Genomic DNA, 230,686 nt, shown 5'->3' on the forward strand with positions numbered 1-230,686 from the left:
CGAGCCTCCTGCTCAGCGGAGGGAAGGCGAGTCGCGCCATGGAGACGGACGCGGTCAGGTTGCGGAGACACCTGCGCTGCCTGCCTTGTTGCGTGAGGCTCAGCTGGTGATGGTTCAGGTCAGTGATGACTCGCCCGTGGCTGGCAAATTGATCGCGGAGATTCAACTCCGCACCCTGACGGGCGCGAGTATCGTCGGGATCGAGCGAATGGCCGAGGGGGCCAATGTGATCAATCCTGGGGTCAGCGAGGAACTGAAGGCTGGAGACACGGTGTTGTTGCTCGGAACCGAGGGGCAGATCGTGGAAGCAAAGAAGGTGTTTGGGGGGTAGGGGGTTCTTGGTTCTTTTTGCGCATTGGCTCATGAACCGTGAGGTTGTGCCTGTTTGAGTGCTGAAAACTTCAAACTGAAAACTCTCACCCATACTTCACCCAAGCGCCGCCGCCGCCGCAATGGGGGCCACCGAGGCGGGGTTGGTGATTGGCGGGGAGTTCGGGCAGGAGCCACACCGTCTGGCTGCGTTTGCGTCGGATAGATCTGAGACCGAGTGAGGTGAGGATGCCCAAAACAACCAGGCCGCCGACGGACCAAGCGGCGGTGGGCCAGGAGCGGGTCCACAAATCTCTGGCTTGATCAAGGACAGGGGGTGCCGGGGGGGATGGGGGAGGTGCTACCTCAGGCATCAGACTCTGCTGTGCCGTCTGGAGCACTGGGGGAGGCTCTGCGTGGGCGGGGGCTTTGAAGGCGGCAGGGTAGGCGCGTTCCATCCAGATCAGGCGGATGGAGAGCTGGGTGGCGAAGCGTTGCAGTTGTTCCTCAGGCTCCGTGGCCTGGAGGGAATCCGCCACGCAGGCGCGCAAGAGAGCCTGAAGGTAACCAGCCGGTACCACGGCGGTGACCTTGTGACTCATGAAAAGACGGGACCGAAGGGGGTGGCCCAGTGCGTACACCACGAGGCACTGATTCCCCTCCGTGAGTCGCCCGCCTGCGATCCGTGCAAGGTCCATGCCCGCCGGGAGTTTCTGATTCTCGTCCAGCAGCAGCATGTTGGCCGTCATGGCAGACTCCTCGGCATGGTAGCTCAGCAGGCGGCGCAGGGTTTCCCCCTGAGTCTCGGGCAGGACGGGATTAGGGTCAAAGAGGTGATCGTCGGAGTCGGTCGTCTCGCATTTTGCGAGAAAGTCTGGTCCCACTTCTACGAGTCGGCGGGGGGCGGCGAGCAGTGGTGGCGGGCTTGGGGCAGGCTTGGGTTTGGCCTTGTTGCCCTTCGGGATGAAAAAGAAGAAGCCGTCGAAGGCACTCTTGGGCGCAGCGGGCGGCGTTGAGGGAAGGCTGTTGCCGACGGAGTCCATGCCTTCCATCTCGCGGATGAAATTCACGTCGTTGGGCAGGAGCGCGTTATCTATGGGAGAGTTGCCCTCCGCTGGCAGAGCGCTGATTCCGTCCTCAGCGGTCCAGCGTGGCAGTGGCAGGGAGTCCTCCTCCGTTGCGCCAGGCAAGGACGCGATGGCGAGGAATGCCAGGGACAGGACTGTGAGCTGGACGCGCACGAAGGGGAATGGGGGATGCGTGGTGGGTAGGGGCTAGATGTAGGGAAGGTCGTCGCTGTCCCGTTCGCGATCACGGTCTCGCTCCCGATTGCGCCATTCGAAGTCAGCCTCGCGGGCGGGTGGGGGGCTGTCAGCAGGGCGGAGAGAGCGGAGTCCGGAGCGGCCCATGAACTCCTGGGTGGAGCCGGGAGCTTCCAGGCTGGTCGAGGCACGGGTGGGTTTGCCAGCCTGACGCAGGAGTTTGGCCACCTTGCCCAGTGCGGAGGTCACGGCATTGACCAACTCCCCGTGCCACAGAGGGGTGCGGATGGCCTGGAGCACTTTTTGCAATTTCTTTGGGGTCAGCACCGATTCCAGGGCATAGCCCACGTTGATGCCAGCGCATTTGCCCACGGGATCGACAATGAGCAACACGGCGAACTCATTGAGTTTTTTGAGTTCCTCATTGTTGAAGGCGGCATGGTTCAGCAGCCAGAAACTCAACTCCCCAGGTGAGAAAGAGGGAGGCAGCACCCCGAAGTACGCTGCGAAAAACACCTGGGGGAAGTCGGTCTCCAAGTCCTCCAAGTACTCATCGATGGCCTGGGCGTCACGGAGTCGAAGGCAATTTGCCGCATCGGTGAGCCGGTCCAGTTGCACCAGCTTGTGACCGAAGGTGCCGATGACGGCCGCCAGCGAAAAGGCGCATCCGCCGCACTCGGCCTGGGCCGGTTCGACGGGTGAGCCGCAGCGGGGACACGTCATCATTTTAACTATGGAAAATAAAATAATAGAACTGGATTATCAATCACTTCCGCAGGGGTTCATCCAGAGACTGTTACAATATCGTCTGCCAGACCACGATTTGAGGCTCTTGCATTGACATTCTTGTACAAAAACAGATAATTTGCCGGAATTAGGAAAGGAATCTGCTTCCCTTCGTTCTCTCTTGACTATGAAAACAGCCTCCATTGCGCTTATTTTGGCGACCGCTGGCCTCGTTGGCGACGCTGCGGCAGCTTCTTGGCCGCGCCTCCCCTCCGCGGGTTCTCAGCCGGTTGATCTTGCCAACAGTGCCATCCCCGGCACGGTGGTGAGCAGCAGTCAGGGGATTGGTAATGCGTCCTCGCTCCTTGGTGCCGATCCCGTTGACGGTGCCAGCGTTCCCGTGGGGGCGAGCGAGGTGGTGATTCGCCTGGCGAAGCAGTACACCATCAACACCGCCCGCTTCCTGAGCGATGGCGTGGCTGGGAAGATCACCGTGTCTGGCAGCGCCGATGGCAACCAGTGGACCGGCCTTGGGCAGATGGAAATCACGGGCAGTGACCGCCTTGTTCCAGTGAGCTTTGCCGGAGCACAGGTGAAGTTTGTGAAGCTTTCCATTCAGGCTTCTCAGAACGGCATGATCCGCAGCCTTGCCCTTTTTGGTTCGGCCCGGTCGAGCGACTTCCATCTGAAATTCTCCGAGAGCTCCAATGCCTCGACGCTGAATCTCGCTGATGGCGTGGGTGGTGCTCGCGTCATCTATGCCTACCCGACCCCGACGAATGCCGGTGAGAAGGAGGCCGCGACGAACGTGTTCCACTTTCCTGCCTCCGGTGACAAGTACCGCACGATCATCTATGATCTAAGCGCTCCGCGGAAGCTGAAGCAGTTCACCGCCACCTACACGGCCACTCCGGTCCGTCTTGAGGTGTTTGCTTTCAATCAACTGGACGAGAAGAAAGACTGGCGGGGCAAGCTCGCGTTTGATGCCGCTTTGCTCGACTCCGCCACCCCGGTGGCTGTCGGTCAGGACGCTCGGGGTCTGGGCAACATCAAGCTCACGCCGAGCAAGCAGGTCCAGGCCCGCTATGTGGCGCTTCGTTTCGAGCTCGGTGCTGGTGCCAATGCCTCCGTGGGGGGCACAGTGTCCGACTTCCTGCAGTTTGCCAGCCTCCCTATGGATGCCTTGGTTAGTCTGCTGAATCCCTCCGACGCTTCACAGCAAGTCGTCGCTGGCGGTAACGGTGGATTCACTGTGACGGGTATCGGCCTCAACGCCACGGGCGAAGGCAACTACGAATCCTCCGGCAATGAACAGGGCGATGAAGAGCAGAAGGAAGATAGCGAAGAGAAGCCCGATGCTGAAGACGAGAAGGCTCTGTGGAGCCAGTTTGCCGGCAACTATGGTGCCTTCAATATGATGACTGGTTCGCGCGGTGCATCCGGCGGAGCGGCTGGCAGCGTGGAAGGCAACGGCGAAAGCGGCAGCAACAACAATAACAATAGCGGCGGGGATGGTCCTACGATCAACATCAACCCGACCGACAACACCCCAACGACACCGCCGACCGACACATCTCTCTAATGGGAGTGTGACCAGCGAGTGACCCGATCTTGAAAGCCGCAGTCAGCAATGACTGCGGTTTTTGTTTATGAGGCTAATAGTTGCCTGCCAGTCGGATTGACTGAGGCTGAGCCCGGTAAAGCCGGGGACCAAGGGAGGAACGGAATCAGCTCAGGGGTGATGCTGTATCGAGGCCATCCGGGGGCAAATCTGACTGATATCTTTGCTGGATTCTCCGTATCCCTTTCGCAACATTACTGGCCCTCAAGTTTCTAAAGCTGCGCGGGGTCTGCTGAACCTGTCACGGGTCTCGGCTTTCCGCTCCCGGTTTTCTACCCACCGCAGTTCCTCGATCTGCTTCTTTTGCTTTCACCGTCTGGATTCCATTTCTTTCTCATGTCAGTGTTTTCCAATTATCTGTCTCCAGCATTTCGTCACCTGGCACTGGGAGGGGTGACCGCCATTGTCGTAGGCGGTTGGGGCGGGGTGCCGGTTTGGTCCCAGGATCAGGTCCCGTCTGGTGCGGAGGCTGCCCCTGCTGCGGCGGTGCCGGGCAAGTTTCTGCCGGGTTCGCTGGACGAGCCGGTGCAGGTGCTGTTAAAAAACAGTCTGGGGATGAGCTTCTCCACCATGCCGGGCTCGCCGGTGCTATTTGCCCGGTGGGAGACGCGAGTGTCGGATTTTGAGTCGTTCCTTAAGGCTACAGGTCGGGTGTGGAATCATTCGCCAGCGTTCACCCAGACGGGAGATCATCCTGTGGTCAATGTGACGCTGCAGGAAGCGTTGGCGTTTTGCAACTGGCTCACTGAAAAGGAGCGCGCCGAAGGCACTCTGGATGCCAATCAATCCTACCGGCTGCCGACGACGGACGAATGGACTACGGCCGTGGGACTTGCTGTGGGGCGGGTGACGGATCTGGCCGTTTCCCAACGGGTGATGGACAAGGAAGCGCATCCATGGGGCCCGGAGTGGCCACCTCCGTCAGATGCGGGGAATTACAACTCCCGGGAGATCAATGGGTCTGACGACGGCTTCACGCATACTGCGCCGGTGGGCAGCTTTCGCCCTTCAAAGGAGGGGCTCTATGATCTTGGTGGGAATGTGTGGGAGTGGACGTGGGTGAATGAACTGACTGCTCAGAGCTACGGCGTGCTCCGTGGTGGATCGTGGATGTATTACCGACCGGAGACCTTGCTCTCGTCCTTTGAATACAAGGTTTCTGGAGAATTGCGTGCGCCGAGTGTGGGTTTCCGCTGTGTGCTGGAAGACAAGCGACGCACATCGGTCTTCTTGACGGAGACGGACAAAGCCAACAAGGCCGCAGCTCAGGCCCGGCGGGAACAGTTGACGGCCACGCCTTCGGTGTCGGCGGAAGACGTGAAGCGCCGTATGGCGGAACTGGCAGGACGCAACCCGGATGGCACGGTGGCGGGACGGCAGCTGCCGGATGTCAAGTCGCTGAAGGCTGCGACGGCTGACAAGCCATACACAAACACCCTGGCCATGAACCTGCTGCCGCTGGATACGACGGGGGCAGGACGAAAGCTCCTGGGGGAGACAGAGGTGAGGGTGCAGGACTACGAGCTGGCCATGGCGCAACAGGGCAAGAGCTGGACAAACAAGCCGCCCTTTGCCGTACGGGAAAACCACCCGATCGTCAATATCACCTGGGGTGAAGCCGTTGATTTCTGCCGTTGGCTGACTGGGCATGATCGTGCTGCGGGTTTGATTCCGGCAAATGCGGTGTATCGCCTGCCGACAGATGCGGAATGGAGCGAGGCCGTGGGGCTGAAGGATGAAAAAGGCGCTACGCCTGCGGACAAACATCTGGCTGACAAGGTGCGCTACCCCTGGGGTGACTCGGCCACGCCGCCGCCCTACAGCGTGAACCTGGATACGTCCCGCATGCAAGGCTACCAGGACAGTCACTCTTACACCTCCCCCGTGGGGAGTTTCACAGGTGACGCCGGCAGGTTCAAGGATCTGGCGGGAAATGTTCTGGAGTGGTGTCAGGATGAGTGGCCTGGTTCGACCGGGGAGCGCACCCTGCGTGGCAGTTCCTGGCTGACGTCGGAGCAGGAGGCGCTACTTTCCTCGTACCGCACCCACTTGCCGGCAGACTCGATGCGGCCTCACGTCGGCTTCCGCGTGCTGCTGGATCTTGGCTCGCCCTAGGAAGAGACTGGTTCATCTGCCGTACTGCTCGAAGCGGGATAGCTCGTTCGGTGGGGTGGTGGGTGATCCCGCATAGAGAAAGCCGCCCCAAGCCTGGAAAATCTAATTTGCCCGAGATGTCCGGAGGAAATACCCCGCAGCCCCCAATGCCCCCACCGTCTGATCCGCCAGAGGGAGGTGCTGCGGGGGTGCCTACGCCCGGGGCAAAGGCAGCCGGACCGGCGGGGTCCACTGGGGGCATGGGGGCGACGGGAGCCAGCAGAGTCGCGGCTTCTTCATCTGGCATGGGCATGGCATCCACCGTTCCGGCGGCGGTGATCATGCCCGGTGGGCTGCCCAGCCAGCGTGGTGGGGCGCGGCGATTTTGGCGGAGGTGGTGGAAGTGGGGGCTGGCTTTGATGCTGGTTGCGGGGGGCGCGGCTGCGGCTGCACTGGTGGGACGTCCGTTGTACCATGCATGGGAGCGCCGCGAGGCCTCGGCGATGGTGGCGCAGGCCCGGCATCATCTGGATGCCGAGCGGTGGGAAGAGGCATCGAAGCTCCTGGGCGAAGCGTATCAAAAGTCCCCCGACCAGGAGGACGTGTTGCGCGCCCTGATGGAGCTGGTGCGGCGCACGAGTCCCAGTGCGGAGCGGCAGCTTTTCTTTTTACGCCAGCTCAGCGCTGGCGGGCACTCCACGGCTGAGGACCAGGTGCGGATGGCGGAGAGTCATCTGGCATTACGCCAGCCCGACGAGGCCAGGCAACTTCTGGACAAGATGTCCCCGGCGGAACGTGAGGGGCGCTATGGGCTGGAACTGCGGTCATTGCTGGCACGGGCGGATGGCAGGCAGGCCGAAGCCCAGGCGCTGCTGCGCCGTTCTTGGGAGAAAGCACTGGAAGACCCTGAGTGTCGGCTGCGTCTGGCGACGCTCGATCTGAGGAATCCGTTCAAAGAGGTGCAGCAGAGGGCGGAGGACCAGGTATGGTCGGTGGCACGTGGGAAGGATCGTGCGGCGTTGCTTGCGATCGAGTTGCTCTCAGGGCAGGCAGGCGTTGCCATCCCGCTTACTCCTGCGCAGGCGGATGAACTGTGGAAACTGGTCCGTACTCATCCCTTCGCCTCCCCGAGGCGGGAGCTGGCAGTGCTGGGGGCATATGTGAAGGCGAGGCCGGAGAGGCGCGAGGAGATGATCGAGGAGGAGGCCACCCGGCTGGAAGGGCGCCCGTTGGAGGATCGCATGGATTTCCTGCGCTGGCTGGCGACGGGCGGCGACCATGAGCGCTTTCTCAAGCTGGTGCCGCGCGACAAGGCGCTGCTGATGCGGGAGCTTTTTCCCCTCTATGTGGAGGCGCTGGCCGCCTCCGGCCGCTGGCAGGACCTGAAGGAGGCCATGAGCCGTACCTCGATCATGCCACTGAATGCGGCGGAGAAGGCCCTGTTGCAGGCGCGTCTGGCGCGTGGGCTGGGCGAGCCGGTGGAAACGGTGAAAGGTTATTTCCGTGAGGCCTGCCGTCATGCCGGGGCGATGCGGGACTACCGTGGGTTGTTGCGGGCGGCGGCGTTCTCGGAAGAGGCGGGGTTTGCCGATGTGGCGCTGGAAGCGTACCGTTCTGCTGCCGCGTCCTCGAAGGATCCGGCAGTGATGGAAAGACTGTTGCAACTTCAACAGCAGCGGGGGCAGGACGCCGAGTCAATCCTGCTGACAGTGGAAGATCTCCTCAAGGCCCAGCCGAAATCCCGGGAGCAGCATGCGGCGCGTTCTTACCTGAAACTCCTGCTCGGGCGGGAGATGGAGGTGTGCGCATTCGAGGCCAGGCGTAGTGAGGCCGAGGGGTTGCTGACGGCCAATGCCGCGGCGTTTGTGAGGGCGTTTGCCGCCTATCGCGAACTGGATCCAGAGCGCGTGCGTTCCCTGGTCGCCAAGGTGGATGCCGAAGCGCTGCCCACCGGTCAGAGAGCGGTCCTGGCTGGTCTGCTCGCCGATTGTGGGGAGACCGCGAGGGCATTCGCGATTGCAGAGAAAATTTCTCCGGTGCTGTTGATGAAAGAGGAGGCGGCGTTTTTGAAGAAGGCCCTCTGATATCCCGTTGGAATTCACGCCGGACGCTCGGTCACCCAGTGACGGCGTCCCCACGTGATTTGGCGGGTTCACTTCGCCCGACGCACCTGAAAGAGTTCCCCCTGTAGTTGGAGAATTTTGTTCTCAACTTCACGAGCTTCCATCTCTGCACGGGTGGCTTGGGCTGGGGCGGAGTGGATTTTTGCAGTGGGGCGGCGGGCGGTCATCCCTTCCGCACGTGCGCGAATGGCAGCCAGTCGATTTTGGTACACTGAAATTTCCCGCTCATAGGCCAGGATCAATTCGGTGCGGTTTTTCTCACGCGCCTGTGTGGCCACTTCCGCGGGGCTGGGCCCAGTGGGGACCGGAGAGCTCGGGCTGCTGGTGGTGGCCCACCGGGGCGACGATGCCGTCTCAACGACAGGGCTCGGCTTGAATGGGCGGAGGCTTTCCAGTTGGTTCTCGACTCCCAGTTGCACCAGATCCCGCAAGCCGGGTGGAAGGAGTTTGCCTTCCACGCGGATGATGCCTTGGGAATGGGTGAATCCCACGCCTTCCGGCATGATGCTGGTGATGCGGGCGTTGATGAAGAGGCGGTTGTCCTGCAGCCGCAGTTCCGGGATGGTGGTGAGCATCAAGCGCTCGCGGGTGGACTGGAGTAGCTTGAGATAGTCGAGTATTTCGGCATCAAGTTGCTTCTCCACTCCCCGGCGAAGCTTTTTGGCCTTGTCGGTTTCTTCCAGGGTCGCGTAGCAGCCGCCGAGGTTCACATGCAGCCCGTTCCAGGCCGACATCCGCTCTTGGGAAGATGCGATGAGAGCTTGGGCGTTTTCAAGCTGGTGCTGCACCGTACGGAGGTCGTTGCGGTGAATTTCCAGGTCCACTTCTCGGAGAGCCAGAGTGCCGCCGACGACGAGGATGAGGGGGATGAGGGCTCCGGCGGAGATGTGACCCAGCAGGCTTTCAGAGGCCATGGAAAGGGGGCTTTGAGGTGGGGAATGCGGTGGTGAGATCGCTTTACCGGGGTGCAGCTGCCGCTGCGGCGGGGGCATTGTCTGTTTGCGGAGCACTGGGGGGGTCGAGTACCGCTGCATTGGCGGTGACGTGTGCCCGGTACGCGGCAAAATCAGCGCGGACTTTCTCCAAGGTGGTCGTGGCGGACTTGTGATGTTTCCGCGCGTCGGCAGCCTCCTGCGTGAGTTCTTCCATCACCCTTGCCATCACGATGCGGGCCGAGTTGTGAGTGATGGCGCTGGACTTGCTGTTTCCCGCGAGGGCGAAGTTGTTGATGTCGGCCAGTACCTCGCCCTCAAGTTTGTGTTCTTCCTCTGCCAGGTCGTCTGCGCGACGCTCCGCGAGCTCGATTTCCCTCTTCGTGGCCTCGATGCTGCGAACGAGATGTTCCCTTTGGCTGCACGAGGTCAGCACCCCAAAGAGGGGCAACAACAGCATCAGACTGACGTGGAGAGTGCGGGATTTTTTTTGGGCGAAGCAGGCCTTCGCTGGGGGGCTCGGCATGCGGTGCCGTAGCGCAAAACTGGGCAAATGTCAACGGGCGTTGTAGGGGGTGGCCTTATGGATATGCGGCGGCGCGCCTATTGAGACTGGTTTCATTTCTCCCGGATTCATCTCCCCACGACAGGCGAGCGACCTCTCCCAATCAGCGCCAGCTTGGTAAACAGACTCGTGCTGATGGAACTCCAGAATCCATAGGCCACCCAGGGGTAGCTGATCGCGTTGACCAAGATCGTGAAGGCAAGGGGGGGCACCCTGCCGGAGCCAGGGGTGAAGGTTCGTGAAGTTGACGTCGTCCCCACCTGAGAGGCAGCCGGGAAACAGCGATACTCCAAGCCAGGCGGTGGCTTTTTGCGAAAGGGGCGATGGTAAGGCTACATGGGCGTCAGAGTCATGCGGCATTCGGGGAATGCGGCATCACGTCAGGTCCAACGCGGTCTAACACCAATGGGCGCCGCGCGTGTTCACATACACGCTGTAGAGAGATTGACTGGCGGTGATGAAGAGACGGTTCCGTTTTGGCCCGCCGAAACAGATGTTGCTCCCAGTCTCGGGCAGGCGGATAAGGCCGATGAGCTGTCCCTCAGGATTGAAAATGTGCACGCCGTTGTAGCCCTCGCCCGCCCAACCGGCGCTGGCCCAGACGTTGCCATCGACATCACAGCGGACGCCGTCGGAACCGCCGTCTTTCAGGCGGTACTGTTCCTCCTTGTTCCATGAGCCGCGTGTGTATTTGGGCCCGCCTTCATAGAGTTGCCAGTCCGTGTTGGCGTTGGCGACAAACACGCCTGCTTTTCCAAGCTTGCTGCCATCGCTCTGGAGGTCATAGACGAGGATGTTTTTGGCGGAGCCGGTGTCCACGACGTAGAGCTTCTTGTAGTCGGGGGTGAAGCAGAGCCCGTTGGGACGCTCGGCGTCGTCGCAGACTTTTTGCACCTTGCCGGAGGGGTCAATGCGATACACGGCGGTCTTGAGTTGGAGCTCACCCTTGTTGCCTTCATAGTCGCCCATGCTGCCGTAGCCGGGGTCGGTGAACCAGACGCCGCCATCGGGGTGGACGACGACATCATTGGGAGCGTTGAAGGGCTTTCCATCGAAGGTGTCTGCCAGCACTGTGACCGTGCCGTCCATCTCATAGCGGGCCACCCGACGGGTGCCGTGCTCTGCGCTGACCTGGCGACCGTGAGTGTCAAAGGTGTTGCCATTGCTGTTGTTGGAGATGCGCAGCGTGCTGACATGTCCGTCCTCAGGCAGGTAGCGCATTTGGGCGTTGTTGGGGATGTCGCTCCAGACGAGGTAGTTTCCGGTGCCGTTCCACGCTGGACCTTCAGCCCAGAGGCAGCCAGTGTGGATCCGTTTGATGGGGGTGTTGCCGATGAGGTATTTGTTGAAGCTGGAATCGAGCGCGACGAGGTCCGGGTCCGGATAACCAGCAGGCTCGGCATGGGGGCCGAAATCACGGGCGATGGCAGGGGTTGCGGCGGCTAGGGTGGAGAGGGAGAGGAAGGAGCGACGATTCATGGTGAAAGGGATAAATGGGCGGGAGAGTTTGAGGAGCCCCTGAGGGCGTCTTAGAAAATCGGGTGGGGGAAGGGGTGTCGAGACAAAAAAAACGGGGGGTAGGTGCAGAGGTCTTGCTCTGAGGACGGGCTACGGGTAGTGATGGAGGAGTTTTTTGCACTTTTTCGCCGAAGCTATGATCCTCTACCGCACTGCCCAAGGTCTTGTCGTTGAACGTGATGGTCGGTACCATGCGGTGCCTGTGGGGGATTGGGATGAGGTTCTGAACCAGGAAAACCTGGCGGCATGGTTGCGCGGATTGGACGCGGAGGTTGCTGAGCCGACGCCGGGGTCTCTGCAGGCTCCACTGGGGGCGCAGGAGGTGTGGGCTTCCGGGGTGACTTATTACCGGAGTCGGAATGCACGGATGGAGGAAAGCAAGGACGCGGGTGGGGCTGATTTTTACCAACGGGTCTATGAAGCGGATCGACCGGAGCTATTCTTCAAAGCCACGCCGTCCCGCGTCGTGGGCCCTGGTGGGGTGATGCATCGCCGCCTGGACTCGAAGTGGATTGTGCCCGAGCCAGAGCTGACGTTGGTGATCAACCGGCGCGGGCAAATAGTGGGCTACACTTGTGGCAATGACTTGAGCTGCCGTGACATTGAGGGGGAGAATCCGCTGTATTTGCCGCAAGCGAAGGTCTTTGCCCGCTGTGCGGCGCTGGGCCCGGGGGTGATGGTGGCGGAGAGGCCGATACCCACCGAGACATCGATTCTTTGTGAAATCTGGAGGGGAGATGCGGCGGTACCCGTATTCCGTGGGGAAACAACACTGGCACAAATGAAGCGCACGCCAGAGGAGTTGGTGAGTTGGTTGTTTAAGGAAGAGAGCTTCCCTGCAGGCTGCTACCTCATGACTGGCACGGGTGTTGTGCCGCCGGATGACTTTTGCCTCAAGCCAGGGGATGTCGTAAAGATCACAATCGATGGCATTGGGACTCTCGTGAACGTTATGGATTGAGTTTTTGCCAGGCCGTGGTGAGATAGGTGTCGAAACAGAGGGGATGCGAACCGCCTCGTCATGCTGATCCGCTTGTGTCATACCTATAACCCTACCTGGGCGTATCTGGCGAAGGCACTGCTCGGGGCGCACGGGGTGGTAGTGAGTGTGGTGCATGAAGAGGCGATGCACCTGTATGCACCAGGATCGATGATGCCGTGCACCCTGTTGGTGGAAGAGGAGGACTGGGCGGACGCGGTCGAAATCTTGCGGGCTGAGCCAGTGGAGGTGGATTCCGCACCCCTGCCGCCGCCATTGCCAGGGGCTGGCATTGATACTGAGGCAGAGGGAGAGGCGGGGGCTCCAATGACGGCGACACGTTCCCGCGCTGTGGAGGGAGAGGTGGAGCCTCGGGAGCACTATTTCCCGGATTTCGGGGCGTTTTTGACGGCGCAGGTGTTGGGAGGTGGGGCGTTGGGTGTTGCGGCAGTGTTCCTGGGAGGTCTGCGCAGTGAGGAGGAGGTTAGATGGCTCAAGGCTGCGGGGCATGAACTTGCTGCCCTGGATCTCAGCTATGCGATCAACCTTTTGCTTGGGCACGTCATCACGACCCCGTTGATCATTGCCATGGTGCCACTTTGGGTGTGGTTTCGGCATCAACACAGGGCGGTTTACAGGCTGGATGAACTCAGACGGGAGGCCGCCGAATTGGAGGAGGAACTCCAGACGATGCAAGGAGAGAACCGTGGTACGGATCTCTGATGGTGCGGGTGTGGCTCATCTGGTCTGTTCTGTCAGCGCACACCATGGGCTAGTAGTGCCGGGCTTTGGGCAAAATGTCCTCCGCATTTGGAAACCGCTCCGGACTTTCGACATTCGCTGCTTGAATCCGGTGTTGCCCCGGAGAGACTTGATTCACCATGCCCATGCTGCCTACTGACGTCCGTGTTGTTTCCGCCCAGATCTATTTTTTGCCGGTGACGCTGCGAGTGCCGCTGAAGTTTGGACCCGAGACGACGACGAGCGTGGTCTGCCTGCGCACGGCAGTGACGGTGAAGGACGAGTCGGGGAAAACGGCGGTGGGCTGGGGCGAGACACCACTCAGCGTCTCCTGGACCTGGCCGTCAACCGTGACGACCGTGGCGGAACGCGGACGGCGCATGCAGGAGTTTTCCCTGGTGCTGGCAGAAAAGCTGGCGGCGTTTGACCAGTGGGGGCACCCCTTGGAGATTGGGTATGATTTCCAGAAAGTGGCTTTGCTGCCAGCAGTGGCGGAACACAACACGAAAGAGGGCGGAGAGCCTATGCCCTATCTCGCAGCGCTGGTGTGCCTGAGCGCATTCGACATCGCTGTGCACGATGCGTATGGCAAGCTGCACGAGCGGGACATCTATGACTGCTACGGTCCGGAGCATGTTTCGCGGGATCTTTCCCAGTTCGTGGAGCCCGCAGAGAAGAGCGGGGTGTCTTTCAAGGGGAGATTTGTGCAAGATTTCCTGGTGCGCCCGGCTCCGACGATGCTGCCAGTGTGGCACCTCGTGGGAGGGTTGGACCCACTGGAGACGGCAGATCTGACGGGGAGTGAGCCAAACGACGGCCACCCGGTGACTCTCCTGGATTGGATCGCTCAAGACGGGCTGACCTGCCTGAAGGTGAAATTGCGTGGGACGGACTCTCGCTGGGACTACGAGCGGCTCCTTCGTGTGGGCCGCTTGGGGCTTGCGAACGGCATGCGCTGGATGAGCGCAGATTTCAACTGCACGGTGGCGGAGACGGGATATGTGAATGAGATTCTGGACCGCCTGCTACGCGATGAGCCGGAGATCTATGCCCGCACCCTGTATGTGGAGCAGCCTTTCGCCTATGAACTGGAGCACGACATGCTGGACGTGCGCAGTGTCTCCGCGCGCAAGCCTCTTTTCCTGGATGAGAGTGCACACGACTGGGAATTTGTGAAACTCGGCCGATCACTGGGCTGGAGCGGGGTGGCCCTCAAGACATGCAAAACCCAAACGGGGGCGCTGCTGAGCCTGTGTTGGGCCAAGGCGCACGGCATGCCGCTTATGGTGCAGGATCTCACAAATCCCATGTTGGCCATCCTGCCGCATGTGCGCCTGGCGGCCCATGCTGGGACGATTCAGGGCGTGGAGTGCAATGCGATGCAGTTCTATCCCGACGCAAGCCTGCCCGAGGCCGCGGTGCACCCCGGAATCTACGCGCGACGTGGGGGCACCGTGGATCTGAGCACGCTGGGTGGCCCCGGAATGGGGTATCGACTGGAAGAGATGGTGAGGGAGCTGCCCGAAAGTTGCTCATAGCCTATCCTCTTCGTCGAAGAGCTTCGACGGATCGTGCCATTTGAGCTTGCCGAAGGCTGACCCGCGGCACGTACTCTTCCCTAGGGGAAGCGCGCGGGCAGGGGTGGAAAGGGGTGTCTGTGGCACCATATGGCCAGTTGCTCCCGTCAGGGGCTGAAAATTCGTGCAAAAAGCTGTCGAATTTCTAATATTATTCTTTCGGAATCGTTCAAAACACGAAGAGGCGATGCGCCCCGCGCTCACGGCCCTTTGGTTTGATTTTCTCCGACCATCGCATTGACACACTGATAACCCAAAATGAAAACCAACACCCTGCTTCTCGGACTCGGCGTCGCCGCCCTGTTCGGAACGATGACGGTCTCGGCTGCTACCACCCGCGTGTGGACGGACAGCCAGGGCCGTAAAGTCGAAGCCACCTTCGTCAAGCTGGACGGAGACACGGTTTACATCCAGCTGGCCAACGGCACGGTCTTCCCCCTGCCTCTGAACAAACTGGCTGCGGAAGACCAGCAGATTGCCAAAACCCTGCCCCCGGCGGAAAATGCGAACGCCATGATGGCAGTGCCGACCAACGCCTCCGCGGCTCAAGCGGCGGCGAAGATCGACCAGCTCGTGGAGATGGGCCTGCAGAAGGGCAACATCAAGATGGCAGAAGCTCACAAGAAGCAGGCTGTCGAAGACATGAAGGCGGGCAAGCAAGCCAAGCCCTTCCAGCCGGTGGGCCCCAACCCGCTGATGTCGGACGAGCAGTTCGTGCGTCGTGTGTACCTTGACGTCGCGGGTCGCATCCCGAACTACGAAGAGACGATGGCTTTCCTGAAGGACAATGCCGCCGACAAGCGAGCCAAGCTGATCGACAAGCTTCTGGAGAGCGATGGCTTTTCCAGCAACATGTACAACTATCTTGCGGAAATGCTCCGCATCAAGGACCGTCTGGACGGTGCCGACTTCGTGCGTGGTACGCCTTACATCCAGTGGATGAAGGACGAGATCAAGAAGAACGAAGGCTGGGATCAGATCGTTTACAAGATGATCACCGCCGACGGCAAGGCTTGGGACAACGGTGCCACTGGTTACCTGCTTCGTGACTCGGGGATGCTTTTGGACAACTTGGCCAATACCCTGACGGTATTCCTCGGTACGGACGTTTCCTGCGCCCAGTGTCATGACCATCCCTTCTCGGACTGGACCCAGCGCCAGTTTTACGAAATGGCGGCCTTCTTTGGTGCCACCAGCACGCAGATGGGTAACAAAGACTTCCCCAATGGCAACCCCACCCGGAAGCTGATTGAGGACGCCTCCCAGATCATGGAGAGCAATGGTGTGGACCCGCAGCGCTACCGCAACCTGCTTGGCAACGTGCTGGGGGCGAACCGCTACCTGGTGAACGATGTGAGCGAAAATCGCCTCAAGCTCCCACATGACTACAAGTACAAAGACGGCAACCCTGGCGATGCCGTGGCTCCGAAGCTGATCATGTGGAGCGAGAAGGACAAGAAGAACCCGGCTTACGATGTGGTCAGCGCCGGTGTCAAGAAGAGCAAAAAGGACGAAGGCGGCGTGAAGAATGCGGAAAACCTGCGCGACAATTTCGCGAAGTGGATGACGCATCCCTCGAACCCGCGTTTTGCGATGACGATCGCGAACCGCCTCTGGGCTCACACCTTTGGCATGGGCCTGACGCCGACCGTTCGCAACCTCGACCATCCGGAGGAGGCTTACAACCCGGAACTCCTCCAGCACCTGTCCAACGAGATGGTGCGTGTGAAGTTCAACATGAAGGAATACCTGCGCATCCTTTACAACACCAAGACCTATCAGCGCGAGGCGACGACCGCTGAGCTGGCCATGGGTGAGCCCTACTACTTCCAGGGTCCGGTGCTGCGCCGCATGAGCGCAGAGCAGGCTTGGGACTCCTACATGACCCTGGTGATGGGCAACCCGGACAGCGTCAAGAACAACGAAGCTGATCTCTACATGCGCTCCATCGACATGGACCTTACGAACCCGAAACTCACCGCCACCGACGTGCTCCGCAAGGTGAACGCCGTGCAGGAGATCGGCAAGAAGCAGAACGCCATGATGATGGCTGGGGGCGGCCTGGAAATGGCCGGCAAGGACGACGAGATGATGGAAGGCAAGGTCATGAAGTACGGCAACATGAAGCTCATGCGTGCTTCTGAGCTGGAGCAGCCCGCCCCTGGCGGCCACTTCCTCCGCGAGTTCGGCCAGTCTGAGCGTATCCTCATCGACGGCGGCTCCAAGGAGGGCAGTGTGCCCCAGGTGCTGATGATGATGAACGGCAACGCGCAGAAAATGCTGACGGATCCGACCTCTCTCATCTTCCGAAACATGGAGAAAGTCAGCTCCCCCGCCGACAAGGTGGAAGCCATGTTCCTGAGCATCCTGAACCGCCGCCCCACGCTGCGTGAGAAGGACATCGCTAAGAAGCAGCTCGGTTCCAACGGCGACGCTGGCTATGCCAACATGATCTGGGCGCTCGTGAACACCCGCGAGTTCAGCTTCATCCAGTAATCCAGAGCCATTCAAACAGACGGAGGGGCGGCTGCCCGCCAGGTGCCCCTCCAGTCTTCCTGGTTTCCCTCCTCGTTTTTTCTCTCACCTCCCGACCATCTCCTTCAACCCTACGAAAGGTTTTTTCCCATGAAGAATGCGTACCTCAAGCTCGATCCGGCTTCCCGCCGTGAGTTCATGCTCCGCACGGCCAAGGCTGCGCTGGGCGTCAGCGTCCTCTCCGGACTGGATAACGAGGCTTTCGGCGCTGCCGAAGCCGCCCCTACAGGCAAGGGTGGCAAAGCCAAAGCCGTGATCTACCTGTACATGGGTGGTGGTATGAGCCACATTGATACGTTTGACCCGAAAACGGGTGAGACGAAGGGTTTCAAAGACCCGATCAGCACAAATGCTTCTGGCATTCAGCTGGGTGGCTACATGACCAAGATGGCCAAGCAGGCTGACAAGATCTCCATCGTTCGCTCCATGTCCTCCAAGACGGGCGTGCATGAGGCGGGTACTTACATCATGCACACGGGCTATGATCCTCGTGGCACGATCGTTCACCCCACGCTTGGCTCCTGGGCTCAGCACTTCAAGGGCCGTTCCCATGCCACGCTGCCCTCCAGTGTGACCATCGGTGCTGGCACCGCCAACGCGGGCTTCTTCCCACCGGCGCTGGCTCCCGTGCCGATCAGCAGCCCGGAATCCGGCCTGCAGAACGCCAAATCCAGCGTGACGGATGACATGTTCAAAAAGCGCGTGTCCCTCATGAACGAGTTTGACAGCGCCTTCCGCGACAAGTTCCGCAGTCCTGAAGTGCGTGCGTACACCGAGTTCTACGACGAAACGATGAACCTGCTCACGAGCAAGGATCTTGAAGCCTTCGACCTCACCAAGGAAGACGCCGCTACCCGTCAGCTTTACGGGAACGGCTTCGGCCAGGGTTGCCTTCTGGCTCGCCGCCTCGTGCAGAGCGGCGTGCGCTTCGTGGAAGTTCGCTCCGGTGGTTGGGACATGCACAACTACATCGATGAAGCGATGGAACGCACCGGCAGCGGCATGGACAATGCCTTCGCAGCGTTGCTTACAGACCTTCAGCGCACGGGCCTGCTTGACTCCACCCTCGTGGTGCTGGGCTCCGAGTTTGGTCGTACGCCCAACATCAACGAGAACAGCGGTCGTGACCACTACCCGAAGGTGTACTCCACCGTTTTCGCAGGTGGCGGCGTGAAGGGCGGCTATGTGTACGGTTCGTCCGACAAGGACGGCAAGGAAGTCGCCGACAAGCAGGTGACGGTGCAGGACTTCATCGCCACCATTGGAGCAGCCATGGGCCTGCCGGTGAGCGAGGTGGTGATGTCCCCCTCCGGTCGCCCCTTCACCGTGGGCGACAAGGGCAAGGTCGTCGGCGACATCTTCGCATGATGCCAGGCTTAAGCCTTTGCTATTGATTCAGTCAGTTAGTTAGTCAGTCAGTCATAGTTAATTGGGGTTCAGTACAACACCCGGTCGAAAGGCCGGGTGTTTTTTTGTCTGGTGGAGTCGATCAGAGCTGGGAAGGCGTGATGCAGCGGAGGATTCTGGTGTCTCTGAAGAAGGGGGGGCGATCCTAAAACCGGGTGGAGATCCCCCTTCCGTTTCGAACTTTGGACCGCGAATCTTGAATCCTCATTGCAGATTCACAGGCTTGATGTCATGGACATTGTCATGAAGAAAAAAGCACCGGCCAAACCCGCAAAGAGCAAGCTCGTCTATCAATTTAGGGTTTCGCTGGATGGATCAGAGCCGGAGATTTGGAGAAGGATCCAACTGCCGGAGGAATGTACCTTCTGGGAATTGCATGTAGCGATCCAGGACGCCATGGGTTGGCAGGACTGTCATCTTCACGAGTTCGAACTGGAGCCCGCCAAGGGGACTCGCTTGCGAATCGGGATGCCTTCAGAGGAAGTGGAAGATGATGTCGAGCCCGGGTGGAAGGCAAGCGTCTCAGAGCACTTGAATCGCCCGGGTGATCTGGTGAGCTACCTGTACGACTTTGGAGATGACTGGAGGCATACGGTCCTGCTAGAAGGGGTGCTGCTGGCTGAGGCGAAGGCGGAATACCCCGTCTGCATCGGCGGAAAACGGGCCTGTCCGCCGGAGGACTGCGGAGGGGTGTTTGGCTATGCCAATCTGCTGGAAGCACTCGCAGATGAGGACCACCCTGACCACGAAGAATTGACTGAGTGGATGGCGGAGAACGTGGAGAGCGCCAAAGCTTTCGATCCGGAAGCCTTTAATCCTGCCAAGATCAAGTTCGGCAATCCAGCCAAGCGATTGAAGCTGGCGACTGGCGGAAAGTAGAAACTTCCGTTTCTTTGAGGGTGGTCGCCAGCCCGCTCTCTGCAGCACACCCCATGGGACAAGGTTGTTGCCTCGTCCGCATGGGGCCTGGGTTGGAAGGTGAAATGGGACGCTTGTCCAGCAGGCACTCGTCCCATTTAAGGTTGCTCTTGGTCCCTGCGGCGTTTGGCTTAGCGCCGTCTGCGACGCATCAGCAGAGCCATCGAGGTGATGGCGAGGAGGATGAGGCGGGAAGGCTCAGGGACGACCACGATGCTGATGATGCCCTGCGTATAGAGTTCGCTGGTGTCCCATTCGAGGCTTCCGTTCAGGGTGGGAAGGAGGAAGGTGTCGAAGTAAGAGTAGGTATGGTCTGGATAGATGACCTGAGTCCAGTCAATGAGCTGCCAGGAGTCACCGGCCTGCCAGGTGGCGGAGGTGCCAGTAACATCGCGAACCTCGAGCGTGCCGCCAAGGATCACATCATACGCACTGACAAGAACAAGACGGTCGTTGTGAGAGCTGTCATTGGCCCCGGCAGTTCGGTCGAAGATGTCGAATTGCACCGTGCCGTTGAGGGTGATGTAGCCGCTGGAAATCTGACCGTAACCCCCGCTTTTAAGGGTGAGGGTGGAGGCGCTACCTCCTGAGGCTGCATTGGCGTTGTGGGTGGTGCCGACAAAGAGGCGTGCTCCTGCCTCGACAGTGATGTTGATGACCGGGAAGCCGGGGTCAGACATGTTGGGGCCGAATCCGACAGTTCCCGTACCGCCCAGGGCCGCCCCGCTCTGAACCAATACGGAGCCTTTTCCGGTCGCTGAACCAGTGGTGTTGGTCGCAAGCAGGATGCCGCTGCCCACCGCGGTATTGCCAGCGTAGGTGTTGGCACCCGCCAGTGTCAGGGTGCTGCTGCCGGTCTTTGTCAAACCGTAGGAGCCTGAAATCTGAGGTTCGACCACGATGTCTCCGCTGCCTCCAATCGTCGAATCTGCGGCAAGCTCAACTGTGGTCAGGTGCGCGTTGGCGACGGCGTTTCCGCCGCTGATGGTGACCGAAGGGGCCTCTGTGTATCCATTGCCATGGTCAGTGATGACAAAGCCATTGAGGATGAAGTTGCCATCCACTGCAGTGGCCGTGGCACCGGTGCCTCCGCCGATGGTGATGGCAGGCAAAGAGATGTAACCAGTGCCGGGATTCACCACGTTGATGCCAGTGACCCTGAAGTTGCTCGCATTGCCAGCACCAGTGGGATTCGTTCCGGCGACGAGGACTGTCCCGCCCGTAAATGAAAGGGTGGGGGTGTCGGTAAATCCGCTGCCGGGATTGGTGATGGTGATGCTGACCACACGGCCAGAGCCGTCCAGGTTGGCGATGGCTGTGGCCCCTCCGTTAAGGGTGACAGTGGGAGCCACGCTGTAGGTGGTGGTTCCTGATGTGATAGTGTAGGAAGCGGTGGTGACACCCAGAATGGGAACGACCACAGCTCCTGTGCCACCGCCGCCAGTTACAGTGGCGACGCGATTCGTGAGGCTGAATCCTGTCCCTCCGTTGGTGATGGAAAAGCTGGAGTTGCTCAGTCCCAGGTTGGCCGTGGCAGTGGCGGCGGTGCCTCCAGCCGGGGGAGGGGAGATGCTGACCGTGGTGCTTGCAGACCAGCCGGTGGAAGTGACTGTGTTGACGCCCAGTGCGGCCACGCCGGTGCCGATTCGCACAGGAGTGGAGCCATTGTTCACCAGGGCACCGTTGTTGTTGATTCCTGAACCTGACAGGGTGATCACTTCCTGGATTCCCGTCTGGCCATTGAGATCCAGCACGGCTCCGGACTGCACTGTGGTGCCGCCGTGATCGCTGGCAAGAGATGACCCGGCACCGCCCAGCGCATGGACATCCCCGAGCACCACGGTGCCACGAACGATGTTGGTTTGCCCCGTGTAAGTGTTTGCATGGCTGAGGACGAGCAGGCTCGCGCCGTCCTTGATGAGGGCAAGGTTGTTGTTGGCTCCGTTGTCGCTGGTGCCTGTTCCGGAACCGGTCCCGCCCAGGGAGCCGTCGTAGGCTTGATGGTCCTCGCTGTTGATCTGGAGGATGCTGGTGCTGGTGGTGCTGCCTCCGATGACAGCATTGCGGTTGCCGGTGCCTTGGGTGCTGATTCCGGCGATCGTCTGGGAGAATCCATTCAACTGCAGTGCTCCGGAATTGGATCCTGAACCGAGGATGACGCTGGTGCCTGTTGGCAGGCGGTCATTGCCTGCGTCGGTGCGGAGAATCCCATTTTCAACACGGGTGATGCCGCCATAGGTGTTGCTGCGGGAACTGACGGCCAGAATGCCATTGCCTGACTTCACGAGGCCGCCCGGACCACTGATGTTTCCGGTGATGCGGAGTGTGGAGAGGCTGCCAACAGCAGTCCCGTTGTCCACCTGGATGCGGGCCAGCGTCTGGAGCACTACCTCATTGGCAATGATGGAGGTGGGGTCCTTGCCGTAGTTGGTGGTGGACTGGTCGCTCAGTCGAATGGCACCCGTGTTGTTGAAGCCATCGCCGTTGACGTAAATGCGCCCCCCCACAATGATGGGGAAGCTATCGGCTCCATCATCATCGATGTTATAGGTGCCTCCAGACTCGACCGTGATGGAGGCGACATCATCGAACTGCGGACTGTTCATGCGCAGGGTGCCGTTTTTGATGACAATGTCCCCTGTGAATGTGCTTCCGGATGTGCCGACGATCAGTACTCCTGGCCCGGTCAAGGTCAGCGTGCCGGTGCCAGTGAGTCCGGCCCCTTCCAGGGCCTGATTTACTGACAAGTTGAAGGTGGCCCCTGTGGTGCCGATGGTGATGACCCGGTTGGCCGCGTTGAGGGTGCCGAGCGATCCCGCTGTGAGGTTGATGGTGCCACCGTTGATGAAGATGTCAGCCGTGGCGGCTCCGAGGTTGCCTGCGGCGGAGACGGAGACGGTGCCGCCATTGATATAGGTGGCACCGGTGTAAGTGCTGGTTCCGGTGAGAACGAGGGTGCCGTTGCCGGTTTTTGTCAGGTTGGTGAGGTTTGCTGCAAGTAGATTGGAATGGATCGTGAGCGTGCCGGCGGTGCTCTGCTGATGGACAAAGAGTTCTCCACCCGTCGCCGCGAGGGTGCCACGGGTGGTCGTGCTACCGATGGTGGTGTTGCCCACACCTGAAGCCATGAGAATGCCACCGTTTTCCAGGATCAGGCTTCCGGGCGTCGTAGCGTTGAATGTGATGGTGGATCCACCGGTGATACGTAGGGAATGAGTGGTGGCGCCCCCGCTTGTGATCGCGGTGTTGCCCGCGAGGCTGGTGTGCAGACCTGAACCAAAATTGGTGGTGTAACTGCTGGCAGCCAGTCGGGCGATGCTGCCGGAGCCATCGTTCACGGCCCAGTCATTGCCTTGGAAGGTGGCGTATCCGCCAAGGATGCCTGCGGAGTTGTTTTGCGTTGTGGTGTTGATTGTCGCAATGCCGGCACCATTGCTGACGGTGGAAAAATCAATGGAGCTGCCCACGGTGCGGGTGATTTCACCGACATTCAGCGTGACGTGTTGATCCTGGCCAGAGCCAAGGGTGAGCCGACCTCCTCCGCCTGAGAGCCGGGTGTCATTGCCCAAAACCAGCCCGGTCACGTACTGGATGGTGCCACCGGTCTGGCTGCCTTGAAGACTAAGTGAGCCGCCGCTCAGAATGAGGGAAGCCGTGCTGCTGAGCTTGTCCGTGTTGTTTGTGGTGTAGTCGAGGCTGAGGGTGCCGCCGTTGACCGTGGTGGTGCCGGTGAAGGTGTTGTTGCCACTGAGGATGATCGTGCCGCTGCCGTTAATCGTGAGGGTATCGGCATTGTTGGTGGTTCCTGTGGCGCGCTGTATGCCGCCAGTGATGGCTACGGCGCCACCTGCTGTAGAGGTTAGAATCAGGCCTTTGGCCGCGGCGCTATTCGTGCCCAAGATGATGTTACCGCTGTAGGTGACGGTGCCACTGATGTTGATGCCGCCCACGATGGGGTTTCCGGTATTTCCAGACTGCAGGCGGACGTTCCGGCCAATGGTGACGCCTGCGGTATCGATCAACAGGGCGGAATTGCCCGCACCGGATGTGTTCCCCACGAGTACGTCGCTGGTGGCGTTGCCCAAAGCTCCTGCGGAGCCACTCAAGGCGTTGGCGCTGACAATGAGCCGGCCCGATGTGATCGTGGTGGCTCCAGTGTAGGTGCTGGCTGCACCGGCCAGGACCAGGGTGGTGTTCCCTCCTCCCACTGCAATGCCTCCGGTGCCGCTCAGGACACCGGAGTACAGGTAATAACCCGCGAGGGTGGAGGTGATGCCGGCTGTCTGCTTGATGTTGCCAGCCCCGGAGATGGCGCCCATGGTCTCTCCGTTGTTGCCGAAGTCGAACGTGGCTCCGGCGAGGACATTCAGCACGGCGGAACCTGAGAAGAGGTCGTCAGCACTGGAGCCGTTGAAGCGAACGGTGCCTGTGCCCCCAATATTGAAGGTCACGTTGCCAAGTGCCCCCATGTCCCCAATGTTGAGGAAGGTGGTGGCGCTGTTGTTGATGAGATTGAGGACGAGGCCGGTGCCCGAACCGCTGCTGCCGTAGGTGATGGAGTCCGCGAGGGTGAGGGTACCGGTGCCTCCGTTGACATAAGTCACCTTGGTGCCGTTGGTGTAGGCCTGCGTGCCGGAAAAGAGGAGGGTTCCAGAACCGTTGTGGTTGACCTGACCGTTGGTGCGCCAGGTGACCGCTGCGGAGAGGGTCGCATTGCCACCCGCGCTTACGTTGATGGAAGGTGTGGCCGGTGCAGGTGAGGCGGTGAGTTCGAGCGCATTGGTACCAGCAGCGCTCGCAATGTTGACGGTGCCCGACGTGTTTTGGAAGTCGATTTGGCTTAATACAAAATTTCCAAGATCGTTCGTCGTGGTGTAGCTGGAGGATCCGCCAAACGCGAGTTCAGTTGCGTTGTTGCTTGTCGGGATCACCGTCAGGGGCCAGTTGTACTCCTGGCTCCACGTGCCGGTGGAACCCATCCAGGTGTGCTCTGCCGCCTGGATGCAGGCCGTCTGAAAAGACACCATTGAGGTGGTCAGCGCCAGCGCCAGCCACGCCTTTCCTGCTCCACCCCGGATGTCTGAAAGGCGTTGGGAAACTCGGTGGAGTACCGCACAGTTTTGATTCGGAACTAGTTTGGTCGGGAACGAACGGATTAGGGAAAGGGGCATTACCCCGCCGCAAATAGGGAGTCCTCACTCTGACGCATCCGACGAAACTGTCACAGCAGTGGCGGGGCGGGAAGAACGTAAAAATGTGCACAGGTCACTGAGACCGATTGACGTATGAAAGGAGTTAAAGGTTTTGCTGTGTCAGTCTAGTTGAAAAACAGGTGGGAACTAGGGTGATGGAAAAATCGTTGTGAATGACGAAATCGTGATGCGACGGCCGGGGCGTACATCTGGAGCGGATGAGTTTTTGCCGTGATTCAGTGAGATTTTTGTGAAGCTTGCGGCTTGGCGCAAGAGAGGCTTTTCTTCTCTTGGCATGGGTGATTTTCATCGCTATTTTTCAATGCATTCACGATGCTTTCACACAGGAGTGACTACTTCGTCACATGACGAGCGGCAGAATCTGGTGTGGAACGAGGAAACGATGGATAGGCGGGGGGATGCGACTGATCACCGGAGTGGGCCTGATTGTTTCCCTGACTGCCGCTGCAGGGGCCGAAGTTCTGACGGCGATCCTGTGGAGAGTGAAAGGCGGTGAAAATGGACATCATGGCAGGGAGCGGAATCAGCTGCCCGTTGCAGGAAGCAGGGCGCTGAGTTGTCTCACAAACCTCATTCTTTCGGCCATCGTCGTCGTTTCGGTGTCGGGATTGATCCTGCTGACCACAGTTTGGATGGCGGGGAGCAGCGCTGGGAGGCTGATCCGGGGAAGGCGTCCAGCTGACTACCGCTTGAGCCAAATTGCCCCGGTGATTACGAAAGTGGAAAGTCAGCGATTGCTGCAAGCAAAAAGGGCATCTCCGCCGCGGCGGAGATGCCCTCATTCGATACCTGGCAGTGGACTAGAACGGAAATTCGAATCCGTTGACAAAGAAGCTGCCCGTGATCCCGAGGTTCAACAGGATGTCGCTGGATGCGGGGGCAGTCACGAGGTTGTTCTGCGTGCCGAATGCAGAGAAGGTGGCGGCCGCATCCTTGAAGAAGTCGAACCCGTATTCCACATGACCAAAGATCAGGTTGTTGTCGAGTTGGGTGACCGCGATTGTAGCTGTCTCTTCAGCGGAGATCTCGAGGAAGGTCGAATCAATGTAGGCGTCTTCTGCTACGGTGTTGTTGTATACCTTGACGTTCACGGTGCTGTCGCCCCACGCGAAGATGTCGATGGCGGAGTCACCGATGTAGTCGGTAAACTGGTTGCCAGCGATGGTCAGATCCAGAATGCCGTCTGATGCGGAGTCACCCAAATGGGCGTCGATGACGTCGTCCGCGAAGTCGCCACTGAAGAGGTTGTTCTCGAACTTGGCGATCAGCTTCCCAGCAGAGTTCCCGTAAACATTGAGTGAGATGACATCCCTGCCGAACTCAGCCTCCACAATGTTGTGGGCAAAATGGATGGCGAGAGTGGAGTCATCATGCTGCTCGACATACATCAACTGATCGATCTCATTCGAGAATAGGTTGTTTTGGATGTCTGCGGTGAGGGTAGATTGGTCGTAGGAATAGAGATCAAATTGGTTTTCCCAGACATCGCCGAGGAACTGGTTGTTCTTCACGATGAGGTTGAACTTGGAATCGTCCGATACATCAGCCCCGAACATGTATTCCACCTCACTGGAGGAGGTGAAAATGTTGTTCGCGAAGGTGGAATTCAGCGTGACATTGCCCTCGGTCCAGAAGATGAAAGGAATGGAGAAGTCGCCGGTGACCTCGTTGTTTGTGAAGTTGGTCGTGACCAAGCCGGAGCCGTAGGCACTTGTGGCAAAGAGAGCGTAGCCCTCCCCCCCAAACAGGTTGTTTCGTACGTCGAGGGTGACGTTCAGTGTGTCGGTGAGCAAGTTACCCTCGGCAATGAGGCCGATCGAGTTGAACACATCACGGAATTCGTTGTTCTCCACCACCAACTGATGCGGCTGTTCGTCTTGCACGTAGAAGGTGACAGCACCTGCTCCCTCCTCAAAATTGGATTCTCCGATGTCGGAGAAGAGGTTGTGACGGATGAGGGCGTTGGAAGTGGTGATGCCGAAAATGGCTATGCCGAAATCTAGGATGCCGTTGCGGAAGTCATAGCCTTCCACGATGAGGGTCGGGCCAAAGTAGGAGATGATACCGCCATAGAGCACGGGGCGGGCTGTATTGCCGCCGAAGGTGCGGCCGTCCAACCCGACGATGGGCAGGTAGCTGCTGGTGAAGCGGGTCATTCCGGCGGTTATGGCATTGTCGTTATAGTCAATGCCTGTGCCACCCTGAGTGTACACGGTCCAGAGGCGGGAGGTGCCAAGGCTGTTTTGAGCAGCGAGGCCAGCACCTTCAGTTAGGGTATCGACGGGATTCTCCGCCGTGCCGTCGGCTCCGTTTGCAAAGGTGTCGCCAGCCTGGATACCGTTGCCCACTGGGCCTCCGTTGTTCACGAAGACGATGTCATCAGCCAGAACGATCTTGCCCGGGGTCTGTGAGACTACCTTGGTGACCTTCTGCACACTGGTGGAGGTTTTCGTGTCCACATCCACGGTGTTGGCGACCTTGATGGCGGCATTCTGGCGATGCACGGGCTCAGCCAGGCGCTCGGCGAGGTGGCGCCGACGGGGCTTGAAGGAGTCGCCAATGCGGCCCCAGAAACCCTTGCCATCGCCCAGATCCCCCAACTCGAAGGGAAGCTGAAGCTGGACACCAGCGGTCCAGTCGCTGCCGGTGAGGCGGTCGTCCTCGTACCAGGTGCCGGTGAGGATCACGGCGGGGACGGGACGGACTTCCACGCCCGCCTTCCAGCCTTCCACATTGCCGGTGCCGCCGGTCTGCGGGCCGAAGGGCTGGTTGTCAAAGCTGTAGTAGCCGCCGATGAGGCGGAGGTCGAAGTATTTGTCGAGCCCGGGTACGAGTACGGCTACCTCCGTGTCCCAGCCTTCCATGCCTTCTTCATAGCGGCTGAAGAGTCGCTCGATGGTGGTGGTGGTGGTCGTCGTCGTGCGCTGCGTCCGGTAGGAGACGTCCTGAGACACGGTGTTGCCCGTGGCGTAGGGGTCGCTCAGGGCGCTGACGGTGGTGGTATCGCGACTGGAGGAGTTGCGCAGGATCTCGCGGGTGCGGGTCTGCTCGGCGAGCTGCTTGTCGGAGAGGGGGATGTAGTAGTTGCCGCGAACTTCGAGGTAGCGGGTGCCGGCTTCGATGCCCACACCAAGCTGCCAGAACTGGTTGTTGGCCTCTGTATCGAGCATGTCTATGAAGAGATTGGCTCCGACGAAGAAGCCTTCTTCAAGAAAGCTGGCCTGAGGCGCATCCTTGCGGGTGAGCGCGGAGACGGGCTGGGAGCCGAAGAGGTGACGCCATCCCAGGCCGAGGGAGGCGGCGATCTCGCCACCCTCACCCGAGGAGGTGTAGGGCTCGAGGTAAATGACGTCGCCGGAGAGGGTGGCATCCGCACCCAAGGTGCTGAAAACAGGGGCAACGATGGAGAAGTTGCCCTCCGTGTACACATCGCTGGTCTTTACCCCGCTAGTGACGGTGCCCAAGTACATGGGATGATTCTCCTGGACCGGCACAAGGTTCGGGTTCTTGACCGGGTTTTTGTCCAAAGGCCCTGCAAGGGCGGCCGGGCCCAAGGCAAAGCCAAGGGCGAGGAGCGGGGTGGCGGTGACCAGCGAGCCCAGGAGCTGCGCCCAAGGGGCGCGCCTGGAACCCACATGATGAGTGCGCGGGGAGGATGTATTCAAGCGGGAGTCGAGATGGATATTGCTGATGCCAGATGGAGACCGGACTGGATGGACCCGTCTCATCCCCGAGGCGGAGGCACTGCCGGGAATGAGCCGGGCGGCTGCAACGAGTCATAACGGGACTGGTGCCAACGTTCCTTCCACGCCTATTTCGTATAATACAAGCGAATGCATCAATAGTTTCGCAAAATTTACGCAGGGTTTGATTGTGGCCTGGAGAACTAAATGTGGGAACCAATTGTGAGTGATACGAAGGAGAATGGAACAGCTTTAGAGCAACGAAGTTCGAGGTAAGGAGCCCCGAAAGGGCGAGTGGTGGGGGTGTATAGATGCTGATCGAAAATAATTATTGCAGCCGAAGGCGTTAGTGCTCCAGGTTTTAGGAAAGAAAGAGCTCTGTGTGCCCCTTGCTCCCCGAGCTTGCGGTTGCGGGATCGACGCGTATTTTCTCTAGTGGAGCCCACCCCTAGCAGCGAACCCCAGGCTATCTACATGCACCGGATGTCGATGATGGATGTCTGCCCTTGGGCGATGTGGACCCTGATGGTTTTGGTGGTGATTTTGCTGCTGATGTTGTTGTGGCGGTTCATCCAGATCCGGGCGACCGCGCCTGGGACGTTTTATTTTGGAGTGTGTGCATCATTGTTCTTGCTTGCTTGCGCAGGCGTCTTGCATGAGCTGGCTGTGTATATCGGTGATTTTCATTGGAGGGATCAGGAAATTGGGGAGCCGGAAATTGCAAGACGTTGGGAGGTGTTTTTGTCGACAAGTTGCAATTTTGTTGCCTTCGCAGCAGCCGGTTCATCCCTGTTTGTGGTGCTGGGCTTGGGAGCGACGGCGCTGTACAGGTTGGTGGGCTGGCCCAAGGCGGCTGATGCGGCATGATCGGAGAAGGATATGCGCATACGAGTGTTGAGCGACTTACACCGCGAGTTTGGTCCGACGGCGATTCCTCCCTTGGAAGCGGAGGTGGATTTGGTGGTGCTTGCCGGGGACATCGCGACCAAACAAAATGGGCTGCCATGGATTCGTGAGTTTTGTGGCAGGACGCCAACGGCGTATGTATGCGGGAATCACGAGTTCTATGGCGACAGGTATCCGCGGGTGATTGAGCGCCTGCAAGAGGCAACCCAGGGGACCCCTGTGCACGTGTTGGAGAATGGCTTTTTTGAACTGCAGGGGTGGTTCGTGTACGGCTGCACCCTCTGGACGGACCTTTCTCTCCTGGGGCCGTGGCAGGAAGGGGCCGCACTGGCGGCGGAGAAGATGAATGACTACAAGCGGGTGCGGAACTCCCGGGTGGGATATAGGAAATTGCGCCCGGTGGACACGCGTGCGGCGCATCTGGAAAGCGTGAGGAAGATGCGGGCCTTTTTTGAGTCGCATGATGCACGCCGCACCGTGGTAGTGACGCATCACGCCCCGTCCCTGCTCTCCCTGCCGGAACATGGACGGGCGAGGCCGATCAGCTGCGCCTATGCCTCACAACTGGATGAACTCGTGCTGGAGCACCAGCCGAGGTTGTGGATTCATGGGCATATCCACCACAACAATGACTACTGGATTGGAAAGCCCCGGGTTCTGGCAAATCCTCAAGCTTACCCGCAGGATGTGAATGCGGGGTTTCAGCCCGGGTTGGTGGTGGAAGTCGAGGGAACCTGAGTCCTGCTTCCTACCAGGCGGAAGTGACTCGTGGGCTGAGTATGAGGGTGCCTGTTTGGGCCCTCATTGGGGGCAGCATTCTCCCGGGGTCGGGTACGACATCCCTCACCCCACGGCAATGCTACAGAGCTTGGGACCAAGGTCGGGCAGGCGTTGGGAGACCGTATTCCAAGATGGGAGGGTGCTGGGCGTGGGCGGGGCTGGGGGGCACTCGCTGGAGACCTCTTGGATCATCTTCGCGAAGACGGTGATGGCTCCCATTTCCTCAGCGGAGGTCTCTTCAAGCCCGTTAAACATGGCTTCGTGGGCATACCGGGTGAGGAGCATGCGGGCAATGGCGAGGTAGGTGTCTGCCAGGCGCTCCAGCTTGCGGGGCTCTGCGGAAAAGCCGAGGTCGGCCCAGAGGTGGTCAAGCAGGGCGCGGGTGACCTCGCGGGCCATGCGCATGAGGCCGCTCGTGGCGTCGGGAATGCCGGTCACCGGGTCGTAGCCGAGGTGCTGGTGCTTGTGCTCGAAGTTGCTGCCGAGGTCCACCTGACAGAAGCGCTGGGCGGGAGCGTGGCGGAAGACATCACAGAGCATGCCAATCTCCAGGCCCCAGTCGGCGGCGAGGGGGATCTTGCGAAGGAACTCGGAGTCCGCAGCGAACTCGCCAGAGAGCGGATAACGGCACATGGCGAGGAAGCGCAAAAGGGGCGTGGAGCCGAAGATCTCCCGCAGCGCCTGGATGAGGGGAAAGACGAGGAGACGGGTGACCCGGCCGTACATGCGCTCCCGCACGCGACCATAGTAACTTTTGGCAAAGACGTAGCCCATGCCGGGGTGAACAACGGGCAGGCAGAGACGCCAGAGCATCTCTCGGTCGTAATTCAGAATGTCACTGTCGTGGCAGGCGATGACGCCACGGTGGCCGGTGGCATGGAGGGCGCCGACGCCCATCCAGACGTTTCCACCTTTGCCCGGGCCGCTGCGGCGGGTGCCGAGGGTGTCCACCTCGCGATGAAGGCTGGTGAGTTCCGGGCCGTCATTCCAGAGGACGGTGTGGCGGAGGTTGGGGAGGCGTTTGGCGTAAAAAGCCCGCGCGCGGTCATACCCGCGGCGGTTCATGCCATTCATGGTGAAAATGACCTGGCTGATGTAGGGCACCCCGGTGAGCTGCTTCAGCATGCGCGGCAGGGCGGGGCGCTGGAGCTCGGCGTAGAGGGCGGGAATGACGAGGGCGACGGGTTTCTCCAGCGAGAGCTCCTTGAGCAGGGCCTCACGCTCTTCGAGGGCAGTCTCGGCGAGGTGATGCAGTGTTGGAAGCAGAATGGGCTGGTGGAAATCGGGCACGCGTTAGAGAGGGAAAAGGGAAGAGGGGTAAGTGATAAGGTGAGGAAGGGACAGTGCGTCAGTCAGTGCCGAGGGCTGAGGAGGGGCTCAGGCCGGGAGTCTGGTGTCTGGACTTTGGACCTGTCTCAAGTAGCGGGTTTCACTTTTCACTCGTTACTTATCACTTTTCACTCGGGCTACGGCTTCTGTCTCGCTGTTGAAGGTGTTTCCCTCGCCGTCGGTTTCGATTTCCCCATCGCTGGTGTCTTCGATCTCGCGGCGCCATTTGCGGGATATCCAGGGACGGACGAGGCCGTAAAGAAGGTAGGAGACAAAGAGGACGGTGGGCATCCACTGCCAGGCCTTCACGGTGAAAGCGAGGACGATGATGCTGATGAGCACCCAGTGGAAGGAGCGACGTGTGCGCCAGTTGATGGACTTGAAGCTGGGGTACTCCAGGCTGCTGACCATGAGGTAGGAGAGCAGAACCATGAGGGCGGGCAGGGTGTACTTCCACTTTCCGATTTCGCGGTCCATGCCGTCCAACCACATGAGGGTCATCGTGAGCGAGACGATGACGCCAGCCGCGGCCGGAATGGGGCAGCCGCGAAAGGAGGTGGAAGACTTTTTCCCAGTTTCAGTCTCGATGGCCGCCAAACAGTTGAACCGTGCGAGTCGCATGGCACCGCAGACGAGGTAGATGCAGGCAATGAGCCAGCCGAGCCCGCTGAACGTTTTCTCAAACTCAGCCAGCACAATGTCGTGCACCAGGAGCGCGGGTGCCATGCCGAAGGAGACGATGTCCGCCAGGGAGTCAAACTCACGGCCGAAGTCAGAACTCTGACCGCTGAGACGGGCCAGGCGGCCATCGAGGAGGTCGAACAAACAGGCGACAAGGATGAACCCAATGGCCCACATGTACCGCTGATGACCAGTGTCCGGCTGGAAACGGCCGACAATATGGAGGATGGCCATGAACCCGCAGAGGAGGTTCCCTGCCGTCATGAGATTTGGCAGAACGTAAATGCGAGGTTCGCGGTCGCGATCGTCGGTGGGGGACGTGGACATGGTGGCCGCGACTGTAGCGCGTTTTTTTGACAGGATTGACAAGATTTTTAAGAGATTAACAAGATGGAGGCGGGGGGGCGCCTGGTTGAGTCGCCCAAAAGTGGGCTGTTGAGACGCTTTGCTGGTTTGGGTCCGCTTCTCGCTGGTTTAGGGCAGCTCCCAACCAGCCCACTTGCGCTGTCTCAACTTCCCCCTCCCCAGTTGCCTCTTTGGCGTGACGGGCGTAAGGTCTTTCTATAATGAGCACCGCGACTGTCGCCGATCCTGTTTCCTCTGATGTTGTAGCTGAGCTGCCGCCGCTGAGCGGGGCAACCAAGATGGGAGCGCTGCTGGAATCCTACCCGGGGGCGCAGCGGGCACTCTTTGCGAAGTATCACATCGGCGGATGCCGGAGTTGCGGCTTCCAGCCGGGGGAGACGCTGGCGGAGGTGTGTGCCCGCAACGAAAACATTCCGGTCGAGGAGGCCGTTGCCTTCATTCAGGAAAGTTACCAGAGCGATGCAAGCCTGCAAATCACCCCAGAGGACTTGGTGAAGCTGCGCGAGGTGAGCCCGAACACGAAGCTGCTGGATGTGCGCTCCCGCGAGGAGCACGAGGCGGTGGCCATCCCCGGCTCTCATCTGGTCTCGCAGGAACTCATTCAGGTGATCTTTGACCAGTGGAACAAGACCGACCCTGTGGTGATCTATGACCACCAGGGAAACAGTGCGATGGATGCGGCCGCGTACTTCCTGGGTCATGGCTTCGTGGAGACGAAGTGCCTGAAGGGCGGGATCGATGCCTACAGCCTGGATGTGGACCCCAGCATCCCGCGGTATCGCTTGGAAATCGAGGACTAGGCGGGGGCTTTTTTGACAGGATTAACAAGATTTTTTGAAAATTAACAAGATGGGAGCTTTGGACGGATAGGTGGGCGGCAGGTAGAGATTGATCTGCCCCCGTCATGTCTTCTGTCTTTGGTCTTCCCGTCTCTTGTCTCCACTGACTATGAACGAAGAAGTTTTGCAGGACGCTCTGGCCAACCCCCAGAATGTGGGGGAGATCCCGGATGCGGATGCTGTGGGCACCGTGGGCAGCCCAGACTGTGGGGACATGGTGCGCATGTGGATCAAATACAAGGAGCAGGACGGCAAGAAGGTCATCGACAAGGCGACTTTCCAGAGCTTCGGCTGCCAGACGGCGATCGCGGTTGCGAGTCTGGCGACTCAGCTCATCAAGGGCAAGACGCGGGAGGAGGCGCTCGATCTGAGTGCTGAAGAACTCTCCAAGCCGCTCGGGCCTCTGCCGCCGATGAAGATCCACTGTGGGCAGATGGTGGAAGGGGCTCTGAAGGCGGCCCTGGAAGCGGAAACGGCAGAGAAAGCCCACGTGCGCCCTGAGGCGTCCCCAACGGCGAACGCTCCCGTAGAACAAGCTCCGACACTGCACGATGCCCTGGCAGCGGCCGGCAAAAAGCAGGCTGCCAAGATTAAGATCGTGAAGTTCTAGTCCTGTGGGGCGAACTGCCACGTTTTCAACTTGAGCGTTGTAGGGCAGGCGCTCTGCCTGGCTCGCACTGCCGCCTCCGCCCCCGGAATCGGCTGCGGACATTCATGCGACGACCGTTCCGCCGTCGGCCGCGTATTCATATGCTGAATTCGATCTGCCCGCTCGGGATGCACCGGTCATCAGGCCAGAAGCTGTGCTACCACTTTTCACCTTTTACTTTTTACTTTTCACTGGTTCGCAGCTTCTTAGAGGTCCAAGCAGCCCGCCCCCATTCTTTTCCCTCCCCCTCTATTGCCATGCACACTGATATTGACCTGAATCGAGAAGTTGAAGCCATCCAGATCCCGAGTGGGGACGCCATCCGCCTGCCGGCAGGGACGCGGGTGATCATCACCCAGTCTCTTGGCGGCACCTACACGGTGGCGACTGACCACGGGTTGGCCCGTATCTCGGCCAAGGATGCTGATGCGTTGGGGATCGACCCAGAGGAGGACAAAAAGCAGGAGACGCAGAGCTCCTCGAACATCCCGGGAGATGCGAGCGACCTGGAGATGCAGGTCTGGCAGCAGCTCCGCGGAGTCTATGATCCCGAAATCCCGGTGAACATCGTGGACTTGGGCCTGGTGTATGATTGTGCTGTGAGCAACGACGAAGAAGGCAAGATCAAAGCCCTCGTAAAGATGACACTCACTGCCCCCGGCTGCGGCATGGGCCCTACGATCGCAGCCGATGCCCAGGCTCGCATCATGACCATCGAGCACATGGACGATGCCGCCGTGGAACTCGTCTGGGATCCAGCATGGAACCAGAGCATGATCTCCGAGGAGGGGAAAATGAAGTTGGGGATGATCTGAGGCGCAGTGCGCCTCGAAAGCAAAAAGGGGTTAGTAAAAAGTGAAAAGTGGAAGGGTTGCGCTGCAACTCCTCGGCTTTTTTGTTTGGCGCAGGCTAGGAGAGGTTTGGACCTGTGAGCACCTTCGCAGGTTGTCCCTCGACTTTTTACTTTTTACTTTTTACTTTTCACTCATCGTTCCTCCCCTCCCTAACACTCCCGTTTTCTCACACATGTCCTCTCCGAGTATCGGCACCCCCTTCACCTCTTCCGCAACCCGTGTTCTCATGCTTGGCTCAGGAGAGCTGGGCAAGGAGGTGGTGATTGAGTTGCAGCGGTTCGGGTGTGAGGTGATCGCGGTGGATTCGTATGCGAATGCCCCGGCCATGCAGGTGGCGGACAGGGCGCACGTTGTCTCCATGCTAGATGCGGAGGCGCTGCGGGCGGTGCTGGTAACGGAGAAGCCGAATCTGATCGTGCCTGAGGTGGAGGCGATTGCCACGGATGTTTTGGTCGAGCTGGAGGCGGAGGGGTACAAGGTGGTGCCGACGGCACGGGCGGCGAAGCTGACGATGAATCGTGAAGGCATCCGCCGTCTGGCGACGGAGGAGCTGGGGCTCCGCTCCTCGCCGTACAAGTTTGCCGCGACGGAGGAGGAATTCCGCGCGGCGGTGGCAGAGATCGGCATGCCCTGTGTGGTGAAGCCGATCATGAGCAGCTCTGGCAAGGGGCAGAGCGTGGTGCGCAGCGAGGCCGATCTGGCCTATTCCTGGAAGTACGCTCAAGAAGGCGGTCGCGCTGGCAAGGGCAAGGTCATCGTGGAAGGCTTTGTGGACTTTGACTATGAAATTACCATGCTGACGGTGCGCCACGCCGGCGGCACGTCCTTCTGCGAGCCCATCGGGCACCTGCAGATCGACGGGGACTACCGTGAGAGCTGGCAACCGCAGCCGATGACCGTGGCGGCACTGGCGGAGTCCAAGCGCATCGCGGAGGCCATCACCACCGCTCTGGGCGGGTGGGGCATCTTCGGCGTGGAGCTCTTTGTGAAGGATGACGTGGTGTGGTTCAGCGAGGTCTCCCCGCGGCCGCATGACACGGGACTGGTGACGATTATTTCCCAAGACCTGAGCGAGTTTGCGCTTCATGCCCGCGCCATCCTTGGGCTGCCGATCCCCAATATTGCCCAGCACGGGCCCAGTGCCTCCGCAGTGATCCTGGTGGAAGGTCATTCCAAGGACGTGCAGTTCGGCAATCTCACGGCCGCGCTCAGTGAGCCAGACACGGCCCTGCGTCTCTTTGGCAAGCCCGAGGTCAAGGGCAAGCGCCGTATGGGCGTGGTGGCGGCGCGGGCGGAGAGCATCGAGGCGGCACGGGAGAAGGCTCGCAATGCAGCGGGAGCGGTGGACGTGCGGTTGTGATATCAGGGAGAGCTTGCGCTGGAGACCCCGGCGCAAGTGCCCGTAGGGTATCCTTATTCACAATCGACGTCGTTTGCTGCTGCGTTGACATGACGGAGGATCGACAAGACTCAGCAACGGGCAAAGTCCGGCCGATATCGGTCTGGACGAAAGCAGATCCCCGACGAGATGCCCAGTTCTCCGGGCTGAATCAGGCTCCCATTCACATGCTGTGGGCAGGGCTGTGTTTTCCGGTGCCGTGGGTTGACGACAGCACTGCGGATGGGTAAGTGAGCGGACTGTGTCGAGCTATCTATGGAGCACGCCTGAAGTGATTGTGGGTCTCTCGCGAGAGCGGTTTGGCGTGGAGATTGCCCTGCAACTCTGGAATGAGCTGCAAAAGAAGCCGGTGGGGGAAGGGATGCGGCACTCGCATCGAGACTACTGCGGTATCGGCCTGTTGAAGACGGAGTCGGGGGTAGGGCTGTTCGAGATCTGTGATGGAGATGGCTTTCAGAAGGTGCACTGGACCCATATCGATTCGTTTGTGAGGTACTGGGCAGAACAGTCTGACCATGGACTCTGCGGAGCGGATCCAGAACATCCGGAGTTGCTCACGGATTCTGCCTTCAAGCTGAACAACCAGCGAATCCATAGGAAGTGGGTGTGTGAGCTCCTGGAGCAGTCGGCAGCCAGACGGGTGGCCGATGGGCAAGGCTGTCGTGGAGTGGAAAAGTGTCCAACGTCCGAATCTCCCCGGGTGGTGAAACGGCATCCGGCTCCCTTTGGCCTCCGTTGGTGGAGGGCTTACATGGACAGATAACGCACTAAGCGACAGGCGCCGTCTGCGTTGCCACCTTGCAATACGCGCGCACTTTGGCGCGGCAAAGTAATGCGAACTGGACGATGGCCCAGACGGCGGAGACGATGACCCCGACGATGAAGGAGACGGTCATGGTCACCTCCATGATTTTTTGGGCGGTGGCGTCGCCGCCGACACCCTTCATCGCCTCAACCATGACCGGCCCCGAAAGGTGGGTGTGACTGATCCAGCCGTTAACTGCGGCCACCGCTACGGCAACAACGGCGAGAATCAGGGTGAGTTTGCGGCCCCATTCACGCCCACGGATGAGGCCGATGGCTGAAGCCATTTGCACGGGTACGAGAATCAACGAAAAGCCCATGAGGACCTTGTAGTAGGCGGCGTATGTGGCGTCGTTTTGCAGAATGGTGGGCACGGGATTGCCGGGGTACATCTCCGGCTTGGTCATCATCATCACGCTGGAAAGGATGCCGAAGATGCCAAACGCGGCGAAGGCCAGATTAAGAATGCCGATGACGAGGAGTGTCTTCGGCTTCTGGATGGGGAGGGCGGGAGGTTGCATGGGGAGGGGCGTTAAGAATGTTCTACTGGCAGGCTTGACGAGCGAGGGGGCGAGTGAGGAGGATGATTTGCAGGAGACTGTAGATGAGAGATAGAGCGAAGAGCATGAGCAGGACGGCCTTGAAAATGCCCCCCAAGGTGTCGAAGACCGCATTCAGAAACTCCAGCTTTCCCTGAATGGTGGGATCTTTGGAAGTCACGGGAGCGGATGTCGGAGGCGCACCGGGCAGAGGGAGGAGGCCGGTGATCACGGCAATGCTGCCGGTGCAGACAAGGAATTGAAGGCTGGCGAGAACGACGGTGGTCTGCCGCGCCCATTCCCGCAGCCTGATAAGGCCGATGGCGGCAACAATTTGAAGCACCACCAGGAGAGTGCCGATGCCGAGGAGCCACAAGGTGGCGGATGTTCCCGGCGGTCCTGATACGGGATTCTGCCCGGAACTGATGATGGAAAAGAGACTGGAGCCAAGACCGGAGACCGCAAAGCATAGATTGATGATGCCGATTGCCAGAGGTGCTTTTGAAGGGCGGGGGGAGACTGCCGAGGGCGTAGCGGTGGCAGGGGTGAGGTGTGGAGTGGGCAGGTGCGGCGGTGACTTGGGCCGGGGAATCGGAGGGGGAGAGTCTGGGAACATCGGGGCGTCTTTTTAATTAGAAGACCTTCTCGGAAAAGGCGGGGCGGCTGGGGAAAGATGGGTGTGAAATGGAGAAAAGCAACGGGGGCGTGACCGGGGCGGGGCGCGGGCCCGGTTGCCTCACGGCGCCGAACAGATGTGCGCCGCGGGCATGTCCTTCCGCGCCGACCGGGCGGTGGTCTCCGGGTGCCCTGCTTGCAATAGGAAACAACTTAAAGTTGCAAAGGGGCACGGTGTTGATCCTGAACACCGATGACCGTGCGGGGTGCTTATCTACGACTGGCAGTTCAAGCTCAAAGACGCATCTGCCTCCTGGTAGCGGTTGGCGGCGGAAATGGCGTGACCGAACAACAGACCCGCGCCTCCAAGCAGCAAGCGCTAAGAACCTTTCACTCCCCCCACATCTTCTTTTCCCAGGCCTTCTGCTTGCCCTTGGCTTCACGGAGGCAGGGGGGCGAGATTCATGATCAGGTGGTTTAGCCAGCCAGGGGGGCCGCCTGAGGGGGCGCTCGAAGTCGATGAAAAGGACGACACGATATCCGTTGGTATCGTTCCAGACTTCGTGGTTCCACGTGTTGTCAAAGATGAGGCGCTTGCCTTCCTGCCAGGTATGAATCTGATTGGCGATGCGGATGCGGCATTGCTCGCGAGGCTCTGGGACGAGCGGGCCCACATGCAGACGCAGGACGCCGGCCCAGGCTCCGCGATGGGAGGGGATGTGCTTGCCAGGGGAAAGGATGCTGAAGAAGTCGGTGGTAAGTCCGGGGATCTTGTCCAGAAGTTACATCGTCACCGGGCAACGGGCGGAGTTCTCGCCGCAGTCCATGCCAGCCGCTTTGAGGAAGAATGTCTTCCAGTGGTCGTCTGCCTGGATGTCGCCCACTCCCTTCATGATGTCCTGGAAGCTTGGCATGGCGTCGCGGTACTTCATGACATGATCGAGCTCTGCCCGCCAGCCTCCACCTCATCCACCCAGGGGAAGTGCCTGGTGCTGTACACCGGGGGATCTCCCAAGGGCGAGAAGCGGGCAATGACATCTTCCACCCAGTCTTGCACGGCTTCCAGCTACTGGCCAAGCGGCGTGGCGGCGGGCTTGATGCGATGGGTGCGATCGTATGCCAGCAGAGGGAGGCTGCCGAGCGCGTGCTGCTTCTTGTATTCAGCGGCTGACTTTGTGTCAGATGGGCTGGCTGCGGAAGGCATGGAGGCAGGGGCGGACATGGGGGCAAATGCAGACTGGGAACCAGGAATTCGGAAAGAAAAATTGCAAATGAGAATGGATGAATGGAGGGGGCTGGGAGGTGGCAAGCTTCGTCATCCGAAAGTACGGTAGGTGTGGCACGGGGGAGGGGGGGCTTTGGGAAGAGGGGCGCTGAAATTCGCGTCTCTGTGGCCACTCCACTTCTCTTTTGGTTTGACAATTCCTGCCTGGCGGGCAGAATCCCTCCCACGCAGGTGCCAGAGATGGTGCCACAATGCGAATGCGGGCGTAGTTCAATGGTAGAACACGAGCTTCCCAAGCTTGATACGTGAGTTCGATTCTCATCGCCCGCTCCACAAAATGAACGAGTTACGGCTCGTGTTCTGGACAGTTTCAGGACGAGCCTTCACGAGAGGAGCTGGGACTTCTGGCTAAAAGTACACTTGAGGGCGCATGCGACTTTCGGCTAATTGCCTGGCCCCTTTGGTTGAACTGAGCCCCCTCCTTCGCAGGTGCCACGGTTCGAGTCGCCAACGCCCTCTGCGCGCCCTGGAAAGTTGCTGTTCTCTCCCTGATTCACAGGTCTGGCCTCCGTTGCACAGACTCAGAATGCCCTGCAACACCCCCAAGTGTTTTTATCCAAACCGGTTACGGGCGATGGTCGATGGTCAATGGTCGATTCGCTCACGGAGAGGCTTCCCAACAGACGATGGAACTGGCGGGGATGACGAGAGGCTCCTGGCCATCCGTCTCGAATCGCAGTTTCCCCTGAAGAACTCTTACGCGGTGGGCTTGTACCACGCGAAGGGTCCCGTCAGTGAGTGTCAGTTCGTAATGTTTGAGTTCTGGAGTGGAGTCAGGTTGAATCCCATCACTGGACATAGACCGTCGGAAGCCGGAGGTGTAGCGGTGTATGTAAGATACCCTGTGCGCTGAGCCTCCTGGCCGGGCGCAATAGTAACGCAAAGTCGGGGCAAGGGAAGGGGATTTTTTGGTGAGGTTTCTGGAACCAAGGGGCGCCGGGGCGATGAGCGCTTCTTGATCAGGGATCCCCGTGGGGACACCGAAGGCAAAGATGGGCTGCATGGCATTTGCGGCCTTGGGTTAGATGGCTTTCTGCTTGGGAGGACCGGGACTGTGGAGATAAAACAAGAAAAACAACCCGGCGATGGTGATGGGGTAGTACCAGCCCAGATAGCTGTTCAGGAGAATGGAGAGAAAGCTCAAAGAATCCAGATAGGACCAGATGGAGAGAAGGAGCGCCGCGGTGAGGAAGATGCTGATGAGCACGAGCGGACGGGATGGTCGATTGTGGGACCGTTGGGAGAGGAAACAAGCCAGGCCGGCGGCGAGGACGTTGGTGCCGGAGAAGATGCGCAGGTCGATCATCAGTGCCTGGAGGGTGTTTTTGTAGTGGCTGCGGATGTGTTCCTTGATCGCTGCAATCTTGTCGGAGAGGGGAAGGGCTTTCTTTTTGATCGCGGTGAGAGCCCGGTCTGCGGTGGCTCTGAGCGAGGGCTGGCTGCCGTCGCCCGTCGGTGAGGGGGGAGTTGAGGTGATGTTGAGGATGTAGTTCTTGGGGTTGACCCGGAAGCTGGCGATCTCAGTCTCGATGGCGGTGGCTTGTGCCGGAGTAAGGAGCTTTTGGGCCAGGTCCGTTTGCAGGGCCTTCTCGGTCGCATCAAACGCGGGGGTGACAAGTCGCTCAGTCTTGAGGGTGACGTAGTCGCGCGCGTATGCCTCTATGCGTTGCTGGCCGATGAAGGTATATGCGAAACAACCGGCGAACAGAATGACGAGAACCAGATGCAGGGTCTTTAGAACATGCATGTAGCGAGGGGGCTAGGGCTGGGCTTTCGGATGAACCGGCGGGGCTACAGTGCCGGCAGGAGCAGCGGGACGGTTGCGTTGTTCCTTGAACTTGGCGGCATCAGCCGGAGGCATGGCCATCACGACAGCTTTGTTTTTGAGCGCAATGCGTTCAGGTTCGGTGAGTTTCTGGCTGAGCTTCTTTGCGGCGGCGGCTTCGAGCGCGGAGAGTTCTGGGACGAAGACCAGTTCATACCCTCGCGGGTTGGGGAGCTTGCTGAGGTCTTGATACGCCCCAACCTGGGCGAGGCGCAGCGTGCCGTCGTGGGGTTCGTCGAGCTTCGGGGACGAAAATCTGGCCTTGGGAGCTTGGGAGACGGTGGCGACGAAGGCTCCGATTGTGAGCCGGGCGGGCAGGGGCGGGGTGCCGGCCGGGGCTTTGATGGGACCAAGGGCCTCGTCAGGGATGGTGACGTCGAACGCTTCTTCGGTGGCCATCACGATCTCGACGACATCAAGGTCATCGGCACCAAGGGCGGCAAAAGTCGAGTCTGGATTGATGTTCTCTGGACGAAGGCCGAGCTGCCTGGCGATGATGGCTCGAACTTCGGAAAGGGGGGTGTCCGTTGTAGAGGCAGACTGGGCAGGGGGGCTCGACGGTGCTGAGGAAGGGCTGGCTGGTGATGAGGGCTTGGGGTTGCAAGAGGTAAGACCTACGGCAAGGAGGGCTATGGAGACACAGGTGAAAGAGGTTCGAGACATGGGGACGGAGGCGAAAGGTCGGGCCATCTGGTGCCCATCTTTTTTTGCATCAGTCTACCTTGAATGCCGTGGCGTTTGAAATGCAAAAAAGACACCTATGGCGTCTCCGGACCAAGGGTGCATGGTGTTGCAGTGGGCCGAGCAGGCTCCCGCAACAGCTCTCCATCAGTTTTTCATTCGCACAAGTGGCGATGGTTTTGGTCCAAGAGGGGGCTGGCCGTACCTCACACTTTCCGCAAAAAGCTCCAACCCAGCCAGGCTTGCCGGCCGAAGTTGGAGCTCAGACTTTCCTTAAATCCTCTCCTTTTTGCGAAGCGCTCTCTATTCCAACGGCGGGAGCTTCGCGCTGTAGTGCACTGCGCGGTGGCGGTTGTCATCGTACGCGAAGTGCAGCCACTGCTTGTCCTTGCTTACGAAGCCGTCGGGGTAGTTGATGTTGCCCTTCGGTCCATCGCTGGATTCCGGCACCAGGACGCGCTGGTAGGGCCAGGTCTTGAGTCCGTCGAAGCTGATCCACAGGGCCAGGGGCATGCGGCGTTTCGGGTTGGGATTGTGCAGCATCGCCACGGTATCTCCGCCCAATGGGTAGAGGGTGGCCTTGCTGCCTGGATTGGGGATGTCCGTCTTTTCCGCGAACTCGGGCCAGGTCCGGCCACCATCCTTTGACTCTGCATAGTAGAGCACGCCACCCAGTTTGTCTCCCCGAATGACCATGGCGATTCGTCCGTCACTCAGCTCCGCGAGATTGTTTTCTGCCCAGCCGAAGTATTTGTCATCTGTGGTCAGGCGGATATTGCCGTGCTCCGTCCAGGTCTTGCCGCCATCGCTGCTCATGATCACACCGTTGCGGGGATTGGTGAATGCGCGGTCAAGCGGGGCTTTGTCCTGCTCTGCTTCCGGCCCGATGTAGTGCTGGAAGGGGAGGAGGATTCGCCCGTCCTTGGTGATGATGTGATTGCGGATAAAAGTGCGCTCCTTGAGGCGGCCGGGCACCTCCTGGGGCTTGCTCCAGGTCTTGAAGGAGTCATCGCTGGTCAGGAACCAGGAACGCCAGTCGTTGGCCCAATGCTTGGAGTGGGTGGAGAAATAGAGGGTGGCCCGCCCGTCGCGAATCATGAGCTCCGTTGGACCTTGGCCGATCGTCTTTCCCTCACGAGGAAAGCCCACGTCGAACGCTTCCAGGGGTGTCCATGTTCTCCCTTGATCCTTGCTGCGGGTGACGCCGGTGTAGTTCAATGGGGAGGGCTCCGTGTCACCGCCGGCCAGGATGAAGAGGATCCAGGACCCGTCAGGAAGCTCCCGGAGTGTGGTGTCGCACACCATGGAGTTGGGTTTGATCCCATCGTAGGGGATGGAGGTGCGGTCCAGCTTCGCATCCGCGGCAGCCTGGGCGGTCCAGTCTTTCGCCAGCAGGGGGCTCAACTGGGAGAGAGGAAATAGAGCCGCAGCCAGCGCCAGCTGGGTCAGACCATGAAGTGAGTGTGTGAGGTGTTTCATGCGTCTGGCAAATACGGGGTGAGCGGCGGTTTTGCGCAGACCAAGGGGATCAATGTGGTGTTATGGTAACATGAGGCCCGCTTCGCGGGAGACGGAAGACTTGAAGACAGAAGACTCAAGACCCGAGGTCTCGCGAGGCCAAACATGTCAATCTGCCTCTCACGGCCTCTCATTTCCACTTGCGCGAAGCGTCTTGGAGTACGGTGGCTTGACACCGTTTTCGCCAGCCGATTGCATGCCCCTCCTCCTCCCGTTCACCGTGCTTTCGTAGGCGCCCGACACTCCTGCACACACTTTCACCTTCCAGTGCCCTCCTGGTTTCGCTACGGTGGCTGAGCTTCTGTCGAAGATATCCCTGCCCCATGAATCGCCGCGCTCTTATCACCTTGGCCAGCTCTGGGCTTGCCCCGCTCCTAGCCCCTCAGGCTACCGCAAATGATGTCGCTAACAATCCTGTGTCACCGAACCGCTTGAGCGGCCAGGCGTGGCTCAAGGCCGTCTTTGAACGTGGGGACTTCATCGTCGCCTATTATTTGCGTGATCCAGAAGACAAGGACTACCGTCCACAACTTCCGGGTGGCGATCCCTTCGGAAGCGGGGATGGCGGAGCGTGGGCGAATGAGAGGGGCGCCGCATCACCGGAGAAACCTTCGCCGACAGAGACTTCCCGGAGCCTGACGCATAGGATCCTGAACACTTCAAACTCGCAACACCCTGTGACGGTTGATGTTGCTGCGCTGATCAGCCGCAAAATAAAAGAAGTTCGCGTGCCTGAGGCTGACGCAGCACCTCTGGTGGCCGCTCTTCTGGACAGCAAGGAGCTTCTCAATCTGAAGGATTGCTATTTGCCACGGCACCTCGTCCTTTTCTATGATCCCTATGGCCGGGTGAAAGCGGGGCTGGAGATATGCTTCCAGTGCGAGAGCCTTCGGGTTGCTCCCGCTTTCAGGGAGGGGGCGGCGGTAACGGGTGACCTCCTTGCGGTGGCGAACCTGTTCGACAAGTTGGGGCTGCCCATTGGGAAGGGGATTTCCTCGCTCAGAGAGTATGAGAAGATGAAGAAATCGGCAGCCGAGAAGGAATGATGGAGGCAACCTCCATGGTGGTAAAATCGTCGCATCCTTTGTCCTGCCTGCTTGCTGCCGCAGCTGGTAGCGGGCTGGTGTTACTTGCCGCCTTTCTATCTCCATCCTCCATCTCCCTTTCGCCGTTCCAGGCGGCGCGGGCGGCCTGATTTGCCCGAAACAGCAACGCGCGACTGGGGGTGGGATCGGATGCCAGATTATTCGATTCGCATTTCGAAGACCAACGAGGACGACCTCGGCGTACTGGTAAGTCGGGTTACTCATCAATGTCGTGTGCCGGGTGCCGTCGCGAGAGGGCTTGTGAGGGAACTCTTGGACAATCAGGTGATCCTCGATGTCGCCAGTTGTTTCACGCCTCGACACCTCATTGTTTTTCATGATCCCTATGGTTCGCCCGTCAGCGTGTTGGAAATCTGCTCTGCCTGCCGCCAGTATGCCATCATTCAGCTGGGCGGGGGATCTTCTGGCGGTCGCGAAAGTGTTCGCCGGGGCAGGCCTGCCACTTGGCCCGGGAATAAGCAGCCTGGAACAGTTTGCAGAGGAGCTGCGGCAGGGCCGGGAGGATCGAGTTCGGTATCAAGACGAACAGTTGGCCGGAGACGACGTTAGTGGAGTGTCTGGTTGGCGGTGAGTCTTATAATGGGCCGCTCGTGTACGTTTTGAACCATCTATCCGGACGCTTGACCGCACAAGATATAGTGAACTTTATGATTGAAGGCGGATAGCATTTTATCGTCCAATCCTCGCGTGCCTGATTCACTTCTGTCTTGAGGCCCATTCTTTAAAACACCCACCTTAAACCTCTGAACCCTCTTATGAAAACAGCCCTTTACTCTTTGCTGGCCGTTCTCACGGTCGGCCTCGCCTCCTGCAGCAGCGGCCCCAATGCCCAGACCGGTACGGTGCTCGGTGCTCTTGGCGGTGCCGCTGCGGGCGGCATCATCGGACACCAGAGCGGCCGTGGCCTGGAAGGTGCTGCCATTGGTGCCGGCCTCGGCGGCCTTGGCGGAAACATGATTGGCGGCGCGCAGGATCAGCGCAACTATGAGCGTCGTGAGTACTACCGCCGCGGCGATGGCTACGGCGGCTATGGTGGCGGCTACGGCGGGTACTAAGCCGACGCGGCTTCCCGGCCGATTGGATTCGATTCCAGCTTGGCCTATCGACCAAGTCCTTCCGTGGCCGTCCCTCTTTGGGGTGGCCACGTTTGTATTTGCGGCCAGATCGAGGTCGCCTCACTCCCCGCGAGGGTGGCGAACGCCCAGTGACGTGGCATTGGTCTGAGTTCCCTTGGCAGTGTCATGATCCCTCTCCCGGTAAAGGTGAATTTTCCGCTTCCAGATGGCCTTCCGACAGGGGCGTCGTCGGGAGGGCCTTCGGACGCCGTTGAAGAAATGGCTCCGGTGCTTGTCTTCCGCCAGCTGCGCCTCTTCGCGGCGGAAAACCCCATGCGCGCCCGGTTCCCTCGCACTTTCATGCAGACGGTTCCCCGCGAGCCCGGGGTGTATTATTTCCGCGATGCCAGCGGCAAGCTTCTCTATGTCGGCCAGTCGCATGAGTTGAGAAAGCGCGTGGGCAGCTACCGTCACGTGCATCCTGATCGTCACCCGCGGCGGCTGGTCCGTCTGGTGCATCAGGTGCGGCAGATTGAGTGGGAAATCTGTGAGAGCCCGGAGGCAGCCATTGAGCGTGAGCGCGTGCTTCTTCTGGAACTGCGTCCTGGATTCAACCGGGCGGGTGTTTGGAGGCCTCCACCGTGGTGGCTGAGGGTGTGGGTGGGGGCGGCGATGGAAGATTCAGGAAACCACCAGGCGATGCTCCGGATTGAGCTTCGGGCGGATGCTGTCCTGCATGGTGGTGTGGGCAAGGGAAATTCAGAGGCAGTAGACCTTGTGGGAGCTGTGCGGGATATCCCGCAGGCAGAGCCAGGGCCGGTCACTGCCACGCTTTTAGGGCCGTTCCCGTCGTCCTTCCGCTGGGTGCACGCGGCACTGTTGCGGTGTTTGTACCGCTGGTTGTTTCCAGAAAACCCGCTGCATGCCCTGCCTGCTGGCCTGATGGGAGAAAAAGCCCCTCGGGAAATCTCGTGGGCGCTCCCGGATGACATGTCGGCGGTGGAGGTGGCCCGGCAGATCTGTGAAAGCTTGCAGGCACCGTCCAATGGCGGGGAATCCGTCCCTATCCCAATGCTCGGTGCCTTTGCCGCGATCGTCCACGATGAACTCCCTCCTATGGAGAAGGAATTCTGGCAGGCCCAGGTGGAGGCTGTGTTGAAGTTCGTTGAGAAGCATGGCTGTGGAGTGATGGAGGGAGGGGCCCCATACGAGGGCCGTAGCGAGGGGCTCACGCCTCAAAAGAAGGGGAGTGTAAAAATCTTCAAAAAAAGAGCCTCAACTTGTTGACGAAAAGAGGATGTGGGGTAGTATCAACACCCGCACCGAAAACGAGCGGCTGAGACAAAAAGAGCGACGCGGGCAACTGCGGCATTCTTTGAGAATCAGAATACGATCTTTGGCAGCATTAATCAGACTAAACGGCCCGCAAGGGTTGGAGTTTAGTTTGAACCAAGAAAAAGCTAAGTTGTGTACTACGCGTGTGTGAGAAACAGCGCGTGGTTGTCATAACAAACAACCAGTCAATTTAGTTCAATGCTTTGCATTGGACCGTTCATTCAGAGATGGATGGACAAATGTTCGGAGAGTTTGATTCTGGCTCAGAACGAACGCTGGCGGCGTGGATAAGACATGCAAGTCGAACGGGATAATCTTGTAGCAATACCGGGTTGTTCAGTGGCGAACGGGTGCGTAACACGTGGATTACATACCGGAAAGCGAGGAATAGCCCAGGGAAACTTGGATTAATACCTCATGTGGTCGCAAGACTAAAGGCGGGGCAACCTGTCGCTTTCTGATTGGTCCGCGGCCTATCAGCTAGTTGGCGGGGTAACGGCCCACCAAGGCGACGACGGGTAGCTGGTCTGAGAGGATGACCAGCCACACTGGAACTGAGACACGGTCCAGACACCTACGGGTGGCAGCAGTCGAGAATCATTCACAATGGGGGCAACCCTGATGGTGCGACGCCGCGTGGAGGATAAGGTCTTCGGATTGTAAACTCCTGTCATGCGAGAGCAAGATTTGAGCGGGTAACTCCGCTGGATTTGATAGTATCGCAAGAGGAAGAGACGGCTAACTCTGTGCCAGCAGCCGCGGTAATACAGAGGTCTCAAGCGTTGTTCGGAATCACTGGGCGTAAAGGGTGCGTAGGTGGCGTGGAAAGTCAGATGTGAAATCCGGGGGCTCAACCTCCGAATAGCATCCGATACTCCCATGCTAGAGAACTGGAGGGGGATCTGGAATTCTCGGTGTAGCAGTGAAATGCGTAGATATCGAGAGGAACACTAGTGGCGAAGGCGAGATCCTGGACAGTATCTGACACTGATGCACGAAGGTCAGGGGAGCAAACGGGATTAGATACCCCGGTAGTCCTGACAGTAAACGGTGCACGTTTGGTGTGGGAGGATTCGACCCCTTCTGTGCCGGAGCTAACGCGTTAAACGTGCCGCCTGGGAAGTACGGTCGCAAGATTAAAACTCAAAGAAATTGACGGGGACCCGCACAAGCGGTGGAGTATGTGGCTTAATTCGATGCAACGCGAAGAACCTTACCTGGGCTTGACATGCACTGTGTCGTCGGTGAAAGCCGGCTAGCGTAGCAATACGCGCTTTGCACAGGTGCTGCATGGCTGTCGTCAGCTCGTGTCGTGAGATGTTGGGTTAAGTCCCGCAACGAGCGCAACCCCTGTGATTTGTTGCCACCGGAGCAATCCGAGCACTCGAATCAGACTGCCCAGATCAACTGGGAGGAAGGTGGGGATGACGTCAAGTCAGTATGGCCCTTACGCCCAGGGCTGCACACGTACTACAATGCCCAGCACAATGTGAACCGAAACCGCGAGGTGGAGGAAATCCTCAAAACTGGGCTCAGTTCAGATTGCAGGCTGCAACTCGCCTGCATGAAGTTGGAATCGCTAGTAATGGTACATCAGCTACGGTACCGTGAATACGTTCCCGGGTCTTGTACACACCGCCCGTCACATCATGGAAGCTGGTTTCGCCCGAAGTGCCCGCGCCGACCGCAAGGAGGCAAGGCCCTAAGGCAAGACTGGTGACTGGGATGAAGTCGTAACAAGGTAGCCGTAGGGGAACCTGCGGCTGGATCACCTCCTTTCTATGGAGTATTCCAGGAGCCCTCACGGCTTACTGGATAGGTCGAGACCAGAGTGCCCGGTTCGCCGGAACACCTGGTCTGCTAAAAGGCTCAAATATTTGCGTGAGTTACCTCACGTGTAGTGCACGACTTAGCTTTTGCTTGGGACAATACACACGCATCACCAAAGGGGGTATAGCTCAGCTGGTAGAGCGCCAGCTTTGCAAGCTGGATGTCTGGGGTTCGAGTCCCCATGCCTCCACCATGTGACTTGCTGAGTGCTTTTAAAGCAGAGGACCGGTGAAAACCGGGCCTGTAGCTCAGTTGGTTAGAGCACCGCCTTGATAAGGCGGGGGTCAATGGTTCAAGTCCATTCAGGCCCACCATCTGGTGACCAATGGGTGTGTAGAATTGATTAATGCCACTGGACCGGAGAGGTTCTTTGAAAACTGGACAAGACAGATTAAGAGCGAAAAAGAGATAAATTTTTATTTGAAGCTGGCGCAAGCCAGCGGCTACAGGCATCAAGTATTTTAGAGCACATAGTGAATGCCTTGGCACCAGCAGGCGATGAAGGACGTGCTAAGCTGCGATAAGCTTCGGATAGCGGCAAAGACGCTTTGACCCGGAGATTTCCGAATGGGATAACCTGCAGCGGTTCATACCGCTGCGTGCAGCCCTCAATACATAGGGGCTGCGACGCCATACCAGGGGAAGTGAAACATCTCAGTACCCTGAGGAAAAGAAAACGAATGTGATTCCGTCAGTAGTGGCGAACGAAAGCGGAACAGCCCAAACCGGAGGCTTTGCCTCCGGGGTTGTAGGAGCCCGACGTGGCATTGGATCGAGTTAGGTGAAGCTTCAGGAAAGTTGCGCCAGAGAGGGTGAAAGGCCCGTAACCGAAAACTTTGATCCAGCCTAGGGAATTCCTGAGTAATGCGACACACGTGAAACTTCGCATGAATCGGCGCCGACCACGGCGTAAGGCTAAATACTAGCTGGTGACCGACAGTGAACAAGTACCGCGAGGGAAAGGTGAAAAGCACCGCTGTGAGCGGAGTGAAACAGTACCTGAAACCATGTGCTTACAAGGTGTCAGAGCCGGCTTGTCCGGTGATGGCGTGCCTTTTGCTTAATGAGTCTGCGAGTTGGTTTTTGTGGCGAGCCTAAGTCCTTCTGGGACGCAGGCGCAGCGAAAGCGAGTCCGAACAGGGCGAATATAGTCACAGGAGCCAAACCCGAAGCGGTGGTGATCTACCCATGGCCAGGCTGAAGCGTTGGTAATACGACGTGGAAGGCCGAACCGGTGAACCTTGAGAAGTTCTCGGATGAGTTGTGGGTAGGAGTGAAAGGCTAATCAAACCCCGTAATAGCTGGTTCTCCTCGAAATGTATTTAGGTGCAGCGTCATATGCTGACCCGGGGGGGTAGAGCACTGAATGAGCTAGGGGGCACACCCGCCTACCAAACTCAATCAAACTCCGAATACCCCGGGGTGAAGTATGGCAGTAAGACAGTGGGGGATAAGCTTCATTGTCGAAAGGGAAACAACCCAGCCCAGCAGCTAAGGTGCCCAAATACCGCTCAGTGGAAAGGAAGTGAGATTTCTTTGACAGTGAGGATGTTGGCTTAGAAGCAGCCACCATTTAAACAGTGCGTAATAGCTGACTCATCGAGAGATCTCGCGCCGAAAATGATTGGCGATAAGCGGTATACCGAAGCTCTGGATGCCCCGGATTTTGGTCCGGGGTTTGGTAGAGGAGCGTTCTCAACGCATCGAAGCTGGATGGCGACTGAAAGTGGAGTGTTGAGAAGTGAGGATGCAGACATAAGTAACGACAAGGGTGGTGAAATCCCACCCCGCCGTAAATCCAAGGTTTCCTGGGCAACGATTTTCGTCCCAGGGTTAGTCGGGACCTAAGCCGATGCCGTCTGGCGCAGGCGATGGAAAGCAGGTTAATATTCCTGCACCGGCTCTGGTTAAGTCATGTTAGACCACGGAGAAGGAGGAAACAGACCTTATTGACTTGGCAGGAAGGGCTTCGGCCTGACCGCGTTTCCAAATGATCCGTCTAGAAAAGCTTCATGATGTTCCCAGGGCCGCCCGTACTAGAAACCGACTCAGGTGGATGGGTAGAATATACCAAGGCGCAAGAGTGAAACCTCGTTAAGGAACTCTGCAATCTAGTCCCGTAACTTCGGAAGAAGGGATGCCCACTTCGGTGGGTCGCAGTGAAAGGGGTCAACCGACTGTTTATCAAAAACACAGCATTGTGCGAAGACGAAAGTCTATGTATACGATGTGACACGTGACCAATGCGGAAAGATTAAGGCAAGATGTTAGTCCCGCGAAAGCGGGGCGAAGCTTTGAACCCAAGTCCCCGTGAATGTCGGCCGTAACTATAACGGTCCTAAGGTAGCGAAATTCCTTGTCGGGTAAGTTCCGACCTGCACGAATCGTGTAACGAGTTGACCGCTGTCTCAACGAGGGGCTCAGTGAATTTGTAGTGGCGGTGAAGATGCCGCCTACCCGCGGAAGGACGGAAAGACCCTATGCACCTTAACTGTAAGCTGTCACTGATTCGCTGATTTCAATGCTCAGAGTAAGTGGGAGGCTGTGAAGCGGAACTTTCGGGTCCCGCAGAGCCAAAAGTGAGACACCACCCTTTGGTATTGGCGAGTCTAATTGTAACCCCATAAAGGGCATGAGACCATGGCAGCCGGTCAGTTTTACTGGGGCGGTATCCTCCCAAAGAGTAACGGAGGAGCGCGAAGGTGTGCTCAGCGCGGTTTGCAATCGCGTGTTGAGTGTATTGGCATAAGCACGCCTAACTGTGAGACCTACAAGTCGAGCAGATACGAAAGTAGGCCAAAGTGATCCGGCGGTTTAATGTGGAATTGCCGTCGCTTAACGGACAAAAGGTACGCTAGGGATAACAGGCTGATTTCATCCAAGAGTTCATATCGACGATGAAGTTTGGCACCTCGATGTCGGCTCGTCGCATCCTGGGGCTGGAGAAGGTCCCAAGGGTCCGGCTGTTCGCCGGTTAAAGCGGCACGCGAGCTGGGTTCAGAACGTCGCGAGACAGTTCGGTCCTCTATCCTCCGTGGGCGTTGGAGAATTGAGGGGTTTACTTCCTAGTACGAGAGGACCGGAAGTAACGTACCTCTGGTGTTCCAGTTGTCACGTCAGTGGCACAGCTGGGCAGCTATGTACGGAAAGGATAAGCGCTGAAAGCATCTAAGCGCCAAGCCTCTCCCAAGATGAGTTCTCCCTGAAGGATCGTGGAAGACTACCACGTTGATAGGGTGTGGGTGCAAGTCGAGTAATCGATTCAGCTCAACACTACTAATCATCCGATCGTCTTGATGTTTGATTCTTTTTCAACCACTCTTAATTTGTCCTTGTTCAGTTTTCAGGGAACCCTGCTCCGGCAGGGCCGCCAGCCCAACCTATAACTGCAACCGCTGAAGCGCTGAAGTCTTCAGACAGGCTGTTTCACATGGAGCTTGAAGCTCTCAACCGAAACAGAAGTCTGGTGACCACAGCGAGGTGGCCCCACCCGTTCCCATCCCGAACACGGAAGTGAAACACCTCAGCGTCGATGATAGTATGGCGACAGGCCATGTGAAAGTAGATCGTTGCCAGAGTTAATCCCCGCCTTCTGCGACCCAGAGGGCGGGGACTTTTTTTGTCTGCGACCCGTGAGGCGGGAGAGAACGCAGACACCAGACATCAGACTGCCAGACGCCAGACATCAGACCTGAGGTCAGGGGTGGGGCGAGAGCGCTGGAGTGGGTGACATCGGAAGGCTGTTTGGATCCTCAAGCTACTACCGTACCCACAACATCTGGATGCGAAGCATCTCTGGAGTGCGGCGGGAACTGCCGCTTTGGTGCCCTATGTGTGAGTTTCTCGCACCCGAGAATGGGAGCAGGGCGGGCGTGCCCGTAACGGCCGCCGCTTGGCCGCATCATCAGCAGGCTACCCGCCACATTCGTTGTCCCTGTCATCCGCCGGCGAAAGCGGCGTCGAGCCGCACGCACTCCAAGACGCTTCGCGACGATGCCCGCGCGGGAGCCATGTCCGCAGCATGAAGGAGGGTCATTTTTTGTTGGTTCATCCATCTTCGCGCCAGCGTCCTGGAGTGTCGGTGGCTCGACCCCGCTTTGACGGCGCTTGTGATGGGGTAGAAGAGCCGTCCCGGCTCTCGGGTACATTGGGAGGATGCGAGAACAACTTCCGAGAAGGCTGTTCGACCTCTTCGGCGACCAGGCTTTCCCAGGCTCCCTCAGCAAACAACAGCTCTGGGATTGGCCTTCTTTCTGCCAGTCTCAATGCCGGTGTAGTTGTGGACGTAAGGAGAACAGACCAAATGGCGCGCGTTTTGGGGTGGATGCCAAGGAACCACCTTGAGGCGGCCGCCCCAGATCGAAGCTGATCCCCAGCGGGGATCTCTAACACAGCCCAACGTTGGGTCCCCCCGCAGAGGACGATCAGGTGGGAAGGCCGACAGCATCTGCTTTCTTCCCACCGCCATCAACACCCCCACGTCAGTTGGACCTGATGTCATGCGCTGACTGACGTTCGCGGCAAGATGCCGCAAACAGCACGCAGGATGCGTGCGCTCCCCGAGCTTCCCGGGCACAGGCCATCTGAAGCCTGTCAGGCCATGCTTCACCACCCCAGGTTCCTTGGCTGGCACAAATTTCACGGTCTTTGGTGATGTGGCTGGGAAAGGGGCAAGGGTCCAAGATGTCCGCTCGGCCGGTTGGGGGCGGAGCACTGGGTGGTTGGTGTTCGAAGGCGAGAATCATGCCGCAGACGCTTCAGTTAGTGCCTCCTTACGTCGACAACTACACCGCTGTTTTGGGGTGGTTGGAAAGTGGGGGGCGTCGCGACGGATGAATGTCCAGGCAGGCTGGAATGCGTGGCCAAGATGCTGGACATTCGATGTCGAAAGCCGTGGGAGCTTTCAAAAGAACCCAAGGCTTCCAGCACCTGGATGCGAAGCACCTCGGGGAATACTCGCTCGGGTGTGCACGCGAAAACCGCCGCTCGATGCCCTGCCGCGTTGTTCTCACCGCACCGAAGGCACCTACAGCCGGACTGTTCCCCAATGCCTTCGCTTGACCCGTCAGCCAGCCCTGTTTAGGGAGGAGCCCAACTCATGAGCTCCCCCATCAGCCCATCCGCCGCCTCTGCCTCCGAGTCCACCATGCCCGCCATCGGCATCATCGGTGGGAGCGGACTGTATGACATCGAGGGTCTCACGGACCGGGAGGAGATCCGGGTGACGACGCCGTTTGGCGATCCTTCCGATGCTATTGTCACCGGCATGCTCGCGGGTCGGCGTGTGTACTTCCTGCCCCGCCATGGTCGTGGACACCGCCTTCTCCCCACGGAGCTGCCGCACCGGGCCAACATCTACGCGCTGCGTTCGTTAGGGGTGCGTTTCATCATCGCGGTTACCGCCGTGGGCAGCTTGAGGCAGGAGTATCGGCCGCGGGACATCGTCCTGCCTCATCAGTTTTTTGACCGCCTTTCCCGACGGGATCAGCACACTTTCTTTGGTCGGGGCATCGTGGCGCACATCGCCTTTGCCGATCCGATCAGTACTGGACTGCGTCAGCTCCTGGCTGAGGCGGCCCGCGAGGAGGGGGCAACCGTCCATGATGGCGGAACTTATGTCTGCATGGACGGTCCCGCCTTCTCCACCCGGGCGGAATCCAACGCAAACCGCCAGCTTGGGTTTGACGTCATCGGAATGACCAACCTTCCCGAGGCCAAGCTCGCCCGTGAGGCGGAGATCGCCCTGGCTACGCTGGCCATGGTGACCGACTATGACTGCTGGAAGATCGAGGAGGAACCTGTGACTGCAGAGACCGTGGTCGGCCACCTGCATGCAAATGCGGCCCGGGCCAAGAATATTGTCGCCCGCGTCATCCCCCGCATCCCCACCTTGGCCAACTGGCCAGAGCACGCGGCTCTCACGGGGGCCATGCTCACGCCCCGCAGCTTCTGGCCGGAGGAGACGGTGGCCTCTCTAGGGGCGATTCTGGGTCCCTATCTGGCAGAGGCTAAAAGTGGCGAGTAAAATGTAAGAAAACGAGACTTTGACGCCTGCCAAACACGAAGTACGTGGCAAAATTCCAGCTTTTCAACCCGGTGGGATCGTTTACGGTACTTAATCAATCCAGCCCCTGTTGTTCACCATAAAAAAATCTCTCCATCCAGTGACCAAATCTCGCATGCTTTTCTCCCTCTGGCTCAGTGTCGTCCTCGCAGGTGGGCAAACGGGTTGCTCGATGCTGAAGAAGGAACCGCAGGTGGTCGCGCCTGCTCCCATCCAGAGCCGGCCCATGCTGCCGCCGAATGCGGGAGGGGGGCTCAAGCGGGGTCTGCAGAATCCGGATTTCTACCAGATCCCCAAGGTTCCGCCTCCTGGTGCCCGCTACTCGTACTCCTCTGTACGTGTCAACGGCCCGTACATCGCCATGACCTTTGACGACGGTCCGCATCCTACGAACACCCCGCGGCTGTTGAACATGCTCAAGGAACGCAACATCAAGGCGACGTTCTACGTGGTGGGGCAGCTGGCACGGGAGTATCCCAACATCATCCGCCGCATCCTTGCGGAAGGTCATGAGATCGGGAACCACACTTACACCCATCCCATTCTCACCAAGGTGTCTGATGATCGCATTCGCAAGGAGCTGGGGGACACCCACAAGGCCCTTGTGGACATTGCCGGGTATCATCCCCGGACGATGCGCCCCCCTGGCGGCGGCACGAATGCCCGCCTGAAGCAATGGTTCCATGACGAGTACGGCTACAGCACCATCATGTGGAGTGTGGATCCCATGGACTGGAAGCGCCCCGGTGTGAGTGTTGTCACCAGCCGACTGGTGAATGGTGCCCATCCTGGCGCCATCCTCCTGGCACACGATCTGCACGCCCCCACTATTGATGCCATGCCCAATACCCTGGATGGCCTCCTCTCCAAAGGTTATCGCTTCGTTACCGTGAGCCAGCTCATCAACATGGAAGTGGCAGCACCTGTCGGCGGTCCCGCAGTGGCTGGAAATGCTGCTTCTGCTCCCGGTGCCCCGGCCCCGTTGCCCGGCCTCGGGGCTCCCCTGACTGCTCCGGCATCCGCTGGCGCTCCTGGGGTGGGATTCCCGCAGCAAGTGCCCTCAGAGGCTCCCCTGAGCCCGGCTCCCGGTGGTTTCTAATAAGCGAAGTGATTTCTCCACCATTAGAGCCGTCCCGCCTCCGCTTCAGTTTCAACCTCACCCTCCCATCCCCAGAGGCCGCATTTAGAAAGGAGACGCAACGGACCAGGATGATAGGTGAGGAGTATTTCGATCTGCGTTCCCGCCTCGGTACCGCCCTCTATTCGCTCAAGGCCCTCGTGCCGGAGCTCGGGGCGGGGCCGGAGGAGGGGGGCATCCTGGAAAACCTGGTCAACAGCCTCAAGGACCCGTTCGTCTTCGTGGTGGTGGGCGAGGTGAATGTGGGCAAGTCCACTTTCCTCAATGCTCTTTTCGGCACTGATCTAACAAAGACCGGCATTGTCCCCACCACGGACAAGATCTTTTTTTTCAAGCATGGCCCGCAACTGCGCCACGTGCCGGTGAGCCGCACGCTGGAGGAGGTGTATGCCCCGGTGGAGTTCCTCAAGGACTTCCACATCGTGGACACTCCAGGAACGAACTCGATCGAAAACGAGCATCAGGAAATAACGGAACGGTTTGTCCCCCTGGCGGACATGGTCATTTTCGTGTTCTCGGCCATGAATCCGTGGGGGGCCTCCACATGGCAGTTTCTGGACAAGGTCCACCGCCAGTGGATGCGGCACGTCATCTTCGTGCTCCAGCAGGCGGATCTCCGAACGCCGGAGGAGATCGTCTCCATCCAGCAGTACATGCTCCAGCTTTGCCGCCAGCGTTTCGGGCGGGAGTTTCCGGTGTTCCCCGTCTCTGCCAAGCGCGCCTATCTGGCCCGGAGTTCCGGGCTGGACCGGGAGAAGCTCATGGAGGAGAGCGGCTATCCGCGCCTGGAGCAGCACATTTCCGACTGCATCGGCGGTAGTGGCCCGCGCTTGGGGAAGCTGGCCAACGCTCTTCGCATTGCCCAGACCATGGTGGGCAAGCTGGCCGCCCAGTCTGCGACCCGGATCGCTGCACGTGAGCGCAAACAGGCCGGGCTGGCCATGATCGAGGGGGAACTGGCCACCCGACAGGAGCGCACTCTCACCAAACTCAGCGCCGCCGTGGATGCTACCGAGCACGACTTTACGTGGCTGGCGGAAGAATTGTTGAAACACCTCGAGGTCCTCTTCGACCAGAAACTTGCGTTTAAGTGCGCATTCAAGGAACGCCGCTCAGTGGCGGGAGTGGAAAAAGTCCTGCGTGACAAGCTGGATGTCCCCTCCAGCCAGCGCTGGGAGCAAAGTGCCTCCATTCTGGAGGATGACCTCAATGAGGCCGCCGACCACCTTGCCCGGCACATGACAGAGGAGCTCCGCGTGCAGCTTCACGAAGACCTGCGCCAGTCACCTGCGTTCTGGAAGAAGTACAAATCCACCTTTGCCGCCAACACGGGCGCCCTGGTGAACCGCGTCATCAAGGCCGTAGGCATTGAGGCGGAACTCGCGCCCGCCCTGGCGAACTCCCGCCAGATGATGAGCTGGATGGTGCTCGTAGGGGTTGTTTCCACGATCTCCGCAGGCATCTTTTCCGGGCTCGGCCACTGGGGGGTGGGGCTGGGGACCCTCGGTGGAGGGGCTCTCATGGCATGGCTTCTCTGGCTGGGCTGTGGACGCGTCTTTGCCACCACGCGGAAAGCGGCGACCTTCAAACTCAACGCCGCCCGCCCCGAGCTGCGCCACCAGCTTCATCTCCACACACAGGAAGAGGTGCGCAATCTCTACGCTGCCCTCCATCGCATCCTCGCTCCCACGCGGGAGAAGCTCTCCGACCAGTTGAAGCGCCAGACCTTCCAACACGAAAGCCTTGGCAAACTCGATGTGAATTTCAGAGAACTTGACGCCAAGATGGCAGGGCTGGTTGCGCGCGGAGTTTGAACGGGCGTTTCGGTCAGGCGTGCTGGGTGTTTGGTGGTTGTTTGCTCCGGATTCCAGTGCGTCAGTGGTCAGTGCGTCAAGGCGCTGGATGCGCAATGATAGGGAGGAGGTGCTCCGGGCCTGCGGTTGTCGGGAGTTGGTTCCTTTATTTTGAACCTGCCTCTTCTGTTAATCTTTTCCCAATCTTGTTAATCCTGTCTCTCCGGGCGTCCATCCTCTCCTGATCCGCTCTCAAGCTCATGGTAGATGCCCTCTGCGTACCGGAGCATCGAGGTTGCGGCTTCGGACTCATCTTGAACCACGGCTGTGGCTCCGCGATCCAGCAATCGTCCGCGGTCAGAGGCAAAGCGGCTACGCGCCAGGATGGGCACCTCAGCATTGAACTCTTTTACCAGTTGTATGGCTTCGAAGGCAATGCGTGCGTCGGGGAAGGTGAAGGCCACCAGGCTCGCGTCATGGAGCCGTGCCAGTTCCCAGGTCTCGCGCTGGGCGGCGTCAGCATAGAGCACGGAAATGCCCTGGCGCTTCAGCGTGCGGACCGTGTCCACGTTTAGCTCGATCACCAGCACCTCGATTCCATACTTCGCCAGGGACTTGTGCAAGGCTGCACCCACATGGCCGTATCCGCACAGCACCGCGTGGCCGCGCAGGGACTTGATCTTCTGTTTATAATCCGCATTTACCGCCGCCGTCTTTTTGGTTTTCGCGTAGCCTTTGCGTTCCAACCAGTCAGCGATGTTGGGCACCGCCCGCATCAGCGTCGGCACCAGTGCCATGGAGATGGCCCCAGAGGTGTTGAAGACCTGCACAAAGACTTCGTCCCATGGCATCTGCGCTTTGGAGCGGGTCATGAGAATGAGGGAGAACTCTCCCGCGGAGGCCAGCGCTGCTGTGGTCATGAGCCCCGCCCGCCAGGTGAGATGAAGCGCGCGGCATGCCAGCGCCACAACCGCCGCCTTCACCAGGATGAGCGCAAGGGTGAATGCCACCACTGAGGGCAGATTCTGGGAAAGAATGCCCACATCGATGGTCAGGCCGATCGAGACAAAGAACAGGGTCAGGAACAGATCCTTGAAGGGGAGGATGTCCGCCATCACCCGGTGGCTGTAGATGGAGCCACTGGCCACCAGTCCCGCCACGAAGGCACCCAGCGCCGGGCTCAACCCTAGAGCCGCAGCCAGACAGGTCACGCCGGCGCATAGTGCGACCACCATGAGGGTAAAGAGCTCCCGGCTCCGCGTGTTGGAAACCGCCAGCATCACCCGCGGCACCACATACCGGCCCAGCAGCCAGACCGCCACAGCGAAGATCGCCCCATTTCCCATCGTGCCTGCCAGGGAGCCCCACAGGTGCGAGTCCTCCCCAGCGCCAGTCGCAGACTTGCTCAGCGCGGGCAGCATCACCATGAAAAAGATCACCAGCAGATCCTGGAAAAGGGCGATTCCCAGCGTCGCCCGGCTGGATGGTCCGGCGGGGATGCCCAGACTCTGGAAGGTCTTCATACTCACCGCCGTGGAGCTCACGGCCACCGCCACGGCCGCCACCAGACCCTGTACGACGCTGAACCCGCACAGCTTGAACACCACGAACGCCAGCAGCATCGTTAAGCCGCACTGGATCCCTCCACCCACGAAGGCTGTGTGCCGGAGATGCTTCAACTCCGCCAGGGAGAACTCAATGCCGATGGTAAACATCAGCAGCACCACACCCACTTCTGCGAAGCCGGCCATGCTGTGGTGAAACTCCGGTCCTGCCAGCTTCAGCAACCCCGAATTCGCCACTGCCACCCCACACAGGAAATACCCAATGAGCAGGGACTGCTGAAACCGCACCAGAGCGAGCGACACCAGCACCAGCGAGGTGAGCAGCAGAGCCAGGATGATCAGCATGGGGGACACCCCCTCCGCGATCGCCAGCAGGCCCCCGTTCATGAGTTGAGCAAGCGAATTGAGAAACTCCATGGTACGTCCCAGCACAAACAACGGAAAACGGAGAGGCGCAAGTTGGAGGTTGAGACGGCTGCGCCTGGTTGAGGGGTCGCAAGCGGCCTGTTGAGGCGCTGCGCTGGTTGAGACGCTGAGCTGGTTGAGACGCTGAGCTGGTTGAGGCGCTGAGCTGGTTGAGACGCTGAGCTGGTTGAGACGCTGAGCTGGTTGAGACGCTGCGCTGGTTGAGACGCTGCGCTGGTTGAGACGCTGCGCTGGTTGAGACGCTGCGCTGGTTGAGGCGCTGCGGTGGTTGGGACGCTGAGCTGGTTGAGACGCTGAGCTGGTTGAGACGCTGCGGTGGTTGAAACGCTGCGGTGGTTGGGACGCTGCGCCTGGTTCATGCGCCGACGCTTTCTTCCCTGAATTCCTCCCAATCCAGCGAAGCGCCTCAACAGGCCGCTTGCGGCCCCCTCAACCAGCGCAGCGTCTCAACCAGGCGCTTGCGCCGTCTCATCTCAAAAAAGGGTTGTTCGAGCGCCCTGTTTCAGCTTGGTTTAGGCTTCAATGCCCGCTTCCTCTTCTGCCCCCGATTCTGCCAGCCCAGCCCCCAGCAAAGCTCAGGTGTTTCGGGTCCGGCTCACCAGCACACTTATCCTGTGGGCGCTTATCAGCGTGGCCCTCTGGTTGCAGTTGGATTCTGTGCTGGTTGGCATCGTGGGGCTGCTGGGCATTCTGGGCACTTGGGAGTACTTCCGGCTGCAGAATGCTGATGCCCAGTCCCGGGACTTCACCCGTCTGGCCGTTTCCATTTCGTTTGTTTACTGGGTCGCGACGGGTCTGCTCACGGTCCCTGGGCACCAGGAGCCTCCGTGGTGGCTGGACGCGGCGATGCTGGTCATTACTCTGCACGGCGCGTTTTACCTGAGCTTCCGCACCGCACTGGATGGGGCCAATACCCTCCGCCGTATTCAGAACCTCGTATTTGGCATGGTGTACACCACCTTCCTGGCGGGGTTCATGACCCGTTTGCTGTTCTTTGAAGGGGCAGCCAGCGGACGCCATCTGCTGTTGCTCTTTGTCATGACCACCAAGTTTGGGGATATGGGGGCCTACGCCATTGGCTCCTGGCTGGGCAAGCACAAGATGATCCCGCACATCAGCCCGGCCAAGACCTGGCAGGGCTTTGGTGGTGCCATTGTGGGCAGTTACCTTGCCATGGTGGCCATGATGCTGATCGTGCCGGAGAAGCTGGCTCCGCTCACCTGGGGGCACGCCCTCATTCTCGCACCACTCCTTAGCATTTCTGGTGTGGCAGGTGACCTTGCCGAGTCGGTGTTGAAACGCTGCCACTCCATCAAAGATTCCGGCCACAAGCTTCCGGGTATCGGCGGGATCCTGGATCTCACGGACAGCCTCATCTTTACTGCTCCAGTGGCCTACTGCTACCTGAAGTCCATCTCCTAGCGCCGAACGAATCCAGATATCCGATCCTGCCTCAGCACCAGTCATCTGCTCCCGTTTCCTGTCTCCTGCATGACGATTTCCAGCGCCTCCACTGCCTCTGTTCTGGCTCCTGCCCGTCCTCGTCCCCGCCGTCGCAAGGTGCTCGTTCTGGGCTCCACGGGCTCCATCGGGCACAGTGCGTTGAAGGTGGCCCAGGACATCCCGGATCGCATGGAGATCGTGGGTCTCGCTGCGCAACGTAGCGTGGAAGCCCTCGCCCGCCAAGTCGCGGAGACGGGAGTGAAGCAAGTGGCCGTCACGGATGCGCAGGCGGCTGAGCAGGCCCGCCAGATCCTCCCTGCAGAGGTGGAGATTTTCGACGGCAGTCGTGGCTTGGTGGACCTTGTGAAAGCCACGGAGGCTGACCTTGTCCTCGTCGCCATCGTCGGTACTGCTGGACTCGAACCTGCGCTTGAAGCCATCAGACTGGGCAAAGACCTTGCTGTCGCCAGCAAGGAGATCCTCGTCATGGCTGGCGAAGCGGTCATGGGCGCAGCCAAGGCCCAGGGAGTATGGGTGCTGCCCGTGGACAGTGAGCACAACGCTATTTACCAGTGCCTGGAGGGGCGCGACCCTTCCCATGTGCGTCGCCTGCTTCTCACCGCCAGCGGCGGACCCTTTCGCAAGGCGGATGCCGCCGAGCTGGAACATGTGACGGTGGCCCAAGCTCTGAAACACCCCACCTGGAACATGGGGCGAAAGATCACGATTGATTCCGCCACGCTCTTCAACAAAGGCTTGGAGATGATCGAAGCTCGCTGGCTCTTCGACGTGCCGATGAGCCGCGTCGATGTGGTCGTACACCCCCAGAGCATCGTGCATAGCATGGTAGAGTTTGTGGACAGTTCCGTGTTGGCCCAGCTCAGCCACTCGGACATGTGCTTCCCGATCCAGTACGCCGTCACCTGGCCAGACCGCGTGTCCAATACGCTGCCGCCTCTGGACTTTGCCCGTCTGGCAGCTCTGCATTTTGAAGCTCCGCGGGTGGACGTCTTTCCCGCCCTCCGGCTCGCTCGTGAGGCGGGCGAAGCGGGCGGTACATTGCCTGCCGTGTTGAATGCCGCCAACGAGGTGGCTGTGGAGGCCTTCCTCAATGAGCGTCTCAAGTTCCCTGCCATCTGGGCCACCGTGGAGAAGGTGATGCAGAAGCACTCCAATGTGGAGCATCCATCTCTGGAAGCGATCATTGAAGCGGATGCGTGGGCAAGAAGGGTGGCGGAAGAGCTGCTGTAGTTAGCACTGCGCCGCTGAGGATACTGCACCATGCCGTTCTCTCCTCCCAGGTTCCTCGAACCTGCTGGCAACGCTTTTCCTCACTCGCACCTGTCTGTCAGCAGGCGAAAACGGCGTCGAGCGGCCAGCACCAAGACACTGTCGTGCGTTTGCGCAGGCCTTCCCGAGTCGCCACCTTCGCATCCCTACATCGACTTTTTCGGTGCGACACAAAGTCATGAATCGTTGCAAATGGCACCGATCCCAAGCTGGGCAGGAGAAGCCGGTAACAGAACTCGCGCGGGAAGAGGTGTTGCAATTTCCCCTGAAAGCCCTCCCAAGGCTTTTTGACCCAGGCTGATCCTGTTCCCGCTATTTCCTAAATGCTTGTCGTATTCTGTTAACCCATCAAGATCTTGTAAATCCTGTCAGAAAAGCGGTTTGCCATCGGTCACGACATGTTCTCTCACATGCCGTACACTTCGCGGTCATCATAGAATACCTTCTTCTCGCCTTTTGTCGTGGCGGTCTGACTGGCACCCGTCGGGCACGGATTGGGCACGGCGGTTTGGGTTGAGAAAACGGCGGTGGTGTGATCCACTGCACTGGACTGGTCCGCGGGGGAAGCGTCCGCCTTATCTGAGACTGGCTGCGCATTCATGCCGAAATCATACCTTTTTCATTCAGCAGAAGACAGGGTTATTCCATCGAAGAGAAAGAGCGGTTCGTTGATAATTATGGTGAGCACAGTAAATATGCGATTTTAATTTAGAGGTGTTGATGGTTAGGCGGAATAATCCTATTTGGCGGCCCCGGGCTCGACTTGCTGCTCCTTGGCTGGTGCCCGATCCTTGTCGCTCTCCATTTCCATCGGGTCTATTCTCAGCTGATATTGCCAATGCCCGTCGTGCCACCCCAGGTAGTTGTCGCCCACTTTCAAATTTTGTACGACAGGCCAGCTTTCTTGAAAAGCCCGCCTGGCTTTGTAGAGGGTCACGTCTCCAAGTTGGATCATTGACGTGTCTGTATCAAGAAAACCAAGCCCGACACTCTCTATCATTTGCAGGCGCTTCAACGTTCCCAGAGGGAAAGATACGCTCTCTTCCCTTAACACCTCCAACTTGTAGCCGTTTCGCAGATCCTGGTATGCCCGACCACAAAAGAAGCTGATGATGGAAAGCGCAATGGTGGCTCAGGACCAGATGAGAAACGATTTCATGCCGGGTGGATTTTCGTCTTCAGCCCAATGTGACCGAGTAGACGATAATCCGTGAAAGTTGGGTTGATCCGAAGGGATCTAAGGCTTCTTCTTTGGGGAGGGTTTCTTGGGCTCCATCCGCTCCGGCACCAAGGGGTAGGGCGAGGGCTCGATAATCATGCGACCATTGACCTCATCCATGTTCAACTCCCGAAGTTCCAGGGGAGGGGGCATCAGACACAAGACTGCAGACGTCAGAATTGAGATAGGTTGGCTTGGGATGGTTGGGGGAAGGCGACGATGGGCGATGATCTGGGGGCTGGCGTGTGATTGCATCGAACCGGATGCCGTGACCAGGCGAAAACGGTGGCTCGACACCGTTTTCGCCAGTCGTAGCGCGAGCTTCTGTCTCCGGACATTCGCCGGTTGTATCTCTTTGACCCGCCACACGGGGCACAAAAAAGCGGCCGATCCTCCAAGACCGGCCGCACTCAATTTTCCCAGATTCAATCGATCACGTTGTTCTGCACATTCACCATCCAATGGATGCCAAACCGGTCGGTGAGGCTGCCGTAGTAAGCGCCCCAGAACATGTCCTGTAGCGGCATTTCAATCGTGCCGCCTTCGCTCAGGGCGTTGAAGAGGCGATCGGCATCTTCGCGCGTATCGGGCTCGAGATTGAGGTGCACATTGTTGCCCGGATTCACTTTGAAGCCCATGGACTCCGGAGCATCCGTGCCCATGAGCACGTGTTCACCCAGAGTGGGCAGCTCCACGTGCATGATCAGGTTCTGGTCCTCTTCCGCGAGGGGCGGCTGGCCGGGCTGCGGGGGGATGTCCTTGAACCGCGCAATGTTGCAGGAGTACTCCGTGCCAAACACGGTTTTGTAGAATGCAAAGGCTTCCTCCGTGTTGCGGGGGAAGTTCAGGTAAGTGCTGACGCGTGCCATACGATGCGATGTTGGGTGGTTTGGTTTGGAGCATCCGCCATTTCCTGCGGAACAGCCGCAGGGTTCAGGAACGACCAATGCTATCGTTGTGTCCCCGCGCTGCCAAGACGCAATACGCAACCTATTTGTGCGATCAATTCCACGCCGTCTGGTGGGGCGGCTTCGCCTGAGAAGCCTGTGCCGATCTTCGTTTTGCCGTTCTGCGATCAGGTGTGTGTTTGCCTCGACGAGCGGTGCCGATTGCCAATCTGCGCTACGGTGTACCTGGGGCTCGGCGACGCCGGTTCTAGCCCCCCGCGGTAATTTGCACCACCTCGAGCGCATCCCCGTCATGCAGAGCGGTTTCTCCCAGCTCCCGAGGGAACAGCGCCTTATGGTTCAGCTCCACCACCACCGGCTTGCCCTCAAACCCGAGAACGTCCAGCAGGGCCTGCACGGTAAGCGGCTCCACATGTTCCTGGGCAATTCCGTTGATGGTGAGTTTCATGTCAAAAAGCTGATCTAAATTAACATCCCTTCCCGGCTCTGGATTCTGAAGATTGAGGTTTGAACCTTGGTCGCGGTTAGTTCTTCGCCGCAAATTTCTCGAACCTCGACGCCAGCCGCTTGGGCACCACGCACTGCACCACTGCGATGTCGTCCTCGTATTCCTCGCTCAGCACCTTGCCTTCTTCATGGGCCAGGGCCAGCAGGTCGAGGCGGTTCATCGGCAGGCGTAGCGTGAGTCGCAGCACGCGGTCAAAGACCATCTCGTGCAGTTTGTGCAGGAGATCATCGATACCCTGACCTGTTTGCACAGAGATTTGCACTGCGTCCGGGAACTGGTTCTTCAGCTCATGCAGGCGGGATTCCTCAGTCACGAGGTCCATCTTGTTCAGCACCAGAATGACACGCTTGTCACCAGCGCCGATCTCCTTGAGTACCTCGGTGGTGGTTTCATAGAACGTATGGGCGCTGGGATGGCTGGCATCCACCACATGGATGAGGAAGTCCGCCAAGGTTGTCTCCTCCAGCGTGGCGCGGAAGCTCTGCACCAGATCGTGCGGCAGACGGCGCACAAAGCCCACCGTGTCCGTCAGCAAGAGTTGCTGACCGTCTGGTAGCTCCATGCGGCGGGTGCTGGTGTCCAGCGTGGCAAAGAGCTTGTCCTCTGCCAGTACTTCGCTCTGGGTCAGCTTGTTGAGAAGGGAGGACTTGCCCGCGTTGGTATAGCCCACGATCGCGCCATGCGGCACGGGCACGCGGCTGCGTTCCTTGCGCTGTGTGTCGCGTTGCTTGCGCACCTCAATGAGGTCCGCTTTTAACTTGTCGATTCGTTTGTTGGCAAGCCTGCGGTCAATTTCGAGCTGCAGTTCCCCTTCGCCACGGGCGGAGCCGCCTGCGCCACCACCACCCGCACCGCGCTGTCGGTCTAGGTGCGCCCACATACGGGTCAGGCGCGGCATGGAGTACTCCATTCTCGCCAGTGCCACCTGGAGGCGGGCCTCCCGGGTGCGCGCGCGCAGATTGAAGATGTCCAGAATCACTTCCTGGCGGTCAATCACGCACAGCCCCGACTCCTCTTCCCATGCCCTTTGCTGGGCAGGGGAGAGTTCGTTGTCAAAAATGATGCTGTCACAGCCCAGTTCTTTGGCCCGGGCCATGAGCTCGGCGGCCTTGCCGCTGCCGGTCAGGTACCTCGGAGTGATTTCCCGCACGTGCACGCAAAGTGCTTCACCGATGCCGATGCCCAAAGAGCTCACCAACTCTTTGAGTTCGTCGAGCAGGTCCTTGGATTCCGCTGCTTCTTCTTTGCGGAAATAAACACTGATCAGCAGGGCGCTCTCGACCAGATTGGGTTTTTCACGAATATCGAACATGGAGCTAAGCGGAGGAGCAGGGGGCCGGAGGCTGTGCAGGGCGGAAGGAAAACTGAAGGGTGCCCAATTTGCCACAGATGAGCGGGGAAGCAAGCCGGGCGGGAATTTGCAAGCTTCTCCAGCAGGTTCTTACGCCTGAAAGCGCCCGGCCGAGCTGACGGGTTGAGTCTGCCTGTGCGGTTGACACGGCGCTGCTTTGCCGGGAAGAACTCAATGCCTCATTCATCTCCCAGCGCTCATTTCCCCCCGAATGATCCTCCCAGCAGCCCTTGTTCAGCTTCCGGAACTCCTGGCCTCGACGGCTGCTGGAGCGGCCTTGGCTGCCGCGCCTGTGACTTTCAAGGTCACGGCGGCCTCCGTGTTGAACTTCCTCACCCAAACCGTCCTGGTGGTCGCGGCGGGGATTGCCGTCTATCGCTGGCGTTGGTCTGCTTTGGGGCTGGTGCTCTTTCTCTTCAAGCCGTATCTGCCCATTGTGCTGGACTACTGGGTGGATGCCTTTTTCCCGATCCAGGGGAATGCGGCCCTGGAGCGCTGGCATCTGTTCATCCAGATCTCCAACCTCATCACGGCGATCGCCCTGCTCATCAGTCTGCGGTTCATCGTCAGGCGGGAGATGCTGGGTGGATTCCTTGAACCCAAGGCCCGGACAAAGGCGGTGAAAAAGCGGACGGGGCTCAGGAGGAGGCGGACACAGACTAGACAGGATTGACAAGATTTTGGGGAAGATTAACAAGATGGGATCTCGTTATTTGCGACAACCGCTCGTGCCTTGTCGCAAGAGGTGTCTGGATCGCTCCGGGACAAGTCTCCCACCAGTTCCTCAATCAGGGTTGGAGTACCGCGTTTACGCGGCTCAGTGAGTGGTAGCTGTATCTGCGCGTGTCGCAATCGGAGCGATGCCAAGCTCATTGAACATCACATTGACTAGACCCAGAAGAATGGGATTGCACTCCGGTTGAAGTCTGGCAATCGCGGCCTCAAGCCCGGGTCTGCTTTTTGCGGTCTGTATCATATGCTCCGAACGAATTCGCGGATCGAACGTGATGCCATTCTTGCCGTGGAGCGCGCCGCAATAGAAAGCAACTCGATGTGTGGCCTCAAGAGAAAGTTGGTGGTCTGTATCGAATACAAAGTCCAAGAGCAGCTCGCTGTGCCAGTTGCCTTTCTTCGGTTCAACGGAATAAATCACACAATTGCGCCAGAGCGCTGGCCTATTGGGAATCATCTCTCTAAGCTGGTCCCATTCCTCGGGGCTAAATTTATCCAGCATTTCTTGGGCGATCTCGTAGTCACCTCCGTCATTCCAATCCATGGAATCGGAATCGGACTGAGAAAGGAAGCTATCGAACTTAGAAAGAATGGAATCCAAGGCAGACGGGAATGATGATCTCCACACTGGGCTACCGCGCTGCCTGTTCACTCTGCGGCTTTGCCGGATTCGCAGGAGCATTCATGGTGACGGCCGGAGGGCTTGCGGCGTGGACGGGAGCCTGTTTTTTTGGATGGAGGCGAACTTCGGTCACCCCTGAATGCATGATGTGGCCCAGGTAAAACGCATCGCCGAGCGGTAGGGCCACACTCGGTGCGTGCGTATCCCCATCGAGGTCCTTCAGCCACTCCGCGTCGTGCCTGAGTTTGAGCTGTCCAGCGTCCCAGTGCAGCTTCGCCACACCGCCGCGTGAGGGAAGTCTGGCACCGCTGAGGAGGTGGAGGAAGGTGGGCACGGGCGAGCGCTGTCCCGTGCACCAGAGCTCACCGTTGGGCGGACATTTGAGGTTGTCTGGCCGGAAGGGAAGGCCGCGGTACACGACGCCGTGGTACTTTTTCAGCCCTCCTCCCGGCTGCTCGTTGCGTTCAAATGCCAGGATCTGCTGGCCGTGGTAGGCGTTGCAATAGAGCAGCGTTTGTCCGGGGCTCAGTGCCAGGCCGTTGGCTCCATTGATTCCAGATGCCACCACACCCCAAGAGCCCTTGGTTGCGTCGTCCTTGTTGGGCGTGAAGCAGACGATCGAGTTGATCGTTCGCTTCTGGCCCGCGGGGGAGGTGGGTTCGATGAGCAGCGTTTCCCCGGATCTGGAAGGGAACGTGCCAAACGTGGTGGCGTACACGGTGCCATCCCGGCTGGCGGTGATGCCGTTGATCTTGTGAAGCAACTCGCTGCGTCCATCGCATTCCTCGTGCCTCATGCCCAGGGTGCCGAGATGCTTCACCAGCCCGGCTTCGTCATCCACCTCAAACACCTCCACTGATCCACCCTTGGCCAGGAGGCCCTGGCCGGGATAGGCGTTCGTCACATAAGCCAGTTGCTTGCCCTCCAGTCCCGGTGCCTGAGAGTTGCGCACTACGCTTAGTCCCACCGGGGCAAAATGCTCCAAAGGCAGTGCGGCCATGGGTGCAGGTTTGAATCGATCCTCGCCGGGGAGATGGATCTCCAGTGCGCCGACCCGCGGTTTTGGGTGTGGCTCTTTCGGAAACCGGGCTCGGGAATAGGTGGCCGCGAGCAGGGCGGTGCGCCCCTTCCATTCGATGAGATCCAGATCCTCCGGACCTGGGCCGGAAGCCAGCGTGCGCAACGTGGGAGTTGTCATGAGCGGGTGGGGTGCAGGTTCGGCGGCACCAGGCATCTGCCCCATCCCTGCAATGAGACACGCCATGCCGGATAGGATGCTGGGCCATCTGCCGGGTTGGTGCATGCGGTAAGGGAACGCCATGCCACCTCTCCTGGCAAGAGTTTTGCGGCATGGATTGAAGGATTGCTTGAAAGGGGGCTATTCCAAACCGGCCTCCTTATCTCTCCAGCCATGCCGGACAGCTGGACTCAATGCGTTCGGTGCACCCACTTGCGGGCCATGGAAAAGCGCAGGAGAAGGGCTCGCACTTCTGTTGGTTCTAGGAAATGACAAAGTGCTGATGAGGGGCATCGCTTTTTCTTGCGGTGAGGAGGTCTTTCCTTGGTAGCAGCCGGCACAACCACCTTTCTGGTCGAGGCGAATGCCACACTCAAAGAGCCCTTCCGATTCTTGTGCCAGGATTCAAGGATTGCGTTTGGGGGGCTGCCTTTGCCTCATCCTGCATCCTCGGATCTCCCTTCTTGCAGGATCATCGCCGTCACATGTCACAAAAAAAGGAGCCCTGATGGGCTCCTGGCTTTCCGCTTTCACTTACCTGAATCTGGTCGGGCTGGCGAGATTCGAACTCACGACCTCTTGCACCCCATGCAAGCGTTCTACCAGGCTGAACTACAGCCCGCGATCAGATTCGGTTTGTTTGGCGGGACGGCAGTGTGGCGCGTTGTGAAAAGATTTCAAGTGCCAGATGCATTTTTTCCAAAACATTCTGCCGGAACCTCTTGGAACCGGGTGGGGGAGGGCATCGTCCCTGCTCTCCGACGGGTGCACCAGGCCTGGCCATAGGCAGTTCTCAGCCTTTCTCAAATACCTCTCCGATCCGCCACCACCGTATTCCATATCCCGCCCCCGACTTTCACACCGCATTTCCGGGCCAAAAAGCACCTTTCACCCAGGAACTAAACACGAAGCACCAAGCACTTGTTAACTACCTTCCCATAATCTCACGAAAAGCATCTTGCACCCCGGACGATGCGAACCATCTTCCGCCCTTCCCCTCATGACTCATGTCCCAGAAAGTTAAAGTCGCAGTCGTTGGCGCCAGTGGTTATTCCGGCAGGGAACTGTTGCGCCTGCTCCTCCTGCACCCGCACGCCGAGCTCACCGCGGTGACCTCCCGTGCGCTGGCTGGCAAGCCGCTGACTTCTGAGTTCCCGCGATTCCGAGGCATCGCCCAGGCGGATGCCATTTCTTTCATGGCCCCGGACATCGACGCCATTGCCGCTACTGGGGCGGAGGTTGCCTTCCTCGCCCTCCCGCATGGGGTGGCGCACCAGTTTGCCGTCGGTCTCCTCGCCGCCGGGTTGCGGGTCATTGACCTGAGCGCAGACTTCCGTCTGCGCAGCGCCGAGGTCTATGCGGATCACTACGGCCACGCCCATCCCTCGCCAGAGTTGCTGGCCGAGGCCGTGTATGCGCTTCCGGAGATGCGCGTTGCGGAGATCCGGGACGCCCGACTCATTGCCTGCCCGGGCTGCTATCCCACGAGCGTGCTCGTTCCGCTGCTGCCGTTGCTCAAGGCGGGGCTGCTTGATGAATCGCCCATTGCCGTCTCCAGCATGAGCGGCGTGAGTGGTGCCGGACGCGAGGCCAAGACCGCTTTTCTCTTCTGCGAGTGCAACGAGAGCGTGCGCAGCTACGGCGTCCCACGCCACCGGCATGTCAGTGAGATCGGCCAGGAGCTGGATCTCGCCGCAGGCCGGCCCGTGAAGTTCACCTTTGTGCCCCATCTCATTCCGGTGAATCAGGGCATCTGCACCACCATCTTTGCCGGACTCCGGGAGGGAGTCACTCTGGAGGAAGTGGAGGCCGCATACGCCACCGCTTACGCCGGACGCCCCTTCGTGCGACTGCTCGGTCGCAACCAGAGTCCGGACACGAAGAACGTCACCGGCACCAACTTCATCGACCTGGGCTGGGCCTACGACGCTGGCGCGGGTCGCCTCCTGCTGCTGAGCGCTGAGGACAATCTCGTCAAAGGCGCCTCTGGCCAGGCTGTGCAGAATTTCAATATCGCCTTTGGCTTCGCGGAAAACGCGGGTCTCCAGGTGGTGTGATTTCTGCGTCCCCAGCCGGGAAAGTTTTTCTTCTCTAGTGAAACAAGCACCTCCATTCTTCGGTTCTCCCTTTTGACCCGTCCGTTCCACCATGAATCAGATGCTCCCAGGCAGCCGACTCCCACGACGACAGGGCAACGCCCCGTCCGATGGCTGCCCTGATTCCTCCGCCGTCGGCACCAGCATTCGTTTCTGCCTTGCGGCGACGACTGCCGCCCCGGCCTTCGCATCCGCATCGATCCCTTTCACAAATCTCCGCTACTCTCATGACCTCGCCTGACACCGCCAACGACTTCGTCTTCAAGGAAATCCCCGGAGGAGTCACCGCTCCCAAGGGATTCCGTGCCGGAGCCATTTCCTGCGGGATCAAGAACCCCACGGCCACTCGTCTGGACTTGGCGCTGATCGCCTCCGACCTGCCCACGGCCACGGAGGCATGCTTCACCACGAGCCGGGTGAAGGCGGGCTGCGTTCGCGTATCCCAGCAGCATGTGAAGGTGGGCGACGTGCGCGCCATCATTGCCAACAGTGGCAATGCCAACGCCTGCACCGGTCCGCAGGGCATCCGCGACGCCAAAGCAATGACCAAGGCCACGGCCGAAAAGCTGGGAGTGAAAATGCGCCAGGTGCTGGTGTGCTCCACCGGCATCATCGGCATGCCCATGCCCATGGAGCGCATCGTGCCCAGGGTGGGGGACCTTGTTGCATCCTTGAACCTCGAGGGTTCTGAGCAGGCCGAGCAGGCCATCATGACCAGCGATACCAAGCCCAAGACTGTGGCCATTGAGGTGGAATGCGAGGGTCAGACCTTCCGCGTGGGCGGCATCGCCAAGGGGGCTGGCATGATCTGCCCCAACATGGCCACCATGCTCGCCTTCATCACGACGGATGCGAAGGTGGACCAGTCCGAGCTCAAGCGCGCCACCCAGGCCGCCGTGGAGCAGACCTTCAACCGCATCACCATCGACGGCGACACCAGCACGAATGACACCGTCATTGTCATGAGCAATGGCGCCAGCGATGTGCCTCTTATCAAGAGCAAGTCCCCGTGCACCGAGATCTTCCGTGCGGCCCTGCGTCACGTGATGATGCAGCTCGCCAAGATGATCGTCAGTGACGGCGAGCGCGTGACGAAGTTCGTGGAAATTCGCGTGCAGGGCGCCCGCACCTACCAGGATGCCAAGGCCGTGGCCGAGACGGTGGCCAAGTCCATGCTGGTGAAATGCTCCTGGCATGGGGGCGACCCCAACTGGGGCCGCGTCATGCATGCCGTGGGTTATGCGAAGGCCCGCATCCGTGAGGAGCTGGTGGACATCTACTTCGGCGGTCTTTGCGCTACCAAGGGCGGTCTGGCCACGAATACCCCGGTCAAGGAGTTGGAGAAAGTCACCGCCAAGCCCAAGTTCACGGTCACCATCGACCTGAACCTCGGCGATGCGTCCTACAACGTCTTCACCACCGACCTGAGCGAAGAGTACGTGGACTTCAACTCCAGCGAATACTCCGCGGCCATCCACGCCAAGCGACAGACCGGCCTCGCCTGATCCCTCCTTTCCTCAGAGGAGATCTCAGGACTCGCCAGCCCCTTTGGGTTTCTCCACTGGCTGGCAACTGTATTTCCTTCTCCCTCTTCCCTTACCCCTTTTTCCCTCTCCCACCCATGAGCCAGTCCGCTGATTCCATCCGCCAGGCCGCCGTGCTGCTGGAGGCCCTGCCTTACATTCAGAATTTCCGCGGTCAGACCTTCCTTATCAAGGTGGGGGGCAGCGCCATGGAGGAGCAGTCTCTGGTGGACAGCCTCCTGCGGGACATCGTCTTCCTCGAAGCGGTGGGCATCAACCCCGTGCTGGTCCACGGTGGTGGCAAGGCCATCAACAAGGCCATGAAGGACGCTGGACTGGAGGCTCGTTTCGTGGGCGGTCTGCGCGTCACGGATGATGCCACCATCAGCATCGTGGAAGAGACCCTCGCCCGCGTCATCAACCCCGATCTGGTGGAGCGCATCAAGTCCGCCGGTGGCAAGGCCATTGGCCTGGCTGGCACCACCGTCTTCCGCGGCCAGCGCATGAAGGGCACCGACCCCGCCACGGGCGAGGCTGTGGACATTGGCTATGTAGGGGAGGTCGTGGAATGCGACACCTCCATTGTGGATCTCGCTGTTGCGGGTGAGGTCGTGCCCGTTGTCTCCCCTGTGGCCCGCGAGATTGGCTCCCGCGCCACGCTCAATGTGAACGCCGACATCGCCGCCTGTGCCCTGGCCAAGAAACTCAAGGCCACCAAGCTCATCTTCCTGAGCGATGTTCTAGGCGTGATGCGTGACCCCAAAGACAACAGCACCCTCATTCCTTCCTTGAACCCGGACGCCATCGACCAGCTCAAAAAGGAAGGCATCATCTCCGGCGGCATGATCCCCAAGGTGGACAGCGCCGTGGACTCCCTGCGCGGCGGCGTGGGCAAAGTGCACATGATCGACGGCCGCATCCCACACTCCGTCATCCTTGAGTGCTTCACCGACACCGGCATTGGCACGGAGATTGTCCTATAAAGACAGAAGACTGGAAGACAAAAGACAGAAGACCTGATTCAAGCAACAAACGACGAACCTGACGCACCGATGCACTGCCTACTGACGCACTGCATCGGAGCTCCCTGATCCTCAAACCACCCACCCACTCCCAACCCACCCCCCACACCTCCAAACGAAGATGTCCCAGACCCTGATCGAGAAATACGTCATGCCCAACTACGGCCGCTACGACTTCTGGCCGGAGCGAGGTCTGGGCACGTATGTTTGGGATCGGGATGGTCGCAAGTATCTGGACTTTGCTGGTGGCGTGGCGGTGTGCCCGGTGGGGCACTGCCATCCAGAGGTGGTGGAGGCCATTCAGACCCAGGCCGCCACGCTGATCCATATTTCCAACTGGTACTGCATCCGCCAGCAGGGCGAGCTTGCCGAAATGCTGGTGGAGAAAGTCATGGGCATCCCCGGAAAGTGCTTCTTCAGCAACAGCGGGGCGGAGGCCAATGAGGGGCTCATCAAGCTGGCCCGTCGCTTCGGCACCACCCGGCCGAAGGCGGACGGCAGCCCCCGGTTCGAGATCATTACCTGCACCGGCAGCTTCCATGGGCGGACCTTCGCCACCATGACGGCTACGGCGCAGGAAAAGATCCACGGCGGTTTCGGCCCGCTCCTGCCGGGGTTCAAGTACATCCCGTTCAATGATGTGGAGGCTCTCAAGGCTGCAGTGAATGAGAACACCGTGGGCATTCTCTTCGAGCCTGTTCAGGGTGAGAGCGGTGTGAATGTGGCCACGCCTGAGTTCCTCCGCGCTGCCGCGGCCCTCCGGGATCAGCACGATCTGCTGCTCCTGTTGGATGAGGTGCAGTGCGGCCTGGGCCGGACCGGTGAACCCGGCGGCTGGCGCAGCATCATCCCCGGTGATGAGATTCTGCCCGACGCCATCAGCTGGGCCAAGTCCATCGGCTCTGGGTATGCCCTTGGCAGCTTCTGGACGCGTGACCGCGCCATTGGCCCGGAGCCGGATGCGGTGCGCCTTTGCAACCTGCTGGGTGCCGGCAGCCATGGCACCACCTACGGCGGCTCCCCGCTGGCCTGTGCCACGGCCATGGCTACGCTCAAGGTCATCCTTCGCGATGGCCTCATCGCCAGGTCCAAGGAGATGGGCGAACGCATCGTGAAGGAGGTTGCCTCCTGGAATCTGCCTGCCATCACTGCAACCCGTGGCTTCGGCTTCATGCTCGGGTTCGAGCTGAATACCCACCTCATCGAGGCTCGCGAGGATTTCAAGGCATCCGGCAAGCTTCCATCGATCTGGGTGACCCAACTCCTCATGGATGCTGGACTGCTGGTCGTGCCTGCGGGTCCCAAGGTCATCCGCTGGCTTGCCCCCATGAACACCTCCGACGCCGAGGCAGAGGAGGGCCTCGGCATCATGAAATCCGTCCTCTCGGCTCTCGCCTAGATCCCACTTCGGCGCGGGATGTGCTCGCACTCCCGCTCCGCATTCACTTTACCCTTTTCAGCCCACATCGTACCATGAAGAACCTGTTGTCCATCGAGGCTCTCACTGCCCAGGAGATCGCAGCCATTGTCGAGCTCGGTGCCGACCTTCGCAAGAACCGCGCCGCCACTCCCCAGGTGCTGACCGGTCAGACGTGGGCTCTCATTTTCAACAAGTCCTCCACCCGCACACGTGTCAGCTTTGAGGTGGGCATTCGCGAACTCGGTGGCAGCGTCATGTTCCTTAGTGGTGCAGATACACAGCTTGGCCGTGGCGAACCTGTCAAGGACACCGCGCGTGTCCTCGGTCGCATGGTGCATGGGGCGGTCATCCGCACCTATGCCCAGGCGGATGTTGAGCAGTTCGCTGAGTACAGCCATCTGCCCACCATCAACGCTCTTACCGACGAAGAGCACCCGTGCCAGATCCTGGCCGACCTCCAGGTCATGCACGAGCGTCTCGGAGGTTGGCAGGGGAAGAAGGTCTGCTTTCTGGGTGACGGCGACTGCAACGTAGCCCGCTCATGGATGTGGGCCGCAGCGCGTCTCGGCTTTGATCTCACCATCGGCGCGCCCAAGAGCTTCCAGCCGCCGACAGAGTTCATGGAGAAACTCGGCAGCAACAAGGTGGTGCTTGAGGAAGACCCCGCCAAGGCCATTGCCGGTGCCGATGTGGTGTACACTGACGTCTGGGTAAGCATGGGCAAAGAAGAGGAAAGCGCCCAGCGCATTGAGATCCTCAAGCCCTATCAGATCAATGCCGGCCTCATGCAGCACGCTGCCAAGGACGCCATCGTCATGCACTGCCTCCCGGCCTATCGGGAGAAGGAGATCACTGACGAAGTCCTTGAGCAACACGCCGACGTGATCTTTCACGAGGCGGAGAACCGCCTGCATGTGCAAAAGGCGATTATCTGCTGGATGGTAGGGAGAGAGGTATAAGGGGAAAGGGAAGAGGGATGAGGGGGGATGTGGGGCTGGGCCCCTGAGGGAATTGCGCGTGCGTCAGTAAAGGGAGCGAGGGACATTCTTGTCCCGGTGCGAGCCAAGCGTCCCATGAGGTCGCTTTCCGGCTGGATGACCGCCACCCCCTCCGGCTTCTCCCCGACGGGCCCGATCCAATCACACCCCCGCTCCGCAGCAAGGTTGGAGTACGGCTTTTAAGCGGAATCACGCCCCGAACGGCTCATGACGTGCGCCCTCATCCCACCGGCCGGACGCGTTCCACCGCGAGCAACCTCAAGGGCCCCGCGCATCCTGATTCCGCTTGAAAGCGGTACTCCAACCCCGGCGCGGACCTCTATCGACCAGAGGGGGGCACACCGCCCTGCTGGGGATCTCGAGACACCTCCGCCATACCCCCCCACTTCCAAGCCACCCCAATCTGACGTACTGACGCACTGACGCACTGGGCTCAGGAGTGGGCGAATACCCCACCACCCAGCACCCCCCAAACCGCTCTCCCACATCCATCTACCCCTGACCATCGAGGGGCATTCTTGTCCCGGTGCGAGCCAAGCGTCCCATGAGGTCGTTTTCCGACTGGATGACCGCCACCCCCTCCGGCTTCTCCCCGACGGGCCCGACCCAATCACATCCCCGCTCCGCAGCAGGGTTAGAGTACCGCTTTTAAGCGGAATCACGCCTCGAACGGCTCATGACGTGCGCCCTCATCCCGCCGGCCGGACGCGTTCCACCGCGAGCAACCTCAAGGGTCCCGCGCATCCTGATTCCGCTTAAAAGCGGTACTCCAACCCCGGCGCGGACCTCTATCGACCAGAGGGGGGGCACACCGCCCTGCTGGGGATCTCGAGACACCTCCGCCATACCCCCTCACTTCCAAGCCATCCCAATCTGACGCACTGCCCACTGACGCACTGGGCTCCGGAGCGGGCGAATACCCCACCACCCAGCACCCCCCAAACCGCTCTCCCACATCCATCTACCCCTGACCATCGAGGGGCATTCTTGTCCCCGTGCGAGCCAAGCGTCCCATGAAGTCGCTTTCCGGCTGGATGACCGCCACCCCCTCCGGCTTCTCCCCGACGGGCCCGATCCAATCACATCCCCGCTCCGCAGCAGGGTTGGAGTACCGCTTTCAAGCGGAATCACGCCCCGAACGGCTCATCACGTGCACCCTCATCCCACTGGCCGGACGCGTTCCACCGCGAGCAACCTCAAGGGTCCCGCGCATCCTGATTCCGCTTAAAAGCGGTACTCCAACCCCGGCGCGGACCTCTACCGACCAGAGGGGGGCACACCGCCCTGGTGGGGATCTCGAGACACCTCCGCCATACCCCCCTCACTTCCAAGCCACCCCAATACAAGCCAAGCTATTGCTTCTTCGTGCTGCCGGTTTCGGCGGCCCCCACGGGAACCGGTGTCGGCCACATATCTCGAATTGCCTCCACCGTGCGGTCCACAAGAATCTGGCCGCCCTCGGGTCCCACCTTGTTCGTGTGAGGCAGGCCGCTGTAGCTGCCGCCTTCAATAGCCTCGGGTGTGGGCAGGTACAATCCTGAACCGCAGGCCAGTTGGATCAAGAAAGTCTGCAAGGCCGGGCTACGGGACTTCATCTGGATACCGTAGTTCAAATACAGCTCGAAGGGATTGGTGGCGATCGCGACATCGCCCAGGCGGAGGGTGTGCAGTTCCATCTCGTAGTTTGGTGCCTTGTCGCCGACCTCGGCCCGTCGCACCACGTCACGCTCCCTCTCCAGCATGTTCAGCAAATAGGGGTTCAAGGTCCCCATGTTCTCGTACTGCGTGATCTGCATTTGGGCCTGCTCCTTCTCCCGCGGCAGGATGCGCCGCGGGGGCAGGGAGAGCGTTTCCACCCGATGTTGGAAGGGTAGGCTGGTGGTTATTTCCTGGCGTGCGATCTCCACGGTGTCCATCACGGCGGCCGTCAACCGGCGTGCGATCTCCTCCTTGCTGGTCAGGCCGCGGAGCTTGCGCATGCGCTCCTCCGCCTTTTTGCGGAACATGAGGTGCGGGCTCTGATCTCCCGCAGCGCTGATCCAGCCGAGGATGGTGAGGTTGGGCACCCGCAATTCCCTGCGCAACTGCTCGCGGGTCTCATGCCAGAAGTCGGCATTGATCGCTTTGCGGCTCTCCACCTCCTGTGCCGGGCAGGCCAGATTCACCGCCAGTGCCTGCAGTTCCTGTTTCGCATTCCAGAAGAAGAGCATTTCCACGCCGTGGTCTTCTCCTCCCTCCATGCCGCGGAATCGGGCGTCATTCGTGTTGCCGTACATCTGTGCGCGTCCGTCAGCATACACTGCGCGACGATTCTGGCCCACTACGGCATGTCCGAGCGTCCAGCTTACTCCACCAGGTTGTCGGTTGTTCCAGGCTTGCTCTGCCACCTCCACCAGCCGGCTCAGCAGGAAAGCTGTGTACTCGTCCGGTTGCATCACCCCTTCCTTCGGTATCTCGTAGCGATTTGGGGTTTTCTCCAGTTCCAGTGTGTGTCACCGGGGCCGTGTGTGTATGAGTGGCATTCAGAAAGAGCTTCTTCAGATCCAGTCCCGGAAGCCTGCCTGCCAGATTCATGCGCAGGCGGTCCTGCAAGCCGTCGCGAATGGCCACCAGATCACAGGTGATCATGAGAGCCTGATCCACCGGCTGGTCGCCTTCCTTGGACTCAATAGCCAGGGCTGCTGCCACGATGGGTGTCTCGGCTTTGGTCGAAATCCTCGTGTTGAACTGCCCTGCAAGTGCCACGGGCCGGTCGGGGGTGATGGCCACCGTGGCGTGGCCAATGTGCAACTCTGCGGCGTGGAGGGCTCCGGGAAGCAATGAGATGCCCGTCAGGCCTAGCGTCAGCGACAGACGAAGAAGAGAGCGAAGAAGCGGGGTGGGGGACATGGCGTAGAGCGTGAGTGAGGGGGGATTCGAGGCGTTACTTCGGCACTTTCAAATAGGCGATGAGGTCGGCGAGAGACTGCGGAGTCAGCAGGGCCTCCAGGCCGTCAGGCATGAGGGAGACATTGGCGCTCTGCAGGCGTTTCAGACCACTCCGCAGCAAGGTGCGGGCGCTGCCATCGGCAAGGCGCAGGGTCAGGCTGTCGCCTGCTTCGATCGTGATCGCCCCGTACAGCTGGGTGCCGTCGTTTAGTTCACAGAAATAAGCCGTGAACCCGGGCTCAATGTTCGCGCTTGGATCCAGGATGGAGGTGAACAGCTTGTCAGCTGGATGCTGCACGACGGTGCGCAAGTCTGGTCCCACGGCCAATCCCGTGCCCTCCAGCTGATGGCAGGCCACGCAGGCCTGCGCAAAGACCTGACGACCACGCGTGGCGTCCCCTGGCAGGGTCAAGGCTGGGCGGAAACTGTCCAGCACCTTTTGGCGGGAGGAGGGTGCTCCCAGCAGCATGGATGTGCGTTCTCTCAGCAGCTTGTCCGGATGCTTGAGAAGACGGGACTGCCGCTGGATGTCCAGGCTGGCGGGCAACACCTGCCGCGTCTGAAGAGCGTCAAGCAGCCGGCGGGTTGCCTCAGGTTTCTCCAACACAAGATCCAGCACGACCTCCCGCTGGGCCGGGCTGTATTGCGCCCAACGTTCCAGCAGAGGCACGGCTATTTCATCACTCCCACTGGACCTCAGCGCTGCGGCGGCTGTCTTGAAATCGGCAATTCCGGTCCCGGGCTGCATCGTCTCCAGCAGCACGGTCACGGGCCCGGATGGCTTGTCATCGTAGGCCAGCAGCGCCGCAGCGGCAGCAATGCGCACCCTCAGGGGAGTGCTGGCGGCGTCTGCCATCCGGCGCAGCTTCTCCGCCAATGCCGTCTCAGTGGCGACAAGAGACTGCCAATCTGCAGTGCCAGTTTGGGTTGCGGCCAGGGCTGCCAGCCGGGCACCCTTCCGCTGGAGTGCCTGCCATGCTGAGCCCACTGCGGTCGTGTGTTTGACAGTGGTTTCGACGTCTGCGTCCGCCATCGCGCGATCCAGCAGAGGGGCCATCAGAAGGGAGAGGGCCTCAGCATTCCCTGCCCCTGCGGCGGTTTGCAGCAGGCCATCGGTCATGGCATCGGGCATTTTCGCCTTTTCTGAAGCTTTGGCCAGGGCTGTGAGGTGGGGCAGGGCGGAGCTCAAAACAGCAGCTCTTATCATCTCGATGTGGCCGGATGCCTGAGCGAGATGGATCAGCGCCCTGGATGCCACGGGATCCTGCCAGCCCCACAACGTCGTGGCAAGCTGAAGCCGGACTTTGGCATTGGGGTCATTTGCCAGAAGGCATGCGGCGGCAATCACCTCCTGCTCCGGTCTGCCTTCTGCCATTTGCAGGCTATTCTCGCGCACCTCGTCTGCGGCATCCTGGAGTGACTTCACCAGCAGCCCAGGTTCTAGAGCCCTTTTTGCATGGAGGATCCAAAGCGCATGTGCCCGCGCCAGCGGAGACTTGGATTCACTCGCCAACTGCCCCAGTGACGGCAGCACAGAACGATCCGTGCTCCACGCCAGGAGCATGTGCGCCTTGTCCCGCCGCCAGGCGTTGTCGCTCTCCAGCGTGGCGACAAGGTCCTTGGGAGATGCCTTGTCCAGAGCCACCTTGTCCGTTGAGGCGCGATCCTTCGCAAACACCCGGTAGATGCGACCTTTGTCATCTCCTTTGCGATAGTGAGGCAGGAGGGCGTTCTTTCCTGAATCCGGCAGCCACTGCGGGTGCTCGATCATGTAGCGGTACATGTCCGCCACCCAGAGCGCCCCGTCCGGCCCAGTGCGAACCATGACCGGGCGGCACCAGCGGTCTTCACTGGCAAAGAAGTCGTGCTTGCCCGCCATGACCTGACGAGCTTTGAAGGAGGGGCCCTCCGGTGCGAGTTCGAGATGTTGCACGAGGTTGTGGAACGGTTCGCACACCATCGCCTGCTCCACCCCGGGGGCGGAGGCACCCATCAGCCGGGCATCTCCCACAATTGTGGCCGAGCACGCGGAGGTAAAACGTCCTGCTTGATCGAAGCTGTGAAACCTCTGCTCCGGAGAGCTCACAGGGTACACGCGGGCGTTGGGCTCCGTCAGCAGCACCTTGGGCGAAGGCGGGGCGACATGAGGATTGCGCTGTAGGTGCCGGTCTTCCAAGGCGTAGTGCCAGATGGGGTTGCTGTTTTGGACGCCGAACCACCGGCCCCATTCATCGCGATTGCGTCCGAATTGGGCAGGGCCGCTCAAGGGTTCCAGTTCGCCGGTGTCGGGCTTGAACCGGAAGTCGCGACTGCCCAAGGCGATGCGTCTGCCGGTCAGTGACGACGTGATTTGCACCTCCTTGCCATAGGCCGGGGTGTGTCCGCCATTGGCGCAATACACCCAGCCGTCCAGGCCCCAGCGCAGCCCGTTGACCCGCAGTTGCTGGTTGCCCTCCTGAAACCCGGAGAGCAACACGGTGCGCCCGCCGTCGTCCAACCTGCCGTCACCGTTCTCATCCCGTAGGAACAGCACTTCTGGAGCCGCTGTGATGAGGCAGCCATCCCGCCAGGTGAGAATACCGGTGGGGAAGCGCAGGCCGTCGGCAAAGAGCGTGGCCTTGTCATAGCGCAAGTCGCCATCCGTATCCTCCAGGATGCGGACCCGCCCGCCCGGCTGGCCCTTGCCGTCCATGCCCAGCGGGTAGTCGGCCATCTCCACCACCCACAGCCTGCCTCTGGCGTCCCAGTCAAAGGCGACCGGATCCAGCACCAGGGGGTCCGCTGCGGCCAACGCCACCGTGAACCCCTCTGGCACGTGGATGCGCTTCAGGGACTCCTCCGGGTTCAGAGGGGGCGTCGCTTCTGCCGCCTTGGTCGTGTTTGGGGGTGTCGGGGCGGGGACTGGCTCGTTTGCCGTCACTGCGGGTGGCGGGGTCTGTCCTGAAAGCTTGTACCGGCTGGCTATTTCCTCGCCCGTGAGAGCCCGTGCATACACCGCGGCCTCGTCCACCTTGCCTTCCAGCGTGGCAAAGCGGTCGCAACGGCCTCCCAAAAACAGCTCGCTGGGGCCATCCGGAAGAGTGGAGGGCAGCTCGCCTTCCATCTCTGGATTCAAATTCCCGTTCAGGTACACACGCACGCGATCTCCGTCCCGCGCCATCACAACATGGTGCCAGGCCCGGAGTGCCAGCCGGGTGGTGCCCCGCAGGAGTTGTTTCCTCTGGTTTCCATTGTAAATGATCAACCGGCCTGTCGATTCCTTGTCCGCTGTGCCGCCGATCCCTACATGATCTCCGGCGCACTGGGCGTCTCCATCCTTTCCGCGGGAGAACAGGTAGCCCGTCACAGGGCGGGCATCGTCCGGCAGACCATTCCAGAACCACATCTCCACCGAGTAGGCCTTCGGCAAGGGTGGCAGCAGCGCCCGCACCCGTCCGCCCGCGAGGTGGATGGACCGGTTGATCTCTCCCTCTGAGAGTCCCGCTCCCTCGGGGCCGGGTAGATAGAGGGCCACGCCGTTCTCCATGGTGGCATCCAGTTCCACCTTGCCTTGCTCCTCCCGGGCATCAGGGAGTTGGGCCTCCTCCATGCGCCAGTAGCCCACCGGTCCGGCTGCCAGCACGGCCTTGGCGTAGGTGCCCGCGGGATGTTTCATCGAACGCCTTTTGCCCCCGCCCGCCTGCTCCAGGGCACCCAGCAGCTTCTCCACAATCCGCGGCTCGGCCTGCACCTCCAATCCCGCGGTGCGGGCGGGCCATGTGGTGTAGCCCCCTAGAAAGTGTTGCTCTGGCGGCGGGATGTAGCCTTCCGCGCCATTGGCCAGGCTGATGTTGAAGTGAGCCTTCAGGGGTGCCTGTGATTTGAGCTTCAGTCCGGTGAGGGCAAAAACCTCATTGGGAAAGGCCGCCACGGTCAGGTCGCCGATCCGCCAGGCCTGCAGGATGAGCTCGGTCCTTTGTTTCTCGTGCAGATGGAGCGCCTCCTTCGCATAGATCTCCGGCTTGCTCTGAGGGAGACGATTGCCCAGTGAAGCCACCACCTGGCGCGCCCAGGCCAGCCGGTCGCCATCCGGTGTGCGGTAGTGCAGCGGCAGGTGGGTTTCCACGACGTTCAGGGGCACATGATTTACGTACTTCACCTTGGCCAGGGCCTCGGCGGCGCGACCTGCCACCTCTTCCGCGTATTGGGTCATGCTCACGTTTTTCGCGGGCTTGGCGTAGTCCCTCCACATCAGGTCGCCGCTAGTGCCCTGGGTCATCATGGCTACGAAGGGGCCTTCGCCCGAAGTCTGGCCCAGACGTTTTGCCACCTCCCGGCAAAACACACCGTAGTAGTCGGCAGATACCGCCGTGGCTCCAAAGTAATGCTGCGAGTAGTTGGCTAGTACCGCCAGAGGTTTGCCCTCCGGCGTCTGCACGGACACCACGCTTAACTGGGGGTCCACCGGGCCGGAGGGGCCGACATGTTGGGGACTTTGATGCCCAGGGTGCATCATGGCCCGCACCGTGGGTTGGCCAAACGGATCGGCCGGAACCTTGTCGGGACGGTAGATCCAGCGCCTGTTATGGGTGTGATCCCAGTCATCTACGGCGGACCAGCCTATCCTTGCGGGTTGGAGGGCTTTTACCGCCGCCGTCAGGGCTTCGCTAATCTTACCTGGCAACCACGCGGCGTACTCGGGATCCTCACGGCTGCCCAGGCACCCCAAGGCGGAGGGAGCGCTGTGCGTGTGGGTGGCACTGACCAGCATGCGGCTCAGGGGGATGCCGGTCTCCATGGAGGCCTGCGCCTTCGCCTTGTCGATCAACTCCCGCGACATCATGCAGGTGTCCACCACGCAGAGGATGGCTGTCACCTTTCCATCATCCAAGGCCAGCGCCCGGGCATGTAGCCGATCATTGGCTTGTTGGGCCAGGCGTTCTGTGAAGTTGCCGTTCACTCGCACGGGGAACTTCAGGGGCGTGACATCCACCGCCACCGCCCCAGCCCTGAAGACGGGGGTGGGCTCCGGGGGAGCGGCAGCCCAGACGGTCGAACACGCCAGTAGTGTCGCCAGGGGCAGGGAGAGAGGGGACGGATTCATGCGGAAGAGGGAAGACTGTCTGGAGGAGGTGGGGAGTGATCAGTTGCCAGCGGATCTCTTGCGCGCTGCCCGCTTCTTCGGCGGTAGAGCCAGTTCATCCAGGGTGGTGTCCAGATGCTGTCGCATCGCGGACTCTGCACCCGCTGCATCACCTCCCAGTACAGCCTTCAGAATGATGCCGTGCTCGACGATGGCGGACTCGGTGGTTACCCGGCTGTAGCCGCGGGACAGGCTGGCTTTGAGAAGGTCTGTGAGCGACAGGAGCATCATGGCCGAGACTTGATTCCCTGAGGCCGAGGCCAGCGCATGGTGAAAGGCCATGTCCGCCTCAATGGCGGCCTTCAGGGTGTCGGCCGCCGCGAGACGGTCATACACTTCCTGCAAGTGGGTGCGCTGTTCTTGAGTGGCGTTCAGCGCCGCCAGACGCGCGTGTTCCGGCTCCAGCATCAGACGCACCTGCACGAGCTGGCGCAAGCGTTCCTGCGCATCCGGCACCAGGAGTTCCACCGCCTGGGTCAGAGGCTTGTGCAGATTGTCTGTGGAACGCATGCCCACCCCTTGACGCACCTCCAGCAAACCTTGCGTCTCCAGGCGCTTTACCGCCTCCCGTACCACGCTGCGACTGACACCAAGCTGTTCCGAGAGGGCCTGCACCGCTGGCAAGCGACGTCCTCCCTCTGCATCCTCCCCGCGCGTCAACTCCGCCAGGCGGGCGGCAACTTTCTCCACCAGCGACGGCGACCGGGAAATGGCGGTGATTTTCATGAGAGAGGGAGCGGTAATAGGAAGGGAATGGGGGTGATCATCTGATGGTCTGACCAGTTGAGGAGGCTTAGAGTACGGAGAGGTGGAGGGGCGTCTTTCAGCCCTTGGGTGGGAGACGCCAGACTGCCAGACGCCAAACATCAGACTTGAGGCCCGTTGTGCGAGGCAGACACAAGACTGGAAGACCCAAGATATAAGACTTGAGCTCGCGCGCTGCCGGAGCGTCGGGGTTCGAAGTGGCTGGGAGGTCAATTCTAGAACCCCCATCAACTGATGGCTGGATGTTCTCCAGTGCGTCAGTGCGTCAGAGTGGGGCGGCTTGGAAGTGGCGGGGGTTTGGCGGATGTGTGTCAATATCCCCAGCAGGGCGATCCGGCCCCCTCTGGTCGGTTGATGTCCGCGCCAGGTGGAGTACCGCTTTTAAGCGGAATCAGGATGCGCTGAGCCCTTGAGGTTGCCCGCAGTAAAACGCGTCCGGCCAGCGGGATGAGGGGGCGCGTCATGGGCCGTTCGGGGCGTGATTCCGCTTAAAAGCGGTACTCCAACCCTGCTGCGGAGCGGGGATGTGGGTTGGTCGGGCCCGTCGGGGAGGAGCCTGAGGGGTTGACGGTCATCAAGCCGGGAAACGACCTCATGGGACCCTTGGCACGGACCGGGACACGAATGTCCCTCGCTCCTCTTACTGATTCCGGGTCAGCCCCAATGCGCTGCGATCTTCTTTTTCAAGAACGCGACACTGCGCTCCAGTTGATCCATCCCTTCGATGCCGTCTTCGATGCTGATCCAGCCATCGAATCCTTTGCTCTTCAGTTCGGTGAAGATCGCATCATAGTCGTTCAAGCCTTTGCCGATCTCGCCATGGCGCAGGCGTTTGGCGTAGCCGGCGGAGCCGCCTTCCTCTTTGCGCAGATCTTCAATGGTTCCTTCAATCAGGTAGCGATCACTGGCGTGCATGGTGACCACGCGGTGGGACACGCGGCGCAGGAGTTCCAGCGGATCTTCTCCAGCCAGATAGGTGTTGCTGGGATCATAGTTCACGCCAAAGGCCGGGTGGTCGATGCGGTCCACCAGTTTGCAGAAGACATCCATTTTCTGGGCAAACTCCGGGTAGTCCCAGAAGTCGTCCTTGTAGTGGTTCTCGATGATGAGCGTGATGTCTCGTTCCTGCGCATAGGGCAGACAGGCTTCGATGCATTCCGCCGCCAGGCTTACGCCCTGATCCATGGTCAACTCCGGGCGACGCTGCCCGGAGAGCACCCGGCAATACGAGCCGCCCAGAGCGTGGGTCATGTCGATCCAGCCCTTCTGCTTCGCAATTTGTGCCTCACGGAACGCCGCGTCCGGGTGCGTAAAGTCGGGTGAGCAGCACATCATGGGGATCACGAGACCGAGATCCTCCACTTGCTTGCGAAAGCCCGCCCAGTTGCGCTCGTTCGCCATCTCCAGAAACCCGGCGTACCATTCCAGACCCTGTACGTCAAGCTTGGACGCAAGGCCGATCCACTCAGACAGTTTCATCGATCCGTCTTTGCAGAGCGCCTGCATGAAGGCTTTGGGGAATGCGGCAAGTTTGGGCATGGGAGAAAAATTAGGAATGATGAATGATGAATGAGGAATTAGGAATGAGCTGAAACCAACGCCCACCTCTTACTGCTTATCGCTCACCGGGATGGTTGTGGCGTCCTTGGGCGGGTTGCGGCCGATGAAGGGATGCTGCTCCAGATCCACGACCTGACCGCTGATGGGTCCGCTTTCGTCCGCCAGCCAGTACACCGCCGCGACTGCGATTTCGTCCGGCCAGAGGATGCGTCCCGCAGGAGCGTAAACACGTGGTACGTGAGTGTACCAGTCCTCAGGCAGGCCGTGTTCCTTCTTGCGCTGGGCTTCGTTTTCGGTGAGCACCCAGCCGGGGTTGATCTGGTTCACTCGCACATGATCTTCGCGCATGAGAGTGTCTCCGAGGTTGCGGGTGAGCGTCATGAGCGCGCCCTTGGAAATGCTGTACGGCAGCAGATTGGGCTCACCGCTCCAGGCATTCACAGAGCCGATGTTCAATACCGCACCGCGGTTCTCCCTGAGCTGGGGCAGTGCGGCCTTGATCAAAGCAAAGGGGGCCACCGTGTTGACCTCCATCATTTTGCGGAAGAAGGCGAGATCCGTGGTGTGGAGGTTGGATGCCACCACCATGGCGGCGTTGTTCACGACCGCGTCCAGCTTGGCAAAGCTCTTTACGGCCAATTCCACGAGGCGTTCGGGTGCGCCTTCTGCCGTGAGATCCTCGATGTGCAGCGTCGCATTCTCCGCTCCCAATTCCTCGATCACCTGCGCCCCCAGATCCGCCTCCAGTCCGTGGATTACGACCTTGGCTCCTTCAGCGACGAAACGCTTGGCCATGGCCTTGCCAATGCCGGTGCAGCTTCCTGTGACGATGATGACTTTGTCTTTGAGGCGCATAGGTTGAATGCAGTGAAAAGTTAAGAGTAAAAAGTGATAAGTGGGATCCGAAGCAGAGAAGTTGCTCGAGTGCCACCTTTTGGCGGAACACTACAGAAGGCGACTATGCCGCATCAGTAAACGGCCCTGCATTTACGGTGGTGAGAACCTCCCGCACTTTTTGGCCATCCAGTTCGGCCACATTGGTGCTGTTCTTCAAGCTAAGGGCCGCGGCGCAGCCGGCGGCTTCGCCGAGGGCCATGGCGGTAACGGTGACTCGTGTGGAGGCATGAGCGCCGCGGGTGGCGGAGTGGCAACGGCCAGCCACGAGGAGATTCTCGATCTTCTGCGGGACCAAGGAGCGATAGGGGATGTCGTAGGGGCCGGGTTGGACCTTCTCGGGCTTGAAGTCGTTGGCACTGCCCAGAGTGGTCTTGTTGGGGTGAAGGTCCAGATACCAGCAACCAGTGGCGATGGCGTCCGGGAAGCGACGACCTCCCATGATTTCCTTTTCATTCAGCACGTGCTGGCCAATGAGCCGCCGGGATTCACGCACGCCTATCCAGGGATAGGCTTCGAGGAAATAGGAATCTGCAAAGGCTGGGATGTCGCGCTTCCAGGCCTTGTGCATGGCCAGGGCGTCGGCGCGCCCCTGCATTTCCGCGCGGGAGAGGTCGGCGGCGTCGGTGGGGTTGGCTGGCACACGGATGCCGTGCACATACACCTCATCCTTGCCGAAGAGGAACATCACTCCGGGGCCGTAGAAGTAAGGCAATTCTCCAAGCGCCTGAGCTTTCACCAGAGACTCGCGGCAGAGTCCGCCGATGCCCTTGGCGGGCTTCACGCCGCCGATGCGGAAGTGGAGGGTCAACGGCTGCACCTCGGCGCTTTGTTCAGTGGGTGTGCCGGCCCAGGCCGCGACATCGGCATCGCCGGTGCAGTCAATCACGACCTTGGGGCGCACGGTTACCAGGCCGTCTTTGTTTGCGATGGTGACATTGCGGATCCGGCCGTTGGACGACTCCGCCTCGCAGGCAAAGGAGTTGTACAACACTGTGAGCCGGTCTTTTTGCGCCTGCAGCTCCCGGTCCAGTAGTACCTTGAACTCAAACGTGTTGGGGATCGTCGGGTTGTGTGGTTTGATCACCTGCGCGTCAGGCGCGCACACTCCGGTCTTGGACAAGAGTTCCAGGGCGATGCCCTTCACCACCACGCGGTGGTCGCCAATGTTGGAGATGCCATCGAAATAGGGCAACCCCACGCTGGTGATGATCCCGCCTGCAAAGGGGGCCTTTTCCACCAGCAGGGTTCGTGCGCCATGTCGTGCAGCGCTCAGTGCCGCGGCGGTGCCCGCACAGCCACCGCCACAAACCAGCACGTCTGTTTCAATGGTTTTGCGACCGGTGCCTGCGCTGGTTCCTGCCGCACCCTCCGCCGCCAGCAAAGGCCCTGCCATTGTCGCCGCCACGGAGGAAGCTACAAATGTCCGTCGTGTGTTCATGGAGAAGTGTGTATTCCTAAACCAGCCGCACAGCGGCATCTCAACCAACGAAGTGTCTCAACAGCGAAGCGTCTCAACTTCCTTACACCGGCTTAAGTACAGATTTCACGACCTCGCCGCTGTGCATCTTCTCGAAGGCCTCGTGCCACTCGGTCACCGCCCAGACGCCGCCGATGATGGGTTTGACGTCCAGTTGACCGCCTGCCAGCAGGGCGATCACTCGCTCCCACACTGGCCAGTTGTGGCTGAAGCTGCCTTGCAGGGTCACGTTCTTCTGCACGAGGGGGTCGATGGAGAAGCCCAGTGGCTGCGGGCCCCAGCCCACCTTGGTGATCCAGCCGTTGGGGCGGACGAGCTGCAGTGCAATCTTCAGTGTGATGCTGGAGCCGGCGGCATCGATGACGCAATCGGCACCCAGGCCATCTCGCCGCTTGGCCCATTCCGTCGCGTCGCCGATGATGCCTTCGCAGCCATACAATTTGGCGATCTCCAGACGCTGACGATCATTCTCCAAGCCCACCAGGGCGACCTCAGCCCCACACAGGCGGGCCACGGCCGCGCACAGAATGCCTATGGTGCCGGGGCCCAGTACGATCACGCGATCCCCCGGCTTTAGACGGCTGTTCTCCACCACGGCATTGTAAGCCACACAGCAAGGTTCCGTAAGGCAGGCTTGTTCAAAGGCCAGCTTGTCCGGCACTCGGTGGAGGCAGCGGGAGGGTACACGCACGTAGCGGGTCATGGCACCGTTCACACCGTAGCCGAAACCCTTGCGTGTGGGGTCCAGGTTGTAGAGCCCCTGGCGACTCATGGGATTGTTGATGTCGATGACCGCTGCGGTCTCGCTCACCACGCGGTCACCTTCCTTCCAGTTGATCACGTTCTTGCCGGTCTCCACAATGTGGCCGCCAAACTCATGACCCAGTACCACCGGGTAGTTCACCGGCCAGCTATGGTCGGCTGTCCATTGATGGAGGTCACTGCCACAGACGCCCACATTGGCGACCTCCAGCAGCACATCGTCGTCCCCAATCTCCGGGGCGAGGATCTCACGAATCTCAACGGACCCCTTCTCCGGGGCATAGTTCACAACAGCAGCGGAAGCGGTCTTCATAAATGCGGAATGAGGAATTCTGAATGTGATGATCTGATGGCAAGCGTTATGCGCTAAACCCGGGAACCACCTGGGAGTGCACGGCCTCACAGATCAGGCGGAGTGATCCTTCGAGGTCGCCATCTGCCGTCTTGAAGGCGTCTGCGTCCACCGTGAGGGGTGCGCCCAGCACCACGAGCGGCGCACCGTACTGGGGACACTGGATGGCCTGTTCCAGAGTGAGTCCGCCCACGGCCTGAACGGGAATCTTTACGGCCTGCACGACCTCGCGCAGCTGATCGAGCGGGCTGGGCATGCGTTGACCGGCGGCGGCGAGGCCACGGCGTTCGTCATAGCCGATGTGGTGGATCACATAGTCGCAGCCCAGATCCTCCAGCATCTTGGCGCCTGCCACCATGTCCGGGCAGCCAAGGTTATCACCCATAACTTTGACATTGTGATCCCTGCCGGCCTTCACCACACACTTGATCGTCTCTTCATGAGCACGGGCCATGACCACCACGTGGGTGGCTCCGGCTTGCGCCATCATTTCCGCTTCCAGATAGCCACCGTCCATCGTCTTGAGGTCGGCCACGATCGGGATGCCGGGGAACGAGGCTCGCAGAGCGCGCACGCCGTGCAGACCTTCCGCCAGAATCAGCGGCGTGCCAGCCTCCAGCCAGTCCACGCCAGCCCGGATCGCCAGGGCTGCGGTTTTGAGCGCTTCGTCAATATTGGTGAGGTCCAGTGAGATTTGAACGATGGGTTTCATTGGTGAGCAGTGAAAAATTAAGAGTAAAAAGTGAAAAGTGGGGAAGGGGGCGATAGTTCAGGCCTCTGAGTCCATTCCCAGTTTGTAGTTGAGCTCGCCCCAGTCTTCGATGTGCTGGCGCATGGCCTGTCCGGCCTTGTCAGCATCGCGGGCCAGGATGGCAGTGAGGATGGGGCGGTGACCACGCAGGGCGTGATCGGTCACGGGAATGTCGTGTGCTTGTTGCCAGCGATGAGCTTTGGCCAGCAGGAGCTCAAACTGGGCGCGCACAGTCCGCCAGCAGGTGAGGAGTCGTGAGTGGCCCGCAGCCTGCATGATCAGGTCGTGGAAGGCGACATCCAGCCGGCTGATGTTGGTCACATCCGTCTCCTGCTCCAGAGCCTGCACGTTCTCTTGCAGGGACGCAGCGGTATCTGCGGTCAGTTTCTGGGCCGCCAACCGGGCGCTCATGACCTCCAGTGTCTGGCGGAGGGTCACGATTTCCCGCACATCTTCGGCGCTGAACTGGCGCACTTGGCAGCGTCCACGGTGGTCGAACTCCACGACCCCGTCGTGCTCAAGCTCCACCAAGGCTTCCCGCACGGGCACGCGGCTCACAGCCAGTTGGGCGGCCAGCTTAGGTTCGCTGATGGCACTGCCCTCGGCAATCTGACCAGAAATGATCGCCCGGCGTACCTGGTCCGCCACCTCCTCCGCCAGGGTGAAGCGGCGGACGGGTTGCAGGCCTTGTTCGGGAGCGCTGGCGTCGAGGGAAATCATCACAACGGGAATTTCAAAACTGTATACAGTATATCTGAGTGGAGTGTACAACGATCGTCAAGCTCTTTTCTATCGGAGAGAGTGGGGGGCGGGCTCCAAGCATCCACAACATTTGGGCCAAGCGATTCAGCCTGTGACGGACAGAAACACTTCAAACCCAGGTGAGTATTTTCGCCCACATTCCCGTCTCACTGGCTGGCACTCTTGGTGACCCTATACTTTTCCCGTCCATCCTATGAAACCCTCTTACTCGACTCTGGTGCGCAGTCTCTATGGTGCGCTGGCGGCCCTCATGATCTTTCCGGCCCTGCCTGCGCAGGCCGAAGGGCCGATTGATCACCTGAAGAAGCGCCGTCGTCAGATTCACGAAAAAATCGGTGAGATATTCTTCGGTCTTGGCCGGAAGATCGAAGACGCGGCTGACCGTGTGGATGGACATATGGAACCAGTCCCACCGCCGCCGGGCTATCGTGGGGCGCCCCCACCGTATCGTGATGATCCCTATTGGGAAGAGGAGGATCCAAACTGGGAGCTGGAGTTGCGGTACGAGCAGCGCCGCCAGCCCCGCGGTCCTGGTCTGACATATCCGGATGGTGTGCCCTACCCAGATACTGGCCTCCGCCGCCCGACCTATCGTGATCGGGATCTTGAGCGCGAACGGGCCCCCCGGGATGCCTACACGCCTTCTCCCCACGACGACAGCGCCCCTCGCAGCGACGACCGTGCTCCCTCGGACCGACGTTCAGATGACTCCAGCAACCGCCCGGCTCCCTTGCCTTCCGAGAGCCCGTTTGGGGATGAGCCCAAGTCCGGTGTCCCCTCCAGTTCGGGTTCGATGAAGAAACCCGGGAATGTCAACCCGACGACTCCGGCCCCCATGCCGGAGCGCAAAGCCGGTGATGCAGGCACCGCCTTAAACAGTAGCAACGGTGGACTTCGCTATGGTCGCCCGGTTCCCGGCAAGCAGGGCTTCGTGTACCCGCCTGGAGTGAAGGAAGAAACGAAGAACATGATCGACGTTCGTGACTTCCGTCCTGGCCAGAAGGTCAAGGACCCTCGCACGGGTGAGATCTTCTTGGTGCCGTAGCCCGCTGCGCGGGGGACAGAAGACTTGAGAAGTTGAAGACGCAGGCGGGAGTGTTGCTCCGCTTGCGTCTTTCTTTTTAGCCAAAGCAGTCACAGTCCCGGATGCGGGACTGTTCAGTCGAGTTACCCATATCAATCGAAGCCAAGCTGAAGCATGGCGCTACTTTGCACCTTCTGCCGCCTCCCTCACCACAGGTCCTTGGTTGCTCAAAATCCAATCGTGTAAAACGAGTTCTGAGAGACTTTACTCCTGGTCCACCATGCTGAGGGCGCTGAGGGGCAGCGTCATGGTGCGCCCGTCTTCCCGTACAATCGTCACTTGATCACCCGCCACTGCCGAAAACCGTGCTTTGAGGGTGCTGCCCTGCTTGCTGGTGAAGACTCTCAATTCAGGCTGCGGAGCGGCACCCGTCCCACTGGTTGAGGCCATCAGAAGTGCAAGAGCCAGGGCACCGGAAACGGTTTTTTTCATGGGTTCGTAAATTACTGGAAATCCATCCAATATGCAAGATTACGCCCGTCCAACACCTGCCCAGGTCTTCTCACCTTGCGTAATCAATCTTCACAAAAAGCGCAATGGTGCTCTGGTCGGGGCCGGTTGATTCAGGGCCTGAAGAGCTTGCCCCTACTTGAAATTAGGCCCTGTAATTCTGCCGTTGGAATCCCGGTAAGTGACATTGCCAGCCGGGCTTACGTACCTGGTTCCCAGTATCCTCCCACTGCCATCACGATAAGTTGTCGTTTCTGAGTCGACTGCCTTCGTGGAACTGGATGTCACTGCAATGCGGCCTTTGGAATCCCGTGTCACTTCCGTGCCGGAGGCCATCTTCTGGGTGTTGCCAGTGATCCGCCCTTTGTTGTCGCGATGGGTCACGGTACCGGTGTAAGGATCCTCGCTGGAGGTGGAGACAATTCTCCCAGATCCGTCCCGGGTGGTGACAGTGCCCGTCGGGGACACGTCCGACGTCCGTGCGATGCGCCCGGATCCATCCCGAATCGTTTCCCTGATTCGTGAGAGGGTGGCGGTGCTGATCTGGATATCCAGATTGCCTTCTTGGAGAGAGGGCTTGGAGGGCAGCTTGGTTGGCTCCGAGCTGGCTTTCAGTTTGGGGGGGGCGGCACTGACTGGGGGAATGGGGGCCAGGATGACGGCACTGGCAAGAGCCGCAATGAAGGGGGCAAATGAGGTTTTCATGCCACAAATGGATCTGGCGAAATTGTCGCTCGCATGGGATGTAAACTCCAGCCAATTTATTCATTTCCCCGTGCCTGTTTCATCATCGATCGCTCTCCTGGCGCAAACTTCTGAGACGCCATCCCCTGCGCCGTCCTTCCGCGAAGCGCTTCGGTTCTGGGTTAAGCTGGGTTTCATTAGCTTTGGCGGTCCGGCCGGGCAGATCGCCATCATGCACACCGAGCTGGTGGATCGCAAAAAGTGGATCAGCGAGCCGCTCTTTCTGCATGCGCTGAATTTCTGCATGTTACTGCCGGGCCCAGAGGCTCAGCAGCTTGCCACCTATCTTGGCTGGCGTCTCCATGGAGTGAGAGGTGGCATCGTGGCGGGCGCTTTGTTCGTTCTGCCTGCGGTCGTCATCCTCTGGGCTCTGAGTTGGCTGTACATCAGCCTGGGCCATGTGGAGTGGGTGGCGGCCATCTTCTACGGCCTGCAGCCCGCCGTCATGGCCATCGTTGCTGCGGCCGTCCTGCGGGTGGGGAGGAAGGCTCTCCGCAACAGTGTCATGTGGGGATTGGCAGTGGCCGCATTCGTGGCCCTATTTATTTTCAAGGCCCCCTTCGCCGCGGTCATGCTGGGAGCAGGAATATTGGGGTGGATTGGCAGTCAGATCGCCCCCCGATACTTTGGAGGGGGAAAGGATCAGGCAGAGAGTCGTGGAGCACCGGTTGTTGACTGTGGTGATTCCTTGAACCCCGCAGTCGAGGATCTGGGGGAGGAGGCTGCCGGATACCGCTCCGGATGGTCCCATGCGCTTCGCGTAGTGGGCTGCGGCACCCTGCTCTGGTGGGGGCCAATCCTTCTCGCCGGGTGGGTGGCGGGTTGGCAGAGCGTCTGGTTCAAGCTGGGCTTCTTCTTCAGCAAGGCGGCCCTGATCACTTTCGGCGGAGCCTATGCGGTGCTGCCGTATGTCGCCCAGCAGGCGGTGGATCAACACCACTGGCTCACGACTCCTCAAATGATGAGTGGTCTGGCTCTGGCCGAGACCACCCCGGGGCCGCTCATCATGGTGCTGCAGTTCGTCGGTTTCGTCGGGGCCTGGCAGAGTCCCGGCCCACTCCCGCCCCTGCTTGCTGCAACTCTGGGAGCAGCCATCACCACATGGGCCACGTTTCTCCCCTCCTTTATCTTTGTGCTTGCCGGCGCTCCTTTCATCGAGCGACTACGCCGCGTACGCGGCCTCACGGCCACGCTCTCAGCCATCACTGCGGCGGTGGTGGGGGTCATCCTCAATCTCGCTGTCTGGTTTGGCATTCACACCCTCTGGCCGGGAGGTGGTCCTATCGATCTCTTCGCCCTTGTGCTCGGGACTGTCCTTTTCGCGGGAATGCACTGGCGGAAGTGGGGTGTCATCCCCATAGTTATGGTGGGTGGGGGGCTCGGTTTGGTGTGGCGGCTGCTGATGGTCGGTGGGGCGTAGTCGCCAGAGTTTCGCTCGCCCCCAAATGGGTGTAAGGGTGTCAAGAGGGGGTGTCTTTTTTCCATGTCGCCCCCCTCTGCTCAAACACTGTCTGGCGACCAAAGCCGACGTCCCCTGGTCAAGATCATTCGAGGCTGTCGTGGTGGCTGAGCCGCTGTCGTCCGGCGTGTCTCTCCCCAGGCAATCCGCCGGGAGCCGGCCGGGGTGAGCATCTGGCTCGCTCGCGCGTCTGGGGGATGTGCGCTTTTTAGCAAGAGGGGGACATTCTTTTTCGCTGGTTTGGAGGGATGGGGGTGATTGTCGTTGTGTATTGGGGGCGGCACTGCGTCGGACGGCAGACCCTTCGGAATCATCGCACAAAGGTGTCTCGACATAGCATCCAAAACTCCTGGCGGAAATGAGATCGGTCCGTCCTGTAGATCCTGGGGCGGGCGCATTTTGCAGGATCATTAGAGTATAATTCAGATGTCGTCGCTCAATGGCGGGTGGAGCGGGGAGATTACGTCTCCCGCGCGCTATACGTGTGAGCCGTGCACGGACCGGGGGCGGTCCCGGAGAGGAGGGGGGCGAGCCCCTCGCCCCCGGAAATCCCTTGCGTCCCGGAATCCCCCTGCTAAAGCAAATTGCTCCTTTATCTAGCGAGCATGTCCACTACTACTGACCTTCCGGTGGTTCGTCCGTCTGATCTCGGCCCACCCATTTACGTGGGTTCCGTGCAGCGGCTTTACGCGGTTCCGGGCCGCGATGACCTCATGGTGTGCGAGACCACCAATGCGGGCTCTGTATTCGATGTCGGCAGCATTTTCGACATCCCTGGCAGTGATGTGGCCCGTGCCACCTTCCGCCACGCCCTCTACACCCGCATGGCCCAGCCCAAAACCTGGATAAAGGTTAGAGAAGCCATCCAGAAGGAGATTGCCAAGCCAGAAGCTTCCGCTGAGGCGAGGGCCTTCCTGGAAGACCTCCTGGTGGGACCGCTGGAAAAGATGGTGGTGAGCGGGGCCAATACCCACCACACCGGCATGCTCGACTCCGTGACCGGCGAGATTACCGCAGGGATGCCTGAGAATCCGAGCACCTTCAACGTGGTGCGCCGTTTCCCGGTCATGAAGCCGGTGCAGAAGCCCATCCTGGGCTCCTTCGTTTACGACTATTCCATGTTCTACCAGGCGGCCACGTACGTGATCCCGCTGGAGTACATCGTGCGTTTCGGCATCACCGGCGGGTCCTCCGTGCTGCGCAAGTACGCCAGCCTGAGCGATGCTGACAAGAAGACGTACGAAAACGAGCTGGGCCTCTCCCAGGCCATGCAGGCCTGGCAGTTCCTGCCCCGCCCGATTTTTGACCTCACCAGCAAGCACGAGCCGGAAGACCGAAACGTGACCAAGCAGGAAGCCGCTCTGATGAGCGGCATGGAGGCAGACGCCTTCGTCAGCACCATCAAGCTCAGCCTCCTGGGTGCCTGGGCCGTGCGCCAGCTTCTCGATGAGATCGGCCTCCTCCTCTGGGACATCAAGTGGGAGTTCGCCGTGGACGAGGGCGAGTTCTTCTTCGTCGATACCATCGATACCGACAGCTTCCGCGCCACTGCCTTCCTTGAGACCGAAGGCAAGAAGATCGTGCTGCACTACAACAAGCAGTCCATGCGCGACTACTACAAGATCGCCGAGGCGACCTGGTTCGCGGGCGTGAACGACGCCAAGAAGATTGCCAGCAAGACGGGCACCCCCTTCACGAAGGTGCTCAAGGAAGGCCAGGCTGAAGGCAAGTGGCCGCACACCCCGGTGGTGCACCCCGACTTCCTCGCCCTGCAGGCGAAGAAGATGGACATCATCCGCCAGCACGTGCTGGGCAACACAGAGCCGGAAGCCTCCAAGGCAGCCCTGCGCGAAGTGGGAGAAGCCGAAGTGGACTTCTACCGCCAGCGTGGCCTCTTCGAAGAGTATTGCAAGGCCAACGCCATCTAATCTTCCGGCGGAGTCCTGATGATTAAACCAGACAGAATTAACGGAATTAACAGAATTGGAATGACGCCCATGATCTTGCGAATGTCCCTCGTGGCTCGCTGCTGTGGAAGTTTGAATCTAGTTTCGTAAATTCTGTTCATTCTGTCTAAAAAATCCCCCCATTTCCTGTCCCTCCCTCCCGCTTTTTCATGACCAAAACCTACGAAATCACCGGCAAGTTTGAGAGCGAGGGCAATGCCCAGTCGCTGCTCTACGCTCCGCCTGCCCATCCGCTCACCTTCCGTCGTACCACGCGGTACCTCTTTGAGTATGATGGCAGTGAGACGGCGCTGGACGCCTTTGTGCAGAAGGTGCTGGTGGACCCCATCAGCCAGGAGTACCACAACGACGGCCTGCCGCTCTGGGACAACACCTCCTTCATCCTCGACTACGGGATGAAGGGCGGCGCTCTGGACCTGGAGAAGGAGACAATCCTCAACTACTACCGCAAACTCGCGGAACCCGGGTTCGAGCTCAAGAAACTCACGCTCAAGACCCGCATCTACGTGTTCGGTGAAGGCGCGGACTCCTCCGTGTTCGTTCGCGATATCGTGAACCCGGCCATCCACACCTGGGAAGTCGTCCTGAAGACGGCGGCTTGATTTTTATTTCCTCCTCCCTTTCACATGCCCGACCCCACTCCCAAAGCTGTTTACCGACACGTTCCCATCTCCGGGTTGTCGGGTGATGAATTGCTCGCTCTCAGCCAGCGCTCCAAGCTCTCGCTCTCCCGCGAGGACATGCTGGCCGTGCAGGCGATTTTCAAAGCGGAAAACCGCGAGCCCACCGATGTCGAGCTGGAAGTCATCGCCCAGACCTGGAGCGAGCACTGCAAGCACCGCATCTTCGGCTCCCGCATTGAGCACACCGTTGATGGCCAGTCGGAAGTGGTGGACGGCCTCTTCAAGACCTACATCAAGCAAGTTACAGAGCGCATCATCGCCAAGAAGCCCGACTTCGTGCTTAGCGCCTTCACGGACAACGCGGGTTTTGTGAAGCTGGATGATGAGCTGGCCGTGTGCCTGAAGGTGGAGACGCACAACCACCCCAGCGCCATCGAGCCGTACGCCGGCGCCAACACGGGCCTGGGCGGCGTGATCCGCGATATCTTGGGAGCAGGGAAGGGGGCCAAGCCCGTCGCTTCGCTCGACGTGTTCTGCTTCGGTCCGCCGGACACCCAGCAGGAGGACATCCTGGCCAAGGACGTGATCCACCCCCTCGGCGTCATGCGTGGCGTGGTGCGCGGGGTGCGTGACTACGGCAACCGCATGGGCATCCCCACCACCAGCGGGGCCATCCAGTTCGACGACACTTACATTTACAATCCCCTGGTGTTTTGCGGCACCATGGGCGTGATCCCGATCAAGGACATCCAGAAGGAAGTGAAGCCCGGGCACGTGCTCATTGCCGCCGGCGGTCGCACGGGTCGCGACGGCTTGAAGGGGGCGACGTTCTCCAGCGTGTCCCTCACCACTGCCAGCCACGAGGAAGACCAAACGGCGGTGCAGATCGGCAACCCTATTGAAGAGAAGAAAGTCGCCGACTTCATTCTCGCTGCCCGTGCCAAGGGCCTGATCCAGTTCGTCACCGATTGCGGTGCCGGCGGCTTCAGCAGCGCGGCAGGTGAGATGCTCAGCGAGACCGGCGGTGAAGTGTGGCTGGAAAATGCCCCGCTCAAGGCTCCCGATCTCGAGAGCTGGCAGGTGTTTATCAGCGAGTCCCAGGAGCGCATGGTCATCGCGATCGAGGAGCAAGATCTCCCAGAGATGCAGAAGCTTGCCGATATCTACGAAACGGAACTCTGCGTGCTGGCCAAGGCCGATGGCACCGGCATTCTCAAGGTGAAGCACCATGGCGAAATGGTGTGCGAGCTCGACTGCCGCAAGCTGCACGAAGCACCCCGCCGCCACTTCAAGACCGAGTGGCAAAATGTGGATGCCGATGAAGAAGGTTGCTACATCTCCTTTGAAGAGCCGGAGGCAGGCAATGAGATGCTCAAGGCCGTGCTTTCGGACTTCGCCATCGTCTCCCGTGAACCTATCATCCGCGAGTATGACCACGAGGTGCAGGGGAATACTTTCCTGAAACCTCTGGCCGGTGCCAGCGGTGACGCCCCGCAGGACGGCTCCGTCATCCGCGTGGATGGCAGCAACCAACTCGTGGCCCTGGGCCTCTCGCTCCTCCCTGAACTGGGCAAGACCCACCCGCACCTCATGGGCCGCGCCTGTGTGGACGAGTGCATCCGCCAGCTTGTGGCCATGGGGGCCAACCCGGAACGCATTGCCATTCTGGACAACTTCTGCCTAGGCAACCCCGACGACGCCTATGAACTGGGCGCACTCGTGGAAACGACCAAGGGCATGGCCCAGTCCGCCGAGATCTACGGTGCCCCGTTTGTCTCCGGGAAGGACTCTTTCTACAACTACTTCAAGACCGACGAAGGTCCGATTTCCATCCCGTGCACCCTGCTCGTCAGCGGCTTCGGCGTGGTGGAGGAGGCCTCGCACGTCGTCGGCTCCAGCCTGCGCAAGGTGGGCAGCAAGCTCTTCCTGCTCGGTCAGCTGGCCAGCGGTCTCGCTGGCAGTGTCTTCGCCCGCATGGTTATGCAGGGCTCCGAAGATCCTGAAGAAGACGGACTTGTCTTCCCGAATGCGCCGGAGTTCGATGAGCAGACTTCTTTCGCCTCCTACAAGCAGTACAACGAACTGGTGAAGAAGGGCGCAGTGCTCTCCGCTCACGACATCAGCGAAGGCGGCCTGGCCGTGACGCTGGCAGAGATGGCCTTCTCCGGCAAGGCCGGCATCAAGGTCAATCTGGGCGACATTCCCACCACGGTGGAGCTCCAGCCTGCCGAGTACCTCTTCGGCGAAACGCCGGGCTGCATCGTCTTCGAGGTGGCTCCCGAGCACGCCGCTCTGGCCGAGTCTCTCGGCTTCACCGCCATCGGTGAAACCACCGCTGACGGCCAGCTCGTCATCATCGACGACGAAAACACCTTCATCAACGCCTCCATTTCCGAACTCAAACCGCTATGGCAAAACGGCCTCACGCCCTACTACTGAAATACCCCGGCACGAACTGTGACGCCGAGACCTCCCGCGCCCTTGAGGCGGTGGGTTTTGAGACCCAGGTGCTGCCCATCGCCCTCCTCGAACCCCATGCGCTGGACAATACCCAGCTTGTGGTGTTCTCCGGTGGCTTCAGCTACGGGGACTACGTGATGTCCGGCCGCTTTGCCAAGTTGAACACACTGGCCAAGGTGGGAGACGGACTGCAGCAGTTCGTGTCCCGTGGCGGCCACGTGCTGGGCATCTGCAACGGCTTCCAGATCCTCACGCAGCTTCACCTCCTTCCGGAAGGCAGTCTCATTCACAACACCAGCGGCCGCTTCATCTGCCGCTGGGCGGGCCTGAAGAAGAACGCCTCCAGCCCCTATCTCCAGGGTCTGCCGGATGAGTTCGAGCTTCCCGTGGCTCACGCGGAAGGTCGCTTCGTCGGCATCGATGACGCCGCCGGCCAGTACGTGCAGAACGGCCGCGCCGCCCTGCTCTACACCAGCGACGTGAACGGCAGCAGCCAGCAGATCGCCGGTCTTCAGGATGAAACTGGGCGAGTGTTTGGTTTGATGCCGCACCCCGAGCGTTTCCTGTTCAAGAAACATCACTACGATCCAGACTGGAACGGCGATGCCGACCACGGCTGGGGGTACTACATGTTCAAGAGCGTCCGCGAGGCGGTGTAGGGATTGCTGATTTTTGAATTTGGAATTGTGATTTTGGATCGGGATGACTGATCCGGGAGCGCGGGCCGCAGAGATGCGGTCCGCGCTTTTTTTGGGAGGGCTGTCGGCGGAGGGCGGAACAGGGCAACTTTGTTCGTTGCCCGCGGTATTGTGAGCGCGCTATCATTCGGTGGTTCCGATTCACTCGCCAATTGGTCGTGCTATCTGTATTGTCCGTGGGAGAGGACCGTTCTTAACCGTTGGGAGGGGGAGTTGTTGGATTTCTGGACGGATAGTGACCTCAAGGAGGAGGGGGTGAAGATGCTCCCGAAAGAGCTTTAGATAGATGAAATAACTTATAGTTGAGGTTTTGAGTTTGAAGCGGTGCCCCCCCGGTGTCTTCCTGTGAAGAGGATTGGGAGGGGGGACGATGTGCTCCTGAGTTCAAGATGGTTGTCTTGCCTGCAGGCGATTGATCGGGGTGTCTGATTGCCACATAGCTGGCGAAAGCGGCGTCGAGCCGCACGCACTCCAAGACGCTGCCGCGTCTTGCCATGTGCCATGGCAAGCTGTACATCTACTCTTGATGTGTGCTTTGGCTCTACTCTCAACCGCGCGAAGCGTCTTGGAGTACGGTGGCTTGACACCGTTTTCGCCTGCTCATTCGGCTTGTTCCTCACCTTAGCCCTTCCGCCAGATGGTAGGATGAAACATCCAACTCGCGGCACTCAGTCTTGCCAACTTCCAGCGTCGGTGAGAAGCTTTCGCCAGTTCCACCCAGCATGTACCTCATTCGAACCAAGGCGCCACCCGGCGGGTTATACATGAAGACCTCGGTTGGCCTGGTGATGATTGCGTTTGCCACGGAGGAGCTTGCTTTTCGCTGCCTGAAGGCGATGCAGATGGACACGGACTACGTGACAATGTCCCCGGAGGAGGTGCTCCAATCCAAGTCGGACGACATGAACGATGGACAGAAAATTTTGCTGTTCCCATCTGTGGAGGTGGTTCGAGACTATTTGCGAGATCGGAGTGGATTCCCGTACCGGGATTTTGTCATGACTTGGCAACGGCCCATGCCTCCCTGTCCGGAGAAGATCGAGGGGGCCACCGTGGTGCTGGCGGCCTCGATCAAAAACTCAAAAGATCCATGCTTTGCATTTTCACGGCTGACCGAAGGGAGAGCCGTGACTGCGAGATTTCGAGGACTTGCCATTGCCCGTTTTGACCTTTGTTCAACGGAAGAGGGGGTGCTTCTATTCGCTCGTGACGCAGGATGGAATGTCGTGAATCGATGGAGTCTCTTGGCGATTGATGATGCAATGACTGAGGGGGCTCGATCCTTCGGCGTGGATCTGTCGGACTGGCGTCCGGTCGCGTAAGTTTTCCGGGATGGATTTGTTCAAAGCGTGTCGATTGATGATCGCCGCCTCCTTGTGGAGGGTGAACTCAGGTGTCAGGCAAAGTAGTCACTGTCCCGCATGCGGGACTGTTCATTTGAGGTGCGCAAGTCAGTAGCCGCCAAGCTAAAGCATGACACTACATTTTGCTCTCTCAGTCGCCTAAGCAGGAGGGGCGAGGGATTTTCCTGTCCTGGATGCAGGTTTATTGCCAATGCGCCGCCTCTCCCTCCTCACGGGTCCACCTGTAGCGGCACCATCACGGTCCCTTTACTGACCAGCGGCATCGCAATCGCCAGCAGCATCAGCACCAGATACATCAGCGACAACGCGGGACCGATGAAACAAAGGAAGGCGTGCACGAGGCGATCCGACCCATGTCCGGAGTCGGGGTCTCGCAGAGACTGAATGCCCAGCACGGCCATGACCATGGCAAAAGCTGTTGCACAGATCGCTGGTGCATATGAGCCAGACTGATTTGACACCAAAATCTGCGTGAGCGCGGGCATGGGGCGACCACCGTGATAGGCAACAAACCCTTGAGATGCCACCCGGGCAATACCGCCAGCCAGCAGGGCGGTTAGGGGCAGGCTCACAGCGCTGAGCAATATCATGGCGCTGAAGATCAAATGGCGGACGCGAGGATTTTTCATGTCATCGCCATCCTCACCAAGGTCCTCCAGTCGGGCAAGTCCTATCGAGCGGCCTGCACCAGGCGGAGTTGGGGCCTGGGGGCGGCGTGAGCCACGGTTTCTCTTAAGAAGGCATTCTCACCCAGATGGCAGTGGGACGCATGCGTTCCACGGTCTTGACAATCAAAAAATCAACGGCTACTGTTTCTAACGAGACTGACTCCACGTCCTCCGGGCGTTCTCCATCAAATCACCACTGAACGACAGGCGACATCCAGCGCCACCTGAGAACAACCCGTTTTTCATCACACTGGTCACCGCGTAGGATCTCACCACGGTAGCTGGGCGCGGTAGAGATGGGAGTCTTCACGCACCGGGATTCATTCCATGGTGGTGTGGGCTCTCTTTCGCCGTTCTTCTGGCCGTGGTCCCTGCTGCGGGGGCCTTGCACCAAGCTGGGGTACCCTGTGTTCCGGCTCGCACCGCCTGAGTCATGCCTCAAGAATCCAACCGCCTCTGGCTGCTCGGCACCCAGATTTTTGCCATCATTGCTGTGTTGCTGGGAGTGGTGGGTCAGGAGACCCGGCTCCGCAGTTCCCGCCCGCCTTCCTCCAATGTCGTGGCAGAGTCTGCGGGCACGGCCGGGGATGGATCGATTTCCAAACGGCTTTGGGAGGATCCTTTGGAAGGGCTTTCCGAAGAAGAATCCGTGAAATCGGATCCTCCCAAAGCCGATGAACCCGCTGCTCCTGCCAGGACCGATGTACCGAATGCACCGGGCGTTTCCGCCAGAGAAGCGCCCGCTCCCTTGCACGAGGACTCACAGGCCAAGACCGTTTCCCGCGACGAGTCCGGGCAGAGGATGAGCACGCTCATCCTCACAGTGGCAATCGACGGCGATCTCTCTCCGGAAGCCAAGGAGGTGCGCCTGCGCAGCCGCTATGCCATCTCCTCGGCTCTCTCGGCAGCCGGTTACTGGTCCAAAACCCAGAGAATGCAGAACTTCATGCTGGTGTCGGCGGAGCATGGTCGAGACCCGGGCGGCACTCCCAAACCCGCTCAAGGAGAAGTCATCGGCCGGTCGGAACGGTTCGAGTTTCTCGGCACGGGGAGTCCGCGTGGGGACGTGGTAACCCGTCGTGGAGACCGGACCACCAAGTCCGCCTGTGTTGTCTGGCTCGATAAATCCAAGATCGCTGCCGACAAGGTGAAGCCCTCTCGGATCAAGGATTCCCTGGAAGCCGCTTTCTACAGCAAAGGCCACGTTCACTCGGACCAGCCTGGAGCGCTGAGACGGGTCTTTTTCCATTTGGGGGACAGCGATGACTACGTCGATTTTGCTTACAGCCCGACTTCGGAATGGCGGTCAAGACCCGCCGAGGCAGCCGCGTTCGAGACCCATTTCCTGCGCGCCACCATTCCCGATGAGGCCGCCCGGCAGTTTGCGCGCCGGCTCTACGGCAGCACAGAGGATCCGGGCTACTGGTTGAGACTCTGGCGGCCCACCCTGAGTGATGCGGATACCGCCAAGGCGACCGTGAACGAGCTCTGCCTGCGGGTTCCGCGACTCAATGCAGAGCGTCGGGAGGGCGAGCCTCGCCCACGTGTGGTGATTCTCATCGAGTCCGACACGCTCTACAGCCGTGCGATCACTGAGGAGTTGCAGAAGCTCTTTGCGCTCAAGAAAGTGGATCTGGAGTGCCGCACCTACCTGCGCGGGCTGGATGGCAGCCAGGCGGACCAGAGACGCAATGCCGATCAAGGGGGTGCCGCAAGCAGCGGAGGTCCTCGGTATGAGGCGCCCACCTTTGCCATCAGCGAGCCCTCCCAAGGCACTTCTCAGCTGGACTACTTGCGGCTCATGGCCCAGCATCTGGCCCGGGAGGAGTCGGAGCCCGGGAAGCCGAAGATCGCTGCGGTGGGTGTGTTGGGAAGTGATCGCTGGGACAAGATGCTCGTTCTTCAGGCAGTGCGGCCAGAGCTGCCATCGGCCGTGTTCTTTACCACCGATCTGGACAGCCTCTACTTCCAGAGAGACTTCCAGAACTTCACTCGAAATCTCGTCGTGGCCAGTGCCGCAGGCCTCGTGCCCCGGGTGCCAGCGGGGATGCCGGAGATTACCTGGCGCCTCCCCCCCTTGCGGGACTGCTACCAGACGATCCTGGTGGAGCAGACCTGGCACGCTCTGCGCGGGCCTCGCACAGAGCACCCGCTGGATACCGGTGATCGATCTGCCAGGGTGTATGAAATCGCTGCTGGCCAGGAGGTGGAGCAGCAGCCGTCGCCTGGAGACCTGCCGTTCATGCGCTGGCTCAATGATACCATGACGGCATGGTCTAGGGAGCTTTATTTCCTCGCTACCTTTGTCGGGCTCGGCCTGCTGGGTTGCATCATGGTCGTAGAGCGGCAGCGACGCCGTCTCTTGGAAAGGGGCGAACCAGAAGAGGGGGTGCCCCCTGCGCCGACCCCGCGGAGGGGGAGAAGCGAGCGTGCCGGCACTGAAAAGGCGGGCCGGAAAGAGTGGTGTTTGAAGCTGGTGGATGAGTTGCTCAACAACACCCGCCTGCCCTCCCTGGCGAACGCCGTACTGGTCACGGTCAAGGTGTTAGGAGTTACGAGCCTGATGCTGCTCCTCGCCGCGTTCCTTTTTGACTGGAACCTCGGTCTGGAAGATGTGGCCTGGGCCTCCGGCACCAGCATCTGGCCCAGCATCCTCATTCGGCTGGTGGCTTTCATGTTGGCGGTCAGTTTGCTCAAGACGGCCTTGAGAGACCAGGAAACCCGTCGGCGGGAGCTCGATTCCGCCCTGGCCAAGCATTTGGAGAAAGCCTACGACAAGGTGGATGTGCCCATAGCCATCAGTTGCTGGGAGCTGCTCCGCCAGTCCGTGGGGCTGCCTCCCTATCGGATAGGCACCCATTTACCCGATGGAGAGCCGCCGCGGCCCATGAAGAAGATCTTCCTGCTTGTGCGGTCCCAGCGCACCCGGCTCTGCCGTGTGGCCATCTTCGCGGTGGTGTATCTCTTTCTCTGTGGCTGGCTCTTTGTGCGCTGGCCCACGGTCGTCCCGGCCCGCGGCGACTTTGCCTTCGTGGTGGAGCGATTCATCCTTCTGCTTGGAGTCGCCATGTACATCGTGCATCTGGTGTTTTGCATCGATCTCCATCTCTCTGCGCTGCACCTCATCCGGGCGCTCAAAAAACTTGCGCGCCTTGATCGCAGTCCGGAATTTCCTCCCACCTTGAACTGGGCTTGCATTCTCGCCATCGTGGCAGATTTCACGTCCTCCGTGGGCCGTACGCTCCTCTATCCCCTGATGGTGCTGCTGCTCATGATTGTCTCCCGCTTCCGCATTTTTGACAACTGGTCCATGCATCCCAGTCTCATGATCACGTTTGGTTTGGGGGCGGTATTGCTTCTCAGCATCTCGCTGGTACTCGTGTTTGCCGCGCGGGAACTGCGGCAGCTCTGTCTTTCTGTGGTGAAGGAGAAGCGCCAGCACTTTGCCCTACGTGATGCTGCTGCCGCCAAGTCGCACGAGGATGAGCTGGCTGAAATCGAAAAACTCAGTGCCGGAGCCTTTGCCCGGTGGTATGAACAGCCCGTTGTCGTCGCCCTCGTTTCCTTTATCGGGGTCTTCGGCAGTACGGCTGTCGCCGAGCCCCTGGTTCGTTTGCTTGTGGGAGGGTGAGCTGGTGCGTCAGTGCGTCAGTGCGTCAGTGCGTCAGTGCGTCAGTGCGTCAGTGCGTCAGTGCGTCAGTGCGTCAGTGCGTCAGTGCGTCAGTGCGTCAGTGCGTCAGTTGGGGTTCGAGGTAATTGTGAGGTCCGATTGCTTTTGTATGAGCTCTGTCTGCGACGTCTCGAGTCGATCCTGTCTGAGAACTGCCCCAGCCAACCAACACCTGGATGCGAAGCATCTTTGGGACTGCGGTGAGAATCACCGCTTTGGGGAGATCTGTGTGAAGCTAACTACCCAGAACCTTGCCGGAGTCCATATTGTGCTCGTAGCGGGTATCGAGAGGTTAGAACCGCCACCTTGGAGACTCCACCAGTTACTCGCTGCGAGACGGTCGTCTCCAGGTAATCTGGACGGTTTGTAGAACTCCGTTGGAGTTCCATCGCTTCACCGTTCAAACCCGGGGTGGCGACCGCTTCGCGGTCTGACCCCGGGCTGTTTTGTATCACGCCGTTGGCGTGGAGCTTCCGTCATGAAATCACGCAGTACGGGATCGATCGCAGGCAGCACTGTAACGAGGGAGGTATTTCCTGCATTCGATGGCTCAAGCCATTTTCCTGTTCTTGTTTCCCAAACCAACCAACACCTGGATGCGAAGCATCTTTGGGACTGCGGTGAGAATCACTGCTTTTGGGAGTCCTGTGTGAAGCTGACTACCCAGAACTTTACCGGAGCCCGGAGCTCGGTCGCAGCGGGCATCTATAGGTTTGAGCCCGTCACAAGGCCCTGCCAAAAGCGGCGATTCTCGCCGCACTCCCCAATCCTGTTTTGCAGGATCAGGGGGAGGTCGTGCTGGCTAGGGGGTGATCTTCTCTGCCTCCGACGTCATAGGCAGATCACCCCGCCGGAGCCCCAGCCCTTAAGTCTGACGTCTTCTGTCTTCCAGTCTTTTGTCTCCCGCGCAGCGGGTCGCGGCTACTTCTTCGCCGCAGTTGGTGCGGGGCCCCCTGCGGTGGAGTTGTACTGGTCCCACCATGCCTTTACGGAGGCAGGCTCGAACAGACGGGCACGGAAGCCGGTCATTTGTTCGAAGCTGAAGGAAGCCTCCTTCACCACATCCAGATTCTGATCTTCCAGAATCGCCTTCACCAGTGCGTCGCCGGCGTTTTTGGAGCGACGCAGACCGATGAGGTTGGCGGCCTTCATCCGGACCTGCCAGGGGTGTTTGGGATTGGCGAGGAGAGTGACGAGTTCGTCCTCCTTGAGCTGGCTGTCTTTGAGGGCTGCGGAATCTGGGAAATAAGTGGCCACCGGGATGTCATACGCATCCAGGCGGGAGCCGCTGAGGTAGTAGTTCTGGACCCGGAGAATTTCGGCACGGGCGGCATGCACCAGGCTGGCCAGACGGGGATCGTCCAGGGCCTCCCACAGGCGGTCATAGGGTGCCCGGGCACCCGTGGCAATCGCTTCATCTGCGTAGCCAGCCAGACGATTGCGCTCCTTCAGAAGTACGAGCTCTCCCTGCGTGCTGGGAGTCAGGGCAGTCGCCGCGCCTGCGTTGGAACTTGCTCCCGGGGCACCCGACGCGTTGGGAGCTGTCGCGATTGCACCGCGGTTCGCGGTGTTTTCCATCAGATCCTTCAGACTCTGTGTCTGCTGTTTGTTGAGCTGTTCGGCTTCTGAGAGACGTTTTTGCGTAGCCAGGAGCTGGGCCTGCACATCCGCCAGCCTGTTCTCCAGGCGGCTCTCGACGACACTCAGGTCATCCGATGCCGGTGGCGGGGGGCTGGGGGCGACCGTGTTGGAGTTTCCGCCACCGTTGGGGAGAGCTGTGTTCACTGAAACCAGATCCGCCAGACGGGACTCGATGTCTGTGACCAGCAGGTTGTAGATCCAGGCACCCGCCGCTGCGGTGATGAGGGTGTTCATCACCAGCAGGAGGAAGATGAGACGCCCGATTCGCGGATTGCGTTTGGTGTTCGCCGGCCGCGTGGGATTCATCGAAATATAGGTGGTGGGCTGCGGAGGGGCTGACCGGTCTGGCAGGCCGAGCTGAGACGCCTTGTCCATGCTCTCGTTGAGGATGGCCTTGCGCTTGGGGGAGATGTACACTTTGGGGCTGTTGGGCTGGTCTGGGCTCACTTGATCGTGCACCGCCTGGGCAAAATGATCGTGTGCTCCGTACTGGACAGGGTCGGCGTGTTCACCATGATCTTCTGGCCACCCCCCAGGAGGGACCTCTGGCCACGCTGCACTCAATCCCTGTGGCGCGGGAGCCGGGGTCGAAGCGAAGGTCCCGAAGTCCGGGATCGGCACCTGCTGAGCGTCATAGGACGGCGTCGGGGTGGAGGGAGGGCGGTTCTCCATGCGTGGGGAAGGGGGTGACGGGACGAAAAGCGAAATCAGACAGGAAACGCCGCAAGGGCGGGTTCCTGAGAGACCAGACCGGACGGAACCGGGAGGAAAGATAGGGAGTTCCCGCATTTTGGCGAGTTGAAAGTTGCCAATGTACCCCGGGTACCCGCATGTTATGCTTTCGCCATGAACCCCGCCTCCGCTGCCCTCGACACCAAGCTATCGCCCGCTGTGCAGCACGGCCGTCGTGTGCCGTGGCTGGCGCTGGGCACCGGCTTGGGGGTCATGATGGTGCTCTTTGCCGTCTGGCCCTACCAGCACTGGCAGTTCGCCCGACGCGGCAGCGTGCTGGAAGGCTGGTACAAGGTGCTCAACTTGGCGGATAATTCTGAGTGGCAGTTCTGCCTTTTCGTCCCCTTTATCGTTGGGTTCCTCGTTTACCGGGTGAGGGATACGCTGGCCCGTCTCCCCATCGCCGGCTCCTGGTCGGGAGCGATCGTGCTCGGGTTGGCGGTGATCTGCTACTGGCTCGGGTACAAGGTGGACACCGGTTATCTCGGGTTTGCCGCACTGCAACTGGCCGTGGCGGGCTTGGTGCTGCTCCTGGCGGGCACCGCATGGATGAGGGCGTTGTTCTTCCCTTGGTTGTTCCTGGCCTTTGCCTGGCCTTTTTTCCCTCTGGACAGCCTGCTCGCGGCCAAGCTGAAGATTCCCACCGCCCAAATCGCCTGCCAGATCCTCTCTTGGACGGGTGTGGATGTGGTGCGGGAGGGATCCACCGTTCAGTCCGCGGCGAACTTTGCCACCGGGCTCAAGCAGGGCGCTGCATTCACTTTTGACGTGTCCGACTCTTGCAGCGGCATGCGCTCCCTCTACGCACTGATGATGGTGGGGGTGCTGTACGGGTACCTCAGCCTGCGTCGCACGGGTCCTAGGCTGCTATTGGCGGCCAGCACCATCCCGCTCGCGGTGGCGGGAAATGTATTCCGCCTTCTCATGCTCGCCGTCGGCTCCCTGTGGTTCGGTCAGGAGTTTGCCGTGGGGCGACAGGTGGATGGCAAGCAGGTGGACTCAGCTTTTCACCTTTTGGCGGGGTTCATGGTCTTCGGCGTCGCGTTGGCTGGTATGTTTGGCCTCGCGACGCTGTTGGAGGGGCGCCACTGGAACCGTTTGCGACTCTGGACGGGTGCTGAAGGCGATGCGGTCACCAGCGGTCGCACGGAGTCGCGCTTCAACGCCGCCCTTGTGAAGTCTGGTGCGGCGGTTGCGTTGGCGCTGGGGGGGATTCTCTTGTGCTGGACCACTCCCACCGCTCCCACTCTCGCGGAGCCCGGCCTGAAAATGGAGCTGCCTGCCATGGTGGACAGCTACCAGAGCATGCAGCTCACCATGACGGCCAAGGAAGCCTCCATTTTCGAGCCCGGGGTCAAGCTGGACCGTCGCGTCTATGGCAACGGACAGCGACAGATCCTCGGCACGTTGGTCATGAGCGGCCCGGCCAAAAAGAGCCTGCACCAGCCCGATATCTGCCTTCCCAACCAAGGATGGATCATTGCCAGTACCCAGGAGGTGCCCATCGCCATGAAAGATGGCCGATTTAAGAAGGTCACGCTCATGCGCGTCTTCCGTGATCAGGAGACTGCTCCGGGCGTCCGGGTCCGTTCCTGGGGGCTCAACATTTTCTGGTATGAGGGTTCCAGTGGTGTCAGCACTCCCAGCTACCTGATGAGCAACTTTATCAGCTACCGGGACGCCATCCTCTTCAATCTCAACCACCGCTGGGGTATGGCCTCCTACTTCATGCGCTTGCCGGACAAGGAGCTGGGGGTGGTGGACACTGACCCCTTGGGCGAGCTCCAGGCCATTGATGCCCTCATGCAGTTCGTCTCCGCCTCCCTGCCCGCGATCGTGGTGGATTAAGCCAAGAGGAGCGGGGGGCAGCCGAGTCTAGCGACGGGCGTTCAAGCACTAAGCGCGCCGATTTGCGACGGCAATGGTCATGTGTCTTGGGTTCCCGCGCAAGCTGGCTACAGCGCTGTCAGCCAGTAGGCCAGCACCAAGAGCAGCAGAACCGCCAGCACCAGCCACATAAACACCTTGGTGCGCGGCGGTTGCTCCAGTGCGGTCGGGTGGGGTGCCAGGGCACTGGCCCGGGGTTTCGCTGAGGGAATCCAGTTTTCCAGCGTGCTCCATTCGTCGGATCCTTCATCCTTCATGGGGGTTTCCGCGGGGAACGGATCCACCTGATGCATCTTAATGATCTGCTGGAGAGAGTACGGTCCCTGCACTTCCGCCCCGTCGCGGCTCAGCCAGTACGAATTGGTCATCGGTGGCTTTTTCATAGGAATAGTGCCTGATTGTTAACGAAAGGCGCGCTCTCTCTATTTACGGTCCGCAACCCGCGCTGGATCGAACCACCCAGCGAAGAGCGGTGCAGAGGGCACCTTTGGCTTCGGGTCGGCAGGGTTCTTTCATCCCAGCGGGTTCAGCTTGCAACCGTCGCACAGTGATATTATGCCTACTTGACCATGTCCGACGCCGCCTCGTTCTACACATCTTCCTCCACCCACCAGTCCTCCGAACCCCCGAAAGGGCATACGTACAAGCAGGCCGGGGTGGACATTCGTGAAGCGGCGGCCCTCGTGGGTGACATTGGCCAGCTCGTGAAGCGCACCCAAAAGCGCCGCCAGCTTGCCGGGGCTTTCGGTCTTTTCGCGGCCGCATATGACCTGAGCGCATACAAGCATCCGGTTATTGTCACCGGCTGCGATGGCGTCGGCACCAAGCTGGAACTTCTCCTCAAACACGACCTGCTGGAGAATGCGGGCAAGGACCTCGTCGCCATGAATGTCAACGACGTGCTCACCACCGGGGCGGATCCGATTCTTTTCCTGGACTATGTGGGCATTGGTCGGCTTGAGAAGGACAAGATCACGCGCTGTATCGCCGGCATGGTGGAGTACCTCGAAGCGTGCGGCTGTATCCTCGCTGGCGGCGAGACGGCCGAGATGCCTGGCATGGTGGCTGATGGCGTGGTGGAACTGAGCGGCTTTGCCATTGGTGCCGCAGAAAAAGACAGCCTCATCGATCCCACCACCATCCAGCGCGGCGACGTCCTCGTTGGTTTCCCCAGTGCCGGTTTCCACGCCAACGGTTTCAGCCTCGTGCGTCGCGTGCTTGAAGCGGAGAAACTCGAGCTCACCGACGAGGAATACCAGACCCTGCTGTTGCCTACGAAGCTGTACCATGTTGAAGCTGAGGCCCTTCGCAAGAACGTGCCCTCTCTTCGTGCCATGTCTCACGTCACAGGCGGCGGTCTCCCCGAGAATCTTGGCCGTCTTCTCGTCTTTGGGGGTCACGGTACTCATCTGAAAGTTCCCACCTGGAACAATCCCGTCGTGCAGAAGATCTTGGCCCACGTGGATCCCAAGGACGCCTTCGACACATACAACATGGGCTTCGGCTGGGTGGCCATCGTCGCCAAGGAAGACGTGGACAAGGCGCTGGCCTGTGGCGAAGGCGCGGTGGTGCTCGGTGAAATCGACGGCAGTGGCGAAGTCACGGTCGAGCTGGTTTGAAATGCTGAGCCGCAACAGATTCTGGACGGCCCGCTCAAATATTTCGTGACAAGAAAACGTCTTTCTGATCGTTATTAAACCGATGGTCCTCCGCCCATACCGGGGGGGAGGTCCGGCAGTTTCATTCTACGACCAACCGTCAAATCATCAAACTACATGAAAACTCTGCTCTCCGTTTTCGCCCTCTCGCTGGCCATGGCTGGCCTGTCCACTGCTTCCGCTGCTGACGCGTGCCCTGTGAGCGGCAAGCCCGCCAAGGACGGCATCACTGCCAAGCATGAAGGCAAAGAGTATGGCTTCTGCTGCAACAACTGCAAAGGCAAGTTCGAAAAAGAACCTGCCAAGTACCTCGGCAAGGCCAAGTAATCTCCCGGTCCCGCAAGGGACTTGAGACCTCTCTTTCGAAGCGGAGCTGGGAAACCGGCTCCGCTTCTTTATTTTTCGGTGAATAGCCGGATGGCTTTGCCAGTCAGACTGCGCGCCCCTTTGAGGCCCCGAAAATCTCCGCGTTTTCTGCTCTCGATCACCAATTTCTTGCGATCTGGAGCGTTGTATCATTAATTAATTCCCGTTCATGACCCTTTGGTCTCTGCCTACACACCAGGGGCCCCACCTGCATACCTGACCTTGATGAAAACTCTGCTTACCCTCGCCTTCGTTGCCATCGCTGGCATCGCCTCCGCAGCCCCTGTCAACAAGACCTGCCCTGTCGGCGCCCGTCCGGCGCGTACAGACGTGACCTCCACCTACAACGGCAAGGAAATCGCCTTCTGCTGCAACAACTGCAAAAAGAAGTTCGATGCGGATCCTGCCAAGTACGCTGACAAGGTGAAGTAAGGGCAGGGAGGCATCGCCACGCGGTTCCAGCAACCCAATTTTAAATTCAAACCACGACGAGACCGGGGAGTGTTCCCCGGTCTTTTTTGTGGCCGTGGGGGATCTATCGGAATGCCCTTGGAGCTTCCTTGGCCACTCTTTGTCGAACCGAACAGTCGCTTGCAGCTGGTAGCCCGAATACGCTACTCCTCATCTTCTTCGTACTCGCTTGAGTAGAAAATAAAACCCTTGGCGTACTTGCCAAACAGATACTGCCATAGTGTGATCTGCCCCACCGTGTCGACCTGAATCACTGGCGTGCTTCCATTCTCCCGGGCATCACTCCGCAGCCGCTCGACGTTTTCCTCCTGCTCTAGACTATCCAGAGCCAGAATTCTGGCCTCCCTTGCATTGACGGTCCACACCCGGCGCACGGTGTAGAACCCAATGAGAGGTTTGTCGTCCCCCTCTACCTGGGTGTTGAATCCTGAACCGTGGAACGTGATCTGGTAAAACGGCATGGCAAATGGAGGAGGGGCGCTCAGGGGGACATTCCTTGCACCCTATTCTGTGTGCTGGGAGATATCCTTTCAACGCTCCAAGCTGCTTTTTCATCCTTCTGCCGTAGCTCTGATTTTGGCTGCAAGGTGAAACGGCAGGATGATGGGGCTCCGGTGCCGTATTATGCCGTTCGTACGACACAGGACTCTCCAAAGCGGTGATGCTCACCGCAGTCCAAAAATCCCGCTTCGCGGGATCAGGCGTAGGGGACGTGGAGTGGATTGCGAAGTCGGAGGCTTGGCAAGTGACTTGTGCCGATGATCTGACAACACCTTGATGCGAAGCATCTTTGGGAGTGCGGCGAGAATCGCCGCTTTCGTGGCTCAGGTGATTGTCTAGAATACTTGGTTCTCCAGCAGGGCTCTTTTCACACGGTGATGCTGCTTTTATGACGCTCGCAATCGCCGCTGTGCTCTTGTCGATGCTATTCTCATCAAGCCGGGAAATCTGAAGCAGCCTTGTCTGACATGATATTTGGGAGTGAGTTCTACCACCCTGCGAACAGCCCCGGTTGCCTCATCATCGAGGCTGGCGTCAAAGCGTGATGAGTGTCCATCACGATCAGCGGTTGTGCTTAAGGCACAAACCGCCGATCCCTGGATAATGGTAAATGAGCTCCAGGTTTTTTGTGCGCTGGGGAGACTTTGGGGCTGGAGCCGATTGCCAATCGGCGGCACAGCAGATTGCCAATCTGCGCTACGCTGGTGCGACGTCAGGGGAGGTGGGGTGCCAAACCGGCGGGACGCCGGTGGCACGCACAGGCAGGATGCCTGTGTCACTCGCTACACGAGTTCGTTCATCACTCCGGTGCTGCTGCCGAACTTGTCGGTCTCCACACCCATTTGTTGGAGGAGGGTGACGAAGAGATTGCAGAGGGGCGTGTTGTTGTCGTGCTTGAAGGCGTGGTGCTGGCCGTGCTTCAGGCCTCCGCCGCTGAGGATGATGGGGAGGTTGGTGTTGTCGTGCTTGTTGGCGTCGCCCATGTTGCTGCCGAAGAGCACCATGGTGCGGTCGAGCAAGCGTTCCGCGCCTTCTCGCTTGGAGGCGAGGTTTTGGATGAGCTTATTGAGGATCACCATCTGCTGGCGGTCGGCGTCGGCGAGTTGACGGACTTTATCAGGGGCCTGGCCGTGGTGGCTGAGCCCGTGGTAGCCTTCGGTGGTGGCGGCATCCTCATGGATCTTGAAAGCCGGGGTGGCGAACGCGTCCACCATGAGCGTGACGATGCGGGTGGAGTCTGACTCAAAGGCGAGCTGGGCCATGGCGAGCATGAGTTCCAGTTTGTCGAAGATGAGCTTCTTGTCCTGAATGTCCGTGGGTTCGGGCAGGGTGGTGAGGGGCTTGGGCTTCAGTTCCCACTCGCGGGCGGTGACGAGACGCTCCTCCACTTCCCGCACGGAGGTCAGGTACTGATCCAGCCGGGCACGATCCTCACTGTCGAGGGTCCGGTTGAGACTGCCCATGTGATCCTTGAGGGTATCGAGGATGCTGCCGCGTTCATCAAGGCGGTTAAGCTGCTTTTTGACAGCCTCCGGATCGCCCTGGACGAACATGCGGCGGAAGAGGGCGGTGGCGCTGTCTTCCGCAGGGAGCAACACTCCGTCGCGCGTCCAGGAGAGGCTGCGATTGGCCTTGTCGATGTTGACCCCAAGATTCAGGGTGGAAAAGCGGGTGAGCTGACCGAGCTTTTCCACCGCGAACTGGTCAAGCGAGATCTGGTTGCGGAAGCCGCTCTTCGTGGGTCCGCGGGCGGCAGTGAGGAAACAATTTTCCGCGCTATGGCCACCATTCACATCTGGGTGGGAGATGCCGCTGAAGATGCTGAACTCGCTCCGCACGTCGGCAAGAGGGGCGAGGGTGGGCGTGAGTTCATAGTCACGTCCCGTGGCGGTGGGGAAGAAGGGCTTGGGCAGGAAGCCGAGGTTGTTTGAGATAAGCAACAGGCGGCGGGGTGCCTTCACTTCTGCGGCCCGGCCAAAGACGGGTGTCATGCACTCGAGCAGCGGCAGAGCCAGGGTGACCCCGGCGCTGCGAAGAAATCGGCGTCGGGAGAAGGGCTTCGCGATGTAAGGGGAGTTCATGAAATAAAGAAGGGGTGGATAAAATCAAGGGGTGCCGCGGAAGATGCGGCTCTGCACCAGGGCGAGCATGAGGTCCTGCACGCGGTAGCCATCGGCTGCGCAGGCATCAAGCAGGGACTCAATCTCCGGGCGGTCGGAGTAGCGGACGGGCGTGCCGGTGGCGTAGAGGGTGAACTGATGGAGCATGTTCCGACCCAGTTGGCGAGGATCAGAGGCCAGAATGGCTTTCAGTTCGTTCACATCCTTAAAGGCGGGACCGTCCAGCAGCTTGGCGCTGGCATCCACGCGACCCGCCAGCGTGTAGCTGAAGTCGTGTCCCGCCCGATCAATACCGCTGATTCGTTCGCCCTCCTCAAGGCCGCGATAGCGGGCGCGCCAGCCACCGAGGATGTCAAAGTTCTCCAAGGCAAAGCCGACTGGATCAAACCGGGCATGACAGGCGGCGCAGGACTTGGACTTCGTGTGAAGAGAGAGGAGATCTCGGATGGTCTTCGCGCCGCGAATGTCCGGCTCGACGGCCGCGACGCTTGGCGGGGGCGGCGGAATGGGCCTGCCAATGAGGCGTTCTGTCACCCAGGCCCCACGGATTACGGGCGAGGTGGTGGTCCCGTTAGAGCTGACCTTCAAGACCGCCGCCTGGGTCAGCAAGCCTCCAAATGGGCTGCCTGCGGGCAGGGTCACTTTTCGCATCGCGGAGCCCGTCATCGTCGTGAGCTGGTAGTGGCGGGCAAGACGGTCATTGGCGAAGATGAAGTCTGACTTCACCAGCACGCTGGAGGGGAGGTTTTCCCGGACCATGGCCGTGAAGAAAGTGCGGGTCTCCCGCTCCATGCTCTCCACGAGGTATTCATCGAATCGATACTCAGGAAACAACCGGATGTCCGGGTCGTCGCGGCGGATGTGCCGGAGACTGAGCCAGTAGTCGGTGAAGCTTTTCACGAAACGTTCAAAGCTGGGGCCGCCGATGAGGCGTTGAGTTTCTTCTCCGAGAACCTTCGGATCCTGCAGCTGGCCCTTCGCCGCGAGTTCGAGCAGGCGGGTGTCGGGACGGGAGTTGGTGAGGAAATGGGAGAGGCGGGACGCGATGGCGAAGGAGTCAGATGCGGCTTTGGGCTCGCGCAAAAAGATGAAATCGCCGGAAGCCAGGAACGCTTTGTAGCCTGCCAGCATGGCTTCGACAAAGGGGGCACCCTTGTCCAGACGCTGCTGGATGAGGGCATCAAACCGGGCGATATCCTCCTCCGACACGGGTTCCCGTGCTGCGAGAGTGACAAAGCGGCGCAGCAGGCGCTTGGCCTCCTCGGAAGCGTTTGCGGGTTTCACCTGAATGCCGAGGTCATCAAACAGGACGTGGTGGGAGGCCGGCGGCCAGGTGGGAGGCGGGAGGGGGCCTTCAACCTCAAGCCACTGTACGGCGATGCCGGGTTGTCCTCCCACGGGGAACGGGGGATATCGATACGATGGCGCGGATCCATTGGGGTTCCTCGCCAGGGGCATGGGCAGTCCGAGCAGGCTGTACTCAAAAGACTCACCTTCACGCATGCGGATGGTGGTTTCATAGACCTGCTTTTCCGGCTGCACGTCGATGATGCCTCCCTCAGCCCGCACCTCATTGATGATGTCGGCACCAGCAGGCTTGCGGGTGCGGAAGGTCAGCGGCACGGGTGCTTTGGCCGCGGTGAGAACATAGCCGGGCTGCTGGAGCACGGCGCGTGCAGAGATCCGCACCCGGTAGTGGCCGGCGTGTTTCGCCACGATGCCCTTGGGATTGCCGATGTACGGCCAGCTTGCAGAGCGAAAGAGGGCCATCTCGATGCTCTCATCCGTGGCACCTTTTTTGACGGCGTCCCTCTCTGCGTCTTTGCCTTTCATGGCCCCCCAGTCGATGAACCTGCCGTCACGGGCGAAGAACATGGACTCGCGATTGCCAAAGGTGCCGGTTCCGGGAAATAGATCTGTGCCCACCACCCGCCATGTGGTCACGGGAGGTGGTGTCGGTTCCGTCACCATGGCGGAACGCAGGGCAGTCTCCGCCGCATCCAGATAGGCGGTGAGCTGCACCCTCGACATGTCGAGCGTGGCGGTGGTCTTGTTGAAGTGATGGCCTTCGCGGTCCTCAGGCAGGATGTCGCGAACATCCAGGTCTGGAAGATTCAGGACATCGCGCAGGTTTTGCTCGTACTCATCCCGGTTCAAGCGCCGCACAGGCCCCCGCCCGTGGGACTTCACATCGGCGAGGTCGATCTTGGAGAGCTCAGTGTCCAGCGCATGGACGAGGGCTGCGCGATCGGCGGCGGGGAGATCTTCCGCGTCGGGGGGCATTTCCCCCTTTTCCACCCGATCATGAATGCGCACCCAGCGCTCCCTCAACGAACGGTTGGCGAGGTCGTAAGGGAGCGCAGTGAGATCGAGACCGCCTTTTTGGACATCCTGGTCGTGGCACTCGAGACAGGTCTGATTGATGCGCGAGGCAACCTGGTCGGCGGCCGAGGCGTGGCAGGGCGGAGTCGGTAACAGGGTGACCAACGCAAGCAGGCTGCCTGTGTGCAGATTCTGAAACGGGGCTTGGCTGACAGGAAGGAACGGCATGAAGTAAACGAGTGGCGGCTCCCAGTAATACGGGGGCTGGTGCTCGTTTTTGTCTGACGGTCCCAGCGGATAATCCACCAGGACCTCTGTAGAATCCACATGGGCGCATCAGGTGGCGGCCTTGATCCTGACGTCACTCCTGTGACTTTGCTGCGCCAGGTTCGGGCCGGATGAACTTGCCGTTGCGATACCGGAGGTGGGTCACATTTTGGAATCCACCGGTCCCAGAGATGTGACCCGTGATCTTGATTCCAGTGGGCCCTTCGCCGCCAGATGGCAAAGCTTGAGCGACCCAATTGTAGATTTCAGGCCCGCCATTGGAGAAGAAGATGGGAGTGCAGAGAACTGGGGCAGGGGAGCCGTCCTGCTGGCGAGCGAGGAGAAGGATGGTTTCAGCCTGGTCAAGCCCTTGATCAAGGCGCTTGTCGGACACGTACCGGATGCAGAGGATTTCATGTCCGCCAAGATGGCCGAGGGAGCTCATGGAGGCATGGCATCCGGCAATGGGAACCCAGGAGAAGGTGGTTGGTTCATTGATGCGCATATCCCACTCCAGCTTGGCCATGTGAGTGAGATAATGTCGGAGAGGCTTGTCTGATGGAGGAATCTGGAAAATCGGCCCCCGTTCTGATGCCTTGGCATCAGGGACGCCGACGTAGGGGCCACCGGAATCTGCATAGGCTGACAGAGCGGCGACGGCTGTAAAGATAGCGCTGAGGAGTGTTCGATGAATCATCATGGTGAGCTGAGGCTTCGAAAGTAAGACGCATCGTGAGTTCCGACCCTTGGCCTCAGTTGGCTGTTTTCGGAGCGCGGCCGCCAATGAGTGCAATCGACCGGAAGGTGGGGGCAAGGTCACCTCCTCGATTTGTGGTCAAAAACCTTTCTCAAGTCGGGAGGGTTGATCGAGAAGCAGAAAATGTCGTGCGGATGCCAGCCCGTCGCTGGAAAGGGCGAGATACTTGTTCTGCTCGGTCACAGGCTTGGGGGTGCCCTCCGCTAGGATGTGCTCGGCGAACTTCAGCTTTGTCATGGTGTACTCATAGTACCCAATGGGGAGGGAGAGGACAAAGTCCCCCACACTGTACTGATAGCGGTCTGGGAAGAGCACGTGCTGTGCGCTGTCCTGTGAGCTGGTGTCCTGAGGCAGGGGTGCTGTGGCGCAGCCAGTCGCAAGAAGCAGGGGTACAATGGGGATGGCATGAAGGAGGCGCTGGAGCATGGTCCGTGGGAGGAGCCTCCATGCTACCATGGAGAAATGCAATCATGGACTGGCCTGCGCATTCGCCGAAATCCTTTCCTGTCTCGGACCGTTCCGTCTTGTCCACCCGATCTCATGCACGCTTCCTCGTCTCTGCGCCGCACTCTCCAGCTTGTCTTTCCCTGTGCCGTCGCCATTTGCCTCCTGCCCTCTTGCAGCACCCCGGACCTGGTTTGGAATCCGGATGCCAGATCGATGACGAATTTGCGGTCCCTGCGGCTCAAGGGGGATCGCCCCAGTGTTACGCTGGACAAGGACGTCACGCTCCATGCGGACCGGATCGACTACCACGACAAACGTCGCCGGGTAGGGGAGGCGGTGGGTCGGGTCTATCTGGAAGTGGGCCCAGCGGGTCGCTACGGCTGGCTGGTGGAGCATGGGTATGCTGAGCGGGCTGCCTTCGACAGGCGTGACCACTGGTTGATGCTTCACGGCCATGCCATGCTGGAACGGGAAAAGATGACCCAGATCGCCACGGCTCCCTATACCGAGCTGGAAATCCGCTGGGGCCACCTGACCAGTGACATCATCGTGCGCGGCCCGACCCGTACGGATTTCGCAAAGTCCAATCCCGTCCCACCAGGCGTTACTGTTCACGACGCCGCCGTGGGATCCAGCGCCCCGGCGGTCGCAGCACCGGGGCGGCAGTCGGAGTCTTCCCGGGGTGTACCACGTTTCCCCGTCAAAAATTGAAGAAAATGTTTCCCGCCTTGCCAACCGCTGGAATGCAGGCATAGGTTCTTTCCCCGAAATTCCAGGCATGAGCGACCCTATTAGGCACGAGTGCGGCATCGCCGCGGTAAGGCTGCTGAAGCCTCTGGGCTACTACGAACATAAATATGGCAACGCGCTCTGGGGGCTGGACCGCCTCCATGCGTTGATGATCAAGCAGCGCAACCGCGGCCAGGACGGCATGGGCGTGGGTTGTTGCAAGCTGAACATGCCCCCCGGGCTGCCGTACATGTTCCGCGTGCGCTCCAGCAAGAATGACTCGCTCGAGGAGGTTTTTGGCGAGGTCATGGACGACTTCAAGGACGTTTCCCGCAAGGCCAACAAGGAGCGCAAGCAGATCGCCCTGGAGCGGAACAAGGAGTACGTGAAGTTCGAGCACGACCCTGACGCGATCAAAGAACATTTCGAATTCGGCGGGGAGGTCCTCATGGGCCACCTGCGCTACGGCACCAGTGGCGGCTTCGGCAAGGCCTCGTGCCACCCCTACCTGCGCCGGAGCAACTGGCCCACGCGCAGCCTCATGGTCATGGGGAACTTCAACATGACCAACACGCGGGAGCTCAATGACGTGATGCGCCGCCGTGGTCAGCACCCGGTGGTGGACACGGACACGCAAACCGTGCTGGAGGAGATCGGTTTCCATCTGGATGAGGCTCACAACCGCCTCTACCACGAACTGCGTGATGACGGCATGGACGGCCTGGCGATCCCCGCCGAGATCAGCAAGCGCATGGACGTCACCCAGATCATCCGTGACTCCGCCGCCATCTGGGACGGGGGCTACGCCATCGCCGGGGTCATCGGAAACGGCGACATGTTCGTGATGCGCGATCCGAATGCGATCCGCCCCTGCTTCTACCTGCAGACGGACGAGTTCATCGCTTTCGCCAGTGAGCGCGCCGCGCTCCGCACCGTGTTTGAGGTGCGCGAAGAGGACACCCAGGTCATGCCAGCGGCTCACGTGGCCGTGGTGAAGAGCGACGGTCGATTCAGCGTGGAGCCTTTCACGGAGGTGCGCCCGCCGACGCCATGTGCCTTTGAGCGCATCTATTTTTCTCGGGGCAATGGTGCCACCATCTACACCCAGCGGAAGGCGTTGGGTGAGGCGCTTGTCCCGCAGTTGCTGGACGCCGTCGGCAACGACCTGGAGAACACCGTGGTCAGCTTTGTGCCGAACACGGCTGAGACTGCTTTCTACGGCTTCATGGACGGCCTCCGCAAGTCCCGCCGGTTCGAGGTGAAGAAGGCTCTGATGGACATGCTCGCCTCCGGGAAGCTGGACGAGTCCAAAGTGGACGACCTCATCCTGCGCAACTGGCCGCGGAGTGAGAAGATCGCGCACAAGGACATCAAGAGCCGCACTTTCATCTCCCAGGAAGAGGGGCGTGATGCGCTCGTCTCCAGCGTGTACGACATCACCTATGAGGTGGTAAAGCCCACGGACAATCTTGTCGTACTGGATGACTCCATCGTGCGCGGGACCACGCTCAAACAGAGCATTCTGCGCATCCTGGCCCGGACCAATCCCAAGCGCATCATTGTCGTATCCACTGCTCCACAGATCCGGTATCCGGACTGCTACGGCATTGACATGAGCGAGCTCGGGAAATTCATCGCCTTCCAGGCCGCCATTGCCCTGCTCAAGGACCGGAACCGCCGGGATCTCATCGACCAGACTTACGAGAACTGTCTGGCTGAACTCAAAAAGCCTGCGGTGCAGCAGCGCAACGTGGTGCAAGACATCTATGCGCCCTTCACGGCGGAGGAAATCTCCGCCAAGGTCGCCGAGTTGGTGCGTCCCCAGACCACCACTTGGAAGGGCGAGGTGGACGTGATCTACCAGACCATCCCTGACATGCGTCGCGCCTTGGAGCCGCATTGCGGCGACTGGTACTTCAGCGGCGACTATCCCACCCCTGGCGGCCATGTAGTCGCCAATGAGGCCTTCATCCGCTACTACCGCGGGAAGACAGGCCGTGCCTACGACATGTTGTTTGAGCCATGAAGATACTCGTCACTGGAAAAGGAGGACGCGAGCACGCCATCATCACCGCGCTCCGTGAAAGCGCCCCGGAAGCAACCCTGTACGCCTACCCAGGCAGTGACGCCATTGCGGATCTCGCCACCCGCGTGGAGGCAAAGGACCTGCTGGATCTCATTGCGTTCATGCAGCGGGAGCAGGTGGACCTCTGCGTCGCCGGGGAGGAGGCCTACCTCGTGAAAGATCGTGGTCTGGCAAATCTCTGCGCGGAAGTCGGCATTCCCTGTTGGGGGCCGATCAAGGAGGCCGCCCAACTCGAAGCCAGCAAGGCGTTTGCGAAGAATTTCCTGCAGAGGCACAACATTCCTACTGCCGCCTTCAGCGTGGTGCACACCAAGCATGAAGCCCAGCGAGCCATCACGAAGTACCCAGTGGTGCTCAAGTTCGACGGCCTTGCTGCAGGCAAAGGCGTCGCCGTGTGCCCTGATGAAGCCGCTGCCACGGAGTTCCTGGACGAGGTCTTCACGAAGCGTTCTTTTGGCGAGGGGGACCTCATTGTGGAGGAATGCCTCACTGGTCCAGAGATCTCGATCTTTGTCTCCGTCTGCGGGGATCAGTACCACATCCTCATGCCTGCTCGCGACTACAAGCGCATCGGCGATGGTGATGCCGGGCCCAATACCGGCGGCATGGGTGCCGTGGCCTCCCGCCAGATCATTTCTGCGGAACTCCTCGCCGAGATCGAGGAAAAGATGGTGAAGCCCACCGTGGCTGGCTTGCAGAAAGATGGCCTCAACTATCGAGGCTTCCTCTACTTTGGCATCATGCTTACGCCCACCGGCCCGCAGATGCTGGAGTACAACTGCCGGTTTGGTGATCCTGAAGCGGAAGCCGTGCTGCCCATGGTGCGAGGCGATTTTGCCGGATATCTTTTCAGCGCTGCCAAGGGCGAACTGAAGCCGGAACTGGTGAGCTTCAATGAAGGCTGGAGCATCTGCGTCATCCTGGCCAGCGCTGGGTACCCGGCCTCCTCCCGCAATGGGGATGTGATTGCTGGCTTGGACAGCGTGAATGGCTCCCGCGTGTTCCATTGCGGCACCCGCCGTGGTGATTCGGGCTTTGAAACCAACGGCGGTCGCGTACTGGCCGTGGTAGCCCAGGGCGATACGCGCGAGGCAGCCCGTGAAAAAGCCTACCAGAGTGCCGGTGGAATCATCTTCGACGGCCAGCAGCGCCGTTCTGATATCGGCCGGATGCACTTTGAGTAAGTCCACTTGGCCATTCCTGTACGAATAACGTCACTTTCCCCTCAGACATAACCCAAGACACCACACTACCTGCTCCCCACCCATGAAAGCCATCATCATCTACGGAAGCGCCAATGACATGGCGTTTATGCAGCCTGGACGCGACTACCTCGACAAGGAGGCTGTTGCCTATGAGGAAAAAGTTCTTTCCGCCCACCGCAACCTTCCGGAGCTGCTGGCTTACCTTGAGGAGCTGAACAAGAGCGGCGAGAAAATCGTCATCCTCGCTGTGGCCGGCCTTTCCGCCGCCCTCCCTGGCGTGGTGGCGGTGGCGACTGAGTACCCGGTCATCGGGGTGCCAGTTCCTGGCGGCCCGCTCAATGGCATCGATGCTCTCCTCGCCATCTGCCAGGTGCCCGGACAGGTGCCGCTCGGTACCGTGGGCCTGCACAGCAAGGCTGGTCTGAACGCCTGCATGTTCGCCCATCGCATTCTCAAGCTGGGCGCCTAAGCCCAGGCTGGAGCCTGTATTTTTGACCCCACTTTCGCCTCTGGGCGGGAGCGGGGTCTTTTTTGCCCCGGTGTCTGCGCCAGCCTCCGACTCCATGCGCGGATTGGGGGAGGGATCGCTTGCCTGCGGGTGAATTCTTTGCCACACTGCGGCACCACCTTCCCATGCCGGACCTCGCGCCGATCCTCTCCAAACAAGACGTTACGCAGCGCATTGAGCGCATTGCCCAGGCCATTCAAGAGCGTTCCCCGGGCAAGGACCTCGCCCTCGTGGGCATTTATCGCCGTGGCGTGCCCCTCGCAGAGCGGCTCTACACGCTGCTCAAGCCGCATTTCCCCGACCTGAACATCGGCCGGGTGGATATTTCCTTATACCGGGATGATCTGAAGGCCCTGGAACTCATTCCGAAGCTTGTCGGCTCGGAGCTCGCCTTCGATCTCGACGGACGCCACGTCATCCTCTGTGATGAAGTTCTGCACACCGGACGCACCGCCCGTGCCGCGCTGGATGAACTGCTCGAGTACGGCCGCCCCCGCAAGGTGGAGCTGGCTGTGCTTGTGGACCGGGAGGGCAGGGAACTGCCCATCGCCGCCGACTACGTAGGAGAACGTGTGACCATCAAACCTGAAGAACGCATCGCTGTGAGATTTGTGGAAGTGGACGGCGAAGATGCCGTGTATGTGCAACAAGGAGGAGCCCGCCGATGACCCCCCGTAAAGACCTGTTGGACATCCAGAGCCTGACGGATGAGGAGCTTGAGTTCATCCTCTCCAACGCCGTCCCCTTCAAGAACCTCTTCAAGAGGTCCGTGAAGAAGGTGCCCACGCTCAAAGGGCGCACCGTGCTCACGCTCTTCTACGAGCCCTCCACCCGCACCCGTTCGTCGTTTGAGATCGCCGCCAGCCGCCTCTCGGCCGACGTCACGAACTTCTCCGTGAGCACCTCCTCTGTGGTGAAGGGGGAGAGCGTGCTGGACACCGTGGCCACTCTGGAGGCCATGCGCACTGACTATGTGGTGGTGCGCCACAGCATGTCCGGCATTCCCAACCTGATTGCGAAGCACACGAACGCGTCCGTCATCAATGCGGGCGATGGTTTCCACGCGCACCCGACCCAAGGGCTGCTGGATGTGTTCACCATGCGTGAGGTCTTTGGCGGCGATGTCCGGGGCGCTCGTGTAGCCTTCATTGGCGACATCCAGCACTCCCGCGTGGCCCGCTCCACGAACCTGCTCTGCCGTCGCATGGGCATGCAGACCGCCATGCTCGCCCCTGGCTCCCTGATCCCGCGGGAACTGCCGCAGGAGATCGCCGTCTTCCAGGATTGGAAAGAACTCTACGCCTGGAAGCCCGATGTCATCTACCTCCTGCGCGTGCAGACGGAACGGCAGAATGTGCCATTCTTCCCCAGTATCGGCGAGTATCACCGCCTCTTCGGCCTCACGGATGAGCGTCTGAAGTGGGCTCGTGACAACGGCATCTGGGTCATGCACCCAGGGCCCGTGAATCGCGGTGTGGAGCTCACCGACTCCGTCATGGAGTACGAGCGCAGCCTCATCGACCAGCAGGTGGAGAACGGCATCGCCGTGCGCATGAGCGTGCTCTACTGGCTCAAGCCCGGCAGCTCCACTGAAGACAAGCCCTGATCCAATCTGTTCCTGTTTCCTCTATCCGTTCCTCTCACATGAAGCGTCTGTTTAAAGGCGGCGAGATCGCCACCGAAGATTCCCCCAAGCTCACCCGTGTCGATGTCCTCGTAGAGGACGGCAAGATCGTGCAGGTCGCCCCCGGCATTGCCGCAGGGGAGGGGACCGAGGTGGTGGACTGCACCGGCAAGGTCATCCTGCCCGCCCTTTTTGACGTGCACGTGCATGCCCGTGAGCCCGGGCAGGAGCAGAAGGAGAACATCCTCACCTGTAGTGAGGCCGCGATCAACGGCGGGGTGGTGGGCTTTGTCATGATGCCCAACACCGCTCCGGCAATCGATACCGCTGGCGTTGTGAAGACGGTGCTGGAGTCGGCCCGCAAGTGCCGCATCCCCCTCTACACCAGCGGGGCCATCACGAAGGGGCGTGAAGGCAAGGAACTCGCCGCCATCGGTGCCATGAAGGCCGCCGGTGCCGTGATGATCACAGATGACGGCTACCCCGTGAGCAACCCCGTGGTGCTGCGCCGCGCCATGGAGTACGCGAAGAATTTCGACCTCATCCTGGCCAGTCATTGCGAGACCATGGAGCTCAGCGGGAAGGGCTCCATGCACGAGGGCAAGGTGTCCTACAGCCTCGGTCTGGAAGGCATCCCCGCCATCAGTGAGGAGATTTGCCTGGACCGCGACATCCGCATCGCCCAGTACACCGGGGCGCACGTTCACATCCAGCATGTCACCACCGCCCGCGGTATGAACACCATCCGTCGGTTCAAGGAAGAAGGCGTCAAGGTCACTTGCGAAATCGCCCCGCACCACCTCATCTTCAACCATGAGGACATCCGGGACTATGACACCTCGTACAAGATGAACCCGCCCCTCCGCACGCCGGAGGACAATACTCTGCTCCTGCAGGGACTCATCGACGGTGTCTTTGATGTCATCGCCACCGACCACGCTCCGCACACAGAGTTCGAGAAGAAGAACGACTTCCAGAGCGCGCCATTTGGCATCACGGGGCTGGAAACGGCACTGCCCTGCCTCTATGACCGGTTCATGAGCAAGGGCGTCTTCGGCTGGGACGTGATCGTGAAGCGTTATTCCGCTGAACCCCGCCGCATCATCAAGCTTCCTCCCGTCCCTGTGGTGGAAGGCGGTGTCGCCGAGTTCATCGTGTTTGACCCCAACGGCAGCACCACCTTCACCAAGGAGTTCATGAAGTCCAAGAGCAGCAACACGCCGTTCTTGAACCAGACCCTGAAGGGCAGTGTGGATGTGGTGGTGCTGAAGGATGAGGTGCTGCTGAATCGGTAGGACCGGCTTCGCCGGAGACACCCGACTGGAAGACACCAGACATCAGACTTGAGGCACACCGGCTTCAGTTTGATGCTGCGTCTGGCGTAGTCCGGCTGTCCCAGCCGGTAGTGGGAGCGGGGGGGGGATGACACGCCCCGCTGCATTGAACGTCTGCCCATCTTTGACTCCTGTAGGGCGGGCGCTCCGCCTGCCACGAGCGTCTCCTGAGGTCACCCCAACTCCCGATGGCCGTTGTGCGGCTGACGTGTTGACATCCTGTGGAGAAATACTGAAGATCCCCCAGCTCATCCTTCTTCAGCCCGCTGCCATATGAAGTTCGTCTATATTCTGATCTCTGCGGTGACACTGGCCGCTGCTGGCTACGCGGCCTGGCAGTGGCTTCCCATTGGCACCGTCCACGGGCGGACTGTAAGATTGCGCGAATGGTTCAGTTCCAACACCAGGCTGCAGCTTCGCGTAGGAAAAGCAGATCAAATCCTGAAGGCGTGTCTGGCTCTCCCACGTGAACAGCAGTTGGCTGCCCTCCTGGCTCTGGAGCAGAAGTACGGAGAAGTCTTCCTTTCTGGAGACAAGATCAGGAGGGCGATCGTTGCCACGGGTCAGGATGCCTCCTTGCCCGCAATCCGTCGGTGGCTGCAGAACGTGCCCCACCTGGGGCAAAGGGCTTTGATTTCCGGAGTCGAAGAAGCTCTTCGATCTGGCCGAGCGGCTCCGCATTTCAGAATCCAGGTCTTGCAAATGCTGCTTCCCGCGTTGGATGGCCACGGCGACTGGTCCTCGGTCTATGCGGACCACATTCCCGCTTTGCTGCTCAAACTCGATCCTGCTTGGGGTGAGCGTGTCCTGAAGTCTCCCGAGTACCTGAATCCAGACTACGACTACTTTGACGATATCCTCAATGCGTTCAGTGCCACCGGGGTGATCATCCCCCGGAGCATGATTGATTCATGGCTTCCACGCTGGGACAAGGCTGACCTCTCTTATAGCGAAGTAAAGACGGCAATCGAGGTGCTCAAAGCCCTTTCATTTCATGACGAGGCGGCGGCGGACGCCGGCCTTTACAAGCTAGTTCTTGCCAGGACGGAAGCCAGCGCGCTCGCCGCTGAGGTCCTGTTGAAAATGCGGGAGCTTCCGCATCCCAGATTCCAACTCTCAGACAAGGCCGAGAAGGATGGTGGTGCATCCCTCAACGCTCATGAACGTGCCGCCTGGCTTGTGGACCGCTACAACTATGCCATCTCCTGTGGAGGACTGGCCACCTTTGAGCATGACGAGGTGGGCAATTTCCTTCCTGAAATCATCGCGGCATTGCGTGAGGTCGGTAGTGCCTACAACGCTCGCCGTCTGGAGGCCTTTTGCGTTCTCTTCGGCCCTGGTGGCCCACCTAGAGACCACCTCGCCCGGAGCCAATATGTCGAAAGCCGCGGGGAAGACTGGATCGCCGCCCGCGAAGGGTTGGACGAAATGTTTACGGAATTCGAAGACACTGAGTGGCTGCTCCTCAAGTACGTTCTCGACCATCCCGATCACTTTGACAAAGTGCCCCGGCGCGAGATTGAAAGCGAAGATGAAGCGGAATAGTAAGGGGCTCGTTGAAGGTGCTGCGGGAGTAGTCCGGCCGTCCTCAGCCGGTGGAGGGAGCAGAGGAACAACACAACCCATTACCTTCTCACGGCTGGCCGCCCCCGACCCCTGTAGGGCGGGCGCTTCGCCTGCCACGAGCGTCTCCTGAGAAGTCACCTCGTCTCGCGCTCCCGAGGGCACGCCTCACCCGTTGACCTCAACAAGGCCGCGGAAACTATCCACGGCAGGCGAAAGCGGCGTCAAGCTGCCAGCACTCCAAGACGCTGGCGCGCTTTTCCCTGTGCCATCTGCATGGCTCCCATCTGTCCCAGTTCACTATCTCTCCAATTCGCTCCTCCCGCCGTCTATGCGCCACCCCACACCCGCCCGCTCCTGAGCGTATCCAGCCGGTAGTCAGTGTATTTCCTGCTGAAGAACTCCCGGCCCAGTCGTTTTGCCTGTTCCAACGGCCCACCGGGATCGGCGGCCACTTCACCTCGGCGGTTTCCCGATCCTCGAACCACGCCAACGAACTCTGAGTGCGTGTAGCGTGAGTACTCCTGGAGGGCTGTCGGACTGGCTCGCCGCTCGCTCCCCATCGGTGCTGCATGGCGATCTCAGTCATGCCCGATATCGACTGTCCACCGCGACCGGTTGCGCGGATGCAAGAATTTTTGTGGGCTTGCCCCACGCCTGGTTCTTCGACGTCTCAATGCGCGACCGACTTCGAAAAACCATTCACAATGACCACCCCTATGATGATGAAGCCGAGTCCAATGATTGCGGGTGTGTCCAGTTTCTGCTTGAACACGATCCATCCCACCGCTGCGATCAGCACGATGCCCAGTCCGCTCCAGATCGCATAGGCAATGCTGACGGGCAGGGTCTTGAGGGAGATGGAGAGAAAGTAGAATGCCCCCGCATAGCAAAGTGTAGTGACGACAGTCGGCAGGGGCTTGGTGAACTGTTCTGTCTTTTGCAAATAGGATGTCGCGATCACCTCTAGGATGATGGCGCCATCAGGGTGCCGTAGGTGATGAAAGGGGACATGATCAGAGAGAGGGATACGGTCGGAGGCCCGGCCAAGCCTCCTGCAAATAACCGCGTCTGGTTTTGCCGACACGAAGAGGCGGGTGCCAGACCCCGCCGCAGGAGTGCCCAAGGTGCCAAGATGCTGGCCGTCTGGAAGTGGACTGCCTGCTGGGGGAGATACGCCTTTGGGCGTAAGGGTTTCCCAGTTGGCGCTAGACTTTCGTGAAGCCAAGTGTATAAAAACCATATTAATCATGCTGACCACTATTGAGCCTTCTGCCCACCAGTCCGAAGTTCTCGTCGTCGATGACGACCAGAGCATTCGGTCCATCATGACCGCATTGCTGAGGCGGGTGGGGCTGAAGGTCAATCTTGCCATTGACGGTTTGGATGCCGTGGAGTGGCTCATGCGTCCTGAAAACCACGCAGATCTGGTGATTCTGGACCTTGCCATGCCTCGCATGTCTGGAGCCGAGGCATTGGAGCACATCCGGAGCATGCGGCCGGAGCTTGGCATCGTTCTCTGTAGCGGCTCCAAGACCGATCTTGCCACGACCCAGGAGCAAGGGGGGGACGCCGTGCTGTCTGCCTTCTCCAAACCTTTCGATATCGACGAGTTCTGTCGCGGCATACTCGTCGCCCTCAATCGCATGCGAGGCCGACCATTTCCATGACCACCGCGTGGAGACAAAAGGCACCGGGATTTGAACTCACGCCTCGTGGGAGCGGGGGATCTTTCAGTTCCGGTACACGCAGGGTTCTTGCGTGATTCTCCTGACAGCTCCGGGGCATCCTTGAAGGAGTCATCGCGAACCGGCCTACAGTCAAAAGCCAGACACCCTCCGCCTCGAAGAGAAGCGGAGGGTGCCTTGGGGCTCAACAAACAGGCTAAGCGTTGACTACAATACCGTTCACATACTGACGACTGATCGACTGAGCTGAATCACTGAATTACTGATTTACTGAACCGCTGGTTTCATCCACGGTCACGAAGCGGCTGCCGCCGCGGCTCCACACTTTCACCAGGGTGTCGCCATTGGGGGCGTCTTCGGTGAGCTTCACCGCTTCCTCAGCGTTGCTCACGCCCTTGCGGTTGATTTGCTGGATCACATCTCCGGGGCGGAGGCCGGCTTCCCAGGCGGGGCTGTCCTGTTCCACGTTGGTAATCACCGCGCCCTGGACATCGGAGGGGATGTTGTTTTCCTGGCGCAGCGCCCGGGTCAGGTCGGCCACACCCACACCGTTCAGCGTGCCTTCGTTGTCGCCGCGGCTATGGTGTTTTGCAGGAATGGCCTTGTCACTGCCGGGCTGGGGGGCCAGCGTGGCGGTGAGGGTCTTTTCCGTTCCGTCGCGCAGGATTTTCAGCTCTGCTTTGTCGCCCGGCTTCTCACTGGCAACCGCCAGTTTCAAGCTGCGGGCATCTTTCACAACTTTCCCGTCGAAGTGGGTGATCACATCACCGCTCTCCAGACCGGCCTTGGCTGCAGGGGATTTGGCGGGGACATCACCCACGAGCGCACCTTTGGTTTCGGCTGGCACCTTGAACTGGCTGGCAAGAGAAGGCGTCAGGTCCTGGATCATCACACCCAGGTAGGCTCGGGTCACCTTGCCGTCGGTGATGAGGTCATTCATCACACTGCGGACCATGTTGGCAGGGATGGCGAAGCCCACCCCGTCATTACCCCCGCCACGGCTCACGATGGCCGTATTGATGCCGATGAGGCGTCCTTGAGCGTCCACCAGGGCACCGCCGGAGTTGCCGGGGTTGATGGCCGCATCCGTCTGGATGAAATCCTCGTAGTCCAGGCCCATGGTCGCACGACCGGTGGCGCTGATCATCCCCAGCGTGACAGACTCTCCCAGGCCGAACGGATTCCCGGCGGCGAGCACTACGTCACCCACTTCCGCAGTGCTGCTGTCAGCGAACGGGATGGCGGGAAGGTTCGAGGCATCAATCTTCACCACGGCCAGGTCCGACTTGGGATCGGTGCCGATCACCTTGGCGGTGAAAGTACGCCCGTCATGGAGGGTCACCTCCACCTTGTCGGCGCGGTCCACCACATGGTTGTTGGTGAGGACATAGCCGTCGGCGGTGGCAATCACGCCACTGGCAGCGCCGTGCTCGCGGGGCATGCGCATTTGACCGGCTCGATTGCTGCCGCCGCCTCCATTGCCTCGACGTTCAAAGAACTGCCGGAGGTCGGGACTGCCGAAGTCGCCGAATGGGAGCTGCATGCCGGAGCCACCAAAGTCCACCGCGGGCTGGGCCTTGCCCACCACCTCGATCTTCACCACAGATGGGGTGACTCGCTTGATCACGCTGGAGAAGCTCATGGGCAGGCCTGCGGCGCGGTCGATGGGCTTTTCGTCGAGGGTGATGGCCGGCGGAGAGCCGCTGTCTTTGTTGGGGAGAATCTTGGTCTCCAGGGCAAGGGCTGTGGCCACGATGGCACCACCGCCCACGACAATGGCCGCGGTGCGGCCGAGGATGGTTCTGGGTGTTTTCATAAATTTGGCAGGAGGGGTTGGCTCCTCGATCGGAGCCGGTTGGATGTCAGGGGATTTGGAGGAAGTTTGCAGGTCAGGTTGCATGGCTGTCAGGGGGATGGTTCAGGGTTTTTGGGTGGGGGAGAGAGGAAGGGGGCATTCGCTGCCGGATGCAGGGCATCACCGCCCTGGATCTGGCTGGCACCGGGGGCAGCGGCTGTAGCGGACAACCGGTCCCGATGAGCGGTGCACCAAGTGACCGCCAGCAGGCTGAGCCCACCGGCAATGACCAGGGCCGTGAATACCGCGCCGCGTGCCAACCGCCGTCCAGCGCCGGGATGCAGCGCAGAGGAGGCGCTGTCCGTGTCAGACAAGGTGGGTGAATTCCAGGCGTGCATCACGACGCCATCTTCCCACATCCCGCCGTTCGCAAAATCGGACCCGGAACCGTCCCTCGTTAGGCAAAATGCCTACCGTCGGCCATGAGCGGCTTCTGATCAGCCTTTAGCCCTGGCTCTCGACATGCCGCACTGCCTGGCGGATCATCTCGGCGCTGGTGCTGAAGCCCAGCTTTTCCTTGATGTGATCCCGGTGCACGGAAACGGTCTTGGGACTCAGATTGAGCTGGGCGGCGATTTCCTTAGCTGTCTTGCCTTCGCCAAAGAGGCGAAATACCTCGAACTCCCGGTCACTCAGCTTCTCAATGGGGGAACTGCTGCCACGGGGCTTGGACTGACCAAAGGACTCCAGCACACTGGCGGCCAGCCGGGAGCTCATGTACCGCTGACCGGCCAGCACGGTTCGCACGGCCGTCAGGAACGTGGGGCCGTCGGCGTCTTTCATCACATAGCCTCGAGCCCCGGCCTGCAGCGTGCGGTTGGCCCAGAGCATTTCGTCATGCATGGAGCAGACCAGGATCTTTGTCTCTGGAAATAGGGCCATGACGTCCTTGATCAGGTCCAACCCGCTACGGCCGCCCAGGGTGAGGTCAGTCACCACCAGGTCGGGACGGACTTGCTCCAACAGTCCCAGGGCCTCTGCTGCACTCACTGCCGTGGCGCATACCTCCAGATCGGGCTGGGCATTGAGCATGAATCGATAGCCCTCAAGCACCATGCGGTGGTCATCCACCAGCAGGACGCGGGCTTTGGAGACAGGAGCGGGAGCTGGCATGGAGGTTGGGGAAGCGGGGTGTCGAGATGGTGCGGATCTAGGAAATAGAGTGGAGGGGGCTGGTCACCTTGCCGGGGCTACACAGCGCACCCGGGTGCCGCCCGCCGGTGCAGGCCCAAAATCGACCTGGCCGTCGATCAGTTGCGCCCGATATCGCATCACTCGCAAGCCCAGGCCGGGGCCTTCGCGGTTCTCCCCGGGCGGGGCGGGAGTTTCGTCCAGGCCGACACCATCATCGTCCACCTCCAGGATCACGTTGTCTCCCTGCACTTCCAGCCCGATGCGGATCTCCGACGCGGAGGCGTGTTTTAGCGCGTTGTTCACGGCCTCCTGGGCCATCCGGAAGAGATGCGTGGCCGTTTCCACATTCGGCAGGAGGACCGGTTGGGGGCAGTCCAGCACACAGCGCACTTTCCCGCTGCGGGATACACTGGTGGCCAGTTCCCGCAACGCGGCCATGAGACCGTCTGCCTCCAGGCTCACGGGAGCGAGACCGTGCGAGAGGGAGCGAGCCTCGGCAATCGCCTCCCGCAACTGCTGCGCCACCAGTTCGCCATGCGCCGTCAGCAGGGGGCCGGTGCTCTTTAACTGCTCCAGCATCGCGTTGGCCGTCATGGAGGCGGCGGTGAGCCGTTGCCCCAGACTGTCATGCAAGTCGTGTCCGATCCGCCGTCGTTCGCGCTCAGAGATGTTCAAAACCTCCCGCTCCAGGCGCAGCTTGTCCACCTCCTGGGACTGCAGACGGTCTGCCATGGTATTGAACACCTCAGCCAACCGCCCCACCTCATCTCCACCGCCCGGCATGAGAGTCCGGTCCCGCCGTCCCGCCCCCCATTCCTGAATGCCCCCGGCCAGCCTGGCGATGCGGCTGGCATAACCGTAGTGCAAGATGGCCCATAGCATGAAACTCAGCAGCGCCATGGCTCCGGAGATCCAGTAGAACTGCGTCCGGGCATCCTCACGTGCGCCATTGATGGCCTGTTGCCGGTTCAGCTCTGCCAGCGCCCAGCCTACTCCGCCGCGAGGCAGGGCAAAGGGGCTGGCGGCGTACACACGTTCCGCATTTTCACCGATCTCGATCACGACCTTGTTCACTGGTCGGATCAGAGTGGCCGCCGGGGCCAGTGTCGTCCCTTGCACGGGAAACCCTGCCCATCGTCCTGAGGAGTCTGCCAGAATGATTCCGCGGCTGTCCACAATGCCCGCCGAAACCAGCTCCGGCACATCGAACATGCTGGTCAACTCGAGCTGCACCACCCGCTGCAGATTGTCCGCCAGCAGGTGTTCGCTCATCGCCGCCAACCGGGCCGCCACCCCCCCTGCGCGTTGCCGTACGGACGAGAGATCCCTCGCGAGGTTGGCGTCCAGCGTGAGCGTGTAGTTCAACCAAGTGGCCATCACCCCAAAGACGAGCACCAGCAGGGGAGCAGTCAGCCGCATGGGCAGGGAGATGTTCAGCGAACCTCCTTTGCCCGGTGTCTTGGAAGACGACAAGCTCATCCTGAATCAACCGTTGTCCCTGCCGAATCGAAAGCAAACGGAAGGTGGGGGAAAGATCAATCTTCAAACTTCAAATGCCAAACTTCAAATGCCGAGGGGCTGCTTGGCTCATCATGAACCCGTCTTGAAGTACGGGGGCGACTGTCTTGGATATTGAATTTTGAGGTTTGGATTTTGAAGTTTTTTTCTACCCGCCCATCTTGCCCCTCCTCAGCTTGTAAAGCCCATACCCGAGTCCTGCCGCTCCGGTCATGGTTGCGGGAAAATACAGGGCAGGGTAGGACCAGCGGTGGAATGCCAGAGCTCCTGTAATGCCGCCGCAGAAAAAACCGGTGATGATGAGCAATGCGATGCGAAGGCGTCGTCCATCCACTGGAAGGCCTCGCACGGCGTGCCCCAGAAAGATGCCCAGATCCGTGAACATGCCGGAAAGGTGTGTGGTGCGGATCACGGACCCGCTGTAGGTGGTGGCCATGGCATTCTGCAGTCCACAGGCGCAGGATGCCAGATAGGCACCCGCATCATGATGTGCCTGGAGCAGCGGCACCGCCGCAGCCAGCATCAGGGCCTCCATCACCAACGCCACCCCGTAACGTCGGCCGAGCTTCAGCGTGCTGTCCTGAATGATCATGCCGCTGAGCACGGCACCCAGAAGAAATGACCCCGCCACAGCAGCCAGATGCAATGCCCCGCTTAAGCGCCCCTCCGCGATCGCTGCGGCCAGCATGGAGGTGGTGCCCGTGAGGTGGGTCACCGCCTGGTGCTCGAAGCTCAAGAACCCCACTACATTCACCATGCCAGCGACCATCGCCAGTGCCCATGCACCGGTGCCTACCCATCGCGGGAGCCGGGAGATCATGACTTTGGAATTGGAAAGTTCGGAAGAGGAGGGGAATCGACGAAAGAGCGGACTGGAGGGACGGTAGAGAGGCTTGGCGCGGATGCAAGGCTGGGGCAGGGATGATAGGGGATGATCATCCTCACGCGAAGGCACGAAGACACAAAGGGGGAGGGGACGGTCGGATAGCTTTGCGCTGCGCCAGGTCTCCTGGACACTGGCGTGCTCCAGGACGAGCCTTGTCAGAATATCCATCTACGTCCTGCGTCGAGCGTATGGAAGTGGTATGGTTCGGTCGGCTCGCCTATGACCCGAAACCGTCCGGCGGGGCAGCGACCTGCCCTCGGACTCGCGTTGGGGGCATTTTACCACAAAGCCCACCCATTCGGCCAGCATCTGCGTACGCTGGATGGTTCGCGGGCCGATGCTTCACGCTCCGACTGAACAATTTTGGTTGTCCTCCGCTCTGTTCCGGTTATTGTTCCAATTCCACGCCCGAAAAGGCGGTTCTGGACCTTCCCGTCTGGAGAGAAAGCCGGTTTAGCTCAGTTGGTAGAGCAGCTGATTTGTAATCAGCAGGTCGTCGGTTCGAGTCCGACAACCGGCTCTCTTTAGGAGTTCTGAGAATTCCGGAGACCGCCCAAGATGCTCCGTTTGGCGGGGGGGATTCTTGGATGTGGAAGACCTTTGTGATCTTATTGTTCCCACTCTGTGTTCTCAGTGACTTTGTGGTTGTTACCTCGTTCCCAAGCCGCCACCAGGGCCCCGCTCACTTGAGCACCCGCCACACGGGACCCAGCATGGACCAGCTTGCTCCGTCCCAGTAGAACAGGTGAAACTTCATGCCCGCCTCCGCGCCGGGTTCTAGGAACTCAACTTCGAAGAACGTCACGCCGGGCTTGAGGATTCCGGCCTTTGCCAGGTCACGGGCGGCGCCGGGAAATTCGGCAAATGCCAGGGAGCCCTCCGCATAGAGGGCAAGTTCCTCAGAGGTGGCTCCGTGCACTTTGACCAGCGTTTGAGCGGGCTTGGCGGCCAGCAGTTTTGCCAGGGCCGCGTCGTCGGTCTTTGGGAGTTGGGCATGAAACCCCTGGATCTTCGCCCAGATCTCCGGCGTGGCATCAGAGCCCAAGGCCGCTCGGAGTCGGGTCTCATCCGGCAGCAGACCCCGCACGATCTTTGCTGCCGTCGCCTCATCTTGAGCCATGAGAGCGGCGTGGTGCTTCTCGAAGAGTGCCTTGAGAGAATTCGCCCTCCCAGGGGCAGGCACTATTCCTTTGGGCGTCGTATCAGCTTGCGCTGCGGTTCCCGTCCAGGATCGGAGGGCTTCAGACGCGGATTTGGAGCCCCCATTTGATGGGGGGGCCGCTGTAGCGGTCACCGGCAGAAACTCCAGACTGTGGATCACTTTTTGGCTAAACCCTTTGGTCAGCAGATCTGCCTGCGTCTTGATCTCGCTAAGCTGCTTGTCTGCCATGAAGAAGGCCATCACGCCGTTTTCAGAATTCGCCGGCATCACTCCCACTGTCTTCACCCAGTAGGCCTCACCGGTGCCCGGTTTCACCATTTCTGCCAGCAGACATACTGCGTCGTTACCCCGGACGCGGGTCGCATAAACGTCGAGTTGTCGAGCCTGCTCATAGTTGCTGGTGATCTGGGGAAGTGCCTTGGTCCTGAGGAGGTTCGCACAAACTACCAAACGATCTTCCGGCGTGCGCTGGAGCGGGACGGTCATGGTCACGAAGCGAAGTATCTCCACCGCTGTCTTGTCTTCTGTTGCGATGCTCAGCCGCGCCAGCTCCGGCACTCCGGATTTTTTGCCGCCTGGCAGGAAATAGAGGTTGTTGTCCTTGGGCACCACTACCTTGAATGGTGTCTGCAGTGCGGGCAGTTCATGCTTGGCGGTGTAAGCCTCGTCGAGCACGAGGGGAGTGCCCATGAAGACGCCTTCCGCTTTGAAGCCCGGTCCCCGCACCACTCCCACGGTTTCTTCTCTGAACACCAGTTTTCCTGGTCGGCCCGCTTCTGCTGCCGGATCAGACTGGCTACAGACTTGTGAGAAAGAAAGGGGCAGGCACACCAACAGGAAGCAGGTGACGGTTCTCTTCATGCGTAAGAGGGTAGGCTGAAAGCGCTTTATTGCAACGCCCTGTGGTTGGACCCGCTGGCAAGGGTGGGGGAAGGAGTGTCCCATTTTGGGCTTCCGGCCACTTTTTGAAGAAAGTTGAATAACGATACAGCGCTCCCGTCTGATTGGCTGAAGCGCGAGTGATCCATCGAGGAAACCGGCTCCCGACAGAGGGGCCAACCGACCGGACCCGTGCGGCAACCAAACCCTTCTATCAGCCACTCAGTCAACCGAGCCCCCCATCGCCATGAAATCCAAATTCCTCTTCGCCTTCGCCGGGATCGCCCTTGCCCTTGGAGCCCTGGCACCCACCACCGCCAAAGCTGACCACTACGATGCTGGAGGCTACTATGTGACCCGGTTCGTCGGGTATGACCACTGCGGTCGCCCGGTTTACCAGAAGGTCTGGGTGCCTGTCTGCCGGCCCCGCCCCGTCTGTCCGCCCCCTGTCTGCAATCCTCGTCCCATCTGCCCCCCGTCCTGGGGTGATGGCAGCATTCACATTGACTTTGGCCATCGCAGGCATCACCACCACTGCCGCTAAGGGCATGGGGTGAGACGGTGCCTCTTTGAAGGCAACTTAAGAAAAGGCCGCCAGCAGCAGATGCTGGCGGCCTTTTGCGGTCTCAAGGTGATGATCGTCATCGGTGAAGACCATCAGGGAAAGTTAATTTCCTAGTCCTCACCCAAAGGCACGAAGGCACAAAGCAAAATCGGTTCATCGCAAGCCTCGCCACCCGCGAGTTCCACATCCATCATCCCAATCTTGTAAATCCTGTCTCTAGAATCGTCCTCCCAACCCCTGACTCCCATCACAGTTTCGCGCGCCGCAACCGGAGGGCGTTGCTAATGACAGACACGGAGCTCAGGCTCATGGCCAGCCCGGCCAGCATAGGGCTCAGCAGCAGCCCAAAGAATGGATAAAGCAAGCCTGCTGCCACAGGGATGCCGAGGGCGTTGTAAAGGAAGGCGAACACGAGGTTCTGCCGGATGTTTCCCATGGTGGCGCGACTCAGGTGCACGGCCTTGGCGATGGCTCGCAGATCCCCCTTCACAAGGGTGACATCGGCACTCTGCATGGCGACGTCGGTGCCAGTACCCATGGCAATCCCCACATTCGCTGCTGCCAGGGCTGGGGCATCATTCACCCCGTCTCCTGCCATGGCCACGGACTTGCCGGCTTTGGTGAGTTCGTTGACATGTGAGCTCTTGCCTTCCGGCTCCACTTCCGCGTGGAACTGGTCCAGCCCCAGCTTTGCGGCCACGGCGGCGGCGGTGCGTTGATTGTCACCCGTCATCATCACGAGTTCGATCCCCAACGCGTGCAGCTCCTTGATCGCCTCCGGAGTGGTTGACTTGATGGGGTCCGCCACGGCCAGCAGTCCGGCAGCGCGCCCGTCAACGGCGGCATACACGACGGTCTGTCCTTCCTCCTGAAGCTGGCGCGCCATTTCTTCCAGGCTCTGGAGGTTTTGGATGCCTTCGTCTTTGAGGAACGCCGGCTTGCCCACGCGCACTTCGTGACCCTCTACGGAGCCTGCCACACCACCGCCCGTCGTGGAGCGGAACCCTGATACTTCGGGAGCAATCGCTCCTTCAGCCCGGCTTTTCCACCCTTCAACTACTGCTGCAGCCAGGGGGTGCTCGCTGCCTTGCTCCAGGGCAGCGGCCAGACGCAACACTTCGTTCTCATCCAGCCCTACTCCCTGAGCTGGCACAACTCTGGTCAACCGCGGGCGGCCCTCTGTGAGGGTGCCTGTTTTGTCCACCAGCAAGGTGGTGATCTTCTCCAGTCGCTCCAGCGCCTCGGCATTTTTCACCAGCACGCCTTCCTGTGCGCCTCTGCCGATCCCGACCATGATGGACATGGGGGTGGCCAGGCCCAAGGCGCAAGGGCAGGCGATGATCAGCACCGTCACCGCATTGATGATGGCATGTGCCAGACGCGGTTCGGGACCCAGGAAGTACCACAGCACAAAGGTGAGCACGGCCACTGCCACGACCGCGGGCACGAAGATGGAGGCCACCTTGTCCGCCAGTCCCTGGATGGGGGCCCGGCTGCGTTGGGCATCCGCCACCAAGTTCACAATGCGGGCCAGCAGGGTGTCACTGCCCACGCGCTCTGCTTCCATCTCAAAACCGCCCGTGCCGTTGACCGTTCCGCCGGTGACCTTGTCACCCGCTTGTTTTTCCACGGGCAGGGATTCCCCCGTGATCATGGATTCATCCACACTGGAGTGCCCGTTGAGCACACGGCCATCCACTGGCACTTTATCACCAGGGCGCACGCGCAAGCGGTCGCCGGTCTTCACCTTATCCAGCGGTATTTCCTCGTCCCCGTGCGCCGTGATGCGTTTTGCCATCGGCGGAGAGAGATTCAGCAACGCCTTGATGGCAGATCCCGTGCGGCTGCGGGCCCGCAATTCCAGCACCTGCCCCAGGATCACCAGCACAATGATCACCGCGGCGGCTTCAAAGTAAACGCCCACACTGCCGTCGTGCCCGCTGCGCAGGGATTCAGGAAACCACCCTGGGGCCAGCATCGCGGACACGCTGTACAGGAAGGCGGCCGCCACTCCCAGGGAGATGAGCGTCCACATATTGAAGTTCAGCGTCACGAGGGAGCGCCATCCGCGGCGGAAGAATGGCCATCCTGCCCAGAGTACGACGGGTGTGCTCAGGGCAAATTGCAGCCAGCGTGAAGGTGCACTGTCTGCCCAGGACCCGTGGCCCTGGCCTGGCAGCAAGTGGGACATCGCCAGGATGAACACCGGCAGGGACAGCGCAGCGCTGATCCACATGCGGCGCGTCATGTCACGCAGCTCCGCATGGTCGTCCTCAGGCTCATCGGCTCCGGCCACCAGCTTGGGTTCAAGTGCCATGCCGCATTTCGGGCAGTCGCCGGGATGGTCCTGCTGCACTTCCGGGTGCATGGGGCAGGTGTAGAGCGTGCGAGCCTCCGGCTTCCACGCCGGATTGCGCTCCAGGGCCATGCCGCATTTGGGGCAGTCGCCAGGTTTGTCAGACTCCACCCCGGGGCACATGGGGCAGAAGTACTTGGCGGAGGCGGAGGGCTTCACGTCCGCGCTGGCATGATGATGCCCATGCCCGCCGCAACATGAGGCCACCGGAGCCGGTTTCGCCGGCACCGGGGCGGGCTGTTTGCCGCCACCACAGCAGGACTTGGCCGGAGCCGGGCTGGATGCCATGCCAACGAACTTCGTCCGGCAGTGCTCGCTGCAGAAGTGCCAGGTCTGGCCATCCTTCTCCGCGCTCAAGCTCGTCGCCGGATCCACCATCATGCCGCATACGGGGTCTTTCACCTTGTCCATCATTCAGTTCCTTCCATTGAGGTTGCGGTTGTCTTGGTTCTGGGCCGGGGCGTCGCATGTGCAGTCCAGGCATCCATGCGTCGCACAGCTTTGGCAGCTCAGCTCCAGCCGCTCTCTGAGCTGCTGGCGGGCACGATGATGTCTCACGACCAGGTTGTTTCTCGAAATCCCCAGTCGTGCGGACGCCTCTTCCGTGCTTTCACCGCCCAGGTCCAGCCGCTCAATGAGCTCCGCATACTCCGGTTTCATGGTCGGTAGCAGGGCCTTCATGCACTGGCAGGTCACCCGTTCTTCATCCAGATTCGGGGCGGCCTGCCGATCCAGCTCCACCTTCAGCTTTTCCACAGCCCGGGCATGCACGTCATCCCGCCGGTACAGGTCGATGATCGTCCTGCGCAAGATCCGGTAGAACCACGCCTTCGCGCTCTCGTCGTCCCGCAGTTCCCCGCTGGAGCGCAGTGCCTTCAGCAGGCTCTCCTGCACAGCATCCGCCGCCAGTTCAGGGCTGGACAGACGCTTCCGCGCAAAAGCGAGAAACTCGCTCAAGTGTTCCAGCAAAGAGGTTTCCAAAGTCTTCATTCACCAGGGCTGACGCAAAGGTGGGGCGCTCATTACAGTGTACGCGTCTGAGCAGTGAAGAAATTTAACCACAGAGCCACAGGGAAGACCGAAATTATGAATTGTGAATTAGGAATTAGGAATGGGCTCACTCTGACTGGGTCTTCGTGCCGATCAGGGGCTCCATTCTTAATTTCTAATTCCTAATTCATCATTTTTGGAAGTTCTCCCTCTAGCTCACTTTCTTCCATAGCAGTCCCAGGAACAGCGGGAATTCCTTCCGCGCTTTGTTCTCTGCCTTGGCCCTGGGGCCAGGCTCGCTCTGTTTGTGGGAGTACCATTCCTGAAACCCGGCGAGCACGAGGCCGGCGGCGAAGCCTTTGGCGAGCAGGTCAGAGAGGCTGAGATGGAAGGACGTGGTGGTCTCGCTCTCCCGTTGGCCAGGGTGCATGACGATGGGGATGGTCAGCGGGCTGCCGTAGGCATCCAGTCGGCGGTACTGGATATTGGCCTCTTCATCGAAGCCCCAGCTCGTCTGGCGGGGGATGCGGAAGGTGGGGTGGTTCGTGGCCCAAAGCATGCGACCGCCCGGCTTCAGTACCTTGGCCGTGGCCTGGCAGACTTCGCCCAGATGAGCCATGTTCTGGATGCAGAGGATGGCGGAGATGGCGTCGAAGGTGCCCAGATCGTTGAGCTTCGCTGCATCCCGCGCCACGTAGCGGATCGGAGCGGGCGAGGGGTAAGTTTTTGCTCGTTTGATCAGGGATGGAGCGGCGTCCACCCCGGTGACCTTCGCCCCCTCAGCCGTCAGAGCGCGGGAGAAGACCCCCTGTCCACAGCCAAGATCCAGGATGGACTCGCCCGCCTGAGGCTTCAGCAGGGCCAGGGCTCCGGGGATCACCACTTGCTGGTACAACTCAGAGCCGTTTTCGCCCAAGATCCTGTCGTACCATTGTGCCGACTGCTCCCAGGAGGTGGCGTGCTTCCTCAAGCCCGCAGGACCGTGACCAGGCCGGTATCCCGGCCGCGCCGGACTCTGGCGGCCCCCGGCACCTCCTTTTTGAGGTCGCGGTCCACGATAGGGTGCGGGAGAGGAGGAGCGTTCTTCCTGCTCTCCCCGATGACGACGGTTTTGGTTCTTATCGCCATCACGGTCACGTTTCTGCCAAGCCATCGGTCAGGATAGCCGGAATGCAGAAGATCGAAACCGCAAAAACAAGAGGGCTCCCAAAATCGGGAGCCCTCTCAGGGACAGAAGTTACGGGACGATCTGCGGGAAACGGCTACTTCTTCCCGGACGAGATCCGCTCGAAGAAGTAGGGGATGGAGATCTTCAGGCACTGGATGCCGTAGCGCAGGGCCTTGGAGAAGGGGATGGAACTGCTGTCTTCCTCGTACACCGTGGGGCAGGTTACCTCGCTGGTGGCAAAGTCATGACGCAGCGCGCCAATGAGCATCTGGTTGTCGAAGATGAAGTCATTGCGAAACTCGTGGAAGGGCACCGTCTCCAGGAGCTTCCGGGTGTAGCCGCGGCAGCCAGTGTGGAACTCACTATGGCTCACCCCAAAGCACCAGCCCATCACCATGGTGAGCAGGCGGTTGGGCAGGTAGCGCCAGAAGGGCATCGTGCCGCGAGCCCCTTTCCCGGAAGTGCGTGCCCCCAGCACCAGGTCATGGTAGCCCGTGGCCAGCATCGCCGCCATGGGCAGCGTCACCTTTGGCGGATACTGGTAATCCGGATGGAGCTGGATCACGATGTCGGCACCAGCGTCCAGAGCCAGTTGCAGACAGCGCTTCACGTTGCCGCCGTAGTTCAGGTTTTTCTCATTGCGGAAGACGGAGATCCCGAGGGCCTGTGCAGTGGCAAAGGTGTCGTCCTTGGAGGCGTCATCCACCAGGATCACAATGTCCACATACTCGCGTGGGATGTCTGCGACAGTCTTGCCCACGGTTTTGGCCGCGTAGTACGCGGGCATGGTGACGGCGATCTTTTTACCAAGAAGCATGTGTGAGTGTGGTGCGGTGAATGACGGGAGAACGCTACCCGGAAGCAGGCATCAAGCCAGTTCCAGGCTTTGTTGCCGAATGGACTCCCATGCCTTTTTGGCGAGGCTGTGGGGAATGTCCACATCGGAAGTCATCAAAGTCTGTCCCGCCGCAACGGAGTGCCGCAGCCGGCTGCCGGAAAGGAGGCCGATAGGCGGCGCGTCCGGAAGCTCTGAGATGCGGACCGTCTCACCGCGCAGCTCCACACTACCGATCGCGGTTTCTATGAGTGTGCCAGCCGGAAGGTCTTTTTTGGCCACGGCTACCACATTGATCTTGGGCTGGGCACTGTTGTTCAGCAACACCCCGCCCCCAGCGATGATGCGGCGCAGTGTGCGCGGCAACTCCAGGTGACACAGGTGGTACGGGCGCAGCAGGGTATAGTACGGCCCCTCGCCCAGCTTCAGGTAGCGCAGGACGTGAGGGCGCTCAGTGGGGTGCTCGCAGGTCACGAAAACTCCGGCGGGCAGCTTTCGGTTGAGCACGTAGTCACTGAGCGGGATGCCCAGGCGTATGGCTTCGGTGCTCAGCAGGGCACCTGCTTCATCCAGCGTCAGGTCCTGGGGACCCAGCATGCCGCGCTGCGCGATATCAGCACCCAGCCCATTGGCCACCAGCGCTTGCTCGATCTGCAGCTTTGTTCCGTCGGTGAAGCTCGTCACCTGCGTCCGGCTGATGCCATTGCGGCTGGCCCAGTAGGCCATTTCTTCCTCTTTAGGATGATGGTTCAGGAAGCCCTTGATGTTTCCGTAAACGAGCGGGTTGAAGCCCATCTGCACCGCCTCTTCATGCAGGGCTGCCAGGGATCCGGGCTGGTCGCCTTCAGCCTCAGTGAGAATGCCGCTGTTACAAAAGTAGGAGCCCACCGTTACGTGGAACTCTGCGCCCATCGTCACCACCGGCAAGCCTGCCTCATGAGCGGCCTGCACCGTATTGCTGGCGTGCAGAATGTCCCCGCTGCACTCCACGATCACATCCGAGTGAGCCATCAGGTCCTCCATGGACCGTGTCAGGAGGTTGGAGTCAATGTCCTGCACGGAATTGACCGGACGCCGGGTCAGGACCCGGGATACCGCCATGTCCGGCGTGGTGCGCAGCATCAAACACAAGCCCACAGCGATGAAGCCCGTCCCCACAATCCCAATTCTTGTTGGGACCGTACGAGTGATTCTGGGCGTCATGGGGCTTGGCATTCGGGGGTGGTTTTGCGGGGAGTCGCGGATACTGCCGACAACTGCTGCGAAAGCAAACGAATCCAGCAAGAAGCGTGATAATCTTGCGGGGAAAAACAATTATCTGTCGCGATCTCCTCGGCGATATCGAAAGACATCACGGGAGGTAAAGGGCATGAGACCGGAAAAGTGGCCCACATGCTCAAACTGTGCGGGATCCTCCAGAATGGCGATCACTTCCGCCAGCGTGGGATTGGCCTTGTGGAACCCCACATCTCCCAGGTTGAAGTAAAGCTGCCGTCCGCTGCGATCCGCCTCGGCAAGCACGGCGCGAAACTCGGTGAGATTGTCTGCCCGATACATGGCCGGGTCATAAGCTTCTGTGAACATGGAGAGGGCCCCGCCCATCACCTCCTTGTCAAAGTCCGGGTGGCGGGGGCTCATGATCTTCCGGTAGCTGGCTACGGACTCGCGGGACGGCTCGATGGGGTGGTGCCGCATCCGGTCCCTGGGGACAGCGGTGATCAGGACAAAAAGCGTGGTGACAGCCAGCAGCAGCCCATGTCGATGCTTCACCCGCCAGCGTGCCATTCCCGAGGCCGCAGCGGAGACGAGCATGAGGAGTCCTGGCAGGAACGGCAGCAGGTACCACGGATAGGGCTTGTTCTGCCCCGCCGCCATGTGGGCGAGCATCAAGAGAGGGGGTGCCAGGACAAAAATCAGGAGCAAGCGGCGCGTTCGGTCCGTCACCAGAGCCCAGACGCCGACCACCAAGGTCAGGAGAAACGTGCCCGTGCCTGCCGCAAAAAGGACGGGATGCGCGGCGAATGCGGCTGAGAGGTGATGATGCAGCGGGTTGGCCTCCCTGCTCCAGGCATTCCACGGTTGGCCAAAAACCCAGCCGGAGAAGGAGTCCTGCCACCAGCGCAGGTCCATCGTGCCGTGAATCTCCCCCTTTTTCATGAACTCCAGCATCTGCGGCCAGCAGGGGGTGAGGTAGCCGAGCACCAGAAAGCAGGTGACGAGCCCCCCCACGACCCAGCGGCTGGCCAGGAGCAGCCGTGCCGGCCAGGTGAGCGTCGGGGAGCAGAGCGCCCCGATCACCAGCAGGTTGAATCCTGCCAAAAGGTAAACGCTTTGGAAATTGCTCCAGAGGATGAAAAACTCCAACAGTCCCATCAGCACCCACCATCGCCAGAGTCCAGTGTGCAGCGCCCGGCCCACCACCCCTACCAGAGCCGTGGCACCGAGCATGACGAATCCGTAGCCTCGACCGTCCACGGCGAACCGGATGAACCACGGATGCGCGGCCATGAGCAGCGCGGTCCACCATCCCCCCAGGCCCCAAACCCGCAGGGACCAGATCATCAGTGCCAGGGTCGCCAGACCGCCCACGAACACAGGCGCGCGCAGGAGCGCCTCATTGAACCAGGGGGCGTCCGGCCCAGTGCCAGGGCGGAAAAAAGTCTCGTGGGTGAGCCGGGCAAAGGCGCTGTACCCCAGATGGTTCGTGGGCTTGCGCATGTTCCACAGGGTGGTGGCCCACGAGCGGGGTTCAATGGTGAGCGTGCCATCTGGCTGGCGCTCCACTTTGTCCAAAATGAACCGACTCGCGTTGAAGTCTTCGTCTCCCCACATTGAGAGAGTGAGGCGCGGGCTGTTCATCCACGCCCCCAGGCCCACCACTCCCACCAGTCCCAGCGTGTGCCACTTGGTCCAGGGTGGGCGGGTCGGGGCCTCCATCAGTGCCATGCCGTCTCGGTGCCGCCGGCCCAGCCAGGGACTGGCGAGAAGCAGCAGGGCGGACAGGCCCAGATTGAGCTTCAATCCCTTGTATAGCCATACTGGCACGTAGGCCTCTGGTGCCACCACCTTCCCTTCGGCCTTCAGGCGTTCAATGCGTCGCTCCTGCTTCACGGGCCGGTCGATGGTCAGGTAGGCCGTCAAAAATCCGGTAAACAAGAGCGCGCTCACCACGATGAGCACGCGGGACTCACGCAGCGGCAAAAAGGAGGGGGCTCGAAACATCCGGCCGCGACCATGGCTTTGAGGTTCCGTCGAGGCAAGCAGCAACTCCATCTCCTTCCCCAGGTTCAGCCGTGTTCAATCCAACAACCAAGAACTTGCTCACTTTAAAACTCCTGCTATCCTTCGCGCCTCATGTCGTCCGCAGCCTCCATCTGGCTCATTCGAATTATCTAGGGCTTCTGCAGCGCCTGAAAGGCGTTTTCTTGTGCAGACAGCCCGCATCCGACCTTCCGACTGAGCGCCCGGACCCGGCGTCGAACTGGCGAAAGATTGACTTCGCCTCCCTGCGTCCGCCTTGCGCAAGCCTCCCTTCTTTGCTTTTCTCGTAACCCTGCTTTTTCGCTACTACCTCCCCGCTTCCTATGATCACTGCACCGAAAGTTTCCCTTTATGATACCACGCTCCGTGATGGGACGCAGGGTGAAGGCGTAAACTTCAGCTCCCTCGACAAACTGCGCATCGCCCATGAGCTGGACAGCTTTGGCATGCACTACATTGAGGGCGGCTGGCCCGGCTCCAACCCCAAGGATGTGGAATTCTTTGAGCTGGCCAAGAAGCAGACTTTCAAGAACGCCAAGATTGCGGCCTTTGGAAGCACCCGCCGTGCCGATCTGGCCGTGGACAAGGATCCCCAGGTGCGCACCCTTCTGGAGGCTGAGACGCCAGTCGTCACCTTCTACGGCAAGAGCTGGCTGCTTCATGTGACGGAGGTGCTGCGCACCACGCCAGAAGTGAACCGTGCGATGATCCGTGACACGGTGCGCCACTGCAAAGAGGCCGGCCGCGAAGTCTTCTACGACGCCGAGCATTTCTTTGATGGGTTCAAGGACGAGCCCGAATACGCCCTCTCCACTTTGGAGGCAGCGCTGGAAGGCGGGGCCGATGTGCTGGTGCTTTGCGAGACCAATGGCGGCACGCTTCCGCATGAAATCTCAGAGATTGTCAGCAAAGTCCAGGCCCGTTTCCCAGAGGCCAAGATCGGCATTCACTCCCATGATGATGGCGGCCTCGGCGTGGCCAACGCTCTCGCCGCCATCCGTGCGGGGGCGGTGCAGGTGCAGGGCACGATGAACGGCTACGGTGAGCGTACCGGCAACTGCAACCTCACCACGGTCATCCCGAACCTGCAGCTCAAAATGGGCATCCCCGTGGTGGGCGATCTTACCAAGCTCACCGTCCTCTCCAAGTTTGTTGATGACGTGGCCAACCTGCCACACTTCAACCGGGCTCCCTTTGTAGGCAGCACCGCCTTCTCCCACAAGGGGGGCACCCACGTGAATGCCGTACAAAAGCTGGCCCGCAGCTATGAGCACATCCAGCCCGCCAGCGTGGGCAACCGGCAGGTGGTGTTGGTGAGTGACATGTCTGGCCAGGACAACATCCTGCACAAAGCCGCCGAACTGGGCTTCCCCCTTCAACGCGGATCGGCCGAGGTGAAGCGCATTCTGGACCACGTGAAGACCCAGGAAAACGAAGGGTACGAGTACGAGGCCGCCGATGCTTCCTTCGAGCTCGTCCTGCGCAAGGACATGGGCCAGTTCACCTCCAGCTTCCGGCTGCTGGAGTACCATGTAAGCCACCGCACCCATGGAGAGCGCGGTTTCGACACCTGCGAAGCCACCGTCAAAGTGGAAGTGAATGGCGAGCGCGTTTACACCGTGGAGGAAGGTGACGGCCCCGTGAACGCCCTTGACCGCGCCCTCCGCGTGGCCCTTTCCAGAGCCCATCCGGAAATCGCAACCGTCCAGCTCTGCGACTACAAGGTCCGCATCATCGACAGCCGCACGGGCACCGCTGCCAAGACCCGCGTGCTGATCGAGAGCACCGATGGTGTGAACCACTGGGGCACCGTCGGCGTGAGCACCAACATCATCGACGCCAGCTGGGAAGCGTTGGTGGACAGCCTAGAGTACTTCCTCTCCAAGAAGGCGAACTACGCGGAGTAGAGTTGTCGGGCGTCCTTGGTGGGTAGGGAACGGAGTGGCAGTGCATGCTGCCCTCCGTCTGCACATCCTTCGGAAAAGGCGTGGTTCTGCCAATGTCATTCCGGCGGGCTAAATCCCCATTCCATCAGGTAAAAGCTGGCGAGGCTGATGACCTCGCTTCGTCAAACGAGCTGGGGGGCTGAAAGCCCGGCGTGATGGCCGCCATGGCCAACGCCCAAGGTTGGCGTTGGTTCTAGATATTGAGGGCTGTAGGCCCGGGTCATTCAGGGAGGCTCGCTTATTGACTGCTGCTGGTGATGCCAACCGCTCTGGCAATGTGTCGAGTGTCGTGTTGTCGCCATTGCCTTTCGGCTTACTGACTGCTGCTGGATGTTGTCCGGCTTGGTCATCGCCACCTCCAGGCGGTCGCCATTGCCTTTCGGCTTACTGACTGCTGCTGGTATCTTCAAGAAGGAGACGTGATCTCCTTCCGTACGTCGCCATTGCCTTTCGGCTTACTGACTGCTGCTGGGGTCTATGAGATAACTTTTTTCGACTGCTTCTGCGAGGTCGCCATTGCCTTTCGGCTTACTGACTGCTGCTGGTTGACGGGTGCGGCCCCAAACGACTCACCATCGCGGAGGTCGCCATTGCCTTTCGGCTTACTGACTGCTGCTGGGCACGATTAAGTCCTTTGAGATCCGGTCACTGCAAAACGTCGCCATTGCCTTTCGGCTTACTGACTGCTGCTGGGACGACGCCACACCTGCGGACATCGCCACTGGCCTGGTCGCCATTGCCTTTCGGCTTACTGACTGCTGCTGGCCGTAGACAGCCTGGTAAACAGCCAGCTCCTCAATCCGTCGCCATTGCCTTTCGGCTTACTGACTGCTGCTGGGGGTAAGGGGCATCCGTCTGCGGACCTCCAACATCAAGTCGCCATTGCCTTTCGGCTTACTGACTGCTGCTGGGGATCTGGAGGCTACGGGGCCGGATGAGGCGGTGTCTGGTCGCCATTGCCTTTCGGCTTACTGACTGCTGCTGGACGACGGCCACGGTCTGCGCCTCGCCCTGGTCGGCATGGTCGCCATTGCCTTTCGGCTTACTGACTGCTGCTGGCGACGAACTCGCCTTTCCACTCCCAGCCGCCAGCGCTGTCGCCATTGCCTTTCGGCTTACTGACTGCTGCTGGAGCTGGACAAGTCGGGTGCATTGCAGTCTCGCGCTGAGTCGCCATTGCCTTTCGGCTTACTGACTGCTGCTGGTGCTGACTGCCCTCAAGATGACCCCAGAGCAGGCCGAGTCGCCATTGCCTTTCGGCTTACTGACTGCTGCTGGCCAGTGATATGGATGGGGAGTCGGTCCGTGGGTTCTGTGTCGCCATTGCCTTTCGGCTTACTGACTGCTGCTGGTCCGCCTGCAACTCCGGGGGAGCCGTCCAGGAAAACCGTCGCCATTGCCTTTCGGCTTACTGACTGCTGCTGGTCCTTCATGTTGATTCCCGGAACCACCAGGGAGCCGCTCTGTCGCCATTGCCTTTCGGCTTACTGACTGCTGCTGGGTGTGCGACGTCGTCCGGTACTGGTCCCGCTTCGTTCCGTCGCCATTGCCTTTCGGCTTACTGACTGCTGCTGGAAGAACCGTTGGCTGGTTCGCTGCGGACCTTGACGCTGTCGCCATTGCCTTTCGGCTTACTGACTGCTGCTGGCGCTCATCAAAAACAAAACCTACTTCCTTGGGAACGTCGCCATTGCCTTTCGGCTTACTGACTGCTGCTGGACTGAACACGACCTGAAACACACCGAACCCCTGCCATGGTCGCCATTGCCTTTCGGCTTACTGACTGCTGCTGGTCACTCGAAGGGGCCATGGCAGGTGCCGGCACCGGAGTCGCCATTGCCTTTCGGCTTACTGACTGCTGCTGGAACGGGCGGAGGGTTCTTTGCGCTTAGCCCTGAACTTGTCGCCATTGCCTTTCGGCTTACTGACTGCTGCTGGGTGGTTCACCAGCAGGTCATGGATCGCCATCGCATCGTCGCCATTGCCTTTCGGCTTACTGACTGCTGCTGGTGGAAGGGTAATACGCAAGAAGCCACTAAATACAGTCGTCGCCATTGCCTTTCGGCTTACTGACTGCTGCTGGTGATCGGGTGGCAGTGACAAAATTTGCAAAGTTTGCGTCGCCATTGCCTTTCGGCTTACTGACTGCTGCTGGGATATGTACTATGCCCCCAACAACATCGTGCCTCTGGTCGCCATTGCCTTTCGGCTTACTGACTGCTGCTGGCGAGTGGGGCGGCAAGTTCATCGACCTCAGCTTCGTGTCGCCATTGCCTTTCGGCTTACTGACTGCTGCTGGAATGAGCCCTCCGCCTTGATACCGCCCTGGTTGAACCGCGTCGCCATTGCCTTTCGGCTTACTGACTGCTGCTGGGATCTTCGTCGATATCGCCTTTGCCAAGCGTCGGGCCGTCGCCATTGCCTTTCGGCTTACTGACTGCTGCTGGACACCCGAATGGCGGGTTTGGCAGCACGAAATGATCTCTGTCGCCATTGCCTTTCGGCTTACTGACTGCTGCTGGGATCGAGACGGCGGAGGCTCGATACGCGGGCAAGCCGTCGCCATTGCCTTTCGGCTTACTGACTGCTGCTGGCAGCGAGAACCTTCCCGCCAGCCTTGTTCCATTTGAGGTCGCCATTGCCTTTCGGCTTACTGACTGCTGCTGGTCAATGAGACGGTGGTCGTCAGACTTCACCACCGACCTGTCGCCATTGCCTTTCGGCTTACTGACTGCTGCTGGCCGCCGACCTCAACGCGGTGTATGATGTTGAGATCGCATTGTCGCCATTGCCTTTCGGCTTACTGACTGCTGCTGGTGCCGTGAGGGCCAGCGTGAACACAGCCCCGACGGGCGGTCGCCATTGCCTTTCGGCTTACTGACTGCTGCTGGGGCATGGAGAAATACCAGGCCGGATGCCGCATCCTAAAGTCGCCATTGCCTTTCGGCTTACTGACTGCTGCTGGCTCCTTGAACTTTCCTTGAACCCACTCCGTGGAGACGGTCGCCATTGCCTTTCGGCTTACTGACTGCTGCTGGGATCCTCGCGACGCCGTCGCCTTGGTCGCCGCCGCGTCGCCATTGCCTTTCGGCTTACTGACTGCTGCTGGTGGAGCAAGCCTTCAAGGACTTGACCGGCGAAGGCGGGTCGCCATTGCCTTTCGGCTTACTGACTGCTGCTGGGATATCGATTCACGACGCCACCTCTTGCCCCGGGCGTGTCGCCATTGCCTTTCGGCTTACTGACTGCTGCTGGAGGCGCTCGGCAGATAGGACATCACCTCATCGTCGGTGTCGCCATTGCCTTTCGGCTTACTGACTGCTGCTGGAGGCATTCTCCAAAACACGTTCCCCGCCACGCACAGCGTCGCCATTGCCTTTCGGCTTACTGACTGCTGCTGGCAAGGTCCTTCGAAAGTCACCATCGACGCGGGTCGCGTCGCCATTGCCTTTCGGCTTACTGACTGCTGCTGGCTTGGCCTTTACCTAGGCGGCGAGTACCGACCGCACGGTCGCCATTGCCTTTCGGCTTACTGACTGCTGCTGGGCGCCTTGGTCAGGCCCAACTTGTGAGCAGCCCCAGCGTCGCCATTGCCTTTCGGCTTACTGACTGCTGCTGGGAAGGTCAAGATCACCGATCCCTACTACCAGGGAAGTGTCGCCATTGCCTTTCGGCTTACTGACTGCTGCTGGATTTCTGGCAACTCTTGGCATGGAGTCACCACCCGCGTCGCCATTGCCTTTCGGCTTACTGACTGCTGCTGGCAACCTTGGCCACGCAAAGCGGTCGAGCCACAAGGCCAAGTCGCCATTGCCTTTCGGCTTACTGACTGCTGCTGGGACCTGGTGATCGTGGCGGCGAGGCCGTCGGTCGGGAAGAGTCGCCATTGCCTTTCGGCTTACTGACTGCTGCTGGTCCGCGCCAGTGAGCAGTAAGTTTTGCACGGCACACTCGTCGCCATTGCCTTTCGGCTTACTGACTGCTGCTGGCCGCAAGCGCCACGTTCACGAATTTCGCCCAGTGCCTGAGTCGCCATTGCCTTTCGGCTTACTGACTGCTGCTGGACATGGGCACTCCATATGGCACGGTGATCGACCGCATCGTCGCCATTGCCTTTCGGCTTACTGACTGCTGCTGGGCTCAGGCGGAATACTTGACCCACCTGGCTGAGCGCGAGTCGCCATTGCCTTTCGGCTTACTGACTGCTGCTGGATCATGAAGACGACCCTCGATTACCCCGAGGAGCTCGAGTCGCCATTGCCTTTCGGCTTACTGACTGCTGCTGGCCCTGATGGGAGAGGGCTACTATGGCGGCTTGAGTTTCGTCGCCATTGCCTTTCGGCTTACTGACTGCTGCTGGCATACCCGGCGGCAAGATCGACTGGCACGAAGCTATTGTCGCCATTGCCTTTCGGCTTACTGACTGCTGCTGGAGGTAACGCCTAGGAGCTTGAGTGTCAATGGTTCCGGTAGCAGTTTGCGAGAGGGGAGGCAAACTCCATGTGGAGAGACACTGCGGGAGCGCTTGATTTGGGCTAACTCCCACAGTCTCAGCACGCGAGCGCCCCCGGCACTTTGGGCGGCACGTGAGCGCTCGCAGATGTCGGCAGATCGCAGGGGTTTGCCTGGGCAGGGGGGGGGCGGCCCCCTCCACCTCCACCCCCTCGCTGCCATCAGCCGCAACTCCGCAGGAGGAAGAAGGCGATGACGAGCAGGATGGCGATCCCGCATCCGGCGTCGCCACCGCCTCCGCTGCTGTGGGGGCGATGGACGACGACGTGTTCTCCACGGCGGGCATGAATGTGTCGGACGCGACGGGACATGAGACATTCTCCTCGTGGGAGGCCGAGCGGCGAACGTGAGGATGTCCCAGGATCTCCATGGAAGCCTCACCCCACCCGGGGCGGAACGTCACGAACGGTGTCACGATGGATGTCAAACCCGATACGACTGCGCGCCGGTGCCAGAAACGGGATGCAGCTTGCGACGTTGTTTTTCTTCAGCAAGGTGCGCAACTCGCTGAGACTGCGAGTGATGTCCTCTTTGGCAGCTTTCCCGGCGATGTACCGGGATGTCTTGCGATGATGCGGGTACTGCTGTTGCCATTGGCGGACGAATGCCAGGTAGGCTTCGGCGGCATCGACCACGTCTTCAAACATGGCCTGCCCTGCCAGCGCCTGCTCATAAAGAAAGCTGGCCACCACCAGGCAGCGGCCCACCAGAAGGATCGGTTTACCCTGAACGGAGAGGATGCCGTTCGCGGCGTCCAGGGTGACGGCTGGGCTGCCCTGGAGCGGGCGCTCTGCCCGGGCGTAACAATCTACCAGCCCGGCAAAGGTGCGGCGCGGTTCGTTGAGTTCCTCAAACTTGTTGCGCAGGGGCACAAACGGCAGGTCTGCCAGTTCCACCACGGCGTCGCCAGGGTCGGCAGGTGCAGGCGGTCCATTGAAAGGCCGGAACTCCAGGATGGGCCCGGGCTGGCCCGGGTAGTAGAACCCCCGGATGAATTCAAAAGGCTCACTGACGAGGACGTGGGTGACGCGGTCCGTCTCCTTCCCCAGAAGGCTCATAGCGCCGTAGAGCAGCGCTCCCATCGTTTTGCGTCCGCCTGCGATGCTGGCGATGACCTGATGGTCCTGGGCGTCGCAGTAAGGCGCCAGCGTTTGGACGATGAAGTTCGCTGCTGCATCATTCTGAGCATGGGTGCGCAAGTCGTCGGCCTTCTGGCGCACGCCGGTGGCGGCGTCCGGCAGGTCGATGACGCGGGGGCTGAGTTGAAGCCGGAGGTTCTCTTTGGGCAGGCGGGCTCCGGCAAAGATGTCTTCCCTCAACTTGGCCCATACCGTCTGACCGCCCCAGGCTTCCAGCGGGGTGAGCAGCTGTTGCTGAATGTCCTGCTCACCCCTGGAGGTGGTGATGACGACCACTTCATCCGGTACGACAGGTGGGCTCTCCTGCGCAAGAGCCCAGATCGTCTCCGTGAGGATGGCCGGAGACATGCCACTAACAGCGACGAGGATGGTGGGCATGGGGGCAAAAAAGCAACGATTGAGCTTCTGATAGATGGGCGAATTAGGATGCGTGATTATGCGCTGTGCAAAAACTGGGGTTCGAGGACAAAGCTCACCATGGAAGGGGTGTTCAGACCTTCACGATTTGGTAGCCTGAAAGGTCTGAGGGGACCGGTTGGATCACAATGGAGGTGACTTCCTTCTCGTAGTCATCGTGATCCCTCCATATCTTGCGCACAAGGATCTCATCGTCGCGATGTTGCCAGACAATTCGATTGCCCGATCCCATTTTGGCCAGGCGCCAAGGATGGGATCGGCCTGGGGTGCCAGTAAGGTCATGGTTGATTCCTTTGTAGTCAGGATCTATCGCTGCTTTATTCCTGATTTGGCCAAGTTGTGTAGAGAGATGGGTCGAGTCGCGGCGAAACTCGGCCATGGCTTCGGGCGACAGCCGCACTGGCAGTTGATCAAGACGGATATATTGACCCAATTCGTTTAGTTCGACGAGATCATCCACCCGCGTGAAAAATGATGGGAAGCGTTCAACCACGCTGCGTTGTTCCGCGCTGAGATCTTTCATCTGGGCTCCATTGCCGATCTTGCGAGCGGTGGATGATATCGTGGCGCGATCATCTTCAGAAAAATGAACGGGGGCTGGGGCAATTTCCTGGAGAACCTGACTATCCTCGTGCAGGTAGAGAGAGGGTAAGCCGTGAAAAGATGCCGCGATGTGACCCAAGGCGACCATAGACTTGTATCCTCCGATTGGAGCGAAGGCGGTGGTATCAGGATGCCCGTCGCGTAGCAGTCGGCTGATTTGTCCGATAAAGGCACCGCTTGCCATAGCCAGGCCTCCTCTCTGCGTGGGATCAAAAGGCACACTCAGCTCTTGGCGATGGACCTGCACACCGAGCTGGGTCTCAAGTGCAGTTTCCTGAATGGTTGCCGAAAGCCGCCCACCCAACGTGGGCGTATGAATGAGGTGGACCAGGGCCCCCTGGGCAAGGGCGTTGCGTTGTTTGGCGATGGCGTATAAAATAGAAAACTCCGCTGATATTTCCTCGGGTGGGAGTTGCTGGGCTTGCGATGTCTGATGTGCTGCCCAAGTCAGACACGAGTTGAAGACGGCCTCCTCACTCAATGTTGGATCCTTGGGCACCGGGTTTTGTTGTCCGTTATCGAATTTGATGGGACTGTCCTCTTTGCGGAATAATTTTCCGAAGTAGTTGCGTGGTGCGAGAGCCGATATCCCGGCGGTGAGGACGAGTGTGGAAAATGGCATGGGTAAGGGGTGGTGGACAAAGTGTGGCGTTGTGACCCCATGAGGTCTCAAGTGGCGTCGTTTTGGGACTGGTGCTTATTGCTGTGAAGTGGAGAGGGCTGCCTCGACCGAAAGTCAAATATTGCTCTCAGCCTGGGAATGCTTCCCGAAGTACGGTGCCGATCTTTTTGCCCCGTTCAGCCAGCAGATTGATGACGGACTCCAGGTCGCCCGCGCGGTTTCCTGTCACGGCAGAACGATCGTCCCATATCGCTGCGATATGACAGGCTCCTTCAAGCGCCACGACGCGCAGGCGCAGCGGTGAGGTTTTCCGACCGCCATGGACATTCCCCAGCGGATGATTGAGGCGCGCCAGGTCATCCTCCCCCCTGTAGTCATCGCGACCTCCAAGAGTGTCTGAAATGATCCGCCGGGCATCCTCAGCTTTTGTAAAAGGGGTGGGTGAGATGCCAAATCGCAACGGAGCTCCTTGAAGCAGGTCGCCACAGCGCTGACGGAACTCCGCAAGCGAGCTTGGTGGGGTAAGCCCGGAGTGGGGCTCTGTGAGCGGCTCGAACCGGAAGCTTCCTGCGCCACGGGTGCTGCGCAATCCCAAGGTGCCGAGCAGGAGCCAGGCTTCCACGCAGCGATCTAGCTGCTTCGCCAGCCGGTCATCGAGGGGGAGGTGCCGGAGGCTGAGATGCAGATCGCAGGAGGCACCGGGCTTGAAGCAGGCTTTTGAGCTGGCCTGTCCTCCCGATTTGTGGGGCAAGGTGGCCATGCTTCCTGGTTGACCGGTGATGTGGTTCACGCGTACCGCGAGCTTGCTGGCTTGGGCACCGCCGTGCACTGCGCCAAACAGGGCTTTCTCATCCTGATAGCTGCCGCCAATCGCCCGGAACCACCAATGGAGCTGGCCGCGGATGGAAGGGGGGCGAATCTCAGGCACATCCTCGTAACTGCCTTTGCTAAAAAGAGGTGTGATGAAGGTGAGGCGATAACTCTTCGTCATGGCAGGGGGGGCAGGTTGAGCTTGCTGCGCAGGCTTTCGATGGGCTGGGCGATCTCTGGCTTTTTCTTTTTCCAGGTTTTCCAGCGCTCCCGTTTTTCCTTGTGGCTGGAGAGCAGGCGGATGAATGCCTTCTGTTCGATCTCCGGCTTGGAGCCAAGTTCTTTTCCAAAGAGGGCGAACTGCTCGTCCGTCAACCGGAGCAGAGTCTCGGCAGCGAGATCCTCCGGGGAGAGACTGGCCTGGCGTTCCGCTTCTGCCTGCCGCCGGGCGGCTTCCTCTGCGCTGGCCCTGGCTGCAGCTTCGGAGGCGGTCCGCTCCTTCAATTCCAGGGCTTCGATGTCAGCGAGCACATCGGGCCGCAGCGAGAACCAACCGTAACCAGCGGCGGTTTTGGCCCCCAATCCGCGAACAGTGAGCGCTGACTCCAGCCAGCGCTGAGCGTGCTTGAGGAGGTGGGAATCGGTGCTGACGCCGCTGAGCACCAGGCAGAAAGCGAACTGGGCTCCCACCTCAACCGCGGGGAAGGAATTCGGCTGGGGATTCTCCTTGGAAAGGTCCTCCATCCTCCCGGAACGGTAGTACTCAGGGGTGTGGACGTTGGTGAGATCCACCACCATGCGGGCCTCGTTAAGCGGATAGGCGGGAAGAAACGACACCGCTCCCTTGAGATCCAACGAGCGATCCCCAAGCAGGTGCCTGAAGGGGTGCAGATCACCCTGATGCTTGGCTTCATGCTTGTAGTCACTGTCTGCGGTGCCGAACACGGACCGGAAAGTCTCAAACAGCGCTGCTTGCTGCTCCCCAGTGGTTTCCTTTATCTCCTGGAGGGCGGCGTGGCGGCAGACGCCCTTGACCGCAGAGCCGGGAATGAAGGGGAGGCCAAAAAGCCGGTCCAGGCAGATGCCTGCGTTTGGAACAAGGCTGTCCGCCAGGTTGATGGCCAGACGCCCCTCTAGCTGGCCCACGATCACAGAGCTATTTTCTGGGTGGGCCTGGCGAAAGAGTGCAATGAACCGCCGGGTATGGCGGGACCTGAGGGTGGTGAGTTCCCGGTCGTCCCACTTCACACGAGACAAGCCAGAGGCCATCTCTGCCTCTGCCAGGTAGCGGTCACGGTTCTTGGGCTCCACATTTCTCCCTCCGGCTTTGCGGCGTCTCTCGTCTGCTTCTCTGGAGAGAAGGGCGCTGGCTCCGTCAGCAATGCGCATGAAGCTCCAGCGGGAGGCCTCGTCCCATTTGATCTCCCGACCTTGTTCATCCTGGGCAATAGGCCAGTGTTTGTGAAACACAAACTTGTCCAGGAGCAGACTCCGATTTTCCACCCTCTCTGCGAGAGGGCCGATGAGGGCTGCAACATCCCCGGGCATTGGAATGGCCGGATTCACCGCGCCCCCTCCTTGTCTTTCTTGACGAAGCGCCGGGCATAGGTCAGCCATGCCATGGTCTCCGTGGTGGCCTGTTTGAGCACTTCGCTAGGTGTGTCTGGAGCTGTCAGGTGTTCCAGTAGAGCCCGGCGATCCTTGATCTTCGCTGGTACAATCGCAACGTGCTCATCTGCGAGATGCACTGCGATGGCGTCAAACACCTTTGGCCATCCCTCTTTTTCTGAAAACGAATAGGCCGCTGTGGCCAGAAGTCCGTGATTCTGGATCAATGACGGGATCTTTTTGATTACTTCGCCTCCTTTGTCTCCCCCGATGGGGCCTTGGGCGGCGAATTTAAGCACATTGCGGGCGCGGATTTGTTCCAGGTTCTGCATGTTCAGAGTCCTCCGTATGATCAAGCGAGTTTGATGGTGCAGAAGCCCTGGCCTGTGGTGCCGTTGCCGCCGAATTGCACGAGCTGCTCGACTTCGAGCCGGGCGAAGGCCTCGTTCTCCCTGCTTTCCTGCCGCAGGGCGGTGATGGGCGCATACATCAAGCACTCTGAGGGGACCGTCTCTTCATTAAAGAGGCCTCCGTCATCAGCGGTGCCGGTGTTGTGGTCGATTCTGACGTGCTGGTTGATCTGGCAGGCATTAACTGCGAAGTGTGACAAATCGCCATCTGAGAGCAGTACGAACCTTCCCACCGCACCTGCAAGGACAGCGTCTCCCAAAAGCGAGCTCAGTTTTGACTCCCATTCGTGGGGAAACTCCCCGGTGGACCGATAGCGGTATTCCTCTAAAACGACGCCCTTTTCGCCCGCCCGGTCAATCACGAGCCTGGCACCGGCCAGGCAGGTCATTTCCTCGGGCGGTGCTGGGGTTTTTAGATCCCAACCGGCATCCCGCGCCAGACGGGAAAGCGTGAGCGGGGACACTGCGAGCGCGAATGCTCCTTTGGCTGAGCGGACAGGGAAGGCTACGAGCCTGGCTTCGCCAAAGCTGAGGTCTCCAGAACGGAAGAGATTATCGTCATTGCCGCCTTTGCCGAAAAGGCGTTCCACTTCAGCGAGAGGCAGGCCCGTGCCCGAGACGGGACGGCTGAAATGGTCCCTCAGCACGCCTTTGACAGAACTGCCAGGAATGATCGGGAAGCCCGTATGCCGCTCGCGTTGGACGGGCTGGTCAATGGCCCCGAGGCTTGCCCCTGCTCCTACATGCAGTGGGGTGCGGGTGAATAGGTAAAGGATCTTGGTGGTCATGGATTACGAGTGGGAGAAGATGTCAAAGGGGATCCGGATGGCGAGCAGGGGGATGTCCGGGGAGGTCCTGGGATGGGAGGGCAGGGTTCACGGTTGATGGAACTCCCATGTGCCGCACACGCCGAGGCCGAAGCCTTTTTCTCCCATGAGGGTGGAGCGGCGGCTGCGGATGGTGGTGGCGTCCCCCGCGCCGTGCCAGTTGAGGGCGGTGGCGAGTTTCCGGGCCTCCTCTGAGCCGACGCATTCGAAGTAATACACGGAGCCTGCCGGGACAGCCAGATGAGTGGACTTGGCGCCGCCCTTGGGGCGTTCCGCAGCCTCTTGGGGGAGGGCGTAGCCGGTGACGAAGACGGGTTTTCCTACAATGGCGGCGACGAGTCGAGCCTGGAGCGGCTTGCCTGACTGAATGCTGCGACGTTTCGCGGCATTCTTTCCCGGGCCGTCGAGCAACTGAACCTTCCCATCGTCCTCCGGACGCACCCAGTTGGGAATCCATCCTCCACAATGCTCAGCAATCTGCTTCTCGCTGTTGCTTTTGATATGGGGGAAGATGGCGGGAGCAAGCAGAACCCACTTGACGCGGTAGATGTCCCCAGAGTGGCTGAACCCTTCTGTCATGCCTTTGGGCAGGGGAAGCTGAGCCAGGGACTCTCGTTGTACCGTGCAGATACGTTGCTGGCCGCCGGCGACGATGGGGGTGTGGGTGCCACTGTTGGGGAACAACTCTGCAATCAGGTCCCGGCCGGGGTCTGCATTTTTACCTCCCCGTTCTCGGGCCTGGGCGAGTGTACCCAAGGTCCAGCCGTCTCGGAGGCGGAGGTAGGAGGCGGAGTAGAAGCTCTTGCCATCTTGGGTTCCGGTTTCCGGATCGATGCCGATGCCGTAGCTGAACTCTGTCTCAACAATGCTGTCATCCTGCTGGAAATGCCTGGCCCCGCCGTCTGGGGGGGCGTGATTTCTGAGGCTGGCCTCAATGGCGGCTCCGCTCCACCACTGAGCCGGGGTGGCCTTGCCCTCGCGTCCGGTGCTGACCATGACCACCGGATACCGTAGGCAGGCTGGAAGGCTGGAGGGCGATTTTGACTCTGAAGAAGAGGCAAGGGGGACGTATGCCGGTCTGGTATCGTCCGTCCCGCCCGCATCCAGGGGACGGGGGAAGTGCCATTTGTTTCCCTCGTCTGTGTGCAGTACAGGGAAAGGTCCTGCGGTGAACAAGCTGCCGAATTTCCGGCTGGTTTCCCGCTTGTTCCCATCAAGGGGAACGTGCCAGTGGGGCTGTACCGCTTCCAGGTCTGCCCGGTGCAGAGCTGCGTGAAAGGCGGCGCTGATAACGGTGGGCAGGGGCCATGCCGCACCGTGACCGCTCAGAGAGCCGGACATGGGTCTCCCGTCTCTAAAGAAGAGCACGTCCGTGGGATGGAGGAGAAGGGTGTTCATCAGTCTGGGAGATTCGCGGTTGCGCGGGACGTGGAAGAATCAGTACGGGTGCGATGGGCGAATGCCACCGTGGTACAGAGGCCAATGACATCCGAGAGAAGCTGCTGTACTGCGGAGGGTTCCCTGGGCGCGCTTCCGTTTTTACGATCCTCTCCGGCGGTGTTCCACTGCTTGAGGATGGCGCTGAGGTAGCTTTTCAGGGTGGCTGAAAGGGGCGGGCTGGAAGAGGTATCCGGGTAGCTCTTGGCATGCCGGGCGATGGCAAACTCAAACTCGCGGTGGATGACTTCCTCCGCTTCAGCGACTGTGAAGGCGTCCAGGCTGGCTTGACTGCTCTGGGGCAGGCTCCGAGTGAGGCCCGTTTTCCGGGAGCGGTAGGGTTCAAGGAGTGCGCAAACCCGATGGGGGAACCGGGAGGCGAGCGTCCCTTCCGTGAGGCAGGCGGCAATCTGTTCGCAGAGTTGCAACCCTTGTGAGTCCCATTGGGCACCCCACTCTGTGATTTCACCGGAACGCTTCATCAGCGTTACGGAAAAGGCCTTGCGTCCCACCACGTTTTTGGCCCGCTCTTCGGCCGTCCGGGCCGCTTGGATGAGATCCTGAAGAGGAGTGTAAACGTGGGCGATGACGATCCCTGCGGAAGCATCCGGGCGTTCGCCATCCTGGTCTTGGAATTGAGCGGTGGAGGTCTGAAACTCGCGGCGTAAATCGGCCGCGCAGATCAGCGCCTTGTCTGCCGGCACGAGGGCGAGCACATCATCGCCACCCGCGTAAATGAGGAACCCACGGTGTTGATTGACAGTCTTCCTGGCCTTCTCCAGGGCAAAGGAACTCAATGCCTTGCTAAAGGCTTTCTGATGGCGGTGGAGGTCCAATGTGTCTGAAAGGCCTCTGCCGCTGATCCATTTACCGATGGCGTCTCCGTCGAACGCGATGGCGGCGATGTACGCACCTTCAGCGGGGGTGGCATCAATATTGCGTTCATCGTCCGATTCATCGGTCCGTGCTGCGATGGCCAGAACCGAGGGAATGGGCTCTAAAGAATTCTTCGTCTCCCGGAGGTAAGCCAGATGCCAGACCCGCTTGATCAGGGTAATGGCCCCGAAGGGGTCCGGGTTCTTGAACAAGCGTGCGCATTCCTCCCGCATGAGTTTTTTTGGCTCACGCAGAAGACGGATGTCATCGACGAGAGATTCCTCTTTGCCTGTCAGGCTGTCTTTTTCATGACCTACCTTCCATTTGCCCTCGGCCCATGCTGAAAATTCGCGAGTTTGCCGCACGCCGTTGAGGGAGCGAGCGTTGGATTCGTAGGCAGACTTGTAGGCAGCAGCGTCTGAAGTCCCTTCAACTAAAGTGACCTGCCAGGACACGGAGAAAAACCCCCTGGTTTGCTTGAAATAGGTCTGAGCGGCATCCGAAAGCGGTGGGCGTGGCAGGCAATATTCCCAAACGGATGTGGCAATGTTGTTCCATTCATCCTCGATCTTCTGCCTCGCCTCTCTGGCGAGGCTTTCCGCGCTGTCGGCGGAGGTTAGCACAATGAAGATGTTGGTGAGATTGGGCGTGCGAAGCTGTCTGCTCGTGGGGTGGGTCGCGTCCTTTCGATCAAAATCGGGAGCAAGAAGCGGTTGATTGTCTCCGCTGGGGAAGACGAGTTCAGCCTCTTTATGCAACAGGTGGCGGATGCCCGCTGCGGTGAGCCAGCTCAGCAGGTAACTGCCACTCCACAAGTCGCGCGTGGAACGGGCGGCTGCAATGAAGTCCTGTACCGGGCCGATTTGAAACTTTATCAAAGCTTGAGTGAATGCGGGCATGGGGTTGAGTTGACAGGAGGTGAGGCGGAAAATGGAGAGTGCGCAAGGGAGGGACCCGGTATCGTGATTAATCCCCGGAAGATTTGCGCTCAAGTGGCCGCACATTGCCAGCAATCGAGCAGGGCTGCCACTATCGGGACCTCCGGGGACATCCTGAAAAACTCCAACCCAAACGGGCCAGGAGCTGACAGGGGGCGGAGGCGCTTGCATTTCCCAGAAACATCGGCCTACAGTTAGACCGATGTTGGGTGGTGATGTCTAATAAATTTCTCCACTCACAGGCTGAAATGTGTGCCTGATGGCAGGGGTTGCTTTTTGCGAATCCCCTTGCCGAAAGTGATGCTGTCGGAACGTGCCTCAGTTCTTCCCTGTGCTCTCCGGCATCAGCCGTGACAACAGGTGCTCGTACCGTTGCCGGTGGGGGTGTCCTTCTGGGAAAATCTGGCGGGCGGTGTCCACGGCATGCTGTGCGAGGGTGATTGCCTCCTGGGGGCGTCTGAGCTGCACGCAGAGACGGGCGTAGTTGTAGGAGGTCATGGCGGTGTCGGGATGGAGAGAGCCCAGCACCCGGATTTGAGCTTCCAGCGTGCTCCGGTAGAGGGGCTCCGCGAGATTGAACTCGCCTTTGTCCAAAAGCAGGTTGGCCAGGTTCTTTGCGCTGACCAGGGTGTCCTGGTGCTCAGGGCCGAGAATGCGCACCCGCCCTTCAAAAGAGGCCCGGTAGAGCGTTTCTGCTGCATTCACGTCCTGGCGATCCGCCAGGACGTTGGCCATGTTGTTCTTGCTGCTGAGGGTGTCGGGATGGTCCGGGCCGAGGATCTTTTCCCGCAACTGGAGGGTGTGCCGATAGAGAGGCTCAGCGGCACCCAGATCCCCCTTGCGATAGTGCAAGGTGGCCAGGTTGTTCATGCTGGCGAGTGTCTCGGGATGCTCCGGACCATACAGGCTTTGGGACAGGGAGAGGAGACGTTCTGAGAGGGGCTGGGCTGAGGCAAAGCGCCCCAGCAGGCGGTGCAATGCTGAGAGCCAGCGCAGTGCGGCCAGGAGATTGGGCGAGGAAATACCCTCGTTGCGCTCGATGGCACGGAGCAGGGCATGCAGATGCGGCTCCAGCAATTGATAACGCTCTGTCCCGCCCACGACGCTCCGGATCTTCCAGCACTGGCGCAGGTAGGTGAGCACCCAGTCTCTCCAGCGTTGATAAACAGCGCGCGGATCAAAGAGGGAATGCTGCTGGATGGGGTCGCGCCACTCCCACTGGAGGCGGGCGGCTTCTGCCAGGCCTACGCTGGTGAGGGTCCATGCCTTCTCTTTCGTCCCCGGTTCTGCTCCTGGCACCTCCTGTTCGGTGAGGAAGCCGCGTCGCATCAGATGCTGAAGGGGGGGCTCCACCTCGCTGGGACGTACTCCCAAGGCCGTGGCAATGGAAAGTGCGGGTGCCGGGGTGGGGGCGTACAGGGAGAGCGCGTACCACGCGGGAAGGGCCTCCGCATCCAGACCGTTGAAGGACTGGGCGTACTGGGCCAGAATCCATGGCACGTTCTTCTTCTCGGAGGCAATGGTTTCGAGGAAATCAATGCCGTCCCGGCGGAGGCGTGCCAGATACGAGGATGGAGCGATCTGTTCTGAGGCCAGGTGCTGGGCAGTGAGCTCCAGCATCAAAGGGTGAGAGCCCATGCGACCGGCAATTTCCACCCAGACGGGATCGTTGAACTGTGGCAGCGAATGCGTGGGTGAGGGGGGGCTCGTCGCCCCTGGGGCGACAGCCTTTGCGGAAGCGCCGACGCTTGCCAGTTCTGGCTGCGCCACGGCGGGAGAGATGGTGGCATGGGGCTCTTTTCCCAAGCGAGAGCGATAGAGGCAGAATGCGCCATCCTCCAGCGACAGCGGATGGAGCGTCACCCTCGGGATGCCGGGTAAGGTAAAAGGCTCGAGGGCCTCCAGGACGAGGTGGGCGGGGCCAGCCAGTTGGAGCAGGCGCCCCAGATTTTCCGCGAACTCTGCGCCTTCAAGGATCAGGCACACGTCACGTCTGGAGAGGAGTTGTTTCACGGCCGCCTCGTGCTTGGTGTCAGGGATGTCCCCCAGACCAGCTTGGGTGAGGATGCCTGCGAGGGCGGAATAGTGCCCCTGCGCCTCGTGGAAATTGTAGCGGAAAATCCCTCCAGGGTAGGCACCGGGTGCATCGGGACCAGGGGCGATCTGTGCCAGCGAGGCGGCGATCAAGGAACTCTTGCCAATGCCCCGGCTTCCCGTGACGCAGACGCGAAAAGAGCTTTTCAGCGCCTGCTGAATGGACTCTTTTTCCAGCGTTCGGCCTACAAAGTTCGGCGCTTGTGGCGGTGCGTGCCACGGGGGTACGTTACGGGGGATCGGTGGTTTGGCGAAAAGTTCGGTGCCAGCCGTCAGCACCGGGAGCGGCGGTGCCTGCGGGCTGGCTTCCGCCGGAGGGGGAGGGGAGGGCGGTTCCTGTGCGAGATGCTGCCGCGTCTTGTCTATCCAATCCTTTAACCGACGAATGCTGGTGCGCAGGGCTTCCATGTCCTGCACGCGGATTTCGGCCCCATTGTGGCGCACCAGCCTTTCCTGGTGAGAGTGTTGAAGCGCCGCTGCCTCCTCCTGCTCTGGCGGGTGGGAGAGAAAAGGGAACTCCGCATCGCAAACCACGGCGAAGACGGTCTTGCCCAAGGATCGCGCCATCGCGTACTCAAGTTGCGCGTAGCTCCGGCGGGGTTCTGCGGTGGGGCGGTTGGCGGGCTCTGGTCCAAAGCAACTCCCCGCGAGATGAATCATCGCATCGCACTTGCTGATGTGATGTTCCATAAGGCTCCACGCCGCGGCCCACTGTGTGGGGTAGTTGTCCACATGGACTGGCGTGGCCTCCATCTGAAGAATCTCCGCCCGCACCAAGTTGACCGCTATGCCCAGGTCAGGACTTGCCGCGCTGATGTAGATCTCCGGTCGCCTTATCACAATCAGAAGTTGGTAGATTCACTCTATGCGGAGATCTCCCCCTTTAACAAGTAAAGGTATCTAAAAGAAATAATAATAGCAATAACGGATCGGTTTTTGAGGAAATAGCAATTTTGGTGATTTTATTTCGTATTCGACGCAAATGGTCGAGTGCATGGTCGGTGAAAAGCTTGCGCACCTCTGGCAATTCGGCTTCGTTGGCGCGATGCGCGGCGTTTCAAAACCCCAAATGGCAGCATTGTTGGCCACGCTTGCCGCATGGTGGGAGCGGTTCTGTCGTGTGCCCGTGGTGCAGCACTGGGGGCGGGAATTTGCCGCGGTGGGGGCCATTTTGATGGTGCTGGCCGCCCCATTTCTCCTGAAACCGGCGGAGGGCAGTGCTCCGCGGGAGTACCAGCGCCGTCTGGTGATCTACACCCCGCATCACGAAAAGATCCGGTACGAATTTGGCCGGGCCTTTGCCAAAAAATGGAAAGATGAGCGCGGGGAGATTCTCTATGTGGACTGGCGCGTGGCCGGCACTTCAGAGATCGCGCTCATGATGCGGTCAGACTACGCGGCCGCGTTCGAGCGCTACTGGAAGGAGACATTGAATCGCCCTTGGTCGCCGGAGGTGGCCACCTCCTTTGGGAATTCCAAAGTAGTGCTGCCCAAGCCAGGGGAAAAGGGAGAGCTTTCGCTCCAGCAATCCGCGAGGAAGGAGTTTTTGGCCTCTGCCGTCGGAATCGGAGTCGATCTCTTTTTTGGTGGAGGGGCAGTGGACTATGAGTCCCAGGCCAAGGCGGGATTCCTAGTCGCTGCGGACGCCAGCGGTCAGTTCGGGTTGAGGTCAGTGATGAAGAAACACCCGGAGTGGTTCCAGCCCCAGTCCATTCCTCAGAGCCTGGGAGGGGAGAGCTACTATGACAAGGAAGCCCGCTGGGTGGGAACGTGTCTTTCCAGTCTCGGCATTTGTTTCAATCGAGATGTCTTGAGGCGGTTGGGGATCGAGAAGGAGCCAGTGCAGTGGCAAGATCTGGGGGATCCGCGCTACTTTGGACAGGTGGCTTTGGCTGACCCTAACAAGAGCGGCACGGTGACAAAGGCCTTTGAGCAACTCATCCAGCAGCAGATGCAGCAGGCCATTGATGAGCGGCGGGATGACCCGAAGGCGGAAGGGGACCCGGAGAAGCTTGGGATCGAGATCGGCTGGGAGCGTGGGGTGCATCTCATCCAGAGGATCAGTGCGAATTCCCGCTACTTCACAGACAATGCCACAAAGATTCCGCTTGAGGTGTCTCAAGGGGATGCCGCCGCTGGTATGTGCATCGATTTCTATGGCTGGACGTTTGAGGACATGGTGCGCAGGCCAGATGGCACCTCGCGAATGGGCTATGTGACTCCGCTGGGAGGCACCTCCATGGGCGTGGACCCGATAGGCATGCTGCGGGGCGCGCCGGAGCCGGAGGTGGCCGCCGCATTTATGGAGTTCGTGCTCAGTGATGCAGGGCAAAAGCTCTGGAACTTCAACCCCGGTACGGCCGGTGGACCCGTCCGCACCCCGCTCCGTCGTCTGCCCGTGCGGCTCGATTTTTATAATGAGGTCAACCGCGTCTCCATGACGGATTCCCATGCTGACCCGATGGAGACGTCCCGTGCCTTCACCTACCATCCTGAATGGACCAGCCACCTCTTTGGTGTGGTGCGGTATCTGGTGAAGGTCATGTGTGTGGACACTCATGAGGAGCAACGTCGTGCCTGGGAAATGCTGATCAGCCGCAACTTCCCACCCCGGGCCACGGCAGTCTTTGAAGACACCCGCTTGCTCAACTACCAGAACGCCCAAGACCTCGCCGCCCTCTTGCAAAAGAAGGACAAGGTTCAAGAAGCCCGCAAGGCCACGGAACTGAGTGTCGCCTTTCGCAATCAATACCGTCGTGCCTACGAACTGGCCAAAGACGGGTTCTAAGAATGCCGGTGCGTCTTGATCTGGCCTGCACGGGGAAGTATCTGGAGAACCAGAAAGCGCCGATGCAAACCAAGCGCTAGGAACCAAGCACCAAGGATCAAGAACGAAGAACGAAGAACCAAGAACCTCCCCCCCCCCCCCCCATGCCTCGCTCTTTCAACTACGCAGTGTTCGTGGTGATGGCGTTCTTCTTCGCCTGTTTCTTCCTCATGCCCATCTGGAGCACGCTGGAGGTGGCGTTTCTAGGAGTGAAGGGCCAGTTCACCTTGGATTACCTGGCGGGCATTTTTCGCAGTCCCATGTACCGGGAAGGGCTGGCGAATGCCTTCATCATCGGAGTGTGGACCACCCTGGGCTGCTTGCTGCTCTCCCTGCCACTCGCGGTGCTTTACCACCGCTTTGAATACCCGGGAAAGAATGTCCTCAATGGGTTGATGCTGCTGCCCATGATCCTCCCCCCTTTTGTAGGTGCAGTGGGGGTTCGTGCCATGCTGGGGCAGGCAGGAGCCTTTAACAGCCTGCTCATCAAGCTGGGGCTCATGGACCCATCGCACCCGAAGGATTGGCTGGGGGAGGGGCAAATGGTTGGGGTCATCATCATGACGACGCTGCATCTTTTCCCCATCCTCTACCTCAATGTGACGGCGTCACTCTCCAATCTGGACCCTGCCCTGGATGAGGCTGCGGCAAATCTAGGGTGCCCTCCCTGGCGTCGTTTCTGGCGCATTACGCTACCGCTCATTATGCCTGGGGTTTTCGCCGGAGGCACCATCGTCTTCATCTGGGCTTTCACTGAGCTGGGGGTGCCGCTGGTTTTTGACTACACCCGGGTCACCTCTGTGCAGATCTACAATTCCTTGCGCGATCTGAGTGACAATCCCCAGCCCTACGCGCTGGTGGTGGTGGTGATGCTTGCCACCGTGCTGATTTATCTCGTCAGCAAGTACCTCTTCGGGCGCAGTCATGTGCTTGGGGGCGGGCGCAACGTCGTCGCGCGGGAGCCGGTGCGGCTCGGTCCAGTATGGGCATGGGGTGTGACGGCACTTTTCGGCGGGATCATCCTCATCGCCATGGTGCCGCACATCGGCGTCGTCCTGCTTTCTCTTTCCAAGGGGTGGTATCAGTCCGTGTTCCCAGAGGGGCTGACGCTTCAACACTATCGTGATGCACTCAGTCATGAGATGACGCTCAATGCTGTATCAAACAGCCTGAAGTACGCGTCACTGGCCACTTTGCTGGATGTCGTGTTGGGGCTGGGGATTGCCTACGTGAACGTGCGCTCCCGGTTGCCTGCCCGGCATCTGCTGGATGTGATGGCCATGTTGCCCCTGGCGGTGCCTGGCATCGTCCTTGCCTTTGGCTACCTTGCCATGGCCAGGGAAGGGGCGCCCTTTCACTGGCTCATGCTTGGGGAGGATCCAGTTTTGCTGATGGTGATTGCGTATTCCGTGCGCCGTCTGCCCTATGTGGTGCGGTCAGCCACCGCCGGGCTCCAGCAGGTGAGTCCCGATCTGGAGGACGCCGCGCAAAACCTGGGCGCTCCGCCGTGGCGGGCTCTGCTCCGCGTGACGCTGCCTCTAATCACTCCGAATCTCATTGCGGGTGGGCTTCTGGCCTTCGCCTTTGCCATGCTGGAGGTAGCCGACTCGATGGTGCTCGCCCAGCAGGCCGGTCACTATCCGATTACCAAGGCCATTTACCTCCTCCTCCACTCGCTGGGGAATGGTCCGTACCTCTCGGCCGCCCTAGGCGTCTGGGCCATGATTTTCCTCGGGGTCACCTTGCTCGGGGCGGCGCTGGTGCTCGGGAAGAAGCTCGGGGCCCTCTTCAGGGCGTAGCGGGAACGGCTCGGCTGGATGTTGCCAGAGCGGGGCGCTTTCACAGATTCAGTGACTGACACCGTCCAAAAATTTCTTGCAAGGTCGCAAACCTCGTGTTTCTTCCCCGCCCCTTGCGAGCCAGCCTATCCGCTGTTGGTCTTCGGGTCCCCTTTTCTTTAGATTGGGGGATAGCTCGCGCCGAAGGCAACCCAGCTATTCTACTACACTATGTCCATCCGTCTTGCCCGCTTCGAGATGCCGAACCGCCTTGTGAAAAACGAGGCGACCGCCACCGATTATTACGCTCAATTTGTCGCTGAACCTTTCGACCGTGGTTATGGCCACACGATCGGCAACAGCCTGCGCCGCGTGCTGCTTTCCTCGCTGGAAGGTGCCTCCATCACCAGCGTGCGTATCAAAGGGGCTGAACATGAGTTCACCACCCTTCCGGGCGTTCTCGAAGACGTGACCCAGATCGTTCTCAACCTGAAGAAGGTGAAGTTTCGCCACTTTGAGAACAAGGAAACCCGCCTCCTTCAGGTCTCCGTGGACAAAGAAGGCGTCGTGACCGCTGGCGACATCAAAGACGACACCAGCTACCAGGTCATCAACAAGGACCAGGTCATCTGCACCCTTGACCGCAAGGGCAAATTTGAAGCCGAACTCGAAGTCAAGGTCGGCCGTGGTTTCGCCACCAACGAAGACAACAAGCGTCCGGACATGCCGATTGGTGTGATCCCGATCGACTCCATTTTCTCCCCGGTGACCCGCGTGAAGTACGGAGTGGAAGCCACTCGTGTGGGCCAGAACACCGACTACGACAAGCTTCTGATCGACGTTTGGACCGACGGCCGCATCACCCCGCAGGATGCTCTGCTCCAGTCCTCCGCCATCCTTCGCAAGCACCTCGATGTGTTCGTCAACTATGACGACAATCAGGTCGAGTTTGAAGTGGCTCCGGAAGCCCAGAGCGAGGAAAATCTTGAGCTGCGCAAGCTGCTCAACATGTCCGTCAACGAGATCGAACTCTCCGTCCGCGCTGCGAACTGCCTCAACAACGCAAATATCACCAGCGTGGGCCAGCTCGCCATGAAGAGCGAAGCCGAGATGCTCCGCTATCGCAACTTCGGCAAAAAGTCCCTCACCGAGATCAAGGAAAAGCTCTCCGAGCTGGGCCTTACTCTCGGCATGAAGCTCGACCCCTCGCTGCTTGAGCCGCTGCCTGGTGGCGTCTCCATGCTGCGTGCTGGTGGCTTCCGTCGCGATGACGATGATGAGGCTGATGCCGACAGCTTCTCCCGCTTGATCAGCGCCAACCTGGGCGATGATGACGATGAAGAATAATCGCCTGCGCCCCGCCCAAGGTAAGGTTAATTGACTAACAGGAAATTGAGACAATGAGACATCAACGCAAAACCGTCAAACTGCAGCGCAAGGCCAGCCATCGCGATGCATTGCTGAAGAACCTCTGCAAGAGCCTGATCGAGCACCGTCGCATCCGCACGACTTTGGCCAAGGCCAAGGCCCTGCGCCCCGTGGTTGAGAAGCTTGTGACCCTTGGCAAGCGTGACACCGTGCACGCCCGCCGCCAGGCCTTCGCCGTGCTTCGCAGCAAGAACCTTGTCAGCAAGCTCTTCGGTGAGATCGCCGTGGCTTCCAAGGAGCGCCAGGGTGGCTATACCCGCATCACCAAGCTCGGCCAGCGCCAGAGCGACTCCGCTCCGATGGCTTTCATCGAGTGGGTTGACGCCTTCGCTCCCGCTGCTGCAACGGCTTCCGTCAAGGAAGTGGAAGCCGAAGTAGTCGGCAAGGAATAAGGTCGTCCAGCACGATTGATCCAATTTCAGGAACGCGGTGGTCGCCAGGCCTCCGCGTTCCTTTGTTTGTTTATGGGGGAGTTCAGACTGCTCTTCAGTGATGCTCAGCGATGGCTGCTCCAACCAACGCGCCAGCGTCTTGGAGTACGGTGGCTCGACACCGTTTTCTGACGGCGAGGGAGTGTTTCCAGCCGGGTCGTTCCAACGAAGTCCAACGCCCGGCTCGTGACTCCCAGTGGGCGTCAGCCGTCGTCCTGTCAATTCCTGTTTGGAAGTGAGCCGTGGCCACATCCTGCGTGACATTTGCCTCAATGCACGCAATCCTCTCGAAAAATATTCGCCATGGATTCTTCCAGCCCCATCCCTATCAACCCGAAGGACGCTGAGCATCTCAAGCTCCTCTCGATCTTTCACTACGTCTCGGCTGGCCTGTCCCTGGCAGGTTTGGGGTTCATGTTCCTGCACTTCCTCTTCTTCAAATCCATGATGTCCGACCCCGGCACGTGGAGCGGGGCCAGGGGAGGTGCTCCGCCTCAGGCGTTTTTCACATTCATGAAGTTCACCTACGGTTTCATGGGGTTCTTCTTCATGGGCTATGCCGTTGCCAACCTCCTCTCCGCCAGGTACTTGGCGCAGCGCCGTCGGCGAATGTTCTCCTATGTCGTGGCAGCCTTGAACTGCTTGCATGTCCCTATCGGCACCACATTGGGGGTGTTCACCATCATCGTTCTCTCTCGGGACTCGGTGCTGAGGGCGTATGGGGACGACTGATCGCCCAGATGCCGCGATTCTAGACTTGCAGCGAAGAAAGCACCTCAAATTGAGCGTTAAACACCCTGCTCCTGAACCGGATGGTCAGGCCCTTTCTTATGAGTGCATTGCCGTTTTCGCTCCCATTCTTAATTTTGTGGGCCATTGCCGCAGGCAGTGCCGCTGCGGCGGAGGGTGAATCCTCGGGTTCGCCTACCGGTCAGGAGCGTGCTGAAGACCGCGGTTGGCAAAAACACGGCCTGATGTTCAAAATGGAGCCGGGCGTGCTGGTGCAGAATTTTACGAGCCCCGCTGAACCCTTGGATGGTGGTCGCTGGCGAATCTGGTGCAGCCTTTCAGGGGCCACTCGGGAGAAAAATCTCGCGTTCGCCGAGGGCAAACCCGGTGGAGAGTGGAAAGTCACGGAGGCGGTGTTGTCCTCCGGTGAACCGGACGCTTCGGCTCCGTTTGCCATTGGCGGTCTGCCAGGCGGGTGGCATCCGGTGCAGGGGGTGCATGTCGAGCTTCCGAAGGGTGGCCAGCGACTCTATTTCTGGGTCCATGGCCCCGGGGTGGTGAGGTATGTGGCGGCAGACCGCATCGGCGCGCAGGGGGATCGCTATCAGGTGATCAATGTCGCCTCGCCCTGTCTCTACCATCCTGCCGACCGGGCGGTGGGCGGTGCGGCGGCTGTGGAGGCGAACCTGCCGAAGTGGGCCAAGAAGGTGGCAGCCCCGGCAGAGGGGGAGGTGCTCGCGCCAGCGAGTCTGATCTCCAACGATGCAACCAATGTGTACTCCCTGCCAGATGGCTCCTTTGAGATGTACACGGTAGGCCTCGTCCAGGTGTCCAAAGAAGATCCCAGGTACCAGCCGCAGGACAATGTCCCCGGCCTGTTGCGTGTGATTGACCGGCTTACCAGCGCTGATGGTCTCCAGTGGGGCAACCGGGAGCGGGTCATCGAGCGGGACGGAAAAGACCCTGTTGATCAGCAATTCTATTTCCTCTCCGTGACCCACACCGACAAGGGGAGGGTGGGGCTGTTGGGGCACTATCGCCTGGGGGCGCAGACGATTGACCTGGAGCGCTGCAATTCCACAGATGGCATCAAATGGGACCGACTGGCGCGCGAACCGTGGATTTCACGAGGAGAGCAGGGAGCTTTGGATGGCTATCTCCTGCATGCTCCTCATGCCATGGTGAAGCACGAGGGGAAGTGGTGGCTCTTCTACACCGGGGGGAACTTTACCCACAACCACAAGCAGGCCTACGGACCCGAGCATCGAGGCATCTTTCTCGCCACCCGGGAGAGGGTGGAGTAGGGAGAGTTGGCTTGTCACGGGGGCGCCTCAAGAGCGGGGGCCGCTTTGCCCCGATCAAACCAAATCAATCCGTGAACGATTCCATACGGGTTAAATCCTTCATGACCCTGTAACGTGCATGGTTCTTGTAGTGCAACGTTGTCGTCACCTTGCCATGGGGGGCGAGCTTCATGTAGTCCCCATTGCCATCACCAAGGTAGGTGAGGTTTTCGATTTACGGTGGATTGATGGCCCGGCTGTACCCAGTGCCCGCAGGAAGGTTCGCATAGGCGGTCGGGCCTCCAACCAGCTGAGCGAATCCAGGTTGGTCCCTTCACTGGCACCAAAATAGAACGGATGCCAATCCTTGGGGGCGGAGAACGCCCAGGCGAAATCCTGGAGAGGGGCCTTGGGAGTCTGGATCCGTATCGCTACTGCCGAGCCTCGATGGGGGATCGGAACTAGAATTTGCCCGAGATTGACTTCGACTGGCTCAGGTGTGCCGCTCTTCTCGCCGAGAGTCACGAGGGGGAAGTGATTCGTCTGCGCGTAAAGAAGGGGTCCGGGATCTGCGGGGAGCTCCGAGGCAGAGGGGGGCGGGTCTGCTGCACCGAGCGCCGAAGCAGCGGCGAGAAGACTGCTCAGCAGGAAAATCGATGAGCCATGGATTTTCTTGCCCCTAAGTGAGACGCGCAAGACCTTGAAACTACCGGAATTTACCGGTCAGGAGCAGGAACTTTTGAGCTGATTCTCCATCCGGCATAAAAGCTGCGTCAGCCCCACAGCACAAGGGGTGTACAGGGACATCGCGGGTTGCCAAAAAGTTCAAAATTCTTCATTTCCATTCTTGCAAACAACTGCCAGCATCCTACAGTGAATCCCCTTGTGAAATTTTTCACAAGCGCAGACTCTGAACCTTATGGGCAATTTTTTTCCTCGCTGGACCAACTGGGTGCCGTTGAAGATTGCGGTGTGCCTTGGATTTGTACTGGTGGGCGTGGCCGTTGGTGCCTCCTACTATTTCACCCCAAAGTACACCCGGGTGGGCTATGAGCCGACGCAACCGGTGGCATTCTCGCACAAACAACACGTAGGGGAGCTCGGCCTCGACTGTCGCTACTGTCACTCCTATGTGGAGCAGTCCAGCCACTCAAACGTGCCGACCAACCAGACCTGCTACAACTGTCACGGGCCGGACAAGGGTCAGGTCAAGAAGGACAGCCCGAAGCTCGCCCAGGTTCGTGAAGCCAACATCACCGGCAAGCCCATCGAGTGGGTGAAGGTGCACAAGGCCCCGGACTACGTTTACTTCAACCACAGCGTGCACGTGAACCGCGGCGTTTCCTGCGTCAGCTGCCACGGCAAGATCAACGAGATGGAAGTGGTGAAACACGCTGAGCCTCAGAGCATGGGCTGGTGCCTTGACTGTCACCGCCAGCCGGAGAAGAATCTCCGCCCGCTCGACCAGATTACCAACCTGAATTACAAGCCTGAGCAGCTCAATCGCGACGCCTTCTATCAGGGTCTGACTGACAAAGGTGCCAAGATCGAAGACCTCGCCAAGACGGTCCTCAATGGCAAATCGGTGGAGAAGCTTCCCGCCGACCTGAACGCTCTTGTGGCCCTCGCCACGGATACCTACGGCCCAACGGTCACGCAGCAGGAGGTCGGCAGCCAGCTCAAACACAACTGGCGCATCCATGCTCCCGAGGATTGCACCACCTGTCACCGCTAACCTTTCGCGCCACGTCCAAGCATGAAACGCATCTGGCAACATCCCGAAGTCAAGTCTGAGCGTCGCTACTGGCGCAGTCTTGGTGAGTACTCCAGCACGCCGGAGTTCACCGAGAAAGTGGGCCGTGAGTTCGACCCCTCCATCAGTCTGGAATCGGCTGAAGAGCGCGAAAACTCGCGCCGTGACTTCATGAAGATCATGGGCGGCATCGCCGCCGTGGCCGGTCTGGCAAGCTGCCGCCGTCCCCAGCAGAAGATCCTTCCTTTCACCAAGCACGTTGAATGGATCGTGCCGGGCAAGTCGCTTCTTTACGCGACCGTAATGCCCCGTCCGTATGGGGCCACCCCAGTGGTGGCAGTGACCCACGAAGGTCGCCCGACTCACGTTCAAGGCAACCCGCTGCATCCTACCAACGGTGGTCTGGATATCTTTGCCCAGGCTTCCGTGCTGGACCTCTACAGTGAGTCCCGCGTCAAGAAAGTCGTCGGCAAAGGTGCTCCGACCTCCTGGAGCAAGTTCGAGCGCGAACTTCGCGGATGGTGGGAACACAGCTGGTCCAAGAATGGCGGCGAAGGTCTCGCCCTCCTCCTGAGCCCCAGCACCTCGCCCACCCGTGCTGGTCTGTTGGCGGACTTTGCCAAGACCTATCCCAAAGCAGCCGTTTACAGCTATGCTCCCGTCAGCCGGACCAATGAGCTTAATGCGGTGAAGGCGCTCTTTGGTGAAGGCGTTTCCCTCCTCCCAAAATACGACAAGGCAAAGGTCGTTTTCTCCCTGGATGCCGACTTCCTCGGCGTGGACTCCTCCACAGAGTTCCACACCAAATCCTTCATGAAAAACCGTGGTCCTGAAAAGGGCACGGATGGCATGAGCCGGCTCTACGTCTTGGAAAACCGCTACACCCTCACGGGTGGGATTTCTGACCACCGTAAGCCCATTGCTGCCAGCCTCATTCCCGCCGCGGCCGCTGTGCTCGCGCAGGAAGTGGCCAAGCTCACGAAAGACAGCGCTCTGGCCAAGGCCGCTGCGCCGCTTGCACAGGGACTCAGCGACAACCACAAGCAGTGGATCGCGGTTGCTGCTGAAGATCTATTCGCAAACCTTGGCAAATCCATCGTGGTTGCTGGTTCAGGGCAAAGCGAAGCGGTGCACGCTTTGGTGCTCGCGATCAACGACTCCCTCAAGGCGTTTGGTTCGGTGATCGACACCGTGACCGTCCCGGTGAGCAAGTCCGGCAGCATCGAGCAGCTCACTGCCGACCTCACAGCCAAGAAGGTGAAGCAGCTCTTCATCCTTGCTGATACCGACCCGGTGTATGATGCCGTCGGTTTCGCTGATGCCGCCAAGGCCAGCGAGGCGAAAATCGTGACGTTGGCTCTCCGGGCCAACCACACGGCGAAGCACTCCCACTGGATCCTCCCTGCCGCCCACTACCTGGAAGCATGGGATGACGTCCGCTCCGCTGAAGGCGTGTACTCCGTGGTGCAGCCGATGATCCAGCCCCTCTTTGATGGTGCTTCCGTCAACGACATGCTGCTGGCTCTTCTTGGCCGCAAACACCCCGGCCCGGCTCGTGCCAAAGCTGTGGAGCCCTCCAAGGACCCCGCTGCTCCGGTGCCCGCCCCGGTGTTCGAAGTGGACCCCGCCTATGTGGCCGTGAAGGAGAGCTTCACGAAGACTGTAGGGGCATGGGACGAAGAGAAGTGGAATCACGTGTTGCGTGATGGATTCCTCCCCAAGACCTATTATCCAAAGGCCTCTGTTTCCCTGAACCGCGGTGCAGTCGCCGGGCTGGTGGCAAAGGCTCCCAAACTCTCCGCCCCGACGGAGCTGGCCCTGGAAATCGTGCTGGCACCTGATGCCAGCGTCTATGATGGTCGCTACGTTGACAACGCCTGGTTGCAGGAAGCTCCGGATCCCATCACGAAATTGACTTGGGACAATGCCGCCTGGCTGAGCCCGCGGACATTCAAGCGCCTTGGTCTCAAAACCGAAGGTGACTTCATCGAAGTCAAAGTAGGGGACAAGACTCTCAAGATTGCAGCGATCGCCTGCCCGGGACATGCTCATGATTCCGTGACCATCCCTCTTGGCTACGGCCAGAAGGTGACCACTTATGTGGGCAAGGGTACGGGCTTCAATGCCTACCCGCTGCGCTCCGCCATCACTGACTACATCATCAGTGGCGCGACGGTGGCCAAGGTGGAGGGGACGTACGAGCTCGCCATCACTCAGGAGAACTACACGATGGAAGCCCGCTCGCAGGTGCGCGAAGCGACGCTCGAGACGTTCAAAAACGACGAGCATTTCGCCTCCCATCAGGGCATGGACTCCCACATCCCGCCGGAGATGAGCATCTACAAGGGGCGCATCGGGGTAAAGTCTGAGGAGAACCCGAATGGCTTCGACTACGAGAACATCCCGCAGTGGGGGATGGTGATCGACCTTTCCAAGTGCCTTGGCTGCTCCGCGTGCATCGTGGCCTGCCAGAGCGAGAACAACATTCCCGTGGTGGGCAAGGACCAGGTTCGCAAGGGCCGTGTCATGCAGTGGATCCGTATGGACCGCTACTTCGCCACGCCGGACAATGTGGACACCGATCCGACTCTCGAAGATCTGGACAACCCGGAAATGGTGAGCCAGCCAGTGGCCTGTCAGCAGTGTGAATCCGCCCCGTGTGAAACTGTCTGCCCCGTGAACGCCACCGTTCACACCGAAGACGGCCTCAACGCCATGGCGTACAACCGCTGCATCGGTACCCGCTACTGCGCCAACAACTGTCCCTATACCGCCCGTCGCTTCAATTTCTTCGACTACAACAAGCGCAACCCGCTGATCGAAACCAAGGTGTTGGGTCTCAAGACGAACAACATCTACGCTGGCCCGCTTGGTGAGAAGAAGCCCCAGGAGATGGAGCAGCTTCAGAAGAACCCGAATGTCACTGTTCGCATGCGTGGGGTGATCGAGAAATGCACCTACTGCGTGCAGCGTCTCGAGGAAGCCAAGATCAATCAGCGTCGGATCGCCCGTGATGACGCCAGCAAGCTGATGGTGAAGGGGGACGGCCTCAAGGTAGCCTGCCAGGCCTCCTGTTCCGCTGACGCCATTGTCTTTGGCAACCTCGCCGACAAAGACGGAGCGGTGGCGAAGATGAAAGAACATCCGCGCAACTACCAGGTGCTCAAGTACCTTGGCACCCGCCCGCGTACGAGCTACCTGGCCCGCATCCGGAACGTCAATCCCGCGATGGCGAGCCTCGAAACCGACCGCACGGTGCCGACGGGTACCTCCAGCAGCATGGAACGCTCATTCTAATTTGTCATGGCCCAGCAAACGGCGACCGCCTCCCACTCATCCTCAAGCCAGCCGCGCATCCTTGATCGCGAACCGCTGGTCCTGAACAACCGCAGCTACAGCTGGATCACGAACCGCATTTGCGGCATCGTGGAAAACCGGCAGCCCAAGCTGTGGTGGATTCTCTTCATCCCGTCGGTGATCCTGACGGGCATCATGGCCTTCTGCTTTGTGTATCTCATCTCCACCGGGGTGGGTGTCTGGGGGCAGAAACAGCCGGTTGCCTGGGCGTGGGACATCACGAACTTCGTGTTCTGGATCGGTATCGGTCACGCTGGCACCCTCATTTCCGCCATTCTTTTCCTCACCCGTCAGAAATGGCGTACGGCGGTGAACCGGGCCTCGGAGGCCATGACCCTCTTCGCAGTGATGTGCGCCGGTCTCTTCCCGGCCTTCCACGTGGGGCGCGTCTGGATGGTGTGGTTCCTCGCACCCGTGCCGAATGCGAACGCGATCTGGCAGAACTTCAAGTCACCGCTCCTTTGGGACGTTTTCGCGGTTTCCACCTATTTCACGGTGTCCGTGATGTTCTGGTTCATCGGTCTTGTACCTGACCTCGCTACCCTTCGTGATCGTTGTAAGCCTGGTATCCGACGCACGCTTTACGGGATCTTCGCCCTCGGCTGGCGTGGCGGCAACCGCCAGTGGAACCACTATGAAATGGCCTACCTCCTTCTGGCGGCCCTTTCGACCCCGCTGGTGCTCTCCGTGCACTCCGTGGTGTCCTTCGACTTCGCCACCTCCGTGGTTCCTGGCTGGCACACCACTATCTTCCCGCCCTACTTCGTGGCTGGCGCTATCTTCGGTGGCTTCGCGATGGTGCTTACACTGATGATCCCCGCCCGGCGGATCTACGGTCTCTACGACCTGATCACGGAGAAGCACATCGACAACATGGCCAAGATCATCCTGTTGACCGGTACCATCGTCGGGTACGGCTACAGCATGGAGTTCTTCATGGCCTACTACTCGGGCAACCAGTACGAACTCCAGACCTTCCAGCTCCGCGGCCTGTACGGCCCGTCCGTCTGGTACTACTACTGCATGTTCGGCTTCAACGTCTTCGCGCCGCAGCTGTTCTGGTTCCGGTGGTGCCGTAAGAATCTCTTCGTCGTCCTCTTTGTCTGCATGTGCGTGAACGCGGGCATGTGGTATGAGCGCTACGTCATCATTGTGACGACACTGGAGCGCCACTTCATGCCAGGCTCCTGGCGCGTGTTCGACGCCACCTGGGTGGACAACTGGACCTTCATTGGCACGTTCGGCTTCTTCATGATGAACTTCCTGCTCTTCCTGCGCTTCCTGCCGGTGATTGCCGTGGCTGAAGTGAAGGCAGTGCTCCCTGAGGCCAACCCGCATCATGACGACCATCACGAGAAGGGTGTTCACGAACTGGAGATTGAGTACGGAAAGGTCAAAGTCTCCTAACCCCTCGCTGGAGGATTTTTCACATGGCACGAACCACTCTCAAACGAGTCCACGGCTACCTGGCTGAATTTGACAGCGCCAAGGACGTTTATCACGCATCCGAGCAGATCCGAGACGCTGGGTTTCAGCGCTGGGACGTCCACTCGCCTTTCCCGATCCACGGATTGAACGAGGCGATGGGCCTCAAGCGGTCTATCCTTCCCTGGTTTGTCTTTTTCGGCGGTGCAGCGGGCATCACGACGGCATTCTGCCTGGCGTATATCACCCAGGTTGGCATCTATCCCACGGTAGTGCAGTCCAAGCCGGCGAACATCTTCACAACGGCGGCCTTTTTCCCGATCATGTTCGAGCTGACGATTCTGTTCTCCGCCTTCACGACGGTCTTTGGATGTTTTGCTCTCATGGGCCTTCCGCGTCTGAACCATCCGCTCTTCGCGGCCAAGACCTTCAAGAAGTTCTCCGACGACGGGTTCTTCATTTGCATCGAGGCCCGGGATCCGAAGTTCCACCAGGCTGAAACCAGGGCTCTTTTGGAAGGGCTCGGTGGGAAGAACATCGAACTCGTTGAGGACGAACTGTAAGCATCACGACTGTCCATGAAATACTTCTTTCTCAGTTACTTTCTCGTCGTGGTGACGGTGGTGAGCTTCGCGGGTTTCCGCGGCCACAAGTTCGAAAAGCCCCCGATCCAGGTCTTCCCGGACATGGATGATCAGGCTAAAGTCAAGGCCCAGGTGAAGAGTGAGTTCTTTGCGGACGGTGTGGGCATGCGGCACCCAGTGACGGGCACCCTGCCAATGGGGTTTGAACAGCCCAGCAAGCCGGCGAGCGAAGGCTACACGCCTCAGACTTTGGAATTTACCCACGGCAGTACGTATTACTACACCGGCAAGGTGGGGGACTACTATGGGGATGGTTTCCCCGAGGAGTTGAAGGTGACTACCGAGTTCCTCAAGCGGGGGCAGGAGCGCTACAACATCCAGTGCGCCATCTGCCACGGCACCTCCGGAAATGGCAAGGGTGTGTTCACCAAGTACTCGACCGTCGTTCCCGCGGATCTGACTGGCCCGGGTTTTGATGATGCGGCGAATCCCGCCTATCGTCCGGACGGCAAGATCTACGATACCATCACGAACGGCTGGAACCAGATGGGTGGCTACGGTCCCAACATCAGCGTGCAGGACCGCTGGGCCATCGTTGCCTACGTCCGCGCCCTCCAACATGCGGCAAAAAATCCGGTCAAGTAATTCATTTCAAGCATGAGCGCCCATCCCATCACTCTTGACGATCTGCCGAAAGACGGCGAAAAGCTCGACCTCACGAAGGTTAGCAAGCTGAATGGCTTGTTCCTTGTGGTTGGCGGTCTTGGTCTGGTGGCCTCCCTGGCCTACCTCTTCGGCTTCCTCGGCGAGCAAAAACAGGCGGAATTCGCCTACAGCTGGCTCTTCGCCTTCTTCTTCTTCTTCACCATCACCTGCGGCGGCATTTTCTGGACCATGCTACAGCATGCCTCCAACTCCGGGTGGAGTGTCTCTGTCCGTCGTCTGTTTGAGAACCTCGGTTCCAACGTGATCTGGATGGCAGTCTTTGCCCTTCCGTTCGTGTTTGTGCCCTCCATCAAGAATGCCCTTTGGGAGTGGATTCCGATTCATCACCATGCAGCAGAGGTGGCAGCCAAGCATAACGCTGAACACGCTGGCGACAATTGGGGCACCTATGAGGGACTTCACCACATGGTGGAGGAGGGGGATCACTCCGTGCACATCCTCACGTCCAAGTACGGCTACTTGAATGAAACGTTCTGGGTGATTCGGGCCATCGGCTACTTTCTCATTCTTGGTTCCCTTTCCTATTTCCTGCGCAAGTGGTCCATCCAGCAGGACAAGGATGGCAGCTTCAAGCACACGTTCCGCTCCCGTGCGTTCTGCTGTCTTCTCCTCCTTCCTTATGCGCTGGCGGTGACCTTTGCGGCCGTTGACTGGATCATGGCCATGGACTACACATGGTTCTCCACTCTCTGGGGCGTGTACATTTTCGCTGGCGGTGCCTGGGGTGCGATGGCAGTCTCGATCCTGGCCCTCACCTACGTGCGCAGCCATGGCTATCTTCACAAGGTGACTTCAGGTGAGCACTACCACTTGATGGGCAAGCTCCTCTTCGCCTTCACGGTGTTCTGGGCGTACATCGCCTTCAGCCAGTTCTTCCTCATCTGGTATGCGAACATCACGGAAGAGACCCGCTTCTACCTGCTGCGCAACACGGGTGGCTGGTGGTACTTGAGCCACACGTTGGTCTGGCTGCACTTCGCGGCAACATTCGTTCTCCTTCTTTCCGCTGGACGCAAAAAACGCACTGGCGTGATGAATGCCCTCTGCTTCTGGGTGTTGCTGATGCACGTGGTGGATTGGTACTGGCTGGTGATCCCCGAGCGTGGCCCATCCCTGACAAAGGGGGGAGCTCTCTGGATTGACGGAGCCTGGATGGGGGACATCATTGCGTTCCTCGCCATTGGTGGTCTGAGCGGTTGGGCCTACCTTCGCCGCTTGTCCAAAGCCAGCCTTTATCCCTGCCGTGACCCCCGTTTGCTCGAGTCTGTCACCGCTACCAACTAAGAGTTTCCCATGTCGTCTCCCACGCCACCCACACCCTCCCGAGCGCTCTCTGTTTTTCTGGGCACGCTGGCGGCATTTGCCAGCTTCGCCGTCGTGGCTGCCTTGCTGCAAGCCATCGCTGGCGGTACGCCCGAGTACCGGGACCATGATGCTCGCGTCAAAGTCAAAGAAGGCGTCGCTGCTGAACAGGACGCCCTCGTTGAAAAGTACGGTCTGAAGCATGATGCAACGCCTGTGCTTACGAAGGCCGCAGAACTTGTGAAGGGTCGCAAACCCTCCACCTCCACTCAGGTGGTGCCCGGTTCTCCGACAGCGTTGAAGGCAGCTGCTGTACCAGCAGCGGCTCCTGCACCCGCTCCGGAGGCTGCGAAGAAGGCGGAGGAGAAGCCGACTGCAGCCCCAGCGCCAGTTCCTACGCCGGAAGCACCGAAGGTCGAGACTCCCGCACCTGCTCCTGCTCCAATGCCTGCACCGGCACCTGAACCTCCCAAGACGGTGGTGCCAGCCCCGACACCCGCTCCTGCTACGCCGCCGCCAGCGCCAGCACCTGAAGGTCCGAAGCCTGAAGCGCCTGCACCGATGCCCGCCCCTGCTCCTGAGGCACCGAAGCCAACTCCGGCTCCAGCACCTGAAGGTCCGAAGCCCGAAGCGCCTGTACCGATGCCCGCCCCTGCTCCTGAAGCACCGAAGCCAACTCCGGCTCCAGCACCAGAAGCTCCGGAGCCTGAAGCGCCTGCGCCGATGCCCGCCCCCGCCCCCGCTCCTGAGGCAGCCAAGCCAGCTCCCCAAGTTCCGGTCCCTGCACCCACTCCCACTCCCGAGGCCCCCAAGACGGAAGCTCCAACTCCAACTCCTGCCCCGGCACCTAACACTCCCACACCTGAGGCTCCGGCTCCGCCTGCCGCTCCGGAAACTCCCGCTCCCCAACCTCAGTAAAGCTTCGTTTTTTCCTTTTACCTGACCTGCCATGGAGACAACTGACACGACCGTCTCAAACAGCGACAGCCTACGCCGCGCGGCCATTGACCGCTCGGTGAAGGGGCCGGTGCTTTTCCTGTTTGCCAATGCCGCCCTTTGGCTGCTTGCATCGACCATCATGGGCTTGATCGCCTCTGTGAAACTTGTTAAGCCGGGTTTCCTGGACTACGACTGGCTCTGGTTCCTCAACTATGGGCGCCTGCAGCCTGCCCACCTTACGGCCTTGGTCTATGGCTGGGCCATTCAGTCCGGCCTGGGTGCCAGCATCTGGATCCTTGCCCGTCGCTCCGGGCTTGCTCTTGAGCGAGGCGCTGGCTCCATGGTGACTGCCGGAGTCTTCTGGAACATCGGGGTGACCCTCGGTGTCCTCGGGATCCTCTTTGGCGGCAGTACTTCGCTGACGTGGTTGGAGTTTCCGGCGTTCGTCTGGCCGCTTTTCCTGGTTGCCTTCCTCATCATCGCGGGTCGCATGGTGTTGCATTACAATGCCGTGCAGCGTGAGAACTGGTTCTTCCTTTCCTCCTGGTACATCCTTGCGGGTCTCTTCTGCTTCCCCTGGATTTTTGCGACGGTGAACTTGCTCCTCAACCACTACGCTCCGGCTTCTCCTCTTGGCGCGATTGGGGCTGGTATCAACGCCTGGTATGTGAGCAACATCATCTGGTTGTTCTTTACTCCGATCGGCCTGGGTGCGTGTTACTACTTCATTCCGAAGATCACTGGCAAGCCGGTGTTCAGTGGCCAGCTCGCGCAGCTCGGGTTCTGGGGGCTGATCGTCCTTGGTGGCTGGACTGGCTACCAGAAGTACATGGGGGGACCGCTTCCCGCCTGGATGTCCGCAGTGGGCGGCACCGCGGCACTTCTTCTGCTTGTTCCTGCTGGCATTGTGGCGCTCAACAACCACCTCACCACTGAGGGCAAGCGCGGTCTTATCGAGACTAGCCCCACGCTCCGCTTCGTCTTCGTCGGTTCCTTCTGTTACGTGATCATGAGCGGTGTCAGTGCGTTGCTCGGCACGTTCTGGACGGGGTCAAACACCCAGTTCACTTACGCTGAGTACGGGTACCAGCTTCTTGCGGTGTACGGCTTCTTTAGCATGACGATGTTCGGTGCGATTTACTACATTGTTCCCAGACTGGCCAACTGTGAGTGGCTGAGCGCCCGCCTGATCCGCCAGCATTTCTGGTTCTCCGTTTATGGTATCAGCGCCATGGTAGTCTGTATGCTTGTTGGTGGTTTGTTCCAGGGTGCAAGCGTGAACAGCCCCGACAACTGGAATCAACCCATGGTCGGCAGCGTCATCAACGCCCGTGGTTATCTTGTCGGCCGCTCCCTCGCTTGGGTTTTCATCTTGTGGTCGAACTTCTGGTTCTTTGTCCACCTTGTGTTCATGGTGCTGGGTCTTGGACGTCGCAGCACGACGCCGACCCTGCTTGTGCACGACCGTCACCATGACTACGTCCCCGGAACTTTAACATCGGTTACCACCAAAGAAGCATGACCAGCTTGCGCAAACTCGTGATTGGATTGGGTGTCAGTTTCGGAGCTCCGTGGCTCCTGCTGGTCGTCATTCCTGCCCTGAAAGCCCAGAAGACCGTTCCCATTCCCTACGACAAGGATCGTGATGGATTGACTGGTTTCTACCCGGCTGATGGTGTGTACCGCCAAGGTCAGCTGGTGTATCTCAAAGAGGGATGCGTGCAGTGCCACACCCAGGTCATCCGGACCACCTTCAACAACATCTCTGATGGCTGGAAGAAGGGTTGGGGGAGTGATCAAAGCCCTGAACCCAAAAATGTGGTGCGCGCCAGCACCATGCGTGACTACCTCGGTGAACCAGTGGCACCTCTTGGGGTGCAGCGCAATGGTCCGGATCTCGCCAACTTCGGCTATCGTGTGGTTGGTGAAACTGGCCGTGAAGCCCTGCACGTGAAGCTGTATGCGCCGCGCTCCCAGAATGAGTGGAGCATTATGCCGTCCTACCGGCACCTGTACAAGGTGCAGAAGATTCAAGGTGTTGGTTCTCCTGACGCCCTGAAGCTTCCCAAGGATCTAGCTCCCAAGAAAGGCTACGAAGTGGTGCCGACCGCCGAAGCCGTGGAACTGGTGAACTACCTTTGCTCCCTGAAAAAAGACGCCCCCGAGCCCGGCAAGGTGGTGGCTGACAGCAAGTAACGACGAGCCATGAACGAGAATCAGCCCCAAAACTTTGACAACACTGACCTCGACCGCCTTCACGCTGCTGTGAAGCGCGAGAAGCCTGACGCTCAGCCAGGTCGCGAACCAGCGCCCCTCTGGGTGTTCGTGGCCAGCATGGCCGCCATGGTCCTCGCCGGTGGCTACGCGGGAGCTTATGTCGGCGGTTTTGATTTTGAACAGAACTCGCCCTATCTCGGGAAAGTGAAGGACACCCGTCCCATCGACCACACGGTTGGTGCGGACCTCGATCCTTTTGCTCTGGCCATGAAAAAAGGTGCCGATGCCTACAACAGCTGCCAGGGCTGTCATGGTGCCTCGGGTGGTGGTCAGCCCGGTCTGATCCCACCGCTTGCTGGCTCAGAGTGGGTGTTGGGTGGGACTGAGCGTATCGCGCGTATCGCCCTCCACGGCCTGAGTGGAAGTGTCACTGTAAAAGGTGCCAACTACAACGGCGTGATGCCCCCGCAGTCTGGCCTTTCGGACAAGGAGCTTTCCTACGTGATCACCTACATCCGCAACTCTTGGGGCAATAAAGGCTCTTTGGTGACACCGGACATGGTGAAAAAAGTCCGGAACGAAACGAAGGCCCATATTGGCCCTTGGACAGCAGCGACACTCTTGGAGTTTGCCGAGAAGGACATTCCGGGCGAAGCTCCCGCCGCAGGTGCCGCAGCCGCAACGCCCGCGCCCGCAGCCAAGTAGTAATCGCAATTCACCGGCATCCTGACTCTCTGAGCTTGAGCACCGCACCTCCCCAATCCCCCGTTTTCCGAACCACCTGCTTTTATTCATGAGCGCTGTTACCGCCCACCACGATCACTCGCATGCGGATCATGCTCACGAGCACGATCACCCGAAGCAGAGCTTCCTCTATAAGTACATCTTCAGCACGGACCACAAGGTCATCGGGATCCAATATGGTCTCACTGCCATGTGCTTCCTGCTGTGGGGCTTCTTCCTGATGATGGTGATGCGCTGGAGCATTGCTTTCCCAGGCACGGAAATGCCCATCTTTGGTCAGTTGATGGGCGAGCGCTGGGCTCCTGGCGGGGTCGTCAGTCCCGAGCTCTATAACATGTTTGGAGCCATGCACGGTACCATCATGGTGTTCTTGGGCGTGGTGCCCCTCGGTTTCGCTGCTTTCGGCAACTACATCATGCCCCTGCAGATTGGAGCAGTGGATATGGCGTTCCCCAAGCTCAATGCGTGGAGCTACTGGCTCTATTTCATCGGCGGCGTGCTCATGATGCTCAGCTTCTTCCTGCCGACGGGTGCAGCCCAGGTGGGGTGGACGAACTACTCTCCGCTGGCCACCACCGCGCAGATTGACGTGAAGAACATCTTCTTCACCGGCCAGACGCAGTGGTTGTTCTCCATGGTGTTCCTGATTTCCTCCTCGCTGCTGGGTTCAGTGAACTTCATCACCACGATCCTCAACCTGCGCTGCAAAGGGATGACCTGGATGCGCCTGCCCTTCTTCTGCTGGGCTATGCTGGTCGTCGGTTTCCTTCTGCTTCTTGCATTCCCGCCTCTTGAAGTCGCAGCCATCATGCAGCTTGCAGACCGACTCTTCGGTTCCAGCTTCTTCCTCCCTACCGGCCTGGTTGAGGCTAACAAGCATCTTGACATCGCTGGCGGTGGCAGCCCGCTGCTCTACCAGCACTTGTTCTGGTTCTTGGGTCACCCGGAAGTGTACGTGCTCATTCTCCCGGCTGTCGCCATTGTTTCGGACGTGATTCCGGCCAACATCCGCCGTCCGCTCTGGGGCTACAAGTCGATGATCTACGGCGTACTCACCCTCGGCTTCCTGAGCTTCATCGTATGGGCTCACCACATGTACCTCACGGGCATGGGACCGGTGGTCTCCACCTTCTTCCAGATCACCACGGTGTTGATCTCGGTGCCTTCCGTGATCCTGCTGACGTGCTTGATGATCACACTCTGGGGCGGTTCCATCCGTTTCAATACGGCGATGCTTTTCGCCTGCGCCTTCCTTCCGATGTTCGGGATTGGCGGTCTTACCGGTCTGCCACTGGCCTTCAGCACGATCGACCTTTACTTGCACGATACCTACTACGTCATCGGCCACTTCCACTACGTGGTGGCGCCTGGTACGATCTTCGGGCTTTTCGCGGGCATCTATCACTGGTACCCCAAGATGACGGGTCGATTCATGAACGAGACGCTCGGCCGCCTGCACTTCTGGCCCTCGCTGCTGTGCATGAACCTGCTGTTCTCCCCGATGTTGATCCAGGGCATGGCTGGCTTCCACCGCCGCTGGCATGATGGTGGTGTCGCCTTCGCTGGCACTTCCAGTGGCGATTGGATGGGAATCCCGCTGCTTAAGCTCAACGAGGTGATGTCCTTTGCAGCATGGGGTCTGGCCATTGCCCAGGTGCCCTTCATCCTAAACCTGTTCTTCAGCATCAAGGGTGGCAAAAAGGTGAAGTCGGACAACCCCTGGCAGGCTACAACGCTCGAGTGGGCGACTCCGACACCTCCCGGGCATGGCAACTTCCTTCAAGAGCCCGTGGTTTACCGCGACGCTTACGATTACAGCGTTCCCGGTGCCGAAACAGACTACTCCCCGCAGTGGCTGCCTGAAGGTGTGAAGCCTGAGGAAAAGCTCACCCACATGCATTGATCCCAGGGGCCAACACTCCAGATCCAGTCAATCACTTCTCCCAACTGACAACTTTCTCGCTCTGATGGAAATTCCATACACCGTCAAACCCCGGCCGGATACCGGACTGTTCAATGCGAAGATCGGCATCTGGCTCTTCCTCGCCTCTGAGGTGATGCTCTTCGGCGGTCTGTTCTCTGCTTACATCTTCCTGCGTATCGCTCCTGAAGGCCCCTGGCCGGTTCAGGTGCTCACCGTGAAGTGGGGGTTCATCAACACCCTCGTGCTCATCTTCTCCAGTGTCACTGTGCTACAGGCATGGGTGTCTCTGAAGTTGCGCAAGTTCCGGATGTTCCAACTTTGGATGACCCTGACCATTCTCTGCGCTGGCGGATTCATGGCCATCAAGTCCGTGGAATACGCTGACAAGTTCCATCACTATGGCGTTTTGCTTAAGGACGGCAGTTCGGTGGAAGGTCACTTCCCTGCGGATCATCCTTATCACATCAAGTTCGATGAGGTGAAAACGGTGACCTTGGCCTCCAAACACACCGACAAGGGGCTCTTTGGTCTCAGCTTGTTCCGTCATGGTTCCGATGGTGGGTTCCTGAAATACATCGTTGATGGCAAACCCGAGTTCAAAGACTCAGCCGGCAATGTGGTCATGCTGGATGCGGTGACAGTGAAAAAGCTGGTTCATGAAGCCCAGGAGAAGAAGATCGACTTCATCACACTGACGGCGACCAATCCGCTTAAGTTTGACATCCCGCCGTCGAAGCTCTTCGACAATGCCTATGATGCGCACAAGGCCCATTTCCGTGATGGCACAGTGATCGAAGGCAAGCTTGCTTACGATTCGATGCATCTCGAAGCGGATCGTATCGACCTGCGCCGCCTCTTCGCCGCTGACGAGAAGAGCGACCAGAAGGCACTGGAAAGCGTGCAGAATGCTGACGTGTGGCGCATCCTCGGTGGTGACTGGAAGAAGAAGTTCAACGAGCATCATGATGCCGAGCTGAAGAAGTTCGAGGAGAAGCACAAGGGCAAACAGCAGCCCATGGACAACAGCGACTACGTTCGCCACGTCTATGCGATGAAGATCAGCCTGGACGACTCTCATGGTCACGCCAGCACGGTTAAGTCGGGAGGCGAGGGCCTTGCAGCCGAAGCTGCTGCTGATTCCCACGGAACGCATGCTGTGGAATCACATGCTGGCAGCCATGGCCATCCTCTTGTCGTGATCGAGAAGAAGGACATCTCCTTCTGGTCCAACTTCACTCCCAAGTACGGCAACTACTTCGCGATCTACTTCACGCTGACGGGCCTGCACGGTCTTCACGTGATCGGGGGGGCCATCGTTCTGGGGCACATGCTGCTTTTCGGCAAAAGGATCTACGACAAGGACCCTGATCACCTGGCAAACCGGGTGGAAGTGGGCGGCCTGTTCTGGCACTTCGTGGATCTGGTCTGGATCTTCCTGTTCCCGTTGCTGTATCTCCTTTAACCTGACGCTCCGGGGCTGCGGTGCCCGGATTTGATTTCCAGCTTTATTACCATCATGGCTCACGACCATCACGACCACGACAGTCCGGAATACTACAAGAAGCAGGCCAAGATCATCTGGGCCGTTGGTGGCGTTCTTGTCCTTGGCACCCTCATCACCGTTGGAGTGATGAATTGGGACATGGGCTCCCGCGCCGCCAACATTGCCTTCGGCATGTTCATCGCCCTGGTGAAAGCCAGCTTTGTGGCGCTTATCTTCATGCACTTGAAGAGTGAACGTGGCCTTATCTACAAGGTCCTCTTCTTCACGGTGCTCTTTGCGATTGGCCTCTTTGTGCTGACCTACCTCGGCTACGCTGATCCCCTGCACTCCAAGTTTATCAGTTACTGAAATCCCGCCATGTCCCTCAAAGGCTTCCACATTCTTTTCATTGTTCTGGCGTTTCTCTGCACGGCGGGGTTCTGGGCTTGGACGGTGGTGGAGGTGGACCAGGCGAGGGAGGCCCGGGCTGTGGTTGCCGGGAATCTGAGCGGTTCCCTGGCGATTCTTCTGCTCGTTTACGGGATTTGGTTTGTCGCCAAAAAGAGCAAGACCATCAAGGTTTGAGATCCTGACCCTATCACACCATGAGCCTCTTTCATCTGCACCAGCTTGCCTGTTCCGTCTGCCTTCCGGACCAATCCTCCGAGGTGGCCAAGGCTTCGAACACGGCCATTCTTTTCATGGTCGTTGTGGTCTTCTGCATGCTGGGCTTGCTCGTCAAAATCATGTTCAACTTTGCACGCAAGCAGCGTGAGTTCGAAAATTCGTCCCTGTAATTTCCCATGACTCCTGATTCGTTGATCACCCTCGCCACCCTGAACAAGCTTTTGGGGATTCCTGCCCTTGCTTCTGAACATGGCGAGATGGTGGACCACATGCTTGAGCTGGTGCACTGGTTCATGTTGCTCCTTTTCGTTGGCTGGTCAGCTTTCCTGGTGGTGGTATTCACCAAGTTCCGCCGGAGCAAGAATCCCAAGGCCGACTATCACGGTGTCCGCGGGCACGCCTCCACCCACATCGAAATCGGCGTGGTCATCGTGGAAGCCATCTTGCTTCTCGGTTTTGCCTTCCCGCTATGGGGGCAGCAATCTGAAAAGTACCCCTCCGGTAGCAACGTACTGAAGGTGCGTGCGGTGGGCGAGAAGTTCCTGTGGAGCTTCCAGTACGGTGGTACGGACAACACTCTAGGGCGTACCGCGTTGAAGTTGATCGACATCGGTTCCAACCCTCCCAACACGATCGGTCGTGACATGAAGGACCCGAATGGCAAGGATGACTTTGTGAAGGTCGGGGTGATGACTCTGCCGGTGAACCGACCCGTGATCGTTGACGTGACCAGCAAGGACGTGATTCACAACCTTGCACTCGTGCCGATGCGTATGGCACAGGATGCCACCCCCGGAGTTCGCAGCCATGCTTGGTTCAAGCCCACCAAGACCGGATCGTGGGACATCATCTGCGGTCAGCTTTGTGGTCCTGGCCACTCCGGCATGAAGGCGACACTCAACGTGATTCCTGAGAAGGAGTTCGACGAGTTCGTGAAGGAGGCCAGCGACACTGCCAAGGCGGCCGTGGAAGCGACGCCGGCTCCTGCTGTAGGCGCTGCCCCAGCCGCCCATTGATTCCTGGCGGGCTTGTCCTGCACGCGAGCGACAGAACACTGTTCCGACCTTGATTCTCCTTTGATCTTTCTGCGAACGGCAAAGCCCAGGCTTTGCCGTTCGTCGTTTTAGCCCCTCCTTTTCGCCTACCTCTGACTCCATTCCTGGCATGATCTGGACCCGATTTCAAAAGCTGGCGCTGATAGCGTTTATTTCAGTGGAGGTGCTGATCTTCGTGGGTGCGGTGGTGCGGGCGACGGGGTCTGGGCTGGGGTGTCCGGACTGGCCCTTGTGTTATGGTTGCTGGACGCCTCCTACCAAGGCGGAAGACATCGATTTTCAAAAACTGAACATCGAGAAGTTCCGGGCCAAGGCAGCGCGGTTAGGGCGGGATCCGGCTTCCATCACCCCCGAAACCCTTCGGGAGGAGTTTGATCCCGTAGCGACATGGGTCGAGTACATCAACCGCCTTACCAGCCTGCCAGTGGGGCTTTCCGTGACTGCCCTACTCATTGCGTCATTCTGGCAAATCTGGGCGGGACGCTTCCGGGTGTTTGTCGGGGCTCTGGGCTCGTTTGCCCTCGTGTTGATCAATGCCTGGTTGGGAGCGCGGGTGGTCTTGAGCGGCCTCAAGCCGGGCATCATCACTCTGCACATGGCCCTGGCGATCCTGTTGCAGTGTTTTCTAGTGTACACCGCCTGGCGTGGTACCGCCCAGCCATGGGGGCTCCCGGTGATCGGGGAAGGAGGCAAGGCGTTGCATCGCATTGGCTTGCTGCTCTTCGCCCTGGTGGTGGTGGAAGGCGTCATGGGCTCCCAGGTTCGTGAAATGACTGACCATCTCGCCATGCTCCACGCTGGTGAAAAGCGGGAACTGTGGGTGAAGGAACTGGAGCAGACGGTCGTGTACCTGCTCCATCGGAGCTTTTCGTGGATCATCTTGGGTATGGCTTTCCTGTTCCATTGGAAGTCGGGCCAGGTTCTTGGTCGGGCAAAGTGGTTGGAGCGGGGGATTCTAGGGTTGGTGTGTGCCCAGATGGTGCTTGGGGTCGTGCTGTCGCAGGTGGGAATCGTCCGGATTGCACAGATTCTGCACATTGGCTTGTCTTCGCTGCTGGTGAGTGGATTGTTCCTCTGGCTGCTCGGTAGCCACCGGGCAACGCGGGCCACGGCGGGGCCTGACCCGGTAGAACCCATCGCTTCCAACCCCGTCGTCTGAGTTTCCTTGCCACGTTTTCCAGAGAGTCTGATGCAGCGCCCCGTCATGTCTGAGACCGCCACCTCTTCGAATCCCCAATCCAGCGTCATGATGAAGGACTTCATGTCGCTGACGAAGTTCCGGCTCAGTGTGCTCGTTTTGGTCACCACCTTCGTGGGATACTGGCTGGGGCGGAGCGGGAAGGACTTGGACCTGGCGCTGATGTTTCACACGCTGCTGGGCAGCGCCTTGGCAGCCTTTGGTGCGGCAGTGTTCAATCAGTTGATGGAAATCGAGCCGGATAGGCGCATGGAGCGCACCGCTGATCGCCCGCTTCCTTCCCGGCGCATGGAGCCGGGTGTGGCCTTTGGGGTGGGTTGGCTGCTCAGTGCCTTTGCGTTGCTGCACCTGGGGAAAATGGTGAACATAGAGGCGGCCGCGCTTTGTGCCATGACCTTGGGGGTGTATCTTTTCGTTTACACGCCGATGAAGCAGCAATCGGCGTGGAATACGATCGTTGGGGCGGTGTCGGGCGCTCTGCCACCGCTCATTGGATGGGCAGGAGCCGCCGGCCCGCCTGTCAACAATGATGCCTATTTCCGTCTGGAACTCATCTCGTCGAGCGGAGCCATCTATCTCTTTTCCCTTCTCTTCCTCTGGCAGCTCCCGCACTTCCTGGCGATCAACTGGATGTACCGTGACGAGTATCGCAAAGGCGGTTTTGTCATGTGGGCGAACGAGGATCATACCGGTGGCAAGACCTCCAAGCTGGCCCTGCTGTTCTCATTTTGCGCCGTGGCGCTGATGTTCCTGCCTCCGCTGGCCGGCGACACCAGTTACTGGTTCCTTCCTTTCGCCCTGCTAGTGAACCTGATACTGGTCTGGCTGGCCTGGAAGTTCTACAAGATCCGCGACCGTGCCAGCGCGCGGAAGTTGTTCTTCTTCACCCTCATGTACCTGCCGTTGTTGTTGGGCATCAGCATGGTGTTCTGGAAACCCTGACCTTCAGCCAGCTGACGCCCCACGTGGCATTTTGCCGCGTGGCCGACTCACTATTCGTAAGCGTACAGGTTCCTGTTACCGTTCCCTCTTTCAACTTTCGTCCTTGTTCATCCTGTGTCCGATCCATCCATGAGTACACCCACGCCGCCATCCTCACCAACCCCGCCTTCACCGGATGAGGTGCCCAGGAGCATCAACCCCCTGACGGTCTGGGTGCCCATCATCGTCATTGTCTGTGGCATCGTGATCGGGTGGAACTACATGCTGCACCAGATCAAGAAGGAAAGGGAAGAGTCGGCTGGTATGGTGGAGCAACGCCTGCCCATGCTCTCGCGGCTGGAGAAGAACATCGGCTTTGTCGAACGGAATGGTCAGAAGGTGGAGCTGGCCGCTCTAAAGGGGAAGATCATCGTGGCGTGCTGGGTGTACACTCATTGCCCACGTGGTTGTTCTGGGGTGGTGGGTGAGCTTCTCAGCCTGCACAATGACCTTGAGGCCAATCCTGATGTCCACTTTCTTTCTGTGAGCGTCGATCCCGCTGATGGCCCGGAAGAACTCAGCAAGTTCGCTGAGGGGCTCAAGATCAAGGGCGACAACTGGTGGTTTGTGAATGGTGAGACCAAGGAAGTCCGCTCGTACATGACCCGCTACTTTGGATTTCAGGGGGTGCAGGATGTGCCCGAGAAAGACCGTCTCTCCCCGGATGACAAGTACATCCACGATATGAAGGTGGCCTTGGTGGACCATAAAGGACATGTACGGGGCATGTATGACGTGGCCAGCTTCGATCCTGAGTTCAAGGCGTTCTGGAAGGACAAAATCCGCAAGGACATCGGCACTCTTCTCAAAGACAAGGCCGAGGACGAGGGCAAAAACGGCAAGTAAGAATGTCCAGGGGCTGCACGCATCTGGTTCTGGGTTTGGCAGTTATCCAGTGTCAGTTTCTCCCAGACCGATTCTGCCCGGAATTGCATGATTTGTTTGATTGGGAGGCAAATGAAGCGGAAAGGCAGTCGCGCTCTCATCCCCCGCTATTCTTTCACGATTGATTGATCCACTACCATGGAAGTTTACGAACTCCCTGCTCTCAACGCCACCCTCAACGCCGCTGCGGCCGTTCTGCTGCTGTCGGGTTGGATTTGTATCAAGCTGGGCAAGCGATCTGCCCACATTGCCTTGATGTCTCTGGCTTTGGTGGTGTCCGCCGCTTTTCTTACGAGCTACCTGATCTACCACTTCCATGTGCCCAGCATGAAGTTTCAGGGCAAGGGCGGGATCCGGTGGGTGTACTACACCATCCTGATCACCCATGTCTTTCTTGCGATCGTCAACCTGCCCATGATCATCTTGACCGTGGTGCCCGCGCTGAAACGGAAGTTTGACAAGCACAAACGTCTCGCCCGCTGGACCTTTCCCGTGTGGATGTATGTCTCAGTGACGGGCGTGTTGGTGTACCTGATGTGTTACCATTGGTACGCGCTCGGGTGAGGGGGGAGTGCAGGGGAGCTTGCGATGTTTTAAGCCGGGGGCAGATGCTTCCAGCCTCCGTTGACGCTTTACCTGGGGGCGCAGCCGTTCTAGGAAAGTGCGTGAGAGAATAGCCGCTTTTGAGAGGCCTGTTTGGAACCAGAGCGGAGGAAGGGGCCTGAGCTTCGGCGGCAGGGGAAGTGTCTAGAACCTGTCACGAGCCGTAGCCAAAAGCGGTGATGCTCACCGCAGTCCCACAAAAGCGCTGCGCGCTCAGGTGTTGGGGGATGGTGGAGCGATCGACGGAGCGAGAACTTCCGATGTCGCAGGCCATGCGGTCCACCCCCAACCAACAAACCCCACGCCTTACCGGATCACGCCCCAGTGGCTGGTCAGCGGCCAGTAGCAGAACCAGCCCGGGCCGACGACGTTCTGCTCTGGTACGGGGCCCCAGTAGCGGCTGTCAGAGCTCTGGTAGCTGTTGTCTCCCAAGGCGAGGTACTGCTTCTTTTGAAGGGCAATTTCGCGTACAGGTACGCGACGGCCCGTGAAGTCCTGGATGGCGTCTTCATAACCACGGTAGCCGTCTTTGGGTTCAGTGTAAGTCCCGGTCATCACCCGCTTGAAACCGGGTTCTGTGGCGAGCTGGCCGTTGATGAAGAGCTGGGAGTCCTTGATGGACACGGTGTCTTCAGGGACACCGCCGAGGCGTTTGATATAGTGTTGAGAGCCCCAGCGTTCGTCGAAGTTGCGACCTTCGATACCGGCGATGTTCTTGGTGGTGAACACAAACACCTCCCCGCGGGTGGGGCGGCGGAAGTGGTAGGCGAACTTGTTTACGATGACATGGTCACCGTTCTGCACGATGCCGCGGGCCAGCACCTGGCCCTTGCGGACATAAATGCTGCTGGCGTTTGCCATCTGCATGGTGGCACGACGGTCAGGGGTATCGCTGTTGCCTTCCATCATCTCCGTCCGGAGGTGGGCCCCGATGTTTAGCTCGCGTTCGAGCTGGATCTTGGGGCAGGAGATCCTGATGTCGTGTCCGTCTGCGAAGTGCAGGCGGCTGTAGGGACGGAAGATGAGGAACTTGTGTTCAGTGATGGTGTCTGAAAGACGGAGTGGTCCCTCATGGTCAGAGACCACATTCAAGTAGGTGGTGCCGGTAAAGAAGCCGCCGAGTTTGCCCAGAAAACCGGGATTGGGGTCTTTTTCAGTCGCTTCAGCGCGGATGCCGTTGAGCGTGGGTTGCATGGATCCGGTGGGGATCTGGAAAGGCTGGGCGATATAGGAGCGGATGCCCAGGGCGATGACGATGGAGACGAAGAAGACCTCGATGTTCTCTGCCCACTCCGTGGTGCGGGCGTCCGGCAGGGCCCGCTCACACACCTGGTTCAGCTGCTTGCTCAGCTCATCAATGCGAGTGCTGTTGCGCTGGCTGATGGCGGCGTCCAGCTCACCACGCAGGCCGATGATCTCGTCCACCTTGGCGGTGGGCAGCAGGTCCCGCTTGTAGTGGAGGAAACGGGTGACCCCCTTGCGGAGCAGCTTGGCGTGCTTGATGAAGCGCGGTTGGAACATGGCTGGCTGTGACTGGGTGGTGGTCGGTTGGTGAGGCGCTTGTGGGCGCGGAAAGAGGGAGGGGCGGTGGCCTGCCCCTGCACTGACGCACCAGGAGCAGCGTGATGAGGGGCTGCTCAATCCCCGGTCTTGAGCACCTGGATGAAGGCCTCCTGCGGGATGTTGACGCGGCCAATGGCTTTCATGCGCTTCTTGCCTTCCTTCTGCTTTTCCAAGAGCTTGCGCTTGCGGGAGATGTCACCGCCGTAGCACTTGGCAGTCACGTCCTTGCGCATGGCGCTGATGGATTCGCGGGCAATGACCTTGCCGCCGATGGCGGCCTGGATGGCGACAACGAAGAGCTGCACTGGGATGACCTCCTTGAGTTTGGCGGCGAGAGCGCGGCCGCGGGATTCCGCCTTGCTGCGGTGGACGATGCAGGAGAAGGCGTCCACGGGCTCACCGGCGATGAGCATGTCCATCTTAACGAGGTCGGACGCCACATAGCCTGCATGTTCATAGTCCATGCTGCCGTAGCCGCGGGTCACGCTCTTGAGCTTGTCGTTGAAGTCCACGAGGATTTCGTTGAGCGGCAGCATGCACTGCAGCATCACGCGGTTGTCATCGAGTGTCTCGGTGTGCTGCACGTCGCCACGCTTGTCCATGACAAGTTGCATCATGTCTCCGATGTACTCGTTGGGCACCATGAGGAAGATCTTCACCATGGGCTCGCGGATTTCCTCGATCTCCGGAACGGGCGGGAGGAAAGAGGGGTTGTCCACGATGACCAACTCACCGTTGGTCTTCAGCACCTCGTAGATAACGCTCGGGTACGTGGAAATCACGTCCATCTGGAACTCCCGGCGAAGGCGCTCCTGGATGATCTCCATGTGGAGCAGTCCCAGGAAGCCGCAGCGAAAGCCGAAGCCCAGGGCGGCGGAGCTTTCCGCCATGTAGCTGAAGGCGGCATCGTTGATCTGCAGCTTGCCCATCGCCATCTTCAGCGACTCAAAGTCATCGGTGCTCACGGGGTAAATGCCGCTGAACACGAGGGGGTGAATTTCTTTGAAGCCAGGGAGGGGCTCGGGGGCGGGCCTGCGAGTCTCTGTGACGGTGTCGCCGATCTTCACATCCGACGTGGCTTTCACGTTGGCAATGATGTAGCCGACATCGCCGACGTGCAGCTCTGGCACGGTGGACATCTTGGGGCGGAAGACGCCGACATCCTTTACTTCATAGTCCAGTCCGGTGGACATCATGCGCACCTTCATGCCTCGCTTCACGCTGCCGCTGAAAATTCGGACATAGGAAACCACGCCGCGGTAGGCATCGAAGACGGAGTCAAACACCGAGGCGCGCAGGTGTTCTTCACCGAGGGACGTGGGAGCGGGGATGTACTTCACCACGGCCTCCAGAATGTCCTCAATACCGATGCCCATCTTGGCGCTGGCCGGCACGGCTTCATCGGAGGAGAGCTGGAGAATGTCCTCCAGCTGCTTTTTCACCCGCGGCACGTCGGCGCTGGGAAGGTCGATCTTGTTGATGACCGGGATGACGTGCAGGTTCTGCTGCATCGCCAGGTTCAGGTTGGCGACGGTCTGGGCCTCCACACCCTGGGACGCATCAACCAGGAGCAGGGCACCTTCACAGGCTGCAAGGGAGCGTGAGACTTCGTAAGAGAAGTCCACGTGTCCCGGGGTGTCTAGAAGGTTGAGTTTGTAGGTCTTCCCGTCCTTGGCCTTGTAGCTCATGGTCACCGGGTGCGCCTTGATCGTGATGCCACGTTCGCGCTCCAGATCCATGGAATCGAGCAACTGATCTTGCTGCTGACGCTCTGAGATGGTCTTCGTGAACTCCAGCAACCGGTCGGAGAGAGTGGTCTTCCCGTGGTCAATGTGGGCGATGATGGAGAAGTTGCGGGTCAGTTCGATGGACATCAGAGGTCGGGGGGACGGGAAAAAGGGGGATGAGACTTAATCGCTGAACTGCAACTTGGCAAGGGGGGCTTATCCGCCGGAGAAGTGGGAGAGGAGGGTGACGGCGAGGTTGCTGCCGGCGTGCACGAACATACTGGCGGCCAGTTTCCCGGTCCGCTGATACACCCAGCAGAAAAGCAGGCCGTAGAGGAAGACATGAACGGTGCCGTTCACGCTGTAAAAATGGGACCCCGCGAAGACGAAGCTGGAAATCGCCATGCCAACCAGGGTGCCCCACCGGGCCTGCACGGACCTGAAGATGAAGCCGCGGAAGATGATCTCCTCGACAAAGGGAGCCATGAGCACGCTCCAAAAGATGCTCAGGGGGAGTGCAAGTTCGCCTTGGTCCGAGAAGGACCGGCTGAGGCCATCCAGCACGCTGGAGGCGGAGCCCAGGCACGCCAGACCGGCATCGACGAAGTGGAAAAGCCACGGCAGCAGGCCCATGCTGGTGACCCCTAAACCGAGGTAACTGAGCGAGACGAAGTCGCGATTCAGGAAACCAAAGACCTCGGCCAGTCGCGAGAATCGGGGGCCATATGTGCTGCAGAGAGGGAGCAACGGCAGCGCAGCCATCGCGGTGGCCCAGCCCAGCCAGATCCACGTGTTGGTCTGCCACGCCGCGTATTCGTCCACGATTGACCCAATCATGGCCGCCACCCAAGGGTACAGCGAGGCGAAGACGTGTTGATTCAGCCAGAGTGCCGCCAGTGCCGCCAGGGCGAAGGTGCCGACTACGCGAGGGCCCGGCCAGAGCCGATAGAGGCGGCGATGGGACGCAGGTTGCTTCAGGCGGGGCCGGGACAGGGCCATCCAGGCCGCCGGAATGGCCAGCAGCCCCAGCACCGTGAGATCTACCAACACGATGGCGGCGAACACGATGTTGCCCATTGCGTTTTCCTGGGCCTTCCGGAGAGCTGGTTGATCGATTCGGTCCTGCAGTTGGTACTGGGCAGCGAGAAATGCCACCCACCAATCGACCGGTTGCTTGCGGAGGTACTCCTCGAAATCGTTGCGTTCGCCTTCTGCCAGCGGGGTGCCATCCACAGCGCCTTTTACATAGCGGTAGGTGGGCTCTTTCCGTCCTTTCTCGCTGACGGATTCCAGTGCCTCAAGAGCAATTTCCTTCCAGTCTCCTGAAGCATCCCCTTTGTCCTGACTGAAGCGCAGGCTCACCAAGGCCAGGTCCAATTGCAAGAGGTCCGATGAATATCCTTCTTCTTCCACGGACTTGAAGGTTTCATAGACATCGTCTGGGATGGCTTCCAACTCGAGCATCCACTTGATCAAGCCCGGCCCGTTGTACCCCTCCTGAGTGTACTCGTCATGAACGAGCATGGAGTTGGCGATGTAGTTGCGGAACGCCTCTGAGGTGCTTGCGCTCGCGCCTGAGCCGCCGTTCCACGACCATTCCGTCGCCCACCAGATGGAAAGGATGACGGCGGTCAATGCCCAGAGTTGCATTTCATGCACCAGCCCCATGCCACCCTGAACTTGGCGATTGGAGGAGTGCCCGGTGACGTTCCGGTTGCCGTGGGCCGCGGGGTCTGGAGGAGAAGACGAGGGTCTGGGTTCTATGCCAGATTCGTCACCAGAGGTTGGGGGCATCCTGTCGTCCTACTGGAAGTTTCACGACTGGACAAGTGAAAGCGCTTTTACGGCGAGCTGCTGACCAGCATCGCCGATAAACCTGACCGCCGCAGGGCTCAAATCCAGAGCCTCGCTGCGTCCGCCATGCTGCTCAGATTGAAGCAGGCTCTGCGTGGGGCGATAGTCGCCACACGATGCGCACCCGAACTTCTTCCGGGCTATTGAGCCGGAGATCGGACTCAAACGCCTCCTGCTGAGCACGTCGTGTCAGGTGCCGGAGATCACGGCAGCGGAAATTCACCGACTCCTGGCGGGTTGGGAAATCTTGGGCAGTGGTTTCAAGACCAAAGGAGGGCTCCAGCACACGACGAAGCCGAAAGAAAAGCAGATAGTGCTCGCTTTCAAGGCGATTGCGCGCGGCAAAGAAGGCGGAAAGCACGGTCTGGGCGGAAGCCTGGCTGTCGAGCAGCATCATGCGGAGATCGAGGACTTCATCCGCGGCGGAAGGGGACACTTCACAAAGCAACTGGGCGGCCAGACGGGCAGCATCAGCTCGCCATCTTGCCAAATGCCGCCGGGAGCCGGTGGCCGGGGAAGAAACGCCAGTGTGAACTTGCATGCTAAAAGAAGGATCAGAAGCGTGAGAATGCAAATGAAATCGTGAGAATGGGTCTCAGTAGCCTGTGCTCAGTGACGAAACGGTCAAATAATGTCCCGTCTTGCGAGGAAATTGAGCGTGGGGCGGTGGAGTGGTGGAGGAATGGAGGAGGCGGGCTGCGGTGGATGTTAAAGGGTGGCTGTCCGTCACAAGGCACCTTCAAAGCGGTGATTCTCCCTCCAGTCCCAAAATCCTGCTGCGCGGGATCAGGTATTGTGGGCAGTGAGGTGAGGGGGACGAGGCGGAGCCATTTGCATCGCAGGCGATTTGAGATGGCCCGCGATACCCAAGATCAGCATTGCCTGGATTCCGCCTTCATCTCGAACCCCCAACAACAGAAAAGACCAGCTCCTGAGAGCTGGTCTTTGGTAAGGGATTGGTCAAAACCTGAGCCGCTGTGAACCAGCGCTTACAGATTTTTGAGGTAGCTCTTCAGCATCCATAGAGTCTTGTCGTGATATTGGATGCGCTTGATCGCGAGGTCTTGCGTTTCAAGGTCGTGGGCCTGCTCAGCGGTGTCGCGAAGTTTCTTCGCAGACTCGTTGGTCGTCTCGTTGCCTTCGATGATCGCGGCAACAAAATCTTTGGCAGGAGCGGCTCCGACAGGGGCACCAGGGATGGAACTGGCTTTTGCAAAGACAGCCAAGCCGCCGGGGGAGTAGTCACCCAAGGCGCGAATGCGCTCGGCAATTTCGTCAACGGCTTCGAAAAGCTCCTCATACTGTTTCTGAAATGCGCCGTGAAGTTCGAAGAAAGCAGGGCCTTCCACGTTCCAGTGAGCGAGGTGAGTTTCCGCCATGAGGCTGTAGGAATCAGCAAGCAGGGTGGAGAGGGCGGCTGTCACTGCGCTCTGGGTTTTACCGGGAGAAGTTTTCGTGGTGCTCATATAGCTAAATACGTTATTGAGAAAGTAGGTGGTTGTTGAGAATGGTGCAACCGATGATTTCGCTGTAACTTGCTGGAATCTGAATTAGGATTGAGAATCTATGTCAAGAACACTGTGCGACTGGAGCAAGAAGGATATTCAGCGGCATGCCGATGAGCTGCTGGAGATTGTCTCGCCCCAGCTTTACCTCTGTGAGAAGTGCGCCCGCACGGCATGCGATGACCGGTACCTGTGCCGGGGGGTGGAGATTGCCAAGCTGCGTCGCCGCCATGAACGTGAACTGGCGCATCAGGGGCATGATGATTGACGGGTCGTGTTGTTGAGGTGAGATGTATCAACAGATTGATTGAAGAACTGGAAGAGTGGTTTCCCAAAGGAGCAGTGATCCGGTAATGTTGTTTCCTGAAGATGAACCGGTTGTGGCGCAGCCTGTTGCAACAGAGCTCCCGGTGAAAGAGTTCGAGGGTCTTATGGCGCGACCGGGCCCGGTGCTTGCGCTGGCCCCCATGCAGGATGTGACGGATCTGCCCTTCTGGAGGCTCATGGCGGACTATGGTGGTGCGGATCTCTACTATACCGAGTACTTCCGGGTCCATGCGGACTCCAATCTTGAGAAGCCGATTCTGCGGTCCGTGACGGAGAATCCCACGGGACGCCCTGTGGCGGCGCAGATGATCGGAAACGACATCGCCTCGCTCGTGCGCACCGCACGGGAGTTGCAGGAGCATCCCATTGCCGCTGTGGATCTGAATCTGGGCTGTCCGGCCCCGGTGGTGTACAAGAAGTGTGCCGGGGGCGGTCTGCTGCGGGATCCGCGTCATGTGGATGCCATTCTGGGGGCGCTCAGGGATGCAGTGGTGAAGTGCAAGTTCACGGTGAAGACGCGCATTGGCTTCGATGACGCTGGCGTGTTCGAGCAATTCCTCCCCCTCTTCGCAAAGCACGACATTGACCTTCTGACCGTGCATGGTCGTACCGTGGCGGAAATGTACCGGAGCGAGGTGCACTACGACTTTATCGCCCGTGCTGTGGAGGCGATGAAGTGCCCAGTGCTGGCCAACGGCAATGTCTCGTCAGCAGCGAAGGCTGAGGAGATTCTCCAGTTGACGGGAGCCCGCGGCCTGATGATCGGGCGCGGGGCGATCCGCAATCCGTGGATGTTCCGGCAGATCCGCCAGCATCTTGCCAGGCAGCCGGTCATCGTACCAAGAGGGGGGGAGGTGCTGGACTACATTCATCGCCTCTATGAGGCTGTGACCAGCCCGGAGGTGCCGGAGACGTTGCAGGTACAGAAGATGAAAAAGTACCTGAACTTCCTCGGCCTGGGGGTTGAGCCGACTGGAGCATTTCTGCATGCCATGCGACGCACCAAGACCAAGGCGGAGCTTTTCTCCGTGTGTGCGAGCCACCTGGAGCACGAGGAACCGATGGCGCTGGAGCCCTTTAGTCTGGAACTCAAGGCCACCGACGTGATGGCCGGGGCGCATTTATAGGAAATCTCAGTACCACTTGCCGGGTTGGTGGCTCTTTGACAAGGCGGCCTTGCTTCACAGAGTGGGAGGCATGCATCACCTGTACCGCTTCCTGGTTCTCCCGATTCTCCTGGGGGCCTCGCCAATTGTGGCCGGGGCCGAGTTTCACGTTTCGCCCTCGGGCCTGGACACGGCGGCGGGCACGGAGGACGCTCCCTTTGCGACCCTGATCCGGGCGAGGGATGCCATCCGGGAGCTTCGCAAGAAAGCCGGGCTCAAGGAGCCGGGCCGGGTGGTGGTGCATGAGGGGATCTACGAAATGCAGCAGCCGCTGGAAATGGACGTGGTGGACGGACGGTCTGACGGCCAGCCAGTGACCTGGGAAGCCGCGCCGGGGGCAAAGCCCAAGTTTATCGGGGCGCGAAAGGTGTCGGGCTGGACGCCACATGAGGGCAACATCCTCAAGGCAGACGTCGCCAGTCTGAACTTGAGCAAACTTCAGATCCGGCAGTTGCTGCTGGATGGTGAGCGCCAGCCGCTGGCGCGCTATCCCAACTTTGACCCTGCCAATCCGCTCTACGGTGGCTGGGCGTTTCTCACCGAACTGCCGGAAGGGGCCAGTGAGGGGCATGTGTGGAAACGGGAAGGCTATGTGAAGGAGGCGGACGTGCGCAAGTGGTCCCGGCCGGAGGAGGTGGAGCTCTTCATCTTCGCCCAGTACGGGTGGTGGAATTTCATTGAACCGGTGAAGTCGCTGGATCCGGTGACTCGCAAGCTGACACTGGCCAAAGACTGCGGGTATGACCTGCACCCGCACAATCGCTACTTCTTCCAGAATGCACTGGAGGAGCTGGATGCCCCTGGCGAGTGGTATCTGGACCAGAAGAGCGCCACGCTGTACTTCTGGCCGCCCAAGCCGCTGGATCAGGCAGACGTTCGGATTCCGGTGGTGGAGAGCTTCATACGCATGCGTGCCGGGGTGAAGGGCATCACCGTGCGCGGGCTGTCCTTCCTGGGCTGCAATGGCACGGCGGTCACCATGGAAGGCACGGAAGACTGCCTCGTGACCCAGTGCGTCATTGAGCACTGCGGCAGCATGCGTGGCTCCGGAGTAAGTCTGCAGGGTGGCAAAAACAACCGGGTGGAGCGCAATGAGATTTCCCATATTGGCAACACCGGCGTGGGCGTGGGGGGCGGGGATCGCAAGACGCTGGTGCCGGCCAACAACGTGGTGACAAACAACCACATCCATCATGTGGGCGTCATCAACAAGAATGCCGCAGGGGTGGGTCTGGGTGGGGTGGGGAATGTCGTGACGCACAACCTGATCCACGACGGTCCGCGCATGGGCGTGCAGTTCAGTGGAAACAACCTGGTCATCGAGTGCAACCATATTCACCACGTGATGCTGGAGACCCAGGATGGGGGCGGCGTGTACACCGGTGGGCGTGACTGGATCAGCTCCCGGGGCACAAGCCTGAAGTACAACTTCATCCATGACATCGTGGGCGTGGGGCAGGAGTCTGCCGGGCTCAAAGTGCCGTTCTTCGCCTGGGGCATCTATATGGACGACAATGCCGGTGGACTGGACATTGTGGGCAACATCGTGGCCCGCTGCTCCCGCGCAGCCATTCATCTGCACAATGGGCGGGATCACCACATCCTGAACAACATCTTTGTGGACGGGGGTGAACGGCAGATTGAGTTCAACGGCTGGCGGCCTGAGCACAGTTACATCAAAAACCACCTGACCACCATGGTCGAGGGATGGTCCAGTGTGAAAGACCTGCCCGCATGGAAGGGGATGCGCGGCATGGACATCGATCCGCGGAACGCCTTCTTCCCTGACCAGACGATGATGAGCGGCAATGTCATAGAGCGAAACATCGTGGTCTGGAGCAAGCCGGAACTGCGCTATGTGGATGCCCGTAATTGCCTGCCGGAGCACAATCTCTGCGACTACAACCTGGCTTGGAATGGCGGTCAACCGATCCGCACGGCGGTCTCCAAAGTGGGCCCCGATCAGGGCGATGACCTGCTGGCTGGAGCAGGCAGCTTTCAGGGTGTTGCTGAGGGTGCCACCCCCAAGGGCTGGGGATGGAACCACAAGCCTCTCAAAGAGTTGAAATCTGCGGTGCAGGGTGGGGTGCTGATGACGGATGGGGCGGTCAGCAAGGATCCAAAAAACCCCCACAGCGTGATTCACAGTCCCTTCGTGCCCTTCAAGGCGGGAGCTTCCTTTCGCGCCCGGTTGAAGGTGCGCTCCACCAAGCCGGAGGCCAAGGTTTCGGCCGCGTTCATGATGTTCGTAGCTGGCAAGGGCTACTGGGAAGGGGCGCGTACGGAGATCCACCTCACGCCCGAGTGGCAGGAGGTGGAAGTGACCGGGGCCATGCCCCGTGAGACCGATGGAAAGTGGAAAGACTGGATGAGCCAGTTTTGTGTGAGATTCGACTTCCCCGTGGAAGGGGCAGTGCTGGAACTCAAGGATCTCAGCATTCGTGAGGCGGGTCCCATGGACGAATGGAGCGCCTGGCAGAGCGAAGGCTGGGACATGCACTCACTGGTGGCGGATCCGCGCTTTGTGGACGCCGCCAGGGATGACTACCGGCTCAAGCCAGAGTCCCCAGCCTTCAAGCTCGGCTTCAAGGCACTCCCCTTGCAGAAGATCGGGGTGGTGGCGGAGGGAGAGGAGAATTAGGAATAGCAGCTGGGGGAGGTCGGATTCGGACCATGGTCAGCATGGCGACTGAGTCGGCAGAGAGCCTTTGGCGATGTTTCAGCGTGGTCCAACGGTCCCCGTCGGGGAAGTGAACGGAGGGGGATCGCATGGAAGTATTGGGGACGTGCTGGCCGTCCCAAGGCCTTCGGTCCCAAGGCACTCCTAGGACCACAGCAGATCCTGGCATCCCCTGACGCACCCACCTCTGGACTCACGCTAACCCTTTGGTGGTACGGCTTTTCTCGAAACGATAAACATTGCTTGCTAAATAGAGGCGATATGCAAATTATGAATAGTCCAATTTCTTATGCGAGTTTCCCCCCCACTCGTCACTAGCTCTTTGCCCAGATCATGAGAAATCTTCTGTCTGTCGTCGCTGCGTTGGTAGGATTTGCAGGAGTTGGCATGGCGCAGGTGCCCGCGAATGATGTCAATCCTCCGGCGGGAAGCCTGAAGGCAGCGGAGAGGCTGGCTGAGGTAATGAATCTGAAGGGGCAGATGGGGGGCGGCTTTGAAGCACTCATGCCGATGATCAAGGGCATGGCGGACAGCATGATGATGGCACCAGAGGAGCGGAAGGCCCTGGAGAGCACCTTTCGCGACTGGTACTTGGAGGACTTCGACCACGCCAAGATTCTGACAGAGACGATCAAACTTTACGCGAGCACTTTCTCTGAAGAGGAGTTGATCGTCCTGGCGGAGTTCTACAGCACGCCAGCTGGGCGGAAGGCACTGATTGTCATGCCGGAACTCATGAAACGCAGTGTCGTGATGGCGGCTGCGGAAAGCCAGGCCAAGCGGGAGCAGTTGAAGGTGCGCCTGGACCGACTTTTCACCGAGAAAGTGAGTCTGGCTCTGGAGCCCAAGGCGGGGCAGCGTGGGAGCTGACAGGCGGCAGGACGATTGCCGGCAATCAGTGCTTGTCAGGCTGGGGTGGGCAACGGCAAGATGAACGCGGAATTTTTCCGCTCACTCACGTTCTCCCTTATCCTGCCGGCTCCAGTGCCAACTGGGTCGCACTCAAGCTTATGAAAATGCTGCTTCCACTCGTTGCCATCGTGCTCGCATTCACCTCTGCCAACGGGCAAGAGCCAACGTCCGGTGCCCTGAAGGCTGCGGAGAAGCTGGCGGAGGTCATTGATCTGAAGGCTCAGATGTCGAGCGGCTTCGAGGCGATGATGCCGATGATCAACAATATGTCGGAAAAGATGAAGCTGAATCCGACGGACTCCAAGGAATTGGAGGGGATCTTCCGCTCATGGTTCATGGAGGACTTCGACCACGCCAAGATCTTCTCCGAGACCATCAAGCTCTATGCGGAGAATTTTACCGAGGAGGAGCTTACCGGACTGACTGCCTTCTATGAAAGCCCCTTGGGCCGCAAGTCCCTCACAGCGCTGCCCCAGTTGATGAGGAAAGGGGCGCAGCTCGGTATGGCAGAGGGGCAGGCCAAGCAGGAAAAGCTGCGCGCCCGGCTGGAGCCCTTTTTCAAAAAGCACGCTCCTTCAGGAAATCCCTGAGTGTGAAGTCTCTGGGGGGCAAAAAAGTTCGGCACCCATCGACAGGGGGAGGCGTACACCCTAAGCGCCTCCTTCTCGCAAACCCCTCCGCATGTCCAAACCCCCGCTTCCGGAGCGCCCCTTGCTGCTCCTTCTTGCTGCCGTCCAGTTCACGCACATCCTGGACTTCATGGTCATGATGCCGCTGGGGCCGCAGTTGATGAGACTGTTTCAGATCCTGCCTCACCAGTTCAGCAATCTGGTGGCTTCCTACACGTTCAGTGCGGCGGTGGCGGGGCTACTTGGTGCATTTCTGGTGGATCGATTTGACCGGAAGGTGGCCCTGCTCTTCTGCTATGCCGGATTTCTGTTGGGGACGTTGGCCTGTGCATTGTCGCCCACCTATGAAACGCTGCTCATGGCACGCATCGTGAGCGGGGCCTTTGGAGGAGTGTCAGGGGCGATGGTATTGACAATCGTGGGCGACATCGTGCCGCTGGAACGGAGGGCTTCGGCCATGGGTATCATCATGTCCTCCTTTGCGCTGGCCTCCATCCTGGGGGTGCCGGTTGGTCTCTGGCTGGCGGCGGTGTGGAGCTGGCATGCCCCGTTCCTCATTGTGGTGGCAATGGGCTCGGTGGTGTGGTTGGTGACGTTGCTGCGTTTTCCCAATCTCCGTGGGCATCTGGCCGCAGCGGGGCAGCACACCAAGCAGGCCATTGCGGGCCTGTTTGAGTTGCTGACGAATCGCAACACCCTCACCGCTCTGGGATTTATGATGGTGATGGTGTTCGGCCACTTCGTTATCATTCCCTTCTTAAGCCCTAGCATGGTGGCCAATGCGGGGCTGGCAGAGAAGGATCTGTCCTACTTTTACCTGGCAGGGGGTGTCGCCAGCTTTCTGACGTCGCCGGTGGTAGGACGAATGGCGGATCGCTATGGCCGTCTGCGGCTTTTTGCGATCATGATCGTGGGAGCGCTGCTGCCGGTGTACCTCATTGCGAATCAAGGGCCGTCTCATCTGGCGGTTATCATGTTGGTAGCGGCGCTCTTTTTTGTGTTCGGCGGCGGTCGGTTCATTCCGGGCCAGGCGATCGTGACCTCAGCGGTGCCAGCGCGTCTGCGCGGCAGCTTTATGAGCCTGAACAGCAGCGTACGCGACCTCGCGGCCGGGGCGGCTTCCATGCTGGGGGGGCACATCGTGGTAAAGGACGCGCTCACCGGCAAGCTCCTCCACTTTCCCACGCTGGGATGGATCGCGATCGCGGCCAGCCTGGCCAGTGTGGCGCTGGCTTCTCGTGTGAAGGCGGTGGCCTAGCCATGGCCCCACCTTTGGTCATGACTGTTCTGTGCATAGTGTCTTGAAGATGATGCCGGTGTAACTGCGTCATCCAAGACGCTGCCACAAAGGGTGCTTGCAACTTCGCAAGGCCGAGTTCGGCTGGATGAACGATCTTTCAGAAAGGGGATGAGCCCGCATAGGTCTCACTCTGCTGAGAAGAGCGCATTCGGTTGGTGGATTTAATTGTCGTTTCTCCTGATCATGGAACTTAACGTTCAACAGCGTCGCGGCTTTTACGCAGGGGACGCCATTCAACGCCGGATCGGGGAGTTTCTCGGCGGAAGGTTCCCAGATGGGGGGACTGCCGTGTACTTCGCGCCCGGCACGGAGTCTGAGTCGATGTATCGGCGGCGGTATCCGTTGAAGGAACTGCCCGGCTGGCTGAACGGGGGATCTGAGATCAATCGTTCCCTCTGGGATCACGAGTATCTCCTGGCCCATCTGGACATTGAGTACGTGAACTTCGACCGGCCTGGGGAGATTTACCTCGATCCGGAACGCGGCTTTTCCCTGCAACAGCCTGTGCAGCGTGCGGTGAAGGACATTCTTTTCTCTTACGGCATCCGTCCGCTGCATTTGCTGACCGGGCGGGGGCACCATTTTGTGTGGCAGGTGCGCAGGGAGAGCGAGGTTTTTCAGAAGCTGGCCGGGTTTGGCCGGCTTTCCGACACGCTTGAGCGGCTCTATGAAAACTCGCCCGCGCCCACTGGGGAGCTCGTGGAGCCTGAACTGGGGAAGGCCTTTGCCGGTCTGGGGTTGGTGATGGAGTATCTGGCCCATCAAGTGAAGACGGTGGCGGCGGGGGAATGCGAGATCCCGGTGGAGATGGCGGCAATAGAAGTGGGCGCGGATGATCATGGCCGTGAGATGGTATCGGTGGACATCACAGAGTATGCCGATCCGCTCATCGCAAGGGCGGTGAGGGTGCCGTTCAGTGTTTACCTCAAACCGCGACAGCAGACGTGGAAGCTGGGCTCGGAGGCGGTGGACAGCATGCCTCCCATCTTCAGCATTCCCATGCCAGCCGGCGTGCGGCTGGGGCGGGCCTTGCAGATGATGCGGGAGGTGGGAAAAGTGAACCGGCTGGCGGAGAGATCTTCCACCCGCATCCCGGATGCTTCAGAAGCCATGGAGCGCCTGGTGGAGGACTATGCGGTCTCAAGGTTGAGGAAATTTCACGACTGGTTTTATGAGGCCGAGCATGATCCGGCAGACAGATGGCCGGAAACCTATGACCGGACAGATCTTTCTGAAGTGCCGCCATGTGTGCGGCTCATCCTGGAGAAGCCCAACGACCTGCTGCTGCGCCCGGCCTGTGCAGAAAGGGTGGTACGAGTGATGCTGGCCCTGGGCTGGCATCCCAGGCACATCGGTGGACTTATCCGCTCCAAGTATGAGCGTGAGCATCATGAGTGGGGGGAGCAGTGGTTTCTGTGTGACCCCGCGACGCGTGCGGACTTCTACGCCCGGCTCTTCAGCGGTCTCTTTGCCACAGGGGTCGATGACTTGGTGGACTTCAACTGCCGCTCCGCCCAGGAGGAGAATCTTTGCCTGGTGGCAGATTGCGGGCATGATATCGGGCGGTTCCGGGAATCACTTTTACACAGGAGGCAACATGAGAGACTGGGCCATCGGCCTTTCCACGGGCTGTTTCTACCAGAAGAGCATCTTTGACTGTCTGGAAACGATTGGCTCCGGAGGGTTCAACCTCGTGGAGATCTGCTCGTTTCCTGCGCATTTGAACTACCACGATACGGGTGCGGTACACCGGGCTGCCGAGAGAATGGCAGACCTCGGGATCGAGGCGTACTCGTTCCACGCCCCCTTTGCCGACCACATCGACATTACCTCCCTTGACGCGCAACGACGTGAGCAAGGGGTGAAGGAGGTACTGGTGGCCGCAGAAGCCGCCGCCGTGCTTCGAGCGCGGCATTTTGTGATTCATCCCGGGCCAGAGCACGCGCTCTATCCTACAGGGGACGAGCGATGGTGGCGGCTTGAGCACGTGGCCCGTTCTCTCAGCGCCATTGCCACCCGTTGCCAGGAGCTGGGGGTGTTGTGTGTCCTGGAGAACAAATTGTCCCACCTGCTGTTCGGCAACATCCCAGATATGATGTGGATCCTCGGTGCCATGACGACCACGCACGTCGGTGTGTGCCTCGACACCGGGCACGCCTACCTTGCCCGCAATCTGGACAGCGCCATGCACAAGCTCGCCGGCTATTTAAAGATGATGCATGCCAGCGACAATGCGGGCCACCATGACGACCACCTGCCTCCCGGAGAGGGTCACATCGACTGGGTTAACGTCCTGAGGAAGCTTGATGACAGCGGCTTTCAGGGCTCGATCATGTTGGAGATCGCGGGAAGAGGCGAACCGCATGAGGTGATGGCCGCAGCGCGGAAGGCCCGGAGGTATTTGCGGGATCAGGAGAGGAAATTGTAGACAGGATTAACAAGATTTCTGACAGATTTACAAGATGGGCCGGCTGGCGGGTGCTTCCACCCGCTGGCCGCTAAGCCAACTCCGGCAACGCTGAGTCCGCGTCGCCGAACTTGTGCATCTTCATGCCCATGCGTTCCATGACGGAGAGGTGCAGGCGGCAGAGCTTGCGGTTCTCGTTCTGGCTGTAGTCGAGCATGCGACCGCCGCGGATGGTGCCGCCACCGCCACCGGCGAGAAGCACGGGGAGCTGGCGGGAGTCGTGGGCATTGCCGTCCCAGAGGCTGGAGCAGAAGAGAATCATGCTGTTGTCCAGCAGCGAGCGTTCACCTTCGTTGGTGGCATCCATCTTCTGGAGGGTCTCGCACATGAGCTGCATGTGGTACTCGTTCACCTTCTGGTACATGGCCAGCCGTTCTGGATCGTTGGCGTGGTGGGAGAGTTCATGCTGGCCGCCCTTGATGCCGCCCAGGAAACCGAAGTTCATCTGGGAAAGGTCATTGTTGAGCATCATGGTGGCGATGCGGGTGCGGTCCATCTGGAGGGCCAGCACCATGATATCCAGCTGGAGGCGCAAGTGATCGCGCACGTCAGCAGGGATGCCTGCGGCGGGGCGGGCAAAAGTGGGGGACTTGATGGCAGGTGACCAGCCATTGCCGTCGGTTTCCTTTTTGCTGAAGGCGTCGGCCTTTTCGATCCGTTGCTCCAGTTCGCGCACGGAGGTGAAGTACTCGTCGAGCTTCAGGGCATCGCGGCGGCTCACTTTGTTGCGCAGGCTGTTGGCATCGCCGAGCACGAGGTCGAGCACGCTCTTGTCACGCTTGCGCTTGGAGCCGTCGTCAAAGAGCTGGTCGAAGGCCTGCTGGGGATAGATTTCCTTGGGTGCGGGTGCAGTGGGGCTGCTCCAGGAAATGTAGGCGGAGTAGATGGAGGTGTAGCCGCTGTCCGTGCTGTACTTGGGACCTTCCGTGCCCAGAACGATGCTGGAAACAGGGGTGTTCTTGCCCAACTCCTGGGCCATGAGCTGGTCCATGGTGGTGCCCACCTGCACATCCGTGGTGGTCTGCTTCACGGTCAGGCCGGAAAGCACGTTCATCTTCGGATAGTGACCGCCAGGGCCGGCCACGGTGGTGGGATTCCACAGACCTTTGAAGACGAGAAGCTTGTCCTTCACCGGCGCCAGCGGGCTGAGCGTCTTCATCAACTCCATGCCGCCGGGGCCGTTCGTCGCGCCCCAGTGGTGAGGATTCACGCCGTTCCCCATGAACATGGCGGCGAACCGGCGCGGGGCTCCCTTTGCCGAAGGGGTGGCGCTGCCCCAGGCGTTCATGGATTCCAGCCAGGGAAGGCCGAGGGCGACGCCTGCTCCACGGAGGAAATGGCGGCGGGACAATCCTGAGGAACGACTGACGGGGCGGGTGTTGAAGGAGCTCATGGGGACAGGTTCGTGTGCAGGGATGGGCTTTTTTTAGCGGGGAAAGGACGGCGATTCGGTTATAGACTATTACGCAACACGGGAGGGCGGTTATTCATTCCGGCGGTGCTGGAACTGGCGGCTCTGCACCAGGGTGAGGACCGCAGCAGAGAACCGGCCGCCGGACTTCTTCATTTCCTCCTGCATGGCGGCGAGGAGAGGCTTGTCGGTGGGCAGCACATTGCGTCCCAGAGCATAGCCCACGAGCTTGCGGCAGAACACGGCGTTGAATTCGTCTTCGCGGGAGCTGAGATATTCCCTCAAACCCGTCAGGCCCTTGAACGAGGCACCGCCCCTGACCTGGGCGGAGTCATCAATGGGCTGGCCGCCATCGTCCTGAGTGCGCAGGCGGCCGATGGCGTCATAGCCCTCCAGCGCGAAGCCCAGGGGGTCGATCTTGTCATGGCAGGAGGCACAGGCCTTGTCAGCGCGGTGCGCTTCCAGTCTCTGGCGGAGCGTGGTGGCCTTGGCGGCGCTGTCATCCAGCTGGGGTACATCCGGCGGGGGCGGCGGGGTGGGGGCACCCAGCACCGCGTGCAGCAGCCAGTCTCCGCGCAGTACGGGGCTGGTGCGCTGGGGATAGGAGGTCTTTGTGAGAATGCTGCCCATGCCGAGGATGCCGCCCCGTTGGTAGGGGCCGACAGCCACCTTTTTGAACTCACTGCCGGTGACATTCGGGACGCCGTAGTGTTTGGCCAGGCGTTCGTTCAGGAAGGTGTAGTCTGCGAGGATAATTTCCTTTACCGGACGATCTTCACGAATGAGGTAGGCGAAGAACTCCGAGGTCTCGCGGTAGAGGTCGGCCCGCAGTTCAGGGGTGAACTCAGGAAACTTCCCGCCGTCCACCGTGCTGTGCTTGGAGAAGCCGTTGAACGACAGCCACTGTCCGGCGAACTCGTCTGCCAGAGCGCGGGCTCGCGGATCACGCAGCAGACGCTGTACTTCCGCGGCAAGGGTGTCCTTCTTGAGCAGACTGCCATCCGCGGCGGTCTGGGTGAGCCGGGAATCTGGCATGGATGACCAAAGGAAATAACTCAACCGGGCGGCCAGCTCCCATGGCTTCACCGGGTGCTCGCCGGGCTCATTGGCCTCCTCCAGCTTGAACACAAAATCCGGGGAGATGAAGATGCGCACCAGGACCTCCCGGGCAGCGGACTCACGATCCAGGTCGCGAGTGCGGGCGTCCGCGTAGAGCTGGGTGATCTGCTGCTTGTCACCCTCCGTGAGCGGGCGGCGCCAGGCTTTTTTGGCAAAGTGCAGCAAATGCCCCTTCAGATTCTCGTCCCATTCATTAAGATCCTTGGGATTGGGCTTGAGCGATCGCACCAACCTCCAGTCGGTGAGCATGCGGGCCATGCGGTCCTTCTCTTGTGGAGAGAGGAGAGAGGCGAGCTGCGCATCACTCAGGTAGTAAACGCCCGGGCCTTTGCCGCCGCGTTGGAAGTTGCGCGAGACCTCTTCCATCCGTCGCAGGTACTCGTCTGGGAAAGCAGTCTTCATCCGGCTGAAGTCCGCCATGGTGTTGCGGGCGGCTTCCGTCTGGCGTTTCCAGAGCGTGAGCACTCCCGGGATGATCTTCTGCGGGTCGGGGGCATGGCCGACGACGGCCGTCCATTGCATGGTGGCGAAGTCGCTGTCCGGTCCCTCAAGCACCAGTCTGCCCTTGCCGCGGAAAAGGGTGGCATCCTCTGGCAGAGGGAGGGGAATCACCTGGGGTGCCTGCACGACGAGCGTGTCCGCATTCACGGCGGGACCCAAAGGGTTCTTGCCGAATTGGGCCAGCACTTTCTCACCCGAGGTGATGCGTTGATTCAGAGTGTTGGCATCGGCACCGGGAGTCTGGACGGCTTTGCGATCCACCTCCAGCTGGCGGCGCAGCCACACGAGGTAGGGTTCCGTCTTCTTGCCACGGGTCACCATCAGCTCTGTGAAATGGACCCAGTCCCCACGATTGCCGTCGCCAAGATCACCAGCAACGAGTTTCACTTCTCTGTGCCCGGTCACTTCCCGGACGAAGCCATAGGGCCGCAATCCATCGGCATCCTGCTGCATACGTTGCACGCCGGTGCCGGGGCGCTTGGGGTCCCACCATGAGCGACGCTCTGCCTGAATGGCGAGGATCTTCTCGCGGACGACTGAGGGCACTTCCCGGGGCTTGGCTGCATCGGGGCCGGGCAAGTCCTTCCAGGCATTGCGGGTGATGTCCAGGAACCGGGAGTTGCTTTTGTCGTTGTTGAGCATCGTCCACCAGTTCTCCAGAAAGGCGGGGAAGAGTGAAGCCTCTTTGGCCAAGGCCTCCAGGGAGGTGGCTCCGGTCTGCTCACGATGTTTGAACTTCCAGCAGGCCAGCATGTAGTCACCTTCGCGCATGTCGTCCCCATCCTTGGGCAGGTAAGGGGCCGCCATCTTCTGGTACCAGACATACAGGGACTGCTCCGCCTGATCCCGGATCTGCTCCGGTCCGCGAAGGCCGACGCGCTGGCTTTGGAAGCTGATGCCGCGTCCAGGCAGGATGCTGGCGTGATCGGCAAGTTGCCGGGCCGCGGCCAGGTACTTGTCCAGCTGCTGGGGACTGACAAAAAGCACGTCACCCACGTTGGAGAAGCCTTCGCCGCCCCCGCCATCGGGCAGGAATTCCTTGGCAAGCTTGTAGTCCTGGCCTGTGAGGTCGCGAATCGTGTTGTCGTATTCGGAATTGGTGAGCCGTCGGATCGTCACCACGCCGGGATCGCCCGCATTGGCCAGAGCGGCAGACTCAAGCGAATGGTTCAGCCACGCCATGAGGCGGGCTTTCTCCTCGGGTTTCGGCTGGGGATCATCCTCAGGAGGCATCTCTGCGCCATGCATGGAGTCCTTGACCTTCTTCCAGAGTTCGAACTCGGTGCCCACCTTGGGATCTGCGTCCAAGGTTTTGAGATTCACGCCGCCCTTGGTCTTCTTCCCGCCGTGGCAGTCATAGCAGTACTGCGTGAAGAGGGGGCGAATGTCCTTGTCCCAGGTGGCTGTGGCAGACGGTTCAGCGGCTCCTGCCAGACCGTTGGGGCTGGCGCTGGCGGCCAGCACTGCCAGCGCCATCGAGAGGCGAGGACGGAGCAGGGCACTTGATTTGGAGAGGGGAGCGGTGGAGCGAAGCGGATTCCAGGTGGGGGCAATCATTGGGGGAAGTCATCTGAACGTCCTGCCGTATTTGGGGGAACACGGGAAGACGGGGAAGGCAATCAGACCAGGGCGGGTTCAGTGAGGAAGCGCTGGGGAATGCGGTGGAAGAATACGTCTTGAAGCAGGGGGTGTTTCAGAGGTGATGTTTCGATTTGCAAGTAATGGGTGGGCAGGCGTCCCCATAGGAAGGATGAATTCGGATGTTTTTTGGACGGGAAATGTGGGGGACGCTGCCTCAGGGGTGGTCCGACGGTCTCCGTCGGGATGGAAGGCACATGGGCGACCGAAAAATATCGAGGGCGTACTGATCACTCAGTACGCCCCTCTGTCGCCTTCTGCCTCAGCCGGGAAATGGGCGGCTGGTGCTATGTATTCTAGGTATTCATGCCATCCATGGCACCCCAAGGCTCAAGGTTCTCCAGTTTCTTGTCTTGAAGGGCTGCGTAGATGTCCGGCAGATCGAATTGCTTCAACACTCCGGGAAGCAGCGCGGCGTAGGGCCACTTGTAGTCCTCTGTGGTGGCGATGAGCTCGTAGGACACCAACGCGTTTTTCAAGGTGACCTGGGTGACAGCAGGGGAGAGGAGGGCCGCGAAAGCGGCTGCAAGTGCCCCCCAGCCGCGTCCGGCGAGATGAATGTCTTGATGGCCCTGGGCCTTGAGCCAGGCAATGACCCGGAGGAGGTCGCCGACTTTCTGGCCCAGATAAGGGCGGTCCAGCATGATGGCGTGGGCAGCGAGGAAATAGTCACTGCCGTAGGGTTTCAGGAATTGATCCGCTCCGCAGGTGTCCGGCTGGGACTCGCCGATGCCTCGCACGTCACAGGCATACACGGCGGCGTCCACCAGTTCTGCCACGAGGGGTTCGGAGCGGAGTTCCGCATCAGCGGAACGGTGGGCGACGTAGAGAATGGCCCGGGTGCCGCCTTGCGGGGGACGCGAGACAAGTGAGGCGTCGTGGAGCCGGGTGACGAGGGCCTGGATGCCGGGCTCAGTTTCCACCGCATAGGTGCTGCTGCCCTTCGCGGGATATTTGCGCCCGCTGGACGGGCGGAGAATGCGGTACTCAGGAGCGGTGGTGCCGAGTGCTGCTACAGTGAGTTTAAGCGTGCTCTTGACGGCCTCCACGAGTTTGGGGCCGGTCAGGCGGGGCCGGGTGGCGGCGAGTTGTTTTGCGGTCTCGGCAGTGAGTGAAGATACGGTTCGAGGCTTTAACTCACTGATCTGCCCGCTCGTGGTGCACCAGAGCGTCTCGTCCTTTTCGATGACGAGGTCGGGCTCGCTCGTGACGGTGGACACGCCGGTCACCTTGTTGAAGAAGCGGTACATGGCCTCGCGGTTCTCCCGGGAATAACCGTGGTAATCTGAACCGATGTGGAGCTGGATGTTTTCCGGCTTGCCCAGGAGAGCGTAGAGATGCTTGAGGCGCTCATAGGCCTCCATGCTGCCTCGCACATCAAAGAAGTCCTTCTCTTGCGCCACAATGACTACGGGCTTGGGGGCCATGGCAGCGAGGAAATCACTGTGGTCCAGGCCGAGAGCCAATGCGGCAGGCGGGCATTGCTCCGTATCGGCGGGCAGCTCGTTCTCCGCGTTGCGGCGGAAGGTGGTGACGAAGCAGGCGGGCGCGGCCATGGTAAAGCGTGGGTCCAGTCCGCAGATCCACGTCGTCTGGGTGCCGCCACCGGAGTTGCCCGTGAGGCCGATTTGCCTGGGATCGACTTCAGGGCGGGTGAGCAAGTAGTCCAGAGCGCGAATGCCATCCCAGGCAAACCAGGCACCCAGGAACTCGCCCACCAGTGCCTGTTGATTGCCGGATTGGATGTGTTCGCTCACCCCGGGGCTGAACCGGGATTTCAGCGTACCTTCGGCCAGATACTGGAAGCGCTCACCCTGGCCAATGGGATCAATGATGAAACAAACATAGCCAATGCGGGCGAGCCCTTGGGCAAAGCTTTGGTAGGCGTCGGCTGCTTTGCCGTTGAGAGAGTGTCCGCAGACTCCAATCACTCCGGGCATTTGCCCCGTGCGGCCGAGGGGCAAGTAGAGGTTCCCTGTGACGAGCAGGCCGGGGCGGCTTTCGAAGATGACGTTCTCAATCCGGTAGGTGTCGCGTTCGACGGTCCGGGTGACCCTGGCGTTGAGGGGCGTCTTTGCTGGCTCCGGTCCGAAGCAGGTGCGAATGCGATCGCGCACAGATGCCACATAGGCTTCAGCATCGGCTTGAGTCTTGAGGGCCGCCCGTTTCTGATTCTGTTGGGATTCGACCGCACGCACCTGGTTCACCAGCCATTCCTGCATCATGCGGGGAAAGCGATTGAGCGGAGCCAGTGCAGGGGTAGCCGCGGCTGTGGTGGCGGGGGATGGAGTCGCGGCAGGCGCTGCGGCAAGAATTCGGGCACCCGGGGCGGTACTCAAAAAAGCTGGGGCGAAAGGCAAGCCAACAAGGCCGAGACTTGCTCGACGCAAAAACTCACGTCGCGGAGAATCCGGCGAGGCTTCAGTGGACGAGTCAGTGCGGGAGCGGGGAGGGGAATCGGCCATGGGGCGAAAAATGAGAGGTTGGAGATGGCGGAAAGCTGGAAAGCGAACGGCGCAGGAGAGTGCGTGCGAGGCGAATGCATCACTACCAGACAGGTTGAGGGGATCTATCCTGTTGAGACCGAGCCGGTCAGAGATGGGTGGGAATTGGGTACAAAAGTACTGGGAGAGGGATATGGGAAAAGGGAAGAGGGAGAAGGGGGTTGGTGATGGTTGTGGAATGGTCGGGGTGTGTGACGGGGGCTTGCGGAGGCGGCAGGCAAGGAACGGGCAATTTGAGACAAAACGGTCAACATCCGCCGGAGCTTTTCCACTCGCCCACCCCGCCTGCCTCCGCCTACAACCGGCTGATCCCAGCGGGGATCTAACGTCGGACGAGCCCTGAGCGAGTCAACGGTGGGTGCCTCTGAAGCGTCTGCAATGTTTCCCCGTAGAGCACGCCCAAGTGCCCAAGAGAATGCTTCCCGGCGCAGCAAAGTAGTCACAGGCTTCAGCCTGTTCAGTCGCGCTACCCACGTCTCCCAATACCGGGCTAAAGCTCTGCACTACGTTCAGCTGCCTTCCCGGGCGTAGTCCGGTTGTGCCAACCGGCTTTGGCAGCGGAGCGAGGAAACGCATCCGGCTCTTGAGCGTGATGAGATCTGCTGCTGCCTCAGGGGTGACGCGTGGCAAGCGGGGCGCTTGCCCTACAGCGTCAGGGGTGGGTTGGGTGTGCGAAGGTCTTTGGGGGTTCTGTTCCCGACCCCGGATACAACCACCCTGGGTCTGTAGGGCGACCGCTTCGGTTGCCTCAGTCAGGGGTGGCGCGTGGCAAGCGGGGCGCTTGCCCTACAGCGTCAGGGGTGGGTTGGGTGTGCGAAGGTCTTTGGGGGTTCTGTTCCCGACCCCGGATACAACCACCCTGGGTCTGTAGGGCGACCGCTTCGGTTGCCTCAGTCAGGGGTGGCGCGTGGCAAGCGGGGCGCTTGCCCTACAGCGTCAGGGGTGGGTTGGGTGTGCGAAGGTCTTTGGGGGCTCTGTTCCCGACCCTGGATTCAACCACCCTGGGTCTGTAGGGCGACCGCTTCGGTTGCCTCAGTCAGGGGTGGCGCGTGGCAAGCGGGGCGCTTGCCCTACAGCGTCAGGGGTGGGTTGGGTGTGCGAAGGTCTTTGGGGGTTCTGTTCCCGACCCCGGATCCAACCACCCTGGGTCTGTAGGGCGACCGCTTCGGTTGCCTCAGTCAGGGGTGGCGCGTGGCAAGCGGGGCGCTTGCCCTACAGCGTCAGGGGTGGGTTGGGTGTGCGAAGGTCTTTGGGGGTTCTGTTCCCGACCCCGGATCCAACCACCCTGGGTCTGTAGGGCGACCGCTTCGGTTGCCTCATCAGGGGTGGCGCGTGGCAAGCGGGGCGCTTGCCCTACAGCGTCAGGGGTGGGTTGGGTGTGCGAAGGTCTTTGGGTGCTCTGTTCCCGACCCCGGATTCAACCACCCTGGGTCTGTAGGGCGACCGCTTCGGTTGCCTCATCAGGGGCGGCGCGCGGCAAGCGGGGCGCTTGCCCTACAGCGTCAGGGGCAGGTTGGGTGTGCGAAGGTCTTTGGGGGTTCTGTTCCCGACCCCGGATTCAACCACCCTGGGTCTGTAGGGCGACCGCTTCGGTTGCCTCATCAGGGGTGACGCGTGGCAAGCGGGGCGCTTGCCCTACAGGGCGTCAGGGGCGGAAGCGGGCATGCGACTTGCCTCAAGCTTGTGGAGTGCGTGAGCATCTCTAAACTTGGTGACTTGGCGGGAAGGCGAGGCCTGCAGACGCTTCAGCGTGTGCCTCCTGACGTCGACAACTACGGCCGCCTTCGCAGATCATCAGGCAGAGGGGCAAAGCTCTGGAGCCGGTGAAACTTGAGGCAAGCTGAAGGAGAATATGCTGGCGAGGATGCTGGAAGGCAGGAAGTCCATCCCGCAGGCGAAAGCGGTGATGCTCACCGCAGTCCCAAAGCGGCTGCGCCGCCAGGTGGAGGAGGTGATGAGATTGGAGCGGGCAAGACGGCTTGCGACGTCGGATAAACACAAAATAGGCGTGGCGTCAGTTGACCGTGCACGCCTTAGTGAGTGAGTGAGTGAATCTACGACTTGCTTGGCAACGGTGAGTTGCGCTGTTGCGGTCTCGATGCCTCTTGCGGCCACGGCTTTGTGCGCAGTCTCCTGCAGATAGCGGGCATCTTCGGCGGTCAGGCCTTTGGGCACATAGGTGTTGCCCACGCAGCTTTGTTTGAAGAGCACTTCAAAGAAGCAGCAGCCTCCGAGATACTCACCGGCGATGTTCGCGTGATGACCGTCCATGGCCAGGGTGGTCTTGCCATCCTTGCCCTTCTTCCACTGCCAGCCCATGTGCAGGGAGTGCTTCTGATTGGGCAGTTCGCCCTGCTTCGCGGCTTTTGGATTGAAGGCAGTGTCCGGCTGGAAGCGCCATTGAGGATCGTTGTCTGCGATGTGAAAGGCGTCGCCGGTGGGGATGATGCGCAGTCCGCCGAGTTCCCTGGCAATCGTGTTGTAGGCGCTCGTGAGCCCTGTGTACATGGCCTCCTGGGTGGCAGGTTCACCGGGCTTCTCGGACGGCTTGGTGAAGCGGGGATCATCCACCCGGTAGGCCCAGGTTTGATGCACCACGATCTCGGAGTTGGGGGCGAACTTCTTGATGTAATCACGCAACTCACTGGCGGAGGGCCGGTAGTTGGCAATGTCGTGGCTTTTGATGCTGGCCATCTGGATGGTGACGACATCCCATTGATCGGCAGCGAGCCACTCTTTCAGGCCGCGCTTGTTGGTGTAGAGCCCCTTGGGATCCTTGGGATTGGCTTCATGCAGCTTGGCCTTGTCCAGGTGCACTTGCATGCTGGCCCCGCCGATAACCAGCGGCGTGTGGATCAGGGTCTTGCCACCGGCCTTGGCCAGGCCGGGAAGATGCTTGGTGGCGTTCGCGGAAAAACTATTGCCGACCGTGAGCAACTTGACGGTGGACGGTGCGGTCTCTTCTGCGAGAAGCTGTGGGGCACAGAGGATGAGGAAAGGGAGGAGGAGAATGGCGCGACGGAGCATGGGAGCGGTGACTGGTAAGTGGTGAGCGGTAAGAGGTAGGTAGTGAAAAGAGATTACAGGTGCTCCTTGATGAACTTGACCATCATGGCGCGGCCAGAGTCGTTGGCGTCGGCCATGCGGTTGCCCACGCCGCCGTGGTCGTGGCCGTCCACCTGCCGGATCTGGAAGTTCTTGCAGCCTGCGGCGGTGAGAGCCTCGGCAAAGAAGCGGTTTTCTTCAGCCCGCAAAAGCATGTCCTTCTCCGCATAGAGGATGAGCATGGGGGGAATGTCACTGCGGACGTGGTAGAGTGGGGCGGCCTCGTCCACGATCATGGTGGTCTTGGCAATGCCGCGCTCAGCACGGACGGCTGCGTGGGTAATCATCTGGCCCGCCACCGGGATGTATCCGCAGAGGTCCCCAGGCTTGAGGTTGTGCTTGCCCAGATAGCGTTCATCCAGCGCGAGCATGGTGGTGAGGTAGCCGCCGGCGGAGTGCCCCGCGACGAAGACCTTCTTTGGATCACCTCCATGATCGGCCGCGTTCTTCAGCACCCAGGCTACGGCTGCTGCGGCATCCTCCAGATAGGCGGGGTAGGTGGCCTTGGGGCTCAGGCGGTAGTTAACAGAGGCGACCAGAAAGCCATCTTGAGCCATGCGGGTGACCACGGCGGTGGTGTCCTTGCTCCCCTTGTCGCCAGCAGTGATGCCGCCACCATGAAACCATACGATCACCGGAAGCGGCGCCCTAGGGCCGGCGGGGGTGTAGAGGTCCAGCTTGCAACGCGTAGTTTCATAGTCCGTGAGAGTGGCGCTGCTCTCCTTGTAGGGGAGATTGAGTCGGGCCGTCACGGTGGGTTCTTCTGCAACAAGGCAGCTGGCACCAGCGAGCAGAAGGCCGAGGAGGGCGGCTGCGAAAGGGAGACGGTAGGGACGAATCATGGCGGGAAACGAGCGCCGTGCTGTGCTTCGATTGAGCAGGGCAGGCAGAAAAGACGCGCAGGCGCAGCGCGAAATTTCGCCAAATCATCCCATGGCCTGATACGGCAGATTGCCTCAAGGCTGTGCCGCCCCGATCTCCGCCACGTACAGGCGGGTCCAGGGGCCTTCGCTGACGTTGAAATAGATGCGCCTGCCGTCTGCGCTGAAAACCGGATGGGGGTGGGAGCGCCGCCAGGAGCGGGCCCCCTCGTTGTTCTGAAACTGATGGAGCATGAGGTGCTGCCCACCGCGTGCGTCGGCCAGGATGATGCCCCAGTGGTTGGAGTCGCTTCCAAACCGGTCCATCGTCGTATCGGTGACGAGCAGGCGGCCATCTGGGCTGACAGAGGGGTGGTCACCCCGGGCCACAGGAAGACCGGGCGTGCGCTGGGACTTGCCGTTGTCACTGTCGAAGATGGTGAACGTGGTCTCCACGATGTGCCGATCATCCGGATGCCAGGAGGGGTGTCCCCAGCGCTCGTTCTGGTAGAGGAAGCGCTGGTTCTGCAGGTCATAGCAGATGAGGCCCTGTCTCACACTCGCTGCGCCGCTGCGCGGGTCGGGGCCGCTGGCGGAGGCCATCTTGAAGAACACCCGGTCGAGCTTGGGACTGAGCACCGGGAAGAAGATGGAGACTTCCTTGCCAGCATAGGCCTTTGAAAACCAGTCTGGGTACTGCTGGGTCACGTCTTCCACCTTGAGCGCGGTGGTGATTTCCCCGGTGACCACATTCACCAGTTCGAGGTTGCGGTGCGCGCCGGGATTCCAGTGTTGTCCATAGAGGGGAACTACCTGGCCCTGCGGCTGGCCCCAGCCGCTGAGGCGATCTTGGGCCAGGATGCGTTCCACGGGTGGGGAGTCGTCCACATTCACGGCAGCGACAAACCAACTGCCATCGCGTTCCCCATGGTAGCTGACGGTGCGCCCCCCATTTACCCACTGCTGGCAGGTGACGCGGTGGGCATCCTCAGCTTTCAGTAGAGGGCTGAGCCTGCGCTCTTCGCCCGTCTTGCGGTCGCGGATCCAGACTTCCCCCGTGTGGCTGTCGGGCGAGGTGGAGACAAAGAAGAGCACCTTGCTGCCATCAGGACTCTCCGGGCAGGTATTGAAATAGGAATGGACTGTGTGGCGATCCTTTTCTGGAGAAACGGGGCGGATGCGCACGCCCGTGCGCCAAGGGGTGAGCGGATCATCTGCCGGGGGCGCTGTATTCGTGGTTTGGGCGGGCATGAGGACGTTGCCGCAAAGGAGCAACGCGGCAATCAGGGGGCGTGCGGACAGGGGGGCGGCCATGGTGCGAGGAAGTCAACCCTGCACAAGACGGCGACTTGCCCATAAGCCTTGCGAAAAACAGCGGGCTCCCAAGTGATATCCGAAGGCCTGGTCTATCCCTCCTGCTCAAGAGCAGGCTCGTTGAGCGGGAGATCCATCACCAGCGGGCGATGGTCTGAGAGCGGCTTGCTCAGATGCTCGTTGAACACGGCCAGCGTCTCCCCGTAGTGCGGGGCAAACTGGTACGGTCCTTTTTTGTCCCGCGGATCCTGAAGCAGGCTGGACTTGACGAAGAACCAGTCCAGCCGGTAGCGCCCCAGCGGTCCGATAGGTCGGCGTACGCTAAAGCTGGTGACCTGGCCCTTTAGACGACGGTCGTTGCTGTTTGCCAGCAAGCCTTTGCGCTGGTTGATGGAGCGTTCCCGATCGCCGCGGAAGTCAAAGGTGGAGCCGTCTTCGAAACGGAATTCCTTCACACGGTTGAAGAGCCCCACCACGTGGTTGGGGAAAATGATCGGGACGTTTGGGGCCAGAGGGCTCTGAAAATTCTTGAGCGCGTTGAGGGCCCCGCGCTCGCGGTAGAGAGGGATCATGGTGCCCCAGACCAGACCAGAGACATTGGACGCCGTGGAGACAAAGCTGGCTGGAGTGTCGATCTGACGCCAGATGACACGCTCCACGGAGGTGGGACTCACGTCATTGGGCGCGGAGTTGTGGTCCCCGGCCATGATCACGGGATGCGGGATGTTCTTGATGTAGCCCAGGATCTCCACCATCTGGGCCTCGCGATGCTTCGGAAGCGTCTTGATCTCCAGGTGGTTGTTGATCAAGGAAACAACTCCTCCGGGGGTGCCGGGCACCGCCACATCCACGCGGAAGTAGTTGCGTCCGCCCACCTTGAGCTCGCGGGTGATTTCGTTGTCGAAGACCAGGGCCGAGCCCACGCGGCGGCCATGCTCGGCAATATCGGCCCGCTTTTGTTCATCCTTGTACCAGTCGTAGGGCTGGGTCTTGAGTTGAAAAGCCTCGACCTTCACAATCGGGTAGCGCGACAGGATGGCGGAGCCGAAGACGCCCTTGTACTGGGCGGGGTCCACGCTGTGATACTTGGGCTTGCCTGCAGGACTATCGGGGCGGGGCTCTTGACCGAGTAGCACGGGGTCCACCTCCAGCGCCTGCGGAGCGTACGCGTAGTTCATCCCCATCGCATGCGCGAGGGTACGGGCGGTGTCCACATAGCCGGAGCGGTTCACCCCAATGTCCATCTCCTGAAGGAAGACAATGTCCGCGCTGGCCAGACGCTGGCGCTGTCGCAGCATCTCCTCCCGCAAGTGAGAACCGGCCGGGGCTCGCTTCTCGTTGATCATCGAGGTGTAGGCGGCAGGGGATGTCAGCGCCTTGGCCACCTGGTTGATGTTGAGCGATTTCTCGATGTTCCACGTCGCCACCCTCAGTACTGGACCGAGGGCGGGGGTGCTTTGCATATGAGGATGTCGGCCAGAATGATAGGCCGCATTGCTGACGACTGGGGTTCGCCAAAAGCGCTCCAATTTTTGAGCGGTAGCGCCACTGGGAACCGGGTCCTTGCTCAACGCCACGAGCTCACCATGGGTGAGAAAGTCTGGCGTCTGCCTGGGGGCGAGCCGGTGGTGGATGTCCGGGGGAAACGTTACCCTACCCTCGCGGGTGACCGGGTGGGTCCGGGCGGCATTTTTCTGCGGGACGGTTGAGCAGCTGGTGCCAGCCCAGGCAAACAGCAAGAGCCCCCCTGCGGCGAGCATGGGAGCGCTGGCTTGGAGCCGGGGGAGGGCTGTTCCAGGGGCGGGGGTATGGGGACAAATCCGCATCCATAGGAGGCGGAAATCTGTGGGCAAGCAGAAACACGACCATGACGTGGAAATGGAGGCGTTTCAGCAAACTTTTTTGTGCGAAAGGGGTGGTGGGTGGGGTGGGGTTTGATGGAATAACAGGACCCGTCCGACAACAAAAAACCCAACGTCATCTGCCAGGGGCAGACCAACGTTGGGCCTCTGCAAAGGAGCGGGACTGGCTTGATCAGCCTCTACGGTTTCTTCTCTGCGGCTGGCTCAGGTGCGGCGGTCTTGGCTGGCTTGGGTGCCGGGGGCTTGGGCTCGACGTAAGGAGGGTTTACGTGGGCTTCGGGTGCCGTTTCTTTGAGATTCGGCGGCACATCGGCCTTCACATCACCCAGTGCCCATTTGATGCCGCCAGCCAGGATGTCCTGGAAGATGGGATTGGTCCAGACGTCTTCACGGTGGCCCATGGCGGTGTACCAGACGCGGCCTTCGCCTTCCTTGCGTGCCCAGGTGATTGGAAAGGCGGGGCGCTTGTACTCATCGCCCTTCATGGAGGTGGAGTCGATCGTGCTCAGCACGTGGATGTCTGGCGTGAAGTCTTTCAGCGAGTACCACTCCTCGGGGAAGTTGTACTCCTTGCCCACGTTCTCAAAGCCGGGGAACTTGGGATTGGTGACGGTGATCTTGGCCGGCTGTTGAGCTCCGTGCTTGATGAACTCGGCACCGAGGAAACGCACATAGGGGTCTGCCTTGTCGCCGTGGTTGCGGAAGCGCTCCGGACCCTTTTTGGATTCGTTGTCGGTGTGGAAGGTATCGCTGGCAGAGTGGGTGCCGAGGAAACCTTTGCCACTGCGCACGTAGTCGAAGAGAGCCTGCTTGCCCTCAGCGGTCAAGGCAGGCTGGCCATCGGTGCCGGGCGTGGTGAGGTCCCCACTGGTGTAGAAGAAAACGGCGTCAAACTGGGCCAGATAGTCCTTGCTGAAGAGGGAGCCGTCTTTGGAGTAGGTGAACTCCCAGTTGTTCTTTTTGCCGAGCTCGGTGAGCACCCCCTCCGCGTGGCTGGGCTGTCCTTTTTTCCAGGAGATGACGGAGTGCTCAAATCCGCTGGATTTCGTGAAGAAGAGGATCTTGCGCTTGGGCGGCGTGGAGGCGGAGAACGCCATGGCCGCCACGACGGCCAGCAGCGTGAGTGGTGCGATGAGTTTCTTGAACATTCCCGGGGAATACACGGTGGGGGCGCGTTTGGCGAAGAAAAAAATTACATGACAGCTGGCGGGGTGGCGCGCGTTTACCAAGGTCTCATGAAGTGTATTCTCTGGTTCGCTGCCGCGTGTATGGCAATGGTATGCACCGCAGCCCTGACGGCGGCGGAACGGCCCAACGTGCTGTTTCTGTTCAGCGACGACCAGCGGGCGGACACGATTGCTGCGTTGGGGAACACGCACCTGCAGACGCCGAACCTGGATCGCCTGGTCAGGGATGGGACGACCTTCACCCAGGCGTATTGCATGGGTTCAAATCAGGGGGCCGTCTGCGTGCCTTCCCGGGCCATGTTGATGAGTGGCCGCACGCTCTATCGTGTGCAGGAACAACTAAAGGGCCAGGCCACCTGGCCGGAGAGCTTTGCCTCCGCTGGCTACCGGACATTCATGACGGGCAAGTGGCACAATGGCGCTCCGTCCGCCCTACGGGCCTTCCAGGAGGCGAAGGCCGTTTTCCTGGGTGGGATGGGCGATCCCGACGCCATTCCAGTGCAAGACATGTCATCGGCAGGGCAGGGTGGAAACAGGCAGTTTGTGAACCGGCGCACGGTGGAGAAGCACTGCGTGGAACTCTTTGCCGACAAGGCGGTGGAGTTTGTCCGGGCGCAAAAGCAAAGTTCGCAACCCTGGCTCTGCTATGTGGCATTCAATGCGCCACATGATCCCCGGAAAGCGCCACCCGCGTGGCACGAGCAGACCAATGCCAACAAGCCACCGATACCGGAGAACTTCCTGCCGGTGCATCCCTTCAACAACGGAGAAATGACGGTGCGAGATGAGAAGCTGGCACCCTGGCCGCGTACTGAGCCTGTGATCCGCCAGGAGCTGGCGGACTACTATGCGGCGATCATGTTCATGGACTCGCAGATTGGCAGGATTTTGGAGTCCCTTAGAGCAACCGGTCAGGATGAAAAAACGATCATCGTTTTTAGCAGCGACCACGGACTGGCCATCGGCAGTCACGGCCTGATGGGAAAACAGAGTCTCTACGACCACTCCATGCACTCGCCCCTGATCCTGGCAGGACCGGGTGTGCCCAAAGGGGAGAAGCGGGCGGCGCTCTGCTACCTGCTGGACGTCTATCCCACGCTCGGGGATCTGGCGGGGGTGAATGCTCCCGAAGGAAGTGAAGGGCTCAGTCTGGTGCCGGTGCTCAAAGGCGAGGAAATCACGCGACGACAGGCGATCATGACTGGCTATCGGAAAGTGCAGCGGGCTGTGCGGGATGATCAGTGGAAGTTGATCGTGTATCCACAGGTGAACAAGATGCAGCTTTACGATCTGAAGTCAGATCCAGCAGAGACCAGAGATCTTGCCCGGGAGCCGGGGCATGCTGAGGAGATTGACCGCATGCGGACGCTGCTGGAGAAGCTGCAGAAGGAGAACGGGGACACCCAGGTGTTGAGGTCGGAGCACCCGGGGCCGCTTGAGTTTGATTTTGGGAGTCAGGAGGCGGCGACAAAGAAGGGACAAGATTTTTAACAGATTAACCGGATGACTGAGTGGAGCTTTGATTTGGACAGAATTAACAGCATTTACAAAACTGGAATTCAGGCTGGCGCGGGTTCGAGGAGATTGAATGGAATCTCCGGGAGTCCCAATTCTGTTGATTCCGTTAATTCTGTCTAAAAAGCTTCTCCCTATGCCGTCTCCGGACGGAGGGATTTCCAAGGTTCTTCGTTGCTGACGTCCACAATGCCGGGTTCATCGGCCTTGGCTGGGGAGAGAATGGCCAGGAAGACGAGACGTTCGTTGAAGGGGTTGTAGGTGCCGTGGACTTCGCCCTTGGGGATGAAGGCGATTTCACCAGGGCCGAGGATGCGCTTCTCCTTACCCACCCATTGCTCGGCCCGGCCAGAGACGACGTAGATGATCTCTTCACGTGTTGGGTGCGTGTGAAAGGGGTGGGAGTGAAATGGCTCCATGTTGGCGCGCACCATGAGGAGTTCCTGGTTGTTCACCACGTCGTTGCGGCACAGCCATTCCTCCAACGTCCAAGGGGAGACGAAGTCCACCTTTTCCGCGGCAGTCACGAAGCGGCGGGAGGCGATGTCTTGTGGCATGGGGGCGGGGGCGGAGTGAGCGTTGGACATGGTCGTTGGAGAAGGGGATGAGGTAGCGCCAGTGCAAAATGGCAGTTGAGAGCCAAAACTACGTCCTGCAAACACATCCACCTTTCTAAAATCCACATTCAGGCGACTGGAGGGCACTTCAAAATACCTGGGGTTACCTGTGAAGTGGGATCAGGGTGCGGATCACCTCAAGCCAGCGACCACTCTCACGGAGGGGGGAGAGGGTGAGATGGAATGCACGGGTGATGCCAAACAGCAAAATGGGACTGATCGCCAACGGGCGCTACGGGCTATCTTCCAAAACGGAACAACTCCGCGTGCTCGTTCTTCTTCCCAAGGATCTCATCTCGCACGATTTCGGCGGCGATCAGGCTGTAGATGATGCCGTTGCCTCCGAAGCCGAGGGTGAAGCTGGCGCGAGGAAACTCCGGGGTCTGGCCGATGTAGGGGAGACCATCCTTGGTTTCGCCAAATGTTCCGGCCCAGGCGAAGGCTACTTCGAAAGGGACGCTGGGGAAGAGACGGCGGAATTTGCGGAGCAAGGTTGCCGATTTGGATTCAATGAGCGCGTCACGCCGGTCGGCGTCACGGAAGTCTTCATCCTCACCTCCGATGATGATGCGCCGGTCTTCGGTGGTGCGAAGATAAAGGTAGGGATCGGCGTGTTCCCAGATGAGGCAGTCTTCATGCCAGATCGGGCCGCGGCCCGCGACGGGCTCGCTGACGAGTGCGAAGCTGCTGTGCAGGGAGACGATCTTCTGATCCAGATCGCCCTGGGCCTCATAACCCGTGGCGAAGACGATGTGGCGGGCCCGGATGGTGGACCCGCGCTCAGTGGTGGCGATGACATTATTGCCTTGAACCTCGTAGCCTGCCAGTCCGGTGCGGTCATGCACGCGGGCCGCCCTTTGACACGCGGCTTGCAGCAGAGTGTGGGTGAGCCTGTACGCATCCACCTGGGCTCCGTCTTGTGAGTAGATGGCGCAGGCCTTCTGGAATGCCATATGCTCTGTCACCTCCCGGGAAGACCACCATTCCACGGCGATGCCTGCCCGCCGCCGGGCGGCAAATTCCTTCTTCATGCCGGTCAGATCCCGTTTCAGTCCGCTGTAGTAGAGGCTGGGTTTGGCTTTGAATCCGCAGTCGTCATCTAGGCTGTTTACCAGAGTCTGAACCTTGTAGATGGCATCGCGGCAGGCCTGGTAGCTGCGCACCGCGTGGTCGCGCCCAAGTTTTGCCTCCAGCTCGTGCAACGGGGTGTCGATCTCATACTGCAACAAGGCGGTGCTTGCGGCAGTGCTCCCCCAACCAATATCCCGACGGTCCAAGACCATGGTGGATACGCCCGCTTCTGCCAGATGGTAGGCGACCAGCGCCCCGGTGATTCCGCCGCCCACCACCAGGACTTCACACCGGGCATCGCG

General features: G+C 59.9%; 171 protein-coding genes, 5 tRNA genes, 3 rRNA genes, 3 pseudogenes and 1 CRISPR repeat array (2 of these 183 only partly in view). Of the genes and pseudogenes, 99 read left to right on the forward strand and 83 right to left on the reverse strand.

Annotation, left to right across the window (positions count from 1 at the left end):
* A protein-coding gene (locus VSP_RS10305; RefSeq protein ID WP_009960457.1) for a monovalent cation:proton antiporter family protein crosses the window boundary here: on the forward strand, window positions 1–331 show its end. Its footprint begins 1,742 nt before the window's first position; 331 of the gene's 2,073 nt are visible here — the last part of the coding sequence; its start codon lies off the left edge, out of view; its stop codon occupies window positions 329–331.
* A gap of 85 nt (window positions 332–416) precedes the next feature.
* On the opposite strand, the gene VSP_RS10310 is transcribed toward VSP_RS10305, so the two are convergent.
* On the reverse strand, window positions 417–1,550 hold the full coding sequence (locus tag VSP_RS10310; RefSeq protein ID WP_009960458.1) for a hypothetical protein: 1,134 nt from the start codon (window positions 1,548–1,550) through the stop codon (window positions 417–419).
* Window positions 1,551–1,583: 33 nt separating this feature from the next.
* Complete coding sequence (locus VSP_RS10315; protein WP_009960459.1) at window positions 1,584–2,297, reverse strand: hypothetical protein; 714 nt, start codon at window positions 2,295–2,297, stop codon at window positions 1,584–1,586.
* Between the two features lie 187 nt (window positions 2,298–2,484).
* Here VSP_RS10315 and VSP_RS10320 point away from each other — a divergent pair, with 187 nt between their 5' ends.
* The 3 genes from VSP_RS10320 (at window position 2,485) to VSP_RS10330 (ending at window position 8,096) form a co-directional block, all read left to right on the forward strand.
* Window positions 2,485–3,879 (forward strand): hypothetical protein, encoded by a 1,395-nt coding sequence (locus tag VSP_RS10320; protein ID WP_009960460.1) that lies wholly within the window; start codon window positions 2,485–2,487, stop codon window positions 3,877–3,879.
* A 375-nt stretch (window positions 3,880–4,254) separates the two neighbouring features.
* Window positions 4,255–6,033 carry a formylglycine-generating enzyme family protein gene (locus VSP_RS10325; protein ID WP_009960461.1) on the forward strand — a complete coding sequence of 593 codons (1,779 nt, stop codon included), beginning with the start codon at window positions 4,255–4,257 and terminating at the stop codon, window positions 6,031–6,033.
* Between the two features lie 146 nt (window positions 6,034–6,179).
* Window positions 6,180–8,096, forward strand: a complete 1,917-nt coding sequence (locus VSP_RS10330; RefSeq protein WP_198141358.1) for a tetratricopeptide repeat protein — start codon at window positions 6,180–6,182, stop codon at window positions 8,094–8,096.
* A gap of 68 nt (window positions 8,097–8,164) precedes the next feature.
* On the opposite strand, the gene VSP_RS10335 is transcribed toward VSP_RS10330, so the two are convergent.
* From VSP_RS10335 to VSP_RS10350, 3 genes are all read right to left on the reverse strand, one after another.
* A complete protein-coding gene (locus tag VSP_RS10335; RefSeq protein WP_009960464.1) occupies window positions 8,165–9,049 on the reverse strand; it encodes a hypothetical protein in 885 nt (294 codons plus the stop codon).
* A gap of 43 nt (window positions 9,050–9,092) precedes the next feature.
* Window positions 9,093–9,593, reverse strand: coding sequence for a hypothetical protein (locus VSP_RS10340; RefSeq protein ID WP_009960465.1), 501 nt, complete (start codon window positions 9,591–9,593; stop codon window positions 9,093–9,095).
* A 435-nt stretch (window positions 9,594–10,028) separates the two neighbouring features.
* Complete coding sequence (locus VSP_RS10350) at window positions 10,029–11,111, reverse strand: SMP-30/gluconolactonase/LRE family protein (RefSeq protein WP_009960467.1); 1,083 nt, start codon at window positions 11,109–11,111, stop codon at window positions 10,029–10,031.
* Window positions 11,112–11,286: 175 nt separating this feature from the next.
* Between VSP_RS10350 and VSP_RS10355 the strand changes: the two genes are divergently transcribed.
* The 6 genes from VSP_RS10355 to VSP_RS10380 all read left to right on the forward strand — a co-directional run bounded on the left by VSP_RS10355 (window position 11,287) and on the right by VSP_RS10380 (window position 19,268).
* Window positions 11,287–12,111 carry a fumarylacetoacetate hydrolase family protein gene (locus VSP_RS10355; RefSeq protein ID WP_009960468.1) on the forward strand — a complete coding sequence of 275 codons (825 nt, stop codon included), beginning with the start codon at window positions 11,287–11,289 and terminating at the stop codon, window positions 12,109–12,111.
* 60 nt (window positions 12,112–12,171) lie between these two features.
* A complete protein-coding gene (locus VSP_RS10360) occupies window positions 12,172–12,852 on the forward strand; it encodes a hypothetical protein (protein WP_009960470.1) in 681 nt (226 codons plus the stop codon).
* Between the two features lie 158 nt (window positions 12,853–13,010).
* A complete protein-coding gene (locus VSP_RS10365) occupies window positions 13,011–14,408 on the forward strand; it encodes an enolase C-terminal domain-like protein (protein ID WP_009960471.1) in 1,398 nt (465 codons plus the stop codon).
* Between the two features lie 297 nt (window positions 14,409–14,705).
* The gene (locus VSP_RS34825) at window positions 14,706–16,943 is read left to right on the forward strand and encodes a DUF1549 domain-containing protein (RefSeq protein WP_009960472.1); all 2,238 of its coding nucleotides are present in this window, start codon (window positions 14,706–14,708) and stop codon (window positions 16,941–16,943) included.
* A 129-nt stretch (window positions 16,944–17,072) separates the two neighbouring features.
* Entirely contained in the window at window positions 17,073–18,350 is a 1,278-nt protein-coding gene (locus VSP_RS10375) for a DUF1501 domain-containing protein (RefSeq protein ID WP_009960473.1), read from the forward strand.
* 282 nt (window positions 18,351–18,632) lie between these two features.
* Window positions 18,633–19,268: a plasmid pRiA4b ORF-3 family protein gene (locus tag VSP_RS10380; protein WP_157210829.1), complete on the forward strand. Its 636-nt coding sequence runs from the start codon at window positions 18,633–18,635 to the stop codon at window positions 19,266–19,268.
* Window positions 19,269–19,438: 170 nt separating this feature from the next.
* Here VSP_RS10380 and VSP_RS10385 read toward each other — a convergent pair whose 3' ends face one another.
* Together VSP_RS10385 and VSP_RS10390 are read right to left on the reverse strand one after the other, a co-directional pair.
* Window positions 19,439–24,334, reverse strand: coding sequence for a beta strand repeat-containing protein (locus VSP_RS10385; protein ID WP_009960475.1), 4,896 nt, complete (start codon window positions 24,332–24,334; stop codon window positions 19,439–19,441).
* A gap of 986 nt (window positions 24,335–25,320) precedes the next feature.
* Window positions 25,321–28,185, reverse strand: a complete 2,865-nt coding sequence (locus VSP_RS10390; RefSeq protein ID WP_157210830.1) for an inverse autotransporter beta domain-containing protein — start codon at window positions 28,183–28,185, stop codon at window positions 25,321–25,323.
* A 453-nt stretch (window positions 28,186–28,638) separates the two neighbouring features.
* Here VSP_RS10390 and VSP_RS10395 point away from each other — a divergent pair, with 453 nt between their 5' ends.
* Both VSP_RS10395 and VSP_RS10400 read left to right on the forward strand, forming a co-directional pair.
* Entirely contained in the window at window positions 28,639–29,070 is a 432-nt protein-coding gene (locus VSP_RS10395; protein WP_009960477.1) for a hypothetical protein, read from the forward strand.
* A 12-nt stretch (window positions 29,071–29,082) separates the two neighbouring features.
* Window positions 29,083–29,847: a metallophosphoesterase family protein gene (locus VSP_RS10400; protein WP_029190332.1), complete on the forward strand. Its 765-nt coding sequence runs from the start codon at window positions 29,083–29,085 to the stop codon at window positions 29,845–29,847.
* A gap of 105 nt (window positions 29,848–29,952) precedes the next feature.
* Here the strand turns inward: VSP_RS10400 and VSP_RS10405 are convergent, their stop codons facing one another.
* Complete coding sequence (locus VSP_RS10405; protein ID WP_009960479.1) at window positions 29,953–31,179, reverse strand: glycosyltransferase family protein; 1,227 nt, start codon at window positions 31,177–31,179, stop codon at window positions 29,953–29,955.
* Window positions 31,180–31,332: 153 nt separating this feature from the next.
* A complete protein-coding gene (gene pssA, locus VSP_RS10410; protein WP_044133500.1) occupies window positions 31,333–32,226 on the reverse strand; it encodes a CDP-diacylglycerol--serine O-phosphatidyltransferase in 894 nt (297 codons plus the stop codon).
* A gap of 239 nt (window positions 32,227–32,465) precedes the next feature.
* On the opposite strand from pssA, the gene VSP_RS10415 reads away from it, so the two are divergent.
* The 5 genes from VSP_RS10415 (at window position 32,466) to VSP_RS10435 (ending at window position 36,769) form a co-directional block, all read left to right on the forward strand.
* Entirely contained in the window at window positions 32,466–33,065 is a 600-nt protein-coding gene (locus VSP_RS10415; RefSeq protein ID WP_009960482.1) for a rhodanese-like domain-containing protein, read from the forward strand.
* Between the two features lie 148 nt (window positions 33,066–33,213).
* A complete protein-coding gene (locus tag VSP_RS10420; RefSeq protein WP_009960484.1) occupies window positions 33,214–33,714 on the forward strand; it encodes an iron-sulfur cluster scaffold-like protein in 501 nt (166 codons plus the stop codon).
* A 296-nt stretch (window positions 33,715–34,010) separates the two neighbouring features.
* Complete coding sequence (sufT, locus tag VSP_RS10425; protein ID WP_009960485.1) at window positions 34,011–34,568, forward strand: putative Fe-S cluster assembly protein SufT; 558 nt, start codon at window positions 34,011–34,013, stop codon at window positions 34,566–34,568.
* Window positions 34,569–34,779: 211 nt separating this feature from the next.
* Window positions 34,780–35,967 (forward strand): formate-dependent phosphoribosylglycinamide formyltransferase, encoded by a 1,188-nt coding sequence (gene purT, locus VSP_RS10430; protein ID WP_009960487.1) that lies wholly within the window; start codon window positions 34,780–34,782, stop codon window positions 35,965–35,967.
* A 280-nt stretch (window positions 35,968–36,247) separates the two neighbouring features.
* Window positions 36,248–36,769, forward strand: coding sequence for a hypothetical protein (locus VSP_RS10435; RefSeq protein ID WP_029190334.1), 522 nt, complete (start codon window positions 36,248–36,250; stop codon window positions 36,767–36,769).
* A 4-nt stretch (window positions 36,770–36,773) separates the two neighbouring features.
* Here VSP_RS10435 and VSP_RS10440 read toward each other — a convergent pair whose 3' ends face one another.
* From VSP_RS10440 to VSP_RS42145, 5 genes and pseudogenes are all read right to left on the reverse strand, one after another.
* Complete coding sequence (locus tag VSP_RS10440) at window positions 36,774–37,331, reverse strand: hypothetical protein (RefSeq protein WP_009960490.1); 558 nt, start codon at window positions 37,329–37,331, stop codon at window positions 36,774–36,776.
* 22 nt (window positions 37,332–37,353) lie between these two features.
* Window positions 37,354–37,965 (reverse strand): hypothetical protein, encoded by a 612-nt coding sequence (locus tag VSP_RS10445; RefSeq protein ID WP_009960491.1) that lies wholly within the window; start codon window positions 37,963–37,965, stop codon window positions 37,354–37,356.
* 16 nt (window positions 37,966–37,981) lie between these two features.
* Window positions 37,982–38,896 (reverse strand): annotated as a pseudogene (locus VSP_RS40850) (aspartyl/asparaginyl beta-hydroxylase domain-containing protein).
* The gene (locus VSP_RS43595) at window positions 38,893–39,021 is read right to left on the reverse strand and encodes a hypothetical protein (RefSeq protein ID WP_256200455.1); all 129 of its coding nucleotides are present in this window, start codon (window positions 39,019–39,021) and stop codon (window positions 38,893–38,895) included. The pseudogene VSP_RS40850 and the gene VSP_RS43595 overlap by 4 nt, the downstream one beginning before the upstream one ends.
* A 9-nt stretch (window positions 39,022–39,030) precedes the next feature.
* Window positions 39,031–39,186, reverse strand: a complete 156-nt coding sequence (locus VSP_RS42145) for a hypothetical protein (RefSeq protein WP_156346475.1) — start codon at window positions 39,184–39,186, stop codon at window positions 39,031–39,033.
* A gap of 262 nt (window positions 39,187–39,448) precedes the next feature.
* Between VSP_RS42145 and VSP_RS10460 the strand changes: the two genes are divergently transcribed.
* A tRNA-Gly gene (locus tag VSP_RS10460) sits at window positions 39,449–39,522 on the forward strand.
* 748 nt (window positions 39,523–40,270) lie between these two features.
* Here VSP_RS10460 and VSP_RS10470 read toward each other — a convergent pair.
* The 3 genes and pseudogenes from VSP_RS10470 to VSP_RS34830 form a co-directional block, all read right to left on the reverse strand.
* Window positions 40,271–40,996, reverse strand: a complete 726-nt coding sequence (locus VSP_RS10470) for a hypothetical protein (RefSeq protein ID WP_009960494.1) — start codon at window positions 40,994–40,996, stop codon at window positions 40,271–40,273.
* A 432-nt stretch (window positions 40,997–41,428) separates the two neighbouring features.
* Window positions 41,429–41,572: pseudogene (locus VSP_RS43845) on the reverse strand (phosphopantetheine-binding protein); the annotation flags it as partial.
* A 486-nt stretch (window positions 41,573–42,058) separates the two neighbouring features.
* Window positions 42,059–43,234: a sialidase family protein gene (locus tag VSP_RS34830; protein WP_009960496.1), complete on the reverse strand. Its 1,176-nt coding sequence runs from the start codon at window positions 43,232–43,234 to the stop codon at window positions 42,059–42,061.
* Between the two features lie 362 nt (window positions 43,235–43,596).
* Here VSP_RS34830 and VSP_RS10490 point away from each other — a divergent pair, with 362 nt between their 5' ends.
* The 11 genes from VSP_RS10490 to VSP_RS39225 all read left to right on the forward strand — a co-directional run bounded on the left by VSP_RS10490 (window position 43,597) and on the right by VSP_RS39225 (window position 57,615).
* Window positions 43,597–44,319: a hypothetical protein gene (locus VSP_RS10490; protein WP_009960497.1), complete on the forward strand. Its 723-nt coding sequence runs from the start codon at window positions 43,597–43,599 to the stop codon at window positions 44,317–44,319.
* 815 nt (window positions 44,320–45,134) lie between these two features.
* On the forward strand, window positions 45,135–45,434 hold the full coding sequence (locus VSP_RS34835; RefSeq protein WP_009960499.1) for a glycine zipper domain-containing protein: 300 nt from the start codon (window positions 45,135–45,137) through the stop codon (window positions 45,432–45,434).
* A gap of 186 nt (window positions 45,435–45,620) precedes the next feature.
* Complete coding sequence (locus VSP_RS10505; protein ID WP_081452486.1) at window positions 45,621–46,721, forward strand: nucleotide excision repair endonuclease; 1,101 nt, start codon at window positions 45,621–45,623, stop codon at window positions 46,719–46,721.
* Window positions 46,722–47,009: 288 nt separating this feature from the next.
* Window positions 47,010–48,548: ribosomal RNA gene (locus VSP_RS10510) — 16S ribosomal RNA — on the forward strand.
* 168 nt (window positions 48,549–48,716) lie between these two features.
* A tRNA-Ala gene (locus tag VSP_RS10515) sits at window positions 48,717–48,792 on the forward strand.
* A 44-nt stretch (window positions 48,793–48,836) separates the two neighbouring features.
* Window positions 48,837–48,913 (forward strand) — tRNA-Ile (locus tag VSP_RS10520).
* 136 nt (window positions 48,914–49,049) lie between these two features.
* Window positions 49,050–51,900 (forward strand): 23S ribosomal RNA (locus VSP_RS10525).
* Between the two features lie 161 nt (window positions 51,901–52,061).
* Window positions 52,062–52,177, forward strand: a 5S ribosomal RNA gene (rrf, locus tag VSP_RS10530).
* The 16S, 23S and 5S rRNA genes sit together here with 2 tRNA genes alongside, the layout of an rRNA operon.
* A 1,520-nt stretch (window positions 52,178–53,697) precedes the next feature.
* Window positions 53,698–54,624, forward strand: coding sequence for an S-methyl-5'-thioadenosine phosphorylase (gene mtnP, locus VSP_RS10535; RefSeq protein WP_009960503.1), 927 nt, complete (start codon window positions 53,698–53,700; stop codon window positions 54,622–54,624).
* A 154-nt stretch (window positions 54,625–54,778) separates the two neighbouring features.
* Window positions 54,779–55,762: a polysaccharide deacetylase family protein gene (locus VSP_RS39220; RefSeq protein WP_009960504.1), complete on the forward strand. Its 984-nt coding sequence runs from the start codon at window positions 54,779–54,781 to the stop codon at window positions 55,760–55,762.
* A gap of 110 nt (window positions 55,763–55,872) precedes the next feature.
* Complete coding sequence (locus tag VSP_RS39225) at window positions 55,873–57,615, forward strand: dynamin family protein (protein WP_009960505.1); 1,743 nt, start codon at window positions 55,873–55,875, stop codon at window positions 57,613–57,615.
* A gap of 188 nt (window positions 57,616–57,803) precedes the next feature.
* On the opposite strand, the gene VSP_RS39230 is transcribed toward VSP_RS39225, so the two are convergent.
* On the reverse strand, window positions 57,804–59,576 hold the full coding sequence (locus VSP_RS39230) for a cation:proton antiporter (protein WP_009960506.1): 1,773 nt from the start codon (window positions 59,574–59,576) through the stop codon (window positions 57,804–57,806).
* A gap of 531 nt (window positions 59,577–60,107) precedes the next feature.
* Here VSP_RS39230 and VSP_RS39235 point away from each other — a divergent pair.
* Both VSP_RS39235 and VSP_RS10560 read left to right on the forward strand, forming a co-directional pair.
* The gene (locus VSP_RS39235; protein ID WP_009960507.1) at window positions 60,108–61,007 is read left to right on the forward strand and encodes a phosphatidate cytidylyltransferase; all 900 of its coding nucleotides are present in this window, start codon (window positions 60,108–60,110) and stop codon (window positions 61,005–61,007) included.
* Window positions 61,008–61,076: 69 nt separating this feature from the next.
* Window positions 61,077–62,279, forward strand: a complete 1,203-nt coding sequence (locus VSP_RS10560) for a 1-deoxy-D-xylulose-5-phosphate reductoisomerase (protein ID WP_009960508.1) — start codon at window positions 61,077–61,079, stop codon at window positions 62,277–62,279.
* A gap of 778 nt (window positions 62,280–63,057) precedes the next feature.
* On the opposite strand, the gene VSP_RS10570 is transcribed toward VSP_RS10560, so the two are convergent.
* The 5 genes from VSP_RS10570 to hflX all read right to left on the reverse strand — a co-directional run bounded on the left by VSP_RS10570 (window position 63,058) and on the right by hflX (window position 66,265).
* Window positions 63,058–63,333 carry a hypothetical protein gene (locus VSP_RS10570; RefSeq protein WP_009960511.1) on the reverse strand — a complete coding sequence of 92 codons (276 nt, stop codon included), beginning with the start codon at window positions 63,331–63,333 and terminating at the stop codon, window positions 63,058–63,060.
* 222 nt (window positions 63,334–63,555) lie between these two features.
* On the reverse strand, window positions 63,556–63,690 hold the full coding sequence (locus VSP_RS43600) for a hypothetical protein (protein ID WP_009960513.1): 135 nt from the start codon (window positions 63,688–63,690) through the stop codon (window positions 63,556–63,558).
* Between the two features lie 272 nt (window positions 63,691–63,962).
* Window positions 63,963–64,406 (reverse strand): VOC family protein, encoded by a 444-nt coding sequence (locus tag VSP_RS10580; protein ID WP_009960515.1) that lies wholly within the window; start codon window positions 64,404–64,406, stop codon window positions 63,963–63,965.
* 286 nt (window positions 64,407–64,692) lie between these two features.
* Window positions 64,693–64,893: a sulfur carrier protein ThiS gene (gene thiS, locus VSP_RS10585; RefSeq protein WP_009960517.1), complete on the reverse strand. Its 201-nt coding sequence runs from the start codon at window positions 64,891–64,893 to the stop codon at window positions 64,693–64,695.
* A gap of 76 nt (window positions 64,894–64,969) precedes the next feature.
* Entirely contained in the window at window positions 64,970–66,265 is a 1,296-nt protein-coding gene (gene hflX / locus VSP_RS10590; protein ID WP_009960518.1) for a GTPase HflX, read from the reverse strand.
* 250 nt (window positions 66,266–66,515) lie between these two features.
* On the opposite strand from hflX, the gene VSP_RS10595 reads away from it, so the two are divergent.
* Entirely contained in the window at window positions 66,516–66,977 is a 462-nt protein-coding gene (locus VSP_RS10595; RefSeq protein WP_009960519.1) for a hypothetical protein, read from the forward strand.
* A gap of 144 nt (window positions 66,978–67,121) precedes the next feature.
* Here the strand turns inward: VSP_RS10595 and VSP_RS10600 are convergent, their stop codons facing one another.
* The 3 genes from VSP_RS10600 to VSP_RS10610 form a co-directional block, all read right to left on the reverse strand.
* Window positions 67,122–67,637 (reverse strand): hypothetical protein, encoded by a 516-nt coding sequence (locus VSP_RS10600; RefSeq protein WP_157210833.1) that lies wholly within the window; start codon window positions 67,635–67,637, stop codon window positions 67,122–67,124.
* Window positions 67,638–67,668: 31 nt separating this feature from the next.
* A complete protein-coding gene (locus VSP_RS10605; RefSeq protein ID WP_198141359.1) occupies window positions 67,669–68,856 on the reverse strand; it encodes an SMP-30/gluconolactonase/LRE family protein in 1,188 nt (395 codons plus the stop codon).
* 584 nt (window positions 68,857–69,440) lie between these two features.
* Window positions 69,441–69,517 (reverse strand) — tRNA-Pro (locus VSP_RS10610).
* A 385-nt stretch (window positions 69,518–69,902) separates the two neighbouring features.
* Between VSP_RS10610 and argC the strand changes: the two genes are divergently transcribed.
* From argC to argF, 6 genes are all read left to right on the forward strand, one after another.
* Window positions 69,903–70,952 (forward strand): N-acetyl-gamma-glutamyl-phosphate reductase, encoded by a 1,050-nt coding sequence (gene argC, locus VSP_RS10615; RefSeq protein ID WP_009960522.1) that lies wholly within the window; start codon window positions 69,903–69,905, stop codon window positions 70,950–70,952.
* Between the two features lie 91 nt (window positions 70,953–71,043).
* Window positions 71,044–71,232, forward strand: coding sequence for a hypothetical protein (locus tag VSP_RS42150; RefSeq protein ID WP_157210834.1), 189 nt, complete (start codon window positions 71,044–71,046; stop codon window positions 71,230–71,232).
* The gene (argJ, locus tag VSP_RS10620) at window positions 71,219–72,496 is read left to right on the forward strand and encodes a bifunctional glutamate N-acetyltransferase/amino-acid acetyltransferase ArgJ (protein ID WP_009960523.1); all 1,278 of its coding nucleotides are present in this window, start codon (window positions 71,219–71,221) and stop codon (window positions 72,494–72,496) included. The genes VSP_RS42150 and argJ overlap by 14 nt, the downstream gene beginning before the upstream one ends.
* A 116-nt stretch (window positions 72,497–72,612) precedes the next feature.
* A complete protein-coding gene (gene argB, locus VSP_RS10625; protein WP_009960524.1) occupies window positions 72,613–73,497 on the forward strand; it encodes an acetylglutamate kinase in 885 nt (294 codons plus the stop codon).
* Window positions 73,498–73,657: 160 nt separating this feature from the next.
* A complete protein-coding gene (locus VSP_RS10630; RefSeq protein ID WP_009960526.1) occupies window positions 73,658–74,935 on the forward strand; it encodes an aspartate aminotransferase family protein in 1,278 nt (425 codons plus the stop codon).
* A gap of 74 nt (window positions 74,936–75,009) precedes the next feature.
* Window positions 75,010–75,915 carry an ornithine carbamoyltransferase gene (gene argF / locus VSP_RS10635; protein ID WP_009960527.1) on the forward strand — a complete coding sequence of 302 codons (906 nt, stop codon included), beginning with the start codon at window positions 75,010–75,012 and terminating at the stop codon, window positions 75,913–75,915.
* Between the two features lie 1,391 nt (window positions 75,916–77,306).
* Here argF and VSP_RS34860 read toward each other — a convergent pair.
* From VSP_RS34860 to VSP_RS10680, 9 genes are all read right to left on the reverse strand, one after another.
* Window positions 77,307–78,389, reverse strand: a complete 1,083-nt coding sequence (locus VSP_RS34860) for a hypothetical protein (protein WP_009960529.1) — start codon at window positions 78,387–78,389, stop codon at window positions 77,307–77,309.
* A 488-nt stretch (window positions 78,390–78,877) separates the two neighbouring features.
* The gene (locus tag VSP_RS10645; protein WP_009960531.1) at window positions 78,878–83,965 is read right to left on the reverse strand and encodes a PVC-type heme-binding CxxCH protein; all 5,088 of its coding nucleotides are present in this window, start codon (window positions 83,963–83,965) and stop codon (window positions 78,878–78,880) included.
* 39 nt (window positions 83,966–84,004) lie between these two features.
* The gene (locus tag VSP_RS10650) at window positions 84,005–84,730 is read right to left on the reverse strand and encodes a FadR/GntR family transcriptional regulator (protein ID WP_009960532.1); all 726 of its coding nucleotides are present in this window, start codon (window positions 84,728–84,730) and stop codon (window positions 84,005–84,007) included.
* Between the two features lie 693 nt (window positions 84,731–85,423).
* Window positions 85,424–86,308 (reverse strand): sugar phosphate isomerase/epimerase family protein, encoded by an 885-nt coding sequence (locus VSP_RS10655; protein WP_009960533.1) that lies wholly within the window; start codon window positions 86,306–86,308, stop codon window positions 85,424–85,426.
* A gap of 69 nt (window positions 86,309–86,377) precedes the next feature.
* Complete coding sequence (locus VSP_RS10660; RefSeq protein WP_009960534.1) at window positions 86,378–87,184, reverse strand: SDR family oxidoreductase; 807 nt, start codon at window positions 87,182–87,184, stop codon at window positions 86,378–86,380.
* Window positions 87,185–87,287: 103 nt separating this feature from the next.
* Window positions 87,288–88,664, reverse strand: coding sequence for an FAD-dependent oxidoreductase (locus VSP_RS10665; RefSeq protein ID WP_157210835.1), 1,377 nt, complete (start codon window positions 88,662–88,664; stop codon window positions 87,288–87,290).
* 82 nt (window positions 88,665–88,746) lie between these two features.
* Window positions 88,747–89,778 carry a zinc-binding dehydrogenase gene (locus tag VSP_RS10670; RefSeq protein WP_009960537.1) on the reverse strand — a complete coding sequence of 344 codons (1,032 nt, stop codon included), beginning with the start codon at window positions 89,776–89,778 and terminating at the stop codon, window positions 88,747–88,749.
* 46 nt (window positions 89,779–89,824) lie between these two features.
* Complete coding sequence (locus VSP_RS10675; RefSeq protein ID WP_009960538.1) at window positions 89,825–90,529, reverse strand: orotidine 5'-phosphate decarboxylase / HUMPS family protein; 705 nt, start codon at window positions 90,527–90,529, stop codon at window positions 89,825–89,827.
* 57 nt (window positions 90,530–90,586) lie between these two features.
* Window positions 90,587–91,288 (reverse strand): GntR family transcriptional regulator, encoded by a 702-nt coding sequence (locus tag VSP_RS10680; RefSeq protein WP_009960540.1) that lies wholly within the window; start codon window positions 91,286–91,288, stop codon window positions 90,587–90,589.
* A 235-nt stretch (window positions 91,289–91,523) separates the two neighbouring features.
* Here VSP_RS10680 and VSP_RS10685 point away from each other — a divergent pair, with 235 nt between their 5' ends.
* On the forward strand, window positions 91,524–92,375 hold the full coding sequence (locus tag VSP_RS10685; protein WP_009960541.1) for a chromosomal replication initiator protein DnaA: 852 nt from the start codon (window positions 91,524–91,526) through the stop codon (window positions 92,373–92,375).
* 243 nt (window positions 92,376–92,618) lie between these two features.
* Here the strand turns inward: VSP_RS10685 and VSP_RS10690 are convergent, their stop codons facing one another.
* A complete protein-coding gene (locus VSP_RS10690) occupies window positions 92,619–92,846 on the reverse strand; it encodes a hypothetical protein (RefSeq protein WP_009960543.1) in 228 nt (75 codons plus the stop codon).
* Between the two features lie 153 nt (window positions 92,847–92,999).
* Window positions 93,000–93,569, reverse strand: a complete 570-nt coding sequence (locus VSP_RS10695) for a hypothetical protein (protein ID WP_009960545.1) — start codon at window positions 93,567–93,569, stop codon at window positions 93,000–93,002.
* 7 nt (window positions 93,570–93,576) lie between these two features.
* On the opposite strand from VSP_RS10695, the gene chrA reads away from it, so the two are divergent.
* The 6 genes from chrA (at window position 93,577) to VSP_RS10725 (ending at window position 102,137) form a co-directional block, all read left to right on the forward strand.
* A complete protein-coding gene (chrA, locus tag VSP_RS10700) occupies window positions 93,577–95,028 on the forward strand; it encodes a chromate efflux transporter (protein ID WP_009960546.1) in 1,452 nt (483 codons plus the stop codon).
* A gap of 644 nt (window positions 95,029–95,672) precedes the next feature.
* Window positions 95,673–96,995, forward strand: a complete 1,323-nt coding sequence (locus VSP_RS10705; protein ID WP_009960548.1) for a phosphoribosylaminoimidazolesuccinocarboxamide synthase — start codon at window positions 95,673–95,675, stop codon at window positions 96,993–96,995.
* Between the two features lie 188 nt (window positions 96,996–97,183).
* Window positions 97,184–97,636, forward strand: coding sequence for a hypothetical protein (locus VSP_RS10710; RefSeq protein ID WP_009960549.1), 453 nt, complete (start codon window positions 97,184–97,186; stop codon window positions 97,634–97,636).
* A 24-nt stretch (window positions 97,637–97,660) separates the two neighbouring features.
* Window positions 97,661–100,096 carry a phosphoribosylformylglycinamidine synthase subunit PurL gene (purL, locus tag VSP_RS10715; RefSeq protein WP_009960551.1) on the forward strand — a complete coding sequence of 812 codons (2,436 nt, stop codon included), beginning with the start codon at window positions 97,661–97,663 and terminating at the stop codon, window positions 100,094–100,096.
* Window positions 100,066–100,776 (forward strand): phosphoribosylformylglycinamidine synthase subunit PurQ, encoded by a 711-nt coding sequence (locus tag VSP_RS10720; RefSeq protein ID WP_009960552.1) that lies wholly within the window; start codon window positions 100,066–100,068, stop codon window positions 100,774–100,776. Before purL ends, VSP_RS10720 begins: the two co-directional genes overlap by 31 nt.
* Before the next feature lie 803 nt (window positions 100,777–101,579).
* Window positions 101,580–102,137: a hypothetical protein gene (locus tag VSP_RS10725; protein WP_029190342.1), complete on the forward strand. Its 558-nt coding sequence runs from the start codon at window positions 101,580–101,582 to the stop codon at window positions 102,135–102,137.
* Window positions 102,138–102,388: 251 nt separating this feature from the next.
* On the opposite strand, the gene VSP_RS10730 is transcribed toward VSP_RS10725, so the two are convergent.
* Window positions 102,389–102,808, reverse strand: coding sequence for a hypothetical protein (locus VSP_RS10730; protein ID WP_029190343.1), 420 nt, complete (start codon window positions 102,806–102,808; stop codon window positions 102,389–102,391).
* 472 nt (window positions 102,809–103,280) lie between these two features.
* On the opposite strand from VSP_RS10730, the gene VSP_RS10735 reads away from it, so the two are divergent.
* Window positions 103,281–106,478, forward strand: coding sequence for a hypothetical protein (locus VSP_RS10735; RefSeq protein ID WP_009960557.1), 3,198 nt, complete (start codon window positions 103,281–103,283; stop codon window positions 106,476–106,478).
* A 960-nt stretch (window positions 106,479–107,438) separates the two neighbouring features.
* Here VSP_RS10735 and VSP_RS10745 read toward each other — a convergent pair.
* A complete protein-coding gene (locus VSP_RS10745; protein WP_009960560.1) occupies window positions 107,439–108,830 on the reverse strand; it encodes a hypothetical protein in 1,392 nt (463 codons plus the stop codon).
* Window positions 108,831–109,004: 174 nt separating this feature from the next.
* Here VSP_RS10745 and VSP_RS10750 point away from each other — a divergent pair, with 174 nt between their 5' ends.
* Entirely contained in the window at window positions 109,005–110,738 is a 1,734-nt protein-coding gene (locus VSP_RS10750) for an exosortase/archaeosortase family protein (RefSeq protein WP_009960561.1), read from the forward strand.
* A gap of 107 nt (window positions 110,739–110,845) precedes the next feature.
* Here the strand turns inward: VSP_RS10750 and VSP_RS10755 are convergent, their stop codons facing one another.
* Entirely contained in the window at window positions 110,846–111,160 is a 315-nt protein-coding gene (locus VSP_RS10755; protein WP_029190344.1) for a hypothetical protein, read from the reverse strand.
* Window positions 111,161–111,346: 186 nt separating this feature from the next.
* On the opposite strand from VSP_RS10755, the gene purM reads away from it, so the two are divergent.
* From purM to VSP_RS34870, 3 genes are all read left to right on the forward strand, one after another.
* Window positions 111,347–112,396, forward strand: a complete 1,050-nt coding sequence (gene purM / locus VSP_RS10760) for a phosphoribosylformylglycinamidine cyclo-ligase (protein ID WP_009960563.1) — start codon at window positions 111,347–111,349, stop codon at window positions 112,394–112,396.
* Between the two features lie 156 nt (window positions 112,397–112,552).
* Window positions 112,553–112,762, forward strand: a complete 210-nt coding sequence (locus tag VSP_RS34865; RefSeq protein WP_009960564.1) for a YHS domain-containing protein — start codon at window positions 112,553–112,555, stop codon at window positions 112,760–112,762.
* A gap of 264 nt (window positions 112,763–113,026) precedes the next feature.
* Window positions 113,027–113,233, forward strand: a complete 207-nt coding sequence (locus tag VSP_RS34870) for a YHS domain-containing protein (RefSeq protein ID WP_009960566.1) — start codon at window positions 113,027–113,029, stop codon at window positions 113,231–113,233.
* A 182-nt stretch (window positions 113,234–113,415) separates the two neighbouring features.
* Here VSP_RS34870 and VSP_RS10775 read toward each other — a convergent pair whose 3' ends face one another.
* From VSP_RS10775 to VSP_RS10795, 5 genes are all read right to left on the reverse strand, one after another.
* Window positions 113,416–113,733, reverse strand: a complete 318-nt coding sequence (locus VSP_RS10775) for a hypothetical protein (protein ID WP_009960567.1) — start codon at window positions 113,731–113,733, stop codon at window positions 113,416–113,418.
* 822 nt (window positions 113,734–114,555) lie between these two features.
* Window positions 114,556–115,854, reverse strand: a complete 1,299-nt coding sequence (locus tag VSP_RS10780) for a DUF1552 domain-containing protein (protein ID WP_009960568.1) — start codon at window positions 115,852–115,854, stop codon at window positions 114,556–114,558.
* Between the two features lie 24 nt (window positions 115,855–115,878).
* Window positions 115,879–118,443, reverse strand: a complete 2,565-nt coding sequence (locus tag VSP_RS10785) for a DUF1592 domain-containing protein (RefSeq protein ID WP_009960569.1) — start codon at window positions 118,441–118,443, stop codon at window positions 115,879–115,881.
* A 133-nt stretch (window positions 118,444–118,576) separates the two neighbouring features.
* Window positions 118,577–119,182, reverse strand: a complete 606-nt coding sequence (locus VSP_RS10790; RefSeq protein ID WP_009960570.1) for a hypothetical protein — start codon at window positions 119,180–119,182, stop codon at window positions 118,577–118,579.
* Between the two features lie 135 nt (window positions 119,183–119,317).
* On the reverse strand, window positions 119,318–119,665 hold the full coding sequence (locus VSP_RS10795; protein ID WP_009960571.1) for a hypothetical protein: 348 nt from the start codon (window positions 119,663–119,665) through the stop codon (window positions 119,318–119,320).
* A gap of 114 nt (window positions 119,666–119,779) precedes the next feature.
* Between VSP_RS10795 and VSP_RS10800 the strand changes: the two genes are divergently transcribed.
* The 8 genes from VSP_RS10800 (at window position 119,780) to VSP_RS10835 (ending at window position 128,717) form a co-directional block, all read left to right on the forward strand.
* Window positions 119,780–120,397: a hypothetical protein gene (locus VSP_RS10800; protein ID WP_009960572.1), complete on the forward strand. Its 618-nt coding sequence runs from the start codon at window positions 119,780–119,782 to the stop codon at window positions 120,395–120,397.
* A 67-nt stretch (window positions 120,398–120,464) separates the two neighbouring features.
* Window positions 120,465–122,441 (forward strand): amidophosphoribosyltransferase, encoded by a 1,977-nt coding sequence (locus VSP_RS10805; protein ID WP_009960574.1) that lies wholly within the window; start codon window positions 120,465–120,467, stop codon window positions 122,439–122,441.
* Entirely contained in the window at window positions 122,438–123,685 is a 1,248-nt protein-coding gene (gene purD / locus VSP_RS10810) for a phosphoribosylamine--glycine ligase (RefSeq protein ID WP_009960575.1), read from the forward strand. Before VSP_RS10805 ends, purD begins: the two co-directional genes overlap by 4 nt.
* An 82-nt stretch (window positions 123,686–123,767) precedes the next feature.
* Complete coding sequence (locus VSP_RS34875) at window positions 123,768–124,175, forward strand: AIR carboxylase family protein (protein WP_009960576.1); 408 nt, start codon at window positions 123,768–123,770, stop codon at window positions 124,173–124,175.
* A gap of 164 nt (window positions 124,176–124,339) precedes the next feature.
* The gene (gene pyrR / locus VSP_RS10820) at window positions 124,340–124,882 is read left to right on the forward strand and encodes a bifunctional pyr operon transcriptional regulator/uracil phosphoribosyltransferase PyrR (protein ID WP_009960577.1); all 543 of its coding nucleotides are present in this window, start codon (window positions 124,340–124,342) and stop codon (window positions 124,880–124,882) included.
* Window positions 124,879–125,820, forward strand: coding sequence for an aspartate carbamoyltransferase catalytic subunit (locus tag VSP_RS10825; protein WP_009960579.1), 942 nt, complete (start codon window positions 124,879–124,881; stop codon window positions 125,818–125,820). Before pyrR ends, VSP_RS10825 begins: the two co-directional genes overlap by 4 nt.
* A gap of 38 nt (window positions 125,821–125,858) precedes the next feature.
* Window positions 125,859–127,133, forward strand: coding sequence for a dihydroorotase (locus tag VSP_RS10830; RefSeq protein WP_009960581.1), 1,275 nt, complete (start codon window positions 125,859–125,861; stop codon window positions 127,131–127,133).
* A 312-nt stretch (window positions 127,134–127,445) separates the two neighbouring features.
* Complete coding sequence (locus tag VSP_RS10835) at window positions 127,446–128,717, forward strand: DMP19 family protein (protein WP_009960582.1); 1,272 nt, start codon at window positions 127,446–127,448, stop codon at window positions 128,715–128,717.
* A 347-nt stretch (window positions 128,718–129,064) separates the two neighbouring features.
* Here the strand turns inward: VSP_RS10835 and VSP_RS42155 are convergent.
* A pseudogene (locus VSP_RS42155) lies at window positions 129,065–129,265 on the reverse strand (flavodoxin family protein); the annotation flags it as partial.
* A gap of 143 nt (window positions 129,266–129,408) precedes the next feature.
* The gene (locus tag VSP_RS43360) at window positions 129,409–129,765 is read right to left on the reverse strand and encodes a DMT family transporter (protein ID WP_063607727.1); all 357 of its coding nucleotides are present in this window, start codon (window positions 129,763–129,765) and stop codon (window positions 129,409–129,411) included.
* Window positions 129,766–129,985: 220 nt separating this feature from the next.
* Here VSP_RS43360 and VSP_RS34885 point away from each other — a divergent pair, with 220 nt between their 5' ends.
* The gene (locus VSP_RS34885; protein ID WP_009960585.1) at window positions 129,986–130,405 is read left to right on the forward strand and encodes a response regulator; all 420 of its coding nucleotides are present in this window, start codon (window positions 129,986–129,988) and stop codon (window positions 130,403–130,405) included.
* A gap of 277 nt (window positions 130,406–130,682) precedes the next feature.
* Here the strand turns inward: VSP_RS34885 and VSP_RS10850 are convergent, their stop codons facing one another.
* The 5 genes from VSP_RS10850 to VSP_RS10870 form a co-directional block, all read right to left on the reverse strand.
* On the reverse strand, window positions 130,683–132,239 hold the full coding sequence (locus VSP_RS10850; protein ID WP_157210837.1) for a Do family serine endopeptidase: 1,557 nt from the start codon (window positions 132,237–132,239) through the stop codon (window positions 130,683–130,685).
* 89 nt (window positions 132,240–132,328) lie between these two features.
* A complete protein-coding gene (locus tag VSP_RS10855) occupies window positions 132,329–132,592 on the reverse strand; it encodes a hypothetical protein (RefSeq protein ID WP_156345846.1) in 264 nt (87 codons plus the stop codon).
* A 130-nt stretch (window positions 132,593–132,722) separates the two neighbouring features.
* A complete protein-coding gene (locus tag VSP_RS10860) occupies window positions 132,723–133,391 on the reverse strand; it encodes a response regulator (RefSeq protein ID WP_009960588.1) in 669 nt (222 codons plus the stop codon).
* A 63-nt stretch (window positions 133,392–133,454) separates the two neighbouring features.
* Entirely contained in the window at window positions 133,455–134,891 is a 1,437-nt protein-coding gene (locus tag VSP_RS39240) for a sensor histidine kinase (protein ID WP_009960589.1), read from the reverse strand.
* Window positions 134,892–135,078: 187 nt separating this feature from the next.
* A complete protein-coding gene (locus VSP_RS10870) occupies window positions 135,079–135,750 on the reverse strand; it encodes a YoaK family protein (protein ID WP_029190346.1) in 672 nt (223 codons plus the stop codon).
* 513 nt (window positions 135,751–136,263) lie between these two features.
* Between VSP_RS10870 and VSP_RS10875 the strand changes: the two genes are divergently transcribed.
* A tRNA-Thr gene (locus VSP_RS10875) sits at window positions 136,264–136,336 on the forward strand.
* A gap of 162 nt (window positions 136,337–136,498) precedes the next feature.
* Here the strand turns inward: VSP_RS10875 and VSP_RS10880 are convergent.
* Window positions 136,499–137,839 carry a hypothetical protein gene (locus VSP_RS10880; RefSeq protein ID WP_009960592.1) on the reverse strand — a complete coding sequence of 447 codons (1,341 nt, stop codon included), beginning with the start codon at window positions 137,837–137,839 and terminating at the stop codon, window positions 136,499–136,501.
* A gap of 265 nt (window positions 137,840–138,104) precedes the next feature.
* On the opposite strand from VSP_RS10880, the gene VSP_RS10885 reads away from it, so the two are divergent.
* Window positions 138,105–138,401 carry a hypothetical protein gene (locus tag VSP_RS10885; protein WP_009960594.1) on the forward strand — a complete coding sequence of 99 codons (297 nt, stop codon included), beginning with the start codon at window positions 138,105–138,107 and terminating at the stop codon, window positions 138,399–138,401.
* A gap of 268 nt (window positions 138,402–138,669) precedes the next feature.
* Here VSP_RS10885 and VSP_RS10900 read toward each other — a convergent pair whose 3' ends face one another.
* The 6 genes from VSP_RS10900 to VSP_RS10925 all read right to left on the reverse strand — a co-directional run bounded on the left by VSP_RS10900 (window position 138,670) and on the right by VSP_RS10925 (window position 147,044).
* Window positions 138,670–141,189: a heavy metal translocating P-type ATPase gene (locus tag VSP_RS10900; RefSeq protein WP_198141416.1), complete on the reverse strand. Its 2,520-nt coding sequence runs from the start codon at window positions 141,187–141,189 to the stop codon at window positions 138,670–138,672.
* 3 nt (window positions 141,190–141,192) lie between these two features.
* Window positions 141,193–141,768, reverse strand: coding sequence for an RNA polymerase sigma factor (locus VSP_RS34895; RefSeq protein WP_009960598.1), 576 nt, complete (start codon window positions 141,766–141,768; stop codon window positions 141,193–141,195).
* A 211-nt stretch (window positions 141,769–141,979) separates the two neighbouring features.
* Window positions 141,980–142,921 carry a class I SAM-dependent methyltransferase gene (locus VSP_RS10910; RefSeq protein ID WP_009960600.1) on the reverse strand — a complete coding sequence of 314 codons (942 nt, stop codon included), beginning with the start codon at window positions 142,919–142,921 and terminating at the stop codon, window positions 141,980–141,982.
* A 109-nt stretch (window positions 142,922–143,030) separates the two neighbouring features.
* The gene (locus VSP_RS10915) at window positions 143,031–143,753 is read right to left on the reverse strand and encodes a glycosyltransferase family 2 protein (protein ID WP_009960601.1); all 723 of its coding nucleotides are present in this window, start codon (window positions 143,751–143,753) and stop codon (window positions 143,031–143,033) included.
* Between the two features lie 51 nt (window positions 143,754–143,804).
* A complete protein-coding gene (locus VSP_RS10920; RefSeq protein WP_157210838.1) occupies window positions 143,805–144,974 on the reverse strand; it encodes an SAF domain-containing protein in 1,170 nt (389 codons plus the stop codon).
* Between the two features lie 111 nt (window positions 144,975–145,085).
* On the reverse strand, window positions 145,086–147,044 hold the full coding sequence (locus VSP_RS10925; protein WP_029190349.1) for a hypothetical protein: 1,959 nt from the start codon (window positions 147,042–147,044) through the stop codon (window positions 145,086–145,088).
* Between the two features lie 311 nt (window positions 147,045–147,355).
* Here VSP_RS10925 and cimA point away from each other — a divergent pair, with 311 nt between their 5' ends.
* Both cimA and VSP_RS10935 read left to right on the forward strand, forming a co-directional pair.
* Window positions 147,356–148,939, forward strand: a complete 1,584-nt coding sequence (gene cimA / locus VSP_RS10930; RefSeq protein ID WP_009960604.1) for a citramalate synthase — start codon at window positions 147,356–147,358, stop codon at window positions 148,937–148,939.
* Window positions 148,940–149,272: 333 nt separating this feature from the next.
* A CRISPR array of direct repeats spans window positions 149,273–153,411; the repeat unit is 36 nt; unit sequence GTCGCCATTGCCTTTCGGCTTACTGACTGCTGCTGG.
* 153 nt (window positions 153,412–153,564) lie between these two features.
* Window positions 153,565–153,840, forward strand: coding sequence for a hypothetical protein (locus tag VSP_RS10935; protein WP_009960608.1), 276 nt, complete (start codon window positions 153,565–153,567; stop codon window positions 153,838–153,840).
* Window positions 153,841–153,867: 27 nt separating this feature from the next.
* Here the strand turns inward: VSP_RS10935 and csm6 are convergent, their stop codons facing one another.
* The 9 genes from csm6 to VSP_RS39245 form a co-directional block, all read right to left on the reverse strand.
* Window positions 153,868–155,007, reverse strand: coding sequence for a CRISPR-associated ring nuclease Csm6 (gene csm6 / locus VSP_RS10940; RefSeq protein ID WP_009960609.1), 1,140 nt, complete (start codon window positions 155,005–155,007; stop codon window positions 153,868–153,870).
* Between the two features lie 112 nt (window positions 155,008–155,119).
* Window positions 155,120–156,271, reverse strand: coding sequence for a hypothetical protein (locus VSP_RS10945; RefSeq protein WP_009960610.1), 1,152 nt, complete (start codon window positions 156,269–156,271; stop codon window positions 155,120–155,122).
* A 127-nt stretch (window positions 156,272–156,398) separates the two neighbouring features.
* Complete coding sequence (cmr1, locus tag VSP_RS10950) at window positions 156,399–157,262, reverse strand: type III-B CRISPR module RAMP protein Cmr1 (protein ID WP_009960611.1); 864 nt, start codon at window positions 157,260–157,262, stop codon at window positions 156,399–156,401.
* Window positions 157,259–158,647, reverse strand: a complete 1,389-nt coding sequence (gene cmr6, locus VSP_RS10955) for a type III-B CRISPR module RAMP protein Cmr6 (RefSeq protein WP_157210839.1) — start codon at window positions 158,645–158,647, stop codon at window positions 157,259–157,261. The genes cmr1 and cmr6 overlap by 4 nt, the downstream gene beginning before the upstream one ends.
* The gene (locus tag VSP_RS10960; RefSeq protein WP_009960613.1) at window positions 158,644–159,021 is read right to left on the reverse strand and encodes a type III-B CRISPR module-associated protein Cmr5; all 378 of its coding nucleotides are present in this window, start codon (window positions 159,019–159,021) and stop codon (window positions 158,644–158,646) included. The genes cmr6 and VSP_RS10960 overlap by 4 nt, the downstream gene beginning before the upstream one ends.
* A gap of 20 nt (window positions 159,022–159,041) precedes the next feature.
* Complete coding sequence (cmr4, locus tag VSP_RS10965) at window positions 159,042–159,887, reverse strand: type III-B CRISPR module RAMP protein Cmr4 (RefSeq protein ID WP_009960614.1); 846 nt, start codon at window positions 159,885–159,887, stop codon at window positions 159,042–159,044.
* Window positions 159,888–159,974: 87 nt separating this feature from the next.
* Window positions 159,975–161,324, reverse strand: a complete 1,350-nt coding sequence (locus tag VSP_RS10975; protein WP_009960616.1) for a type III-B CRISPR module-associated Cmr3 family protein — start codon at window positions 161,322–161,324, stop codon at window positions 159,975–159,977.
* Window positions 161,324–163,138, reverse strand: a complete 1,815-nt coding sequence (gene cas10 / locus VSP_RS10980) for a type III-B CRISPR-associated protein Cas10/Cmr2 (RefSeq protein WP_009960617.1) — start codon at window positions 163,136–163,138, stop codon at window positions 161,324–161,326. The genes VSP_RS10975 and cas10 overlap by 1 nt, the downstream gene beginning before the upstream one ends.
* A 357-nt stretch (window positions 163,139–163,495) precedes the next feature.
* Window positions 163,496–166,111 carry a tetratricopeptide repeat protein gene (locus VSP_RS39245; protein WP_081452490.1) on the reverse strand — a complete coding sequence of 872 codons (2,616 nt, stop codon included), beginning with the start codon at window positions 166,109–166,111 and terminating at the stop codon, window positions 163,496–163,498.
* A gap of 229 nt (window positions 166,112–166,340) precedes the next feature.
* On the opposite strand from VSP_RS39245, the gene VSP_RS10990 reads away from it, so the two are divergent.
* The 26 genes from VSP_RS10990 to VSP_RS11120 all read left to right on the forward strand — a co-directional run bounded on the left by VSP_RS10990 (window position 166,341) and on the right by VSP_RS11120 (window position 195,511).
* Window positions 166,341–168,059 carry an ABC transporter substrate-binding protein gene (locus VSP_RS10990; RefSeq protein ID WP_157210840.1) on the forward strand — a complete coding sequence of 573 codons (1,719 nt, stop codon included), beginning with the start codon at window positions 166,341–166,343 and terminating at the stop codon, window positions 168,057–168,059.
* A gap of 143 nt (window positions 168,060–168,202) precedes the next feature.
* The gene (locus tag VSP_RS10995; RefSeq protein ID WP_009960621.1) at window positions 168,203–169,897 is read left to right on the forward strand and encodes an ABC transporter permease; all 1,695 of its coding nucleotides are present in this window, start codon (window positions 168,203–168,205) and stop codon (window positions 169,895–169,897) included.
* Between the two features lie 210 nt (window positions 169,898–170,107).
* Complete coding sequence (locus VSP_RS11000) at window positions 170,108–171,223, forward strand: DNA-directed RNA polymerase subunit alpha (protein ID WP_009960622.1); 1,116 nt, start codon at window positions 170,108–170,110, stop codon at window positions 171,221–171,223.
* 53 nt (window positions 171,224–171,276) lie between these two features.
* The gene (rplQ, locus tag VSP_RS11005; RefSeq protein ID WP_009960623.1) at window positions 171,277–171,696 is read left to right on the forward strand and encodes a 50S ribosomal protein L17; all 420 of its coding nucleotides are present in this window, start codon (window positions 171,277–171,279) and stop codon (window positions 171,694–171,696) included.
* Window positions 171,697–172,038: 342 nt separating this feature from the next.
* Window positions 172,039–172,467 carry a hypothetical protein gene (locus VSP_RS11010; protein WP_009960624.1) on the forward strand — a complete coding sequence of 143 codons (429 nt, stop codon included), beginning with the start codon at window positions 172,039–172,041 and terminating at the stop codon, window positions 172,465–172,467.
* Window positions 172,468–172,601: 134 nt separating this feature from the next.
* Complete coding sequence (locus tag VSP_RS11015; protein WP_009960626.1) at window positions 172,602–173,768, forward strand: hypothetical protein; 1,167 nt, start codon at window positions 172,602–172,604, stop codon at window positions 173,766–173,768.
* Between the two features lie 898 nt (window positions 173,769–174,666).
* Window positions 174,667–175,482 carry a cytochrome c3 family protein gene (locus VSP_RS11025; RefSeq protein WP_009960628.1) on the forward strand — a complete coding sequence of 272 codons (816 nt, stop codon included), beginning with the start codon at window positions 174,667–174,669 and terminating at the stop codon, window positions 175,480–175,482.
* A 21-nt stretch (window positions 175,483–175,503) separates the two neighbouring features.
* Window positions 175,504–178,797, forward strand: coding sequence for a TAT-variant-translocated molybdopterin oxidoreductase (locus tag VSP_RS34905; protein ID WP_009960630.1), 3,294 nt, complete (start codon window positions 175,504–175,506; stop codon window positions 178,795–178,797).
* A 6-nt stretch (window positions 178,798–178,803) separates the two neighbouring features.
* Window positions 178,804–180,264 carry an NrfD/PsrC family molybdoenzyme membrane anchor subunit gene (nrfD, locus tag VSP_RS11035; RefSeq protein ID WP_009960631.1) on the forward strand — a complete coding sequence of 487 codons (1,461 nt, stop codon included), beginning with the start codon at window positions 178,804–178,806 and terminating at the stop codon, window positions 180,262–180,264.
* A 23-nt stretch (window positions 180,265–180,287) separates the two neighbouring features.
* On the forward strand, window positions 180,288–180,845 hold the full coding sequence (locus tag VSP_RS11040; protein ID WP_009960632.1) for a DUF3341 domain-containing protein: 558 nt from the start codon (window positions 180,288–180,290) through the stop codon (window positions 180,843–180,845).
* Window positions 180,846–180,860: 15 nt separating this feature from the next.
* Entirely contained in the window at window positions 180,861–181,511 is a 651-nt protein-coding gene (locus tag VSP_RS34910) for a c-type cytochrome (RefSeq protein ID WP_009960633.1), read from the forward strand.
* Between the two features lie 12 nt (window positions 181,512–181,523).
* The gene (locus tag VSP_RS39250) at window positions 181,524–182,876 is read left to right on the forward strand and encodes a hypothetical protein (protein ID WP_009960634.1); all 1,353 of its coding nucleotides are present in this window, start codon (window positions 181,524–181,526) and stop codon (window positions 182,874–182,876) included.
* Window positions 182,877–182,885: 9 nt separating this feature from the next.
* Window positions 182,886–183,812 (forward strand): hypothetical protein, encoded by a 927-nt coding sequence (locus VSP_RS42990; protein ID WP_044133505.1) that lies wholly within the window; start codon window positions 182,886–182,888, stop codon window positions 183,810–183,812.
* Window positions 183,813–183,843: 31 nt separating this feature from the next.
* Entirely contained in the window at window positions 183,844–185,355 is a 1,512-nt protein-coding gene (locus tag VSP_RS34925) for a cbb3-type cytochrome c oxidase subunit I (RefSeq protein WP_009960636.1), read from the forward strand.
* Window positions 185,352–186,029 (forward strand): cbb3-type cytochrome c oxidase subunit II, encoded by a 678-nt coding sequence (locus VSP_RS11065; protein ID WP_009960637.1) that lies wholly within the window; start codon window positions 185,352–185,354, stop codon window positions 186,027–186,029. Before VSP_RS34925 ends, VSP_RS11065 begins: the two co-directional genes overlap by 4 nt.
* Before the next feature lie 9 nt (window positions 186,030–186,038).
* The gene (locus tag VSP_RS39260; protein WP_009960639.1) at window positions 186,039–186,755 is read left to right on the forward strand and encodes a c-type cytochrome; all 717 of its coding nucleotides are present in this window, start codon (window positions 186,039–186,041) and stop codon (window positions 186,753–186,755) included.
* 88 nt (window positions 186,756–186,843) lie between these two features.
* Window positions 186,844–188,697 carry a cytochrome c oxidase subunit I gene (locus VSP_RS11075; RefSeq protein ID WP_009960640.1) on the forward strand — a complete coding sequence of 618 codons (1,854 nt, stop codon included), beginning with the start codon at window positions 186,844–186,846 and terminating at the stop codon, window positions 188,695–188,697.
* A 64-nt stretch (window positions 188,698–188,761) separates the two neighbouring features.
* Entirely contained in the window at window positions 188,762–190,180 is a 1,419-nt protein-coding gene (locus VSP_RS43365) for a cytochrome c oxidase subunit 3 (protein ID WP_009960641.1), read from the forward strand.
* A 54-nt stretch (window positions 190,181–190,234) separates the two neighbouring features.
* Complete coding sequence (locus VSP_RS34945) at window positions 190,235–190,570, forward strand: cytochrome C oxidase subunit IV family protein (RefSeq protein WP_009960642.1); 336 nt, start codon at window positions 190,235–190,237, stop codon at window positions 190,568–190,570.
* A gap of 9 nt (window positions 190,571–190,579) precedes the next feature.
* Window positions 190,580–190,786, forward strand: a complete 207-nt coding sequence (locus VSP_RS11090; protein ID WP_009960643.1) for a hypothetical protein — start codon at window positions 190,580–190,582, stop codon at window positions 190,784–190,786.
* Window positions 190,787–190,806: 20 nt separating this feature from the next.
* Window positions 190,807–190,998 carry a hypothetical protein gene (locus tag VSP_RS11095; RefSeq protein WP_009960644.1) on the forward strand — a complete coding sequence of 64 codons (192 nt, stop codon included), beginning with the start codon at window positions 190,807–190,809 and terminating at the stop codon, window positions 190,996–190,998.
* A gap of 6 nt (window positions 190,999–191,004) precedes the next feature.
* Window positions 191,005–191,844, forward strand: a complete 840-nt coding sequence (locus VSP_RS11100; RefSeq protein ID WP_009960647.1) for a cytochrome c oxidase subunit II — start codon at window positions 191,005–191,007, stop codon at window positions 191,842–191,844.
* A gap of 148 nt (window positions 191,845–191,992) precedes the next feature.
* Window positions 191,993–193,042, forward strand: coding sequence for a COX15/CtaA family protein (locus VSP_RS11105; protein ID WP_009960648.1), 1,050 nt, complete (start codon window positions 191,993–191,995; stop codon window positions 193,040–193,042).
* A 45-nt stretch (window positions 193,043–193,087) separates the two neighbouring features.
* The gene (gene cyoE / locus VSP_RS11110) at window positions 193,088–194,023 is read left to right on the forward strand and encodes a heme o synthase (protein ID WP_053332329.1); all 936 of its coding nucleotides are present in this window, start codon (window positions 193,088–193,090) and stop codon (window positions 194,021–194,023) included.
* A gap of 129 nt (window positions 194,024–194,152) precedes the next feature.
* Window positions 194,153–194,908, forward strand: coding sequence for an SCO family protein (locus VSP_RS11115; protein ID WP_156345939.1), 756 nt, complete (start codon window positions 194,153–194,155; stop codon window positions 194,906–194,908).
* 177 nt (window positions 194,909–195,085) lie between these two features.
* On the forward strand, window positions 195,086–195,511 hold the full coding sequence (locus VSP_RS11120) for a DUF420 domain-containing protein (protein ID WP_009960653.1): 426 nt from the start codon (window positions 195,086–195,088) through the stop codon (window positions 195,509–195,511).
* A 345-nt stretch (window positions 195,512–195,856) separates the two neighbouring features.
* Here the strand turns inward: VSP_RS11120 and lepB are convergent, their stop codons facing one another.
* The 5 genes from lepB to VSP_RS11145 form a co-directional block, all read right to left on the reverse strand.
* Window positions 195,857–197,071, reverse strand: coding sequence for a signal peptidase I (gene lepB / locus VSP_RS11125; protein WP_009960655.1), 1,215 nt, complete (start codon window positions 197,069–197,071; stop codon window positions 195,857–195,859).
* Between the two features lie 116 nt (window positions 197,072–197,187).
* On the reverse strand, window positions 197,188–198,987 hold the full coding sequence (gene lepA, locus VSP_RS11130) for a translation elongation factor 4 (RefSeq protein WP_009960656.1): 1,800 nt from the start codon (window positions 198,985–198,987) through the stop codon (window positions 197,188–197,190).
* A 69-nt stretch (window positions 198,988–199,056) separates the two neighbouring features.
* Window positions 199,057–200,634: a CPBP family intramembrane glutamic endopeptidase gene (locus VSP_RS11135; RefSeq protein ID WP_081452493.1), complete on the reverse strand. Its 1,578-nt coding sequence runs from the start codon at window positions 200,632–200,634 to the stop codon at window positions 199,057–199,059.
* Window positions 200,635–200,767: 133 nt separating this feature from the next.
* Entirely contained in the window at window positions 200,768–201,235 is a 468-nt protein-coding gene (locus tag VSP_RS11140) for a hypothetical protein (protein WP_009960658.1), read from the reverse strand.
* 448 nt (window positions 201,236–201,683) lie between these two features.
* Window positions 201,684–202,160, reverse strand: a complete 477-nt coding sequence (locus VSP_RS11145) for a Dps family protein (RefSeq protein WP_009960659.1) — start codon at window positions 202,158–202,160, stop codon at window positions 201,684–201,686.
* A 100-nt stretch (window positions 202,161–202,260) separates the two neighbouring features.
* On the opposite strand from VSP_RS11145, the gene VSP_RS34950 reads away from it, so the two are divergent.
* The 8 genes from VSP_RS34950 (at window position 202,261) to VSP_RS11185 (ending at window position 211,641) form a co-directional block, all read left to right on the forward strand.
* Window positions 202,261–202,467 (forward strand): hypothetical protein, encoded by a 207-nt coding sequence (locus VSP_RS34950; RefSeq protein WP_009960660.1) that lies wholly within the window; start codon window positions 202,261–202,263, stop codon window positions 202,465–202,467.
* A gap of 85 nt (window positions 202,468–202,552) precedes the next feature.
* Window positions 202,553–203,653, forward strand: a complete 1,101-nt coding sequence (locus tag VSP_RS11155) for a tRNA dihydrouridine synthase (RefSeq protein WP_009960662.1) — start codon at window positions 202,553–202,555, stop codon at window positions 203,651–203,653.
* A 70-nt stretch (window positions 203,654–203,723) separates the two neighbouring features.
* Window positions 203,724–206,333, forward strand: coding sequence for a right-handed parallel beta-helix repeat-containing protein (locus VSP_RS11160; RefSeq protein ID WP_009960663.1), 2,610 nt, complete (start codon window positions 203,724–203,726; stop codon window positions 206,331–206,333).
* 372 nt (window positions 206,334–206,705) lie between these two features.
* Window positions 206,706–207,242: a DUF2059 domain-containing protein gene (locus VSP_RS39270; RefSeq protein WP_156345943.1), complete on the forward strand. Its 537-nt coding sequence runs from the start codon at window positions 206,706–206,708 to the stop codon at window positions 207,240–207,242.
* A gap of 140 nt (window positions 207,243–207,382) precedes the next feature.
* Window positions 207,383–207,874, forward strand: coding sequence for a DUF2059 domain-containing protein (locus VSP_RS11170; RefSeq protein WP_009960666.1), 492 nt, complete (start codon window positions 207,383–207,385; stop codon window positions 207,872–207,874).
* A gap of 91 nt (window positions 207,875–207,965) precedes the next feature.
* Window positions 207,966–209,171 (forward strand): MFS transporter, encoded by a 1,206-nt coding sequence (locus VSP_RS11175; protein ID WP_009960667.1) that lies wholly within the window; start codon window positions 207,966–207,968, stop codon window positions 209,169–209,171.
* Between the two features lie 225 nt (window positions 209,172–209,396).
* Entirely contained in the window at window positions 209,397–210,869 is a 1,473-nt protein-coding gene (locus VSP_RS42165) for a hypothetical protein (protein ID WP_009960668.1), read from the forward strand.
* Window positions 210,811–211,641, forward strand: a complete 831-nt coding sequence (locus tag VSP_RS11185; RefSeq protein ID WP_009960669.1) for a sugar phosphate isomerase/epimerase family protein — start codon at window positions 210,811–210,813, stop codon at window positions 211,639–211,641. The genes VSP_RS42165 and VSP_RS11185 overlap by 59 nt, the downstream gene beginning before the upstream one ends.
* Before the next feature lie 70 nt (window positions 211,642–211,711).
* Here the strand turns inward: VSP_RS11185 and VSP_RS11190 are convergent, their stop codons facing one another.
* From VSP_RS11190 to VSP_RS11220, 7 genes are all read right to left on the reverse strand, one after another.
* Window positions 211,712–213,073, reverse strand: coding sequence for a DUF1552 domain-containing protein (locus tag VSP_RS11190; RefSeq protein WP_009960670.1), 1,362 nt, complete (start codon window positions 213,071–213,073; stop codon window positions 211,712–211,714).
* A gap of 90 nt (window positions 213,074–213,163) precedes the next feature.
* Window positions 213,164–216,268: a DUF1592 domain-containing protein gene (locus tag VSP_RS11195; protein WP_009960671.1), complete on the reverse strand. Its 3,105-nt coding sequence runs from the start codon at window positions 216,266–216,268 to the stop codon at window positions 213,164–213,166.
* 377 nt (window positions 216,269–216,645) lie between these two features.
* Window positions 216,646–218,688, reverse strand: a complete 2,043-nt coding sequence (locus VSP_RS34960; protein ID WP_198141360.1) for an alpha/beta hydrolase — start codon at window positions 218,686–218,688, stop codon at window positions 216,646–216,648.
* Between the two features lie 1,959 nt (window positions 218,689–220,647).
* The gene (locus VSP_RS34965; RefSeq protein WP_009960673.1) at window positions 220,648–221,880 is read right to left on the reverse strand and encodes a DUF4886 domain-containing protein; all 1,233 of its coding nucleotides are present in this window, start codon (window positions 221,878–221,880) and stop codon (window positions 220,648–220,650) included.
* A gap of 53 nt (window positions 221,881–221,933) precedes the next feature.
* On the reverse strand, window positions 221,934–222,800 hold the full coding sequence (locus VSP_RS11210) for an alpha/beta hydrolase (RefSeq protein ID WP_009960674.1): 867 nt from the start codon (window positions 222,798–222,800) through the stop codon (window positions 221,934–221,936).
* A gap of 114 nt (window positions 222,801–222,914) precedes the next feature.
* Window positions 222,915–224,132, reverse strand: coding sequence for a TolB-like translocation protein (locus VSP_RS11215; protein ID WP_009960676.1), 1,218 nt, complete (start codon window positions 224,130–224,132; stop codon window positions 222,915–222,917).
* A 92-nt stretch (window positions 224,133–224,224) separates the two neighbouring features.
* A complete protein-coding gene (locus VSP_RS11220) occupies window positions 224,225–225,595 on the reverse strand; it encodes an endonuclease/exonuclease/phosphatase family protein (protein ID WP_009960677.1) in 1,371 nt (456 codons plus the stop codon).
* A 123-nt stretch (window positions 225,596–225,718) separates the two neighbouring features.
* Here VSP_RS11220 and VSP_RS43605 point away from each other — a divergent pair, with 123 nt between their 5' ends.
* Entirely contained in the window at window positions 225,719–225,841 is a 123-nt protein-coding gene (locus tag VSP_RS43605) for a hypothetical protein (RefSeq protein ID WP_269724128.1), read from the forward strand.
* Between the two features lie 332 nt (window positions 225,842–226,173).
* Here the strand turns inward: VSP_RS43605 and VSP_RS11230 are convergent, their stop codons facing one another.
* A complete protein-coding gene (locus VSP_RS11230; protein ID WP_009960679.1) occupies window positions 226,174–227,142 on the reverse strand; it encodes a ThuA domain-containing protein in 969 nt (322 codons plus the stop codon).
* Window positions 227,143–227,229: 87 nt separating this feature from the next.
* Here VSP_RS11230 and VSP_RS34970 point away from each other — a divergent pair, with 87 nt between their 5' ends.
* The gene (locus VSP_RS34970; RefSeq protein WP_198141361.1) at window positions 227,230–228,672 is read left to right on the forward strand and encodes a sulfatase family protein; all 1,443 of its coding nucleotides are present in this window, start codon (window positions 227,230–227,232) and stop codon (window positions 228,670–228,672) included.
* 158 nt (window positions 228,673–228,830) lie between these two features.
* On the opposite strand, the gene VSP_RS11240 is transcribed toward VSP_RS34970, so the two are convergent.
* Both VSP_RS11240 and VSP_RS11250 read right to left on the reverse strand, forming a co-directional pair.
* Window positions 228,831–229,283, reverse strand: a complete 453-nt coding sequence (locus VSP_RS11240) for a cupin domain-containing protein (protein WP_009960683.1) — start codon at window positions 229,281–229,283, stop codon at window positions 228,831–228,833.
* A gap of 269 nt (window positions 229,284–229,552) precedes the next feature.
* Window positions 229,553–230,686: the 3' portion of an NAD(P)/FAD-dependent oxidoreductase gene (locus tag VSP_RS11250; RefSeq protein WP_009960685.1), read on the reverse strand. Its footprint extends 72 nt past the window's final position; only the last 1,134 of its 1,206 coding nucleotides appear in the window; the start codon falls outside the window, past its right edge; the stop codon is at window positions 229,553–229,555.

This window comes from Verrucomicrobium spinosum DSM 4136 = JCM 18804, assembly GCF_000172155.1.
In the GTDB taxonomy this organism is placed as follows: Bacteria; Verrucomicrobiota; Verrucomicrobiia; order Verrucomicrobiales; family Verrucomicrobiaceae; genus Verrucomicrobium; species Verrucomicrobium spinosum.

What these genes read in the sequence shown, in the direction of transcription:
- VSP_RS10315 (WP_009960459.1), bottom strand. Translation starts at nt 2,297, where the DNA reads ATGATGACGTGTCCCCGCTGCGGCTCACCCGTCGAACCGGCCCAGGCC.
- VSP_RS10320 (WP_009960460.1), top strand. Translation starts at nt 2,485, where the DNA reads ATGAAAACAGCCTCCATTGCGCTTATTTTGGCGACCGCTGGCCTCGTT.
- VSP_RS10325 (WP_009960461.1), top strand. Translation starts at nt 4,255, where the DNA reads ATGTCAGTGTTTTCCAATTATCTGTCTCCAGCATTTCGTCACCTGGCA.
- VSP_RS10330 (WP_198141358.1), top strand. Translation starts at nt 6,180, where the DNA reads ATGCCCCCACCGTCTGATCCGCCAGAGGGAGGTGCTGCGGGGGTGCCT.
- VSP_RS10335 (WP_009960464.1), bottom strand. Translation starts at nt 9,049, where the DNA reads ATGGCCTCTGAAAGCCTGCTGGGTCACATCTCCGCCGGAGCCCTCATC.
- VSP_RS10340 (WP_009960465.1), bottom strand. Translation starts at nt 9,593, where the DNA reads ATGCCGAGCCCCCCAGCGAAGGCCTGCTTCGCCCAAAAAAAATCCCGC.
- VSP_RS10350 (WP_009960467.1), bottom strand. Translation starts at nt 11,111, where the DNA reads ATGAATCGTCGCTCCTTCCTCTCCCTCTCCACCCTAGCCGCCGCAACC.
- VSP_RS10355 (WP_009960468.1), top strand. Translation starts at nt 11,287, where the DNA reads ATGATCCTCTACCGCACTGCCCAAGGTCTTGTCGTTGAACGTGATGGT.
- VSP_RS10360 (WP_009960470.1), top strand. Translation starts at nt 12,172, where the DNA reads ATGCTGATCCGCTTGTGTCATACCTATAACCCTACCTGGGCGTATCTG.
- VSP_RS10365 (WP_009960471.1), top strand. Translation starts at nt 13,011, where the DNA reads ATGCCCATGCTGCCTACTGACGTCCGTGTTGTTTCCGCCCAGATCTAT.
- VSP_RS34825 (WP_009960472.1), top strand. Translation starts at nt 14,706, where the DNA reads ATGAAAACCAACACCCTGCTTCTCGGACTCGGCGTCGCCGCCCTGTTC.
- VSP_RS10375 (WP_009960473.1), top strand. Translation starts at nt 17,073, where the DNA reads ATGAAGAATGCGTACCTCAAGCTCGATCCGGCTTCCCGCCGTGAGTTC.
- VSP_RS10380 (WP_157210829.1), top strand. Translation starts at nt 18,633, where the DNA reads ATGAAGAAAAAAGCACCGGCCAAACCCGCAAAGAGCAAGCTCGTCTAT.
- VSP_RS10385 (WP_009960475.1), bottom strand. Translation starts at nt 24,334, where the DNA reads ATGGTGTCTTTTCAGACGGCCTGCATCCAGGCGGCAGAGCACACCTGG.
- VSP_RS10400 (WP_029190332.1), top strand. Translation starts at nt 29,083, where the DNA reads ATGCGCATACGAGTGTTGAGCGACTTACACCGCGAGTTTGGTCCGACG.
- pssA (WP_044133500.1), bottom strand. Translation starts at nt 32,226, where the DNA reads ATGTCCACGTCCCCCACCGACGATCGCGACCGCGAACCTCGCATTTAC.
- VSP_RS10415 (WP_009960482.1), top strand. Translation starts at nt 32,466, where the DNA reads ATGAGCACCGCGACTGTCGCCGATCCTGTTTCCTCTGATGTTGTAGCT.
- VSP_RS10420 (WP_009960484.1), top strand. Translation starts at nt 33,214, where the DNA reads ATGAACGAAGAAGTTTTGCAGGACGCTCTGGCCAACCCCCAGAATGTG.
- sufT (WP_009960485.1), top strand. Translation starts at nt 34,011, where the DNA reads ATGCACACTGATATTGACCTGAATCGAGAAGTTGAAGCCATCCAGATC.
- purT (WP_009960487.1), top strand. Translation starts at nt 34,780, where the DNA reads ATGTCCTCTCCGAGTATCGGCACCCCCTTCACCTCTTCCGCAACCCGT.
- VSP_RS10440 (WP_009960490.1), bottom strand. Translation starts at nt 37,331, where the DNA reads ATGCAACCTCCCGCCCTCCCCATCCAGAAGCCGAAGACACTCCTCGTC.
- VSP_RS10445 (WP_009960491.1), bottom strand. Translation starts at nt 37,965, where the DNA reads ATGTTCCCAGACTCTCCCCCTCCGATTCCCCGGCCCAAGTCACCGCCG.
- VSP_RS42145 (WP_156346475.1), bottom strand. Translation starts at nt 39,186, where the DNA reads ATGTCCGCCCCTGCCTCCATGCCTTCCGCAGCCAGCCCATCTGACACA.
- VSP_RS10470 (WP_009960494.1), bottom strand. Translation starts at nt 40,996, where the DNA reads ATGCATGTTCTAAAGACCCTGCATCTGGTTCTCGTCATTCTGTTCGCC.
- VSP_RS34830 (WP_009960496.1), bottom strand. Translation starts at nt 43,234, where the DNA reads ATGAAACACCTCACACACTCACTTCATGGTCTGACCCAGCTGGCGCTG.
- VSP_RS10490 (WP_009960497.1), top strand. Translation starts at nt 43,597, where the DNA reads ATGAATCGCCGCGCTCTTATCACCTTGGCCAGCTCTGGGCTTGCCCCG.
- VSP_RS34835 (WP_009960499.1), top strand. Translation starts at nt 45,135, where the DNA reads ATGAAAACAGCCCTTTACTCTTTGCTGGCCGTTCTCACGGTCGGCCTC.
- VSP_RS10505 (WP_081452486.1), top strand. Translation starts at nt 45,621, where the DNA reads ATGATCCCTCTCCCGGTAAAGGTGAATTTTCCGCTTCCAGATGGCCTT.
- mtnP (WP_009960503.1), top strand. Translation starts at nt 53,698, where the DNA reads ATGAGCTCCCCCATCAGCCCATCCGCCGCCTCTGCCTCCGAGTCCACC.
- VSP_RS39220 (WP_009960504.1), top strand. Translation starts at nt 54,779, where the DNA reads ATGCTTTTCTCCCTCTGGCTCAGTGTCGTCCTCGCAGGTGGGCAAACG.
- VSP_RS39225 (WP_009960505.1), top strand. Translation starts at nt 55,873, where the DNA reads ATGATAGGTGAGGAGTATTTCGATCTGCGTTCCCGCCTCGGTACCGCC.
- VSP_RS39230 (WP_009960506.1), bottom strand. Translation starts at nt 59,576, where the DNA reads ATGGAGTTTCTCAATTCGCTTGCTCAACTCATGAACGGGGGCCTGCTG.
- VSP_RS39235 (WP_009960507.1), top strand. Translation starts at nt 60,108, where the DNA reads ATGCCCGCTTCCTCTTCTGCCCCCGATTCTGCCAGCCCAGCCCCCAGC.
- VSP_RS10560 (WP_009960508.1), top strand. Translation starts at nt 61,077, where the DNA reads ATGACGATTTCCAGCGCCTCCACTGCCTCTGTTCTGGCTCCTGCCCGT.
- VSP_RS43600 (WP_009960513.1), bottom strand. Translation starts at nt 63,690, where the DNA reads ATGCCCCCTCCCCTGGAACTTCGGGAGTTGAACATGGATGAGGTCAAT.
- VSP_RS10580 (WP_009960515.1), bottom strand. Translation starts at nt 64,406, where the DNA reads ATGGCACGCGTCAGCACTTACCTGAACTTCCCCCGCAACACGGAGGAA.
- thiS (WP_009960517.1), bottom strand. Translation starts at nt 64,893, where the DNA reads ATGAAACTCACCATCAACGGAATTGCCCAGGAACATGTGGAGCCGCTT.
- hflX (WP_009960518.1), bottom strand. Translation starts at nt 66,265, where the DNA reads ATGTTCGATATTCGTGAAAAACCCAATCTGGTCGAGAGCGCCCTGCTG.
- VSP_RS10595 (WP_009960519.1), top strand. Translation starts at nt 66,516, where the DNA reads ATGATCCTCCCAGCAGCCCTTGTTCAGCTTCCGGAACTCCTGGCCTCG.
- VSP_RS10605 (WP_198141359.1), bottom strand. Translation starts at nt 68,856, where the DNA reads ATGACAACTCCCACGTTGCGCACGCTGGCTTCCGGCCCAGGTCCGGAG.
- argC (WP_009960522.1), top strand. Translation starts at nt 69,903, where the DNA reads ATGTCCCAGAAAGTTAAAGTCGCAGTCGTTGGCGCCAGTGGTTATTCC.
- VSP_RS42150 (WP_157210834.1), top strand. Translation starts at nt 71,044, where the DNA reads ATGAATCAGATGCTCCCAGGCAGCCGACTCCCACGACGACAGGGCAAC.
- argJ (WP_009960523.1), top strand. Translation starts at nt 71,219, where the DNA reads ATGACCTCGCCTGACACCGCCAACGACTTCGTCTTCAAGGAAATCCCC.
- argB (WP_009960524.1), top strand. Translation starts at nt 72,613, where the DNA reads ATGAGCCAGTCCGCTGATTCCATCCGCCAGGCCGCCGTGCTGCTGGAG.
- VSP_RS10630 (WP_009960526.1), top strand. Translation starts at nt 73,658, where the DNA reads ATGTCCCAGACCCTGATCGAGAAATACGTCATGCCCAACTACGGCCGC.
- argF (WP_009960527.1), top strand. Translation starts at nt 75,010, where the DNA reads ATGAAGAACCTGTTGTCCATCGAGGCTCTCACTGCCCAGGAGATCGCA.
- VSP_RS34860 (WP_009960529.1), bottom strand. Translation starts at nt 78,389, where the DNA reads ATGCAACCGGACGAGTACACAGCTTTCCTGCTGAGCCGGCTGGTGGAG.
- VSP_RS10645 (WP_009960531.1), bottom strand. Translation starts at nt 83,965, where the DNA reads ATGAATCCGTCCCCTCTCTCCCTGCCCCTGGCGACACTACTGGCGTGT.
- VSP_RS10650 (WP_009960532.1), bottom strand. Translation starts at nt 84,730, where the DNA reads ATGAAAATCACCGCCATTTCCCGGTCGCCGTCGCTGGTGGAGAAAGTT.
- VSP_RS10655 (WP_009960533.1), bottom strand. Translation starts at nt 86,308, where the DNA reads ATGCCCAAACTTGCCGCATTCCCCAAAGCCTTCATGCAGGCGCTCTGC.
- VSP_RS10660 (WP_009960534.1), bottom strand. Translation starts at nt 87,184, where the DNA reads ATGCGCCTCAAAGACAAAGTCATCATCGTCACAGGAAGCTGCACCGGC.
- VSP_RS10665 (WP_157210835.1), bottom strand. Translation starts at nt 88,664, where the DNA reads ATGAACACACGACGGACATTTGTAGCTTCCTCCGTGGCGGCGACAATG.
- VSP_RS10670 (WP_009960537.1), bottom strand. Translation starts at nt 89,778, where the DNA reads ATGAAGACCGCTTCCGCTGCTGTTGTGAACTATGCCCCGGAGAAGGGG.
- VSP_RS10675 (WP_009960538.1), bottom strand. Translation starts at nt 90,529, where the DNA reads ATGAAACCCATCGTTCAAATCTCACTGGACCTCACCAATATTGACGAA.
- VSP_RS10680 (WP_009960540.1), bottom strand. Translation starts at nt 91,288, where the DNA reads ATGATTTCCCTCGACGCCAGCGCTCCCGAACAAGGCCTGCAACCCGTC.
- VSP_RS10685 (WP_009960541.1), top strand. Translation starts at nt 91,524, where the DNA reads ATGAAACCCTCTTACTCGACTCTGGTGCGCAGTCTCTATGGTGCGCTG.
- VSP_RS10690 (WP_009960543.1), bottom strand. Translation starts at nt 92,846, where the DNA reads ATGAAAAAAACCGTTTCCGGTGCCCTGGCTCTTGCACTTCTGATGGCC.
- VSP_RS10695 (WP_009960545.1), bottom strand. Translation starts at nt 93,569, where the DNA reads ATGAAAACCTCATTTGCCCCCTTCATTGCGGCTCTTGCCAGTGCCGTC.
- chrA (WP_009960546.1), top strand. Translation starts at nt 93,577, where the DNA reads ATGGATCTGGCGAAATTGTCGCTCGCATGGGATGTAAACTCCAGCCAA.
- VSP_RS10705 (WP_009960548.1), top strand. Translation starts at nt 95,673, where the DNA reads ATGTCCACTACTACTGACCTTCCGGTGGTTCGTCCGTCTGATCTCGGC.
- VSP_RS10710 (WP_009960549.1), top strand. Translation starts at nt 97,184, where the DNA reads ATGACCAAAACCTACGAAATCACCGGCAAGTTTGAGAGCGAGGGCAAT.
- purL (WP_009960551.1), top strand. Translation starts at nt 97,661, where the DNA reads ATGCCCGACCCCACTCCCAAAGCTGTTTACCGACACGTTCCCATCTCC.
- VSP_RS10720 (WP_009960552.1), top strand. Translation starts at nt 100,066, where the DNA reads ATGGCAAAACGGCCTCACGCCCTACTACTGAAATACCCCGGCACGAAC.
- VSP_RS10725 (WP_029190342.1), top strand. Translation starts at nt 101,580, where the DNA reads ATGAAGACCTCGGTTGGCCTGGTGATGATTGCGTTTGCCACGGAGGAG.
- VSP_RS10730 (WP_029190343.1), bottom strand. Translation starts at nt 102,808, where the DNA reads ATGAAAAATCCTCGCGTCCGCCATTTGATCTTCAGCGCCATGATATTG.
- VSP_RS10735 (WP_009960557.1), top strand. Translation starts at nt 103,281, where the DNA reads ATGCCTCAAGAATCCAACCGCCTCTGGCTGCTCGGCACCCAGATTTTT.
- VSP_RS10745 (WP_009960560.1), bottom strand. Translation starts at nt 108,830, where the DNA reads ATGGAGAACCGCCCTCCCTCCACCCCGACGCCGTCCTATGACGCTCAG.
- VSP_RS10750 (WP_009960561.1), top strand. Translation starts at nt 109,005, where the DNA reads ATGAACCCCGCCTCCGCTGCCCTCGACACCAAGCTATCGCCCGCTGTG.
- VSP_RS10755 (WP_029190344.1), bottom strand. Translation starts at nt 111,160, where the DNA reads ATGAAAAAGCCACCGATGACCAATTCGTACTGGCTGAGCCGCGACGGG.
- purM (WP_009960563.1), top strand. Translation starts at nt 111,347, where the DNA reads ATGTCCGACGCCGCCTCGTTCTACACATCTTCCTCCACCCACCAGTCC.
- VSP_RS34865 (WP_009960564.1), top strand. Translation starts at nt 112,553, where the DNA reads ATGAAAACTCTGCTCTCCGTTTTCGCCCTCTCGCTGGCCATGGCTGGC.
- VSP_RS34870 (WP_009960566.1), top strand. Translation starts at nt 113,027, where the DNA reads ATGAAAACTCTGCTTACCCTCGCCTTCGTTGCCATCGCTGGCATCGCC.
- VSP_RS10775 (WP_009960567.1), bottom strand. Translation starts at nt 113,733, where the DNA reads ATGCCGTTTTACCAGATCACGTTCCACGGTTCAGGATTCAACACCCAG.
- VSP_RS10780 (WP_009960568.1), bottom strand. Translation starts at nt 115,854, where the DNA reads ATGAACTCCCCTTACATCGCGAAGCCCTTCTCCCGACGCCGATTTCTT.
- VSP_RS10785 (WP_009960569.1), bottom strand. Translation starts at nt 118,443, where the DNA reads ATGCCGTTCCTTCCTGTCAGCCAAGCCCCGTTTCAGAATCTGCACACA.
- VSP_RS10790 (WP_009960570.1), bottom strand. Translation starts at nt 119,182, where the DNA reads ATGATGATTCATCGAACACTCCTCAGCGCTATCTTTACAGCCGTCGCC.
- VSP_RS10795 (WP_009960571.1), bottom strand. Translation starts at nt 119,665, where the DNA reads ATGCTCCAGCGCCTCCTTCATGCCATCCCCATTGTACCCCTGCTTCTT.
- VSP_RS10800 (WP_009960572.1), top strand. Translation starts at nt 119,780, where the DNA reads ATGCACGCTTCCTCGTCTCTGCGCCGCACTCTCCAGCTTGTCTTTCCC.
- VSP_RS10805 (WP_009960574.1), top strand. Translation starts at nt 120,465, where the DNA reads ATGAGCGACCCTATTAGGCACGAGTGCGGCATCGCCGCGGTAAGGCTG.
- purD (WP_009960575.1), top strand. Translation starts at nt 122,438, where the DNA reads ATGAAGATACTCGTCACTGGAAAAGGAGGACGCGAGCACGCCATCATC.
- VSP_RS34875 (WP_009960576.1), top strand. Translation starts at nt 123,768, where the DNA reads ATGAAAGCCATCATCATCTACGGAAGCGCCAATGACATGGCGTTTATG.
- pyrR (WP_009960577.1), top strand. Translation starts at nt 124,340, where the DNA reads ATGCCGGACCTCGCGCCGATCCTCTCCAAACAAGACGTTACGCAGCGC.
- VSP_RS10825 (WP_009960579.1), top strand. Translation starts at nt 124,879, where the DNA reads ATGACCCCCCGTAAAGACCTGTTGGACATCCAGAGCCTGACGGATGAG.
- VSP_RS10830 (WP_009960581.1), top strand. Translation starts at nt 125,859, where the DNA reads ATGAAGCGTCTGTTTAAAGGCGGCGAGATCGCCACCGAAGATTCCCCC.
- VSP_RS10835 (WP_009960582.1), top strand. Translation starts at nt 127,446, where the DNA reads ATGAAGTTCGTCTATATTCTGATCTCTGCGGTGACACTGGCCGCTGCT.
- VSP_RS34885 (WP_009960585.1), top strand. Translation starts at nt 129,986, where the DNA reads ATGCTGACCACTATTGAGCCTTCTGCCCACCAGTCCGAAGTTCTCGTC.
- VSP_RS10850 (WP_157210837.1), bottom strand. Translation starts at nt 132,239, where the DNA reads ATGAAAACACCCAGAACCATCCTCGGCCGCACCGCGGCCATTGTCGTG.
- VSP_RS10860 (WP_009960588.1), bottom strand. Translation starts at nt 133,391, where the DNA reads ATGCCAGCTCCCGCTCCTGTCTCCAAAGCCCGCGTCCTGCTGGTGGAT.
- VSP_RS39240 (WP_009960589.1), bottom strand. Translation starts at nt 134,891, where the DNA reads ATGAGCTTGTCGTCTTCCAAGACACCGGGCAAAGGAGGTTCGCTGAAC.
- VSP_RS10870 (WP_029190346.1), bottom strand. Translation starts at nt 135,750, where the DNA reads ATGATCTCCCGGCTCCCGCGATGGGTAGGCACCGGTGCATGGGCACTG.
- VSP_RS10880 (WP_009960592.1), bottom strand. Translation starts at nt 137,839, where the DNA reads ATGAAGAGAACCGTCACCTGCTTCCTGTTGGTGTGCCTGCCCCTTTCT.
- VSP_RS10885 (WP_009960594.1), top strand. Translation starts at nt 138,105, where the DNA reads ATGAAATCCAAATTCCTCTTCGCCTTCGCCGGGATCGCCCTTGCCCTT.
- VSP_RS10900 (WP_198141416.1), bottom strand. Translation starts at nt 141,189, where the DNA reads ATGGACAAGGTGAAAGACCCCGTATGCGGCATGATGGTGGATCCGGCG.
- VSP_RS34895 (WP_009960598.1), bottom strand. Translation starts at nt 141,768, where the DNA reads ATGAAGACTTTGGAAACCTCTTTGCTGGAACACTTGAGCGAGTTTCTC.
- VSP_RS10910 (WP_009960600.1), bottom strand. Translation starts at nt 142,921, where the DNA reads ATGGCTTGGCAGAAACGTGACCGTGATGGCGATAAGAACCAAAACCGT.
- VSP_RS10915 (WP_009960601.1), bottom strand. Translation starts at nt 143,753, where the DNA reads ATGCTTCTTGGTAAAAAGATCGCCGTCACCATGCCCGCGTACTACGCG.
- VSP_RS10920 (WP_157210838.1), bottom strand. Translation starts at nt 144,974, where the DNA reads ATGACGCCCAGAATCACTCGTACGGTCCCAACAAGAATTGGGATTGTG.
- VSP_RS10925 (WP_029190349.1), bottom strand. Translation starts at nt 147,044, where the DNA reads ATGGAGTTGCTGCTTGCCTCGACGGAACCTCAAAGCCATGGTCGCGGC.
- cimA (WP_009960604.1), top strand. Translation starts at nt 147,356, where the DNA reads ATGATCACTGCACCGAAAGTTTCCCTTTATGATACCACGCTCCGTGAT.
- csm6 (WP_009960609.1), bottom strand. Translation starts at nt 155,007, where the DNA reads ATGCCCACCATCCTCGTCGCTGTTAGTGGCATGTCTCCGGCCATCCTC.
- VSP_RS10945 (WP_009960610.1), bottom strand. Translation starts at nt 156,271, where the DNA reads ATGCCATTTTCCACACTCGTCCTCACCGCCGGGATATCGGCTCTCGCA.
- cmr1 (WP_009960611.1), bottom strand. Translation starts at nt 157,262, where the DNA reads ATGACGAAGAGTTATCGCCTCACCTTCATCACACCTCTTTTTAGCAAA.
- VSP_RS10960 (WP_009960613.1), bottom strand. Translation starts at nt 159,021, where the DNA reads ATGCAGAACCTGGAACAAATCCGCGCCCGCAATGTGCTTAAATTCGCC.
- cmr4 (WP_009960614.1), bottom strand. Translation starts at nt 159,887, where the DNA reads ATGACCACCAAGATCCTTTACCTATTCACCCGCACCCCACTGCATGTA.
- VSP_RS10975 (WP_009960616.1), bottom strand. Translation starts at nt 161,324, where the DNA reads ATGAACACCCTTCTCCTCCATCCCACGGACGTGCTCTTCTTTAGAGAC.
- cas10 (WP_009960617.1), bottom strand. Translation starts at nt 163,138, where the DNA reads ATGCCCGCATTCACTCAAGCTTTGATAAAGTTTCAAATCGGCCCGGTA.
- VSP_RS10990 (WP_157210840.1), top strand. Translation starts at nt 166,341, where the DNA reads ATGGCAGCATTGTTGGCCACGCTTGCCGCATGGTGGGAGCGGTTCTGT.
- VSP_RS10995 (WP_009960621.1), top strand. Translation starts at nt 168,203, where the DNA reads ATGCCTCGCTCTTTCAACTACGCAGTGTTCGTGGTGATGGCGTTCTTC.
- VSP_RS11000 (WP_009960622.1), top strand. Translation starts at nt 170,108, where the DNA reads ATGTCCATCCGTCTTGCCCGCTTCGAGATGCCGAACCGCCTTGTGAAA.
- rplQ (WP_009960623.1), top strand. Translation starts at nt 171,277, where the DNA reads ATGAGACATCAACGCAAAACCGTCAAACTGCAGCGCAAGGCCAGCCAT.
- VSP_RS11010 (WP_009960624.1), top strand. Translation starts at nt 172,039, where the DNA reads ATGGATTCTTCCAGCCCCATCCCTATCAACCCGAAGGACGCTGAGCAT.
- VSP_RS11025 (WP_009960628.1), top strand. Translation starts at nt 174,667, where the DNA reads ATGGGCAATTTTTTTCCTCGCTGGACCAACTGGGTGCCGTTGAAGATT.
- VSP_RS34905 (WP_009960630.1), top strand. Translation starts at nt 175,504, where the DNA reads ATGAAACGCATCTGGCAACATCCCGAAGTCAAGTCTGAGCGTCGCTAC.
- nrfD (WP_009960631.1), top strand. Translation starts at nt 178,804, where the DNA reads ATGGCCCAGCAAACGGCGACCGCCTCCCACTCATCCTCAAGCCAGCCG.
- VSP_RS11040 (WP_009960632.1), top strand. Translation starts at nt 180,288, where the DNA reads ATGGCACGAACCACTCTCAAACGAGTCCACGGCTACCTGGCTGAATTT.
- VSP_RS34910 (WP_009960633.1), top strand. Translation starts at nt 180,861, where the DNA reads ATGAAATACTTCTTTCTCAGTTACTTTCTCGTCGTGGTGACGGTGGTG.
- VSP_RS39250 (WP_009960634.1), top strand. Translation starts at nt 181,524, where the DNA reads ATGAGCGCCCATCCCATCACTCTTGACGATCTGCCGAAAGACGGCGAA.
- VSP_RS42990 (WP_044133505.1), top strand. Translation starts at nt 182,886, where the DNA reads ATGTCGTCTCCCACGCCACCCACACCCTCCCGAGCGCTCTCTGTTTTT.
- VSP_RS34925 (WP_009960636.1), top strand. Translation starts at nt 183,844, where the DNA reads ATGGAGACAACTGACACGACCGTCTCAAACAGCGACAGCCTACGCCGC.
- VSP_RS11065 (WP_009960637.1), top strand. Translation starts at nt 185,352, where the DNA reads ATGACCAGCTTGCGCAAACTCGTGATTGGATTGGGTGTCAGTTTCGGA.
- VSP_RS39260 (WP_009960639.1), top strand. Translation starts at nt 186,039, where the DNA reads ATGAACGAGAATCAGCCCCAAAACTTTGACAACACTGACCTCGACCGC.
- VSP_RS11075 (WP_009960640.1), top strand. Translation starts at nt 186,844, where the DNA reads ATGAGCGCTGTTACCGCCCACCACGATCACTCGCATGCGGATCATGCT.
- VSP_RS43365 (WP_009960641.1), top strand. Translation starts at nt 188,762, where the DNA reads ATGGAAATTCCATACACCGTCAAACCCCGGCCGGATACCGGACTGTTC.
- VSP_RS34945 (WP_009960642.1), top strand. Translation starts at nt 190,235, where the DNA reads ATGGCTCACGACCATCACGACCACGACAGTCCGGAATACTACAAGAAG.
- VSP_RS11090 (WP_009960643.1), top strand. Translation starts at nt 190,580, where the DNA reads ATGTCCCTCAAAGGCTTCCACATTCTTTTCATTGTTCTGGCGTTTCTC.
- VSP_RS11095 (WP_009960644.1), top strand. Translation starts at nt 190,807, where the DNA reads ATGAGCCTCTTTCATCTGCACCAGCTTGCCTGTTCCGTCTGCCTTCCG.
- VSP_RS11100 (WP_009960647.1), top strand. Translation starts at nt 191,005, where the DNA reads ATGACTCCTGATTCGTTGATCACCCTCGCCACCCTGAACAAGCTTTTG.
- VSP_RS11105 (WP_009960648.1), top strand. Translation starts at nt 191,993, where the DNA reads ATGATCTGGACCCGATTTCAAAAGCTGGCGCTGATAGCGTTTATTTCA.
- cyoE (WP_053332329.1), top strand. Translation starts at nt 193,088, where the DNA reads ATGTCTGAGACCGCCACCTCTTCGAATCCCCAATCCAGCGTCATGATG.
- VSP_RS11115 (WP_156345939.1), top strand. Translation starts at nt 194,153, where the DNA reads ATGAGTACACCCACGCCGCCATCCTCACCAACCCCGCCTTCACCGGAT.
- VSP_RS11120 (WP_009960653.1), top strand. Translation starts at nt 195,086, where the DNA reads ATGGAAGTTTACGAACTCCCTGCTCTCAACGCCACCCTCAACGCCGCT.
- lepB (WP_009960655.1), bottom strand. Translation starts at nt 197,071, where the DNA reads ATGTTCCAACCGCGCTTCATCAAGCACGCCAAGCTGCTCCGCAAGGGG.
- lepA (WP_009960656.1), bottom strand. Translation starts at nt 198,987, where the DNA reads ATGTCCATCGAACTGACCCGCAACTTCTCCATCATCGCCCACATTGAC.
- VSP_RS11135 (WP_081452493.1), bottom strand. Translation starts at nt 200,634, where the DNA reads ATGCCCCCAACCTCTGGTGACGAATCTGGCATAGAACCCAGACCCTCG.
- VSP_RS11140 (WP_009960658.1), bottom strand. Translation starts at nt 201,235, where the DNA reads ATGCAAGTTCACACTGGCGTTTCTTCCCCGGCCACCGGCTCCCGGCGG.
- VSP_RS11145 (WP_009960659.1), bottom strand. Translation starts at nt 202,160, where the DNA reads ATGAGCACCACGAAAACTTCTCCCGGTAAAACCCAGAGCGCAGTGACA.
- VSP_RS34950 (WP_009960660.1), top strand. Translation starts at nt 202,261, where the DNA reads ATGTCAAGAACACTGTGCGACTGGAGCAAGAAGGATATTCAGCGGCAT.
- VSP_RS11155 (WP_009960662.1), top strand. Translation starts at nt 202,553, where the DNA reads ATGTTGTTTCCTGAAGATGAACCGGTTGTGGCGCAGCCTGTTGCAACA.
- VSP_RS11160 (WP_009960663.1), top strand. Translation starts at nt 203,724, where the DNA reads ATGCATCACCTGTACCGCTTCCTGGTTCTCCCGATTCTCCTGGGGGCC.
- VSP_RS39270 (WP_156345943.1), top strand. Translation starts at nt 206,706, where the DNA reads ATGAGAAATCTTCTGTCTGTCGTCGCTGCGTTGGTAGGATTTGCAGGA.
- VSP_RS11170 (WP_009960666.1), top strand. Translation starts at nt 207,383, where the DNA reads ATGAAAATGCTGCTTCCACTCGTTGCCATCGTGCTCGCATTCACCTCT.
- VSP_RS11175 (WP_009960667.1), top strand. Translation starts at nt 207,966, where the DNA reads ATGTCCAAACCCCCGCTTCCGGAGCGCCCCTTGCTGCTCCTTCTTGCT.
- VSP_RS42165 (WP_009960668.1), top strand. Translation starts at nt 209,397, where the DNA reads ATGGAACTTAACGTTCAACAGCGTCGCGGCTTTTACGCAGGGGACGCC.
- VSP_RS11185 (WP_009960669.1), top strand. Translation starts at nt 210,811, where the DNA reads ATGAGAGACTGGGCCATCGGCCTTTCCACGGGCTGTTTCTACCAGAAG.
- VSP_RS11190 (WP_009960670.1), bottom strand. Translation starts at nt 213,073, where the DNA reads ATGAGCTCCTTCAACACCCGCCCCGTCAGTCGTTCCTCAGGATTGTCC.
- VSP_RS11195 (WP_009960671.1), bottom strand. Translation starts at nt 216,268, where the DNA reads ATGATTGCCCCCACCTGGAATCCGCTTCGCTCCACCGCTCCCCTCTCC.
- VSP_RS34965 (WP_009960673.1), bottom strand. Translation starts at nt 221,880, where the DNA reads ATGCTCCGTCGCGCCATTCTCCTCCTCCCTTTCCTCATCCTCTGTGCC.
- VSP_RS11210 (WP_009960674.1), bottom strand. Translation starts at nt 222,800, where the DNA reads ATGATTCGTCCCTACCGTCTCCCTTTCGCAGCCGCCCTCCTCGGCCTT.
- VSP_RS11215 (WP_009960676.1), bottom strand. Translation starts at nt 224,132, where the DNA reads ATGGCCGCCCCCCTGTCCGCACGCCCCCTGATTGCCGCGTTGCTCCTT.
- VSP_RS11220 (WP_009960677.1), bottom strand. Translation starts at nt 225,595, where the DNA reads ATGCAAAGCACCCCCGCCCTCGGTCCAGTACTGAGGGTGGCGACGTGG.
- VSP_RS43605 (WP_269724128.1), top strand. Translation starts at nt 225,719, where the DNA reads ATGGGTGAGAAAGTCTGGCGTCTGCCTGGGGGCGAGCCGGTGGTGGAT.
- VSP_RS11230 (WP_009960679.1), bottom strand. Translation starts at nt 227,142, where the DNA reads ATGTTCAAGAAACTCATCGCACCACTCACGCTGCTGGCCGTCGTGGCG.
- VSP_RS34970 (WP_198141361.1), top strand. Translation starts at nt 227,230, where the DNA reads ATGAAGTGTATTCTCTGGTTCGCTGCCGCGTGTATGGCAATGGTATGC.
- VSP_RS11240 (WP_009960683.1), bottom strand. Translation starts at nt 229,283, where the DNA reads ATGTCCAACGCTCACTCCGCCCCCGCCCCCATGCCACAAGACATCGCC.